Origin of the sequence: Catelliglobosispora koreensis DSM 44566 (genome assembly GCF_000379685.1) — a bacterium.
GTDB lineage: Bacteria > Actinomycetota > Actinomycetes > Mycobacteriales > Micromonosporaceae > Catelliglobosispora > Catelliglobosispora koreensis.
On sequence record NZ_KB903283.1, the window covers coordinates 55,781 to 286,466 of the forward strand.

General features: G+C 64.8%; 204 protein-coding genes, 5 pseudogenes and 1 riboswitch (2 of these 210 cut by a window edge). Of the genes and pseudogenes, 98 read left to right on the forward strand and 111 right to left on the reverse strand.

Going from position 1 to position 230,686, the window contains the following annotated elements:
• Together A3E1_RS42085 and A3E1_RS0125925 are read right to left on the reverse strand one after the other, a co-directional pair.
• Positions 1–114, reverse strand: partial view of an anchored repeat ABC transporter, substrate-binding protein gene (locus A3E1_RS42085; protein ID WP_020523706.1) — the 5' end (the start) only. It extends 2,097 nt beyond the left edge of the window; 114 of the gene's 2,211 nt are visible here — the first part of the coding sequence; it begins with the start codon at positions 112–114; its stop codon lies off the left edge, out of view.
• On the reverse strand, positions 111–1,868 hold the full coding sequence (locus tag A3E1_RS0125925) for a TIGR03773 family transporter-associated surface protein (protein WP_083929645.1): 1,758 nt from the start codon (positions 1,866–1,868) through the stop codon (positions 111–113). Before A3E1_RS0125925 ends, A3E1_RS42085 begins: the two co-directional genes overlap by 4 nt.
• Before the next feature lie 119 nt (positions 1,869–1,987).
• Here A3E1_RS0125925 and A3E1_RS0125930 point away from each other — a divergent pair, with 119 nt between their 5' ends.
• Together A3E1_RS0125930 and A3E1_RS0125935 are read left to right on the forward strand one after the other, a co-directional pair.
• Complete coding sequence (locus A3E1_RS0125930) at positions 1,988–2,896, forward strand: SMP-30/gluconolactonase/LRE family protein (RefSeq protein WP_211215991.1); 909 nt, start codon at positions 1,988–1,990, stop codon at positions 2,894–2,896.
• Between the two features lie 60 nt (positions 2,897–2,956).
• Complete coding sequence (locus A3E1_RS0125935; protein ID WP_020523709.1) at positions 2,957–4,090, forward strand: MFS transporter; 1,134 nt, start codon at positions 2,957–2,959, stop codon at positions 4,088–4,090.
• Positions 4,091–4,125: 35 nt separating this feature from the next.
• On the opposite strand, the gene A3E1_RS45095 is transcribed toward A3E1_RS0125935, so the two are convergent.
• Positions 4,126–5,529, reverse strand: coding sequence for a GGDEF domain-containing protein (locus tag A3E1_RS45095; RefSeq protein WP_020523710.1), 1,404 nt, complete (start codon positions 5,527–5,529; stop codon positions 4,126–4,128).
• 218 nt (positions 5,530–5,747) lie between these two features.
• On the opposite strand from A3E1_RS45095, the gene A3E1_RS0125945 reads away from it, so the two are divergent.
• Both A3E1_RS0125945 and A3E1_RS0125950 read left to right on the forward strand, forming a co-directional pair.
• On the forward strand, positions 5,748–7,403 hold the full coding sequence (locus A3E1_RS0125945) for a DEAD/DEAH box helicase (RefSeq protein WP_020523711.1): 1,656 nt from the start codon (positions 5,748–5,750) through the stop codon (positions 7,401–7,403).
• Positions 7,404–7,425: 22 nt separating this feature from the next.
• Entirely contained in the window at positions 7,426–7,767 is a 342-nt protein-coding gene (locus A3E1_RS0125950) for an iron chaperone (RefSeq protein ID WP_026208851.1), read from the forward strand.
• A gap of 9 nt (positions 7,768–7,776) precedes the next feature.
• Here the strand turns inward: A3E1_RS0125950 and A3E1_RS0125955 are convergent, their stop codons facing one another.
• On the reverse strand, positions 7,777–8,157 hold the full coding sequence (locus tag A3E1_RS0125955; RefSeq protein WP_020523713.1) for a VOC family protein: 381 nt from the start codon (positions 8,155–8,157) through the stop codon (positions 7,777–7,779).
• 68 nt (positions 8,158–8,225) lie between these two features.
• Here A3E1_RS0125955 and A3E1_RS0125960 point away from each other — a divergent pair, with 68 nt between their 5' ends.
• Entirely contained in the window at positions 8,226–9,122 is an 897-nt protein-coding gene (locus A3E1_RS0125960) for a GIY-YIG nuclease family protein (RefSeq protein ID WP_020523714.1), read from the forward strand.
• Here A3E1_RS0125960 and A3E1_RS0125965 read toward each other — a convergent pair.
• The gene (locus A3E1_RS0125965; RefSeq protein WP_020523715.1) at positions 9,109–9,855 is read right to left on the reverse strand and encodes a carbon-nitrogen hydrolase family protein; all 747 of its coding nucleotides are present in this window, start codon (positions 9,853–9,855) and stop codon (positions 9,109–9,111) included. The genes A3E1_RS0125960 and A3E1_RS0125965 overlap by 14 nt on opposite strands.
• Before the next feature lie 55 nt (positions 9,856–9,910).
• The gene (locus A3E1_RS42095; protein ID WP_020523716.1) at positions 9,911–11,062 is read right to left on the reverse strand and encodes a M23 family metallopeptidase; all 1,152 of its coding nucleotides are present in this window, start codon (positions 11,060–11,062) and stop codon (positions 9,911–9,913) included.
• 126 nt (positions 11,063–11,188) lie between these two features.
• On the opposite strand from A3E1_RS42095, the gene A3E1_RS45100 reads away from it, so the two are divergent.
• From A3E1_RS45100 to A3E1_RS48035, 3 genes are read left to right on the forward strand one after another with little or no spacing between them, the layout of a single operon-like run.
• Positions 11,189–11,884: a DUF2690 domain-containing protein gene (locus A3E1_RS45100; protein ID WP_051105157.1), complete on the forward strand. Its 696-nt coding sequence runs from the start codon at positions 11,189–11,191 to the stop codon at positions 11,882–11,884.
• Positions 11,885–11,903: 19 nt separating this feature from the next.
• A complete protein-coding gene (locus A3E1_RS42105; protein ID WP_211215992.1) occupies positions 11,904–12,503 on the forward strand; it encodes an alpha/beta fold hydrolase in 600 nt (199 codons plus the stop codon).
• Positions 12,454–12,720 carry a hypothetical protein gene (locus A3E1_RS48035; protein ID WP_211215993.1) on the forward strand — a complete coding sequence of 89 codons (267 nt, stop codon included), beginning with the start codon at positions 12,454–12,456 and terminating at the stop codon, positions 12,718–12,720. Before A3E1_RS42105 ends, A3E1_RS48035 begins: the two co-directional genes overlap by 50 nt.
• On the opposite strand, the gene A3E1_RS0125990 is transcribed toward A3E1_RS48035, so the two are convergent.
• A complete protein-coding gene (locus tag A3E1_RS0125990) occupies positions 12,710–13,528 on the reverse strand; it encodes a hypothetical protein (protein ID WP_157631740.1) in 819 nt (272 codons plus the stop codon). The two genes, A3E1_RS48035 and A3E1_RS0125990, sit on opposite strands and share 11 nt — an antisense overlap.
• 92 nt (positions 13,529–13,620) lie before the next feature.
• On the opposite strand from A3E1_RS0125990, the gene A3E1_RS0125995 reads away from it, so the two are divergent.
• Positions 13,621–14,721: a DUF4185 domain-containing protein gene (locus A3E1_RS0125995; protein WP_020523718.1), complete on the forward strand. Its 1,101-nt coding sequence runs from the start codon at positions 13,621–13,623 to the stop codon at positions 14,719–14,721.
• Here the strand turns inward: A3E1_RS0125995 and A3E1_RS0126000 are convergent.
• Entirely contained in the window at positions 14,718–15,812 is a 1,095-nt protein-coding gene (locus A3E1_RS0126000; RefSeq protein ID WP_020523719.1) for a DNA glycosylase AlkZ-like family protein, read from the reverse strand. The genes A3E1_RS0125995 and A3E1_RS0126000 overlap by 4 nt on opposite strands.
• Positions 15,813–15,890: 78 nt before the next feature.
• Between A3E1_RS0126000 and A3E1_RS0126005 the strand changes: the two genes are divergently transcribed.
• From A3E1_RS0126005 to A3E1_RS0126025, 4 genes are all read left to right on the forward strand, one after another.
• Positions 15,891–16,148 (forward strand): hypothetical protein, encoded by a 258-nt coding sequence (locus A3E1_RS0126005; protein ID WP_020523720.1) that lies wholly within the window; start codon positions 15,891–15,893, stop codon positions 16,146–16,148.
• Positions 16,149–16,223: 75 nt separating this feature from the next.
• Positions 16,224–17,216, forward strand: coding sequence for a trypsin-like serine peptidase (locus A3E1_RS0126015; RefSeq protein WP_020523721.1), 993 nt, complete (start codon positions 16,224–16,226; stop codon positions 17,214–17,216).
• A gap of 108 nt (positions 17,217–17,324) precedes the next feature.
• Complete coding sequence (locus tag A3E1_RS42110; RefSeq protein WP_157631741.1) at positions 17,325–17,972, forward strand: glycosyltransferase; 648 nt, start codon at positions 17,325–17,327, stop codon at positions 17,970–17,972.
• A 35-nt stretch (positions 17,973–18,007) separates the two neighbouring features.
• Positions 18,008–18,451: a VOC family protein gene (locus A3E1_RS0126025; RefSeq protein ID WP_020523723.1), complete on the forward strand. Its 444-nt coding sequence runs from the start codon at positions 18,008–18,010 to the stop codon at positions 18,449–18,451.
• On the opposite strand, the gene A3E1_RS0126030 is transcribed toward A3E1_RS0126025, so the two are convergent.
• On the reverse strand, positions 18,448–20,184 hold the full coding sequence (locus tag A3E1_RS0126030) for a substrate-binding and VWA domain-containing protein (protein WP_020523724.1): 1,737 nt from the start codon (positions 20,182–20,184) through the stop codon (positions 18,448–18,450). The genes A3E1_RS0126025 and A3E1_RS0126030 overlap by 4 nt on opposite strands.
• Positions 20,185–20,249: 65 nt before the next feature.
• Here A3E1_RS0126030 and A3E1_RS0126035 point away from each other — a divergent pair, with 65 nt between their 5' ends.
• Complete coding sequence (locus tag A3E1_RS0126035) at positions 20,250–21,587, forward strand: DUF6318 family protein (RefSeq protein ID WP_083929646.1); 1,338 nt, start codon at positions 20,250–20,252, stop codon at positions 21,585–21,587.
• Here A3E1_RS0126035 and A3E1_RS0126040 read toward each other — a convergent pair.
• From A3E1_RS0126040 to A3E1_RS42115, 5 genes are read right to left on the reverse strand one after another with little or no spacing between them, the layout of a single operon-like run.
• Positions 21,584–23,347 carry a glycoside hydrolase family 15 protein gene (locus tag A3E1_RS0126040; protein ID WP_020523725.1) on the reverse strand — a complete coding sequence of 588 codons (1,764 nt, stop codon included), beginning with the start codon at positions 23,345–23,347 and terminating at the stop codon, positions 21,584–21,586. The two genes, A3E1_RS0126035 and A3E1_RS0126040, sit on opposite strands and share 4 nt — an antisense overlap.
• A 29-nt stretch (positions 23,348–23,376) precedes the next feature.
• Positions 23,377–24,588, reverse strand: a complete 1,212-nt coding sequence (locus A3E1_RS0126045; RefSeq protein ID WP_040391842.1) for an ABC transporter permease — start codon at positions 24,586–24,588, stop codon at positions 23,377–23,379.
• Positions 24,560–25,222, reverse strand: coding sequence for an ABC transporter ATP-binding protein (locus A3E1_RS0126050; RefSeq protein WP_026208854.1), 663 nt, complete (start codon positions 25,220–25,222; stop codon positions 24,560–24,562). The genes A3E1_RS0126045 and A3E1_RS0126050 overlap by 29 nt, the downstream gene beginning before the upstream one ends.
• Positions 25,222–26,274, reverse strand: coding sequence for a peptidoglycan-binding domain-containing protein (locus A3E1_RS0126055; protein WP_020523728.1), 1,053 nt, complete (start codon positions 26,272–26,274; stop codon positions 25,222–25,224). The genes A3E1_RS0126050 and A3E1_RS0126055 overlap by 1 nt, the downstream gene beginning before the upstream one ends.
• Entirely contained in the window at positions 26,271–26,807 is a 537-nt protein-coding gene (locus tag A3E1_RS42115; RefSeq protein WP_020523729.1) for a hypothetical protein, read from the reverse strand. The genes A3E1_RS0126055 and A3E1_RS42115 overlap by 4 nt, the downstream gene beginning before the upstream one ends.
• A 161-nt stretch (positions 26,808–26,968) precedes the next feature.
• On the opposite strand from A3E1_RS42115, the gene A3E1_RS45105 reads away from it, so the two are divergent.
• A complete protein-coding gene (locus A3E1_RS45105) occupies positions 26,969–27,580 on the forward strand; it encodes a hypothetical protein (protein WP_020523730.1) in 612 nt (203 codons plus the stop codon).
• A 52-nt stretch (positions 27,581–27,632) separates the two neighbouring features.
• On the opposite strand, the gene A3E1_RS42125 is transcribed toward A3E1_RS45105, so the two are convergent.
• Genes A3E1_RS42125 through A3E1_RS0126080 form a run of 3 tightly spaced genes read right to left on the reverse strand, consistent with a single transcriptional unit; the run spans position 27,633 to position 30,251 of the window.
• Entirely contained in the window at positions 27,633–28,346 is a 714-nt protein-coding gene (locus A3E1_RS42125; protein WP_051105159.1) for an AfsR/SARP family transcriptional regulator, read from the reverse strand.
• A gap of 59 nt (positions 28,347–28,405) precedes the next feature.
• Positions 28,406–29,599, reverse strand: a complete 1,194-nt coding sequence (locus tag A3E1_RS42130) for a sensor histidine kinase (RefSeq protein WP_020523732.1) — start codon at positions 29,597–29,599, stop codon at positions 28,406–28,408.
• A complete protein-coding gene (locus A3E1_RS0126080) occupies positions 29,592–30,251 on the reverse strand; it encodes a response regulator transcription factor (RefSeq protein WP_020523733.1) in 660 nt (219 codons plus the stop codon). The genes A3E1_RS42130 and A3E1_RS0126080 overlap by 8 nt, the downstream gene beginning before the upstream one ends.
• Before the next feature lie 116 nt (positions 30,252–30,367).
• Here A3E1_RS0126080 and A3E1_RS0126085 point away from each other — a divergent pair, with 116 nt between their 5' ends.
• Positions 30,368–31,054: a winged helix-turn-helix transcriptional regulator gene (locus tag A3E1_RS0126085; protein WP_020523734.1), complete on the forward strand. Its 687-nt coding sequence runs from the start codon at positions 30,368–30,370 to the stop codon at positions 31,052–31,054.
• A gap of 10 nt (positions 31,055–31,064) precedes the next feature.
• The gene (locus A3E1_RS0126090) at positions 31,065–32,498 is read left to right on the forward strand and encodes an FAD-binding oxidoreductase (RefSeq protein ID WP_020523735.1); all 1,434 of its coding nucleotides are present in this window, start codon (positions 31,065–31,067) and stop codon (positions 32,496–32,498) included.
• Here the strand turns inward: A3E1_RS0126090 and A3E1_RS0126095 are convergent.
• Complete coding sequence (locus A3E1_RS0126095) at positions 32,488–32,910, reverse strand: winged helix-turn-helix transcriptional regulator (protein ID WP_020523736.1); 423 nt, start codon at positions 32,908–32,910, stop codon at positions 32,488–32,490. The genes A3E1_RS0126090 and A3E1_RS0126095 overlap by 11 nt on opposite strands.
• A gap of 66 nt (positions 32,911–32,976) precedes the next feature.
• On the opposite strand from A3E1_RS0126095, the gene A3E1_RS0126100 reads away from it, so the two are divergent.
• Entirely contained in the window at positions 32,977–33,912 is a 936-nt protein-coding gene (locus tag A3E1_RS0126100; protein WP_040391844.1) for an NADP-dependent oxidoreductase, read from the forward strand.
• Here the strand turns inward: A3E1_RS0126100 and A3E1_RS0126105 are convergent.
• Complete coding sequence (locus tag A3E1_RS0126105) at positions 33,909–35,261, reverse strand: FAD-binding oxidoreductase (RefSeq protein ID WP_020523738.1); 1,353 nt, start codon at positions 35,259–35,261, stop codon at positions 33,909–33,911. The genes A3E1_RS0126100 and A3E1_RS0126105 overlap by 4 nt on opposite strands.
• A gap of 46 nt (positions 35,262–35,307) precedes the next feature.
• On the opposite strand from A3E1_RS0126105, the gene pdxR reads away from it, so the two are divergent.
• Complete coding sequence (gene pdxR, locus A3E1_RS0126110; protein ID WP_020523739.1) at positions 35,308–36,732, forward strand: MocR-like pyridoxine biosynthesis transcription factor PdxR; 1,425 nt, start codon at positions 35,308–35,310, stop codon at positions 36,730–36,732.
• Here the strand turns inward: pdxR and A3E1_RS0126115 are convergent.
• Entirely contained in the window at positions 36,729–37,751 is a 1,023-nt protein-coding gene (locus A3E1_RS0126115) for a LacI family DNA-binding transcriptional regulator (RefSeq protein WP_020523740.1), read from the reverse strand. The two genes, pdxR and A3E1_RS0126115, sit on opposite strands and share 4 nt — an antisense overlap.
• Positions 37,752–37,990: 239 nt before the next feature.
• Here A3E1_RS0126115 and A3E1_RS0126120 point away from each other — a divergent pair, with 239 nt between their 5' ends.
• The 4 genes from A3E1_RS0126120 to A3E1_RS0126135 all read left to right on the forward strand — a co-directional run bounded on the left by A3E1_RS0126120 (position 37,991) and on the right by A3E1_RS0126135 (position 42,945).
• Positions 37,991–38,902, forward strand: a complete 912-nt coding sequence (locus A3E1_RS0126120) for a carbohydrate ABC transporter permease (RefSeq protein ID WP_020523741.1) — start codon at positions 37,991–37,993, stop codon at positions 38,900–38,902.
• A 2-nt stretch (positions 38,903–38,904) separates the two neighbouring features.
• Positions 38,905–39,756, forward strand: coding sequence for a carbohydrate ABC transporter permease (locus A3E1_RS0126125; protein ID WP_020523742.1), 852 nt, complete (start codon positions 38,905–38,907; stop codon positions 39,754–39,756).
• Between the two features lie 19 nt (positions 39,757–39,775).
• On the forward strand, positions 39,776–41,116 hold the full coding sequence (locus A3E1_RS0126130) for an ABC transporter substrate-binding protein (protein ID WP_020523743.1): 1,341 nt from the start codon (positions 39,776–39,778) through the stop codon (positions 41,114–41,116).
• A 77-nt stretch (positions 41,117–41,193) separates the two neighbouring features.
• Complete coding sequence (locus A3E1_RS0126135; protein ID WP_020523744.1) at positions 41,194–42,945, forward strand: glycoside hydrolase family 35 protein; 1,752 nt, start codon at positions 41,194–41,196, stop codon at positions 42,943–42,945.
• 7 nt (positions 42,946–42,952) lie between these two features.
• On the opposite strand, the gene A3E1_RS0126140 is transcribed toward A3E1_RS0126135, so the two are convergent.
• The 4 genes from A3E1_RS0126140 to A3E1_RS0126155 all read right to left on the reverse strand — a co-directional run bounded on the left by A3E1_RS0126140 (position 42,953) and on the right by A3E1_RS0126155 (position 50,197).
• On the reverse strand, positions 42,953–43,318 hold the full coding sequence (locus A3E1_RS0126140) for a nuclear transport factor 2 family protein (protein ID WP_020523745.1): 366 nt from the start codon (positions 43,316–43,318) through the stop codon (positions 42,953–42,955).
• Between the two features lie 41 nt (positions 43,319–43,359).
• Positions 43,360–46,074, reverse strand: coding sequence for an ATP-binding protein (locus tag A3E1_RS0126145; RefSeq protein WP_020523746.1), 2,715 nt, complete (start codon positions 46,072–46,074; stop codon positions 43,360–43,362).
• Between the two features lie 489 nt (positions 46,075–46,563).
• Positions 46,564–47,418 carry a hypothetical protein gene (locus A3E1_RS0126150; protein ID WP_020523747.1) on the reverse strand — a complete coding sequence of 285 codons (855 nt, stop codon included), beginning with the start codon at positions 47,416–47,418 and terminating at the stop codon, positions 46,564–46,566.
• A 169-nt stretch (positions 47,419–47,587) separates the two neighbouring features.
• Positions 47,588–50,197, reverse strand: coding sequence for a hypothetical protein (locus tag A3E1_RS0126155; protein ID WP_157631742.1), 2,610 nt, complete (start codon positions 50,195–50,197; stop codon positions 47,588–47,590).
• Between the two features lie 185 nt (positions 50,198–50,382).
• Here A3E1_RS0126155 and A3E1_RS0126160 point away from each other — a divergent pair, with 185 nt between their 5' ends.
• The 6 genes from A3E1_RS0126160 to A3E1_RS0126185 are packed head-to-tail and all read left to right on the forward strand — an operon-like array spanning position 50,383 to position 55,603.
• A complete protein-coding gene (locus A3E1_RS0126160; RefSeq protein WP_020523749.1) occupies positions 50,383–50,706 on the forward strand; it encodes a hypothetical protein in 324 nt (107 codons plus the stop codon).
• Entirely contained in the window at positions 50,703–51,521 is an 819-nt protein-coding gene (locus tag A3E1_RS0126165) for a YncE family protein (RefSeq protein ID WP_020523750.1), read from the forward strand. The genes A3E1_RS0126160 and A3E1_RS0126165 overlap by 4 nt, the downstream gene beginning before the upstream one ends.
• A 53-nt stretch (positions 51,522–51,574) precedes the next feature.
• The gene (locus tag A3E1_RS0126170) at positions 51,575–52,894 is read left to right on the forward strand and encodes an ABC transporter substrate-binding protein (RefSeq protein ID WP_020523751.1); all 1,320 of its coding nucleotides are present in this window, start codon (positions 51,575–51,577) and stop codon (positions 52,892–52,894) included.
• A gap of 2 nt (positions 52,895–52,896) precedes the next feature.
• Entirely contained in the window at positions 52,897–53,736 is an 840-nt protein-coding gene (locus A3E1_RS0126175; protein WP_020523752.1) for a carbohydrate ABC transporter permease, read from the forward strand.
• Complete coding sequence (locus tag A3E1_RS0126180; RefSeq protein ID WP_040391849.1) at positions 53,733–54,530, forward strand: carbohydrate ABC transporter permease; 798 nt, start codon at positions 53,733–53,735, stop codon at positions 54,528–54,530. Before A3E1_RS0126175 ends, A3E1_RS0126180 begins: the two co-directional genes overlap by 4 nt.
• Positions 54,527–55,603 (forward strand): ABC transporter ATP-binding protein, encoded by a 1,077-nt coding sequence (locus tag A3E1_RS0126185; protein ID WP_020523754.1) that lies wholly within the window; start codon positions 54,527–54,529, stop codon positions 55,601–55,603. Before A3E1_RS0126180 ends, A3E1_RS0126185 begins: the two co-directional genes overlap by 4 nt.
• A 2-nt stretch (positions 55,604–55,605) precedes the next feature.
• On the opposite strand, the gene A3E1_RS0126190 is transcribed toward A3E1_RS0126185, so the two are convergent.
• From A3E1_RS0126190 to A3E1_RS0126245, 12 genes are all read right to left on the reverse strand, one after another.
• The gene (locus A3E1_RS0126190) at positions 55,606–56,034 is read right to left on the reverse strand and encodes a hypothetical protein (protein WP_157631743.1); all 429 of its coding nucleotides are present in this window, start codon (positions 56,032–56,034) and stop codon (positions 55,606–55,608) included.
• Positions 56,035–56,119: 85 nt separating this feature from the next.
• Complete coding sequence (locus tag A3E1_RS42135; RefSeq protein WP_083929647.1) at positions 56,120–57,394, reverse strand: M64 family metallopeptidase; 1,275 nt, start codon at positions 57,392–57,394, stop codon at positions 56,120–56,122.
• Between the two features lie 166 nt (positions 57,395–57,560).
• Positions 57,561–58,490, reverse strand: a complete 930-nt coding sequence (locus tag A3E1_RS0126200; RefSeq protein WP_020523756.1) for a proline dehydrogenase family protein — start codon at positions 58,488–58,490, stop codon at positions 57,561–57,563.
• The gene (locus tag A3E1_RS0126205; protein ID WP_020523757.1) at positions 58,490–59,755 is read right to left on the reverse strand and encodes an alpha/beta fold hydrolase; all 1,266 of its coding nucleotides are present in this window, start codon (positions 59,753–59,755) and stop codon (positions 58,490–58,492) included. Before A3E1_RS0126205 ends, A3E1_RS0126200 begins: the two co-directional genes overlap by 1 nt.
• A 60-nt stretch (positions 59,756–59,815) precedes the next feature.
• On the reverse strand, positions 59,816–60,760 hold the full coding sequence (locus A3E1_RS0126210; protein WP_020523758.1) for a LysR family transcriptional regulator: 945 nt from the start codon (positions 60,758–60,760) through the stop codon (positions 59,816–59,818).
• A 10-nt stretch (positions 60,761–60,770) separates the two neighbouring features.
• The gene (locus tag A3E1_RS42140; protein WP_020523759.1) at positions 60,771–61,724 is read right to left on the reverse strand and encodes a LysR family transcriptional regulator; all 954 of its coding nucleotides are present in this window, start codon (positions 61,722–61,724) and stop codon (positions 60,771–60,773) included.
• Positions 61,725–61,821: 97 nt separating this feature from the next.
• The gene (locus A3E1_RS0126220) at positions 61,822–62,781 is read right to left on the reverse strand and encodes an ABC transporter permease (RefSeq protein ID WP_020523760.1); all 960 of its coding nucleotides are present in this window, start codon (positions 62,779–62,781) and stop codon (positions 61,822–61,824) included.
• Positions 62,778–64,262: a sugar ABC transporter ATP-binding protein gene (locus tag A3E1_RS0126225; RefSeq protein WP_020523761.1), complete on the reverse strand. Its 1,485-nt coding sequence runs from the start codon at positions 64,260–64,262 to the stop codon at positions 62,778–62,780. Before A3E1_RS0126225 ends, A3E1_RS0126220 begins: the two co-directional genes overlap by 4 nt.
• A complete protein-coding gene (locus tag A3E1_RS0126230; RefSeq protein WP_020523762.1) occupies positions 64,259–65,302 on the reverse strand; it encodes a sugar ABC transporter substrate-binding protein in 1,044 nt (347 codons plus the stop codon). The genes A3E1_RS0126225 and A3E1_RS0126230 overlap by 4 nt, the downstream gene beginning before the upstream one ends.
• Positions 65,303–65,323: 21 nt before the next feature.
• The gene (locus A3E1_RS0126235) at positions 65,324–68,089 is read right to left on the reverse strand and encodes a glycosyl hydrolase family 95 catalytic domain-containing protein (protein ID WP_020523763.1); all 2,766 of its coding nucleotides are present in this window, start codon (positions 68,087–68,089) and stop codon (positions 65,324–65,326) included.
• 85 nt (positions 68,090–68,174) lie between these two features.
• Entirely contained in the window at positions 68,175–68,834 is a 660-nt protein-coding gene (locus A3E1_RS0126240; RefSeq protein WP_020523764.1) for a GntR family transcriptional regulator, read from the reverse strand.
• 51 nt (positions 68,835–68,885) lie between these two features.
• Entirely contained in the window at positions 68,886–69,569 is a 684-nt protein-coding gene (locus A3E1_RS0126245; protein WP_020523765.1) for a FadR/GntR family transcriptional regulator, read from the reverse strand.
• A gap of 215 nt (positions 69,570–69,784) precedes the next feature.
• Between A3E1_RS0126245 and A3E1_RS0126250 the strand changes: the two genes are divergently transcribed.
• From A3E1_RS0126250 to A3E1_RS0126280, 7 genes are all read left to right on the forward strand, one after another.
• Positions 69,785–70,177, forward strand: a complete 393-nt coding sequence (locus A3E1_RS0126250; protein WP_026208860.1) for a nuclear transport factor 2 family protein — start codon at positions 69,785–69,787, stop codon at positions 70,175–70,177.
• A gap of 168 nt (positions 70,178–70,345) precedes the next feature.
• Complete coding sequence (locus A3E1_RS45110) at positions 70,346–71,164, forward strand: helix-turn-helix transcriptional regulator (RefSeq protein WP_020523767.1); 819 nt, start codon at positions 70,346–70,348, stop codon at positions 71,162–71,164.
• An 87-nt stretch (positions 71,165–71,251) separates the two neighbouring features.
• Complete coding sequence (locus tag A3E1_RS0126260; protein WP_020523768.1) at positions 71,252–71,581, forward strand: PadR family transcriptional regulator; 330 nt, start codon at positions 71,252–71,254, stop codon at positions 71,579–71,581.
• A gap of 15 nt (positions 71,582–71,596) precedes the next feature.
• On the forward strand, positions 71,597–72,454 hold the full coding sequence (locus A3E1_RS0126265) for a pentapeptide repeat-containing protein (protein ID WP_020523769.1): 858 nt from the start codon (positions 71,597–71,599) through the stop codon (positions 72,452–72,454).
• 13 nt (positions 72,455–72,467) lie between these two features.
• Positions 72,468–73,238, forward strand: a complete 771-nt coding sequence (locus A3E1_RS0126270) for an ABC transporter ATP-binding protein (protein ID WP_020523770.1) — start codon at positions 72,468–72,470, stop codon at positions 73,236–73,238.
• On the forward strand, positions 73,235–73,996 hold the full coding sequence (locus tag A3E1_RS0126275; RefSeq protein ID WP_020523771.1) for an ABC transporter permease: 762 nt from the start codon (positions 73,235–73,237) through the stop codon (positions 73,994–73,996). Before A3E1_RS0126270 ends, A3E1_RS0126275 begins: the two co-directional genes overlap by 4 nt.
• 63 nt (positions 73,997–74,059) lie before the next feature.
• Positions 74,060–74,344: a hypothetical protein gene (locus tag A3E1_RS0126280; RefSeq protein WP_020523772.1), complete on the forward strand. Its 285-nt coding sequence runs from the start codon at positions 74,060–74,062 to the stop codon at positions 74,342–74,344.
• On the opposite strand, the gene A3E1_RS0126285 is transcribed toward A3E1_RS0126280, so the two are convergent.
• Both A3E1_RS0126285 and A3E1_RS0126290 read right to left on the reverse strand, forming a co-directional pair.
• On the reverse strand, positions 74,338–75,102 hold the full coding sequence (locus tag A3E1_RS0126285) for an ABC transporter permease subunit (RefSeq protein ID WP_020523773.1): 765 nt from the start codon (positions 75,100–75,102) through the stop codon (positions 74,338–74,340). The genes A3E1_RS0126280 and A3E1_RS0126285 overlap by 7 nt on opposite strands.
• 20 nt (positions 75,103–75,122) lie before the next feature.
• A pseudogene (locus A3E1_RS0126290) lies at positions 75,123–75,803 on the reverse strand (ABC transporter ATP-binding protein); the annotation flags it as partial.
• 100 nt (positions 75,804–75,903) lie between these two features.
• Between A3E1_RS0126290 and A3E1_RS42150 the strand changes: the two are divergent.
• Positions 75,904–77,079 (forward strand): sensor histidine kinase, encoded by a 1,176-nt coding sequence (locus A3E1_RS42150; protein ID WP_157631745.1) that lies wholly within the window; start codon positions 75,904–75,906, stop codon positions 77,077–77,079.
• Positions 77,076–77,726, forward strand: a complete 651-nt coding sequence (locus A3E1_RS0126300; protein ID WP_020523776.1) for a response regulator — start codon at positions 77,076–77,078, stop codon at positions 77,724–77,726. Before A3E1_RS42150 ends, A3E1_RS0126300 begins: the two co-directional genes overlap by 4 nt.
• Before the next feature lie 6 nt (positions 77,727–77,732).
• On the opposite strand, the gene A3E1_RS0126305 is transcribed toward A3E1_RS0126300, so the two are convergent.
• The 4 genes from A3E1_RS0126305 to A3E1_RS0126320 form a co-directional block, all read right to left on the reverse strand.
• Positions 77,733–78,554, reverse strand: a complete 822-nt coding sequence (locus tag A3E1_RS0126305; RefSeq protein ID WP_020523777.1) for a carbohydrate ABC transporter permease — start codon at positions 78,552–78,554, stop codon at positions 77,733–77,735.
• Between the two features lie 10 nt (positions 78,555–78,564).
• Complete coding sequence (locus tag A3E1_RS0126310) at positions 78,565–79,458, reverse strand: carbohydrate ABC transporter permease (RefSeq protein ID WP_020523778.1); 894 nt, start codon at positions 79,456–79,458, stop codon at positions 78,565–78,567.
• A gap of 75 nt (positions 79,459–79,533) precedes the next feature.
• Positions 79,534–80,862, reverse strand: coding sequence for an extracellular solute-binding protein (locus A3E1_RS0126315; RefSeq protein ID WP_020523779.1), 1,329 nt, complete (start codon positions 80,860–80,862; stop codon positions 79,534–79,536).
• 52 nt (positions 80,863–80,914) lie between these two features.
• Positions 80,915–82,045, reverse strand: a complete 1,131-nt coding sequence (locus tag A3E1_RS0126320; protein ID WP_157631746.1) for a DUF4185 domain-containing protein — start codon at positions 82,043–82,045, stop codon at positions 80,915–80,917.
• A gap of 265 nt (positions 82,046–82,310) precedes the next feature.
• Between A3E1_RS0126320 and A3E1_RS0126325 the strand changes: the two genes are divergently transcribed.
• The 9 genes from A3E1_RS0126325 to A3E1_RS0126365 all read left to right on the forward strand — a co-directional run bounded on the left by A3E1_RS0126325 (position 82,311) and on the right by A3E1_RS0126365 (position 93,640).
• Positions 82,311–83,399, forward strand: coding sequence for a glycoside hydrolase family 172 protein (locus A3E1_RS0126325; protein ID WP_020523781.1), 1,089 nt, complete (start codon positions 82,311–82,313; stop codon positions 83,397–83,399).
• Entirely contained in the window at positions 83,399–86,080 is a 2,682-nt protein-coding gene (locus A3E1_RS0126330; protein WP_020523782.1) for a GH116 family glycosyl-hydrolase, read from the forward strand. Before A3E1_RS0126325 ends, A3E1_RS0126330 begins: the two co-directional genes overlap by 1 nt.
• A gap of 167 nt (positions 86,081–86,247) precedes the next feature.
• Positions 86,248–87,765 (forward strand): DUF4185 domain-containing protein, encoded by a 1,518-nt coding sequence (locus A3E1_RS0126335; RefSeq protein WP_020523783.1) that lies wholly within the window; start codon positions 86,248–86,250, stop codon positions 87,763–87,765.
• Positions 87,766–87,829: 64 nt separating this feature from the next.
• Positions 87,830–88,270: an SRPBCC family protein gene (locus tag A3E1_RS0126340; RefSeq protein ID WP_020523784.1), complete on the forward strand. Its 441-nt coding sequence runs from the start codon at positions 87,830–87,832 to the stop codon at positions 88,268–88,270.
• A 70-nt stretch (positions 88,271–88,340) separates the two neighbouring features.
• A complete protein-coding gene (locus tag A3E1_RS0126345) occupies positions 88,341–89,282 on the forward strand; it encodes a hypothetical protein (protein ID WP_026208861.1) in 942 nt (313 codons plus the stop codon).
• Positions 89,283–89,350: 68 nt separating this feature from the next.
• A riboswitch (glycine riboswitch) is annotated at positions 89,351–89,448 on the forward strand.
• Positions 89,449–89,595: 147 nt separating this feature from the next.
• Positions 89,596–90,657 carry a glycine cleavage system aminomethyltransferase GcvT gene (gcvT, locus tag A3E1_RS0126350; protein WP_020523786.1) on the forward strand — a complete coding sequence of 354 codons (1,062 nt, stop codon included), beginning with the start codon at positions 89,596–89,598 and terminating at the stop codon, positions 90,655–90,657.
• An 11-nt stretch (positions 90,658–90,668) separates the two neighbouring features.
• Positions 90,669–91,016 (forward strand): glycine cleavage system protein GcvH, encoded by a 348-nt coding sequence (gcvH, locus tag A3E1_RS0126355; RefSeq protein WP_020523787.1) that lies wholly within the window; start codon positions 90,669–90,671, stop codon positions 91,014–91,016.
• The gene (gene glyA / locus A3E1_RS0126360) at positions 91,013–92,257 is read left to right on the forward strand and encodes a serine hydroxymethyltransferase (RefSeq protein ID WP_020523788.1); all 1,245 of its coding nucleotides are present in this window, start codon (positions 91,013–91,015) and stop codon (positions 92,255–92,257) included. The genes gcvH and glyA overlap by 4 nt, the downstream gene beginning before the upstream one ends.
• Positions 92,258–92,317: 60 nt before the next feature.
• A complete protein-coding gene (locus tag A3E1_RS0126365) occupies positions 92,318–93,640 on the forward strand; it encodes an L-serine ammonia-lyase (RefSeq protein ID WP_020523789.1) in 1,323 nt (440 codons plus the stop codon).
• Here A3E1_RS0126365 and rbsK read toward each other — a convergent pair.
• Both rbsK and A3E1_RS0126375 read right to left on the reverse strand, forming a co-directional pair.
• The gene (gene rbsK, locus A3E1_RS0126370) at positions 93,637–94,560 is read right to left on the reverse strand and encodes a ribokinase (RefSeq protein ID WP_020523790.1); all 924 of its coding nucleotides are present in this window, start codon (positions 94,558–94,560) and stop codon (positions 93,637–93,639) included. The genes A3E1_RS0126365 and rbsK overlap by 4 nt on opposite strands.
• The gene (locus A3E1_RS0126375) at positions 94,557–95,177 is read right to left on the reverse strand and encodes a KpsF/GutQ family sugar-phosphate isomerase (protein WP_020523791.1); all 621 of its coding nucleotides are present in this window, start codon (positions 95,175–95,177) and stop codon (positions 94,557–94,559) included. Before A3E1_RS0126375 ends, rbsK begins: the two co-directional genes overlap by 4 nt.
• A 152-nt stretch (positions 95,178–95,329) precedes the next feature.
• On the opposite strand from A3E1_RS0126375, the gene A3E1_RS0126380 reads away from it, so the two are divergent.
• Positions 95,330–96,325, forward strand: a complete 996-nt coding sequence (locus A3E1_RS0126380) for a LacI family DNA-binding transcriptional regulator (RefSeq protein WP_020523792.1) — start codon at positions 95,330–95,332, stop codon at positions 96,323–96,325.
• Here the strand turns inward: A3E1_RS0126380 and rbsD are convergent.
• The 4 genes from rbsD to A3E1_RS42155 are packed head-to-tail and all read right to left on the reverse strand — an operon-like array spanning position 96,322 to position 102,740.
• Positions 96,322–96,711: a D-ribose pyranase gene (gene rbsD, locus A3E1_RS0126385; RefSeq protein ID WP_020523793.1), complete on the reverse strand. Its 390-nt coding sequence runs from the start codon at positions 96,709–96,711 to the stop codon at positions 96,322–96,324. The two genes, A3E1_RS0126380 and rbsD, sit on opposite strands and share 4 nt — an antisense overlap.
• Positions 96,712–96,725: 14 nt before the next feature.
• The gene (locus A3E1_RS0126390; protein WP_020523794.1) at positions 96,726–99,905 is read right to left on the reverse strand and encodes an alpha-mannosidase; all 3,180 of its coding nucleotides are present in this window, start codon (positions 99,903–99,905) and stop codon (positions 96,726–96,728) included.
• Positions 99,906–99,924: 19 nt separating this feature from the next.
• Positions 99,925–100,362, reverse strand: a complete 438-nt coding sequence (locus A3E1_RS0126395) for a roadblock/LC7 domain-containing protein (RefSeq protein WP_020523795.1) — start codon at positions 100,360–100,362, stop codon at positions 99,925–99,927.
• An 11-nt stretch (positions 100,363–100,373) separates the two neighbouring features.
• On the reverse strand, positions 100,374–102,740 hold the full coding sequence (locus A3E1_RS42155) for a sensor histidine kinase (RefSeq protein WP_083929649.1): 2,367 nt from the start codon (positions 102,738–102,740) through the stop codon (positions 100,374–100,376).
• Between the two features lie 248 nt (positions 102,741–102,988).
• Here A3E1_RS42155 and A3E1_RS0126405 point away from each other — a divergent pair, with 248 nt between their 5' ends.
• Genes A3E1_RS0126405 through A3E1_RS45725 form a run of 7 tightly spaced genes read left to right on the forward strand, consistent with a single transcriptional unit; the run spans position 102,989 to position 111,149 of the window.
• Positions 102,989–104,200 (forward strand): ABC transporter substrate-binding protein, encoded by a 1,212-nt coding sequence (locus A3E1_RS0126405; protein WP_020523796.1) that lies wholly within the window; start codon positions 102,989–102,991, stop codon positions 104,198–104,200.
• The gene (locus A3E1_RS42160) at positions 104,197–105,444 is read left to right on the forward strand and encodes an amidohydrolase family protein (RefSeq protein WP_020523797.1); all 1,248 of its coding nucleotides are present in this window, start codon (positions 104,197–104,199) and stop codon (positions 105,442–105,444) included. Before A3E1_RS0126405 ends, A3E1_RS42160 begins: the two co-directional genes overlap by 4 nt.
• A complete protein-coding gene (locus A3E1_RS42165; RefSeq protein ID WP_020523798.1) occupies positions 105,422–106,219 on the forward strand; it encodes an ABC transporter ATP-binding protein in 798 nt (265 codons plus the stop codon). The genes A3E1_RS42160 and A3E1_RS42165 overlap by 23 nt, the downstream gene beginning before the upstream one ends.
• Complete coding sequence (locus A3E1_RS0126420; protein WP_020523799.1) at positions 106,216–107,028, forward strand: ABC transporter permease; 813 nt, start codon at positions 106,216–106,218, stop codon at positions 107,026–107,028. The genes A3E1_RS42165 and A3E1_RS0126420 overlap by 4 nt, the downstream gene beginning before the upstream one ends.
• 9 nt (positions 107,029–107,037) lie before the next feature.
• Entirely contained in the window at positions 107,038–108,192 is a 1,155-nt protein-coding gene (locus A3E1_RS0126425; protein WP_020523800.1) for a substrate-binding domain-containing protein, read from the forward strand.
• Positions 108,192–109,535, forward strand: a complete 1,344-nt coding sequence (locus A3E1_RS0126430) for an FAD-binding oxidoreductase (RefSeq protein ID WP_020523801.1) — start codon at positions 108,192–108,194, stop codon at positions 109,533–109,535. Before A3E1_RS0126425 ends, A3E1_RS0126430 begins: the two co-directional genes overlap by 1 nt.
• Before the next feature lie 39 nt (positions 109,536–109,574).
• The gene (locus A3E1_RS45725; RefSeq protein WP_020523802.1) at positions 109,575–111,149 is read left to right on the forward strand and encodes a SigE family RNA polymerase sigma factor; all 1,575 of its coding nucleotides are present in this window, start codon (positions 109,575–109,577) and stop codon (positions 111,147–111,149) included.
• A 124-nt stretch (positions 111,150–111,273) separates the two neighbouring features.
• Here A3E1_RS45725 and A3E1_RS0126440 read toward each other — a convergent pair whose 3' ends face one another.
• Entirely contained in the window at positions 111,274–111,468 is a 195-nt protein-coding gene (locus tag A3E1_RS0126440) for a hypothetical protein (protein WP_020523803.1), read from the reverse strand.
• A gap of 320 nt (positions 111,469–111,788) precedes the next feature.
• Between A3E1_RS0126440 and A3E1_RS0126445 the strand changes: the two genes are divergently transcribed.
• Positions 111,789–112,061 (forward strand): GlsB/YeaQ/YmgE family stress response membrane protein, encoded by a 273-nt coding sequence (locus A3E1_RS0126445; protein WP_020523804.1) that lies wholly within the window; start codon positions 111,789–111,791, stop codon positions 112,059–112,061.
• A gap of 63 nt (positions 112,062–112,124) precedes the next feature.
• Here the strand turns inward: A3E1_RS0126445 and A3E1_RS0126450 are convergent, their stop codons facing one another.
• The gene (locus A3E1_RS0126450; protein WP_020523805.1) at positions 112,125–112,688 is read right to left on the reverse strand and encodes a TetR/AcrR family transcriptional regulator; all 564 of its coding nucleotides are present in this window, start codon (positions 112,686–112,688) and stop codon (positions 112,125–112,127) included.
• Positions 112,689–112,819: 131 nt separating this feature from the next.
• On the opposite strand from A3E1_RS0126450, the gene A3E1_RS0126455 reads away from it, so the two are divergent.
• Complete coding sequence (locus tag A3E1_RS0126455; protein WP_020523806.1) at positions 112,820–113,338, forward strand: cupin domain-containing protein; 519 nt, start codon at positions 112,820–112,822, stop codon at positions 113,336–113,338.
• 63 nt (positions 113,339–113,401) lie between these two features.
• On the opposite strand, the gene A3E1_RS0126460 is transcribed toward A3E1_RS0126455, so the two are convergent.
• The gene (locus A3E1_RS0126460) at positions 113,402–115,006 is read right to left on the reverse strand and encodes a pectate lyase family protein (protein ID WP_020523807.1); all 1,605 of its coding nucleotides are present in this window, start codon (positions 115,004–115,006) and stop codon (positions 113,402–113,404) included.
• Positions 115,007–115,337: 331 nt separating this feature from the next.
• Positions 115,338–115,751: a hypothetical protein gene (locus A3E1_RS45115; RefSeq protein ID WP_020523808.1), complete on the reverse strand. Its 414-nt coding sequence runs from the start codon at positions 115,749–115,751 to the stop codon at positions 115,338–115,340.
• A gap of 102 nt (positions 115,752–115,853) precedes the next feature.
• Here A3E1_RS45115 and A3E1_RS0126470 point away from each other — a divergent pair, with 102 nt between their 5' ends.
• Positions 115,854–116,252 carry an STAS domain-containing protein gene (locus A3E1_RS0126470; protein ID WP_020523809.1) on the forward strand — a complete coding sequence of 133 codons (399 nt, stop codon included), beginning with the start codon at positions 115,854–115,856 and terminating at the stop codon, positions 116,250–116,252.
• A 1-nt stretch (position 116,253) separates the two neighbouring features.
• On the opposite strand, the gene A3E1_RS0126475 is transcribed toward A3E1_RS0126470, so the two are convergent.
• Positions 116,254–116,646 (reverse strand): ATP-binding protein, encoded by a 393-nt coding sequence (locus tag A3E1_RS0126475; protein ID WP_020523810.1) that lies wholly within the window; start codon positions 116,644–116,646, stop codon positions 116,254–116,256.
• A gap of 97 nt (positions 116,647–116,743) precedes the next feature.
• Positions 116,744–116,954: pseudogene (locus A3E1_RS48550) on the reverse strand (amino acid transporter); the annotation flags it as partial.
• A gap of 175 nt (positions 116,955–117,129) precedes the next feature.
• On the opposite strand from A3E1_RS48550, the gene A3E1_RS0126480 reads away from it, so the two are divergent.
• Positions 117,130–117,636 (forward strand): STM3941 family protein, encoded by a 507-nt coding sequence (locus tag A3E1_RS0126480; RefSeq protein ID WP_157631749.1) that lies wholly within the window; start codon positions 117,130–117,132, stop codon positions 117,634–117,636.
• Between the two features lie 92 nt (positions 117,637–117,728).
• Here A3E1_RS0126480 and A3E1_RS45120 read toward each other — a convergent pair whose 3' ends face one another.
• Positions 117,729–118,295, reverse strand: a complete 567-nt coding sequence (locus A3E1_RS45120; protein WP_051105164.1) for a hypothetical protein — start codon at positions 118,293–118,295, stop codon at positions 117,729–117,731.
• A 102-nt stretch (positions 118,296–118,397) separates the two neighbouring features.
• Here A3E1_RS45120 and A3E1_RS47770 point away from each other — a divergent pair, with 102 nt between their 5' ends.
• Positions 118,398–119,873 carry a serine/threonine-protein kinase gene (locus A3E1_RS47770; protein WP_020523812.1) on the forward strand — a complete coding sequence of 492 codons (1,476 nt, stop codon included), beginning with the start codon at positions 118,398–118,400 and terminating at the stop codon, positions 119,871–119,873.
• On the opposite strand, the gene A3E1_RS42190 is transcribed toward A3E1_RS47770, so the two are convergent.
• A complete protein-coding gene (locus A3E1_RS42190) occupies positions 119,860–121,278 on the reverse strand; it encodes a glycosyltransferase (RefSeq protein ID WP_020523813.1) in 1,419 nt (472 codons plus the stop codon). The genes A3E1_RS47770 and A3E1_RS42190 overlap by 14 nt on opposite strands.
• A gap of 18 nt (positions 121,279–121,296) precedes the next feature.
• Positions 121,297–123,474: a glycosyltransferase gene (locus A3E1_RS45130; protein WP_020523814.1), complete on the reverse strand. Its 2,178-nt coding sequence runs from the start codon at positions 123,472–123,474 to the stop codon at positions 121,297–121,299.
• 93 nt (positions 123,475–123,567) lie between these two features.
• On the opposite strand from A3E1_RS45130, the gene A3E1_RS0126505 reads away from it, so the two are divergent.
• Complete coding sequence (locus A3E1_RS0126505; RefSeq protein ID WP_040391855.1) at positions 123,568–126,621, forward strand: VWD domain-containing protein; 3,054 nt, start codon at positions 123,568–123,570, stop codon at positions 126,619–126,621.
• A gap of 58 nt (positions 126,622–126,679) precedes the next feature.
• Here A3E1_RS0126505 and A3E1_RS45135 read toward each other — a convergent pair whose 3' ends face one another.
• The 3 genes from A3E1_RS45135 to A3E1_RS0126525 form a co-directional block, all read right to left on the reverse strand.
• Positions 126,680–127,459, reverse strand: coding sequence for a matrixin family metalloprotease (locus tag A3E1_RS45135; RefSeq protein ID WP_157631750.1), 780 nt, complete (start codon positions 127,457–127,459; stop codon positions 126,680–126,682).
• A gap of 437 nt (positions 127,460–127,896) precedes the next feature.
• Positions 127,897–129,123 carry a glycosyltransferase gene (locus tag A3E1_RS0126520; protein ID WP_020523818.1) on the reverse strand — a complete coding sequence of 409 codons (1,227 nt, stop codon included), beginning with the start codon at positions 129,121–129,123 and terminating at the stop codon, positions 127,897–127,899.
• 173 nt (positions 129,124–129,296) lie between these two features.
• A complete protein-coding gene (locus A3E1_RS0126525) occupies positions 129,297–129,890 on the reverse strand; it encodes a DoxX family membrane protein (protein ID WP_020523819.1) in 594 nt (197 codons plus the stop codon).
• Between the two features lie 256 nt (positions 129,891–130,146).
• Here A3E1_RS0126525 and A3E1_RS0126530 point away from each other — a divergent pair, with 256 nt between their 5' ends.
• The 7 genes from A3E1_RS0126530 (at position 130,147) to A3E1_RS0126560 (ending at position 137,497) form a co-directional block, all read left to right on the forward strand.
• On the forward strand, positions 130,147–131,121 hold the full coding sequence (locus A3E1_RS0126530; RefSeq protein WP_020523820.1) for an acyl-CoA desaturase: 975 nt from the start codon (positions 130,147–130,149) through the stop codon (positions 131,119–131,121).
• A 108-nt stretch (positions 131,122–131,229) separates the two neighbouring features.
• Positions 131,230–132,465, forward strand: coding sequence for a DEAD/DEAH box helicase (locus A3E1_RS0126535; protein WP_020523821.1), 1,236 nt, complete (start codon positions 131,230–131,232; stop codon positions 132,463–132,465).
• Between the two features lie 27 nt (positions 132,466–132,492).
• Complete coding sequence (locus A3E1_RS0126540; protein ID WP_020523822.1) at positions 132,493–132,753, forward strand: hypothetical protein; 261 nt, start codon at positions 132,493–132,495, stop codon at positions 132,751–132,753.
• Positions 132,750–133,751: a glycosyltransferase family 4 protein gene (locus A3E1_RS0126545; protein WP_026208866.1), complete on the forward strand. Its 1,002-nt coding sequence runs from the start codon at positions 132,750–132,752 to the stop codon at positions 133,749–133,751. Before A3E1_RS0126540 ends, A3E1_RS0126545 begins: the two co-directional genes overlap by 4 nt.
• A gap of 148 nt (positions 133,752–133,899) precedes the next feature.
• A complete protein-coding gene (locus A3E1_RS0126550; RefSeq protein WP_020523824.1) occupies positions 133,900–135,030 on the forward strand; it encodes a glycosyltransferase in 1,131 nt (376 codons plus the stop codon).
• Positions 135,027–136,037 (forward strand): hypothetical protein, encoded by a 1,011-nt coding sequence (locus tag A3E1_RS0126555; protein ID WP_020523825.1) that lies wholly within the window; start codon positions 135,027–135,029, stop codon positions 136,035–136,037. The genes A3E1_RS0126550 and A3E1_RS0126555 overlap by 4 nt, the downstream gene beginning before the upstream one ends.
• Entirely contained in the window at positions 136,034–137,497 is a 1,464-nt protein-coding gene (locus A3E1_RS0126560) for a glycoside hydrolase family 130 protein (protein WP_020523826.1), read from the forward strand. The genes A3E1_RS0126555 and A3E1_RS0126560 overlap by 4 nt, the downstream gene beginning before the upstream one ends.
• Position 137,498: 1 nt before the next feature.
• Here the strand turns inward: A3E1_RS0126560 and A3E1_RS0126565 are convergent, their stop codons facing one another.
• From A3E1_RS0126565 to A3E1_RS0126580, 4 genes are read right to left on the reverse strand one after another with little or no spacing between them, the layout of a single operon-like run.
• Positions 137,499–138,536, reverse strand: coding sequence for a LacI family DNA-binding transcriptional regulator (locus tag A3E1_RS0126565; RefSeq protein WP_020523827.1), 1,038 nt, complete (start codon positions 138,534–138,536; stop codon positions 137,499–137,501).
• Positions 138,537–138,572: 36 nt separating this feature from the next.
• Positions 138,573–139,394: a carbohydrate ABC transporter permease gene (locus A3E1_RS0126570; RefSeq protein WP_020523828.1), complete on the reverse strand. Its 822-nt coding sequence runs from the start codon at positions 139,392–139,394 to the stop codon at positions 138,573–138,575.
• Positions 139,391–140,338: a carbohydrate ABC transporter permease gene (locus A3E1_RS0126575; RefSeq protein ID WP_020523829.1), complete on the reverse strand. Its 948-nt coding sequence runs from the start codon at positions 140,336–140,338 to the stop codon at positions 139,391–139,393. The genes A3E1_RS0126570 and A3E1_RS0126575 overlap by 4 nt, the downstream gene beginning before the upstream one ends.
• 13 nt (positions 140,339–140,351) lie before the next feature.
• On the reverse strand, positions 140,352–141,638 hold the full coding sequence (locus tag A3E1_RS0126580; RefSeq protein ID WP_020523830.1) for an extracellular solute-binding protein: 1,287 nt from the start codon (positions 141,636–141,638) through the stop codon (positions 140,352–140,354).
• 206 nt (positions 141,639–141,844) lie between these two features.
• Between A3E1_RS0126580 and A3E1_RS0126585 the strand changes: the two genes are divergently transcribed.
• Both A3E1_RS0126585 and A3E1_RS0126590 read left to right on the forward strand, forming a co-directional pair.
• Positions 141,845–143,473: a glycoside hydrolase family 43 protein gene (locus A3E1_RS0126585; protein WP_020523831.1), complete on the forward strand. Its 1,629-nt coding sequence runs from the start codon at positions 141,845–141,847 to the stop codon at positions 143,471–143,473.
• Between the two features lie 30 nt (positions 143,474–143,503).
• Entirely contained in the window at positions 143,504–144,691 is a 1,188-nt protein-coding gene (locus A3E1_RS0126590) for an endo-1,4-beta-xylanase (protein ID WP_020523832.1), read from the forward strand.
• Between the two features lie 58 nt (positions 144,692–144,749).
• Here A3E1_RS0126590 and A3E1_RS0126595 read toward each other — a convergent pair whose 3' ends face one another.
• Positions 144,750–145,328: a helix-turn-helix domain-containing protein gene (locus A3E1_RS0126595; RefSeq protein ID WP_020523833.1), complete on the reverse strand. Its 579-nt coding sequence runs from the start codon at positions 145,326–145,328 to the stop codon at positions 144,750–144,752.
• A gap of 28 nt (positions 145,329–145,356) precedes the next feature.
• Between A3E1_RS0126595 and A3E1_RS0126600 the strand changes: the two genes are divergently transcribed.
• Positions 145,357–145,953 carry a dienelactone hydrolase family protein gene (locus tag A3E1_RS0126600; protein ID WP_020523834.1) on the forward strand — a complete coding sequence of 199 codons (597 nt, stop codon included), beginning with the start codon at positions 145,357–145,359 and terminating at the stop codon, positions 145,951–145,953.
• 1 nt (position 145,954) lies between these two features.
• Here A3E1_RS0126600 and A3E1_RS0126605 read toward each other — a convergent pair whose 3' ends face one another.
• Together A3E1_RS0126605 and A3E1_RS42210 are read right to left on the reverse strand one after the other, a co-directional pair.
• Positions 145,955–146,572 carry a class I SAM-dependent methyltransferase gene (locus A3E1_RS0126605; protein ID WP_020523835.1) on the reverse strand — a complete coding sequence of 206 codons (618 nt, stop codon included), beginning with the start codon at positions 146,570–146,572 and terminating at the stop codon, positions 145,955–145,957.
• A 39-nt stretch (positions 146,573–146,611) separates the two neighbouring features.
• On the reverse strand, positions 146,612–147,064 hold the full coding sequence (locus tag A3E1_RS42210) for an SRPBCC family protein (RefSeq protein ID WP_020523836.1): 453 nt from the start codon (positions 147,062–147,064) through the stop codon (positions 146,612–146,614).
• Between the two features lie 55 nt (positions 147,065–147,119).
• Between A3E1_RS42210 and A3E1_RS0126615 the strand changes: the two genes are divergently transcribed.
• Positions 147,120–147,722, forward strand: a complete 603-nt coding sequence (locus tag A3E1_RS0126615; protein WP_020523837.1) for a dihydrofolate reductase family protein — start codon at positions 147,120–147,122, stop codon at positions 147,720–147,722.
• A 61-nt stretch (positions 147,723–147,783) separates the two neighbouring features.
• Here the strand turns inward: A3E1_RS0126615 and A3E1_RS0126620 are convergent, their stop codons facing one another.
• Entirely contained in the window at positions 147,784–149,448 is a 1,665-nt protein-coding gene (locus tag A3E1_RS0126620) for a transthyretin-like family protein (RefSeq protein ID WP_020523838.1), read from the reverse strand.
• A gap of 98 nt (positions 149,449–149,546) precedes the next feature.
• Here A3E1_RS0126620 and A3E1_RS0126625 point away from each other — a divergent pair, with 98 nt between their 5' ends.
• A complete protein-coding gene (locus tag A3E1_RS0126625; protein WP_020523839.1) occupies positions 149,547–150,494 on the forward strand; it encodes a LysR family transcriptional regulator in 948 nt (315 codons plus the stop codon).
• A 56-nt stretch (positions 150,495–150,550) separates the two neighbouring features.
• Here A3E1_RS0126625 and A3E1_RS45730 read toward each other — a convergent pair whose 3' ends face one another.
• On the reverse strand, positions 150,551–152,656 hold the full coding sequence (locus tag A3E1_RS45730) for a ThuA domain-containing protein (RefSeq protein ID WP_020523840.1): 2,106 nt from the start codon (positions 152,654–152,656) through the stop codon (positions 150,551–150,553).
• Positions 152,657–152,665: 9 nt separating this feature from the next.
• Entirely contained in the window at positions 152,666–155,899 is a 3,234-nt protein-coding gene (locus tag A3E1_RS42220) for a discoidin domain-containing protein (RefSeq protein ID WP_083929654.1), read from the reverse strand.
• 165 nt (positions 155,900–156,064) lie between these two features.
• Between A3E1_RS42220 and A3E1_RS0126640 the strand changes: the two genes are divergently transcribed.
• The gene (locus A3E1_RS0126640; protein WP_020523842.1) at positions 156,065–156,733 is read left to right on the forward strand and encodes a DUF6891 domain-containing protein; all 669 of its coding nucleotides are present in this window, start codon (positions 156,065–156,067) and stop codon (positions 156,731–156,733) included.
• Here A3E1_RS0126640 and A3E1_RS0126645 read toward each other — a convergent pair.
• Complete coding sequence (locus A3E1_RS0126645) at positions 156,730–157,188, reverse strand: nitroreductase/quinone reductase family protein (protein ID WP_026208870.1); 459 nt, start codon at positions 157,186–157,188, stop codon at positions 156,730–156,732. The genes A3E1_RS0126640 and A3E1_RS0126645 overlap by 4 nt on opposite strands.
• A gap of 109 nt (positions 157,189–157,297) precedes the next feature.
• Between A3E1_RS0126645 and A3E1_RS0126650 the strand changes: the two genes are divergently transcribed.
• Positions 157,298–157,639, forward strand: coding sequence for a DUF3817 domain-containing protein (locus tag A3E1_RS0126650; RefSeq protein WP_020523844.1), 342 nt, complete (start codon positions 157,298–157,300; stop codon positions 157,637–157,639).
• Here the strand turns inward: A3E1_RS0126650 and A3E1_RS0126655 are convergent.
• The 3 genes from A3E1_RS0126655 to A3E1_RS0126665 are packed head-to-tail and all read right to left on the reverse strand — an operon-like array spanning position 157,636 to position 163,546.
• A complete protein-coding gene (locus A3E1_RS0126655) occupies positions 157,636–160,434 on the reverse strand; it encodes a hypothetical protein (RefSeq protein WP_020523845.1) in 2,799 nt (932 codons plus the stop codon). The genes A3E1_RS0126650 and A3E1_RS0126655 overlap by 4 nt on opposite strands.
• A gap of 53 nt (positions 160,435–160,487) precedes the next feature.
• Entirely contained in the window at positions 160,488–162,860 is a 2,373-nt protein-coding gene (locus A3E1_RS0126660) for an ABC transporter permease (protein ID WP_026208873.1), read from the reverse strand.
• Positions 162,857–163,546 carry an ABC transporter ATP-binding protein gene (locus A3E1_RS0126665; protein WP_020523847.1) on the reverse strand — a complete coding sequence of 230 codons (690 nt, stop codon included), beginning with the start codon at positions 163,544–163,546 and terminating at the stop codon, positions 162,857–162,859. Before A3E1_RS0126665 ends, A3E1_RS0126660 begins: the two co-directional genes overlap by 4 nt.
• A 196-nt stretch (positions 163,547–163,742) precedes the next feature.
• On the opposite strand from A3E1_RS0126665, the gene A3E1_RS0126670 reads away from it, so the two are divergent.
• Both A3E1_RS0126670 and A3E1_RS0126675 read left to right on the forward strand, forming a co-directional pair.
• Entirely contained in the window at positions 163,743–165,035 is a 1,293-nt protein-coding gene (locus A3E1_RS0126670) for a sensor histidine kinase (RefSeq protein ID WP_020523848.1), read from the forward strand.
• The gene (locus tag A3E1_RS0126675) at positions 165,032–165,700 is read left to right on the forward strand and encodes a response regulator (protein WP_020523849.1); all 669 of its coding nucleotides are present in this window, start codon (positions 165,032–165,034) and stop codon (positions 165,698–165,700) included. Before A3E1_RS0126670 ends, A3E1_RS0126675 begins: the two co-directional genes overlap by 4 nt.
• Before the next feature lie 21 nt (positions 165,701–165,721).
• Here the strand turns inward: A3E1_RS0126675 and A3E1_RS0126680 are convergent, their stop codons facing one another.
• The 8 genes and pseudogenes from A3E1_RS0126680 to A3E1_RS42235 form a co-directional block, all read right to left on the reverse strand.
• Positions 165,722–166,120, reverse strand: coding sequence for a DoxX family protein (locus A3E1_RS0126680; RefSeq protein ID WP_020523850.1), 399 nt, complete (start codon positions 166,118–166,120; stop codon positions 165,722–165,724).
• Positions 166,121–166,308: 188 nt separating this feature from the next.
• The gene (locus tag A3E1_RS0126685) at positions 166,309–168,480 is read right to left on the reverse strand and encodes a S8 family peptidase (protein WP_157631752.1); all 2,172 of its coding nucleotides are present in this window, start codon (positions 168,478–168,480) and stop codon (positions 166,309–166,311) included.
• A 133-nt stretch (positions 168,481–168,613) separates the two neighbouring features.
• The gene (locus A3E1_RS0126690; RefSeq protein ID WP_020523852.1) at positions 168,614–169,231 is read right to left on the reverse strand and encodes a methyltransferase family protein; all 618 of its coding nucleotides are present in this window, start codon (positions 169,229–169,231) and stop codon (positions 168,614–168,616) included.
• Complete coding sequence (locus tag A3E1_RS42230; protein WP_020523853.1) at positions 169,228–169,875, reverse strand: cation transporter; 648 nt, start codon at positions 169,873–169,875, stop codon at positions 169,228–169,230. The genes A3E1_RS0126690 and A3E1_RS42230 overlap by 4 nt, the downstream gene beginning before the upstream one ends.
• Positions 169,872–170,165, reverse strand: coding sequence for an ArsR/SmtB family transcription factor (locus A3E1_RS0126700; RefSeq protein ID WP_020523854.1), 294 nt, complete (start codon positions 170,163–170,165; stop codon positions 169,872–169,874). The genes A3E1_RS42230 and A3E1_RS0126700 overlap by 4 nt, the downstream gene beginning before the upstream one ends.
• Positions 170,166–170,240: 75 nt before the next feature.
• Positions 170,241–170,888, reverse strand: a complete 648-nt coding sequence (locus tag A3E1_RS0126705; protein ID WP_020523855.1) for a response regulator transcription factor — start codon at positions 170,886–170,888, stop codon at positions 170,241–170,243.
• A complete protein-coding gene (locus A3E1_RS0126710; protein ID WP_020523856.1) occupies positions 170,876–171,220 on the reverse strand; it encodes a sensor histidine kinase in 345 nt (114 codons plus the stop codon). The genes A3E1_RS0126705 and A3E1_RS0126710 overlap by 13 nt, the downstream gene beginning before the upstream one ends.
• Positions 171,221–171,284: 64 nt before the next feature.
• Positions 171,285–172,006: pseudogene (locus tag A3E1_RS42235) on the reverse strand (ABC transporter ATP-binding protein).
• A 307-nt stretch (positions 172,007–172,313) separates the two neighbouring features.
• Between A3E1_RS42235 and A3E1_RS0126720 the strand changes: the two are divergent.
• Positions 172,314–174,584, forward strand: coding sequence for a hypothetical protein (locus A3E1_RS0126720; protein ID WP_020523857.1), 2,271 nt, complete (start codon positions 172,314–172,316; stop codon positions 174,582–174,584).
• Between the two features lie 67 nt (positions 174,585–174,651).
• Here the strand turns inward: A3E1_RS0126720 and A3E1_RS0126725 are convergent, their stop codons facing one another.
• On the reverse strand, positions 174,652–175,128 hold the full coding sequence (locus A3E1_RS0126725; protein ID WP_020523858.1) for a hypothetical protein: 477 nt from the start codon (positions 175,126–175,128) through the stop codon (positions 174,652–174,654).
• Between the two features lie 142 nt (positions 175,129–175,270).
• Here A3E1_RS0126725 and A3E1_RS0126730 point away from each other — a divergent pair, with 142 nt between their 5' ends.
• The 3 genes from A3E1_RS0126730 to A3E1_RS0126740 are packed head-to-tail and all read left to right on the forward strand — an operon-like array spanning position 175,271 to position 177,553.
• Positions 175,271–176,440, forward strand: coding sequence for an LLM class flavin-dependent oxidoreductase (locus A3E1_RS0126730; protein WP_020523859.1), 1,170 nt, complete (start codon positions 175,271–175,273; stop codon positions 176,438–176,440).
• Complete coding sequence (locus tag A3E1_RS0126735; RefSeq protein ID WP_020523860.1) at positions 176,440–176,883, forward strand: MarR family winged helix-turn-helix transcriptional regulator; 444 nt, start codon at positions 176,440–176,442, stop codon at positions 176,881–176,883. The genes A3E1_RS0126730 and A3E1_RS0126735 overlap by 1 nt, the downstream gene beginning before the upstream one ends.
• A gap of 1 nt (position 176,884) precedes the next feature.
• Positions 176,885–177,553 (forward strand): CE1759 family FMN reductase, encoded by a 669-nt coding sequence (locus A3E1_RS0126740; RefSeq protein ID WP_020523861.1) that lies wholly within the window; start codon positions 176,885–176,887, stop codon positions 177,551–177,553.
• Here A3E1_RS0126740 and A3E1_RS0126745 read toward each other — a convergent pair.
• Genes A3E1_RS0126745 through A3E1_RS0126755 form a run of 3 tightly spaced genes read right to left on the reverse strand, consistent with a single transcriptional unit; the run spans position 177,550 to position 180,441 of the window.
• Positions 177,550–178,671, reverse strand: a complete 1,122-nt coding sequence (locus A3E1_RS0126745; protein WP_020523862.1) for an acyl-CoA dehydrogenase family protein — start codon at positions 178,669–178,671, stop codon at positions 177,550–177,552. The genes A3E1_RS0126740 and A3E1_RS0126745 overlap by 4 nt on opposite strands.
• Positions 178,672–178,696: 25 nt before the next feature.
• Positions 178,697–179,350 (reverse strand): response regulator, encoded by a 654-nt coding sequence (locus A3E1_RS0126750; RefSeq protein ID WP_020523863.1) that lies wholly within the window; start codon positions 179,348–179,350, stop codon positions 178,697–178,699.
• Positions 179,347–180,441, reverse strand: coding sequence for a sensor histidine kinase (locus tag A3E1_RS0126755; RefSeq protein ID WP_040391868.1), 1,095 nt, complete (start codon positions 180,439–180,441; stop codon positions 179,347–179,349). Before A3E1_RS0126755 ends, A3E1_RS0126750 begins: the two co-directional genes overlap by 4 nt.
• 188 nt (positions 180,442–180,629) lie before the next feature.
• On the opposite strand from A3E1_RS0126755, the gene A3E1_RS0126760 reads away from it, so the two are divergent.
• Positions 180,630–181,094 carry a DoxX family protein gene (locus tag A3E1_RS0126760; RefSeq protein WP_020523865.1) on the forward strand — a complete coding sequence of 155 codons (465 nt, stop codon included), beginning with the start codon at positions 180,630–180,632 and terminating at the stop codon, positions 181,092–181,094.
• A 51-nt stretch (positions 181,095–181,145) separates the two neighbouring features.
• Here the strand turns inward: A3E1_RS0126760 and A3E1_RS0126765 are convergent, their stop codons facing one another.
• The 8 genes from A3E1_RS0126765 to A3E1_RS0126800 form a co-directional block, all read right to left on the reverse strand.
• The gene (locus A3E1_RS0126765) at positions 181,146–182,243 is read right to left on the reverse strand and encodes a flavin-containing monooxygenase (RefSeq protein WP_020523866.1); all 1,098 of its coding nucleotides are present in this window, start codon (positions 182,241–182,243) and stop codon (positions 181,146–181,148) included.
• Positions 182,244–182,633: 390 nt separating this feature from the next.
• On the reverse strand, positions 182,634–183,809 hold the full coding sequence (locus A3E1_RS42240) for a helix-turn-helix transcriptional regulator (protein ID WP_020523868.1): 1,176 nt from the start codon (positions 183,807–183,809) through the stop codon (positions 182,634–182,636).
• Positions 183,810–183,902: 93 nt separating this feature from the next.
• A complete protein-coding gene (locus tag A3E1_RS48040) occupies positions 183,903–184,271 on the reverse strand; it encodes a hypothetical protein (RefSeq protein WP_020523869.1) in 369 nt (122 codons plus the stop codon).
• 39 nt (positions 184,272–184,310) lie between these two features.
• Entirely contained in the window at positions 184,311–184,946 is a 636-nt protein-coding gene (locus A3E1_RS0126780; RefSeq protein ID WP_026208877.1) for a response regulator transcription factor, read from the reverse strand.
• Positions 184,943–186,181: a sensor histidine kinase gene (locus A3E1_RS0126785; protein WP_040391986.1), complete on the reverse strand. Its 1,239-nt coding sequence runs from the start codon at positions 186,179–186,181 to the stop codon at positions 184,943–184,945. The genes A3E1_RS0126780 and A3E1_RS0126785 overlap by 4 nt, the downstream gene beginning before the upstream one ends.
• Positions 186,182–186,195: 14 nt before the next feature.
• Positions 186,196–187,518, reverse strand: coding sequence for an FtsX-like permease family protein (locus tag A3E1_RS0126790; RefSeq protein WP_020523872.1), 1,323 nt, complete (start codon positions 187,516–187,518; stop codon positions 186,196–186,198).
• Positions 187,515–188,270 (reverse strand): ABC transporter ATP-binding protein, encoded by a 756-nt coding sequence (locus A3E1_RS0126795; RefSeq protein WP_020523873.1) that lies wholly within the window; start codon positions 188,268–188,270, stop codon positions 187,515–187,517. The genes A3E1_RS0126790 and A3E1_RS0126795 overlap by 4 nt, the downstream gene beginning before the upstream one ends.
• Positions 188,271–188,355: 85 nt before the next feature.
• A complete protein-coding gene (locus A3E1_RS0126800) occupies positions 188,356–188,895 on the reverse strand; it encodes a pyridoxamine 5'-phosphate oxidase family protein (RefSeq protein WP_245571382.1) in 540 nt (179 codons plus the stop codon).
• Positions 188,896–188,952: 57 nt separating this feature from the next.
• Here A3E1_RS0126800 and A3E1_RS42245 point away from each other — a divergent pair, with 57 nt between their 5' ends.
• Both A3E1_RS42245 and A3E1_RS0126810 read left to right on the forward strand, forming a co-directional pair.
• Complete coding sequence (locus A3E1_RS42245; protein WP_040391870.1) at positions 188,953–190,065, forward strand: lactonase family protein; 1,113 nt, start codon at positions 188,953–188,955, stop codon at positions 190,063–190,065.
• Between the two features lie 223 nt (positions 190,066–190,288).
• On the forward strand, positions 190,289–191,137 hold the full coding sequence (locus tag A3E1_RS0126810) for an alpha/beta fold hydrolase (protein WP_083929656.1): 849 nt from the start codon (positions 190,289–190,291) through the stop codon (positions 191,135–191,137).
• Here A3E1_RS0126810 and fxsT read toward each other — a convergent pair.
• The 5 genes from fxsT to A3E1_RS47400 form a co-directional block, all read right to left on the reverse strand.
• Positions 191,134–195,051, reverse strand: coding sequence for an FxSxx-COOH system tetratricopeptide repeat protein (gene fxsT / locus A3E1_RS0126815; protein WP_020523877.1), 3,918 nt, complete (start codon positions 195,049–195,051; stop codon positions 191,134–191,136). The two genes, A3E1_RS0126810 and fxsT, sit on opposite strands and share 4 nt — an antisense overlap.
• Positions 195,052–195,101: 50 nt before the next feature.
• Complete coding sequence (gene fsxC / locus A3E1_RS0126820) at positions 195,102–196,211, reverse strand: FxsC protein (RefSeq protein ID WP_020523878.1); 1,110 nt, start codon at positions 196,209–196,211, stop codon at positions 195,102–195,104.
• 116 nt (positions 196,212–196,327) lie between these two features.
• Positions 196,328–197,152, reverse strand: coding sequence for an aminoglycoside N(3)-acetyltransferase (locus A3E1_RS0126825; protein ID WP_020523879.1), 825 nt, complete (start codon positions 197,150–197,152; stop codon positions 196,328–196,330).
• Positions 197,149–199,443, reverse strand: a complete 2,295-nt coding sequence (locus A3E1_RS0126830) for an FxsB family cyclophane-forming radical SAM/SPASM peptide maturase (RefSeq protein ID WP_020523880.1) — start codon at positions 199,441–199,443, stop codon at positions 197,149–197,151. The genes A3E1_RS0126825 and A3E1_RS0126830 overlap by 4 nt, the downstream gene beginning before the upstream one ends.
• Positions 199,444–199,447: 4 nt before the next feature.
• Complete coding sequence (locus tag A3E1_RS47400) at positions 199,448–199,621, reverse strand: hypothetical protein (RefSeq protein ID WP_020523881.1); 174 nt, start codon at positions 199,619–199,621, stop codon at positions 199,448–199,450.
• Positions 199,622–199,857: 236 nt separating this feature from the next.
• Between A3E1_RS47400 and A3E1_RS0126835 the strand changes: the two genes are divergently transcribed.
• Complete coding sequence (locus tag A3E1_RS0126835) at positions 199,858–203,898, forward strand: HEAT repeat domain-containing protein (protein WP_020523882.1); 4,041 nt, start codon at positions 199,858–199,860, stop codon at positions 203,896–203,898.
• Here A3E1_RS0126835 and A3E1_RS0126840 read toward each other — a convergent pair.
• Both A3E1_RS0126840 and A3E1_RS0126845 read right to left on the reverse strand, forming a co-directional pair.
• Positions 203,888–205,321 (reverse strand): hypothetical protein, encoded by a 1,434-nt coding sequence (locus A3E1_RS0126840; RefSeq protein ID WP_020523883.1) that lies wholly within the window; start codon positions 205,319–205,321, stop codon positions 203,888–203,890. The genes A3E1_RS0126835 and A3E1_RS0126840 overlap by 11 nt on opposite strands.
• Positions 205,322–205,450: 129 nt before the next feature.
• Entirely contained in the window at positions 205,451–207,022 is a 1,572-nt protein-coding gene (locus tag A3E1_RS0126845; RefSeq protein WP_020523884.1) for a pectate lyase family protein, read from the reverse strand.
• Positions 207,023–207,211: 189 nt separating this feature from the next.
• Between A3E1_RS0126845 and A3E1_RS42250 the strand changes: the two genes are divergently transcribed.
• The 4 genes from A3E1_RS42250 to A3E1_RS0126865 are packed head-to-tail and all read left to right on the forward strand — an operon-like array spanning position 207,212 to position 210,133.
• Positions 207,212–207,874: an RraA family protein gene (locus A3E1_RS42250; RefSeq protein WP_063825161.1), complete on the forward strand. Its 663-nt coding sequence runs from the start codon at positions 207,212–207,214 to the stop codon at positions 207,872–207,874.
• Between the two features lie 54 nt (positions 207,875–207,928).
• On the forward strand, positions 207,929–208,423 hold the full coding sequence (locus tag A3E1_RS0126855) for a SigE family RNA polymerase sigma factor (protein WP_020523886.1): 495 nt from the start codon (positions 207,929–207,931) through the stop codon (positions 208,421–208,423).
• Positions 208,420–209,604 (forward strand): PD40 domain-containing protein, encoded by a 1,185-nt coding sequence (locus A3E1_RS0126860; protein WP_020523887.1) that lies wholly within the window; start codon positions 208,420–208,422, stop codon positions 209,602–209,604. Before A3E1_RS0126855 ends, A3E1_RS0126860 begins: the two co-directional genes overlap by 4 nt.
• A gap of 22 nt (positions 209,605–209,626) precedes the next feature.
• On the forward strand, positions 209,627–210,133 hold the full coding sequence (locus tag A3E1_RS0126865; RefSeq protein WP_026208882.1) for a GNAT family N-acetyltransferase: 507 nt from the start codon (positions 209,627–209,629) through the stop codon (positions 210,131–210,133).
• Here the strand turns inward: A3E1_RS0126865 and A3E1_RS0126870 are convergent.
• The 3 genes from A3E1_RS0126870 to A3E1_RS0126880 are packed head-to-tail and all read right to left on the reverse strand — an operon-like array spanning position 210,092 to position 213,676.
• The gene (locus A3E1_RS0126870; RefSeq protein WP_020523889.1) at positions 210,092–210,973 is read right to left on the reverse strand and encodes a metallophosphoesterase family protein; all 882 of its coding nucleotides are present in this window, start codon (positions 210,971–210,973) and stop codon (positions 210,092–210,094) included. The two genes, A3E1_RS0126865 and A3E1_RS0126870, sit on opposite strands and share 42 nt — an antisense overlap.
• 9 nt (positions 210,974–210,982) lie before the next feature.
• Complete coding sequence (locus A3E1_RS0126875; RefSeq protein WP_245571384.1) at positions 210,983–213,241, reverse strand: ATP-binding protein; 2,259 nt, start codon at positions 213,239–213,241, stop codon at positions 210,983–210,985.
• Positions 213,242–213,289: 48 nt separating this feature from the next.
• Positions 213,290–213,676: a DoxX family protein gene (locus A3E1_RS0126880; protein WP_020523891.1), complete on the reverse strand. Its 387-nt coding sequence runs from the start codon at positions 213,674–213,676 to the stop codon at positions 213,290–213,292.
• A gap of 75 nt (positions 213,677–213,751) precedes the next feature.
• On the opposite strand from A3E1_RS0126880, the gene A3E1_RS0126885 reads away from it, so the two are divergent.
• A complete protein-coding gene (locus tag A3E1_RS0126885) occupies positions 213,752–214,648 on the forward strand; it encodes an RNA polymerase sigma-70 factor (RefSeq protein ID WP_020523892.1) in 897 nt (298 codons plus the stop codon).
• Between the two features lie 39 nt (positions 214,649–214,687).
• Here A3E1_RS0126885 and A3E1_RS42255 read toward each other — a convergent pair whose 3' ends face one another.
• Positions 214,688–216,268: a right-handed parallel beta-helix repeat-containing protein gene (locus tag A3E1_RS42255; protein WP_083929658.1), complete on the reverse strand. Its 1,581-nt coding sequence runs from the start codon at positions 216,266–216,268 to the stop codon at positions 214,688–214,690.
• Between the two features lie 206 nt (positions 216,269–216,474).
• On the reverse strand, positions 216,475–216,852 hold the full coding sequence (locus tag A3E1_RS0126895; protein ID WP_020523894.1) for a hypothetical protein: 378 nt from the start codon (positions 216,850–216,852) through the stop codon (positions 216,475–216,477).
• Between the two features lie 196 nt (positions 216,853–217,048).
• Between A3E1_RS0126895 and A3E1_RS0126900 the strand changes: the two genes are divergently transcribed.
• Both A3E1_RS0126900 and A3E1_RS0126905 read left to right on the forward strand, forming a co-directional pair.
• On the forward strand, positions 217,049–217,423 hold the full coding sequence (locus A3E1_RS0126900) for a YciI family protein (RefSeq protein WP_026208883.1): 375 nt from the start codon (positions 217,049–217,051) through the stop codon (positions 217,421–217,423).
• A complete protein-coding gene (locus tag A3E1_RS0126905; protein ID WP_020523896.1) occupies positions 217,420–218,616 on the forward strand; it encodes an RNA polymerase sigma factor in 1,197 nt (398 codons plus the stop codon). The genes A3E1_RS0126900 and A3E1_RS0126905 overlap by 4 nt, the downstream gene beginning before the upstream one ends.
• 427 nt (positions 218,617–219,043) lie before the next feature.
• Here the strand turns inward: A3E1_RS0126905 and A3E1_RS0126910 are convergent.
• From A3E1_RS0126910 to A3E1_RS42260, 5 genes and pseudogenes are all read right to left on the reverse strand, one after another.
• Positions 219,044–220,753: pseudogene (locus tag A3E1_RS0126910) on the reverse strand (ATP-dependent Clp protease ATP-binding subunit); the annotation flags it as partial.
• A gap of 50 nt (positions 220,754–220,803) precedes the next feature.
• A pseudogene (locus A3E1_RS49220) lies at positions 220,804–221,221 on the reverse strand (Clp protease N-terminal domain-containing protein); the annotation flags it as partial.
• A gap of 168 nt (positions 221,222–221,389) precedes the next feature.
• Positions 221,390–222,592: an outer membrane protein assembly factor BamB family protein gene (locus A3E1_RS0126915; RefSeq protein ID WP_020523898.1), complete on the reverse strand. Its 1,203-nt coding sequence runs from the start codon at positions 222,590–222,592 to the stop codon at positions 221,390–221,392.
• A 31-nt stretch (positions 222,593–222,623) separates the two neighbouring features.
• Positions 222,624–223,550, reverse strand: coding sequence for a hypothetical protein (locus A3E1_RS0126920; protein ID WP_020523899.1), 927 nt, complete (start codon positions 223,548–223,550; stop codon positions 222,624–222,626).
• Between the two features lie 81 nt (positions 223,551–223,631).
• On the reverse strand, positions 223,632–225,617 hold the full coding sequence (locus A3E1_RS42260) for a beta-1,3-glucanase family protein (RefSeq protein WP_020523900.1): 1,986 nt from the start codon (positions 225,615–225,617) through the stop codon (positions 223,632–223,634).
• 487 nt (positions 225,618–226,104) lie between these two features.
• Between A3E1_RS42260 and A3E1_RS46360 the strand changes: the two genes are divergently transcribed.
• The 6 genes from A3E1_RS46360 to A3E1_RS0126955 all read left to right on the forward strand — a co-directional run.
• Positions 226,105–227,448 carry a golvesin C-terminal-like domain-containing protein gene (locus tag A3E1_RS46360; protein WP_020523901.1) on the forward strand — a complete coding sequence of 448 codons (1,344 nt, stop codon included), beginning with the start codon at positions 226,105–226,107 and terminating at the stop codon, positions 227,446–227,448.
• 66 nt (positions 227,449–227,514) lie between these two features.
• Entirely contained in the window at positions 227,515–228,939 is a 1,425-nt protein-coding gene (locus A3E1_RS42270) for a nickel/cobalt transporter (protein ID WP_020523902.1), read from the forward strand.
• A 20-nt stretch (positions 228,940–228,959) separates the two neighbouring features.
• Entirely contained in the window at positions 228,960–229,421 is a 462-nt protein-coding gene (locus A3E1_RS0126940) for a hypothetical protein (RefSeq protein WP_020523903.1), read from the forward strand.
• A 43-nt stretch (positions 229,422–229,464) separates the two neighbouring features.
• A complete protein-coding gene (locus A3E1_RS0126945; protein WP_245571386.1) occupies positions 229,465–230,217 on the forward strand; it encodes an arsenate reductase/protein-tyrosine-phosphatase family protein in 753 nt (250 codons plus the stop codon).
• Positions 230,214–230,606: a VOC family protein gene (locus A3E1_RS0126950; RefSeq protein WP_020523905.1), complete on the forward strand. Its 393-nt coding sequence runs from the start codon at positions 230,214–230,216 to the stop codon at positions 230,604–230,606. The genes A3E1_RS0126945 and A3E1_RS0126950 overlap by 4 nt, the downstream gene beginning before the upstream one ends.
• Positions 230,607–230,611: 5 nt before the next feature.
• Positions 230,612–230,686 carry the 5' end (the start) of an alpha/beta hydrolase-fold protein gene (locus A3E1_RS0126955; protein WP_157631753.1) on the forward strand. The gene runs 1,008 nt beyond the window's last position, so 75 of the gene's 1,083 nt are visible here — the first part of the coding sequence; the start codon lies at positions 230,612–230,614; its stop codon lies beyond the right edge, outside the window.

The following is a 230,686-nucleotide window of genomic DNA, read 5'->3' on the forward strand; positions in this document are numbered from 1 at the left end:
GTCGGCGAGAATCTCCGTGGTCGTGACGACGCGCGTCTGCCCGTCGTCAGGACCGGCCAGCGCGGTGCAGCCCGACAGAACCAGCAGCATCGCGGCAAGTGCTCGTCTGATCATCTCCGGGACCTCCGCCGCGCGAGCACGACGAGCACCGTCCCGGTGGCTAACAGCCCGCCGCCTGCGCCGAGCACACCGGTGAGCCACAACCCCGTACGTGGCAAGCCACAACCGCTCGTACGCAGAGCATGCGGACGCGGGTCGGTATCTCCAACCACGACGGTCAGTGTTTCGGTGTCGCTAAGCGATCCCGCCCTTTGCGTGAATGTCAGCCGGTAGACGCCTTGTTTCGTGAACGCCCACGTCCCGTGAGCATGCGTCCCCGCGTTGAGGGCGAACCGGTCGGGCAGCCCGTCCCCGCTATTGAAATGAACCACCGGCGAACCGAACGGGTCGTAGTCGTATAACGCGAACCGCCCGGGGCCACTCACGCCCGTCAGGGTCCACTCAACCTGCCCGCCTGGTATGGCTTCGGTGTTCCACCCGAGCCACAGCACGCCGCTCTGTTGCGTTTGCGGGATCTGCCAAACGGTTGTCCCCGCGGCACCTAGGAAGCCGAAACCGGACGGCAGCGTCTTGGCCGCCTGCGGCTTGACGTGAAGGACCACCTCGGACGGATCGCGCCACGTTACCTTTCCGGCGACGGTTCCGTCCTTGACCGCCGAGTCCAGGCGCCCGTTGACAATTCGCGTGCCGTAGTCCGCGTGACCGTCGCTAAGGATCGGCACGTGGCTGTTGGAGGGAACGCACGCGGCTGTAGAGGTCACCGCAGACGTGCCGGGAGAGGTGGGCGTAGGCGCCGGACTTTGGCTAGCGCTCGGGCTTGGTGACGTTGTTGGTGACTGCCCGCCTCCGCCACCGGTGATCGTTACCGTGACCGGGTCGGCGTCTGAAGGGCTATAGTCGTTGCTGTATAAGGGAATGAAGCGGGCTTTGAGCGTGTGCTCCCCCGCCGCGAGGGTGACTGTCAGCGTGGCGGGGACCGCTGCACTGCCGAGACTCGTGGACCCGTCGAAGAATTCCACCCAGCCTTTTGCCGTGGAGGGCTCAACCGCCGCCGTTAGTTCCACTTGCGAGCCGTTGACGGAAGCGGATAGGTGTGTGCCACTTGCCATGGGTGTGACGTCGGCTGCCGTGGTGCCGCCAACGAACCACGTGTAGGTGACAGGAGCGGAGTGCACCTGCGCTCCGCCCGCAAGCGTGGCGTGCGCTTGGAATGTCAGCTCATAGCGCCCGAGCGCCGAGAACGCCCAGTTGGCGTGCGCGTGGCTGTGCACCGGCTGGCGCAACATCTTGAAGCCGCTATCGGACGAGCTGAAAATGCGTTGCGGTTCGCCGAACGATCCACTTTGGAAAGCCTCAAGCCGCCCTGGTCCGTGCATCCCGGTCAGTTCCAGGTCGACGACGTCACCGTCGAAGACGCCTGGCGCGATGCTCTCGGTGTTCCAGCCGGCGAACAGCAGCGAGAAGTCCTGCACCTCGGGCGCTAGCCACAGGGGTTGCCCGGGCTGGCCCAGGAACGCGAAGGCTGGATCGTCTGGTACCGCGATCGCCGCCTCGGGGATGTCCTTGAGCTGGAAGATCACCTCGCTCGCCGAGGCGTATGAATAGGGCGCGTTCCCGATTCTGGTCTGTAACCCCAGCTGACCGTCCTGGAATCGCACGTCGATGGTGTCGGTGTGTACGTCGTTGAGGACGGTCCGCGCGCGGCTCGTGGGCGGGTCAGCATCGGCCGGCGGAATGGTTGTCAGCGCCCACGTCATCGCCGCGAGGGCAGCAAAAACTAGGCACCGCCTCAAGGCAGCAGCTCTCATGAGCGCAAACGATAATGGTTTTCATTTACATGAACAAGAACGCATAGATGAATGTGCTCATACCGCGACCACGGCCCGTTCCCGGCAGTTAGCAGGCTATGCAGACTATTAACCGCGTCATGCGGACAGCCTTGCCGCTGCTCCTTTTGGCTAGCATCACCACCGCGGCACAGCCCGCGAGTGCGAAGATCGCCGACGTCGAGATCGTCCTACCCGGAGCGACTTCCGCCGAAGGCATCGCCAAGGGCAACGGCAACACCTTCTATGCGGGTGACCTGTTCGCGGGCGATATCTTCAAAGGCAACGTCAAAGACAAGACCGCCGAACTGTTCATCGACGTCCCGGCAGGACGACAAGCCGTGGGCATGGCGTTCGACAAACGGCATGATCTGCTCTTCGTCGCGGGCGGCTTTACCGGCCAGGCCTACGTCTACGACACGAAGACCAAGGAAACCGTTGCCACGTACCAGTTCGCAGCCGCGGACAACGCACTCATCAACGACGTCGCCATCACCCGCACCGGAGCCTGGTTCACCAACACCGCAGCGCCGAAACTCTACTTCGTCCCGATCGATGGCTACGGCGACCTTGGCGAGTTCACCACGCTGAATTTGACCGGGCCGGCCGCCGACATCGTGGGCCAGTTCAACCTCAACGGCATCCAGGCCACCAGCGATGGCAAGAAACTCATCGTCGGCCACACAGGCAAGGGTGAGCTCTACACCGTCGACCCGGTTTCGGGGGCGAGCGCGCTGATCGCGGGGATCAGCGTGCCCAACAACGACGGCATCGTCCTAGATGGACACCGGATCTGGGTGGTGCAGAACTTCTCCAACCAGGTCACCCGGTTCAAACTCAACGAAGATTTCACCGCGGGCGAACTCAAGAAGACCATCACCAGCGGCCTGTTCCAGATCCCGGCGACGGCGGCCTTGTTCGGCGATATCCTCGCCGTCGTCAACGCCAAGTTCGACACCGGGCTTCCGCCGACGGCAGACGAATACGAGGTCGTGCTCGTCAACGCCTAAGCACTCCTTGCCGCGCCCGGCTTGGCCCGGGCGCGGCGATCAGGACGGTAAGGTGAAGGGGTGGCCCAGCGGCTGCTGACGCCCGCGTTTGTCGCCTTGACGCTCGCGGAGCTGGCTTACTTCATCGCGGTCGGCATCATGATTCCGGTGGTGCCGTTGTTCACCGCCGGAAGCCTCAACGCCGGACCGGTTGGTGTGGGCGTCGCTGTGGGGGCGTTCAGCCTCACGGCTTTGGCGCTGCGGCCGATCGCTGGCCGGATGTCCGACCGCCTGGGCAGCGGGCGCCTGTTCCTCTACGGAGGAATTCTGTTCACGATCGTGGCCGCCGCGCATCTGTTCGTGGCCAACTACCGCGCGCTTCTGGTGCTCCGGGTTCTGCTCGGCATAGCCGAAGCCATGTTCTTCGTCGCCGGAATGGCCGCACTGGCTGACATCGCCCCGCCGGACCGGCTCGGCGAAGCGCTGAGCTACAACTCCCTCGGCCTTTACCTCGGCATCGCCATCGGCCCCGCGCTCGGCGAGTGGCTGCTTGACGTTGGCAGCTTCCGGGCGGCGTGGATAGGTGCCGCCTGCCTCGGCCTTGCCGCGTCGGTGCTCGCGGTCAAAGTCCCTTCACCGCAAAGGATTGCGGACACGGCGTCAGTGCCGCTGCTGCCGGGGCAACTGATCGCGCCCGGGCTCGCCTTCCTCGCTGGACTATCCGGTGCCGCGGGCTTTCTGGGTTTCGCCGCCCTGCACGCGCGCGAAGTTGGCCTTGGCGGGGCAGGGCCAGTGTTGTTCGTCTACGGCATTGTCGTGATTGGATGCCGGCTGTTGTTTGCCAAGCTTTCCGACCGGTACCAGCCTGCGCGGCTTTCCGCCGTGGCGCTCGCCTTGTGCGGGGCCGGGCTTGTCGTGATGAGCGCCTGGCGGATGCCAGCAGGGCTCATCGCTGGCGCGACGGTGCTCGCGGTCGGAATCACGTTCCTGACGCCCGCGTTCTTCCGCATCATGATGAGCAGGTTGCCCACTGGGCACCGCGGAGCCGCGGCCGCCACCTTCAGCATCTTCGTCGACCTCGGCCTCGGTGGTGGCCCCGTTGTCGTCGGCCTGATCGCCCGGTGGTCGAGCATCGCCACCGCGTTCGCCGTCATGGCCGGATTGGCGTTGATAGCGGCGACGCTGACCCTCGCCAACGCGCGACGGTCGCGTTAGGACGGGTGCTCGCCTTCATGCCCCTGTTCCGCCAGTCATATGCTCTTGTGGGCGCCCTTATTCTCGTACATGTGTTTGTCCGCCAGGCGAAGCAGCTCGGCACTAGAGGACACGCCGTCGCTCGCGGCGGTGCCAATGCTCATCGCCACCGTCACGTCAACGCCTGCTACCCGAACGGGTTTGGCAAACGCGGCCAGCAGCCGGCGCTCAATCAGGGGCGCGGCTTCTGGCGCGGCTGACGCCAGCACAACGAATTCGTCACCGCCGATGCGGCCAAGAATATCGCTGGGGCGCAACGACTCCCGCATGCGCTTGGTGATCTGCAACAGCAGCTCGTCGCCGGCGGCATGGCCGTGCTGGTCGTTGAATTCCTTGAACCGGTCGATGTCGCAGTAGGCCAGCACGCACGGGCCGGCGGTCACCGCACTGGCCAGCAGCGTCTCAAAAGCCCGCCGGTTGAGCGCTCCCGTCAGCGGGTCATGGTCGGCCAAATGCTGAAGCTGCGCTTCGGCCTGACGGCGCAACGTCGCCAGCATGCCGATGCGCAACATGACGAGCGCGGCGATCAGGCAGCCGCATACGGCGATGAGAATGGTGCTCGCCTTATGCCCCATGACCGTGGGCAAGATAGCGGCGGCAGGCATCGCAGCGACCGCGAGGCCCAGCCACACCAGCCGTGCGGGCGTGAGATGGTCTTCAGGCGGAGGGCCCGGGCCGGCCACTTGATTGGCGGCCGGGCTAGCGGCGAAAAGCCCCACCGCTGTGTACGCGCCGATAAACAGCAACTGGATGACCGGCACGAAACGCGCGCCGGTGGTGGCTAGCAAGAACTGCCCTGCGAGGCCGAGGGTGACCGCCGCGATCAGCGAGACAAGCTGCCGGCGGTGGGTGTGCGCGGTGTGCCAAAGCCGCATCAGCGCCACCAGCACGCCGCACAGCAACACGATCGTGACCGCGGTGAAGATCGGTCCCGCGCCGCCGCGCGCTCTGGGCACCACCAGCGTCACGCAGAGCAGAGCGCCAGCCGACACCACGAAGATCATCGTTTCAAGCAGGCCACCAAGGTCATTGCGCCCGCGGCGGAACACCACCGTGAGCGCCGCCATCAGGAACAGCAGGTTGCCCACCGCATCCACCAGCGGCAATATTCCGGAGAGCTCCGCATAGGCCTGCGGCAAGCGCCGCACCAGCCCGGCGAGGTTGCCCAAGAGCAACGCTCCCGCCAGGAACGCCAGCGGCGCGCTGTGGCTGCTCGGCGCCCGGTAGAGAGCGGCCGCCGCCCACAGGAACGCCGCCCATGCCGCGCTCATAAAGATCATGTTCTGGGCGAAGGACGGGACGGACAAGTACACGGCGGCCGCCAAAACGGACATGGCGGCATAGACAGCGACCACCCCAGCCGGGGCGGCCGCCGATTCGGCCTGGTTCATGGCAGCCATTGGCTCCACCGTAAGATCCCTACCGTGTCAGCCGGTCTGAATTACCACGAAAAGGCCATTTAGCTGGCAGATCAGTCCGGACGTCACCGCGGGTCGCGTTCGTTAGCCCCTAATCCGGCGTGCCTCGCCGGGCGTGTTTGGAGAAACCAGCGCCTTATGCGGGAAGATGAGAATCTTGTGCAAGAAGACCGGCGACGGCATCGGGAAGGATCTAGGCCATGACGGCAACCGGGTTCGACGGCTTTGGGCTACGTCCTGAACTGTTGCAGGCATTGACGGCCCTAGGCTACGAAGAGGCGACGCCGATCCAGCGCGAAGCCATCCCCGTGCTGCTGGAAGGACACGACGTCCTGGGCCAGGCCGCGACAGGAACCGGCAAGACGGCCGCGTTCGCGTTACCTGTTCTCAACCGCCTAGCCGAAGGGCGCGGCGACGAACCCGCGGCCCTGGTTCTGGTGCCTACGCGGGAGCTGGCGATCCAAGTCGCGCAAGCGTTTCACCGCTACGGCCGCGACATAGGCGCACGCGTTCTGCCGATCTACGGCGGCCAGCCCATCGGCCGGCAGCTTCAGGTGCTGCGGCGGGGAACCGACGTCATCGTCGCGACACCGGGCCGCGCCCTGGACCACATCGAACGCGGCACGCTGAACCTCAGCGGCCTGAGCACGGTGATCCTCGACGAAGCCGACGAGATGCTCGACATGGGCTTCGCCGAAGACATCGAAGCCATTCTGAAAGAGACTCCGGCGCAACGTCAAACCGTTCTGTTTTCCGCCACCATGCCCGCCCGTGTTGACGGCATCGCCAAGCGCCACTTGAAAAAACCCGTCCGTATCGAAATGGGCCGGGTAAAACCCATTCAAGGCGAAGCACCGCTGGTACGCCAAAGCGCTTACGTGGTCGCCCGCCCTTACAAGCCCGCCGCACTTGGCCGCATCCTCGACTTGGAAGCCCCCGCGGCCGCCATCGTCTTCTGCCGCACACGCGAGCAGGTCGACCAGCTGACCGAAACGCTCAACGCCCGCGGCTACCGGGCCGAGCCCCTGCACGGCGGCATGAGCCAAGACCAGCGCGACCGCGTCATGACCAAGCTCCGCAACGCTACCGCCGACCTCCTCATCGCGACCGACGTCGCCGCGCGTGGGCTCGACGTCGAGCACCTGACGCACGTGATCAATTACGACGTGCCGTCGGCCGCCGAGTCCTATGTGCACAGAATCGGCCGCGTTGGCCGCGCGGGCCGCGAAGGCTCGGCCATCACGCTCGCCGAGCCTCGCGAACACCGCATGCTCAAAGCGATTCAGCGCGAAACCGGCCAGCGCATCAATGTCGAGAAGATGCCCACAGTCGCTGACCTGCGCGCCAAGCGCCTGGAACTGACGCGTGCCGCGATCCAGGAACACCTCATCGAAGACGACCTCGACACGTTCCGTTCCGTGGTCGAAACGCTCACCGACGAGTTCGACTTGATGGAGGTCGCCCTGGCCGCCGTGAAGCTGGCGCACCAGTCGATGAGCGGCGGCGACTTTGACGAGGAAGAGATTCCTGAGTCCAAAGAGGACCCGGAGCGCGCCGAACGGGGCCGCGGCAAGCCCAGCCGTGGCCCCGCGCAGGGGATGACGAAACTGTTCGTTGGTTTGGGCCGCCGCAACGGCATCCGCCCGCAGGACATCGTCGGCGCTATCACCGGCGAGTCACACCTGAAGGGACGCGAAATCGGCAGCATCGAGATCGCCGACCGCTTCTCCCTCGTCGAAGTGCCTGAAGAGGCGGCAGCCGAAGTCATCGCGGCGATGCGCCAAACCGCGATCAAAGGCAAGCGCGCCACCATCCGGCGTGAACGCGACGCCGCTGGTAAACGCCCCCGCCGCTAAGTTCATCCGCTACGGTGGCGGAATGGGCGCCGTGGATGACTACCTAGCTGGCCTCGATCCCGCCTACCGCAGCGCGGCGCGACACATCTACGCCGTCGCGGTAAAGCTCGCCCCGGACACCGAGCAGGGCACGAGCTACGGCATGGCGGCCTTGCGGTACAAGGGAAAGCCTTTGCTCGCCTTGAAGGCGGCCAAGGCGCATCTAAGCGTCTTCCCGTTCAGCCCAGCCGCCGTTGATGCGGCACGCGAGCATCTCGACGGCTTCGACATCTCCAAGGGGACGGTCCGGTTCACCCCGGACAGTCCCCCATCCGATGCCGCCATCAAAGCGATGGTCAGGCACCGGATGGCCGAGATCGATTAGCGCAGCAGATCACTGCGGGGCGTAAAGGTCGATGAGGTTCCCATCAGGATCGCTGACCGTGGCGTAACGCTGACCCCACGGAGCGTCGTATGGCTCCTTGACAGACTGCGCACCGGCCGCGGTCAGACTCGCGTAGTGCTTGTCCACCTCGGCCGGGCCGCGACATTCGAAAGCGAACGCCACCCGGGCCGAGCCCGTGGGCGTCTCCCAGCCGGGGATCAGAGCCTTGACCATGTCGTGTTCATCGAGCATGAGCCGCATGCCACCGGACAGTTCGGCGTCGCGGTGTGGCCCCTCACCAGTGAATTTGAGCCCGAGCAGCTCGTAGAAGGAGATGGCCCGTTCCAGATCGGCGACAAAGAGCGCGATCGCGTTTAGTTGCAAACCCATACTCAAACCCTTACCCCACGGGTACGACGAATCACCTCCGCTTGACCCCGCTTTAGCATGGCAAGGTGATGGTTGCCGCACGTGCGCACTTGCCGGCTGGGCCGGGCGTTTACCGGTTCCGCGACGCCAATGGCCGGCCGCTCTACATTGGGCGGGCGGTGAATCTGCGCCGCCGGGTGGCGTCCTACTGGGGCGATCTGCGTGACCGGCCCCGCCTGCGGCGCATGGTGACCCGTATCGACCGGATCGACGTCTTGCTGTGCGCCTCGGAACATGAAGCGGCGTGGTTAGAACGCAACGCCCTGGAGCACTCGCGCCCGACGTGGAACCGGATGCTGGGCGGGGTGGAGTCTTCTGTTGTCATCACGCTTGACACCTCTGCGCGCCGGCCGGGCATCAAGGTCTCGTTCACTCCTGGCCCGGACACCACGTTTGGCCCTTATCTGAGCGGGACGCGCACGAGACTGGCCGTTTCCGCGTTACATCGCCTTTTTCCGCTGTCTTACACGAGTGACCGGCTCAGCGACGCCGAGCGTGAGATGGCGGAAAAACTGTTGGTACGCCAGGAAGACCGCCCCTCGTTTGTCTCCGCGCTGTGCACCATTTTGGACCGCGAACCACAAGCGGTCGCCACCGCCCGGCAACGTCTTGTCGGGCTGCGGGACGCCGCGTCTGCGGAACTCAACTTCGAACGGGCCGGTCAGCTGCACGAGGAGATCATCGCCTTCGACTGGATCACCTCACCGCAGCGAGTCACAGCGCTCGAGCCCTATGACGCGATCTTTCACGGCTGGGCAGCCGGCACACTCGTGCGTTTCGAGGTCGCCGCGGGACGGCTCGTCGGCTGGCGCACGCAGGCGTGCAGTCAAGAGCGAGCCAGCGCGAAGGTGGCTGCCACTCCCCCGCAATGGCAAGAGTTCGCTGAGCTGAATGCCCAGCTAGCCGCCAAACTCAGCTCCCTGTGACAGCCGGGACAGGGATGTCGGCGATCGCCATTCCCCTGCGCAGCAACGGAACCCGCGCCACGACTTCGGCCTCAGGGTTGATGACGCTCGTGGGGCCGTAGCCAATGCGGTGCTCATCGCGTTCACCGGTGACGTCGGCTGAGATCAGCCACATGCCCGTTTCCCGCACGCGTTGCGCCCGGATCTGGTGATGCAGGTCTTTCCAGTGTTCCGCGTTATCACGGCGCATCATGTTCTGCGCCGCCACGAGCAGCACCTGCGCGCCCTGTGCGGCAACCGCCGCCGCGGCTGAGGCGAATTGGGTGTCGTAACAGATGTTGATACCAAAGCGAATGCCGTGCACCTCGAAGACGGGAAAGGAACGCCCACTGTCGAACGCGGACTCTCCGGTGACAAGGTGAGTCTTGCGATAGCTGCCGAGCAGCGAGCCCTGCGACACTACGACAGCGGTGTTGTAGTACCGGCTGTTGTCTTCTTCTATCAAGCCGAAAACCAGCACTGGCTTGATAACGGACAGCCGCGTGAGCACGGCAGCGAACGCGGTGGACCGCAGGTTCAGCGCATGCCGGCTGAGGTGCCCGAGGTCAGTGAGATAGCCCTGCAGGAAACACTCCGCGAACAAAAGCAGGTCAACACTTTCAGCCTCCGCCTGGCGAGCGAAATCTTCGATGCACGCGAGTGCCGCTTCGGCATCGCCGAGGAACTCTGGTGTCTGGCACGCACCGACTCGCACCCGCTGAGCCTAGTGCGGCGGCCACCGCTGGCGAAAGCGGTGGCCGCCATCGCCTTTAGCAGAAACCGTTGAGGGCGCTATTCACGCCGGTCCACATGAACGCGTCACTGACCCACGTGCCATCGCTGAGCCGGTTCCACAAACTCGTGGTGCCCCAGCGGCCGGTGTGCGTCGTGCCGTTAGCCGAGCACGAAACGGTAACCGTCACACCATCGGCGACGCTGCCGACAACGCCGTAACCCGTGCCAGGGCCACTGCGCTTGTTGACCGTGCCGCCGCCGTTGGCGTCAATGATGCCCTGGGTGAAGCCCAAAGCACCGTAGTTGTAAAGACTTCCGCCAACGTTGACGCGGGCGCTGCCATGCAAAGCCGATCCCTGGTACGCCGCACCGCCGTTCTGCAGCACCCACTTGCCCAGGTTGTGGTTGGCGATGCCCACGTAGGCACTGTTCTGCCGCAACGCGAAGTGCACATGCGCCCCACTCGCTGACCCGCCACACGAGACGTCGGTGCCGATGTTGCCCAGGAACGTTCCCTCGCCAACGGACAGCCCATTGGCGGCGATGTTGTTGAACAGGTGGTAGTAGTCCGTGGAGTAACCGCGATCGTGGATGACGCGAATCCAGCCACGGCCGTTGCCGCACATGGTGTAGGCGAGCCCGGCGCGGGCGGCCAGCACCCTGCCGTCCCCGCCGGACAGGTCGATCGAGCTCCACGGCGTGTTCGAGCCAGCCCAGCCGTGCGGTCCGCCTCCCATCCACCACGATTGGCCGACCGCGAACGGCAGCCGCATCCCGGTGCGATAGTCACCGTTGGCCTGCGACGGCGCCGGGCGGCCCGACTCGGCAAGAAGACCCTGCTCCGGCGCGGACAGCACGGGGCTGCCGCTGGCCATCGCCGCGAAGGCTGTGTCTCCCTCGAAGGCTACTTTCCAGGTACCAGCTGATTTTTGGGCTAGGAAAAGCCAGCCGGTGGGGACGGCGCCCTCGCTGGCTGGCGCGGTGATCACCGCGGTGCCGAAGGCCCATCGTCCTGTTTGGCGCCGCACATTGACCTGAGCTTGATCTCGTTGCGCCGCCGCGATGCCGGCCGCACGCTCGTGCAGCATCGCGGCGACCGCATCGTTGACATCAGACGGCGCGGCGCTGGCCGGGGTGCTGGCGAAGGTCAGGGCCAGGGCAGCCAACGCTGGCAAAACGATTCTCATCTGCGTTCCTTCCGTCGTCTTAGGACAGCGGTTCGTAACGAGAATGCGCCCGGCCACGGCCGTCTAGCCAGATCATCAATGTCCGTGGACAATTTATATGTATCACTGCCAGGGGAGGTGGCATGGATGGGGAGGAAGGAAAAGCCGCTAGATCCGGCGGCCGGTCTCGCGGGCCGGTTCGCCGCCGAATTGCGGGCGTTGCGGGCGCGGGCCGGTAACCCGAGTTACCGCGACATGGCCGCACGTGTGCATTTCTCACGGTCAGCACTAGCACAAGCGGCTAGCGGACAGGCGTTGCCGACGCTGGCTGTCCTTTCCGGATACGTCAAGGCGTGCGGTGGTGACGTGCCGCGATGGGAGACCCGGTGGCACGAGATCCAGCAGGGCTTACAGCTGCGTGAGGCGCCAACGCCAGACTCCGCTTTCCCTTACGAGCCGCCAGCCGACGGCATCGATCCTGACGCGGCGGGCTGCGGTCCCGATGCGATCACCGTGCACGCCAGGCGTGTCGCGACGGACAGCAGGCTGATCCTCGGGCAGGTCCAATTGCGATACTCCCCCGCCACGGGAGCGGCCTGGTGCCGCTTCGAAGGCTTCTCGTCGCTGGATCACCTTGCCACCAGGCAGCCCGTAGACATCGACGTGCAGGTATGCCGCGAAACCGATGGCACGCAGCTGTCCTACCGCTCACGCTACGTTTTCGACTACCACTGGAGCGATCTGCTACGGACAGCCACCGGACCACTATTCGCCCGTGCGCACATCTACATCGACGACGCGTTAGCCGCGACCGGCGAAAGCAACCGGCTGCCCCTGCCCTAGGTGCCGCCAAGCTGCACGCGTGACAAAAAGTGGATATGCCCCGGTAAATGGCCTCAACATGTATTACGAGATCCATGGCACAGGTGGAACCCCGCTGCTGTTGCTCCATGGTGGACTGTTCAACATCGACCTGCAATTCGCCGAGTTGCTCCCCGCGCTGGCCGCGACGCGGCAAGTGATCGCGACCGACTCCCAGGCCCACGGCCGCACCAATGACATCGACCGTCCCCTGGGCACGGCCGCTCTCGCCTCCGACGTCGTTGGCCTGCTTCAGCATCTGGGCGTGGCGCAGGCTGACATCTTCGGGTTCAGTGTCGGCGGCGCTGTCGCGCTGTACCTAGCCATCAAGAACCCTGACCTGGTCGGCAAACTGATCGCTTCGTCGGTGTCGTTTCACCCCGATGGCGACCGCAACGAAAACAGTGACGCCGTCGGGGAGATGTCCGTCGACATGATCGCGGGAACCCCGATGGAGCAGGACTACCTCGCCAAGTCGCCACATCCGGAAAAGTTGCAGGAGCTGCTCAACAAACTCGGCTCGTACGACAAAGGCGCGGCCGGATTCTCCGATGCCGACATCGCCGGATACCCAGCGCCGACACTCATCACGGGTCGGTGACTGCGACGCGGTCAAACTCGATCACGCCGTTAAGTTTCTGCGCCTGCGCGGCGGAGACGTCAACGGCGATTTCACCGGCGTCCCCGCCTCGCAGCTGGCGGTCTTCCCCGGAACGACGCACTTCTTCGGCCTGGCCCGCACGGAGCTCGTGCTCGACGTGGTGCTCAAGTTCCTCGACGCCGGCACATCCGGAAGCTGGGCCACGGCTAGCGCTTGATCAAACGGGTGACTCCCATGGCAAACAAGGTGATCGCGGCTAGGGGCACAAGCGCCTCGGCCGCTATCACCCAGCCCCACCACGGTCCCTGTGACTCCCAGTTGCCACGGGTCAAACTGAGCAACGATCCTAAAAGGACAGTGCCGACGATGGCTTGTGTGACAGCGATCGTCGCCCCGGCGTAGAGGCGCCGGCACGGGTCGACGTGGCCCGTGCGCCGCTGCCGGAACAAGGTGACCGCGAGCAGCGACGCGGCGATGACGACCGCGCCGACGACAAGAGCCGGAAACCCTTGCACCACATCGTCTTTGGCCCACACCCAGAGCGCTTCCACGTGCCGTCCCATGACGAGTGAGATCACCATCGCGGTGCACAAGATGAAGGCACCACGCAGCAGGCGGCGCAGCAACCCGAACTGGTAGGCGGCGTTCTCGTGCTCGGCGTCCTCAGCCTTGTCCGTCAAGGCGGCCAGATACGCGTGAATCAGCAACGTCACCCCACCGACAGCGGCGATCACGCCGGTGGCCAGCATGCCGCTCGACACCGCTGCCGCCGTCCAGATCCGGCGGCACGCGCCGGGCGCTTCGCCGGACACGAGAGCGAACACATAGGCGTTGAGCCCCAGGCTGATGAAGCCAGAGAAGAATAAGGTCAGACCCGGAACCAGCATCGGATGAAAGTGCCGCCGGCGTTCCACCAGCAGGACGATCAGGCCGGTGAGCATGAAGCCGGCGATCAGGCCGGCCAATGAGGACAGACTCTCGGCCGCTTGCACGACATTCCACGCGACGGGCGGGCAGGGGTTCATGAGCGTCATTGTTTCAAACGCGGTAAAGAGTCGTGTATGGACGTGAGAAATCGATTGCTCTATGCTGCGTCCAACGAGCCGTAGGAGGCAGCATGGACCGCAGAAAACTGATCGGGACCGTCGCCGGCGCCGGGCTGGCAGCCCTGGTTCTGCCTGATGTCATCGCACCACAGGCCGCTCAGGCGGCGACTTTCCGCAAACGGCTCACCGGGGCCGATTTGGACACCGCGTGGCGGTGGCAGGTAGGCGGCACCGATCTCGGCATCCCCTATGTGCTGGAGAACGGTTCCATCGGCTACCTGTTTGGCGACACGTTCAGCACCCCGTGGCCGGAAACGGGACAGGACTGGCGATCACCAGTGATGCTGCGGTCCAACGTTCACCCGGGCGCGGCCGGTGGCGTCGTGTTCGACAGCGCTGCCCGGGTCGCCGGCAACGGGCGCGCTCCGGAACTGATGCACAACGGCCACAACGGCCCAGACCACGAGGGCCGCTTCGAGGTGTCCGTCATTCCCAATGACGGCATCAGTTTTCCTGAAACTGGGCGGCAGCTCATTTCGTACATGAGCATCGAGCATTGGAACGCTGGACCGCGCAATTCACTGTGGAAGTCACGTTATGCGGGGCTGGCCTATTCCGATAACGGCAACGACTTCATTCGTACCAACTTGGAATGGTGGAACAACAGCGGAAACTCCGATCCCTTCCAAATGTGGACGATGCAGCGGGACGGCGATTTCGTTTACGTGTTCTCCGTTCCGTCGGGCAGGCAAGACGGCGGCATGATGCTGCGCCGCGTGCGCTGGGATCGCATGTTCTGGCCTGGCGAATATGAAGGCTGGGGCTGGAATGGCAGCAACTGGGGCTGGGGCCGTCCGCCCACCCCGATTCTGCACGGGCGTTTCGGTGAACCTTCCGTGCGCCGGCTCAGCGATGGCACCTGGGTGATGGCCTACCTGAACGCCGCCACCGGAAACATCGTGACACGCAAGGCAACCGGGCCTGACCGGGTCTGGACAGCCGAGAAGGTCCAGGTCACCTGGGCGCAAGAGTCCAGTTTGTACGGTGGGTTCATCCACCCCTGGTCCACCACGGAACCCAACGGCCTGCACCTCATGGTGTCGACGTGGAAACGCCATCCCAACGGCGCTTCCTACGCTTATCACATGAGCCAATACGCCGGCACCGTCTAGAAACGGGCTTTAAGGCCAAGGCAAAGAGCAAGAGATTCAATCTCCGTGTGTACGCCGTGAGCCATGGCCTTAGTGAACGCGACATCTTCATGGATGGCGTTGACGCGTAACACCTTGGCGGCGTGACCGGTGGCGGCGTCGACTTTGCCGACGAGCCGGTCGCCATGCAGCACAGGCAAAGCGAAGTAGCCCCAGCGACGTTTCGCGGCTGGTTTGTACATCTCCAGCTGATAGTCGAATTCGAATAGCTCGGTCATGCGTTTGCGGTCGAACACGAGTCTGTCCAAGGGGGACAGAATCGCGGTGCGGCCGCTAAACGTCTGGCCGAGCTGCTCAGGATCGACACGCCAGGTGCCGCGGACACCTTCAACGGCCGCTAGTTCCCCAGTCTCGCCGACGTCCCCGGGCTCGCCCGGCATGCTCGTGGTCTTGGCCCGGGCGATGCCCAAAGCTCGCAGCCGCCGCTCATTTCGCAGCCGCTCGGCTTGATCGGCAGGGATCACCGTGTCGTCTGGGTAGATTCGCTCGGCGAGATCCCAAACACGCTCGCGCCCTTGCCGTCCCGCGACGGCGACCTCGCCCCGCGACTCCATGAACTCCAGCAGCCGCCCAACGTTGCGGTCATTGGTCCACCCGCTCGACTTCCACGCGACCGTTGTCGTGTCAGGGATCTGCCTTGCCGCCAGCGGGGCGTCGCGGCGCAGCCGGTCCAGAATGTCGAGCCGGCAGCCATTGTTGGCCTCAACCCAGGCCCTGACGTCTTCTTGCCAGTCCGTCAGCGGAGCGCGCCCCGGCCAGTCAGCCATGTCAGCACGGTAAAGCGCGATGTCTTCAGCCGGGCGCAGGAAACCCTTTAGCTCCACCAGAGCCTGGTTTCCCACGGCTTCTTCCAGATCGGCAGGCTTGTAATCCGAGCCCAGTCGGCTCCATAAAACGATGTCCGCACTTGGCCCGACCGCCGGCGTGAGGTCCACCTGCAGCAGCGTGAGCCTGCGCACGACCTCCACCAGGTCCGCCGGACGCGGCTCAGCTAGCAACTGCGCGCGGATCGCGATACGCCGGGCTTCTTGTCTCGTGAGCTGGACCGTCACCCGGACAGACTAGCCGCGCGTGATCGGCAGGGCGTGCTTCGAACGGATTTTTCGCCACGGCATGCGAAGCTTCATGACATGACCGAAGAGGACCTCGACCGGTTGCGGCAGCTGGCCGCCAACGGCGACACCGATGCCATCGGGCAGCTTGTCGAGCTAGCAGGTGAACGTGGCGACATGGAGGAGTTGCGCCGGCTTGCCGATACCGGAAGCCAGGACGCCCTCGACCAGCTCGTTGAGCTCGCCTATGAGCGCGAGGATTTTGACGAGCTGCGCCGGCTCGCCGACACAGGCAGCCGCGACGCGGCTGATATCTTGACCGAACTCAGCGAATAGCCTTCGCAGCACCGCTGTCGGGCACGTGACAGCGGAAAGTCATTGGTGTCGCTGGGCCCCAGCCCTCCTATCAATATGAGAAAACACTTCGCCGCCGTAGCCCTGGCGGCCCTCGCGCTGGCTGTGACCGCGTCACCCTCGTTCGCAGCGGCCGCCGTCACCGGCTCCAACACCATCGACTCCGGCCCGGCCCTCATTCACGGCCGGCAGATCACCGACCCCAGCCAGGCCCAAGCACTGCTCGCCGCCTACTGGACCCCCGAGCGGATGCGGGCAGCCACTCCGGCTGACGAACCGTCCGAAGGAGACCCCGCGCTGGAGCGCCTCGACCGGCCCGGCAACGTTGGTGAACCCGTTGACGGAGCACGCCCAGCCACTCCTATCACGACACTCACCGGCTCCTCTATGAGCCCACGCGCCCTCAACCTCACCAAGGCCACCGGCCGGGTCTTCTTCACCAACTCCAGCGGTGTCGACAAATCCTGCTCGGGCAGCACTATCAACAACCCGGCCGGCAACATGGTGGCCACCGCGGGACACTGCGTCCACGGCGGCAAAGGCATGGGCTGGCACGACAACTGGGTCTATATGCCCGGCTACCACAACGGTTCCTACAGCGACGGCATGTGGAGTGCTTACTGGTACACGTCTCCCGACGGCTGGACCAAGAAAAGCTATAGCTGGTGGGACTTCGGGTTCGTCAACGTGCACAAGCTCGGCGGAAAGAAGCTCGTGCACGTGGCCGGTGGCAACGGTATCAGCTTCAACTACTCCAAGTGGAGTTCCACGGTTCTGATGGGCTACCCGGCCGACCCGCCTTACGACGGCACCGATCAGTACCACTGCGTCGGCAGCATGTATCCCCGCGGATTCCAGCAAGTCGGCTTCAACTGCTTCCTCACCGGAGGCGCGAGTGGCGGGCCGTTCTTCCGCAACTACGACAACACTTTGCGGCTCGGCTTCACCAGTTCCGTGATCGCGCATGGGCCAGATGACAAGAACTACGGGCCCTACTTCGACAACGACGTGGCCGCGTTCTACAACGCCGCCAAGAACAAGCAGCCCTAATCCAGCAGGTGAAGTGCCCGGCCGGTTTGGCGTGAGCCTTCGGCCGGGTATCTGCGATGTGACAGCGTGCGCACGGGCGCGCGAAGCGAACGTGACTTGGGGGCAGTCATGAGACGCATGAGGCTGTTGTTAGCGATGCTTGGAGTCGCGGTGATCGCGGGGTTCGCGACGGCACCCGCACAGGCATATGTGCCAACCGCCGCCGCGGTTTCGGCGGACAAGGCGTCGGATCTGAAAGCGGCGATGCGCGAGCAGTGGTCGTATCACGCCTGGTACACCCGCGAATACTATGTCGCGGCGATCTTAGGAACGGCGAACGCCGACGCGGCGGCGCAACGCTTGCTGAAAAATCAGGAAGACATCGGCAACGCCGTCGGGCAGTACTACGGGCCAGAGGCCGGAGCGAAAGTCACCGCGCTGCTGCAGGATCACATAAAGATCGCCACCGAGGTGGTCGCGGCGGCCAAGGCGGGCGACCAGGCCGCACTCACTGAGGCCGATGGCAGGTGGCGACAGAACTCCATGGATCTGGCCCGCTTGTTCGCCGACGCGAATCCGGACTTCTTCCCTTACGGCGAGACGCTGGACCTGCTCAACCAGCACCTGGATCTGCTGAGCACCGCTGTCACCAGCTTCATCGGCGGTGACTACGCCCAGAGCGTGGCCGACAACGATGTCTACTACCAGGAAATCCTGATGATGTCTGACTACTTCAGCGACGGCATCATTGGCCAGTTCCCGGAGAAGTTCCAGTAGGCGCTTTGTCAGACCCTTGGGGCAAGATCCCGGGTATGGAATTTCAGCTCGTCATCGACTGTGCCGACCCTGATCGGCTGGTCCCTTTCTGGGCGGCCGCGCTGGGCTACCGCCCGCAAGATCCGCCCGAGGGGCACGCCACCTGGCGGGATTACTACGTCAGCGTGGGCGTGCCCGAGGAGGAGTTCGGCGACGGTGACGGCGCCGACCGGCTCGTGGACCCGGCTGGTGCCGGGCCAGCTATCTGGTTTCAGGTCGTGCCGGAGAAGAAGACCATCAAAAACCGGCTTCACCTCGACCTGAAAGTCGGCGGTGGCCGCTCGGTCTCCCTAGGCGAGCGCCGCGTGCGGGTTGATAGCAAGGTCGCGCAGCTCGTTCAGCTCGGTGCCAGCGTTTTGTCCAGGCACGACGATGCCACGTCTGATCACTACGCGGCGACACTGGCCGACCCGGAGGGCAACGAGTTCTGCGTGGCCTAACCGATCCGGCCAGCGAACGCGAGCACGACCTGCTGAATGGCGGTGGCGTCGTCACGGGCGACGAACGTGCGGCCACCGGTGATTTTCGTAATGGCGTCAAGGGTGTCGGCGTCAGCGGCCTCGCCGACCGCGATGCCGATCACCGTTAGCGGCCGGTCTGGCCGCACTGCGGCCTTGAGCCGTTCCGTGAGCTGTTCCAACGAGATTCCGGCCTTGTCCTCGTTCTTGCCATCAGTGATGACCACCAGCACGTTCTGCGCCTTGGCTTGCCATGACCCAGACATCGACAGATAGGCGGCAAGGATCGTGTCGTAAAGACCGGTGTCACCGTCAGCTTGCAGGCCCGCGATCGCGCCCGCCATCGCCTGCCGGCGGGTGTACGGACCGAGCATCTCCCCCGCCTTGCCCACCGGAACCAGCTCCCGGTAGTCGGCCGTGGGTGTCAGCTCAGTAGCGAACTGCCAAAGCCCGATAGTGGACTGGTTGTTGAGCAACGAGATCCCCTGAATCGCCGCGCGCTGCAACATTTCCAGCCTGCGCTGCGCCGTCCCCGGAACGATGGCGTTCATAGAACCGGAAGTGTCCAAAGCGACGAGCACGTTGTTGGGCCGTTGCAGAACCGCCCACATGCCAAGCATCTGCCCCATCGACTCCGGCGTCGGCTTGCGCACGATGCTGGACTTTTCGGATTTGAAGCCCCGTTGCGCGGTCACGACCGGATTAGCCGGGAGCACATGGTTGACGTCGCGGAAACCGGCTTCGCCGTAAACACGCACACCGTGCTCACCGCGCAGATAGTCCAAGAACGCCGCCGCCATTTTGGAACGTGTTCCCTCGACCCAGGGAGCACGGAGGACCACGTAGGGATAGTCGGCGTAGGCGACACCATCGCTGGGATACACCGGCACCATTGTCGATTGTGGATGCGCGGCAAGGAACGTGGCCAGTTGCTGCTCGCTCACAGGCACCGCACCGGGCTGGTCCAGCAGATTCTGCGCGAGCAAACTTCCCGCGTCGGGCGCGACCGAGGTGACGAGTTGCGAAAACGTCACGCCACCAAGGATTTCCTCGTCACTCATGCGGTTGTCGTTGTTGAGATCGAGCGCGCTAAGCACCGCGGCCAGGCCATCGGTCGAGAAGGTCGGGTCGGGCAGCCCGACGCGCATCGGCCCCCACTCGGCGTGGCCGAACCTGGCCCACGTCTGGCCGCCGATGAAGCCTTGCAACAGGTCGTTCCAGCCGAGCGGTTTCGCCGGCCAGCCAAAAGCTTCCGCCATCGGCCGCTGCATCGCCATGATGACCGGAGAGGTGGCGATACTCGGCGCCGACGCGGGCAGGACGGCCTTAGCCTCAGCCGTCGCGGCCAGAAGCCACAGCGACGAGTCGGGCGCCCACACGTCCGGGCGCGGGCCATCGCGGCCAGCGTCCCAGCCGGACCCCAGCGCCGTAGCGACAGCGGCCGGTGCCATCGGCCGGACCGCGATCCCGCCGAGACACTGACCATCCATTTCGGTGTTTGCCGCCGACCAGTCAGCCGCCATTCGGCCCATTACCCCTACCTGATCGGGGGAAACGACGATCGTCAAACTGATGGGTGTCTGCGCGCAGCTAGACCCGTAGCGTTGGTACGCGATCACGGCACCAGCAGCGATAAGCAATGCGGCGCAGGTCAAGCTGGCGATCCAGCGGAAGCCACGGTTGTTCTTGGCCCGGTGCCGGATGATCGTATTCACGTCAATGTCTCCCGGTTGGGTCGGCGAGGCACGTATGGTGTACCGCAATTAGAACGTGTTCCACAATGGCTAAGTGGATGGGGACGGGAATGCTGGGCGGCCGGTATCGCCTCACGCACCTGCTAGGAACCGGTGACACCGGTGACGTCTGGCAGGCGCACGATGATGCCACCGGGCATCTCGTGGCCATCAAACTCATCCACTCCCACCTGGTCACCAGCACGCGCCTGGCCGACCGGCTGCAACGGTCGCGCGCCGTCCTAACTGGACTGTGGCATCGCAACATCGCCCGGATGCAAGACGTCATCATCGATGACGGCCAGCTGGCCGTCGTGACTGACTATGTCGAAGGCTCGAGCCTGGATCAGTCGTCAGCGCACCCGCTCGAAATCGCCAAGGCTGTCGCCGCTGGCCTGAGCGCGGCCCACCGCCTGGGCATCGCGCACGGGGACCTGAAACCGGCCAACATCATCGTCGCGCACAGCAACCCGGCCGCTACACGTATCACCGACTTCTGCCTCGACGCGTTAATCCGGGCCGGGCGAAGCCGTACCTCCGAGTCGCCCTATGCCGCGCCCGAAGTCATCGATGGCGCGGTGGCCTCCCCCGCCGGCGACATCTACGCCTTTGGCGTCCTGCTTCACGACCTGCTCGGGTCCACACCAGACGCTCAGCTGCACGCGATCATCACGGCCTGCCTCCACGAGGACCCAGCCAGCCGCCCGTCGGCCGAAGACTTGTGCACCGCACTCGAATCCTGCACCGCCCCGACCGGAAAACCGGCGAACACCGCCCGCCATGCGGTACGCGAGCTGCCCGCCAGCCAGCCGAGAACCGCCCGCTGGCTCGCCGTCGCGACCGCCGGAATCCTCGTCGCCGCCGCGTTCGTCACCTTCGGCCTCCTCAGCAACAACGGCACCGCGATTCCACCCACCGCTGCGCCGAGCGCCACCACGGCCGCCCCGGCCACCGAGCCAGCCATGCCCGCGGCCGCCCAAACCGACACCCCCGAGGCCGGCGAAGCTTTTGTGCGTTATTGGTTCGCCTTGCTCAACTATGCGACCGCCAGCGGTGACACCAAAAAGCTCGCCACCGTGACCCGTGCCGAGTGCACGCAATGCGCCACGGCGACGGCTGCCATCCGCGCCAGCCATAGCGGTGGCGGGACCGTCCAAGGTGGACACTTCACGGTCCGTCAGGTGACGAACTCTTCCCTGTGGACACCGCAACGGCCGATCTTCGACACGACCGTCGACCGCAGCATCAAAACCACCACCGACGCCTCCGGAGCGACCACCGGCACCGTGCCCGGCCTAACCTTCACCAACTGCGTCGTCGTCCTGGAACGCACGGGCGACGGCTGGCGCCTCTACGAGGTCACCACCCCCGGCTGCCTGGCCTAGTCTGACTCCAGGCGCAGGGCGGTGTTGATCAAACCGACGAGACTGTACGCCTGAGGCGTGTTGCCGAGGTGGGCAAACGTCGTGGTGTCGACTTCTTCGGACAGCAGCCCGACGTCGTTGCGGATGCGCAGCAGCTTGTCGAACAGGTCCCGTGCCTCCTGTACACGGCCGATTCCGTGTAGCGCGTCGGCTAGCCAGAAGCTGCACGCCAGGAACGCCCCCTCGGTGCCCGGCAGACCGTCGACATGTTCCTTCTGCGGCTCGTAGCGCAGCACGAAGCCGTCGTGGCACAGCTCCCGCTGGATCGCTTCAACCGTGCCGACGACACGTGGGTCGTTCCATGGCAAGAAGCCCACGCGCGGGATCAGCAGCAGGGCGGCGTCCAATCCGGACGATCCGTAGAACTGTGTGAACGTGTTGCGCTGACTGTCAAAGCCGAACCGGCACACCTCAGCGTGAATCCGGTCGCGGATCGCCGCCCACCTTTCCACGGGGCCGTCAAGCCCGTGTTCGCGGACAGTTCGCACCGCACGGTCGAAACCCGCCCACGCCATCATCTTCGAATGCACGAAGTGCTGACGCTGACCGCGTACCTCCCAAAGGCTGTTATCCGGAAGATGCCACGCCCCCTCAAGGTAATCCAGGAGCGCCTTCTGCACGTCCCACGCGGGCTGTGAGTCATTAATCCCGGCGCTGCGGCCTAGGTGCAGGGTGTCGAGCACCTCGCCCCACACGTCGAGCTGAAGCTGTCCGCTAGCCGCGTTGCCAACCCGCACCGGCTGCGCTCCGCCATAACCATTCAGCCATTCCAATTCGTACTCAGGGAGTCTGCGCGATCCATGCAACCCATACATGATCTGCAACTCGGCCGGATCGCCGGCGACAGCACGCAGCAGCCAATCCCGCCACGCCTTGGCCTCGTCCAGGAAACCCGTGCTGATGAGTGCCTGCAGGGTGAATGTCGAGTCCCGCAGCCAGCAGTACCGGTAGTCCCAGTTGCGGCTGCCGCCCGGCTGTTCGGGCAGCGACGTCGTCGCGGCCGCGACGATGCCTCCGGTCGGTGAGTACGTGAGCGCCTTCAGCAGGATCAGCGAGCGTTTGACTTCCTCGGACCACTTGCCCGTGTACGTCGACTGTTTGATCCAGTCGGTCCAGAACTCCTGCGTGTCGGCGATAGCTTGTTCCGCGTCGACGGGCACGGGCACCGGCAGATGTGACTGTTGGTAGGTGAGCACAAACGGAACGCGCTCCCCGGCACTGACCGTGAAGTCGGCATGCGTGGCGAAGCCGGCCCCGTGCAGGTGCACGCCACTGCGCAGCCACACCGCGTCCGGCCCGGCGACCGCACCAAGGTCGGAGCCGGAGTGCCGCACCCACGGGACGATGTGCCCATAGTCGAACCGGATCTTCAGGTGCATCCGCATCGTCACCGTGCCACTTATGCCCTGCACCACGCGCACTAAGTCAGCCGCTTCCCCTCGCGGCGGCATGCAGTCGATGACCTTGACGCGCCCTTCAGCCGTCTCCCACTCGGTCTCCAGGATGAGCGTGTCCGCACGGTACTTGCGGGTCACGGTGGCATTTGGGTCAGCCGGTGCCAGACGCCAGCGCCCAGCGCTCTCGTCATGCAGCAGCGCCGCGAAACAGGCCGGCGAGTCAAACCGCGGCAGGCACAGCCAGTCGATCGAGCCATCCCTGCTGACGAGCGCCGCGCTCTGCAGGTCGCCGATCAGGGCATAGTCTTCGATGGGTGCGGGCATACCCTCGTTATACCTCTAAAGAGGACCGTTCAACCGTGGAAGAGGGCCTCCGTGGGGGTGAGACGTGCGGCACGGATGGCGGGATAGAGGCCGGCGGCGACACCGACGCCAAGGGCGGCAACGATAGCGCCCGCGATGGCCCAGCCGGGGATGGCGACCGGCCACTGTTTACTTCCCGCGTACCAGACGATGATCGCCGAGCTGACGAGCGCACCGGCGATGCCGCCAGCGGCGGACAGTAAGAGGGACTCGGCGAGGAATTGAAGGCGGATCTGCCCACGGGTCGCGCCCAGCGAGCGTCGCAGCCCGATTTCGGACCGTCGTTCTAGGACGTTCATGACCATCGTGTTGGCCACGCCAATGCCGCCGACGAGCAGCGCCACCGCACCCAGTCCCGTCAGGAGGGCGTCCAGCGCGCGGTTGGTCGCTCGCTGCGCGGTCAGCGCGTCGGACGGGCGCGACACCTTCACCTCGTTGGGCTGCAACGGGTTCACGGTCGCGGCGAGCACGCCACGCACGGCTTCGACCGCGTCAGGCCGGGATCGGGTGTAGATGGTCGTAGGATGCCCGTCAAAGCCAAGATAACGTTGCGCGGCAGGCCAGCCGACGAGCACCGAGAGATCCAGCTCCGGAGCCAGCGGGACAGGCGAGAGCGTTCCAGCAACGCTAAACCACTGTCCACCAAGCCAAACTCTCATTCCGGGGGTACGCACCGCGAGGATCGTGCTCGCCTTGCTCCCCAAGACGACCGCCGGATGTTCCGCTGTGGCCGCATTGAGCCACGTCCCCGTGGCCACACCAGCGCCAGCCGTCTCCAGCAGGTCGAGCCGGGCGGCGTTGACCGCGATGCCACCCGTCTGCCCGGCTGGGATCAAGTCATTGCGATACACCCCGGCGGGCACCCGCCCGATCGCGGTAACGGTTTGCACGGGCCCGATCCGGCGCACCATCGCCACCGACTCGGTCGGCAGGCGGGCGTCAGCGCCATAGATGGTGTTGCCGGGCGCGACCGTGAGCAGGTTCGTGCCGAGCTGGCTCAGCGTCCGGTCAAGACCTGCGCGGCTGGACGCCGAGATGCCCACAACGGAAAGCATGGCGGCGATGCCGATCGCGATCCCCAGCGCGGAAAGCACGACGCGCAGCGGCCGCGAACGCAGACCCGCCAAACCGACGCGGCTAACATCGGCGGGGCTGAGCCGGGCTGCCTTAAGGTCATCGGGTGTCAGCAATGATCTTCCCATCTCGCATGCGTATTTGCCGGGGAGCTTGCCCTGCCAAGATGATGTCGTGCGTCACGACCACGAGCGCTGTCCCGGCCGCATTCAGCGCCTGAAGCAGGGTCATGACAATGGCGCCCGACGCGGAGTCAAGGTTGCCGGTCGGCTCGTCGGCCAGCAGCAACGCGGGTTCACGGGCGGCGGCACGGGCGATCGCCACGCGCTGCTGCTCTCCCCCGGACAGCTCATGGGGCCGGTGCTTGACCCGGTGTCCCAGGCCGACGCGCTCAAGCGCTTCGGCCGCCCGCTTGCGGCGTTGCCTGATCGGCACACCGGTGTAGAGCAGACCATCTGCGACATTGTCCAATGCGGACACTCCCTGAGCCAAGTAAAACCGCTGAAATACAAAGCCAATCTTCTTGCTACGCAACGCCGACGCCTGTTTGTCTGAGAGCCCAGACAGATCGTGACCCTCGATCTCAAGCCGTCCCATGGACGGTCTGTCGAGCAGTCCCATGACGTGCAGCATGGTGGACTTGCCGGAGCCTGAAGGCCCGGCGATGCTGAGCGCCTCTCCGGGGCCGATCGCCAATGAAACACCGTCCAATGCCGACACTCCGCCCGGATACGTTTTGCTGACGCCGGTGAGTTTGACAATCATCCAGCCACTCCGACGATCTGTCCCTCGGCCAGGCCCTCACCGCGTATCTCAATGAAACCGTTGGCGGCCATGCCAGTCTCCACCGCGAGGATCCGCGTCGTGGAGCCCTCGACCAGTTCGAGGCCGTAGCCACCTTCGGCCAAGGCGAGCAATGCGGCCACCGGCACGGCAAGGACACCTTCGCGTTTCTGGGCTACGTAGCGAACCTCAACCGGTGCCTTCTCCAGGCTGCCGAGTGCACTTTGGTCCACAATGGACACCTTGACTGGGATCGTCGCCTCCGAGGATCCGTTGTCGCCATCGCCCGCGGCTTCTGTTCCCACATCGGTGATTTCGCCCGCGATGCTTTTGTCTGCAGGCAACACGACCGTGACCGCCGTTCCCTTCACCGCCCAGGCGGCCTGTGCCGCGGGCACGTCCACGCTCACGAGACGGACCGTCGCGGTGTAGGACAGGATCTCACCCGCGGCCACGGTGCCGATGCGAACCGTATGCTGGGCGATGCGCACTGGCCCGTCGGTGTAGACGACACGGCCGAGGTCGACGACGCCGGTGGGGTCCAGCCGGTTTGCCTTTTGCCAGCGTTTGACGGCGGCTTCCGTGGCGCTGCTGAAGGTCTCATCCGTGTTCACGCCTGCGTAGTTGAGTACCCGCAGATTGTCTTTGAATTGTTTGACATCGGGCCCCTTGACACCAATGGCCAGCGGGCGGTACATCGGCAGTGGGCCGTGCATCAGCACGATGGGTTGTTCATTGGCCCGAAACAACGTCTCGCCGCGTTCAACGATTGTTCCGACCGCTGGCAGCCATGTCAGTACGCCCTGCGCCTGTGTTGTCAGCGGAACCGGCACGCCATAGCCGAGCTTGCCGGCGATCGTGACTGACTGCACCATCGTCTGTCTCGTCACTTTGGCGGTTGTCTTAGGCAGCAAGGGTTGCGGCGGTGTTTCCGTGTTTTGCTCACGCAACACGTAGTAAGCAGGGATGCCCGTGCCGACGGCGATCGCCGCAATCAAGCCGAGCCCGGTGCGGCGGCTGATGCGGGTCATGACCCAATCCCGACCCCGGGGGTCGCCGCGCCTCCTGGCTGCACCGCCAGATTGCGGCACGCGTCGGCGGCGGGGCCGAGCTTGGGGTCGCTCTTTAGCTTGGCGCCCAGGGCTTCGGTGAGTTTCGTTTCACCGGTCGCCGGGTCAGGATCCGGATAGTCGGGCACACCGTTGTCGCGCATGCACTTGGCATATAACCGTGCCCGCTCAATGTCCTCGGGCGACAGACGCGACGGCTCGCCGCCATCGGGCAGATAGATCCGGCATTTCTCCATGGCCGCGCTGGCGTTGCCCGACCCTGACGGCAAAATGATCCGGCCGCCGCGGGAGGCACCGGCTGACTCGTCGAGCACGATGCCGTTGGCCCGCATGCAGGCCACAAATTGCCGGGCGCGCTCATCGGGGTCTGTCGCGGGGGCGGCCATCTCCCGGTTGGACGAACCGCTCGCGGTGGCGACCGACGGCCCGTCGCTTAACGCGGAGCATCCAGCGAGCAGGACCACCGCGACGATGAGGGACGAAAGTTTTCGCATACGCACATGAGAGCAGCTAGGAGATAAGGCCAGCATCAGCGTCAATCAAACGTCAACGTTTCTATCAACCTCGATGCCTGAGATTAGTCCCAACAGCCAAACGGACTCTGTCTTAACCGGAGAGGCCAACTTCCGTTCGGCGCCATTCACAGGAGGATCTCTTGCACACACGTACCACGCTGCGATCGGCAGCCGCCGCGCTAGGCCTGGCACTGGTCACGCTCGGGCTCACCGCCGCGCCAGCGCAAGCCAAGCCTGGGCCGACCGGGCACTGCGTCGTCGCCCTCAGCGATGGCAAGGCCATGTCGTGTTTCGGCACCTTCACTGAAGCGATCGCCTTCGCCACCAACGGCCGTGTCGCGGACGCTCCGGCGACAACGGAGAACTTGGGCGCGTCGTTTGACGCCAAGATTGAGGCGTCAAACCGTGCCGCCGCGGCCGGTCCCACCCCGCAAGCCGTGACCCTGTCCATCGAACACGAGGGCGCGCCGCCGCCCGGGGCCTGGTCGCTGACGTTCACCGGCGCCACGCAGTGCACCGCCAGCTTCGGCGATGTGGACTACTCCTACTCGCTGCCGTCGGCGTACTGGGACCAGATCTCGTCCTACCGCACGTACTTCTGCTACGTCGACCACCACTTCTGGTCGACCTTCGGCACCCCGAACACCGGCTTCTACTTCTGCTCACCGGCCGGCGCGTGGTGCACGATTCCGGCGATGCAGCCAGGAAACATCGCGGGTAACAACAACACCCGTTCCCTGCGCTGGACCTGATCGGTGTTGCTAGAAAAGTGTGGCGGCCCCAGGAGGGCCGCCACACTTTTGCTTACCCTGTCCGCAGGAGCAGCGAGGAGTCGTTGCGCAGCAAGGCTTCATAGAGCTTGCGCAGACCAGGCCCGGGATCGAGCCCGAGTTGAGCGGCGAGTTCTTCTTTTGTCCGGTGAAAGACGCCAATGGCATCTGCGTGCCGGCTGGTGCGGTAGAGGCTAACCATCAGCTGCCCGGCGATCACCTCGTCGAGCGGATGTTCCAGCGTCGCCGCGGAAAGCTCCGGAATGACCTGACCGTGGCGGCCCAACCGGAGTTGCGTGGCGAAGTAGTTCGTTAGCGCGGCGACCTGTTCGTGCTTTAGGCCAGCCCGGACACTGTCCACCCACGACCCCCGCAGCCCTGCCAGTGGTTCCCCACGCCAGAGCCGCAAAGCCTTGACATACAAGCCAACGGCACGGTCGTCCTGTCCGGTTTGGACGGCGAGGTCAGCGGCGCGCAACAGCGACCGTGACCGATGAATGTCAATGGAATCGGGATCGGCTATAAGGCAATAGCTGTCCGTCGTCCGGAGGAGCGCTGCGGCGCCGGCGGTTTCGCTTTTGAGTAAGCGCCGCAGGCGGGCAACGTAGGTGTACAAACTCTTGCGGAACTTCTCGGGCGGGGAATCGCCCCAAAGCCTTTCCACGAGGACATCTGACGGCACCGGCCGCCCTGGCAGCAGCGCCAAGGCGGCCAGCAAACTGCGTTGTTTCGGTGTGCCTAAAGGCACGGCCCGGACCCCAGATCTCATCCCCACCGGTCCAAGCAGAATTATCTCAAAGGTTGTCATCAGCTTTCGTCCTGTCGTGAGGCAGCCGGAAAGCAGATCGTTACCACGAGACCACCTCCCCTGCGCGCAATTGCTGAACCGTCCCCGCCGTGCGCACGCGCGATGGAGCGCACAATCGACAGGCCGAGCCCTGATCCGTCACCGGATCCGGACCGTTCCCCGAGCCGGAGAAACGGTTCAAATACTTGAGCGGCCTCGGCCGGGCTGACCACTGGCCCGGTGTTTTCGACCCGCAGGCGGGCCTCACCGGAGAAGGGTGCGCAGTGGACCCAGACCGAGCCGTTCTCTTCGTTGTATTGCATGGCGTTGTGCAGCAGGTTCTGCACAAGTTGCTCCAGCAGCACCGCGTTGCCCTGCAATGGCGACGGTGCCAGCTGGCTAATGACGTGCACGTTTGCCGCCGGGGTGATGCCCTCGATGACGTGTGCGGTGAGCTGAGCGAGGTCGAGCGGTGCCCGGTCAACCAATCCCTGATCGGAGCGAGCCAGGTGCAGCAGGCCGTTGATTATCCGTTCCTGGCGCAGATTCACCTCTAGAAGCGGCTCCCGGACGGCGGGGTCCGTGACGCTGACTTCAATGAGCGTACGGCTGATCGTCAAAGGTGTCTTCAGCTCATGAGACGCGTTGGCGACAAAGCGCCGCTGCCGGTCGAACGCACTGTCCAATCGCGACAGCATGTCATTGAAACTGTCCGCCAGCTCGTGCATTTCGTCGCGTGGCCCCGGCAATGCGGCCCGTTCATGAAGCGATCCGTCGCCAACCCGGCGGACCGTCGCGGTCATCTGCTTGATCGGGCCGACGGTCCGCCCAGCGACAAGCCAGCCGAGCCAGGCACCCACCACGACTAGCACAGCCAGAGCCAAGCTGCCCTGACCGATAAGGTCCCGCAAAGCCGACCGGCGAAAGTCAGCATGGAGCTCTTCGGCTAGGCGGAAACTCGCATCGTCTTCCGTGGGCGGGGTGGAGGGCCGGATCGCGGTGCCCACCGCCTGACCTTGAGTGCCCGGATCGGTTGCGGGCGAAGGCTGCGTTGACTGGTGCGCCACCACGATCGACGTGTTGACCGGGCGGTTCGTCAGCACCCGCTCGAACAGCAACAGCGTGATCCCGAGCAACGCCGATCCAGCCAGCAGAACCGTCAGGCCGTAGATCGCGGCCAGCCGGGTCCGGATCGTCCACCTGCCATCAGCCACGGATCTGGTATCCGACGCCGGGAACGGTCTCCACGATCTGCGGGTCGCCGAGTTTGCGGCGAAGTGTCATCACCGTGACGCGTACGACATTGGTGAATGGGTCTGTATTTTCGTCCCAGGCCCGCTCGAGTAACTCTTCGACGCTGACCACAGCCCCATCGGTACGCAATAGTTCTTCAAGCACGGCGAATTCCTTGCGCGTCAAGATGATCTCGCGTCCGTCGCGGCGAACCTCGCGCCTGCCAATGTCCATGCTGATGCCACCGCGCTCCAAAATGGGCGGTTGCGCTGGCCGGGCCCGCCGGCCTAAAGCACGCACCCGGGCGACCAGCTCGGCGAAGGCGAAGGGCTTGGCAAGATAGTCGTCGGCGCCTAAGGAGAGCCCACTCACACGATCACTGAGCTCGCCCGCGGCGGTCAGCATCAACACGCGCGTCTCGTGCCGCGAGCTGACCACACTGCGGCACACCTCGTCACCGTGCACTTTGGGCAGATCACGATCGAGGATGAGCACGTCGTAGGCGTTGACGCCGAGCCGCTCCAGCGCGGCTGACCCGTCATAGACCACATCCACGGCTAGCGAGGCGTTGCGTAATCCGGTCGCGATCGTGTCGGCCAAGAGCTTTTCGTCTTCTGCGACAAGCACTCGCATATGGGCCCCTCCCGTGTCGGCTCAGACATATTCATCGTTGCCGTTTAGCCATAAGGCGCTCATAAAGTTCTTGTAGGTTTTCTGTCCAGTTCCGGACTTGGTGGCACGCTGTAGGGGTGAGGACGTACGGGCAATATTGCCCTATCGCACGGGCCTCGGAGATCCTGGCCGAGCGCTGGTCCCTCATTGTTCTGCGCAACATCGTCATCCTGGGCTGCCGCACCTTCAACGAGATCGCCGACGGCGCCCCTGGGCTTTCCCGCGGGCTGCTGTCCAAGCGCCTGCGGGAGCTGGAACGCGGCGGCGTGATCGAGATCCATCCCAAGCCGGGCGGCTCGGGCTCGACGTACGAGCCGACGCAAGCAGGCCGTGAACTTTCCGCCGTCCTGGTGGCGCTGCAGCACTGGGGCTCGAAGTGGGCAGAGCTGACACCAGAGCACGCTCACCCAGGCGTGGTGCTGTGGATGTGGGCGACTTTCTACCTCGACCGCGACCAGTTCCCGAGCGGCCGGGTGCTGATCCGGTTCGACTACCCGACCTTGTCTGGACCGGGCAGCCTTAGCTGGCTGCTCATCGAGCGGGGTGACGCGGAGATCTGCGACAAGCACCCGGGCGGCGAGGAGCATCTCGTGGTCGTAGTGCACGACCCGATCGCGTTCGCCCGCTGGCACCTTGGGGAGATCCAATGGCGCGAGGCGCTGCGCTCCGGGGCGATCGAGGTCAACGGCTCCCGCGCGCTGGCCCGTGCCCTGCCGACCTGGCACCGCCATCACGACCGTGGATCGCAGCCGTTGCACGCTTGAGGTTCAGACTTTGAACTTTCCTGCCGTCAGCTTCGGGCGCACGCTCGGTGGTATGACGAATATCGGCACACCGTTAGCCCCTCACTTCGCCGGGCGGTTGATCCAGCCGGACGATGCCGGCTACGACGCGGCCCGCCAGATCTGGAACGGGCACATCCAGCGTTACCCAGCCCTTATCGCTCGCTGTAGCGGCGTGGCCGACGTGATCGCGGCGGTCCGCTTCTGCCGGGAGCACGACCTGCCGGCCTCGGTGCGGGGCGGGGCGCATGCCGTGGCCGGGCATGCGGTCCGCGATGGCGGTGTCGTCATTGACCTTTCGCCGATGACCGGCACCCGCGTTGATCCGCTCGCGCGCACGATCCAGCTCGAAGGCGGTTGCACCAACGCCCATCTAGACCGCGAAAGCCAGGCATTCGGTCTGGCCGCCACCGGAGGCATCGTCAGTCACACCGGCATCGGCGGGCTGACCCTAGGCGGCGGGCTCGGTCACCTCATGCGCAAGTTCGGCTTGGCCATCGACGCGCTGCGCTCCTGCGACGTCGTCACCGCCGACGGCGAGTTCGCCGTGGCCAGCGCACACGACAATCCCGAGTTGTTTTGGGGCCTGCGCGGTGGCGGCGGCAACTTCGGCATCGTCACCAGCTTCACGTTCGATTTACAACCCCTTGGCCCGACGGTACTAGCCGGAATGCTCGCGTGGCCGATGAACGATGCCGTACGCGTGCTGCGTTGCCTGCGCGAGTTCATCGTCACCGCACCCGACGAGGTCGGGGTGATGGCCAACTTGCGCCTGGCGCCACCGCTGCCGGTCGTGCCCGAAAGTCTTTGGGGCAAACCGATTGTGGCGCTCGTGGCCACGTACGCGGGGTCGGCGCGCGAAGGGCATAAGGCGCTCGCGCCGCTGCGGGAACTGCCCGCCCCCGCCTTGGACACGGTGCAGCCGAAACCTTATGTGGCACACCAGAAAATGTTCGATCCGTTGTACCCGCACGGCCGGCACTACTACTGGAAGTCGCATAAGCTCGGCCCGTTGAGCGACGAGATCATTGACGTCGTCGTTGACCACGCGGCACGAGTGACATCGCCGCTATCAGCTGTGCCCATCTTTTCCCTCGGCGGTGCCATGGCACGGGTCCCGGAGGACGCGACAGCCTTCCCTTACCGCGACGCCTCACACGACATCAACATCGTGGCGTCCTGGCTCCCTTCGGAAGCCGGCGACGCGGACCGTCACATCGAATGGGTGCGCGAATTCTTCCGTGCCCTGGAGCCTTACAGCCGTGGCGTTTATGTCAACTTCACCAGCGATGATGCCAGCGATCGCGTCCAAACCGCATACAGCGAATCGCAGTGGGCACGGCTCACCGCACTCAAGTCCACTTACGACCCGTCAAACTTCTTCCGCATGAACGCGAACATCCCACCTTCGCCTGTTACCCGCTGATGGGCTGCACGTCGCGGGTGGCGCGCTCGTCGAAGGCGATCCGGGCCAGGCGCACTTCCTCGCTGTGCTGCTCGGCCCAGTCGCAGATCGCCTCGATCAGGTCGACTGTGCTCAGGCCCAGTTTGGTGAGGCTGTATTCCACGCGCGGTGGCATCGTGGGGTAAACCAGCCGGTTCACCATGCCGTCACGTTCGAGGTCGCGCAGTGTCTGCGTGAGCATCTTCTGGGTGATGCCGTCGAGCTTGCGGCGTAGCTCGCCGAAGCGCATCCGCTCCTGCGGGCCGAGCGCCTTGATCACGAGAACTGTCCACTTGCCACCGAGCCGGGTCATCGCCTCGCGGGCGAAGCAGCCGTCGAGGAACACGTTGGGTTCGTGCGGGGTGCTCGCGCAATGCTCAAGGGTGGTATCCATGAGGTACCTAGATACCAAATTAGTGCCATCTTCACAACAGGTACCGTCATTGGCCAGGCTTAGGCTATGACAACAACGATGCGTCAGATCAGCCAGCAGGCCTATGGCGGCCCCGACGTTCTGCAGCTCACCGAGGTTCCGCTGCCCGAGCCGGGGCTAACCGAGATCCGCGTGAAGGTGTCTGCCGCAGGGGTGAATCCGGCCGACTGGAAGACACGGCGCGGCGACTGGGATGTCTTTGCTCCGCCGTTCGCTCTGGGCTGGGATGTCAGCGGCATCGTCGACGCTGTCGCCCCTGGCGTCACCCGCTTCCGCCCCGGCGACGAGGTCTATGGCATGCCACGCTTCCCGCAATTGCCTGGTGGCTATGGCGAATACGTCACCGCGCCGGCCCGCCACTTCGCCCGTAAACCGGCCAACCTGAGTCACGAAGAAGCCGCCGCGCTGCCCCTGGTGTCGCTCACCGCGTGGCAAGCGCTCGCCGATACCGCAAACCTTCAACCCCATCAGAGGGTACTCATTCACGCCGCCGCCGGCGGGGTGGGCCATGTGGCCGTGCAGATCGCCAAGGCACGCGGCGCCTACGTCATCGGAACGGCCCGTCAAGCCAAGCACGCGTGGCTGCGCGACCTCGGTGCCGGCGAACTCATCGATTACACCACCACCGATTTCGCCGAAGCGGTGTCCGATGTGGACGTTGTGCTTGACACTATCGGCGGCGACTACGCCCAGCGTTCCTTGCGCACCCTGCGCCCAGGCGGCGTGTTCGTCACAATCGTCGACCACTTTGGCCTGGAAGCACTGCGGGCTCCGGGGATTCGCGTCGAGGGCCTTCTCGTCGAGCCAGATGGCACGGGCCTTGAGGCGGTCACCGATCTGGCCGAGAAAGGTCTGCTGAAGCCTTATCTGGCAAAGGTTTTCCCGCTGGAGCAGGCCGCGGAGGCCCACCGGCTCGGCGAGACTGACCGCACCCAGGGCAAGATCGTCCTGAAGGTCACCTAGGCCGGGGGGATGTTTTGGTTGAGGTGAAACACATTCGCCGGATCGTAGGCGGTCTTGAGGGCGGTCAGCCGGGCGAGCTTCACAGCCGAGTAAGCGCGCTGCACGCCACGGTTCCCATCGGCTAGTTCCTCGGCCGTCAGCGAGTTGACGTAAATGCCGCTCGCGTAAGGCTCAAGCGAAGCACCCGCGGCGCGGGCGGCGCCCATCCAGGCGTCATCATCGGCCGGGTTGGTCCAGCGGCAGCCCGCGCCGAACTCGAACATGGTGTTGCGGTGGCTGAACGCCGCATCGGCCTCGGGCACCTCGGCGATGGCGCCGCCGTGGGCTTGCAGGCTGACGCTTGGCAGGTAAGGGTTTCCTGTCAGGTCAGCGCCACCGCGCAGCAGGAACGCCTCGATCGCCTCGGTCGGGAATCGCTTCAGGTAGTGCGCTTTGGAGTAGCGGCGGTAGGCGTGGCCACCGGTGGAGTCGTCGCGCTGCTGAAGGTCTAGATAGGACGGTGTAGTGACCCGCGACGCGACCGGTCGCCCGAGTGCCCGCATCGGGCGCAGCAGCCGGCGTGCCTCGGCCGGATCGCCGACCCACACGAAACCCAGTGTCGCGATCGGACCGCTGGGGCCGCCGCTGACGCTGGCGGTGAACGTCGCCTGCCGGGGCGCCACGGCGTTCAGGTCACGCCAGCCTTCGACGACCGGCACGGCGTCCTCAGCGCGGAAGTCGAATTCGGCGACCAGTGTGCGGGTTCCGGTGTGGTGCAACGCGAATTCGAACTCGGTGACGATGCCGAAGTTGCCGCCGCCACCACGCAGACCCCAGAACAGGTCAGGATTCTCGGTGCGGCTAGCGGTAACGACGCTGCCTTCAGCGGTCACCATCGTGAAGGAGACGACGTTGTCGCACGCTAGCCCGTGCTGGCGGGCCAGCCAGCCCATGCCGCCGCCGAGGGTGAGCCCGCCAACGCCGGTGTGCGCGACGTTGCCTGCCGTGGTCGCCAGACCATATGGCTGAGACGCCCGGTCCACTGCGCCGAGCAGTGCGCCTCCTTGCACCCAGGCACGACGCTGGACCGGGTCGATCCGCACGCCGCCCATGAGTGACAGATCGATCATGAGCCCACCGTCCGGTACGGCGAAGCCAGCGACATTGTGGCCGCCGCAGCGCACGCCGATCTCGAGGTCTGATTCGCGGGCCAGCCGCACGGCAGCGACCACGTCAGCGACGCTTGCAACGCGCACAATCATGCGCGGGCGCCGGTCGACCATCGCGTTCCAAACCGAGCGGGCGGTGTCATATCCGGCGTCGCCGGGGCTAAGGAGCTGTCCGTCGAAGCGGGTCACTGTCTTCGTCATGACCTCAGCCTGACAGGAATCGGTACATGCGATAAGGTCCGATTCTGTGGGCCAATTCAGGACCAATTCGGGTTCGGCCGAGGACTTGCTCATCGAGCTAGACCGCGACACTCGTGTGCCGCTACACCGTCAAATCCAGGCATCCATCCGCGCGAGCATCCGGGCCGGGCGGTTGCGTACGGGCGCGTCTCTGCCGCCGACACGCACCCTCGCCGCCGGTCTCGGGGTTTCGCGCGGGGTGGTCGTTGAGGCCTATCAGCAGCTGGTGGCCGAGGGCTATTTGGCGAGCCGGTCCGGCGGTTACACCCATGTCGCCGCCTCGATGCCGTCGGCTCCCAGTCCTCCGCCATCGGTGGCACCGCCGGCCGTGCGCAGGGTCGACTTTGGATTCGGGCGCACTGACGTGTCGCAGTTTCCCCGGGCGGCCTGGCTGCGCTCGGTTCGCACCGTGCTCACCACCACGCCCAATGACCGGCTCGCCTATCTCGACGGCCGTGGCGTGCCAGAACTGCATCAGGCTCTATGCGATTACCTCAACCGGGTACGCGGTACGTCCGCCGATCCTGCCAATGTGGTGATCTGCAACGGATACGGACAGGGCATTTCCTTGCTGATCCAGGTTTTGGTCCAGCACGGTGCCAGGCGGATCGCCCTGGAAGACCCATCGTCCAATGACGACGCTCTCCTGGTGGCTGCCGCCGCGGGTCTTGAGGTGACCGGAATCCCAGTGGGCCCAGACGGCATAGACGTCGCCGCCCTCGACCGCGCTGACGCCGACGCGGTCGTGCTCACGCCGTCACACCAATGGCCCACCGGTGCCGTGTTGTCCGCGGCCGCGAGGGCCGAGGTCATCGGCTGGGCCAAACGCCGCGGCGCGATCGTGGTCGAGGACGACTATGACGCGGAGTACCGCTACGACCGCTCGCCCGTGGGCGCCATGCAAGGTCTAGCACCCGATCACGTCGTCTACTGCGGCACGGCAAGCAAGACGCTCGCCCCCGGATTGCGGCTCGGCTGGATGATTGTGCCGCCTCACCTTGTCACTGACGTCGCGGCAGCGAAGGTGCTTGCCGACCGCGGCTCGCCGGTCATCGACCAGCTGACGTTCGCTGATTTCCTTGCCCGCGGCGAATTTGACCGCCATCTGCGCCGGATGCGTCCCGTGTATCGCCGCCGCCGCGACGCCTTGCTGGCCGCGCTGCGCACACATCTGCCCTATCTTGAGCCGTACGGCATCGCCGCCGGACAGCACGTGGTCACGTGGCTCCCCGACGATCTCGACGAAGCGGCCGTCGTCGCAGCGGCCGCTAAACACAGGCTCGGCATTCACGGCGTCAGCCCGTACCGCATTAGCAGCACCGGTCGCGGTGGCCTGATCTTCGGCTACGCCATCCTCAGCGAGGCCGTCATCGCCGAGGGTGTAAAGCTTCTAGCCACAGCCATCCGCGAGGTGCGGAGTCAGCGGGACTAAGCCGCAACCCTTGGGGTCGCTGTGCTTTCGCGCACGACGAGGCGGGTAGGGACGAGCGTGGTGCCGTGCTCTGGCTCGCCACGGTCGATTTGGCGCAGGACGCCTTGCACGCACCGGCGGCCGACTTCGGCGAAGTCCTGGTGGACTGTCGTCAGTGGAGGGATGAAGGAACTCGCGTCAGGGATGTCGTCGAAGCCGACGACGCTGACGTCGCCGGGCACCGAGCGCCCGCGGTCGTGCAGGGCGCGCAGGACACCGAGCGCCATCTGGTCGTTGGCGGCGAAAATGGCTGTGCAGCTGGGATCCTCAGCCATCATCAGGCCGGCCTGATAGCCGGACTCGGCCGACCAGTCCCCGTGCAGTGGCGTCGGAACAGCACGGCCAGCGGCCTCAAGTGCTTGCCGCCACGCCTGTTCGCGTCTGCTGCTGGCGAACGATTCGCGTGGACCCGTGATGTGCCAAACGGTTTCGTGACCCAACTCGAGCAGGTGAGTGACCGCTTGCCCGGCCCCGTCGGCCTGGTCGGTGTCCACAACGGAGTATCGGTCGCCCGCGTCGGAGTCAACGACCACAACCTGAACGTGCGGCGGCAACGTCACGGTGGCCGCGTCGAGCAGGTGCACTTCCATAATCACGATGACACCGTCGACGGCGAGCTCACCGAGGCGGGTGAACGCACCGAGCACACTGTCTTGCGTTGGCACCGCGACCGGGATGAGCGTGATGGCATAGCCTTCGGCCGCCGCGTGATTGGCGATCGCTTCCAGGGTGCGGCTGTTGCCGGTGCTGGAGAGCGTGAAAAGGATGACGCCGATGGTGCGGAACTCGCCGCGTTTGAGCGCACGGGCCGCGCTGTTGGGCCGGTAGCCGAGCTCGCGCATGGCTTTGAGCACTTGCTCACGGGTGGTTCCGATGACGCTGGGGTGGCCGTTGGACACCCGCGAAACGGTCTGGGAGGAAACGCCCGCGAGCCGGGCAACGTCGGCCATCGATATGCGGCGTTGCTTTGACTGGCTCATCCGGCGCCGCTCCTTCACGCTCGGTCAACGGAGGTAACAATTCCGAAACCGGCGCTTGACGGGCCTCCGGCAGCGGTGACACTATCACCCAGCCGATGTTTACGTAAACATTCGCTCATTGTGACGAATCCGTCCCGGCAAACCCCGCATAGCACAGCAAAGAACATCCAGCGGGACGGGCATGTTTACGTAAACACGGGGACCATGAAATGTTACTCAACGTGTCCGAAGGAGGAAGCGTGGCGCTACTCGAGCCGCCGGCGATCAAGCGCACCGGCAAGCGACGGCAGCGGCGCAGCTGGACCGGCTGGGCGTTCGCTGGCCCATTCATGGCCGTCTTCGCTTTCGTCTTCCTCGCTCCGATCGCCTACGCGATCTACCTGAGCTTCTTTCGCACCAGGCTCATCGGCGGCACCAGCTTCGTCGGGCTCGAAAACTACAAGAACGTCTTTACCGACGCTCAGTTTTGGTCCGCAGCCGGGCGAGTGACGCTCTTCCTGCTCGTGCAGGTGCCCATCATGCTTTTCCTGGCCCTGCTCGTGGCGCTAGCCATCGACAGCGGCCGCCTCTACGGCAAGGCCTTCTTCCGGGTCACCGTGTTCATGCCCTACGCCGTGCCCGCTGTCGTCGCCACGCTGATGTGGGGCTTCATGTACGGCAACAGGTTCGGCCTGGTCGCCAACATCAACGAGGCGCTCGGCACCACCCTGCCCGACCCGCTGTCTCCCGGCCTGATCCTGGCGTCGATCGGAAACATCGTGACGTGGGAGTTCGTCGGCTACAACATGCTGATCTTCTACAGTGCGCTACAGGTCGTGCCGAAAACGCTATACGAGGCAGCCGAAATCGATGGCGCCAGTCAGCTGCGCATCATCCGTTCCATCAAGCTGCCCGCCATTCGCGGTGCGCTGCTGGTGGCCACCATCTTCTCCATCATCGGCAGCTTCCAGCTCTTCAACGAGCCAAGCATCCTCAAGAGCCTGGCTCCCAACGCCATCACGACCTACTTCACGCCCAACCTTTACGCCTATTCGCTGTCGTTCTCGGGCCAGCAATACAACTACTCGGCCACGGTCGCGATCGTGATGGCGCTCCTCACGATGATCGTGGCCTATGCCGTGCAGCTGCGCAGCTCCCGGAAGGAGCGTTAGACATGCGATCTGGCACTAAGCGCAGCCCACTGCTCACCCTCCTCACCTCCATCATGCTGCTGTACAGCCTCGTGCCCCTCGCCTGGCTGTTCATCAACGCGACGAAGACTCAAGACGGCCTGTTCGGCTCGTTCGGACTGTGGTTCGCGGGCGACTTCGCCTTATGGGACAACGTGCGGGAGACGCTAACCTATGACGACGGTGTTTTCCTCCGGTGGCTGCTCAACACTTTGCTTTATGTCGTGCTCGGCGCCGGCGGCGCCACGGTGCTGGCCACGTTAGGCGGATATGCGTTAGCGAAGTTCGACTTCCCCGGCAAGCGCGCCGTCTTCGCCACCGTCATCGGTGCCGTGGCCGTTCCTGGCACCGCTTTGGCAGTACCCACCTTTTTGATGTTTTCGAATCTCGGGCTGACGAACACCCCTTGGGCCATCATCATCCCGTCGCTCATCTCGCCGTTCGGGCTCTATCTCATGTGGACCTTCGCGGCGGAGGCGATCCCAGGCGAACTCATCGAAGCCGCCCGTGTCGATGGCGCCGGAGAGTTGCGGACGTTCGTGCGCGTCTGCGTGCCATTGCTCGCACCCGGCATCGTGACCGTCGCTCTGTTCACGATGGTCGCCACGTGGAACAACTACTTCCTGCCCCTGATCATGCTGAAAGACCCGGACTGGTACCCCCTCACGCTGGGCCTCAACTCATGGAATGACCAGGCTGCCACCGCGGGCGGGCAGGCCATCTTCAACCTCGTCATCACCGGTTCACTGCTCACCATCCTTCCCCTACTACTGGCATTCCTTCTCCTGCAGCGCTATTGGCAGTCCGGGCTGGCTGCCGGTGGCGTCAAAGATTAGAAACCCTCGAGAGGACATCATGGCTATCACCCGTCGCACCTTCTTGCGCTCGGCAGCGGCCGTTTCCGTTGCCACAGCGGCCTCTGGCGCCCTCGCGGCCTGCGGCACCGACGATAACCCCAGCGCTCCAACCGTTTCCGCCAACGACGTGCAGGCGGCGCTGGAGAAGGGCGGCACGATCCTGGTCTGGGCTTGGGAAACCACCCTCAAGGACGTCGTCACCTCGTTCCAGGCCAAGTATCCCAAGGTGAAAGTCGAGCTGGTCAACGCCGGCACCGGCGACAAGCAATACACCGCCTTGCAGAACGCCATCAAGGCCGGCAACGGTGTGCCGGACCTGGCCCAGATCGAGTATTACGCCCTGCCGCAATTCGCCCTTGGCAAGTCGCTCACGGATCTGAGCGGCTTTGGCGCCGGATCGCTGGACGGCACGTTCACGCCGGGGCCGTGGGCATCGGTCAAAGCCGGCGGCGGAATCTTCGGCTTGCCAATGGACTCGGGCCCGATGGCGTTGTTCTACAACAAGAAGGTCTTCGACACGCACGGCATCGCCGTTCCGGCAACTTGGGACGAATACGTCGCCGCCGCCAAGAAGCTGCACGCGGCCGACCCGAAGGCTTACATCACCAACGACACTGGCGACGCGGGCTTCACCACCAGCATGATTTGGCAGGCCGCGGGGAAACCGTTCTCGGTTGACGGCACCAACGTCAAAATCAACCTGGCCGACACCGGCTCGGCGAAGTTCGCTGGGCTGTGGCAACAGCTGTTGACCGACAAGCTTCTGGCACCGGTCGGCTCGTGGAGCGACGGCTGGTACAAGGGGCTGGCCGACGGCAGCATCGCGACCCTCGTGATTGGAGCGTGGATGCCGGCCAACCTCGAATCAGGAGTGGCCGCGGCCAAGGGTGACTGGCGTGTCGCCCCGATGCCGCAGTGGACCGCTGGCGGCAACGCCACAGCGGAAAACGGCGGAAGCTCACTGGCGATCCCGAAGGCGGGCAAGAACAACGCCTTGGCCTACGCGTTCCTCAAGTACGCCACCGCCGAAGAAGGCGTGAAGATCCGCGTCGACAAGGGTGCCTTCCCGGCCACGAACGCTGAACTGAAGTCGGATGCGTTCGCCAACAAGGAATTCCCTTACTTCGGCGGCCAGAAAGTCAACCAGGTGCTGGGCCAGTCAGCCGCCGGTGTCGTTTCCGGATGGTCCTACCTGCCGTTCCAGGTTTACGCCAACAGCATCTTCAACGACACCGTTGGCAAGGCTTACGTTTCCAGCACGACGCTGTCCGACGGACTTAAGGCGTGGCAGGACGCGTGCGCCAAATACGGCAAGGAACAAGGCTTCACCGTCAGCTAACCCTCGGTTGCTCCAGCTCGCCCGCGGCGGCACCGCCGCGGGCGGCTTCAGCCTCCGCTAGAAAGGCCACAGAACTCTTGCGCACCTTCGACATCGGTGAGACCGACTTCCTGCTCGACGGCAAGCCCTTTCGTGTGCTAGCCGGGGCGCTTCACTACTTCCGGGTCCACCCTGACCTGTGGCGCGACCGCATTCGCAAGGCGCGCCAGATGGGCCTCAACACCATCGAGACCTACGTGGCCTGGAACGCGCACTCACCAAAGCAGGGTGTCTTCCACACCGAGGCAGGCCTTGATCTGGGCCGCTTTCTGGACATCGCCGCCGAAGAAGGAATGTTCGCGTTCGTGCGGCCGGGGCCTTACATCTGTGCCGAGTGGGACAACGGCGGTCTGCCCGCTTGGCTCTTCGACGGTGGCGCGACGGAAATCCGTCGCAACAACGAGAGGTACCTCGACGCTGTCACCGGCTACTACGAGGCACTGGCACCTATCTTGGTCCCGCGTCAGATCAGCGAAGGCGGCCCCATCATCTTGGTGCAGGTCGAAAACGAGTACGGTGCTTACGGATCCGACAAGGAATACCTCACCGCACTGACCGGCCTGACCCGCAAAATCGGCATCACCGTCCCCCTGACGACGGTCGATCAGCCCACCGGCGACATGCTCGGCGCTGGCAGCCTGCCTACATTGCACAAGACGGCGTCCTTTGGCTCACGCCCGCTGGAGCGGCTCGCCACCTTGCGGGAACACCAGCCCACCGGGCCCCTCATGTGCGCCGAGTTCTGGAATGGATGGTTCGACCACTGGGGCGGCCACCACCACACCACTTCGGCCCAGGACGCGGCGGCCAACCTCGATCTGCTGCTGTCAGCCGGAGCCTCGGTGAACATCTACATGTTCCACGGCGGCACCAACTTCGGCTTCACCAACGGTGCCAACGATAAGGGCACCTACTCCCCCACGATCACCAGCTACGACTACGACGCCCCACTCGACGAATCCGGTCAGCCCACGGCCAAATATTGGGCACTGCGCGAAACCATCGGCCGGTACGCCGAACTCCCGCCCCTGGACCCACCCTCGCCGCCGACCTCCGTAAGCGTTCAAGACGTGCGCTTCGAACGCAGCCTGCCACTGTGGGACGTGCTCGACCTGCTCGGCGAACCAGTTACACACGATCACCTGCCCAGCACCGACGAACTCGGCCACTACAGCGGCTTCGCCGTCTACTCCGCGCAGACGCCAAAGGCTGGTGTGCTCTCGTTCGCCGAAATCCGTGACCGGGCACAGGTTTTCGCCGGCCGGCGCGGCATCGGCGTGCTGAGCCGTGACCACGGCGAGAAAATGATCGCGGTGCCCGGAGCGGTAGACATCCTCGTCGAAGACCTCGGCCGGGTGAACTACGGCCCACGCATCGGCGAACCCAAGGGCCTCATAGGACCGTCCACGTTGGACGGCGACCCACTGGAAAACTGGACGGTGCGCCCCCTCGACCTGGACCGCATCGCTGCCCTGACCGGCAAGTTACGCCACAGCGACCTCATCACCGCAGACACCGTGGCCGGCCCCCTGTTCGCCTACGCCACCTTCGATGCCACGGATACGGACCAGGACCTGTTCCTCGATACCACCGGCTGGACGAAAGGCGTCGCCTGGGTCAACGGCTTCTGCCTCGGGCGTTACTGGGCCCGCGGACCGCAGCGCACCCTCTACGTGCCAGCGCCCGTGCTGCGCCCGGACGGCAACGAGATCGTCGTGTTCGAACTCCATGCCGCCCAGGCGACAGTCCGTCTGCTAGACCGCCCTAACCTCGGGCACACCGAGTCCTGACGAGACCTCAGGTCATCGACATATAGAGCGCGTTGAGGATCTTCCAGCCGTCCGGTGTTTTCGCGAGGTGCAGATACTCGCGATAGACCGTGCTGTGCACGGTGACCGTCGCGATGTGACGGTAGAGATCGTTGACGGTGACTTCGAAGGTGAAGCCGTCTGGTTTCCTTGCTACGCCCTGCCCCTCGCCCGTCCAGCCGATCATGTCGGTCGCGTTCATCGACTCCATGAACGCGGCGCCGAGCTTGTCGAACCCGACTCCTGTCTTCGCCAGCGCCGGATGCAAGGCGCGTTCCATCCGCTCGGCGTCGCCATCGAACCAGCCCTCAAAGTAATCAGTCACCGTCGCGACCACGGCGTCCCGGTCATCCATTGACGCATCATCCGCCGCCAGTGCGGCCGCCGGCAAGGTGACTATGACGGGTCGGCGTGGGCTAGGAGTTCGGTGGCACGCGCTTGGCCGAGCTGCTGGCCGGTTTCGGTATGCAGGGCTAGTGCTTCCCTGCCCGTGCTGGCCGCTTCGGCCGTGTTGCCGTCGGCGAGTTGTGCCCAGGCGAGGGTGGTGAGGCTCCTGGCCTCCAGCAGCCGCAGCTGTGCCGTGCGGGACACCTGCAACGCTTGCGCCGCATGCTGTTTGGCTTGTGCTGTGGCGCCTTTACTGCGGCAGATGTCGGCCAGGGCGATCAGCGCATTGATCTCGCTGCGTTTGTAGCCCTCGTTCCTGGCGATGCGCAATCCTTGCAGCACTTGCTCTTCGGCCCCCTCGGCACCGGTGAGGTGCATGGCCGCGCCCTGGGTGCCGCACACGTCGCTTTCGACGCGCAGGTCACCGAGATCCCGCACGATAGGCATGGCAGTGGCACAGAGCTCCAGCGCTCGCTTGGGCTTGCCGGATTCCACATACATCGCGGCGAGGTCTTCGAGCATGCTGGCCACGCCTGGCCGGTCTCCCACCCGCGCGTAGATGTCGTGTGCCGTTTGCACGCATTCGATGGCTTCATTCAGGTGACCCTGGAACCGCAGCACACTTCCCAGCCGCGCGACCGCGTCAGCGTATTGGTAGTCATTGCCGGTCTGCTGGTGCCAGGCGATCGCTTGCTGGAGATGCTGTTTGGCGTCTTCGAGTTTGCCCAAGTCGCGCTGCAGCGAGCCAAGCCGGGCAAGGCCGGTGGCCTGCCTGGCCTTGTCGCCGAGCTCGCCATAGGCGGTGACTGCTTTGGTAAGCCACTCATCTGCCAGAATCAGATCGCCGATTTCGAAGGCGGTTAAGCCAAGGTTGCTCATCACAGCAGCGGCCCGCCGCCGGTCTCCGGTGCGCAGGCTCTGCTGCAGGGCTAATCGGAAATGGCTGATGGCCCCGGCGAAGTCATTGTCCGCCCATGCCGCATCGCCCAGGCAGGCCCACATCGCGGCCTCCGCGGCCGGGTCTTCGGCTTGCTGCGCCGCTTCCAGTCCCGTTGTCGCGGCCGTGAACCATTCCGCTTTGGGGACGCGAAGGGTGAAGTAGCCGCGCAGGGCATCGGCGAGCAGCCATGTGTAGTGGCGCAACCCTTGCGTGGCGCCAGCGGTGCGGACCGCTTCGACCAGGTTGGCTAGTTCCACGTCGAGCCATTGACGGGCGCTCGCGGTGTCAGCGAAAGTTAGCGCCGGCACGCCGGGGTGGGAGTGTGCTGGCAGCCGGATGAGGTTGGGGCGGATCATTTCTACGGCGTTGACGGCCGTGTCGAGATACCACTGGAGCAGGTTTTCCCGGATCTTGGAGGAATCTGGTTCGTGTTCGGCGGCAAGCGATTGCGCGAACACCATCAGCAGGTCGTGCAGCGCGAACCGATTCGGCCCGGCCACCTCGATGAGATGGCTGGCGGCAAGCACTTGCAACTCGGCGAGTGCTTGCTCGCGGCCGGACCCGAGCAGCGCCGCCGCGGTGTCGACGGAGAAGTTGGTTCCGGGCAACAAGCCTAGGAGCCGGAACAGCCTCTGGCTCGCCGGTGACAGCCGGTCGTAGGAGGTCGCGAAGACAGCCCGGACCGCTGTCTCACTGTCGTCCTCAACGGACAGTGCGCCTAGTCTGTCGCCGTCTTCGAGCTCATCGGCGTACCCATTGATGGTCCTGTGTGGATGATCGACGAGATTGGCGGCCGCGACGCGCAGAGCGAGCGGCAGGTAGCCACACAACCGGGCCAGCCTGCTCGCGCCGCGCTCGTCCTGCATGACCCGTTCGGGCCCGAGACCAAGCGAGAGCAGTTGCATCGCCTCGGCATCGTCGAGCCCGCCGAGCACGAGCCTGCTGGCGCCCTCCCGGGCGACAAGGCCACTTAACATTTGCCGGCTCGTGACCACGGCCAGGCACGACTGTCCGCCCGGCAGCAGTGGCCGCACTTGCGCGGCGTCGGCCGCGTTGTCGAGCACGATCAGCATGCGCTGGTGGGACAGGATCGACCGGTAAAGCGCTCCTTGCGCCTGCACGTCGGTGGGGATGTGCTGGCTGGACACGTTGAGGCCACGCAACAGGGTGGTCAGCGCTTGCTCGACCGTCACCTGTGGCCGGCTGGAGAACCCGTCCAGGTTCAGATAAAGCTGGCCGTCGGGGAACACCCCGGCCTTCTGCTGCGCCCACCGCACCGCCATCGCGGTCTTACCCATCCCGCCGGGGCCACAGATCACGGCCACGCCAGCGCTGCCGGGCGGGTTTTCCAGCCACGCTTCCAGCATGGTGTCGAGCTGTTTGAGCTCGCCTTCGCGGCCAACGAACCACATTCCGGGCGCGGGAAGCTGCCGCGGCACTTGCACTGGTGCTGACGGAGCGGAGGCAGCGGCGGCCGGGCCTGGGTGGTCTTGCAGTCTGCGCCACGCGACCGTCCACTTCGTCACCTCCTCCGGCGGGCAGCCACAGGCCGAAACCAGTCGCCTGAGCATGTCTAGGGGAGGCAAGCCCGTTCGCTTGCCGGTCAGGCAGTCGTGCAGCGTTGTTCGTCCAACACCGGTGCGTTTGGCGAGCACCGCCAAAGACGGATTACCGGCCCACACACGCAAAGTGCGCAGCAGCTGCATGAATTCGGCGGCGGACGCCGCCACTGTCGGGTCGGGCCGCTTGGAATACCGGTCAGTTTGACTGAGGTCCTGCGGCATCAATCGTCCTCCCGCGCACGCTGTGTGACATCAATATAGTCAAGCCGCACGAGGACCATTGCCGCGTAAGCCGCTGAAAGGTCCTTATTGGACACGATTGCCGTTCGGGATCGTCCGGATTCGTTCAGCCGCGTTGCCGGCCAGCTGAGCACAACCGAAGATGAGCACACTGGTCAACATCGTTTCGGGGGGCAGATGTGAGATTCAGCAGTCGAACGTGGGTAGCTGCTGCTTCGGCGACGGCGACGGCGGTGACGCTGGGAGTGGCGCTTCATCTCGCCAACGCCGCCACCGCCGCGGGTCCTGTCCCGGGCCCGGCCCCGTCGCTGACGTTGGTGCCGTCATCCATGCCTAGCTGCATGGATCGCGGCTCGGATCACAACCCCGGCGACCCGGCCGGCGACGACGTCCCCAGGTGCTCGCCCCGGGCCACTCCGTAACGAGGACTTCGTTACGCGTCCGCTATTAACGGGGGCCGGCGCGTAACTGTCAGTCCTTTGGCTTGCGGGCACCGATGAGCAGGCCCAGCACACCGCCGACGGCAAGGACGATCACGGCGTACTTGAGCTTGTCCGCGTTGGTGAGCAACGCGTCCGCGGCCGCGCCGTCGGGCGTGGTCGACGACAGGACTTTGCCGCCCAGGTGGCCGAGTCCTTCGGTGGCCAGCAAGTAGATGCCAGACAGCGCACCGGTGATGCCGAACCAGAACACGGGCGGGTTTTCCGGGCGCAGCCACCGGACGGAGTGCATCGCGGCTAGCAAGCCAGCGACGATGGGCTGCAACAGAAGGAACCGCGACTCGGCCGTCGCCTGCGCCGCCTCTGTCGCGTTAGGACCGCCGCCCAGGAGCAGCAGCAAATTCGTCTTGAGCACAGACAGGATCAGCCCGGCGAAAAGCACCCAGGTCATCGCCCACAAGCTTGAGTCGATCATCGGCCCGGGCAGCATCGCGAACACGCCACCGAGCACGCACGCCGCCGCGACCGTAATGCTGAGCATGGTGACCGAGGCGCCTGGGCCATAGGCGAACCGGACCCCGATCGCGGTCACGACGCCGAACGCGGCACCGGCCGCCAGGCCAATGAACAGGCGCCCCAGCGCACTCGCGGCCCGGGAACTGGCGGCAGCGGCGATCGACGCCGCGGTGACGAGCGAGGTGCTGATCACGTCAGGCATCGCTTCGATCGCTGACTCCAGCGGGCCCGGCGCTCCTTTCACCCCATTGATCGAAGCGTATGCGGTGAAGACCGTAATACCGAGCCAAAGCAGTCCAAGGTAGACCTCAGTCTTGGTGCCTGTGCTTTCTTTCGGCGTTTCCACTTCCGTCAGGGTGTCGTCGGCCACGTCATGTCCAAAAAGGTCGAGGGGATCAGAGGCTGGCGATATTACGCTGCGTTGTTCGTGTACCGGTGCTTGACTCCCACCGGGAAGAATTCGGGGTCGCCAAAGGGACGCACTATTGAGTACGGTCTGCCCCGACATAGTCCCGAACTTGGACAAGCCACGGTTTCCGTTAGCTCGGGTCACTACTTGGCAGCGCTTTGGATTCTGGTTGTTCGGGCCAGGCGTTGCTGACGTAGTGCGCCGCTTCCGCCAGTGCAGTCGCGTAGGACCAGTCGTCCTTAGTCGTTGCGCCCCAGGCATGCCAGCCTTCGGTGGGATGGTGGACTAGTACCTGAACTCCTTCAGGTATCCAGTCTTGTGCCAGGGCCGTGAAAAGGGGGCGGTGCCGGCTCGCCTCGATGCGGAACCTGTGCCACGCAGCCATAAGGCGGGGTTTTGTCGGTTGCCAGGTGCGGCGCCTAAGCAACGAATGCTTGGGAAGGTCTGGCGGGACGACAATCATGACCCGCTGGTGGCCGATCTTTCTCTCGTCCGCGACAATCTCGAGCTCTGTGCGCAGCCCGTCGCCAATCTTCTCTGGTGTGCCGAGAAAGACGACGGCCCTTGCCCGTTGGGCGAGAGCCGTGACGTGCTCCACCCAGTCGCTGTCTGCGTAGCTTGTCACAGACGGTCCAATGGGTGCCAGCGTCCGGCCTGGGGCGACCGCGACCACTGGTCCCAGGACAGATAGCTGGCGAGCGAGCAGTTGGACAAACGGCTGGGGCGGATCGAGGGAAAGCGGGTAAAACACCGACGCGAGTAGGCCAGCGCGGGCAACCCGGGATGGCGGCGTGTAAATGTTGTCGTCATCAAAATCACGTAACAGCAGCACCGGTGGCCGATCGTCGATCTCCAATCGTTCTTCCAGCCGGATGGCGCCGGTGCGCCGGCCCCACCGCACCCCTAGGATCGCAACTGTGGGACCTATTGGCAGTAGGGCGATCGCAGGAATCCCCGCCATCTGTACCCAAGCGAATAGGTCTACGAGCCACATAAGCGGCAGCGAGGCGGCAGCTGGAAGCCGCTCACCCAGCCATTGCTCGATCTGCGTAGCCCGGAACGAGGCGGGGCCTCCGCCGGTGTACACCCACACCGATGACATCCACACAGCGCAAAGCACGAATCCCAGAATTACAGCGACACATGACATGGCAATACCTCGCGCCCGACGCGGCGTCAGCGATACCCTGTCCATCCGCGCCCGGACCTTCCAGGTAACGGGCGGCCTAACACGCCGATGGCTTCCGAACCCGCCCACGAGCAACACGCCACCGACTGCAGCAAGGACCGCCGACCAACCTAAGGAAATCGCGACCAGCTTGGCGAAACCAAGCGTCCCAGCGACTGCCATCCCCAGCCCGGCTACTGCAACAGCTGCACTGGCCTGCCCATAGCGATTCATGAGTTTCGCCCCGTACGTATCGGTACTTATGTCGTGCCAGTGGGGGTGCCCGGACTCCACCAAATACCAGGCACTCAGGCGCCGCCGTATATAGGCGTCCACCACAACATTGGCAGTAAGGGCGACAAGGATGGAAAGACCGCAGATCAACCAGAACCATTCGGCCGGACGCGGTGTGACGACCCGGCCACCCAGCCGCCGGCCGATATCGACCACTGCACTACGGCTCAGTGCCGCGCAGTCCACTGCGGACAGTTCACCGCACTGGGCACCAACGACGATCAGCAATTTCTGCTGTCCCCAGACCCGCACATGCCCATCACCAGCAATGCCCAGCGGCAGGGCAAAGTCGGTACCCGGCATGATCACGCCACCCGTCGGCACTCCATTGGCGGGACCGGCAGGAGCGACCGCGATCCGGCGCATGATTTCATCCACGTCATTGTCGTCCTGGCAGGTCCACCATTGCACGAAGAGCAGGCTGACCTGAGGTGACGACCAGCCTAGCGAGCTGCTCATGCAGCCCGCCCAGTCAGCACGATCCGTGTCTGCCCAAATGAAAGGTACAGGGCGGGCAATCCATTCTTGCTGCGGCACAAGGGAACCAGGACGCCACAGGTGCAGCACCTCGTACGCCGCCCGCTTCGTTTCGTCCCCTTCGGACTTTGCGCAACAGGGCGCGCTGAACCTCACCGGGTCACCGTCGAAACCGACAAGTGGGGCCGGAGCCGGAGTGGGTTCACCGTTCAATGCATTAGCGATATGCCGGACCACTATCGTGGACAAGCCGTAGCAAGCGGTCAGCCCCGTTCGATCGATGGGACATTCGGTCACCACCGCCATCGCCCACCCGTCCTGTATCCAGTAACGGGTGTGGCGCTTCTCGCTGTCCTGCACCACGATGTCTGCAGCGCCGGACAGCGCGGCTGGAATTTGGCGCCAGCGTGCTGGCATCGTCTGGCGGAGCCGGTTCAGTATGTCGGAAAGAGTCGCGAGCTGGGCGGGAGAACACCTGTAGGCCTTCAGCCCGAACACCACACCGTCAGTTCGCCGCCACGACCGCCAGGCGCCAGCACACAGACTCGCAATCGTGTCTTTGCCGTTGCCAGCCGCCGCCCAACTACTCCCGAGCGGTTGCGCCGGTGTCCATGACTGCAGCGCAGCCGGGAACTCCTCGCCGGTAGCAGCAGCCGCGTCATCGTTAAACGGCGCCAGGATCAAAACCCCAGCCAGACACACGGCCACTACGGCCAGCCATCTCGGCCAATCAAGTGTACGAAAGCGCAGGCGCCGCCGAAACGCAGATCGGCCTGCCCGATCATCGACGCCTTGGTTCACTCGGCGATTCTTGCAAGGACTCAAGCATGTCCCGCATAGACGTTCGTACCAATCTATTCCCCTCGATAGGCCCGATTCAGGAACCGCCCTGTCAGTACACGATGCGATCAAGATGCAGCAACTCCCGCAAATTTTGGTAAAGCGGTGGCGCCGTTGATCCTGTTGGCTCTCTTCAGGTCCGTACTGTGACCGCCGGTCTCGCGGCAGGAGCGCCGGCCCTGGGCATGTGCACTCCAGCCCCGCCCAGCACCCGCGAATGCGCGCTGTTCGTGACCACGGCCGCCGGCCTGTCCGTGCTCGCCGAAAGCGACAACGTGATCACCGGGCCGGTCGCGGTCACAGCGTCCACTCCGGACTTCAGCCACTGCGTGACGGCCGAAGCGGCCGGCGCCGGCACCAAGGTAAGCGTCCGCGACCTGGCGACTGGCCAGGTGCACGCGGAAAGTGTCCTAACAGGTCAGCTTGAGCCCCGGATCGTTTCCCCTGACGCAAACTGGTCGCCCTGGTGACCCCTGGCGGCGCGGGTATCCATGGGCTGCACGATCCACGCGGCCGTGAACGGACCGTTATCGTGATCTGCGGCCCCGGCGGCGAGCGCACGCGGATGGATCTGCCGGGCAACATTGAGCCCGAGGCGTTTAGCCCTGACGGCGCCAGCCTGTTCGTGCTGAACTACTTTCCGCCCTCGGCACCGAACCGGTACCACGCCGAGATGATCGATCTGCACACACACGACATGGAACCGGTGCCGGGCACCGAGCAGACAACGGCAAGCCGTGTCGTGCGCCTCGCCGATGAACACCAAGGCATCCTGTTCTCCATCTGCACCGACACCGCCGCGTTTGTTGACTGCCTCAACCTGTGTGAAGGCTGGACCCGGCGCATCGCGTTGCCGCCGCCGTTCGGACAGGGCCGCCCAGGTGCGCACGGTGCCGCATTGTCGCCATCTGGCAACCGGTTGAGTGTCTTTCACTCGCTGTCTGGCACGGTCGCCGACATCGACCCCAGGAGCCTGGCCATCAAAAGCACCTGGCAGCTGGGGCCGGCTGGGCAAGCCGGTGTGCTCATCACGCCGCAGCGCAGCACCATCGCCGGAGTTGACGGAAAATTCTCCTCTCCAGCCCCTATCGCGAGATCGGCACGCCTGGGCAAATCCGTGGCCTCGCCCTGGGCACCGACGGCGACGTGTGGGCTGGCCACCCGAAGGTGTCGTCAACTACGACCTGGCCACGGGGGCAGAACTACGTCGTATCACCATTCCCGGCCTATTCGTGCTCAAGCACTGCGCAGGGTCCCACTAAACGACCATTGGCACGTATGCTGAGCCACAGTCCGAAGTCCTTCCCTTTTGGACATTCACCTGGAGTAGGGAGGAACATGACACAGCGTGTTAATCGGCGGACCCTCTTGGGCGCCGGCCTCACCGTTCTAGCCGCCCCGGCCTTAGCCGCGTGCAGTGGCGTGTCCACCTCAGGAACCGGTGGCGAAGGCTCCGTGGACTTCCTGTCCACCCAGTTCCTGCCGGTCGAGGAGCGCCAGCGCTTCGAAAAGATTCTCGCCGACCACGTGAAGGCCGCCAAAGTCGGCTTCAACCCGGTCGATGCCTCTGTCTTCGCCACCACGGTGCAGTCACAAGTCGACGCGAACCAAGTAAAGATCAGCCTTCTTGGCGGTCTGCACGGCGATCTGGCTCCACACAAGGACCGCCTCATTGATCTCGACGACCTGGCCAAGGGCCTAACTGATCGTCAGTTCCCAGCTGACCTGCTTGAGCTAGGCAAGTTTGGCGGGAGCACGCAGAAATACATCCCGTGGATGCAGGCGACCTATGTGCTGGCCATCAATAAGGCCGCCCTGCAATGGCTTCCCTCGGGCGCGGACCCGCAAAACCTTACCTACGAACAGCTTCTGGCCTGGGCTAAGGCTGGGCGCACCGGCAATGGTGGCAAACCTATCTTCGGCTTCCCCGCCGGGCCTAAGGGTCTGTATCACCGGTTCTTCCAAGGGTTCCTGCTGCCCAGCTTCACCGGCGGGCAGATCACCACCTTCCGCAGCCCGGAAGCCACCACAGCATGGCAATACATGAAGGATCTGTGGGCACAGACCGCTCCCGCGTCGACCAACTACGACTTCATGCAGGAGCCGCTGGAACGCGGCGAGGTGATGATTGGTTTCGATCACGTCGCGCGGCTGGTTAACGCACCCAAGCCCAAACCCGACGACTGGCTGATGGTGCCAGCGCCCAAGGGACCCAAGGGCCTCGGCTATATGATCGTCATCGGTGGCCTCGCCATTCCCAAGGGTGCGCCCGAGCCCGACAAGGCTAAGGAAGTCATCAAATCACTGACACAGGCTAACGTTCAGGTGGAAGTGCTGCGCGCCAACGCCTTCTTCCCGGTCGCGAAAGCCGACCTGCCTGGTGACCTGTCCAAGCCGATCGCGCTGGAAGCGGCCGCGGTCAAGGCGCAGCAAGGCGCTCAGGGCACCATCGTCTCACTTCCGCCCGTTGGCCTCGGCGCCAAAGATGGTGAGGTCGCGCAGATTTTCAAGAACTGCTTCAAGGAAATCTGCCTGGACGGCAAACCGGTGCAGCAAGTGCTTGACGCGCAAGCGGTCAAGCTGAACGCGATCCTCGATGAGGTCAAGGTTTCGTGCTGGAAGCCGGACCCATTGAGTACACCCTGCAGGGTTTTGTAGCAATGAAAACGGCCCGCCGGCCTTTGCTGCTGATTGCGCCGTCACTGGTTTTCCTGACCGCGTTGTTCGCGTGGCCGCTGATCTTCGGGATAGGACAAGCCTTCACGGGCACCGGCGGGCCGACCGCTGCCCACTTCCAGCGCATGCTGGACGATCCGTATTTCTGGCCGGCCGCGCGCAACACCGCTTTGCTCATCGTGGTGCTGATCCCGCTGCAATTCGCCTTCGCGCTCACGATGGCGCTGCTGCTGCGGGAACGGCCACGGTTCTCCGGCTTCTACTTCTACCTGTGGGTGGTGCCGCTAGCGATCAGCGATCTGGCCGCGGGTTTGGTGTGGCTGGCCGTTTTCACCGACCGCGGCTACCTCAATTCCGTGCTTTCCAGCCTGGGATTCGACGGGTACTCCTTCCTCTCGCACGAAAACCCGGCGTCGATGTTCATCGCCGTCGTGATCGCCGAGCTGTGGCGTGCCACCTCACTGGTTTTGGTGATCATCGTCGCGGGATTGCAAGGCATCCCTAAGGATTACGACGAGGCGGCCGAAGTTTTCGGCGCCAGCTACTGGCAACGGCTGCGTCATGTGATCCTGCCTCAGCTGCGGCCCAGCCTGCAAGTCGCGCTGATCCTGCGGACGATCCTGGCGCTGGAGACGTTCGCGGTGGCGCAAGCGCTGACGGGCCGCAATATGCCGCTGCTCGTTGGCGAGACGTATCAGTGGTACGACTTCTTGCAGAACCCCAGCGTCGCCGCCGCGATCGCGCTGATGATCCTCACGGTGTCACTGCTCGCCGCCGCTGGTTACCTGCGCCTGATGCGTGACCAAACCGGGAGCCCGCGATGAGAAGGTTTGCGCTGCAAGTGTTTTGTGTCGCCATCTCACTTTTCATGGCGGCACCGATCTATCTCATTACACTGGCGGCTTTCTCCAGCCGAGAGTCGCTCAACGAGTTTCCGTTGCCTCTGGTGCCCACCGATCCTTCCACGGAAACACTTTCGGGCTTCTTGAGCTCGACCGGTGTCATCGCCGGCGGCGTCAACTCGCTCATGGTGGGGCTCAACACTGTCGTGCTGGCGCTGTTGATCGGGCTGCCAGCCGGCTACGCCGTGGCACGCTACGCGTTTCGCGGAAGGCAGCCCTACCAACTGTTTCTCCTGCTGACCCGGGCGCTGCCGATCGTCGTGCTGTCGGTTCCGCTGGCCCGCATCTTCCTGACCACCGGGCTCTACGACACCACCTATGCGGTGACGCTGCTGCACACCGCGCTCGCGCTGCCCACGACGGTGCTCATCACCGCCGCCGTCTTCGTCGCGGTCTCACCGGAGCAGGAGGAAGCGGCGCAGATCTTTGGCGCCTCTCCCGTGCAGGCGTTCGTCAGAATCGTGATGCCCCAGGCACTTCCGGGCATCGCCGCCGCGGCCGTGTTCACGTTTGTCATGTCGTGGAACGAGGTACTCGGCGCCGCGATCCTGACCCTCAATCAGCGCACGCTTCCAGCCCAGGTGCTCTCGACGCTTTCCTTCTCGCCGCTGGCTTACCGTTTCGCCGGTGGCTTCGCCTTAGTGGTGCCAGCGTTGCTGTTCATCGCCATCATGCGAAAATACCTGCTGAACATGTGGGGGACGACGCTCAAATGAGCCGCATAGTGCTGCGTAACCTCGTGAAGTCCTACCCCGGCGGGGATAGGCGCGCGACCGATGAGATTTCCCTTGAGGTCGCCGACGGCGAATTCGTTGTCCTCGTCGGCCCGAGTGGCTGCGGCAAGACCACGCTGCTGCGGATGGTCGCCGGACTGGAAACTCCCGACAGTGGCAGTGTCCACATCGGAGACACTGATGTGACATCGCTGTCGGCGCGGGATCGCCGTGTTTCCATGGTCTTTCAGTCTTATGCCATCTTCCCGCACATGAAAGTCCGCCAGAACATCGGTTTCGGGCTGATGATGCGCAAGGTGCCCCGGCCCGAGATCGACCGCAGGGTGGCCGACGCGGCGGCGATGCTTGATCTGTCCGACTACCTGGACCGGTTCCCGTCGCAGCTATCCGGCGGGCAGCGCCAGCGGGTCGCGGTCGCCCGCGCGATCGTGGTCGACGCGGGCGTGCTGCTGATGGACGAGCCGCTGTCCAACCTGGATGCCTTGCTGCGGCTGCAATTTAGGGCCGAGCTGAAACGCATCGTGCACCAAATCGGCACCACCACACTTTACGTCACCCATGACCAGGCCGAAGCGATGTCCCTCGGCGACCGGGTCGCGGTGATGCGAGACGGCCGCGTCGCCCAGATCGGCGGCCCGCTGGAGGTTTATGACAGCCCTGCCGACCGGTTCGTCGGCAGCTTCCTCGGCGCTCCCCCGATGAACTTCTTCCCCGCATTGGTTTCCGACGGGCCAGCGCTATCGGTTGGCGCGCTGTCGATTCCGGCGCCGTCGTCGCTCGCGAGGTTCGCCGGGAGGACCGTGCTGGTGGGTGTGCGAGCCGAAAAGCTAGCCGTGTCAACGGACGCCGCTGACGGTTTCCTTCCAGCGACCGTCGAAGTGGTCGAGCCCACCGGCGCGTCCGTGCTGTTGACTGTCCGCTTAGGGGACCATGAGCTCAAAGTGCAGGCGCCACCGACATTTGACACCAGACCCGAGGCGTCAGTGTGGCTGCGCGCTGACCCGAGCACGATGCGTTTCTATGACCCCGAGACGTCCCTAGCCCTGACCGTCTGACCTTACGCGTAGGTGAGGTCGAGCGTGTCGGTGTGCTCGGGCCAGCTCAACGTCAGCCGCCAGCAGCTCGATTGCGGGAGATCGATGATCGAAGGTCCCGGACCGCCAGGGACGCGCCGCTGCACTGACACCTCGGTGCCATCGAGCCTCGCCTCGATCGCGAGATCCCCGGGCGGCGACGGCTCCTTGGACACCCACAGGATCTTGTTGCTTGATCTGTCTGGCCGGGTCACCGCCAGCGGATGGCCGAACACGGCGGCCACGATGTCACCGCGACGGCCCATGACATGGGGCATGCGGGCGTCACCGGAGAACCCGGCGCGGGCCCACTGTGGCAACGGCCCGGTTTCGACCGGGGAGCCGCAGGCAGGGGTGGGTGGTGGGGGCTGGCTGCCAGGCGTGCAGCCAGCGAGCAGCACCAACAGTGTCACGGTCGCTATACGCATCACCTAGGTCAGAGCCGTGAGGCGGGCAGCTGGTTCCATGAGGCCCAGCCACTGGCTGGGCCTCATGTGTTCACGGGACGGTGTAGCCAAACGTGTACGCACCTGAACCGGAAACCGCCTGCAGCTGATAGATGTAGTAGCCGCTGGTCCCGGCGTAGGTCAGGGTCTCATCTGGACCGGTTGACGTCGCGCTGGCGACCGTCGCCCAGCTGGAGCCGTTCCACTTCTGCAAGTGGAGGTTGAAGTTGGCTCCCGTAGGCCCATCGAGGCAAGCACGATGCGTGCCTGACGCGGTGGAGTAGTAATACGTCCCGTCAGGCTGGTAGGCCGTGGCACCGCTCGCGAGACTGTCCGTGCGCGTGGACTGGTAGCCGGTACACGTCGTGGTGCCACCGCTGATTTTCGAGCGGATAGCCCGGTCCATGACATCGAGTCCCACCAAGTTGAACGGCTTGTTGATGTTGCGCATCAGCGAGTCGCTAGAGGGCCGGTAGATGCCGTAGTTGTACTGGTGACCGCCCTGGAAGCAGCCGATGACACCACCGTCGGGAGTGGAGCGTCCCAGATACGAAGCCCACTTCGAGCAACTCGATGACTTGGTGACGTTGGGCTCGCTCGGCTCCCCACCGGTGTAGGTGGTGCCAGCCGTCCAGTATTCGTCTGCCAGACCGCCCACGGAGTGGCCCAGTTCGTGGATGGCCACGCGCCCGGCCTGAGCGTTGCCTCCGGCCACGGTCGCGAGGCTCGGGTAGCCGGCACCGCCGTACTTGGTGGTGTTGCCGACGGCGACGATGGCGTCGACTCCTGGTGCCTGACTGGCGAACTGCTGCGCCTTGGTTTCGTTAAGGCACAGCAGCCGTTCGATGCCGCTGCACCAGAAATACATGTCCAGTGCGGTGTCGCGATAAACCCCTTGGTACGGGTCATTGTCCACACCGGACTGATTGGAGACGACCTCGACGAGCCAAACGTTGACCGAGTTGCGGTACGTGCTCCACGGCGCCGTCGCGGCTATCTCGTTCCACTTGCTTTGGGCATGCTGGCGCAGCGTGCCCATTTCCGAAGACGTGTAACCGTCTCCGACGATGACCAGATCGAACCGTGCGTTCGACGGGCCGGTGTTCTGAATCGTGACCACGGCAGCCGCCGCGAGGGTGCTCTGGCTCAGGCTGGAAGTCGTGGCACGTTCTTTGGGCAGCAGCATCGGCGTGATGGTGCCGTCAGGTGAGAAGACTTCCCTCCACTGCCGGTCCTCCTGCATCGCGGCCTCAGCGGGAACCGAAGCCACCACGAGAGTCACGGCCGCCATAACCGCGGTGGCCAAATACATACGTCGTCGGCGCATCTGCGCCTCCTTCTTGCGACGGGGACGGATGCGATACACGGTGCGGCTTTCGATTGACCGGCGCTAATCCCTTCCGGGCATCACTGGCGAGTGATTGCCATCCGCGCGCGGGCATAGGGATGCTGCCGGTGCCTCGTGGGCACCGGCAGCACTAGAGAAGCGCCCGTCAGCTTTTGGCGGTCAGGGCGCGCAGGAAGAAGGCAAGATTGGCGGGCCGTTCAGCTAGCCGGCGCAAGAAGTAGGCGGTCGAATCGGTCCCGTAAGGCAGATACACCCGCACCGGATGCCCCGCGTGCACCAGCCTGCGCTGCTCGTGCGGCCTGACGCCATAAAGCATCTGGTACTCGTGATCGCCCGCGCCGCGATGGTGCTGCCGCGCCGAGGCTTGGGCATAACTGATCAGCGCCGGGTTGTGCGTCGCGATCATCGGATAGCACGACGGCTGACTCATGAGGATGTCGATGCCGTGACGGAAAGCCTGTTCCACGTCCCGGCGGCGTTGATAGGCGACCTCGGCGGGCTCGGCGTACGCGCCTTTGCAAAGCCTGATGCGGCAACCATCTTTAGCCAAATGCAAGACATCCGTTGCGGTACGCCGTAACCCTGCCTGCAGCGCGACACCCACACTGCGGTGTCCACTGAACCGCAACCGGCCGAGGATGTCCAAAGTGGAATCCGTCGTGGTGTGATCTTCCATGTCCAGCGTCACTGTGGCTCCCGCCGCCGCGGCTGCCTCGCAGATGGCATAGGCGTTAGCGAACGCCAGCTCATCGCCGTTGGCTAGCGTCTGCCCCAGCGCGGAGAGCTTAAGCGACACATCAGCGGCGGTGAGCCTGGTCGTGGCCAGTAAGTCGAGCAGCCGCAGATACTCGTCCCGAATCGCCATCGCCTGGCTCACCTCGGTGGTGTACTCCCCCAAGTGATCTATGGTGACCCGCAGCTCTTGCGCGGCAAGCGTTTCCGCGCTGTTGAGCACAGACAGAGTGTCGTGCCCAGCGACGAACCGGGCGACCACGGCACGGCCAGCCGGCGTCGACTGCAGCCACCCGGACAACCGTGGCCGGTCAGCGGTGGCGAGCAAAGCTTTACGCAGCATCAGATCTCCCCTGCGATCATCGCCTGCAGGCGCCCGAACACGTGCGCCTGGGATTTGAGGGCATCGTGGGCGTACTCGTTGGTGACCCAGGTCCGCAGATTCCTAACCAGGGCAGCCGTTTGCATCGCGTGGCCGTAGTCGACGTAAAGGTCTTCGGCGTAAACCGCTGCCGCCACGGGAACGGTGTTCGCGGCCAGAGCGTCCACGTTGTACAGATCCGGCCATGTGCCGTCGGCGGCCAGGAGGTCAGCGCAGTCGCGCAGTGGTGCCAGGGCCGGGTCTTGCCCAAACATCCACGGGTAGAACATTTCTGTGGTGAAGAAGGCTTCCGGGCTCTGCGGATCAAACTGGCCGAACTCGTCGCGGACGCGGTGTGCCGCCCAGCCGGGCGCGTGCCCTTGGGCATAGATCGTCTCGTGCATCAGCGCGTAAAGTGGCCGTTCCGCCAGGGAGACCATGGCGTTGACCCGGTGCAGGAACACGTCGGAAAGCACACGCCCGGTGAACGCTAGCTCCATCACGTGATGCAGGGCGTCGAAGGTGCTCGTGGCGCCGAAGGTCGTGCCCAGCGTCTGAAACCGTTGCGGGGTAAGCCTTTCTCCTGTGGGCAAGCGGGTGTCGCTGACCGCTAAGTGTTCCAGGATCTGGCTCGCCAGTTTGCGGTCGGCCGGATAGCGGGCGAAGAAGCGTTCGTTGGCCGCGATCGCGCGGGGATAGGCGACGCGGTAAACCTCCTCGGCTGTCGCGGTTAGACTCGGCAGCCCGCCGGCCATCATCACCGCGTTCACGCCGTGTGGTGCCAGCGACAAATAGGTCAGCGCGCAGAACCCGCCATAGCTTTGGCCGAGCAAGGTCCAGGGTGTGCCGCCAAACAGGTTCTCGCGCAACAGTTCCGCATCGCGCACGATCGCGTCAGCGCGGAAGTGGCGCAAGTATGCCGCCTGCTCAGCGGCGGAAAGGCCAGCCAGGCTCTGCCGGGTCGCCGGGGTGCTGCGCCCGGTGCCACGCTGATCGAGCAGGATCACCCGGTAGTCACGCAACGCCGCGTCGAGCCAGGCACCCGAAGACGACGGTGGGTCAGCCGGGCAGCCCGGCCCGCCTTGTAAATACAGCAAAGCCGGCACATTCTTGCCGGCGTTGGCGGGGCTGATCACCTCCCGGGCGAACACTTCGATGCGTTGCCCGCCGGGCCTGGCGTGGTCGAGCGGCACGTCAAACACGTGCTCGGCGCACACTTGGCCGGGACGGCTGTACGTCAGAGGCATGTCAAGACTCTGGCCGCTCCCAAGGAAAGCTGTCGCATCCCACCTAACACAACTGCGGAGTTATGCCGCTCTGAGCAGCTGCCAGTTCTGGTAGTCGGGGCGGCGGTCGGCCGTGGCCCAGTAAGCCTCGCGGGCTAGCCTCACGACACGGTCGAACATGTGCGCGAGCGGGCCCTCACGGCGGCAGACGAGAAGGTGCCGCATGTGCACCGGATCGCCGGCCAGCGGCTTGACCACTACATCGCCGGCACCGTTGAACACGGCCTGGCACGCCGTGATCGCCCGTCCCGTGGCCACCATTTCCCGCATCGGCAACGCGTCCGTCACCGTGTAAGGCACCTTCGGCGTGAACCCGGCCTGTTCACATGCGGTGTAGAAGCAGTCGGGCCAGCCCGCTCCGTCAGGTGGCGTCAAGGCCCACCGCTCGTCGGCCAGCTCGGAAAGCTCAACCTGCTCCTTGTCAGCCAGCGGATGCTCGCGTGACATCGCCACGAAGACTGGCTCGACCACGATCACCTCGGCCAGCACCGACACCGGATGCCGTAACGCGAATCCCGGGTAGTCGGCGATAGCGGCCGCGTCTAGGCGGTCAGCCAACAGCAGGTCCCATAGGACACGGGGCGAATATTCCGTGTGCAGGCGCACTTCGGCTTCTGGCAGGAGATCACTGAGCCGGTCGGCAAGGCCGACGGACACGGCACCGGCGATGCCCCCGAGCCGGATGACCGGGCGTTCCTGCGGCAGGAATTGGCCGGCGTTGCGGCGCAGCTCTTCCATCGCCAGCAGCATCCCGCGTGCGCGGGTTAGCAGGTATTGGCCCAGGGGCGTGGGCGTCACGCCGTTGCGGTCCCGGATGAAGATCTGTCCCCCGAGTTCGCGCTCCACCCGCTGCAGCTGCGCGGTCAACGCGGGCTGGGACACGCCTAGGACGGTAGCCGCCTTGGTCACGCTCCCGGCGTCGGCGATCACGCACAGCGAGTGCAAATGCCGCAACTCCAGTTCCATCACCGCGACGTTATGCCACCCCGGCCTTCTGCGGAAGCTTTGTTTGCAAGGCCAGTCTGTCGGCCTTAGACATAGCACCGAGCACATCGTGGTAGGCCGCGGTCATCGCGTCACAGACGCGCTCGGCGTTCCTGGCCTCTGGCCGCCACACGAGCCGAATCTGGGCCCGGACCGGGTCGCCCGCCAGTGGGCGGAAAGCCACGCGGGGGTCGCCGCGCTGGGCGATGCCCTGGAACAAGCCAACAGTGCCGGCCGCGACCAGATCGCGGGCCAGCGCCGAGCCTTCAGCGAAGTGCGTGAAACGCGGAGCGAACCCCGCCGCCGCGCACGCGCGGAGCAAGACGGTGTTGAGGCCATCGTCATCTGGGTCGGGGCAGAAAATCCAGTCCTCTTCAGCGAGGTCTTTGAGATAAACGATGTCCTGCACCGCTAACTGGTGGCTAGACGGGATGGCGATGCATAGGGGTTCGTCTGCGATCAGCTGACGCTGCAAGGTCTGCGGGATCGGCGCGGCAAACTGTTCGTGCGCCGCGAGAAGCCCAAAATCAAGGCCGTCGAGGACCTTTTGGCAAATGCCGGTAACCGAATTCTCTCCGGTCACCTCTACGCGAGTGTCGAGTTCCTTGCCCAGCCGGGCGCTGAAGGCCGTTAGCAGCGGACCGGAGTAGCCGACGATGCGCACCACATCAGCGTCGCGCTGCTGCCTGATGACGCATTCGTTCAGGTTTTCCATTTCTGTCAGCACCACCTGCGCCTGACAGAGCACAACGCGCCCCAGCTCGGTGGGCTTCACTCCCTGGCTGGAGCGCGTAAACAGGTCACCACCGATTCGCTGCTCGATGCGGTGCAGGAGGGCGGTGAGCGCAGGCTGAGAGAGGCCGAGCTGAGTTGCCGCCCGGCTCAAGCTCCCCACACCTGCGATCGTGCAGATCACGCGCAAATGGCGCAGATCCAGCTCGCGCATACGCGAATGTTATGCCGGGCTCAAGACCCCCTGACCAGCGCGCAGGCCAGAAATGTCCGTTCCGGGGATGGGCCGGCGTCCATACGTAGGCAAATGCCTACTCCTGAGCCCGGCCAGACGTCACCCGGGCGAGCATCAGCGCGATCAGGATGATGGCACCGTTGAGGGCACCAATCCACTGCGCTGGCACTCCGCCGAGCGTAAGCACGTTTTGCACCAGATACAGCAGCAGAATTCCCGTGAACGCGCCAAAGATCGTCCCCTTGCCACCGTTGAGGCTGACGCCACCGATGACGGCGGCGGCGAAGACCGTGAAGATCGCACCCTGGCCTTGCGCGGCGGCAACCGAGGCGAGCCGCCCGGTCAGCAGCAGACCACCAAGCGCGGCAAGCAAACCGGCGAGGATGAGCACTGTCCACAAGACACGGTCGGTCCGGATGCCGGCCGCACGAGCCGCGTCGGCGTTGCCGCCAATCGCATACAGCGAACGGCCAAACCGGGTGTAGCCCGCGATGACGATGAACGCCGTGAACAGGATGAGCGACAGCCAGATCGAAGCGGGCAGCCCGATCCACACGGCATTGCCCAGGTAAAGCATCGACTCAGGCAAGTTGAAGAAGGTCTTGCCATCGCTAATGCCAGTGAGCAGGCCACGCAGCACGATCAGCATGCCCAGCGTGACGATGAAACCGTTGAGCTGAAAGCGCACGATCAGCAGGCCGTTGATCAGTCCAATGACGACACCGGCCGCGAGCGTGACCGGGATGGCCAGCCCAGGCGGCAAGATGCCGAGACCGTGCGTGATGCCCGGGGCGAGCACCAGCCACGCAGCCACACCGGGAGCCAGGCCAAACGTCGACTCCAGCGACAGGTCCATCCGGCCGGCGATGAGCACGAGTGCCTGCGCCAGCACGAGTAACGAGATCTCTGACTGCTGCTGCAGTACATTGATGAGGTTTTCGCTGTTGAGAAACACCGGATTGACCAGATAGCCGACCACGGCGATGGCGATGATCGCCGGGATCAGCGCGAGATCGCGCAGCCGGGCCAGTTTCATGCCGTCACTCCTTCCATCGCGGCGATGAGGGTGTGGTCGTGCCAGCCGCGCGGCATTTCGTCCACGATGGTGCCCTTGTAAAGGACGATGACCCGGTCGGCCGGGCGCAGATCGTCGAGGTCGTCCGACACGATCAGCACCCCCGCTCCTCTTGCGGCGGCTTGGGTTGCCGCGGCCAGCAGAGTTTCTTTCGCGCGCACATCGACGCCGGCCGTCGGCTGAAGCAGCACCAGCACGGACGGATCGTTGGCCATGGCGCGAGCCATGACGACCTTTTGCTGGTTGCCGCCGGACAGATCGGCGACGGGTTGCTCTGGCCCGGATGCCTTGATATCAAAGGCTTCTATCGCTTCAGTACCGAGCTGATCGCGACGCTTGGCGCTGAGGAAGCCCGCCCGGCCCAACTTCTCCGGAACCGTCATTGTCGCGTTCTCAGCGACAGATAGCCCGGCCACGAGACCTTCGCGATGCCGGTCCTGCGGCACGAAACCGATTCCCGCGCTCAGCGCGTCAGGAACGCTACCGGGGCGCAGCTTTCTTTGTCCAACGTAGACAGTTCCGCTGGCTGCCTTGCGCAATCCCACGATGGTTTCGGCCGCGGTCATCTTGCCGGAGCTGCCGGATCCAGCCAGCCCAACGATTTCCCCAGCCGCGATCTCCAGCGACAGGCCATCCAATTCAACAACCTTCAACGCTGGTACTCCGCTGCGCTCCACGCGCGCACGGTTGCCCGGTGGTGCGAGCAGTGACGTCGCCTCGCCGGTCATCGCCGCGACGAGTTGCGCTTGCGACACGTCAGAAACCGGAGCCGTGAGCACATGCCGCGCATCGCGCAAAACCGTGACCGTGTCACAGATCTGGTAAACCTCTGCGAGATGGTGGCTGATGAAAAGAAACGTGACGCCCTGGCTCTTGAGAGCGGCCATCTTGGCGAACAGTCCACTGATCGCGTCGGCGTCCAGCTGAGCGGTCGGCTCATCGAGGATGATGAACCGCGAGCCGTAGGACAGCGCACGGGCGATTTCCACGAGCTGGCGCTGCTCGACGGGAAGCGCGGAGGCGGGCTGGCTGACCTCGACCTGAACACCCCACGCCGCAAGCAGTTCCTGCGCCTGCTCGCGCATGGCCTTCCAGCCGATCAGCCCGCGACGGCGAGGCTGCCGGTTGAGGAAGACGTTCTCCGCGACCGACAGCTCTCCGATAACGGTGCTCTTTTGGTACACGCACGCCACACGCGACCGCCACCCGGCCCGGTCGGCGACCGGTGGCGCGGGCACACCGTCAAAACTCACGGTCCCGGCATCCGGGGCTTGCAGTCCGGTCAGCAGGGAGACCAAAGTGGACTTACCCGCGCCGTTGCGTCCGACCAGGGCGTGGATTTCGCCTGGCACTACTTGCATCGACACCTGATCCAGCGCGACGGTCACCCCGAAGCGCTTGGACACTGACTCGGCGGCCGCGGCAGGCATGCGTGCGCTCACTTGATCTGGTTCCCCCACAGTGCCGGGTCGGCGGCCTTAACCGAACCAGGGAACGCGCCATCGGCGGTCACCAGCGGGGCCGGCAGCTGATCCTCCAGCACCCCTGGGCGGACCTGGATGATGGTGGACTGGTGGTCAGTCGCGCCGGGCTGGAACGTCTTGCCTTCGATCGCGGCCTTCAAGTAGAACAGCGCGTATTTCGCGTAAAGGTCCGCTGGCTGCGAGACGGTCGCGTCGATCTCCCCGGCCGCGATGGCCTTGAGTTCCTGCGGGATGCCGTCGTTGGAAACGATGAACACGTGCTTGGCGTCGGTTGGCGGCACCAGCATGCTCTTCTGCTTGAGCACCTGCAGCGTCGGCGCCAGGAACACCCCGCCCGCCTGCATGTAGATGCCTTTCAGGTCAGGGTGAGCGGCGATCGTGGTCTGCAGCTTGTTCGCCGCGACGTCGCCCTTCCAGTCCGTCGCCAAGCCGAACACTTCGATCTTCGGAAACTTGGCCTTCATGCACTCGTTGAAGGCCTCGGTGCGGTCGCGGCCGTTGATGGACGCCAGATCGCCCTGGAGCATGGCCACTTTCCCAGCGCCACCAAGCTTTTGACCCAGGAACTCACAGGCTTTCGTGCCGTAGGCACGGTTGTCGGCGCGCACCACCATGAACACCTCACCTACGTCCGGACGGGTGTCCACGGTGACCACAGGAATGTTCTTGCTCTTAAGCTGACTCAGCGTCGGGGCGATGGCGGCGGTGTCCTGCGGTGCCATCACGACGCCCTTGACTCCCTGGCTTGTCAGCGCCTGCACGTTAGCGGTCAGTTTCGCCACGTCGTTTTCCGAGTTGGTCGTCTTCAGCTCCAGGCCCAGTCCTGTCGCCTCTTGCGGAACATATTTGATGTAGGAGTTCCAGAAGTCGGAGTCAGAACGCGGGAAGTCAACTCCGGCAAGCGGTTTGCCGCTGTCAGATGGGCTCGCGCTATTGCATCCGGAAAATGCTAAGGCCCCAGCGGTTAGCACCGCGGTAACGATGGACCTGGTCCTCATGAAGGGTCTCCTGATCTGTTTCTAGGGAAGGATCCATTTCTGATTCGCACCCGTGTGGCACGGCCAAAGGATCAGCTTGGTGCCGTTGGCTGTCGCGCCGCCGAAGGCATCGAGGCACTTGCCATGTGCTTGAAGTTGTTGCGTGGCGGGCAGGTAGGACCAGAGCTGACCGGCCGAGCCGGTGCAGGTGCTGATCGTTACCGGGGCGGCATCGTTCGGCGAAGCGGCGGTCAAACACTTGCCCATCGCGCGAATGGTGCGGTCGGCCTGCTGAGACCAGGTCTGGTTGGCTCCGCTGTGACAGTCCCATAGGACAAGCTGAGTGCCATCGGTCGTGTTGGCGCCCGGGATGTCGGCGCACCGTCCACTCGCGACACCGCGAATGTTGCCTGAGCTCGACGTCGCGGTGGCGCGATAGCTTCGGCCCGCCTGTGCGGTAAAGGTGATGGTGTCGCCGTTGCGCGTCACCGGCACCGCGGCTCCGGTGGCGATGTCAACGAAGGTAAAGGCACCGGTGAACATCGTGTTGCGCACCGCGACCGAGCCAGCCTTGCCCGTGGCGAGCGTGATGACCCGTGCCGAACGGTTCTGCCACGACACGTCGACGCCGATGTTGCCGCGTGCCCGCAATCCGCTCACGGAACCGGAAGGCCACGCGGCGGGCAGACCCGGCAGGACGTCCACGGTGCCGGTGTGCGATTGGAGCAGCATCTCGGCCACGCCCGAGGTCGCGCCGAGGTTTCCGTCGATCTGAAACGGCGGGTGCGTGTCAAAGAGGTTGGCCAAGGTGGACGACTTGAGCTGCTCGCTGAGCATCTTGTGGGCATGGTCGCCGTCGCGCAGCCGGGCCCAGAAGTTGATTTTCCAGGCTTTGCTCCAGCCGGTGCCACCGTCGCCGCGGGCGTTCAGCGACACCTTGGCCGCGTTGCCAAACGTCGTGCCCGGCTGGACCTGCCGCCCGGGGTGCAGCGCGAACAGGTGTGAGACGTGCCGGTGGGTGTCGGTCTGCCCATCCCAGTCGGTCTTCCACTCCTGCAGCTGGCCCCACGTTCCGACCCGGGTGCCAGGATCGAGCCGGTTCTTCGCCGTAACGAGCTCATCGCGAAACGCCGTGTCGGGAACCAGGGCGGCGGCTTCGATCGTGCTGGTGAACAGGTCCCACACGATCTGCTGCGACATCGCCGCACCGGCGGAGAAGTCACCGTGCTCGGGCGAATAGCTCGGTGAGACAACGAGTTTGCCATCGCGCGGGTCGGTGTGCAGGTTGTCGAGCCAGAACTGGGCCGCGCTCTTCATCAGCGGGTAGGCCCGGTTCCTCAGGTAGGTCAGGTCGCCGGTGAACCGGTAGTGGTCGTAGAGATGCTGCGTCAGCCACGCCGCGGCTTCGGGGAACCAGAAGGAGGTCGACCAGTCGTGTACGCCGGTGAAGCCGAACGGGTTGGTTTCGTTGTGCACCACCCATCCCCGGCTGCCGAACATCTCCGTGGCGGTGCGTTCGCCCGGCGCGCGCAGCGCCTCAACGAAACGGGTCAGCGGTTCGGCTGTCTCACTGAGGTTCGCGACTTCAGCGGGCCAGTAGTTCATTTGAAGGTTGATGTTGGTGTGATAGTCAGCCGACCACGGCGGGCCGGTGGAGTTGTTCCACACGCCCTGCAGGTTGGCCGGCAACGATCCTGGCCGCGACGACGCAATCAGCAGATAGCGGCCATAGTGGAAGAACAGCTGCTCCAGCGCGCGGTCAGCGGCGCTGGTTCCACCCGTGTAGGCGGCACGCAGATCGTCGGTCGCCTGCATCGGCATCGTCGCGCCGACGTCAAGCTTGACCCGGTTGAACAGCGCTTGATGGTCGCTGACGTGCGCTGCCCGCAAAGCGTTCCAGCCCTGGGCCACGGCACCGTCCACTTTGGACGTCACGGCTGAATGCGGATCGGAGCCACGGTAGCCCGGATAGGTGTCGGCGTAATTCGTGCCCGCGCTGAGCAAGAACACCGCACTGTCCGCATTGGACACCGTGATCCGGTCGGTCCCGTCAGTCCTCGTGCCGCCGGTGGTCAGCACCTGAATCTGCGCCTCAAACGTCATTGCGTTGTTAGCCAAGGCTCCCCGGATGGTTAGCCGCCCGTTGGCGACTGACACCGTCTGATCCGCGCGTGGTGAGGACACCCGAAGCGTGAAGGAGACCTTCCCGGCCGATGTGGCGGAAAGCCGCCCGGCGATGACACCGGCCGGGAAGGAGGCGAGGTACTCCCGGTTGTACGTGACTCCCGAGGCCGCGTAAGTCACGCCGGCGGTCGCATCGGCGAGATTGAGATAGCGCCGGTATCCCGAGGCGCCACTCGTGCCCGCGACATCGAGCCACAGGTCGCCGAACGTCTGGTAGGCGCCATATCCGGTACGGGGCTGGCCAAGCTTGCTGGTCACCGCGTCAGGCGACATCTTGCCCTGGCTGTCGATGGTGGACTGAACGTCGGCTATCGCTGTCGGCCGGGGCGAAGTCCAGTTGCCGAAGTCATATCCCGGCGACCCGGGCCCGCCGGTCCACAAAGTCTTCTCGTTGAACTGCACGTGCTCGGTGGCCAGGCCGCCAAACACCATCGCGCCCAGCGCACCGTTGCCGATGGGCAGGGCACGGGACTCCCAGTCGGTGGCCGCTTCGTCATACCAGAGCGTGTACGGATCGCCGGGCACGAAGGCGGCCGTAGCTGAACCGGGCGTCAAAGCGGTAAGGCTGGCCGCTGCGAGAGCGGCCGTGGACAGCAGAGCAAGGAGGTGATTGCGGGACGGCATTCAAACCACCAGTCTCGTCGAATCCTATAGGATATTTTCGAGATGATGGCACGCGTGCTTCACACGCGTCAATGGATAACCAGTCTTACGAATCGAATACGGTGAGGTGACGTTCCCGCGCGCGGATCAGGTGCTCACGCATCGCTGACTCGGCGAAATCGGGCTGCCCTGCACTGATGGCCTGGGCGATACGCAGGTGCTCCTCGGCTGTGGAGCCGGCTTTGGCGTACGGGAAAAAGAGCCGGTGGATATGCAAATGGGCATGCAGGCGGGTGATGGAGTCCCGCAGCAGTGGATTGCCCGCCGCAGCCGCGATCTGATCGTGATAGCTGGCGTCGCTGTTCGTGAACTTCGCGTGTGAGCGCCAGTTAGCGTCGCCCGCCTCGGGCACGGCCTGCGCCGAACGCACGAGTGCCGTTCGCTCTGTCTTGTTAGCCCGCTCAGCGGCCCACCGGGCAGCCGCGCCCTCAAGCACCAGGCGCATGTCGAACATGTTCATGAACTCTTGCCTGGTGAGCAGCGGGCTAACGGTGTATCCGGCGAGCGGCCGCTTGCGCACCAGCCCATCGGATTCCAGCCGTGCCAATGCCTCCCGTAAGGGAGTTGGTGAGACTTCGAGCTCCCGGGCGAGCGCGTCGATATTGATGCGATCCCCCGGCGCGAGCGCGTGCTCCATTATCAAGGCGGTAACCGCCTCATACACGTCATCGCTCAGCGTCGAGCGACGCAACCGCGGAACGTCCACGCCGAGAACCTTCCGACTTGCGGGGCAACATTTGCTGGATATCCTATATGATCAGTTGTCGCTGGCTAAGGCCAGCCGGAGCCAATCCTCCACTCCAGCGACATGCACCGCCGCCCAGGACCGGGCCGCCTCAACGTCACGCACGGTCAGCGCCTGATGAATGGCAAGGTGCTGTTCACGCGTCCGCTCAGCCGCTTCGGGCTGAGTCTTGCGCCGCCACAACCGCGCTCGCTTGGTCGGCATCGACAGACTGTCCACTAACGACGCGAGCACGCGGTTGCCTGACCCTGCCGCGATCCGCCGGTGAAACTCAAGGTCCGCGGCGATCATCGCGTCGGGATCGGTGGCCGCTTCCATCACCTCAAGCGGGCCAGCCAGGGCCTTGATGTCCTCGTCGCTCATATATTGCGCCGCCATCGCGGTCGCGGCCGGTTCGAGAATCCGCCGCACCTCCAGCAGGTGCAAGACGCTGTCGTTGCGATGAAAGTCCAGGACAAACGCGACGGTGTCCAGCAGCACTTCCGGCTGCAGGCTCGTGACATAGGTTCCGTCGCCCTGCCTTACGTCCAGCACGCGGATCAGCGAAAGTGCCCGGACCGCCTCACGCAGCGAGTTGCGGGACAGGCCCAGCCGCTCGGCGAGGTCGACCTCCTTAGGCAGCCTGTCCCCCGGCTTCAGCTCACCCGACACGATCATTGCCTTGATGCGTTCAATCGCTTCGTCGGTGAGCGCCATGCGGGAACCATAGCCGTCACAAAGCGTTGCCTGACAGTCCACAAACGAGAAAATCGTAGGATCTATCCATGCCACCGCACCGCCTCCTCGGCAGTCAAACTTACTATCAGTTCTCATTACATAGGATGTTCACCGTCACGCAGTGTGCCTCCTCGCCTATGGGGAGATCGCGATTCCTGGCCTTTGGGTGCCTCTGACAAGCTACGTTCGGGAACATGAGCAACGCTGACCTCGCACGGGACTACTTTCGGGCGGTACAAGAAGGAAACATGGCCCGGCTCGGAGAACTCATCGACGAAAACGTGCTCTGGCACCAGCCTGGAGCCAACCGCTTCTCCGGCGAGCTGAAGGGACGCGACGCCGTCTTCGGCATGATCGGCCAAATGATGCAGCTCAGCAACGGCACGTTTGCCATCGATCAGGTCAACTCCGTGCTGAGCAACGGCGACATGGTCGCCGCGACCATCCACTTCACCGGCCAGCGCGACGGCGCCTCGATGAGCCAGGATGGCGTCGACGTCATGCGGTTCAAAGACGGCACCATCGTCGAGATGTGGCTCTTCTCCGGCGACCAGCCCGCCGAAGACGCCTTCTGGGGCCGCGCCTAGCCAGCACAGATGGCAGGCCTGCCTGCCCCCGTTGGCGACAGGCACCGCCATCCGCACCTAGTTCACCTAACGTCGCTGGCATCTGGCTTGAACATTCGTGCTCAATCGCACCGGCTGCGTATTCCTCTTTGCGAAACATGACCGCCGCGAGATGATTCACCGGTGTTTATGCGATGGGAGCACCCAATCGCCAATTCTGGAGCGAAAATCGTCGACATCTCCCACTACGAACGGGACGATGGCCGCTGGTCGGACTACAGCTTGGAGACGCTCACCGGAATATGCCTACTGCGATCGGGCGGCTTCTACCGCGATGCTGAGGGCCGGCAGGAATTCTTGGACGCGACGACCGGGCACTTTGTGCGCCCAGGGGTCGAAGAGAGGTTTCGGCACCCCGGAAAGCTCGCCTACCGCTACACCCTTTTGCAGCTGACTCCCGAGGCCTACGGCGATCAGGTCGAGGGTGCGGAACGCGCGGTGGGCTGGGCCGTGCCCATTAACACCACATTGGACATGCGCCACCGGGCGCTGCTCGCGGCGTGTGCCCGAAGTGAGGATCCCTTCGCAGAGCATGAACTACTGACGCTCCTGCTGGAAGAACTACCTACCCGTGTCGAAAGACCCACCTGCTCCGATCCCCTGCAAACACGGGCCGCTCACCGCAGGCTTGCCGCCAGGACACAGGAAGCCCTTGCCTACGAAGGAAACCTGAGCATTGGCATGGACGAGCTCGCTCAGCTCGTGGGCTCTTCACCGCACCACCTCAGCCGCGTCTTCCGGCGCGAAACGGGCCGCACGCTGTCGTCTTACCGCACCGAGCTACGCGTGCGGGCGGTGCTCGAAGACTTCACGGCGAACACCGGCTCGCTGGCAGAGCTGGCTGCGGCTCACGGCTTCGCCGATCACGCCCACCTGGCCCGAACGATCCGCCGCTACCACGGCGAAGTCCCCTCAGCCCTGCGCGCCGCCCTCAGACACGACCAATAGGTACCACACTCATCGCCATACCGTGTGTCTCAGATTACCTTGACAGTCACAGTACCTCGACCTACATTGGTCCTTGGAGGTGCGCATATGAGCTCAAGCAAGGTCACTTCCGATCTGCTTCGCGGCAATACCGACACGATGATCTTGCGGTTGCTGGCGGAAGCGGATCGGTATGGCTACGAGATCGTCAAGCTGATCGCCGAACGCTCACAGGGCGAATACGAACTCAAGGAAGCCACGATGTATTCCAGCGTCCGGCGCCTGGAGGCCGATGGCGACATCACCTGGTACTGGGGCGACGAAACCCAGGGTGGACGGCGCAAATACTTCCGTATCACGGAAAAAGGCAAAGCGACCTACACGCGCAATAAGACCAACTGGGAGTACGCCAAGCGCGTGCTGGACACATTGCTTTAAGGGGCGAGGAAACCAATGAACGACAAAATCAACGAGTACGTCGATGGCGTGTTCGCTGCCTACGAAGGCACGAAGAGCGTCAGCGAACTCAAGGCTGACCTGCTCGCGGACCTGCAAGAGCGTTACCGCGACCTGCGCGCCGAAGGCAAGGACGAAGCAACGGCCTTCGAGATGACGGTCGACAGCATCGGCGACATCGAGGAAACCGTGCAAGAGGTCTCCAGCCTGTCACGGGTTCTCGAGCGGCAAGTGGTCACGCGATTCGACTCCAGCGCACTAGAGGGAACCGACTTCGCGGGAGTCTCCGCTCGCGGCGGAAAGTTTGGCACGAGCGCACTGCGCGGTTCCAACTTTTCCAACGCCGATCTCACCGGCAGCAAGTTCAAGAGCAGCGACCTAACCGACACGAACTTCGACGGTGCCAACCTGACCGACGCGGTCCTGACGACCGCCGAGCTGAAGAACTCAACGTTCCGGCGGGCACGCCTGGTGCGCACCGACTTCAGCACGTCCGGATTGGACGGTGTCGTCTTCGCTGACTCCGCACTCGTTGACGTCAAGTTCCGCACCACTGAGCTGCGCCGCACCATCTTCGAACGCTGCACTTTCACCGGCGTGGACTTTTCCATCTCCGACCTGCGTGGCCTCAACTTCGACGGCGCGAGCTTCACCGGGGTGAAGTTCGACAGGGCAGGTCTCGAAGGCGTTTCGATGCGGGGCGCGACTTTGCGCGACTGCTCGTTTCGTGGCTGGAGCCGCAAGTACTACAAAGCTTTGCGCACCGTGAACTTCGAGGGCGCGCGCATGGACAAACTCACCTTCGCCGCCCTTAAGGGCTTCGGCGTAGAGCCCGCCAACGTGATCGTCGAATAAGGAGACACGACAGATGCAAGCCCCACCCCTCGCCATCCACATCAAGGGATTGCACAAGTCTTACGGCAAGGTTCAGGTCCTCAAAGGCGTGGATTTCTCCGTGGCCAGCGGAAGCATTTTCGCCCTGCTCGGCTCCAACGGCGCCGGCAAAACGACTGTCGTGCGCATCCTTTCCACTCTGCTCAAGCAGGACAGCGGCACCGCTAACGTGAGCGGATTCGACGTGCTGGCCCAGCCGGAGCAGGTTCGCGAATCAATCAGCCTGACCGGGCAGTTCGCCGCGGTCGACCCGATCCTCACCGGCCGCGAGAACTTGATTATGGTCGCCAAACTGCGGCAGGTTAAGAACTCTGGCCGGGTCGCCCACGACCTGCTCCAGCGCTTCAGCCTGACCGAAGCGGGCGGCCGCCGGGTGGCGACCTACTCCGGTGGCATGCGCCGCCGGCTCGACATCGCCATGAGCCTGATCGGCGACCCGCCGGTCATCTTCCTCGACGAGCCCACCACCGGGCTCGACCCGGAGGCACGCATCGAAGTGTGGGAAGAGATCCAAAGCCTTGCGGGCAAAGGAACAACCATCCTTCTCACCACGCAATATCTGGAAGAGGCAGAGAAGCTGGCCGACCGCATCGCGATCCTGCACCAGGGCACCATCATCGTCAACGGCACGTTAACGGAACTGCGCCAGCTGCTGCCGCCCGCGAAGGCCGAACTCGTGGAACGGCAACCCACCCTAGAAGAGATTTTCCTCGCGATCGTTGGCAACAAGGAGGCGCGGTCATGAGCGCACATGTCTTCAGCAACACCGGTGTGATGCTCAACCGCTCGATCCGCCACGTCACCCGCAGCATGGACACCATCATCACCGTCACGATCATGCCGATCGCGTTCATGCTGCTGTTCCGTTACGTGTTCGGTGGTGCCATCCAGTCCAACACCGACAACTACACCAACTATCTGATGCCTGGCATCCTGCTGATCGCCATCGCCAGTGGCATTTCCTACACGGGTTTCCGGCTGTTCAACGATATGCAAAGCGGCATCTTCGAACGGTTCCACTCCATGCCCATCGCACGATCGTCTGTCCTATGGGGACACGTGCTGACGTCGCTGGTGTCCAACGCCATCTCCGTCGTGGTCATCATCATCGTGGGGCTGCTCATGGGATTCCGGTCCTCGGCCGGGGTGCTGGCTTGGCTCGCCATCGCCGGGATCCTGATCCTGTTCACCCTCGCGCTCACCTGGGTGGCGATGATCGCCGGATTGGCGGCGTCCACAACGGACGGTGCGACCGCTTTCTCGTACCCACTCATTTTCTTGCCCTTCCTTAGCTCGGCTTTTGTCCCCACGGCGACGATGCCGGGCCCGGTGAAGGCGTTCGCGGAAAACCAGCCGGTCACGTCGATCGTCAACACCCTCAGGGCATTGCTGGAACAGCAACCCGTCGGCAACGGCATCTGGACCGCCGTCGCCTGGTGCGCCGGCATCCTCATCGTGGCCTACCTGTTCGCCATGAGGACCTACCGCCGCAAGATCGCCTGATGTACCAACGGAACTGGCCGCCTGGGGAATGCCCGGGCGGCCAGTTCCGGCTATTCTTCGCCGATGGATGTCGCGGCGATGCTCACGGTGCTGGCCGAGATACGCGAGCTGCTAGCGCAGCCGGACAACGACTACAGCTGGTCGTCGTTTCTCGACAATGACGCGGCACTTGAAGAGATAGACGCCATCGTGACCGAGATCCAGTCGACCGGCCACGCACCCTTGATGCTGCGAGTGCTTTTCGCCCCGACCGGCCCGATCCAGGAAGTCGCCATCAGCAGCGGCTGGGGCGAAACGTTTCTCGTTGTCGTAGACCGCTTCGACGCCGCCTGGGCGGCCGGTCAGTGAACGGCATCGCGGCGGCGCAACGTGAACAGGCCGCCGAGCAAGGCCGCGAGAGTCCACAGGGCCATGATGCCCAGACCGGTCCACGGGCCATAGTCGCGGCCAAACTGCGGATGGTCGGGCACCGTCAGGTGCAAGATGACCATCCCGGCCTGATCCGGCAAGTACTGAGCGAAGTCTTTGATTTGCGGAATGTTGCCCAGGCCGGCGCCACCGAGAAATAGTAACGGCAGCAGAATCACCAGCGCGGCAATCGAACTGCGCAGCGTCGCCGTCAATCCGGTGGCTAGCAAGCAGATCATCGTCAAATAGAGCACCGCCCCGATCAAAGCCTCCGGCACACCGTCGGCGCCAAGCGTGACTTTATGGGGCCCAAGGCCTGCTTGAGCCGCGAAGAACGTCGCGACCGCGGTCACCGCCGAGATGCCGAGCATGACTAAGATGATCGCGCAAACCTTTGCCAGGTAAAGCTTTCCTCGCTGCGGCACGGCCATCAGCGCCGACCTGATGGCCCCGGTCGAGTGTTCCGAGCCGATCACCAGCACGCCAAACACGGCGACCCCGAGCTGCCCCAGGGTGAGGCTGTAGAAGGTCGCGAACAGCGGATCGAAATCGCGCGGCCGTCCCGCGAGTGAGTCGCTGAAGCTGCGCCCCGCGAGGAAGGCGATGGCCGGGCTGAACAACAGCGTGGGCAGCAGTGTCCACACCGTAGAGCGCACGGTCCGGATCTTCGTCCACTCCGACAGGAGAATTGATGTCATCGCGGCCCTCCCGCGGTCAGCCGGATAAAGGCTTCCTCAAGCGAACCCGCCTGACCGGCCAGTTCCGCGACGGTGGTGTCGGCCAGTAGCCGGCCCCGCCCAATCACGATGAGATGCTGGGCGGTCAGCGCGGTCTCGGCCATGAAATGGCTGGAAACGAAGACGGTCCGGCCTTCGGCGGCCAAGTCCTTCAGCAGGTGCCGAATCCACACGATGCCTTCGGGGTCCAGCCCATTGACCGGCTCGTCAAGCAGGAGCACAGGTGGGTCGCCCAGTAGTGCGGCCGCGATGCCGAGCCGCTGGGTCATGCCCAGGGAGTAGCCGCTCACGCGACGGTGGGCCGCGTCCTGCAAGCCGACCATCTCTACGACGCGGTTCACTCGCGCTTTGGGGAGGCGATTGCTTTGTGCCATCCAAAGCAAATGGTGGTACCCAGTGCGCCCGCCGTGCATCGACCGCGCTTCCAGCATCGCGCCAACGCGGTGCAACGGATGGCGCAAGCGTTCATAACGCTCGCCGTCGATGAGAGCCTCGCCGTGGGTTGGCCAGTCGAGCCCTAACATGAGCCGCATCGTGGTGGATTTGCCTGCCCCGTTAGGCCCGAGGAAGGCGGTCACGTGGCCAGGCTTAACGGTGAAGCTCAGGTCGTCGACGGCGAGCGTGCGGCCGTACCGTTTCGTGAGGTGCCGAATGTCGATCACAGTGCTTCACGCTAGAAGCCGTGGCGGCGCCACCGCAGTCGCCAAAAGTCGTCTCTGGCCGATACCAAAGTTGCCCCTGGTCCGCAGTAGCCTGCTGAAGGTGGCCCGGTATCTGATTCGCGCCGGTGTGGTCCTCAGCGAGATCGCGCTTGGCTTCGCTTTGCGTCCGGAGTGGACAGAGGCGGCGTTCTATGGACTCGCCGTCGCGCTCATCGTCTTGCTCAGTTTCCGCTCGGCGAGCGTGGCGTTTGTCGCCGCGTTGGTGTTGATGTCGCTGGCCGGGCCCGGCTATGTCCTCCTGCTGTTCGCCGGCTGGCACGCCGGGCGAGCGGTCGTTTCGCGCATCGAAACGGTCGCCGTGATTGGCGCCATCACGGGCGCGGTGGCCGGTCAGCTGGTGATGCTGGCGGGCAAGCCCGACCTGATGCTGCTGGCGTTTGTAGTGCTGCCTGTGGTCGCGGGCCGTTACGTCGCTCAGCACCGGCGGCTCGTGGAATCGCTGGAGGACAACAACCGTCAGCTCCGGCAAGGCCAGGAAATCCTTGCCGAGCAAGAGCGCTTGCGCGAGCGGCTGCGCATCGCCCGCGACATGCACGACTCGCTGGGTCACCGGCTCAGCCTGGTCTCGGTGCAGGCAGCGGCGTTAGAAGTCGCCGGCCTTCCCTCGCGGCAACGTGCCGCCATCCAGAATCTGGCGGGCTCGGCCCGAAGCGCGATGGATGAGCTTTACGAGCTGATCGGTGCCCTGCGCACCGATGGCTTGGCACCCTTGTCGCCGTCACGGGCGATCGCGGCGATTCCATCGCTGGTGGCTCAGATCCGGGCTTCCGGCGTGCCGGTTACCTTGCACCAGCACGGTTCCGTCAGGACGGTGCTGCCCGGTTGTGAGGAGTCCGCCTACCGGGTTGTCGAGGAGGGCCTGACCAACGCGGCCAAACATGCTCCGGGACAACCGGTCACCGTGGAGGTGGCGTGGGAGCCCGATGCGCTCATCGTGACGGTGGCCAACCCCAGCCCGCCCGGTGCGCCGCAACGGGCGACGGCCGGGCATGGTCTGCTTGGCCTGAGCGAGCGGGTCAGCCTAGCGGGCGGCTTCCTCGACCACCGCCTGCATGACGGCCAGTTCCGGCTCGCCGCCATGCTTCCCGTGCCGCCGCAACCTGCCGCCGAAGAGCCCCGCACTGGACGGCGACGGCTCGTGACCGTCGGGATAGCGGTCGCCTTCCTCATTTTCGGTTTGCTCCAAGCGAGCCTGGTGATGGGCGTGAAGTCGTGATCAGGGTGCTTATCGCCGATGACGAGCCGCTGATCCGCGCGGGAGTCCGCACCGTGCTTGAGTCCGCCACCGATATCGAAGTTGTCGCTGAGGCGGACAGTGGCACGGCTGTCGTCGAGCAGTCCCGCTTCCACAAGCCAGACGTTGCCGTGATTGACATCAAGATGCCGGGCCTGGACGGGCTTGGCGCACTAGAAGCGTTGCGGAGCACCGCACCGGCGACCAAGGTGCTGATGCTCACCTCGTTTGGCGCCGAGCCCAATGTCATGCGGGCGCTGGAAAACGGCGCGTCCGGGTTCCTGCTGAAGAACTGCACGCCCGATGAGCTGATTCGCGCCGTGCGAGCGGCTCACGACGGCGACGCCTACCTTTCCCCCGCCGTCACACGGATGTTGCTGGGATGGGTAAACCCGGCCGCCACGCACCGGCGCACGGATGCCGCGGACCGTCTCGCGATCCTCAGCGCCCGTGAACACGACGTGCTGCGGCTCATCGCTCAGGGAATGTCCAATGCCGACATTGGGCGCAGCCTGCACATGAGCGAGCCGACCATCAAGACCTATGTCAGCCGGATCCTCGCCAAGCTCGGCTGCGCCAACCGCGTCCAGGTGGCGCTGCTGGCCCGCGAAGCCGGTCTCACCTCGTGAACACGGCTACTTCATGCCCGCGATGCGCACGCCATTGACGATGTAGCGCTGGAAGATGAGCACGAGCACGATGGTCGGCAAAGCCGCCAAAGTGGACCCTGCCATCAGCATGCCCCAGTCGTTGCCGCGATCTGAACGGAAAGTCCCCAGCAGTTGCATGATCTGCATCAGATCCGGGTCGGTGATGGTCAGAACCGGCCACACATAAGAGTTCCAGTAGGCCAGGAACGACGCGATGCCCACGACCACGAACGGCGCCTTGGACTGCGGCAAGAAGATGGTGGTGTAGATCTTCCACCGGCTCGCCCCGTCGACGAGGGCCGCTTCTTCCACCGCCAAGGGGTAGTTGAGATAGAACTGGCGCAGGAAGAACATCTGAAACGATGACGCGACACCGGGGATGATGAGCACGGCCATGGTGTTGAGCATGCCGAGTTCCACGACGACCACGAAGGACGTCAGCAGGATCGCCATCATCGGGATGAACATCGGCATGATGCAGTAGACCCACCAGAACTGCTTGCCCACGAAATCCAGGCGCGCGAAGGCATAGGCCGCCATCGAGTTGACGAGCAGGCTGCACACTGTGAAGATGGCCGCGCCAGCGAACGTGACGACCATGGCTTTGGAGAACGCTTCGTCTTGGGCGATCTCGACATAGTTCTGCCAGCGCCACACATCCGGGAAGAACTGGAACGGCGATCGCAGGACTTCGTCGCGGCCCTTGAACCCCGCGATGGCCATCCACGCCAGCGGAAACAGCGCGGTGAAAGCGATCACGACCATGAAGACCGCTGAAAGGACCTTTGTGACGGTGGGCTTTTGCATGCCAATCCCCTCAGCTGTCCAGGGCTTTGTCTGACTTGACGAGCTTGAAGATGAGCAGCGAGATCAGTCCTAACGCGACAAACAACAGCAGCGATGCCGCCAGGGAGAAACTCGTCGCGTACTCGGTGTTGTCCCGGAAACTGCGGAAGATGAACAGGTTTGGTGTCGTGGTCGCGTTGACCGGCCCACCATTCGTCATGATGAGCGGAAGCTGGAATTCCTGTATCGCCAGCGTGAATCCGGTGACGAACAGATACAGCAGCACGTTCTTCAGGTTCGGCAGCGTGATGTAACGCATGCGCTGCCAGGCACTTGCCCCGTCAAGGGCCGCGGCCTCGTAGTAGTTCGCCGGGATGTCATGCATGGCGGCTAGCAGGATCAGCGTGGAGATGCCCAAGCCGAGCCAGACTCCCGGCACCGCGATCGCGGGCAGGGCCAGTCCCGGGCTGTTGAGCCAGTTCACCGCCTCCACGCCGAGGAAACCCATGAACCAGTTGGCGAGGCCTTCGTCCTGATAGATGAACAGGAAGATGATGGAGGCCACCACGCTGGATACCACCGTGGGCACGTAGACCGTGGTCTTCATGATGCTTGCCGGGCGCCCGTTGAGGTTCTTCAGGAATGTGGCCACGATCAGGGCGATCACGATTCCCGTTGGCACGACGAACAGCGCGTACTTCAGGCCGGTCAGCATGGTGTCCCAGAAGTTCGGGTCCGTGAGCACGTATTTGTAGAAGTCGAAACCGACGAACGCCGGGTCCTTGTAGAAGCTGATGCGGTGCATGCTCAGGTAGATGGAGTAGATCAGCGGCCAGAACACGAAGATGCCCAGCAGAATCACCATCGGCGCGATCATCAGGTAGGCGGTGAGCCCGGACCGCAAATGTTTGGCGGTGCGCTGCATGTCTGACCTCCTTCACAAGCCGGCGGGTGGTGCGGCGGCTCCGTCACAAGACCGGCGCGCCACCCGCCGACGCCTCTACTTAGGCTGCTTACCAGCCAGTGCCTGCTTTTCGATGACCGTGTTTATCGCTTTGTCAGCGGTCTGCAAAGCGGCGTCAACGGTCGCTGTTCCCTTCATGGCCGACTCGATCGCGGTTCCCATCGCGAGCGACACGTCCCACGGGTAGTTCGGCTCCGACTTGCCCTGCGGCACGATCTTCTCAGCGATGATCTTCATGAAGGGATCGGCCGTCGCGTCCGCGTCGGTGGCCAGATCGGCGTCGACCGACTTGCGGACGGTGAACTTCGAGTAGCCGCTCTGCTTGAAGAAGCTCGACATGAGCTTGGCGTCGCCAGCCAGCAGCCAGTTGATGAACTCACCGGCGGCCTTAGGTTGCTTGGACTTGCTGTCCACCGTGAGCGTCCAGCCACCGAGGGTCGCGGTCGTCTTGCTGGCATCCCCATCACGGCTCGGGAACGGCGCGACAGCGGTCTTGGCGATCAGCTGCGGGAAGCTGTTCTTCAGCTGCCCGATCGCCCAGGAACCGTTGGCCATCATGGCCACTTCGCCGCCACCGTAAGGCGCCGCGTCGGGGTAGCCCACCTTTGGCTGCTGTGGGATCAGCTTCTCCTGGTACAAGGTGCGGTAGAAGTCGAGCAGATCCTTGTAGCACGCCTCATTCGCGGCGGCCTTGGACCAGTCGCTGGCGATCGGCAGCTTGCCACAAGCGTTGTACTGCAAGCCCCAGCTCGACCAGCCGAGGTCGATGCCGTTGGACGCGATCGTCATGCCCTTGACCTTGTCGGTGGTCAGCTTGCGCGACCAGTCGAGCAACTCGGCCCAAGTCTTCGGTGGCGACTTCGGGTCCAGCCCGGCCGCGGTCGCCAGGTCGGTACGGTAATAAAGCACTGTGGACGGTTCAACAAGCATTGGGTAGCCGTAGTGCTTACCGCCGACGGTAACGAACCCCTTGACGTTGTCCTTGATGTCGGCGAAGGCGCTCGCGGGCATCAGATCGTCCAAAACGGCGAACTGTCCCTCGGTGGCACCGGGAACGATGCGGCCATAGTTGGTCGTCGCCACGTCGGGCTGCGTGCCGGCCGCTTGTGCCGCCTTGAGCTTCTGGTCCCACGTGTCCGAAGGCACGACCACGAGCTCAACCTTGACTTTGGACTGGCTGGCGTTGAAGTCGGTGACCGCCTTCTTGAACCAGGCCTGCTGGTAATCCTCAAACTTCTGCTGCCAGAACGTAACCTTGGCGACGCCGTCATCTTCGCCGGAACCTGACGAACATCCGGCCAGCGCGGCGGAAGCGGCGACCACAGCAGCCAACACGGCTGCGGCGCGCATCCTGATGTGACGCATTTGCCCTCCTAGAAGCGAGACCAGGACGTTGGGCTCGCATAATAATTGATCGCTATTCGCCTTTGATCAGGTCGGCCTGGAACCAGTACACGTTGTAGGGATCCCACTTCGACAGCGTGAAGTAAATGGTGCGTCCGTCAGCGCTGGTGAAATCCGCGTGCATGTACGGGGAGTACAGGCCGGGGACGGCCTGAGGGGAGACGAGCTGGAAGGCTTCACCCCACGGGCCCCACGGGGTGGCGCTTTCGCGGATCTCCGCGCCATTTCCGCCGCCGTGCGTATACGTCATGATCCATCGGTCGAGATATTTGTTGTGCACGACCGACAACTCGCCCACCGTCGATTTGACGATCGTCATAGCCTCGGCCGCGTCAGCACTCCAGACCGGCTGGTTATCGCTGCCGGTTCCGGTGAAATACCGGTAAGCCTTGGCGTCTTCGACTTGTGCTTCGGGGACTTTCATGAGCTGGACACCACCGAAGCGGCCGTGCGTCACGCCCCAGAAAAACAGCTCTGAGCCGATCTGCTGAACACTGACCTGGATGAAGTTGCTGTCCCCGGCCCATCGCGGCGAGTCCAGCACGACCCAGTTCTGCCCGTTGTCGGTGGACCGGGCCAGACCGGAGTGGTTGGTTTCCCACTCCCCTGGCTCGCCCCAGTGATACACCGACATGAACGCCAGATACATGGCCCCGTTCGCGGTGAATCCGTAGGTGGGGATACAGGTCATCTCGTCGTAGTCCTGTTTCTTGGACCCGATGAGTTCCTTGGCGGCACCGGTGTCGTCGGTGATGAAACCGTCGAGCACGATCCCGTCGGCGGGCCTGACGTCGGTGCTGTAGCCCAGGACGTTGGAGCGCCATTGGGTGCCACCGCCACCGGTCATGCCTTCGGCTCTCTGGCCGAACGTGTCGCCGAAGACGAACCAGGTCTTGCCGTTCGCCTTGAACATCGACCCGAGGTCCGTTCCGGCGATCTGGAAGCGGTCCGTGCGGTTGGGCGAGGCCGGCCCGGTGACCTGGGCGACCTCACGGACATTCGTCACGCCTTGGAACAGGAAAGGTGCGGTCATCCTCGGCTCTCCCGGCTTTTCGCCACGCGTGCAGCCGGGCATCGCGGCGGCCGTGAGCACCAGCAGACACCCGGTCAGGGCTGCCCGCCTTGTCGGCTTAGACCACGCCACGTCAAGCTCCCAGCTTTTGAGCAATCGATTTCTCGGAAGTTTCCACGGCGTACCCCCAAGGTGTCAATAGGCCCTTGGTAACGAGTTGAGCGAACACCTCCTGGCCACGGCCGGGCTCGGTATTCTGCGGGGAAGAGAACCGGCTCTACCAGGGCTACTAGAGATCATCGAGGGCCTTAGCCCAAGGTTGCGGAATCGATTTCTGAGCTATACGCTCGGGCGCCAGCAGCCGGTAGAAAACCGCTGACCGTCTCTGGAGGCAGGCGTGGCTGATATCCGCAATCTGGCCGTCTTAAGCACCGCACACACCCGTTCCATCAGCCCGGAAAACTTCGGCGGCGCCAAAGGAGGCGGCGGGCGCGCGACCGAAGGCACCGGCAAGAACTGCGCCGTCGACCTCGGCCCCGGCTGGAAGATCTCGCCCAGCGTGCAGATCGATGGCAACGCCACGTTTGAGCTAGCGGCCATCGATGGCCCAGCTGTCATCACGCACCTGTGGATGACCACCCACCGCAACAACTGGCGCAGCCTCATTCTGCGCGCGTACTGGGACGGCGCCGAGCAGCCAGCCATCGAGGTTCCCGTCGGCGATTTCTTCGGTCAGGGCTGGTGCACCTTCGCCCAGCTCAGTTCCGCCGTCATCGCCGCCAATCCCCACGGCGGCTTCAACTCCTACTGGCCCATGCCTTTCGCCGGTGCGGCCCGCCTGACAATCGAGAACCTCTCCCCTGAGCCAGCGATCGTCTACTACCAGCTCACGTATGAGACCAATGTGGACGTCCCGGCCGGCACAGGCTACCTGCATGCCCAGTTCCGGCGCAGCAATCCGTTGCCCGACAAGACAACGCACCTGATCCTCGACACCGTCGAGGGCGCGGGGAAATACGTCGGCACCTACATGGCCTGGGGCGTCAACCGTCCCGGCTGGTGGGGCGAAGGCGAACTCAAGATGTATCTCGATGGCGACACGGACTACCCCACCATTTGCGGCACCGGCACCGAGGACTACTTCGGCGGCGCCTGGAACTTTGACGTGCCGGGCAACGGCTACACGACCTACAGCACGCCTTACCTTGGGCTGCACCAGGTTCTCAAGCCCGACGGGCTTTACTACAGCCAGCAGCGCTTCGGCATGTACCGCTGGCACACCGCCGACCCGGTCCACTTCCACACCGATCTGCGCGTGGACATTCAGGCCCTGGGCTGGAAGTCGCGGGGGCGTTATCAGCCGCTGCAAGACGACATCGCCTCGACCGCGCTGTTCTATTTGGACCGTCCGGCCACTCGCCGTCCCGTCCTGCCCGATGCCGACGACCTCGCCGTGTTTGGCGCTCCGATGGATCCGCTGACCTGATGACAGTCCCCTACCGCACCGCAGCCGTTGCCGGCCCTCACATCGCCATGCCACTTGGGGGAATCGGCACCGGCAATCTCGCCCTCGGCGCCGACGGCGGCTTGCGCCAATGGCAACTACACAACCTTGGAAACCATGGGGGTACGCTGCCAGCCTCCTTCTTCGCGTTACGGGCCACCAGGATCGAACCACCGGTCGACGTCATCCGGATCCTGCAAGCGGTTCCGCCAGCGGCTAGCACAGCCACCCCGCTCGTGACCGACGACGTGATCCCTGACTGGCAGCGCGAAGCCATCGCCCGCTTCGGCGGCGTTACCTCCACGGAATTTTGCGGCACCTATCCTTTCGCGACGGTCCGTTACGTGGACGAGGCTCTGCCGGTGCGGGTCAGCGTGGAGGCGTTCACGCCGCTCGTTCCGCTGGACGCCGACGCCAGTTCGCTGCCCGCCGCGCTGTTCACCTTCCGCATCGTCAACACCGACCCGCACCCGATTCATGGCAGCCTTGGCGCCACCCTGCAAAACGCGGTGGGCTGGAACGGGTTCAGCCCGATCGACGGCGTGCACGGCGCGGGCTACGGCGGCAACACCAACCGGCTGCACCGCAGCGCCGGGTGGACCTCGCTTGTGCTGGAAAACAACACCCTCGCGCCCGACGATTCGGCCGCTGGGCAGATGGTGCTCGCCACCGACGACGACCGCGCACCCGCGCTGTTGCAATGGCGCACCATCGACGAGTTCATGACGTTCCTTGCCACGCGGGCACTCGGTTCGGGCCTTGGCCGCATCACGCCGGGCGCCCGCATCGCCGACCCGCAACGACAGGGCCGCCCGCCCTATGTCGGTGCCAGTCCCCCTGGCGCGACGTGGAACGCGGGTTTCGCGGTGCCGTTTGACCTTCAGCCCGGGCAAGAAAAAGTCATCAGGATCGCGATCTGCTGGACGTTTCCTAACCGGTACGTCAACTTCGAGCAGTTCGGGCCGGACCGGCCCGAGTGGGGGCAGTCGAAGTTCTGGCTCGGCAACCACTACACGACCCGGTATGCCGACGCGGTCGAGGTGCTGCGGGAGGTAACTTCGGGCTTTGCGTCGTTGCGGTCCGAGTCACTGTCGTGGACGTCCACTCTCGCGTCGTCCACATTGGACGACCGGGCCGTGCGGCACCTGGCGGCTCAGCTGTCACTGCCCCGCAGCCCGACCTGTTTCCGGGGCGCTGACGGCCGCTTCTACGGCTTCGAAGGCGTGCTCGGCGCATCCAGCGTCATGTGGTCCGGTGAAGTGGGTGGGTCGTGTCCACTGAACTGCACCCACGTGTGGAACTACGCCCAAGCGGCCGCCCGGGTGTTCCCCTCGCTTGAACGGGACATGCGCGCTACCGAGTTCGACATCATGCAGGCACCCGAAGGCTACATACCGCACCGTCTCATCGCCCCGGTCTACCTGCGCCAGCTGTGGGACGAGTTCATTGGCGGCCCAGCCGAGCCCGCGCTCGACGGCATGCTCGGGTCGGTGCTGAAGACCTACCGTGAATACCGCGGCGGGGCCGGACTCGAGTGGCTGGAACGGTTCTGGCCCAACGTGCGGCGGCTCATGGCTCATGTTCAGGGCAAGTGGGATCCGGACTCGACGGGGGTGCTGACCGGGATTCAGCCCAGCACTCACGACATCGACTTGACCGGGCTCAACACGTATATGGGGACGTTCTGGCTCGCCGCGTTACGGGCCACCGAAGAGATGGCTCTGTTACTTGACGACGCGAAGAGTGCTTCGGAGTACCGGGAGTTGTTCTTGCGCGGCAGCGCCCGCTATGACGAGGAACTCTTCAACGGCGAGTACTACGTGCAGAAGCTGTTGCCTGGTGACTCCTCTGAATTCCAGTGGGTCAGCGGCTGCCTGTCCGATCAGCTCATCGGGCAGTGGTGGGCACATCTGCTCGACCTGGGTTACCTGCTGCCAGCCGGCCACGTTCGCTCTGCTTTGTCGGCCGTCATCAAACACAACTTCCGCAACAGCTTCCGTGACTTCTCTCATCCCTACCGCGTTTTCGCCGACGGCGACGATAGCGGGCTCGTGATGTGCAGCTGGCCCAACGGTGGACGAGTCGAAGTGCCGACCAGGTATGCCGACGAGGTGTGGACGGGGATTGAGTACCAAGTCGCGGCTCATTGTTTCTTTGAGGGCATGGGCGAGGAGGCCTGGCGGCTGCTGTCGGCGGTCTGGGCCAGATACGACGGGCGGCGCCGCAACCCGTTCAACGAAATCGAGTGCGGCGACCACTACGCCCGCGCGATGGCCGGATGGTCGGCCTTGGACGCGATGGCCGGGCTGCGCCACGACGCCAACTCAGCCATGCTCGCCCTGAACCACCCAGCGTTAACTGGGCACAGGTTGCCGGTGCTACTCAACGCCGGCTGGGGACTAGTGTCCGTTGCGGACGGTGCGCTTCGCCTCGAATGCACGGGCGGGACCATCGAGCTGCTCTCCCTGCGCCTCGACGGCGTCACGTTCTCCAGGGCGCAGGCGCACGTTGACGGCCACCTCTGCGCCGCCGAAATCGTCCCCAGTGGCATCACCCACGCCGCGGCGCAGTCCGAAGCAGGCGGTTCGACAGCGACCAGGGTTGTGTTCCCTGCCGGGATCACGCTCGTAAAAGGGCAAGTTCTGCTCGTGCAGACTGGCTGACCGCTCATACATCCGTCACTTATCGCCGGTGTGGCCACGTTGGCCACACCGGCAAAGGTGTTGCGCCGCAACGGTTCCAGGCAATATTGACCCTTGACGTCGTCGCGAAACCGGGCTCACAATGCGTGAAATCGATTTCCGCTCCAAGCCCGGAGGTGGTTAGTCAGATGAACACCCACAGGAAAGCACGTTTCGCGGCCGGTGCCGCGGCCGTGTTCCTGATCGCGCAAGGGCTGACGGCGGCGACACCTGCCGCCGCGACGACGGCACTTTCACCGGCCATTGTGGTCAGCAAGCTGACCGGCCCGGGATCGCTCAGTGCCACCGACGTCAACTGGAAGGTCAAGGCCACTGATCTAGGAATCATGTGGGACAACGGAAGCGGCCAGATCCTTGCCGCCTTCGGCGACACGTTTGGCGACACCTGGGCGCCCCCGGGAGCCAACGGCAACGACTGGCGAAGTCAGGTCCTGTTGCGCAGCACCGACACCAACCTCGCCGACGGCATGAGTTTCAGCAGCGCGGTCACCGACACTCCAGGGCACGCCAAGGAACTCATCCCGAGCCAGAAGATCGACAACGTCGAAATCACCGTTATTCCAACGGCCGGGGTATCGGTGGGCAACCGCCAGTACATGCACTACATGTCCGTGCGGCATTGGGGAGTTCCAGGCTCCTGGGACACCAACTACGGTGCGATCGCCTACTCCGACGACAACGGCCAGAACTGGGTGACCGCGGGCGGGCCCAAGTGGGACAACCCTTCTGGGAACAACCACTTCCAGATGACCGCGATGGTGCGGCGGTCCGGCTACGTCTACATGTTCGGCACTCCCAGCGGCCGCAACGGTGCGGCTTATCTGTCGCGGGTGCCCGAAGCTTCCGTTCTTTCTAAGAGCGCTTACGAGTACTGGACGGGAAGCACCTGGCAAACCGGAGCCGACACGCAAGCCACGGCTATCGTCGCCGCCCCGGTCAGTGAACTTTCCGTGCAGTACAACACCTTCACCGGCAAGTGGCTGATGACCTATCTGCAGGACAGCGACATCGTCCTGCGGTCAGCCACGAGCCCCACCGGACCGTGGAGCGCACCGTCCGTTGTGGCCAGTTTCGCCGACTACCCCGGTCTCTACGGCGGATTCATGCACCCGTGGTCGTCAGGGTCCAGCCTGTACCTGGCCCTGTCGCAGTGGACGCCGTACAACACCTATCTGATCAAAATCACCCTCAACGCCGACGGCACGATCGGCAACCCCAACCTGGTTCGCGACCCCAGTTTCGAACGGCAAACCACGGCTAGCGTGTCCACACCGTGGGTGTGCCGGGGCAACTGTGGCATCGACAACGGGACCTGGTCGTTCACGGCCGACCGCAACGCCTTCGTGCGCTACAACTCCGGCTGGCATGACGTCTATCAGGTCGTCACCGTCAGCCCGCACACGAACTATGTGCTGACCGGCTGGCTGCGCACCTCGTCCAATAACGACAACGGTTTCATAGGCGTGCGTAGCGTCGGCGGCGCACCGTTCGCGGAGGTCAACTACAAGTCTGTCGGCAAGTGGACGCGTTACACAGTGACCTTCAACAGCGGATCACGCTCGTCGGTCGAAGTGTTCGCCGGGATCTGGACCAACAACGGCGACATGTGGGTGCAGCTCGACGACTTCGCCGTCGTCCGCGCTTAGCCCTTGGCGAGGCGTGCCCCGGGGGCCTCCTCCCCCCGGGGCATGTCTTGATAAATTGAAATCTATGGGATCAGTGATCGTTTCCGTCGAGATCAACCAAGAGCGCCGGAAGGTTTTCGCCTACGCGACTGATCCACGGAACTATCCGCACTGGTGGAAGGGCACAAGAGCAATACGGATCTTGTCTGGCCCGCCGTGGGGTGGGGTGGGAACGGTCTACCAGGCGGACACGACTTTGCTCGGTGTATCGGTCCTGGGGCGCATCGAGATCACCGAATACCGCGAAGGCGAGTCCATGACAGCGGTAACTATCCGGTCACTGACACCGTTCACCGCCCGCTACCGGTTTGAGCCTATCGCCGGCGGGGCAGGCACCCGCATGACCCTCGACGCCGAGGTCACCGGCGACGGCACCTTCCGCGCCTTTGGCCCGCTGTTCCTGCCCCTGCTTCGCGCGGCGACAAGCCGCCATCTGGGCACCCTCAAGAGCATCCTCGAACGGTAGGGCTTACCCCACGGCGATTTGGGGTGTGCACATCAATGTGCGCGATCCGGGGAGCCGAGAGCGTACAAACATGAATTCCATCTTGCGATGGCACCGGCCGCTCATGCTGGTGACCGTATTCATGGCCATCCTGATGATCGTGTCGGCTGTAGGGCTTTTCACCGATGAGCGGTCTCTGCTCGGCGTGCCGATCTGGCTCAAGCCGTTCAAGTTCGCGGTGTCGTTTGGCCTCTACTCGCTGACGCTAGCGTGGCTGCTTTCGTTGCCCCACAAGGGTTCCCGGTGGACGTGGTGGCTGGGGACGATCTTCGCTGTGGCAGGCGGCATCATCGACGTGAGCATCGTGTTCCTGCAGGCTGGCCGGGGAACGTTCAGCCATTTCAATGGGTCGGCCGATCCATTTGACGACAAGATTTCCGCCGTCTTCGGCATGGGGGTCAACTTCATCATTCTGACCAACCTCGCGATGGCGGCGATACTGGGGTTTCAGCGCCTTGGCGACCGCACGGCGAGCCGTGCCATCCACGCCGGCCTGTTCCTGGCGCTTGCCGGAATGGGAGTGGGGATGCTGATGGCGTTCGCCACCGAGGGTCAGGTGGCCGCCGACGCGGCTGGCCGCGCGGTGCCGCTGATGGCCGGGCACAGCATCGGGGTGCCCGACGGGAGCCCAGGCCTGCCGCTGACCAACTGGAGCACCACCGGCGGCGATCTGCGGGTGCCGCATTTCCTTGGGCTGCACGGTTTGCAAGTGATCCTTCTGAGCGGCATCGGACTCAGCCTGCTCGCCCAAAGATCAATCATGCTCCGCGACGAGAGAACGCGAGTGAGACTCGTGACTACCGTCGCGTGTGGATACTCGGGGCTCGTGCTGCTGGCGACTTGGCAGGCGTTGCGCGGTCAGCCCGTCACGCATCCAGACGCCCTCACGCTGGGCGCCCTGGCTGCCGTGATCCTTACGACCGCCATTGGATCTTGGGTGGTCATCAAAACGAGAGCGATCCTCCCGGGTTGACAGCGGCTGTGCGGCACGGCTACGTTCGCCGCACACAGCTACACCACAACTTCATATCCTCACCGTTTTGAGACCAGGCGGGAGAGGTCCCGCACCAACAATCGCGGGGCCGCCGAAGGAGCAATACTCCCCGAAAACTCTCAGGCCCCATTACCGCCTGGTTTAGGTGAACTCTGAAAAGCAGGCGCGAAAGCGTCTCACCCAAGGTGAAAGCCGGCCACCGTTCGGCGAAGCTCTCAGGTCAATGACAGAGGGGGAGGCAAACCGTCCACATCGGACCCCGTTTGGGGTTCAGTGACGAAGGAGCCTCCCTGTGCAGCAAACTCCCTTGCACGGCGTTCACGCCTGCTTGGACGCGAAATTCACGCCCTTTGGCGGCTGGAACATGCCGCTGCGCTACACCAGCGAGCTCGCCGAGCATCACGCCGTGCGGCGAAGCGCTGGCCTGTTCGATCTGAGCCACATGGGACAGATCGACGTCGCCGGGCCGGATGCGGCTCAGGCCCTCGATTTCGCGCTCACCAGCCATATCTCGGCCCTCGGCATCGGTGCCGCGAAGTACACCATGATCTGCGCCGAAGGCGGCGGCATTCTCGACGACCTCGTCGTCTACCGGCTCGGTGCTGACTGGTTCCTGGTGGTGGCCAACGCCGCCAATACCGGCTCGGTCGTCCAGGCGCTGCAAGAGCGTGGCGCGCCAGCGGTGCTGGCGACGGACCGCGCGATGATCGCGGTGCAGGGCCCGGACGCTGAGTCCATTCTCGCGCGCTTCACCCCCACCGGATCGCTGCGCTATTACGCCGGGCGGGCCGCCACCATCGCGGGCCGCCAGGTGATGCTTGCCCGCACCGGCTACACCGGCGAAGACGGCTTCGAAATCTATTGCGGCGCAAGCGATGCCGTCGCGCTATGGGAGCTGATGTCCGCAGCGGGGGCAACCCCAGCCGGTCTGGCCTGCCGGGACACCCTGCGGCTTGAAGCCGGAATGCCGTTGTACGGCAACGAACTTCACCTCGGCATCACCCCGTTCGACGCGGGCCTGGGCCGGGTGGTCGCGTTCGGCAAGCCCGGTGGTTTCGTCGGGCAGGCGGCCCTGGCGGAACAGTCGGTACGAGGCCCGCAGCACGTGCTCGCTGGCCTTACCGGGCAGGCCAAACGCAGTGCGCGCCAAGGCTACGTGGTCACTGATCCGCTCAGCGGCGAAACGATCGGCACGGTGACGAGCGGGGCGCCATCACCGACCCTCGGGCGGCCGATCGCCTTAGCCTACCTGCGCACCGGCTACAGCACTGGTTCCGAGACCGCCGTGGACATCCGCGGCACCGCCGAGCCGTTCACCGTCACCAGCCCGCGGTTCTACACCCGATCCCGTTAGGACGCTAGACAATGCTTCTCTACAGCCAAGAACACGAGTGGGTCGACGTGGCGGCCGGAACCGTTGGCATCACCGCGTTTGCGGCGGACGCCCTCGGCGACATCGTCTACGTCGAGCTGCCAGCCGTTGGCGCTGAGGTGACCGCGGGCGAGGTCTGCGGCGAGGTCGAATCCACCAAGTCGGTCAGCGAGCTCTACGCCCCCGTCAGTGGCACGGTCGTCGAGGTCAACAGCGAAGTGGTGGCCGATCCCAGTCTCATCGGCGCTGACCCTGCGGGCAAAGGCTGGCTCTACCGCCTGACCATCAGCCACACCCCGCAGCTGATGTCCGAACAGGAGTATCAGGAGCTGATCTCATGATGACTCCCCTGGCTCAGGCCGACCCGCAGGTCAGCGCCGCCGTCGACGCCGAACTGCACCGCCAGCAGTCCACTCTGGAAATGATCGCCTCGGAGAACTTCGCTCCGCTAGCGGTGATGCAAGCCCAGGGTTCGGTGCTCACCAACAAGTACGCCGAAGGCTACCCAGGCAAGCGGTACTACGGCGGATGCGAACACGTTGACGTCATCGAAGAACTCGCCATCGAACGCGTCAAAAAGCTCTTCGGCGCCGCGTTCGCCAACGTGCAGCCACACTCCGGCGCACAGGCCAACGCCGCGGCGATGGCGGCACTCATCAACCCGGGCGACACCATCCTGGGACTTGACCTCGCCCACGGCGGTCACCTTACCCACGGCATGCGGCTGAACTTCTCCGGCAAGCTCTACCAGGCGGTCGCCTACCACGTTCGCGATGACGACGGACTGGTCGACATGGCCCAAGCCGAGCAACTGGCGCACACGTACAAACCACGGCTGATCGTGGCGGGCTGGTCGGCTTATCCGAGGCATCTGGACTTCGCGCACTTCCGCAAAATCGCTGACGCGGCTGGCGCCTATCTGATGGTGGACATGGCCCACTTCGCCGGGCTGGTCGCCGCCGGGCTGCACCCCGATCCGGTGCCGCACGCCGATGTCGTGACCACGACGACCCATAAGACTCTGGGCGGGCCGCGCGGCGGCGTGATCCTGTGCAACAACCCGGATCTGGCCAAGCGCGTCAACAGCGCGGTTTTCCCGGGCCAGCAGGGCGGTCCGCTGCAGCACGTGATCGCGGCGAAGGCGGTCGCGTTCGGGCTCGCGGCGACACCCGAGTTCCGGGAACGCCAGCTGCGTACCGTCGCGGGAGCCAGAATCCTGGCCCAGCGGCTGTCCGAAGAGGAAGGTGAAGGCATCCGCGTCCTGACCGGCGGCACTGACGTGCACCTCGTGCTCGCGGACCTACGGGAGTCCACATTAGACGGACGTCAAGCCGAAGACCGGCTGCACCGCATAGGAATCACGGTAAACCGCAACGCGGTCCCGTTCGACCCACGCCCACCCATGGTGACCTCCGGCCTGCGCATCGGCACGCCAGCGCTGGCCACGCGAGGTTTCACCATCGAGAGTTTCCGCGAGGTGGCCGACATAATCGCCCTCGCGTTGCGCGCTGACTACGACGAAACAGCCTTGCGCGCACGGGTAACCGCCCTAGCCAACCGGCACCGGCTCTACCCCGGCTGAACCGTTGCGGGCCGTCCAACCCTCAGGCGGCCCGCAACCACCACCATCCCTGGAGCCAGCATGATCAGCGTCTTCGATTTGTTCAAAGTCGGCATCGGCCCGTCCAGCTCTCACACCGTAGGGCCGATGCGCGCGGCTAACCTGTTCATCACCGGGTTGCGAGACGACGGTCACCTGCCGCGGACGGGCACGATCCGCGCGGAACTCTTCGGTTCCCTCGGCGCCACCGGTCACGGGCACGGCAGCGAAAAGGCTGTGTTGCTGGGACTCGCTGGCGAAGACCCCGAAACGGTCGACATCGCCACCGCCGACCAGCGCGCGGCTCAGTTCAAGTCAGAGGGCCAGATCAACGGCGTGGCGGTGGAGGTCGTATTGCACCGGCGCCGTTCTCTGCCCGAGCACCCGAACGCGATGACATTCGTCGCGTCCACGGCAGACGGTGAGATCCTGTGCAAGCGCACCTATTTTTCCGTCGGCGGCGGTTTCGTCACCGGCGAGACCATCAGCCAGCCGCGGCAGCAAACCGCGGCTGTGCCTTACCCGTTCACCACCGGCGCACAGCTTCTGGCCTATGACCTTCCGATCTCAGGCATCATGCTCGCCAACGAACTCACTCGCCGGACCGAAGCTGAGGTGCACCAGGGACTCATGCGGATCTGGCAGGTCATGCAGGAGTGTGTCCACAATGGACTCCGCACTGAAGGAGTCCTGCCCGGCGGTCTCAAGGTAAAGCGCCGCGCCGCGGCTTTCAAACAGCAACTCGAGTCCGAGCTTTACGCCACGGATCCGCTACGGGTCACCGACTGGGTCACACTGTTTGCCCTGGCCGTCAACGAAGAGAACGCCGCCGGGGGCCGGATCGTCACCGCACCTACCAACGGCGCGGCGGGGATCGTGCCAGCGGTCCTGCACTACTACAGCAAATTCGTGCCTTCGGCCACTGATGAAGGAGTGGTCCGCTTTCTGCTCACCGCGGCGGCCATTGGCGTGCTGTTCAAGGAAAACGCGTCCATCTCGGGAGCCGAGGTTGGCTGCCAGGGTGAAGTTGGCTCCGCCTGCGCCATGGCCGCGGCCGGATTGGCCGAAGTCTTAGGCGGCACCCCACACCAGGTGGAGAACGCGGCAGAAATCGCGATGGAGCACAACCTAGGGCTGACCTGTGACCCTGTCGGCGGGCTCGTGCAAATCCCGTGCATCGAACGCAACGCGGTCGCGGCGATCAAAGCGATTACCGCCGCCCGCATGGCTCTTCGTGGCGACGGAACGCACCACGTGTCCCTCGACAAAGTCATCAAGACCATGCGCGAAACCGGCGCTGATATGAAGGACAAGTACAAGGAAACGTCACGCGGCGGGCTCGCTGTCAACGTCATCGAGTGCTAGGCCCGCCGGATCTCGTGTGCGTAAGGCATCGCTGGCACCGCGCCATGTTTGGTGGTCGCTAGCGCACCGGCCGCTGAGGCGAAAGTCGCCGCCTGCCACAGGCTGTCACCGGCGGCAAGGCGGGCTGCCAGCGCACCGCAGAACGCGTCGCCGGCACCCGTGCTGTCAACGGCTTCAACCGCGTATGGGGCGATGAACGACGTCGCTCCGCCGGAAGCGAGCACCGCTCCACGGCTGCCGAGCGTGACGACGGCGGCCTGCCGCGCCAGCGAGTCAGCCAGCAACCGTGCGATTTGCTCAGCCTTGTCGTCGTCACACCGCAGCCCGGTCAGCTGTTCGGCCTCGACTTCATTGGGAATGATGACGTCAACGAACTCCGCGATATCGGCCGGCAACGGCAGATAGGGCGCCGGGTTCAGAATCGTTGTCACTCCATGCGAACGCGCCGTGTGCAAAGCGGCCAGGACCGTCTCAAAGGGAAGCTCAAGCTGAACCAGCAGCACCTTGCTGGAGGAGATAAGTGTCGCCGCGGCGTCGATGTCGGCGGGGCTCACCGCGTCATTGGCGCGCGGCACGATAATGATGGAGTTCCCGCCACCTGGCTCCACGACGGGCAGTCCCACACCGGTGCCCGCCGTCGGATCGCGCTGAACCTGGCTCGTGTCAATCTTTTCGGCGGCGAGCATCTCGGCGAACTCGTCACCGTGACGGTCTGTCCCGAGGCGGCCAATCATGGCTGTGCGGGCACCAGCGCGGGCCGCGGCGACCGCTTGGTTGACCCCCTTGCCGCCGAGGAACTCGCGAAACCCGCTGCCGCGCAACGTTTCCCCGGGCTGGGGCCGCCTGGGCGCCTGCGCGACAAGGTCTTTCATGAAGCTGCCCAGGACGCAGACGTCGAAGGCGTGAGGGGTGTCGTTCACTTCGTTTCCTCTGTGTCGTGCAGCAGCCGTGCGCCGAGGGACCCGGCAGGGTGAAAGCCAGCAAAGTCACGTTCGGTGAAGCCACGCCGGACCATCAGCGCTGAGGCCAGGGCGTCACCAAGCGCCAGCGTCGCGGTGGTCGACGCGGTCGGCGCGAGGTTGAGCGGATCGGCTTCCTGCAAAACCCCAACATCGAGCACGTGTACCGCGAGATTGCCCAGGGTCGAGTTGCGTGCCCCGGTCAGGGCCACGACGCTGACCCCGCGCGCCAGCACGAGCCGGGCGACATGGCACACCTCAGCGGTCTCGCCGGAGGCTGACAAGGCGAGCATCACGTCGCCGGGCACCACCATCCCCGAGTCGCCGTGCAGCGCTTCGGCCGCGTGGACGAACACCGCCGGGGTGCCCGTGCTCGACAGGGTCGCGGCGATCTTGCGGCCGATGAGGCCAGATTTGCCCAGGCCACACAGCACGATGCGGCCTGGGCAGGCCACGATGAGGTCCACCACGGCCGTAAAGGTCGCATCCAGGCGGGAGGCGAGGGCGGCGACTGCTTCCGCCTCACGGCGCAACGTTTCACGTGCCGCGTTGAGGCTCAGCTCCGGTAAATGAACCACAGGCGGCCCTCCGATAGGAAATCGATTTCTCAAGACGGTAGAGTTTCCTTGTTGTGTTGTCAACGCCGCTGACACTCCTGTTCCGCCGATCCGGCGCCGCATCCGCCCGCCGGTTTGAGATGATCGGGGCACCCCAGCGGAGGACGGAGCAAATGGCAACCATCTATGACGTGGCGAAGCGAGCCGGCGTATCGGCGGCGACGGTGTCCCGTGTGGTCAACGGGCTCGCCACGGTGGATGCCGAACTCGCTGCCCGGGTGCACCGCGCCGCCTCAGAACTCGATTACCGGCCCAACGCCGTGGCCCGCAATCTGCGCCGCAGCAAGACAACCCTGTGGGCCGTCATCATCTCCGACATCGGCAACCCGTTCTTCACCTCGATGGTCCGTGGCGTGGAGGATGTCGCTCAGCGGGCGGGCTTCTCGGTGGTGCTGTGCAACAGCGACGAGGACCCGGCAAAGGAAAGCACCTACGTCGCCGCCGCGCTCGCCGAGAAAATGGCGGGCGTCATCATCTCGCCTTCTGGCAACGCGGCCACCGTGAACCGGCTGATCCAGGCACGCATCCCCGTCGTGCTCATCGACCGTGAGCTGCCCGGCGTATCGGCCGACACCGTGCTCGTCGACAACGAGCACGGGGCCGAGACCGCCACGGCACACCTTCTGGACGCTGGCTGCCGCCGCATCGCCTGCATCACCGGCCCGCGCAAGGTTTCCACCGCCATGCGCCGCCTTCGGGGGTACCAGCGAGCGCTCAAGGCACACGGCATCGCCGCCAACACTGACCTCGTGCGGCACGCCGACTTCCGCGAAGAAGGCGGATATGCCGCCATGGCGTCGCTTCTGGACAGTGGTGCCCGGCCCGACGGCGTGTTCGCCACGAACAACCTGATGACGATCGGCGCGGTCGAGTGCTTGGTCGACCGGGGCATCCCGGTGCCCGCCGAGATCGCCGTGGTCGGGTTCGACGACATCCCGTGGGCACATCTCGTGCGGCCATCGCTGAGCACGGTCGCCCAGCCGACCTACGAGCTAGGCCGCACCGCGGCACTCATGCTCAGCGAGCGAATCACGGAACCGTCGCGGGCCACGTCAGCGGTCACGCTGCACACGCAGCTCAAGGTGCGTGACAGTTCCGTGCGCGGTTAGTAGGGCACTCCCGCCTGCAAGATGATGTTGGCGTAGGGCGTGGTCTCCCCGGTCCGCACGATGACCTTGGCGCGAGCGGTGATCTGCTTGAACTCCGTGTGCCCCACGACGTCGGTCTCGAGACCCTGTAGTGCCGTGGCCAGGCCGGAAAGCAGTTCGCTATCTGACGTTTCCTTCTCCGTGACGGCCCGCTCGACGACCAGTTCAGCGAGCACCGCCCGCAGCACGGGCAGGAATCGCGGCTCTCCCTGCGCCCACACGAGATCAATGGTCTCGACCCCGGCCGGGATCGGAAGCCCAGCGTCTGCGATCACGATCAGGTCCGTGTGCCCGGCCGCGGCAATGAGGTGGGCTAGCCGCGGATGCCAGATCCCGTTAGCGCGCATGAAACGCCTCCAGCTCAGTAATCGATTTCCACGACTGAGCTTAACCGGAGTGTCACCATCTGGAAAGGACGCAACCGCAACCGCGTGCCCTCCCCCGCTTCGCGGTGCGGATAGGGACGTTCCAGCAGGTCACACTCCTGGACACCCGCGACAGGGAACGAGACCGTCAGCGTCGCCGCGGCCCGGCCACCGCAAGCCTCGTATAGCCGCACGATCACGTCGCCGGATGCGTCATCGGCCAGCTTCACCGCACTGATGACGACAGCGTCATTGTCCACACTGGCCAATGGCCGCACCTGCGCGCTGCCCGCGACGGTCCGCTCCGGCAAGTTGATCCGGTAACCTTCGCGGACCGCATCGACGATCCCGGCACCGGGCACCAGCGCGTAGCGGAACCGGTGCACCCCTTGGTCGGTTTGCGGGTCAGGAAAACGGGGCGCCCGAAGCAGCGACAGCCGCACGGTCGTCGTCGACGCGGTGCGGGTCACGTCGTGGCCGTAGGTCGAGTCGGTCACCACGGCGGCACCCCAGCCCGGCTCGGTCACGTGCACGAACCGGTGATTGCACGCCTCGAACTTGGCCGCCTCCCAGCTGGTATTGGTGTGCGTCGCCCGGAACACGTGCCCAAACTGTGTCTCTGCGGCGTATTGGTGGGAGTGCACGTCCAGCGGGAAAGCCACCTTGAGGAACTTCTCCCGTTCACGCCAGTCAACCTCAAGCTCAAAGTCCAGCCGCTTGGCACCGGCAGTCAGCGCGACGGTCTGCGCCACCTTCGACGAGCCCACGGAACGCGTCACCCGTACGGACACCTGAGACGGCTCGTCTGACACGACCTCAGCACTGTCCACATTGGCCAGATCGACAACTGTGTTGCGATAGAAGGCGTCCACATCCCAAGCGTCCCAGGCGTTCGGGAAGTCCTGGTGCAGCTGCAACAGGTTCGCGGCGCTGCCCGCCGGGATGGTCTCGCGCTGCGCGGCGACGTCGAAGACGGACGCCACCAAACCTCGGCCGTCAACGGTGATGTCGAGCAGCCCGTTGGACAAACGCCAGCCGCCGTCGGGCAGGACCACAAGCGCACACGCCCCGCAAGCCCGGTCCGCCGCGATACCCCTAGAAGCACGCACGCCGTCGACAACCGCAGCATGCTCATCCATGACGCCACCTCGGCTCCGAGCCGCCACCGGCTGGCCTCCACCGGCCGCGACACCTTGCCGCTCATGGGGTGCGGCGTTGAACACGACCGAACCACCCCGCGCGCCAGCGTGCGCGTGCAGTGCCGGCTCGACACCGCCCGGTGAGCCAGCATGTGCGCCCAACGTCGGCTCGATTCCGTCTGGGCTGCCGGCCAGTGCACGCAACGCCGAGTCGATGATGCCGTTGAGTTCGGCGGCGACGGCAGCGTAGGTCTTTTCCGCTTCACGGTGCACCCAGGCGATCGACGAGCCGGGCAAGATGTCGTGAAACTGGTGCAGCAGCACCGTTTTCCACAACCGGTCGAGCTGCGCATAGGGGTACGGCAGTCCTTTTTGGACCGTTGCCGTCGCCGACCACAACTCAGCTTCGCGCAACAGGTGCTCACAGCGGCGGTTGCCTTGCTTGGTTTTGGCTTGACTGGTCAACGTTCCGCGATGCAGCTCCAGGAACAGCTCACCGACCCACACCGGCGGATTCGTGTACTCGGCCTGCGCCTTGGTGAAGAACGCCGCAGGCGACTCCCACCGCACCATCGGCGAGCCTTCAAGGTCACGCAACCGGGCCGCCCGCGCGATCATCTCGCGCGTCGTTCCGCCGCCACCATCGCCAAATCCCGTGGGCGCGATCGAATGCCGCGCCCTGCCTTTGTCCTTGAAGTTGCGTGCCGCGTGCGCCAGCTCCCGCCCGAGCATCGCGCAGTTGTAGGTGTCGACGGGTGGGAAGTGAGTGAAGATCCTGGTGCCGTCGATGCCTTCCCACAGGAATGTGTGATGCGGGAACTTGTTGACCTGACTCCACGAAATCTTCTGTGTCAGCAGCCACTTCGACCCGGCGGCTTTAATGATCTGCGGCAGGCCCGCGGCGAAGCCAAACGTGTCAGGCAGCCACGCCTCTTCATTGTCGATGCCGAACTCCGAAAGGAAGAACCGTTTGCCGTGCACGAATTGGCGGGCCATCGCCTCGGAGCCGGGCATGTTGGTGTCCGACTCCACCCACATCCCACCCGCGGGCACGAAACGGCCTTCGGCCACGGCGGCTTTCACCTTGGCGTAGACCTCAGGCCGGTGTTCCTTGATCCAGGCGAACTGTTGCGCCTGCGACATCGTGTAGACGAAGTCCGGCTCATCGGCCAGCAACGCGGTCATGTTCGCCGTTGTGCGCGCCACCTTGCGCACGGTTTCGCGCAAGGGCCACAACCACGCCGAGTCGATGTGAGCGTGCCCAACGGCGCTGATGCGGTGAGCCGACGGCTCGGCTGGACTGGCTAGCACGGCAGCGAGTTGCTCGCGTGCTGCCGCCGCCGTGGCGTTGATCGCTTGAAGGTCCAACGTGTCCAGTGCACGTTCGACAGCGCGGGCGATCTCCCAGCGGCGTGCCCCGTCAGCGGGCAGCTCGGCCATCAGTTCACCGAGCACCTCAAGGTCAGCGACCAGATTCCAGACCGTCTCGTCGAAGACGGCGAGGTCCATCTGGGCCAGCCTGTACTGCGGCGCGTCTCCAGCGGTTTCCTTGTCGCCCATAGCGGTCGGCCGGAACAGCGGGAAGTCCAGCACGATCGGGTTGGAGGCCGCCTCGACATGCAGCAGCACCTGTTCTCCGCCGGTTACGGGAGCTCCGATGCGTACCCACTGATTCTTGGGGTGAAGTCCTTTGACCGGCGTGCCGTCTGGCAGGTAAACCAGCCCTTCACACTGGAACCCGGGCATGTGGGTGTTGAAACCCAAGTCCAGCAACGCTTCCACCGTCTTACCGGCCCAATGGGCAGGGACCTCACCCGACACGGTCAGCCAGCTCGTCCCCCACGGCGCACCCCACGCGTCACCGACGCTGACCGGAACACGCTCGGCGGCAAGGCCTTGCGCGACCGTGACCGGTTCGCCCGGTGCGGCCCACATCCCCACCGACAGTGGAACCGTCTGCGGGTAAATCGCCGGGCGGATGCGTTCCTCAAGCACCCGGCGCAGCCGGGCCTCCACCGAAGCACGGTCGTCATGCATGAATGGCGAGATTACACGCTCAGGCGACCGCTGCCTGGGTCGGCGGGAGAACTGACTGCAGTTCAGCCCGGATCGCCGGGGTGAGCACTTCGCCTGCTTGCTTGGTCAGTTTGGCCATTTCGTAGCCGATGACGCCAACGTCGGCATCCTGCCCCGCGAGCGTGGCGAGGATAGAACCGTCGCGGATGGACATCACCAGCAGATAACCGCGGCCCATCTCCACCACGGTCTGGCGGATCTCCTCACCGTCGAAGATGCGTGCCGCGCTCTTCACGACGCTGACGAGCCCCGAGGTCACCGCCGCGAACTGATCGGCGCTATCGCGGGGCAAGTGGTCGGACGCGGCCACGAGCAGCCCGTCGGCGGAAACCACGACAGCGTGCACGACTCCGGCGGTTCGCTCCGTGAATCCGTTGATGAGCCAGTTGAAGTCGTTGGCTGCCTTGCTGATTACCACGGTAATCCCTTTCAGTGGGTCAAAGTGCTGTCTTCTTCTTGCGCACGCCGGACCCCGCTGTAAAGACGGGACAGCATGCCACCGGCCTCGTCCGGCTCGATGTCAGGAAGGGAGCTGGCTGGCGGGGCACTCGCGGGCACCAGCTCGATCGTCACGGACGGCTGCGTGGCACGCACGCGTTTAGGCAACCCCGCGGCGGTCGTGACGACGCTCGCTGGCTGTGCGGTGACCGGGCTGGGTGCCGATGCCTTGCGCTGCGCGGCGGCGTCACGTGACCACCAGATGCTGGGCGCGCCCGGGCGGGCGGGGCCTAGGACATCCTCGGCCCGGATGGCCACGGTTTTACGAGCGGGGGCAACGGTTTCCTCGGCCGTGCCGGATGAGCGCAGCCACTTCGCGGGCTCGGTCTCCTCCACCGGCACGGCCGGTGCGGGCGCGATCAGCCTCGGCGGGATGGCGACGCGGGCCGTGATGCCATCGCTGTGTGACGTGAGCTCAACGTGGATGCCGTGACGCCGGGCCAGGTTACCGACCACGACCAGACCCATGCGTTCGGCGGCGGAGATGTTGATGCTCATCGGCTCGGCCAGCTGCCGGTTCGCCTCGGCGATGATGTCACGCGACATGCCGAAACCGTGGTCGCTGATCAGCAGCTCGGCGCCACCGTCGGCAGTGGACGATCCCTTGACCTCCACCGTGGTTTCCGGCGAGGAGAACGCCGCCGCGTTTTCCAGCAGCTCGGCCGTCAGGTGGACCAGGTCGGTCACCGCGTACCCCACGATGTGGATGGTCTGCATGACATCCTGGCGCACCCGTGGGTACTGCTCGATCTCGGCCGTGGCGGCGAAGACGATGGTGTTGAGCTCAACGGCCTGGTTCCACCGGCGGCTGGAATCGCTGCCCGCGAGCACGAGCAGGTTTTCGTCGTTGCGCCGCATGCGGGTGGCGAGGTGGTCAAGGCGGAACAGGTTCGCCAGCTGATCGGGGTCGGTCTCCCCCGCTTCCATCGTGTCCAGCAGCCGGAGCTGACGCTCGACCAGGGCCTGGCTACGGCGGGCGAGCTTGACGAAGATTTCGTTGAGGGTGTGCCGCATGATGGCTTGCTCAACCGCGAGTCGCACCGCGCTGCGGTGCACGGCGGTGAACGCGTCAGCGACTTCGCCGATCTCGTCTCGCGTGCCGACCGCAATTGGGTCCACCCGGTAGGGCGGTGCTTTGCCCGACGAGTGGCTCAGCTGTTCAATCATTTGCGGCAGCTTCTGCTGGGCCACTTCCAGCGCTTGCTTACGCAGCAGGCGCAGCGTCCGGGCGATCGTCCGGCCCACGACGGCCGACACCGACACGGCCGCGAGCAGCAACGCGAGCGTGGCCACGATCCCGAGGTGCGTGTTGTGCCATTGGCTGACGCTGGCGTCCGCGACCGCTTGTGCCGCAGTGGAAATCAGGTTCTCTTCGACAGCACGGATGAGCTCAAGCTCAGTCGTGCTGGCCAGCCACCACTGCTGCGCGTCGACGCCCAGCTCGGTGACGGCGGAGTTGCCGATAACGGTCTGCCTTAGCCGGCCGGCATTACGCACAGCCTGTCCCGTGACCGTGTCGTCAAAGCGGGCCAGTTGCTCCACGCTCGCCTCGCGGCGGAATCGTTCGGTGGCGGCTTGCTGCTGCGCCCGCACGTCGACGACATCTTCGAATTCGCCCGGCTCGAACCCTGCGGCGCTGCACACGATGAACAGGCGGCCACGGATCTGCGCCGTCAGCTCTTTGACCAGTGCGAGACTGGTCAGCCCGCGCACGGTCTGGCCCAGCGCCGGGTCACCGGCGACATCGGCGGGCACGGGCAGCAGGGCATGCAGGCTGGCGATCGTGCGGGTGTACATGTCAAAGGCGGCCTGACGGCGCAGCCAGCCCTTGGCGGCACCATCACGGATGTGGCCAAGCTCGGCGAGCTGAGCCGTGGCCAGGGCATAAGCCTTGGCCTGCACGCTGTCGTTGGTCAGCTGCGCCTCAACTTGCTGGAGCGCCTCCTGTGCCCGGTCCACAGCGGTCCAATCAGGAGCCAGGCTGGCCGTGTCACGCGAACCACCCGGCATACCGAGTGTGGCGAGCATGCCCGCTGTGCGGTCACGCTCGCGCTGAAGCTCATGTATCAGCGCGGTGATCTGGCGGGCCGTGGCCACACGCTGGGCGAACTTGTCCAGATCGGACGCTGTGCCGACGGCGGTGGTGATCTGCACCCCGGCGACAACCAGGAACGCCAGCAGCGGGATGAGCACGACTGTGGCCAGTTTGCGGCGCATCCGCCAGTCACGCGGTCTCAGCACCGAGGGCCTGCGGTGCGACGCGATGGCGAATCGCTCTGGTTGACGCCTGCTAGTCATGCGATCTTCACCTTGCTCCGCTGCAATGATGGCGGCAAATATTTACCTCAGCGGACATAGTTGCCTGATACATCTAACAGGTAGCAAGAATGTTGCAGCAACCCAGTCCCGGGTAGCAAATCCGTAAACCCTCCTTTAACGACAGTAGGGGGTTGAAACTCCTGACCCGACACGAAAAGATACATCGGTGCCGCAGAGGGGAGCGACGCATATCTCGCTTTTAACACTGGATATGGAGACATTCCGCAGTGGCTCTCAAACGTCTGGCCTGCGGCCTGACATCGATAGGCATCTTAGCGACCGGTTGCACCGCGCTGCCCGCACCACCGCAAACGCTCGTTATTGGCATTCTTACCGCATCGGAGGAAGGCTCAGCTTTAAGCGAACAAGCCGAGCAAGGCGCGCAGTTAGCCATCGAGATAGTTAACGATGCACATCCGGACATACCCGTACCTCTGGCGCCCGAGTTAGGACTGCCCCGCCTCAACGGGTCGAAGCTGAAGCTGGTCAGCCGCAACACGACCGGCAAGGCGGAACTGGCCTCAGCGCAAGCCGCGGAACTCGTCGCCGACAAGCACGCCACCGCACTGGTGGTGGCCGGTCCAGCCGAGGTCGCCGCGTCCGCCGCCAGCGAGGCGCAGCGATTACGGGTTCCATTAATCGATGCATATAACACTGACGATTATCTTACGGAACTCGGGATCGAGTGGTACTTCAGGGCCGCGCCCATGGACCGCCTGCTCGCCGAGGACGCGTTTTCCCTGTTGCGCAGTTACCCGGCGGCGAGTCCGCCGTCGATCGCGATCGTCACCGAAGCTGGCACGCAAACCACGCACCTCAAGGAGGTCGCTGCCCGCAGCGGCAGCAAAGTGTTGCTGCAGCATGAGATTTCGCCGAAGGCCACAGACACGGATGCCCTCAGCTCGCGTCTGACCGCCACCCCCTCGGCCATCTACGCCTGGGCACACACCGCCGGCGGGGCCGAAGCCATCAGCCGTGCGGCGGCCGGTGTTCCCGGATCGCCACCGCTCATCGGGCTAGGACCGGGCTTTCGCACCGCCGCCAAGCCCGCCGCCGCCCAAGTGGTGATGCGTGCCGTGCCCTGGTCGGCCGAGCTCGCCCAGCGCAGCCCGGCGGCCAAAGCCGTGATGGAGCTTTACGAAAAGCGGTTCGGCCAGCCCATGGGCGAAGTCGCCGCGGCCTCGTTCACGGCGGCCATCACCCTGGCGGCCGGCATCAACGCCGCCGGGTCCGGTGATCCGTCAGCGATCCGGTCGGCACTGCGGCAGACGTCACTGCCGCCCACCCAAATGATCATGCCGTGGAACGGGCTCCTCTTTGGACCCGACGGGCAGAACCAGCTCGCCGGCGCGGTCATCGAAGCGTGGGCCGGCAAGAGCTTCCGCGTCGTCTACCCGGCCGAAGTCGCGTCGGGACCTGTGCCGTGGGGCAAGTCATGAGCTTGCTGTTGCGAAACGTGACACTGCCCGAGGGTAATCAGGCCGACGTGCTGCTCGATGGTGCGCTCATTTCACGGATAGGACAGGGCATCCAGGGTGGCCGCGTGCTCGATCTGAGCGGATACCTGCTCCTGCCCTCGCTTGCCGAACCGCACGCCCACTTGGACAAGGCGTTCACCGCTGACCTGGTCCCCAACCCGTCGGGCGATCTGGGCGGGGCTATCAAAGGCTGGATAGAGCACCGGACCGGGCTGACCGTCGAGGACATCTACGGCCGGGCGATGTCAGCGGTCCGCAAGTATGTCGCCCACGGCGTCACCACCCTGCGCACACACGTCGACATTGGACCCGGCCTTGGCCTGCGCGCACTGGAGGCCATTAGCGCCGTGCGGGCCAGTGTCGCGGCCGTCTGCGAGATCCAGATCGTCGCCTTCAGCGCGACACCACTATCGGGTGCGGCTGGTGCGGCCAACCGCGATTTGCTCGCGCAAGCGCTCGCGGAGGGCGCCGATGTCGCGGGAGCGTGCCCAGGCCTGGATCCCGATCCCCGCAAGGCGATTGACCTGTGCCTGGATATCGCGGCGGGCCACGGCAAGCCGGTCGACATGCACATCGACGAGTGGCTCCATGTCGAACCGTCCACAATGGAGCTTCTCGCCGACGCGGTCATCGCCACCGGTTTCGAACACGGCGTGACCGCCAGCCACTGCGTCAGCCTCGGCATGCTGCCGGCGGAGCACGCGCTTCGAGTCAGCCGAAAAGCCGCCGCGGCACGCCTTTCCGTCATCTGCCTGCCGCAGACCAACCTCTATCTGCAAGGCAGGGACCACGCCACCGCGACACCACGTGGCCTGACCGCGGTCAAAGCTCTGCGCGAGGCCGGAGTCAACATCGCGGCCGGCGCGGACAACATGCAAGACCCGTTCAACCTCCTGGGCCGCGGCGATCCGCTGGAGACCGCCGCGCTGCTCATGGCAGCCGCTCACCAGAGTGCGGCCCAAGCGCTCGCTTCGGTCACTGACTGCGCACGCCAGGCACTCGGACTGCCCGTGCCGGGCATCGCGGCCGGTGCGCGCGCGGATTTGCTTGCCATCAAAGCGGGATCAGTGCGCGAGGCGATCGCCTCCGCTGACACCAACCGGGTGGTGATTCGTGCGGGCCGGCTGGTGGCACGCACGGACACGAGGCATGACCTCGCCGACGAACTCACAGATAAAGGAGATGGCCATCTTGGCCGGCACTGAACGAATAGCTTTACGCATCACCGACTTATGCGTCCAGTACGCCACGGGGACACTCGCTTTGAGCAATGTGTCGCTGACATTGCGGCAGGGCGAATTCGTGGCCGTCGTTGGACCTTCCGGCTGTGGCAAGAGCTCCATGCTCCGGGTCGCGGCCGGCCTGCTGGCCGCGAGCCAGGGCTCAGCGACCCGCAGCACCGAACACGTCGGCTTCGTCTTTCAGGACCCGACCCTGCTGCCCTGGCGCACCGTGCGGGGCAACGTCGAATTGTCAGGCGAATTGCGGGGTACTCGCCGGGCCGAACGCAAAGCCAAGGCGGCCGAAGCCATCGGCAAGGTCGGCCTGAGCGACGTCGCCGGGCAACGCCCGGGCACGCTGTCTGGCGGCATGCGCATGCGGGTCTCCTTGGCCCGCACGCTGGCCAGTCAGCCGGAGCTGATGCTGCTTGACGAACCGTTCGCGGCTGTTGACGAGATCACGCGCGGGCGGCTTTGCGATGACCTGCAACGGCTTTTCGTCGCCGACAAGTTCGCCGCGTTGTTCGTGACCCACTCGATCGCTGAAGCGGTCTTCCTGGCCAGCCGGGTGCTTGTGCTGTCGGACCGTCCGGGCCGCCTCATCGGGGAAGTGCCGGTGCCGCTGCCCTATCCCCGGTCGCCTCAGGTGCGCTTCACGTCTGAGTTCACCGAGCTGACCGCCCAGGTGTCCACTTTGCTCACCGACGGCGAGAAACCTTTGCGCGCCAAGAAAAAGAAGGCGAGAGAGACCGCAGCATGAAATCGCGTCTAGCCGCCATCCTGCCGCCCTTAGCCGTGCTGACCGCCGCGATCGGCATCTGGTATCTGGCCAGCAACGTCCTGATCAGTGAAGACCGGCGGTTCCTGCTGCCGTCGCCCGACGCCGTGGTTCAGATCGCCTTCCTCGATCCGGCCAACCTCAGCGAGCTGCTCGCCGGGCTAGCCCTGTCGGCCCAAGTCGCCATGGTGGGACTGGGCCTCGCCATCGTCATCGGCCTCGCCCTGGCGATCCTGATGAGCCAGGCACGCTGGCTGGAACGATCGCTTTTCCCCTATGCCGTTGTCCTGCAAACCATCCCGATTCTCGCCTTGGTCCCTTTGTTCGGGTACTGGTTCGGCTTCGGGTTTGAAAGCCGGGTGCTGACGTGTGTGCTCATCGCCTTGTTCCCCATCGTCGCCAACACCCTTTTCGGCTTGCGGTCGGTCGACCGTTCCCTGCACGACCTTTTCACCCTGCACTCCGCTGGCCGCCTCACCCGCTTGTTCAAACTTCAGCTGCCCGCCGCCCTGCCCGCGATCTTCACGGGACTGCGGATCTCGGCCGGAGCGTCCGTCATCGGCGCCATCGTCGGTGACTTCTTCTTCCAGCAGGGCCCTTCGGGCATAGGCCAGCTCATCTATGTGTATCCCCGGCGTCTTGAGTCGGAGATGCTCTTCGGCGCGGTCATTCTCGCGTCACTGTTCGGGCTCGCCGTCTTCTGGCTGTTCGGTGTCTTGTCGCGCCGTGTCACAGCCTGGCACGAGTCACAGCAACGTCCCGAATCCCCACCTCTACCCGCGAATGTCTAAAGGAGACACATGAGGTACAAACCCCTGTTGTCAGCCGTGCTAGCGAGCACGCTGCTGGCTAGCGGCTGCCAGGCCGCACCCACGACTTCGAATGTGGGCCCAAGCCTGACCCCGGGCAGTGGGCCACTCGACCTCGCCGCCGTGTGCCCCGGCACGATCGTCGTGCAGGCGGCATGGACGCCAGAGGCCGAACACGGAGCCCTCTACCACCTGCTCGGTCAGACCTACACCGTTGACGCCGCTACTAAGAAGGTCAGCGGACCGCTTGTGGCACAAGGTAAAGCGACTGGTGTAAACATTGAGATCCGGGCGGGTGGCCCGGCGATTGGTTTCCAGAACGCCGGCGCGCAAATGTATGCCGACCCGTCCATCATGCTGGGGCAAGTGGCGACCGATGACGCCATTGGCTTGTCGGCCAAGCAACCGGTCATCGCCGTGGCGGCACCGTTTGATATCGCGCCTTACATGGTGATGTGGGATCCGGCGGCCAACCCGTCGTTCAACTCCGTGGTGGACATCGGAAAGACCAACACCAAGGTGCTGTACTTCAACGGCGCCACCTACATGGACTATCTGCTTGGCTCGGGCATCCTCAAGCGCAGCCAGGTCGACGGGTCCTACGACGGCAGCCCGACACGGTTCCTCGCCGAGCAGGGCAAGATCGCTCAGCAGGGCTTCGCGACCAACGAGCCGTTCATCTATGAAAAAGCGTTGCCACAGTGGAAGAAGCCGGTCAAGTTCCAGCTCGTGCACGACACCGGCTACCCGATCTACCCTGAGGCGATCGTTGTCCGTGCGGACAAGAAGGCCGAGCACTCGGCGTGCCTGAAGAAGCTGGTGCCGATCATTCAGCGGTCCCAGGTCGAGTTCGCTAAAGACCCCAGCACTTCCAACGAACTGATCGTCAAGCTCAACGAGGAGTACAAGGGCTTCCCCTACTCCAAGGAGCAGGCGGCCTACAGCGTCGCGCAGCAGCTGAAGCTCAAAATCGTCGGCAACGGCGCCAACGCCACCCTCGGCGATTTCGACATCGACCGGATCAAGCAGGTCATCAGCATCGTGACCCCGATCTACAGCAGCCAGCGCAAGGAAATCAAGACTGGCATCGTGCCGCTGGATCTCGTGACCAATGAGTTCATTGACCCGACGGTCAGCCTGAACTGATGCACGCACCTAACCTGGCGCGGATAGCTGCCAGTGCGAGCCGCCGGGCACCCAGCCCGGCGGCCGCCGCCGCTCTTGCCACCGCACTCACCGCCGCACTCGGCCCCGGCCGGGTGTCCACTTCGGAGTCTGCCCGCCGGGCCGCCTCCACCGACTATTCCCACATGTCGCCACTGCTGCCCGGGGTGCTTCCACAACGGACCGCCGACATCGTCGTGCGCCCACGGGACAACAGCGAATTGACCGAGGCGATGCGGCTGGCGCACGCGCACGAAACGCCGATCGTCGCGCGCGGGCGCGGCACCGGAAACTACGGCCAGGCGGTGCCCTTGGCCGCAGGGCTGGTACTCGACCTGACCGCCCTAGACGCCATCACCGAAACCGGAACCGGCTGGATGCACGCGCAGGCGGGAGCGACTTTCGTCGCCCTGGAAGCCGCCGCGCGGCAGACCGGCCAGGAGATCCTGATGATGCCCACCACCATCGGCAGCACCATTGGCGGTTTCCTCGCCGGCGGCGCGGGTGGCATCGGCTCCATCGAGCACGGCTGGCTGTGGAACGGCTTCGTCATCGCCCTCGACGTCGTGGCCTGCCCACCCGGGACGGCACCGCTAGCCTTGCGGGGACAGCAATGCCTGCCTTACTTGCACGCCTACGGTGTCACCGGCGTTATCGCCGCCGCGACCATCAAACTGGCACCGGCCCGTGAACGGAAGGCCATTCTCGCCTCCTTTCCGGCCGAGGCTGGCGACGCCGCCGTCCAAGCTGGGCTGTCCCTCATGCGGCAAGACCCACCGCCACGGCTGGTCTCCATCGACGAACCCGGGATCGTGGCGACCTATCCGGCCGACGGTGCCATGCCACCGGGCAGGCACAGCCTTCGAGCCATCGTCGATGCTTCCACATTGGACACCGTGCTCGCGGTGATCACCGGGCACGGAGGCTGGGTCGAGTCGACCCCCGAAGACGCCGAGTCCTACCTGAGCACCCTGGCGTTCAATCACGTGACGTTACGGGCGCGTAAAGCCCGGCCCGAGCTGTGCCACCTTCAGGTCGGCGGCCCGGCACTGGTCACCCATGCCGCACAGATCCGCGACGCACTGCCGGGCGCTCTGCTGCATCTTGACGGTGGCCCGGGCGGACAGTTCGCGGGACTGCTCCTGTCAGAATTCCGGGACGCCGACACCCTCTACAAAGGCATCACGAGGCTCGAAGAGCTCGGTGTGCACGTGGTCGACCCGCACACCTGGCTGCTGGGCGGGCCGGCGCTCGACGGCATTCGCGCGACCGCCGCTGTAAACGACGCCCACGGGCTGCTCAACCCCGGCAGGTTCCCGGCATGATGGTGCAACCTAGCCGCCCTCTCGCCAGTGTGGACCTGCATGAGCACGACCGACTTCACCGGGTTCTATCACGCCCACTTCACCGCCACCGTGACCTTGGTGTACTCGCTGACCTCAGATGCCGGCGAGGCACAGGACGTCGCGCAGGAGGCGTTCGCGCGGGCATGGCAGCGGTGGGGTCAACTGTCCACTTACGACAATCCGCTGGCGTGGGTGCGGCGGGTGTCGGTCAACCTGGCCCGGTCCCGGTGGCGGCGTCTGGTGACCGCGCGTTCGTTCCTGGACCGTCAGCGCGAGGAATACGCCGAGGAACTCAGCCCTGATCACGTCGCCGTCGTGGCCGCGCTACGGAAGCTGCCGCAGCGCCAGCGGGAAGCCGTCGTGTTGCACCATCTGGCCGACCTGCCGATCGACGAGGTGGCGCACATCCTCGACGCTCCTATGGGGACGGTGAAGTCCTGGCTGCACCGGGGACGGTCCGCGCTGGTGACGGAGCTGGCCATCGACCTGCCCGGCATCGTGGTTCCACCCGCGGAGAGGATCACCGAACGCGGGCGTAAGCGGCAGCGGAGGCAGAACGTGCAGCTGGCGACCGTGATCACGGCGGTCGCGGCGATCCTGATCACGGCCGGGCTGGTGAGCCGCGGACAGGCTCCCCCACTGCTTCCCCAGCCGAGCCTGTCGCCCTCGGTTAGTGCTTCCCCAGTACCAACTGATCATCGATGGAGTGCCGCGCAGCTGCCAGCTCCAGACGGTCTTCAGGGTTATGCCTCGGTTTCTGGCGTTGACCCCAGTGGCCGCTACATCATCGGCCACATCAATGAGGTCGCCGTGCTCTGGGACAACCTCGTGCCCGTGATGCTGCCACCGGCCACGGCCGGCCTTCGGCAGATCGTGCCGCACGCGGTGAACGTCCACGGAGTGGTTGTCGGCACGGGCGAACGGCAGGGCGGCAAGGAGGGCAACGTCTCGTGGGTCTATCGCGACGGCAAGACAACAGTGCTAGCGAAGCCTCCCGCGGACGAACGCTACGAAGCGCTGGCCATCAACGCACATGGCGACATCTTGGGCAGTGCCCCCAACACCGGGGTGCTGCGATGGAAAGCCACCAGCCCGGGCACGGTCGCGCCGCAACCGGGACTGGGCAACGTATCCGAGATCGCTGACGACGGCACGATCGCGGGCGGAACCGGTGATGGTGACCAGCCGGGTCTGCTTACCCCGCAAGGGTTCCAGCAGCTCGCGCAGCGGCCAGGAAAGCCAGGCGGCAAGGTGTTTAGCCTGTGCGGTGACTGGGCAGGCGGATGGGTGCCAGGCGATAGCGGCGGTGCGACAGCCGCGGCCCGCTGGAACCTGCGCACCGGGGAGTTGCGGTTCTTCTCTGACTACCGGGCGCCGGTTCTCGATATCGCTTGCGACGGCAGCTTTGTCATCAGCTACGCCGGTGCGGTGCTGGTCAACAGCGACGGCCGGCAAGTCGCGCTGCCGTCCTTGCCGGGAACCACTTTCCCGGCGACGCAGGCGGTGGGAATCAGCGCCGACGGCAAAATTATCGTTGGGGCGCTTCGCAATGCCGGGTCGTGGCAGGTTCCCGTCGTGTGGCGGCGCACCTGATCGCGGCGCGCCGCCACACGGTGGCTAACTCGACAGTGTGCTGCACAGCAGTGCCGCTGTGCTCACGGTGTAGAGGTCGCCGAGTTCGGTCCCGTTCGCGCTGCGCACGATGTAGAGCTGGTCCCTACATCATGTGCCATAGGCCGTAGGAGCATTCCATCCACCGGCCGCCGAGTTCACCCGACCAGCCGTGCGGATACCACTGGCCGCCGTATTCACATTGCGTCGCCGGCTTACCCGCCATCGCGGGCGCCGCGGTCGCGGTCATCCCAGCCACGGCCAAACCAGTGATCAGCACGATCCGCACGATGGTGCGCATATCTAGCCTCCTCAACGATGTTCAGCGCAGCGTAGAGGATTTAAGAGATCGACAGATACCGTTTCGCGCGGGCTAGGCATTGAGTCATTTCTGGCTACATCGGTCCCGGCGGGATCGGCTGCGGCGACGGTTCTGGTTGCGGCTGCGGTGGAGGCTGTGGCGCCGGAGGACCGGGCGGGCCCGGTGGCTGCGGCGGCACAGGCTCTGGCGTGGGCAACGGCGGTGTGGGTGGGTTTGGAACGGTCATACCGCCTTGCTTACCCAAACTCACCAGAAAATAGACTGGTTTGTTTAGTTCAGTTCCCGGGCATAACTGTGCCATGACAGTTGCGGGAATTATTTCGGCCATCATAGTCGGCCTTATCGTCGGCGCCCTTGGGCGGCTTGTGCTTCCCGGCCGCCAGAACATCCCGGTGTGGCTCACGATCGTCGTGGGCATCGTCGCCGCCCTCATTGGAACCGCGATCGCTCGCGGAGCTGGCCTGGCCGACACGGAAGGCGTTGACTGGGTCGAGATCCTGATCCAAGTCGCCCTCGCCGCGCTCGGTGTAGCCCTGGTTTCCGGCTTCAGCGGTCGCCGCAGCATCACGTAGAACCTGTAGAAGATTTTGCCCGGGACTCCGCTGAGTCCCGGGCAATTCTTTTGTCCCCCAACGCTAACGGTCAGCCTCGGCGAGGATCAGCCGGACCATCGCCTCGACAGCGTCGCGATGAGACAGACCGTTGTCGGCACATAGGGAACGCCATGTGGAGAAGGCGACCGCGTGCCCGGCCAGCGCTTTGAGCCTCCGGTTCCTCGGCTGGCCAAACGGTGCCAGCAAGACATCGCGTAGCCGCACATCACGTGAGCGCAACCCGTCGCGGTGCGGTGCGGGAAGCGCTTCGATGTCACCGTAGATGCGGCGCAACATAGGCTCACCGTCGCGGTAAAACCGGTAGAGGTCGGCGAGTCCAAACCGCAGCCTCTGCTCCGGCCCAGCTATCTCCTGCCAGGCTTGCGCGTCCGGCGGCCGCTGCTGGCTGAGCCAATGCGCCGAGCAAGCCGCGAACAGAGCCGTCTCGTCGGCGAAGTGGCGATAGACCGTCAGCCGGGTAACGCCGGCCTGCTCAGCGATCCCGGCGATCGTCGTCGCGGCTGGGCCCACCGTGCCGTGCAGGTGCACGGCCGCCTCGATGATGCGCTGCCGCGTGTGCTCGACATGCTCGGCGCGCTTGGCCATCTGATAACTACGAGATTTCGGAGAACGCACGTGTTCACTCAACTCTTGACACCCGCTTCTCGCACCGGTCTACACTTTCAGTGAACAGTCTAGTTCACCTAAATAGCATTCCGGAGGCGAGGTAAGCCGACATGGAAAGCGTTCAAGCTCCAGACCTGACCGTGGTGCGGCCGGGCGATGGCCGGGCCGGCAATCTCGGCTCCATCGGCGTGGTCTTCAAACTCTGGGGCCACCAGACCAACGGTGACGTCTCGGTGGTCGAGCATCCGTTCCCCGTGGGTGCCCTCGTGCCACCGCATCTGCACACGCGGGAAGACGAATACTCCATCGTGACCGAGGGCGAGATCGGGTTCCGGTCCGGCGACCGGGAAGTCGTGTTAGGACCAGGTGGTTACATCACCAAGCCCCGCAACGAACTTCACGCCATGTGGAACGCGGGCAAGTCACCGGCACGCATGATTGAGATCATCAGCCCGGCCGGATTCGAGCTGTTCTTCCGCGATCTGGTCGACCTCGCCGACAACGGGCCACCCGACTTCGCCGACATCGCCAGGATCGCCGAGAGCTACGGCCTCGAGTTCGGGGAGGCGACCTGGCTGCCCGACGTGATCGCCCGCTACGGCCTCAATCCACCGCCCGGCCCACGCTGAAGGCCCGCAAGTGGAGGCCGCCAGCCAGGTTTCGCGGCCCGGCTGACGGCCTCGTGTGCGGAGTTAAAGCTTGCCCGCGCCGGCCCCTGCCGTAACGGATGTCTTTACGGTGCCTACGTTGTCGGCTGTATAGCCGTAGGGAACCGCCGCCACGGAACCATTCGTCTCACACGGCCCGGAGTTGGTCAGCGCGTTGTTGCGGGCCACTAGCCGCCCGGGATCGGATTCCGCGTAACCGCTCGCCGACCAGCACGCCTGCTGCACGTTTTCGAAGACATTAGCTTCGACCAGCAGACCGGCGTTCATGGTGGAGGCTATGGCGTACGAGGAAGTGTTGTTGTTGATGTTTGAGTAGTAGTTGTTGAACACGTGGACGGTTTCGCCGAAGCGCACCCGTGGGCTGCGTTCGAAGGTGTGGTCGAACCAGTTGTGGTGGTAAGTAATGCGCAGGTGCCCCACGTCCTCGCTGGCGTTGCCGTCGGAGTGCCCGACGAGCGAGTTCTTCCAGTGGTTGCGGAAAACGTTCCACGACACCGTGATGTAGTCACCGGCGTGCGTGATGTCGAGCATCCCGTCGTAGAAGTCGGGATCGTTTTCGATCGTGCTCGACATGGTGTTGTGGTCGATCCAGATGTGCGTAGCGTTCTCGATCTGGATCGCGTCACCGCCAACGACACCGCGAATAGACATGTTCTGGATGATGACGTTGGCTGGCCGCATGTCTTCGATGTTGAGCGTGGTGCCCGCAATCCCTGAGCCGGCACCAACGCCGCGGATCGTCTTGTTAGCGGTGATCTCGACCGTGCCTGACCCGGCCAGCATTCCGCTGACCAGAATCGTTCTCGTCCCCGCGGCCTGAGCCTGGGTGCGGAAGTCGGCGAAGGTCGTGACCGTGACCGTAGGCCCACCTGAACCACCCGTCGTGCCACCGCCTTGTGTGGCCCAGCCGACGATCCCGCCCGGTGGCTGCGGACTCGTAGACGGCGTCGGCGACACCGAAGGCGAAGTCGAGACGGAAGGTGACACGGAAGGCGTCGTGGGAGTTGGGCTAGTTCCGGCGGCATCGCTGACGACCACATCGTCAAACGAGCCAGCCGTGTAGCTAGACAGCAAACCTATGCGCCCGTTGGGATAGGAACTGTCCGAAGCGGACACTACTTGTGTTCCGTTGACCAGACCGGCCAGTGAGCTTCCCGTCGCGCTGAGCGTGAGGGTGTGCCACGTGCCGGTCGCGGCCGAAAACGGAACGGAGGCAAGGGTTGTGCTCGCGCCTTTGCGAATCTGCACGGCGGATGGGGTCAGGACGAGCGCATAGAAATTCGAAGTGCTCTGTGCGCGTGCCGCGACACCAATCCCCCGTGACGCGGAGGTGCCGAAGGTGCCCGGCCGCACCTTGGCCGACACCGTGACGGTTGTCCACGACGTGGATCCGGCCAGTGCTTTGGCACTGGCGCTCGCGCTTGACTGCGCGTATACGCCGGAGGACACCGTCCAGCTGCCACCGGAAGTGGTCCAGCCGTTGGCATTGCCGTCGTTGAAATCATCTGAGAACAGCGTCGCCGCGCTCGCGGCGGCACCGATGGTGAACACCAGCGCCATGGCGGCGGCGCTGACGCCGGCGGCCAAAGCCGATCGCCTGCGCGTCGGGACGGATTGCGCTTCCTGCACTGTCAGACCTCCCTGCGTTGGAATGCGCTTTCCCGCCAACGTAAGAAGATAGCCTTAAAACAGTCAATGTGCCCCGTTTGCAGGTTTGTTGCAGCAAAACAACCGCAACACCGACAGCCGGCACGTCGGCCGGCTCCACTTTGGGCAGATATTGCCGGGTTTGGTTCCTCGCCCGGACTCCGCCAATTCGCAGGATTGACACTATTCTATGGCAAGCGCTTTCCAGCGACCAGCTCTCAGACAGCGGTTCCTGATCCTCGGTGGCGCCATCGGCCTGTGGCGCCACCGCAAGCCAAGGGTGGCATAAGTCCTATGTGGACGGTCGCTCTCGCTAGCGGCCGATGTGGTAACCCTGACCCCGCAAACGCCGCGCCCAGCTATACACCGTGTGCGTGGGCACGCCGTAGTGCTCGGCAAGGCCGTTGATCGTTCCGGTGTCCTGGTAGGCCGCCATGATCTCGTCCGGGTCGGGCATGCGGCGGTAGGTGCGGCCGCTGGCCTTGGTCTCGGCGGCGACCTTACGGGAACCGCGAGTCCTGCGGCCGTCGCCTGCCGGGCGGCCTCGCTTGGCCCGCCTGGCCACTGGCGCCTCGGCCGCGACCGGCACGGACCGGTCCTGTGCCAAGGGCTTGCTCTGGCTAAGCGCGTCTGACAGCCACGCCAGAGCCCGCCGCCGGGCGGCCTCATCCAAAGGTTGAAGAACCATGTAAGCCGCTTCGAAAGCGGTTAGTTCTGACACGCTCATGTACGCCTCCTTGCCCTGCAATCACGATCATCATAGCCAGGCGCCATACCGTGCCATCACGCGCAGCTTCACTGCGGGCGGTAGGTGTGGTACTTACTTCTCGTGACCGACCCGAGCCATGGCCCGTTCTCGACGACGGTGGAGCGCCGCCGCAATGATCAGCTCATTGTGTGGGCGGCTGGTGAGTTCGACATGAACGCTGAACTGGGGTTCATGGAAGCGGTCACTTCGGCGGTGGCCAGCAAGCCACAGTCCATGGTCGTGGATCTGTCCAAAGTGGGTTTTCTGGATTCCACCGGCGTGCGGTGCCTCATCGTGGGCAAACGCAGGGCCGAAGCCGCTGGGGTGAGTTTCACGATCCGGGGAGCCCAGGGCATCACCGAAACGGTGCTTTCCATGACCGGGGTCCTGCCCGCCATGGCCAAGCCCGCGGACGATGCGGACGACGCTGAGGCCGAACCCCGTAAAGCCTGGTGGAAGCGGCTACGGCCGCGGTCCTGAGCTAGAGCTGAAAGGTGACGCGGATGCGCACCGGATCAGCCTGAATCTGAATGCTGTCACTTAGCTTGGCCGCTAAGGCGAGCCCGAATCCGCCGACCGCGGTCGGCGACGGCATCACCGGAGCGTCAGCGCCCGGCAGGGCACCGTTGTCAGACACTTCAGCGATCACGTTCGGTCCGGCGGCCCACACCCGTAACTCGCCGGGCGCTGTCGTGTGCCGCAATGTATTGGTCGCCAGCTCGCTAACCACGACTGCCAGCTGCGCGGCCCGTTCCCGGGCCATGCCTTGCTCCAGCGCGAACGACTCCGCGGTTTGCCGCAGACGACGCAAGTCACCTGGATCGCTGTAAGTGACGACCACTTCGCTTTCCCAGTTGTACGACGGTGAACTCATAGCGTTGCTTCTCCTGCACCAACTTTCGTGCCAGCCGGCGCACCCGGTCGGCGTTGTGCATCAAGACTGATGTTCCCCGATGCGCGCTTGTCAATCATTAACCACCGACATGGATTCCGGGTCGTGCCGCTGGGTCTGGGTTCGACACTGCGCAGAATCTCGCGTACCACCGGCGGGGTGTCGCCCCGGCCGAGGATGAGATAGCGCAGCAAATGCAACAGCGGAGAGCCCTCCGACCACTCGAAATAGCAGTGCGGGCGCACACCGGTGCCGTCACGCAAAGCCAGCAGGATCGCCGCGATGGCGTCAGCGCCACGATGAGCAACGTCGCCTGCGGGGAAAGCGCACCCGCGGGCACCGCCAGTTGCTCTTGTTTCTTCGGGCTCATGTTCCTCATCCGCACATCGCTGCTGGCCGCTCGGGCCGCATATGACCTTAGATCAGGGCAGCAAACAGTGGTGCCGGACCTCTATCCTCGCGGCCATGCAACCGATGGTTTACCCCTTCAGCCCGTGGCGCGGCATGTTGTTCCTGCTCGGTTCACTCGTCTTCGTCGCCGGTGGCATCTGGATGTTCACCAGCTCTTCCAGCTTCATGGACCGGGCCGCTGGTGTGGCTAGCGTCGCCTTCTTCGGCATCGGCGTGGTCAAGTTCACCGGCCAGCTCCTGCGCCGTCCGGCCCTGCTGACGCTCAGCGCCGACGGCATCAGCCAGCCAGGCATGCCCTCCGTGGGGTGGTCAGATATCGACCACGTGCGCATAGTCGAGGCGGGCGCGAGCGGGCATTTCTACATCGACATCGTGCTGCGCCACCCGCAGGCCTATTTTGACCGCATCACCGGCCCACGTGCCCAGCTGGCTAAAGCCAATCAGGCTTTCGGCCTGGGTCCCGCCGTCATCTCCAATGTCGTCATGGGTAAAAAGTGGCCGCTGCCAAGGATTATCGACGACATGCGCCAGTTCCACCCCGCCCTTCAGGTGCATCCATAAAGGACAGAATTTTTCCGACGTCGCGCCTGGTTGCTGCCGTCCCTCCCGCGAGGACATTTCGGTCCGCGCGTCCCGGGCTCCTCAAAACCAGGCTAGGGGTGCAGGCGCAGCAGCAGAGCCGGCTCGCGCTGTGCGGTGGCGGTGGTGCCCTTGAGTCGTTTGACCAGTTGCCGAAGCCGGGCTGGGCGCCGCCGCCGGTGCAATCCGATCCACCGGTCACCGTCGGCTTCGGCGACCGCCTGCGCCAGCCGGCCGTCGCCGAAGGCGCGGGTCGCCGAAGTGAGGTCCATCCTGGACGGCCGGGTATCAGCCGGGACGGTCAGCCAGGCCTCCACCGCGTCCGCGAGCCCGCCGACGACCTTGTTTGGCCCGGCGATCCGCCTGCGGGCGGCTAGCCACGCCTTGACGGTCCGCTCGTCGCCGCCGCAGGCGCGCACGAACGTCGCGATGGTCTTCTCCCTCGGGATGGCCCCACGCGACAGCGCGTTAGCGATCGTGCTGCGCGGCAGCCGCTCCCCTGCCGCCAGCGCGCGCCGTTCCAGCTCGGCATAGCTGGTCGCGGCCCAGTTGAACAGGGCGCGCATCGCGGCGAGAAACTGCGCGCAGGTCGCCGCGTCCTCAGGATTCGGCAGGTCAGCGGGTGACGAGTCGATGGACATGCGCCACTGTTACCCACTTCTGGTCATTTCATTACCGTTCGCCGTGGACAGTCAGCGTGGGCTGATGTTTGGCTGCCGCGACGGCTGGGGATATTGGCGCCCGTGCAGGACGATGTCGCCGAGGGATCCGCTGTCACCATCGTTGGTGGCCGGTATCAGCTGTTGGAGCAGACCGGCCAGAGCGGGGTGGCGATCGTCTGGCGTGGGTTCGACGACGTGCTCAGGCGGCCAGTCACGATCAAAGTCCTGGCCCAGCCGGTGGCGGCCGATGCCGAACTCGCCCGCCTGTTGCGCGACGAGGCTCCGGCGGCGGCACAGCTGGCGCATCCCCACATCGTCACCATGTACGACTACGGCGAGGAACCCGCCGGCGATGGGCTGATCATCCCGTTTGTCGTGACCGAACCCGTTTATGGCAGCACCTTGGAAGAGGTGCTAACCAGCGGGCGGCCCGTCCCGTGGCCTGCCGCGGCGAAAGTCGCGGGACAGGCCGCTGCGGGCCTGGCCGCCGCGCACGAAGCAGGCCTCGTGCATTGCGACATGACCGCCGCCAACATCATGCTCACCGCCAGTGGCGCTAAGGTCGCCGACTTCGGTGTCGCGGCGCTCCTGAGTGATTCTCGAACCCCGGCTTTCCTTGCCCCAGAAGGCCTTCACGCCGCTTCGGCACCCGCTACCGCAGCCGCCGACGTATACGGGCTAGGGATCGTCCTATACCGCCTGCTTGCTGGTTCGTCTCCCTGGCAGGCAATGACGCCCACGGGTTTGCTGGAAGCCCAGCTTCGCTTTGAGCCCGCGCCGCTTCCCCGGGCCGCCGGGCTGCCGGTCGAGGTGACGCAGATCTGCATGGACTGCCTGGCCAAAGACCCCGACGAGCGGCCGCCAGCCGCGGCCGTGGCGACCATCCTGCTGGCCATCCATGCCACCGCGACCGGCGAACTCCCCGCGATAGCGGACCGTCCACAGGCGACGGTCGTGCTGGACCGGCGGCGCGCCGCGAGGCGGAACCGACGTCGCGCTATGGCCGTGGCGATTGTCACCGCCGGAGCGGTCGCCGCGCTCGTCCTGCTGTTGCCAAAGCCGGGACTCCTTGCCCCCGCCCCGTTTTCGGCCGGTCCGTTAGGCCAGCCGTCAGCCACCCAACCGGTGCCAACGCCAGCCGTGGCACCGGTTCCTAGCGCTGTCACCACCAGCCCAACTCCGGGCGAGGCAACCAGGCCCGGCAACGGTGCGCCCACGCCGCTACCGCCCACGACGGGAGCGCCGGCCCCGGCACCCACCACCCCGAGCACCAGCCCCACGCCACCGCCGGCCGCGGTGATCGTGCAGGCGACCGGCGGCACGGTGACTGTCAGCTGTGAAGACGCCACGAACGCGGTTGTCACTTCGATGACTCCGGCTGAGGGGTTCACCACTGAAAATGCCGAGACCGGCCCGGCTCGTGAGATCAGGGTCGTTTTCCTGTCGCCTACGCATCAGTCCGAGATCAAGGCGACGTGCCAGGACGGCGCTGTTGACCCTAAGACGAAGGAAAGCCCCATCAACACTGCCGGGCCGTCACCATTTAGCCAACGGTAGCCAGCACCAGCCGCATCGTTTCGGCCAGCTCGCGGCTGGACAGATAATGATGCAGCACCCGTTCATGCGCGTTGCGGCCCAGCACCTGCGCCTGAGGCGGATCGTCCAAAAGCGCCACCGCCGCGTCAGCGAACGCGGATCCATCGGCCGGATCATCAATGAGCACACCGCTTTGGCCGTGCTCGATCTGGTCCTGGATGCCGCCGACTCTGCTGGCGACGACCGGCCGCCGCTTCCACATCGCTTCCGCGATCACTAGCCCGAAGCCTTCGGCTTGGCTCTTCTGGAAGACGACCGCGGCCCGCCGTTGCAGTGCGTTGACGATCGCCTCGGTTTCCTGCAGGTCATCCATAGGCGTGCACACCAGGTGCACCCGGGGCTTGAGGTGCGCGTTCAAGCCCCGATAGGCCGCGACACATTCCTGCATCACCTCGGCGCCTTCGGGATCGTCGGAGACACCGTCGGCGAACGGCCCGGCGATGACCAAGTGAACTTCCGGGTGAGCGTGCGCGATGTGCTTGGCGAAGAGGCTGATGACCCCTTCGTGGTCCTTGAGCCGGTCCCAGCGGGCAGCTTGCAGCAAGAAAGGTGCCTGTTCCGGGACGGGCTCACCGCCGCCGGGCAGCGTGACGCTGTGCGTGACTTCGCCCGCCAGCGCGTCCGCACGCACGTAGGTGGCGGGGGTTTCGGCTTGCCCGGCAACGATTCCAGCGGCTTTGACAATCGCGTCCACTGTGGACGGATCCAGTTCCTGATTCTTGGCCGAGAACGGGTTTATCGACGGCCGGATCACGTGCAGCCGTTGCGGATCAAGGCCGTCCCAGAGGTAGTGCGGCCGCGAGAAGACATACGCGTCGGCGGCACTGACATCGGGCAGCAGAAATCGCCACGCGTGCCGCGTGAAGTCGTTAGGGCTGTCGGTTCCGATATGGCAACGCCAGATCACGTGTGCCCCAGCCTGTTTCAGCAACGGCACCAGCCCGGCCGGCTGCGGGTCATGCACGATAACCACGTCACCAGAGGTAATCATCGGCAGCAGCCTTTCGGCGTTGCTGGCGATGACTTCGTCATAGCATTGCCTCTGCTGGGCGCCCAGCGGCCCACCGTCGCCGCGGAACCCGTGCAGCCAGTTGTGCAAGCGTTTAGTGACATCGAGGTAGTCCGGGGTGGCGTCCATCATCACCCAGCGGCAGGCGATTGCGGCGTCACGCACGTAAGGCAAAGACGCGCTGAGTATCTCGGCTACCCCTCCACCCGACAGCGTTGTGTTGATATTCCATAAGGTGCGCCCGCGCATGGCCTCGCCAGCACGCCGCATGACAGTGTCAGCCTCGGCGAAAACGGGCGGCGGCAGCAGCTGGCCAAAGCGGGCGAACGGCAGCGGAGGTATCTGTGCTTCCTGCATCGGTGATCCCTTCTAGCGTTAGGACGCGGCCGGGCTGGGTGTGCCCGGCGGCGCCGTGGTCGCGGGCGCTGTCGTTGCTGGGGGTGGGGTCGTGGGGCCCGTCGTCGGTGCGGGCGGTGTCGTGGTTGGAGCACCCGGTGTGGCGGTCTGCCCCGGCGACGGTGTCGTGCCGGGAACGGATGGCCCCACCGACGGTGACGGGTCGATCTGGATCAGCGGGGGTTTGGCTGGATCCCGGGGCAGTTCGGGGAGTGCCGGGATGCGGCCGGGCTGAACGCCCCCGATAAGGAAAATGGCGGCGACAAGGGCGACGGCGGCCAAGGCTGCCGCGCCAGTGGCGTAGTAGCCGAACAATGCCGCCATGCGTTCGCGTGCGGCCTCGGTGCGGCGGCGCTCCTGCAATTGCGGGCTGAGCACCGTGCGCGTCGATAGCCACGACATGAACGGAGCCGAGGCGTAAACCGTTCCCTGCCAAAGAAACAGCAACGTCAAGAAGACGGTGCCGGTGACCGCCGACGCAACGGCTGCCGCCCAGAGGACCAGCGCCAGCACGGTTTCGGCCTTAGCCGCGCCCAAGGCGCTCCAAACTGTCTGGTGTTCGGCTTCCTTCGGCGTACGCATGAAGACCGCACGCTTGCGCACCATGCCCTGCGACGTCGCCAGCGACACGGTCCACGACATCGACAGCCAGTTGAGCAGGGCGAGCAGCGAGCGCTTGACCCCAATGCCGGTCAGCTGCCGCAGCGACCACAGCGCGCGGAACAACCCCGAAACCAGAAGCGCCGCGGGCAAAAGCACCAGCGCACCGAACAGTGGCCGGAAGAACGCACCCTGACCAGACAGCGTCAGATACGCGGTGACCAGCAGCACGGCGGTGAACCCGAGATAGAGCACATCGTTGAACCAAACGAGTCCGGTGCCGAACACGTAGTCGAGCCGTTGCCCCAGCGTCAGCTGGTTGGCGCGGGTTCGCTTACCCGGCAGCAAACTGCGCCAGTGCTTGCGCAGAATCTGAATGCCACCAAAGCACCAGCGGAACCGTTGGCTCTTCAAGGCCGCGAAGGTCAGCGGCATGATGCCCCGGCCCATCGACTGTTCCACGTAGACACCCGCATAGCCGGCCTTGAGCATTCGCAGCGACGTCTCGGAGTCTTCGGTGATGCACCACTCCGGCCAGCCACCAAGCTTTTCCAGCACCTGCCGCCTGATCAGCCCCATCGTGCCGGCGAAGATGATGGAGTTGCGCTCGTTGCGTGACGGCATCGAGGCGTGGAAGAAATAGCTGTAGGCGTCATAGCAGGCGGTCAGATAGGCATCGCCTTCGTATTCGCGGTAGTCCTGCGGCGTCTGCACGAACGCGACGTTCTGGTCGGCGAAATAGCCCACGGTCTCCCGCAGGTAGTGCGGGTCAACCTGGTAGTCAGCATCGACGACACCAATGATTTCCACCTCGGGACTGAGATGCTCGGCCATCACGAGATTGAGCGCGCCGGCCTTGAAACCCTCAGCATCGATGTGCACGAACCGCACTCGCGGCCGCCCGGAACAATAGTCAGCCACGGGCTGCCACACCTGCGGATCCTCGGTGTTGTTATCTACTACCAGAATCTCAAGCCGGGGATAGTCGATGCGTTCCAGCGACTTGATCGTCTCGATCAGCATGTCAGCTGGTTCGTTGTAAGCGGGCACCTGCAACGACACCAACGGCAGGTAGCTGGGGTCAGGCGCCATGACGCGCCGCGTCGCGCGAGCACGGCACAGCCGGTCGCAGCCTTCGAAGGCGAAGTACCCAGAGACGATCAGCGCCAGGATCTCGAGAATGAGCAGCAGTAATGAGGCCACACGTCCCCACAGCGACAGGCCGGGCGCGGCCGTCAGGTAGGCGCCTAACGCCACATAGGACCCAGCCGCCGCCAGGTAGCTGCCCATGAACACCTGCCCGGCCGGATTCCAATGCGGCAAGGCCAGCACCACGACCAGGCAGACCGCACCGGTGATCGCCGCCGAGGCCCACATGTTTGAGTCGAGGAATCCCCATAACCGCGCGGCACCCCAGGCACCGGCGACGCACATCACCGCAGCAGCTAAAACACCGGCGGCGCGGGAGGCGAAGCGCAGGCGTTTCCCCGTTAGCAGGAGCAGGAGGGTGGACAAGATCAATGTGGACGTGGCGGTCAGAGCGACAGTCAGCAGCACCTTTAAACCGTTCCCACCCCGCCCCCATCGAAACATGGACGGATGGACGACAGTTCGTTTTGATCGATCGACAGGGGTCATACAGTCCGGCGCATGCGAATCGTTGCCCGATGGATAAGCGCTGCCGCCCTTGGGGCTGTCATGGTGCTGGGGTGGGCGGGCCCAAGTGCCGCCGCCGATGGTGACGGTCTTGAGCTGAAGATCAAAGCCGATGCGGCACAAAGCAATCCGGTCAAGCTGACGTTCGCCGTGACCAACACCTCGGCAGCCGCTTGTGGAGTCTCGACCGCCGCTGAAGGGACCGTGCGGGTTCTTTCGGTGCGAAAGGACGGTCAGGAACTGGTGCCCGCGCTCGGGCGCAGCTTCTATGAGGACGGCATCGGCGACGAGATCGCGGCACGGCTGGTCAAGGCGGAGCCAAAGTCCACTGTGGACGTGCCTATCCTGGCTGTCCGCATCCATGACGGTGACGCACCCGGCAGCATCGTCCTGCGGTCCGTCGCCGCGACACCTGAGGGCGGCGGCCTCGATTCGCTGTGGCCCGTGGGCGCGAAAGGCAAGTATGAGGTGACCGCCGCCTACGCGATGCCGGAGACGACCGGCGCCTGCGCCGGGGCGGCCGCACCACAAACGGTCAGTTTCACCATCGGTGATGCCGCCGCCGACGGCTTCCCGTGGCTGTGGGTCATCGTTGGCGTGGCGGTTCTGCTCGCCGTGGTGGCCGTCGTGGTGATCCTGGCCCGCCGCCGCAAGACTCCCGTTGCCGCGGCGTTGCTGCTCGTTGTCGCGCTCGGGATGTTCCTCTCCCAGGGCAAGCCCGCGCTCGCTGACGTCACCGTGGACCCCACTTCCGGCGTACCCGTTCCAGGTGTGGATTTCCAGAAGGCAGTCGACGGCTGCATGGCTGGCTTCGCCGCCCCCGGCGGTGACCCGTCCGGCATTCTGCCCCGGCTGCAAGACAAGAAGACGCCACAGGTGCGCATCATCCCGACCACGGGTGGCTCGGGCGCCTTTGAGACACCGGAAGGCCCTGCGGGCAAGGGTTCCTCAACGGTCACGTGGAACCCAACGTCCACTGAAGACTATGGCGACGGCGTGCTGCGTGACCCGTGCGCTGCCCTGTATCACGAACTGAACCATGCCGACGACATCTCCAGAGACAAGGTGCCCCAAGGCGATTGCGGCGACACTGGCATCCGCACCGCTGAAGTCAAGGCGACGATGGCCGAGAACAAGTACCGCGTCGCGAAAGGACTTCCGCCGCGCACCGAGTATCAGGGCAAGAAACTGCCCAAGAGCATGGACGACTGCAAGAAGCCCAAGAAGAAAGACCCGCCGAAGAAGGGGCCGGTCAAACTTTGCGAAGGCACGCCCGGCCAATGTGGCGCCACCAATGGCGACCCGCACCTGGTGACCTTTGACGGCGCCTACTACGACTTGCAGGCCGTCGGCGAGTTCATCGCGGTGAAGTCGACGTCTGGTGCGGCACTGGAAGTTCAGGCGCGCCAAGCACCCATGGGCACCTCACGGTCAGTGTCGGTCAACTCGGCGCTCGCGTTCCGGATCGGCACGGGCAAAGTCGAGTTGGCTCTGGTCAACAACAGCACCGAGCTTCGCCTCGATGGTGCGCTGAAGGCCATCGCGCCGGGTGAGATGGCGTTGCCCGGCGGCGGCACGCTCACGAGACGTGACTCCGACATCAGCGCCTCGGACGGCTACGACCTGGAATGGCCAGATGGATCCGGTGCCGCGGTGGACCCGATCGGGCACTACGGCTACCGGTTGCTCATCAAGCTAGCCAGCGGCCGGGCCGGTGCCGTGCAAGGGATTCTCGGCAACTTCGACGGCGACCCAGCCAACGACATCGTGCCCGCAGGCGGCACCCCACTCACGCAGCCTGTGCCGTTCGAAAAGCTCTATCCGTCCTATGCCGACAGTTGGCGGGTCAAGCAGAACGAGTCGCTGTTCACCTACTCCAGCGGGCAGAACACAGACACGTTCACTGACCGGGCCTACCCGGAAAAGCCGATGACCATCGACAACATTGACCCAGCTCGCCGGGCACAGGCCGAAGCCATCTGCCGCTCGGCCGGCATCACGGAGACCTGGCAGTTCCTGGAGTGCGTGTTTGACGTCGCGCTCAGTGGACGGCCGGAATTCGCTCTTGGAACGGCCAGCACGGCCCGGATCGCGCAACACGCCGTCACGCCCATCAGCGCGGCGCCGGTCGCCGCCGGAACGGTCAAGCCCGGCGAGAGCCTGACTTTCACCGGTAAAGCGGGCCAGGCCGTGTTCGTCGACGCCTTCGCGCCCACGGTGCGCAATGACTGCTCGCCTTACAAACTCCTTGACCCGTCAGGCAAGCAGATCAATAGCGGCTGCAACATCAACGGTTCCGGCTACATCGACCGCACCGAACTAACCGTCGACGGCCAGTACAAGGTGACGCTCGACTCAGCCAACGTCACCTCAGGGCAGGCAAGCCTTAGGGTTTACGCCGCTAAGGACATCGCGGCCACCATCGAGCCCAACGGCGCGGAGGTTTTCGCTGACTTGGACCGGCCTGGATCGGTCGCGCGCTATACGTTCACGGGAGTGGCCGGGCAACGGGTGTTCCTCGACGTGCCCGACAGCACGCTTCCGCATCAATGCTCGCCACTGGAACTGCGTGACCCAACGGGCAGGCAGATCGAATCTGGCTGCATCATCAACGGAAACGGTGAGATCGAGGGCACGCTGCTGACCGTCAACGGGACTTATACGATCACGTTTGATCCGCGTGAGCGGGCGATCGGCAACGTCCACATGCGACTGTATGCCGCCAACGATGTCACGGCTCCTATCTCCGCCAACGGGCAGAGCGTCACGGCGACCATCAAACAGCCAGGTTTCGTGTCCCGGCACGAGTTTACTGGTACCCCCGGAATGTCTTTGACCATCGAAGCCACGGACTCGACGTTGCCGGACCAGTGCTCCCCCATCAAGCTGCTCGACCCGTCGGGCAAGTATGTCGACAGCGGATGTGTCATCAACGGCAAGGGCGGCATCGACAGTGTGACTCTCGCCGCGGCGGGCACCTACACTCTCGTGGTTGACCCAGCCGGTGCGGCGACCGGTGTCGTCACCCTCACGATGCGGCAGCGTTAGCCGTCAACTAGGAAAGCAGGGCTCCCCAAACCGGGGAGCCCTGCTTTCCTAGTGCCTGTCAGTAGTAGCGCTCGAGGAGCTTACGGTCATCCGCGTGCGGGTACTTCGACACACTGGCGTGGTCTTCCTTGTACATGCAGCTGCCGAGCGAGTTGTTGTGCCCCAAGCCCAGCACGTGCCCGAGCTCATGGCAGGCGGTCGCCCAGTCGGTGTTCAAACTGCCGCCGTAGTAGTTGTTGAGCTCCACTTTGGCGGTGGCGAAATAGGTCTGCGCCGAGTTGTAGGTCACCCGGGTGATACCCATCCAGCCGTTGTTGCCGTAGTTGCCGCTGTAGACGTGAACGCAGTGCACCGGAGCCCCGTCGCACCCCGCACTCGCTGTCCGGTAGATGGAGTCGATCCCGGAAGTCTTGTTCCACTCGGTGACGGCCCGCCCGACCGGCCACCGTGCGCTGGAGTGGTCCACGAAATTGATGATCGGCCGGACCGCGCCGTTGTACGACCATCGCACGAAACACGTCGTGCCAGACGGCCACGTGCGGGCGATGCCGAGGCTGCATGGTGCCACAGCCATCGTGCTGAAATCGCCCTGCCGCTTGACACTGACGTTGGGCACCCCACTGGAGGTGAGGCTCTGGGCCAGGGCGTCGGGGGTGACACCGGCGGCCGGGGTGTAGATGGTCGCGGTGACTGTTCCGTCAGCGGCCTCCTCATAGGACACCACCGTCGCGGACACGTCCGCCGCGGCAGCGGCATATGCGGGGGCGTTGAACATCATGGTGCTCGCGGCAACGATCGCCGTCAGCGCCATGGGAACGATGTGCTTCCTGCGTAGCACAGACACTCCTGTCAATAGGTGACACTTTCTCGCCTATTGTGGACAGTCGCGCTGGCGCGAACCTGTACGAAACCTGCACGCCACGATGAAACGCCTGGCCCATGCGGGCCAGGCGTTTCATCATCGGGTCAACGGTTGCCGAGCTGTCGCGCTTGCTTGCGGCGCGCCTTGACAGCGATCCGCTTGGCTCCAGCCTTAGGCATCCTCGTCGTCGTCCGCGCCTCTTGCAGCGCGAACATTTCGGTTAAGCCATGGTGCAACAACGTCTTCTGCTCCTTCGACTTCCGCCGGACAGCCGGCGGCACTGGAATGCAGTCGGGCGGTTGAGAAGAGGGCTGAGCACATGAACTAACACCGAAGGCGAGACTAGCCATGCTTTGACCAGCGCGGCAGTCGCATCTTCGGCCGATACCGGGTTAGGTGGATCTTTGCTATGTTCATTTCACACTGATCTGGTCAAGCACCAACTTCGCCGCCACCATCGCCCCATCGGCGCTCATCGTTGCAGCCACAGCCTTGGCCCGTGTGTGAGTCCGCGGCGTTAGAGCCGCCTTCAGCGCGGCCGACAGTGACTCGACTGTCGCGATTGGACCATCGTGCGCGGCGCCGATGCCCAGATCAGTGACACGGCCGGCCCAGTACGGCTGGTCGGCTCCCTGCGGCACCACCACTTGCGGCGCACCTGCCCGCGCGGCCGTGTGGGTCGTTCCCGCGCCACCGTGATGCACGACGGCGGCCACCCGGCCAAACAGGGCCTGCTGGTTAACCTCACCGATCGCCAGGCAATCGGCGCCACTGTCGATAAGGGACAAGCCAGCCCAGCCGCGCGAAACAACAACACGCCGCCCCTGTGCGCGGACCGCCTCGATGATCACCCGTGCTCCGTCTTGCGAGCCTCGCATCGGCATGCTGCCAAAGCCCACGTATACCGGAGGCGCGCCGGCCTCTAGGAACGCCACCAACTCACTCGGCAAGGGTCGTTCGTCGGGCAGGACCCAGGCGCCCGTCCGCACGACGCCGAGATCGGCCGACTCCTGCCACGGATCCAGCACCGGATCGGTCGCCAGCAAAGGCTGACGGGTGATGACGTATTCACGGACGTGGTCCACCGGCGACAGGCCGATCGATTTCCGTTGCGTGTTAAGCACTTCACCGAGCAGGGCGTTGATGTTCCGCCCTTCCAAGTCCCACAGGGCGCGATTGTCCTTGACGTCCGGTGGGAACGGCTCACCCGGAGTCGTTAGCCGCGGCGGATGGTGCGGCGTTGGGAGAGTCAGTTGCTGAAACGTCGCGTAGCTATAGGCAAGGCCCAGCTTCTCGGCCACGGAACGCGCACCGGCCACGGCAGGCATCACACCGGTCGCCACCACGGCATCGCACTCCCGCGCCACCGGGGCGAGCTGCGCGAACTGCGCGGCCACCAACTCGGCCGCACGCTGGGGCAGCCCCGCGGCGGTTGGCTTCTCCGCTCCGGTTACCAACGCGTGCAACGATTTCCCAACCGGCACGACCGGCACGCCGATGCTATGGAACCGCTGCGCGAACTCCTCGTCGGGCGGCACGCACGCTACTGCCTCCGCGCCCAGGGCATGCAATGCCGCAGCGAGTGCGGCCAGCGGCTCAATCCCCCCGCGCGAGTCGTATCCCGACAACAACACCCGCATGTCACGACCCCTCAGTGGTAGGTGCTGCAATGCCAGCACAGGATTTCCGCATTCTGCTAGGCGAGCCGTGACAGATCGGCATGGGGCGCGATTTCGAGATCTTCCTGACAGCGACTTCCGCTTCGGTATACGCGAAAGGCCGGCCACCGGCCGGCCTTTCGCGGGCTCGACTGTTAGATAAGCCACCGGTGCCGCTGAACAAACGGCAGCCGTGCCCACCATCGGCCCAGGCCCCACGTTTGGCCTGCGTAAGCGAGTGCCAGCACGATGGCGCTGAGCGCGTAGATGACGTGGTAGTCGACGACGGGGTTGGTCGAGCCGCTCGGGGTTCCCTCGGCGGTGGTGCGGTCGAGGGGAAACTCCGCGAGCCACATCATGCCCATCATGATCGTGGCGGCCACAGCGGCCAAGCGCATGCCGATGCCCAGGATCAGGGCGACACCGATTCCAGCTAGGCCACCCATGAACAGCCAGTCAGCCCATCCTGTGCCGGCGATGTCGTGGAAGAACGTCTGCAACCATGCTGGCCCGACCTCCACGTTGGACAGGAAGCCCCTGGTCGGAGACCCGCCATTGATCCAGGCGCGAGCGCTGGGCGTGGCGAAGCCAAAGCCGAAGGTCTTGTCCAGGAACGCCCACAGGAACACAGCACCCGTGGCGATCCGAAGGACGGCAAGCGCACGCGCCGCGGTGTGGGTCAGCATTGGCCCGGGTGCCTCGGCACGTTCACGTTCGAAGACTGAGTGTTTTTGCGGTGAGGTGGTCATGGCAATCTCCCGTTGACCTTCCTGATTTCTCTGACGCCTCCACCTTCACCCGGCCAACGGATTTGCGCCTGAGCACAACCGCCCGAGGACAGCGGGACCAAAGACCCGTGTTAGGCCGCCGTGCGGTGCCTGTTCCACCAGGAGACTGCGGGCCCTGCGGCAGGTACAGTCATGAGCGCCCAGCGCGCACCATACAAGTCGCGGAAACCTTCCTTCGCGATGGCGTCAGGCATCGATAGCCTGAAGCTGGAGTTTGATGAGCAACGCGACCGCCACCGCTGTACCCGTGCCTGCTCCGAAACCGCTGCCCAAGCCGTTGCTTGACGAACGCCAGTCCACGGCGGCTGGCATCACGATGTGGATCTTTGTGGTCCTGCCGTTCATCGCGTTGATCGCGGCTGTGCCGCTCGCGTGGGGCTGGGGGCTGACAGTTGTCGATATCGTTTTGGCGGTGACGGTCTATCTCGTGGCCGGGTTCGGTGTGACAGCGGGCTTTCACCGCTACCTGACCCACGGGGCGTTCAAGAGCCGGCGGTGGCTGCGCATCACGCTCGCCGTGGCTGGATCGCTTGCGGTGCAAGGGTCGCCAACGCAGTGGGTGGCTAACCACCGCCGTCATCACGCGTTTTCTGACCGGGAGGGCGATCCCCACTCGCCGTGGCGTTACGGAACCGGCGTCGGAGCGCTGCTCAAAGGTCTCGGCTACGCCCACGTGGGCTGGATGCTGCGCCGGGAGCTGAGCAACCGGTCGCGGTTCGCACCCGATCTTGTCGCCGACCGCGATATGCAGCTCGTTGGCCGCCTGTTCGGGCCGCTTGTCGTGCTGTCTCTCGGTGGGCCCGCTCTCGTCGGCGGACTGGTCACGGGCACGTGGACCGGGGCGCTGACCGCGTTCTTCTGGGCTGGCATTGTGCGCATGGCGCTGCTTCATCACGTCACGTGGTCAGTTAATTCGGTCTGTCACGTCTTCGGTGAGCGTCCGTTCGCCAGCAAAGACAAGGCGACCAACTTCTGGCCACTGGCGATCTTGTCGTTTGGGGAGAGCTGGCATAACTCGCACCACGCGGACCCGACCGGGGCCCGGCACGGTGTCCTTCGGGGCCAGATTGACCCGTCAGCGCGCCTGATTTGGGTCTTCGAGAAGCTCGGCTGGGCCTATGACGTGCGCTGGCCGGTAACCGAGCGTTTGCAGGCCAAACGTGTGCTCCTCGCCACAGATCAAAAGGGTTAGGGCGGGTCAGCTACACTTCGGTGACGGCATGATCGCGTTTGAAGATCCGCCGCGTCTTCGCTGGAACCTCGCATTCGCGAACTGCCAGCTCTTGAGTTCGGAGAATGTATGGCGGTCAGCCGCCCCATAGACACTTTCACCGGCCTGGGAGTTCCCGGGCCACTTAGCAAACTGCTAGCAGCCGGTGGCATCACGACACCGACCCCGATCCAGGCGCGAACCCTGCCAGACGCTATGGCAGGCCGCGACGTGCTGGGGCGCGGCCAGACCGGCTCAGGCAAGACCTATGCCTTTTTGCTGCCCCTCCTGACCCGGCTCGCGTCTAGCCCGTCGAAGAAGCAGCCTAAGCGCCCCCGGGCCCTGATCCTCGCGCCGACGCGCGAACTGGCGACCCAGATCGAGGCGGCTTTGCTTCCGCTGGCGCAGGCGATGCGCCTGAACACGCTGACGATCTTCGGCGGCGTCGGTGCGCGGCCCCAGATCGAGGGATTGCGCCGCGGCGTCGACATCGTCGTGGCCTGCCCGGGACGGCTCTATGAGCACGTCGAGTCAGGTCACGCCTACCTGGACGCGATCGAAATCACGGTCCTCGATGAGGCCGATCACATGGCGGATCTGGGCTTCCTCCCGGTGGTGCGCCGGCTTCTCGAGCGCACGCCGCGCACGGGCCAGCGGATGCTGTTTTCGGCCACTTTGGACGCTGGCGTCGACGTTCTCGTCCGGCAGTTCATGCGCAAGCCGGTCACACACAGTGTCGACTCGGTGCTGTCCCCGGTGACCAAAATGGAGCATCACGTGCTTCATTTGCGCCGCGAAGACCGCCTTTCTGTCCTCATCGACTTGACGTCGGCGCCGGGCCGCACGGTGGTGTTCACCCGGACCAAGCACGGAGCCAAAAAACTGGCCCGCCAGCTCAACTCCTCCGGCGTTCCGGCCGTCGAGCTGCACGGCAACCTGGCGCAGAACGCCCGCAACCGTAACCTGCAGGCCTTCACCGAAGGCACGTCGAAAACGTTGGTGGCAACAGATATCGCCGCCCGCGGCATCCACGTCGACGATGTGGCACTCGTGATCCACGCCGATCCCCCGGTGGAGCACAAGGCTTACCTGCACCGCTCGGGACGCACAGCCCGGGCCGGCGCCTCTGGCACGGTCGTCACGATCACCACTGACGAGCAGGTCAAAGACGTCCGCGACATGACACGCAAAGCGGGGGTCACCCCCACCATGACTCAGGTTCGCCCAGGCGACGCCATCCTGGCGACGCTTGCCCCGGGCGTGCGCAATCTGGTGCCAGTCGCCGCCGTGCAGCGGACACAGGCTCCCAGAACGCGCCGCCGCTAACTCCCCCGCCACCAAAGGAGCCCCGTTATGGCTGACATCAGTGGGATGACTGAACTGACCCACGAAGCGATGGCTGCGCGCTGGCAACTTGGTCTCGTCACCCCGATGTCGCCGACCATCAACACCTTCGCCAAAACCGATGGCAGCTGGTGGACGGCGAACGCGGCGGCCTGGCTCCGTGTTCCCTTGGCCGAGCACAATGAGCGCCTTGACTTTCACCACGAACGCTTCGGGCGCGTGGATCAGGCTAAGGGCCCAACCCCACCGTCGATTTTCAAGCACCGTTGAAGGTCGCCTTACTCGGGCCGGTGGCCTGGCGCACTCCCCCGCTGCATTACGGGCCGTGGGAACAGGTCACCAGCTTGCTCGCCGAGGGTCTCGTCGCCCGCGGTGTTGAGGTCACTTTGTTCGCGACACTCGACTCGGTGACCACTGCTGTCCTTGATGGGGTGGCGCCACACGGGTACGCCGAGGATCCGTCCATGGACGGCCGCGTGTGGGAAGCGCTGCACGTGTCGCACGCGCTGGAGCGCTCGGCGGAATTTGACTTGGTGCACAACCATCTCGACTGGCTGCCGCTGGCGTTCTCAGCGCACAGCAAGGCCCCTATGCTGACAACGATCCACGGCTTTTCCGGCCCGGCGATCGTCCCCGCGTACACCCGGGGAAAATCTCATTATGTGTCCATTTCAGACGCTGACCGGTCACCTGAGCTCGACTATGCCGCGACCATCTATCACGGCATCGACTTCGCTGACTTTCCCTTTAGCGCCACTGGCGGCCCGGGGCTCGTGGCGTTCGGCCGGATCCATCCCGACAAGGGAACGCACACCGCTATCGAGATCGCCCGGCTCGCGGGGCTGCCGCTCACGATTTGCGGCATCGTCCAAGACGACCGGTATTTCAAGGAACAGGTCGCTCCGCATATCGATGGGATGCGGGTGACCTACCTCGGTTCGGTGGGCCCGGAGCAAAGAGGACAGATCCTGTCGCAGAGCCTGGCTCTCCTGCACCCGATCGCCTTCCCTGAGCCGTTTGGACTGTCCGTCGTGGAGGCGATGGCATGTGGCACACCAGTGGTGGCCTATCCGCTTGGCTCGATGTCCGAAGTGGTCGACGAAGGGGTAACGGGGCGTTTAGTTCACTCTGCCGGTGAAGCGGCGCAAGCTGTCGCGCAAATCACCACCATTGATCGTTCCGGATGCCGCGCCCAGGCCAGGACCCGCTTCAGCGCTGAACGCATGGTCAATGATTACCTAAGTGTGTATAGCGCGCTTACCAGCTGATATCCCCTAGATGCTAGGGTCCAAGAGGCGCCTGCCGAGTTCCTGGCGCACCCGTTCCGCTCGCCACACACGCTGACGCAGCGGACCGCCTTCACCGCGTGAGGACTGTTCCGTCCGCGGAGCCGTCCGATGATCGGAAGGCATTTTCGTGACAACCAGTTATGGCTTCGTCAGCACTCATCCGCCGACGGAGTGTGGTTTAGCCACCTTCAATTCCGCATTAGTTAGTCATCTCGCCAAAAACGACAGCCGCAGTGGAATCGTGCGCGTCATCGCCGGCGGGGAAAGCGGCACAAGCGATCCCCGTGTGGTGCACACGTGGTCTGACGGTGACGTGGAAGGCTGGCGTCCCGCGGCCAAGGCTCTCAACGCTTTCGACGCCGTTGTCGTCCAGCACGAATATGGCATCTATCCCGGCGAGGACGGCCACGATGTGGTGCCCTTGCTGCACGAGCTTGAAGTGCCCAGCATGGTTGTGCTGCACACGGTGCTAACGAACCCGACGCACCGGCAAAAGGCTGTGCTGGAAGAGGTCGTACGCGCCGCTAGTGCTGTCATCACCATGACGAGCACCGCTCGCGACCGGTTGCTGGCGGGCTACGCGGTCGACCCGCACAAGGTAAACGTCATCCCGCACGGCGCCGGCGATCACGATCGTGCCAGTGCGAGCAAGGGGCCTCGCCCGCATCTGCTGACGTGGGGACTTCTAGGCCCCGGCAAGGGCATCGAGTGGGCGTTGCGTGCCGTGGGCCGGCTTCGGGACCTGAATCCGCGTCCGATGTATACGATCGCGGGCAAGACTCATCCCAGAGTCCTGGAGCACAGCGGTGAGGAATACCGCACCGGCCTGCAAAACCTAACTGAGCTGTTGTGCATTTCGGATTCGGTGCGTTTCGACGCCACTTACCTCGATGACGCTTCGCTAAGCCGCCTGATTCGTTCAGCGGATGTCGTGGTCCTGCCCTATGACTCACGCGAGCAGGTCACCTCGGGTGTCCTCATCGAAGCTATGGCCGCCGGAATCCCTGTCGTAGCAACACCTTTCCCGCACGCGGTAGAGGTGCTCACCGACGGGCCGGGCCTGCTAGTTCCCCATGGCGACCCGCAGGCGATGGCCACCGCGATTCGCGAAATCATCACCAAGCCCGCTTTCGCCACGAGTCTGCTTAGCGCGCCGACCCCGGCAACGTCGCGGTGGCCGGATGTCGCGGGCCAATACGCGGCCCTGGCCAAGCGGCTTCTCGCGGCCGGACCGCTGCCAGTCGCCGTGCCGGCATGATCGCGCCGAGACCCGATTTCGCGCATCTGCGCAGACTCACCGATGACACGGGCCTGTTTGAACACGCCCGTCACGCCACGGCGCGCCGGGCTCACGGCTATTGCACCGACGATGTGGCCCGCGGGCTTGTCGTCACCTGCCGGCAACCGGATCCAGACCAGAGTGTCCTAGGCCTCGCTGAGGTTTACCTGACGTTCCTGTGTCATGCGCAAGACAAGTCGGGTGCCTTTCACAACCGGCTCGGCTTCGACCGCCAATGGCAGGATCCGGCCGGCCTCGGCGACTGGTGGGGCCGTGCCTTGTGGGGCCTCGGAACCGCGGCGGCACACAGTCCGTTGCCTTGGCTGCGGACCGAGGCGCTGTGCGCCTTCGCCCTTGGCGCGGCCCAGCGTTCGGCAGACCCGCATGCCATGGCGTTCGCGGGACTTGGTGCGGCGCAAGTGTTACACCGCTATCCCGAGGACACCGCCGCGGCCAGTCTGCTCGCCGATGCCGCAGCCACCGTGAGCGTGCTGCCGGCCGATCCCGCGTGGCCCTGGCCGGTCAAGCGGCTCACCTACGCCAATGCCGCCTTGGCCGAAGTCGTCATCCTCGCCGGGCACGTCGCCAAAGACCAGCTCCTGCTAGGACGTGGCTTGGTGATGCTGAAGTGGCTGCACACTGTCCAATCTGGACCAGACGGGCTGTCGGTTATTCCAGCCGGTGGCTGGAATCTGGGGGAGGAACGCGGCGATCGCGACCAGCAGCCCATTGAAGTGGCGGCACTGGCTGACGCCTACGCGACGGCGTTCGCGGTCACGGGCGATCCCGTCTGGCAAACGTATCTCCAGCAAGCGGTGTCCTGGTTCTGCGGAAACAACGACACCGCGACGGTGATGTGGGACCCCAGCACTCACGGCGGCTACGACGGGCTCACGCCCGAAGGGCCAAACCTCAATCAGGGCGCCGAATCCACCCTGGCGTTCCTGTCCACCATGCAACATGCCCAACGGATGGCCCCTATATGACACCCGAACTCGCGGTCCGCCTCACCACGACTATCCCGCCGGACCCGCGACGGGTCATTATCAAGCTTTTCGTGCCCGGCGAAGACGCTGCCGTAGTACGCACCCGGGCTTCTGGTCTGGTGGAACGAATCGCGGCGCTCGGCGAAGCAGAGACCCGGGCCTTGCTCGACGAAACGCTGGCCCGCTTCGGCGATCGGCACGACGACCTCGAATCGACTTTCCTGCACCACTTCGCGCTGATCCGGCACCGGGTCAGCGCCGAGCAAAACCTATCCCCCGCGGCGCAGAGTCTGATTGGCGCTTTCTTCAGCCATGAGTACGCCGTGGAAGCCGCCGCCCTATGCAACCCGTCCATGGTGGAGCATCCAGATCAGTCTGGATTGGACAGTGGGCGGCTGCGAGCGGTGCTCAGCACACGTCAGGTCGGCGAGGGGCATCTGTCGTCCATAGGCTTCGCCACTGTCGTGCTCGGCCCGGGCCAGAGCTTGGACGTGTCAACCCGTTCAGGCCCTTTACAAGTGGGTGTACGAAGCAGCGCTAGTCACCGCCGTGATCTGCTCGCCGCGGGGCTAGCCGGGGAAGACTTCGACAACGAAGTCACCGCGACCGTGCTGGGCCTGCTGCCCGAACGCTTCAACGACGACGAGTTCGTGCGTGTCCTGCGGCAGATCCCCGACGAGTTGCTCAGCCGTGCCAACGCGCAGCAGACGCTGGACCAAATGCGCCGTGCCATCTCCGAAAGCTATGTGGCCTCGTTTGCCCCCGCGACACCGCTGGAGCACCGGGTCTTGTGGCCCGTGTCGGCCTCGGAACGCAACGGCATGGAAGACGCCCGCTTCGTCAAAGTGTCCGATGACCAAGGCAGACAGACCTACCGGGCGACTTACACGGCTTATGACGGCAGGCATATCGGGTCACGGATGATCAAGAGTGACGATCTGAGTGAGTTTGAGATCAGCCCAATGCGCGGCCCCGGCGCGGGCAACAAGGGCATGGCGTTGTTCCCGCGTACGGTGGCTGGACGCCATCTCGCGCTGTGCCGCTCAGACGGGGAAACCCTTGGCCTGACGGCCATAAGTGAGCACAACCGCTGGGAGGCGCCGGTGCCACTGCTGCGCCCTAGCCACGGCTGGAACCTCATCCAGGTCGGCAACTGTGGCTCGCCACTGGAGACTGACGCGGGCTGGCTCGTGCTCACCCATGGCGTCGGGCCTATGCGCCAATACGCCATCGGAGCTCTCCTGCTCGATTTGGAGCACCCTGAACGGGTCATCGGCGAGCTGCCCGGTGTGCTGCTCACTCCACACGAGACAGACCGCGATGGTTACGTGCCCAACGTGGTGTATTCGTGCGGTGGCCTGATCCATGACGGCACGCTTTGGCTGCCCTATGGCGCCAGTGATGCCCGCATCGGCTTCGCCACGGTGCCGCTGCAAACACTCATCAACGCGATGGCATAACTCAGGACCGTGGTGGTGCCGTGCTTTCGCGGATGACAAGTTCCGTCGCGAGCTCCATGCGCGGGCTTTCCAGCTTCTCCCCCTGCACCAGGCGAAGCACCGTGCGAGCGGCCACCATCCCCATTTGCGATAACGGCTGCCGGATCGTCGTCAGCGGCGGCGAACTCCAGCGCACCTCGGGCAGATCGTCGAACCCGATGATGCTGACGTCCTCGGGAACTCGCATCCCCCGGCGGCGGACCGCCTCGTATGCCCCCAGAGCCATCTGGTCGCTGGAGGCGAAGATGGCGGTCGGTGGTTGTGCGAGCGCGAGCAGCTTGGTGCCGCCAGCGAATCCGGAGGCGTGGTAGAAGTCGCCTTGGTAGATAAGGTGTTCGTCCACGGGAAGCCCGGCCGCCTCCAAGGCGGTGCGGTATCCGTCGAGTCGCGCGCGGCTGCACAATAGCTGCGGCTGCCCTGCGATGAAACCAATGCGCCGGTGCCCGAGGCCAAGAAGGTGCTCGGTCGCGGCTAGGCCGCCGGCCCAGTTGGAGGCGCCAATTGTTGGGGCGTCAAGCAATGGCACGCCCGCGGGGTCGACGATCACGGCCGGAATGTTGAGGCGCCGTAGCTCGGCCTGCTGCGGCGCGTTCAGTGCCGAGGTCACGATGATGACGCCGTCGGTCGCGCGCGCCTGCAGGTTTTCCAGCCATTGCCGCGCCGAGGAGGACCGGCGATGTATCGCTGACACGACGGTGCCGATGCCAGCGGCGTGAGCGACTTCCTCTACCCCGCGCATGATCTCGACCGCCCACGGGCTGTCCAAATCGCTGAACACAAGGTCAATCAGCCCAGAGCTGGGGCGCGGCCCGGATGCCCGGCGCTGATAGCCGTGACGGGTCAGCAAGTCCTGGACGCGTTCACGGGTGTCGGCCGAAACGTCGGAACGCCCATTGATGACACGCGAAACGGTCGGCACGGACACGCCAGCCTCAGCCGCGATCTCAGCGATCGTGATCTTACGGCTAGGTTCCTCGGCGGCCGGAAGCTTCTTACTCACGCCGCCAGCCTATCGACCGGTCTATGTGCATCCGATTCATCCCTTGCTTGCCCCGCCGAGAAGGCCACCGACAAGGTGCCGTTCCGCGACAGCGTAGAAGCCAAGCGCCGGCACCATCGACAGCACAACGTAAGCCAGCACTCTGGCCGTGTCCGTGGCGTACTGCCCTTGGAAGGCCGACACCCCGATCGGCAAGGTCCACCAGCTCTGGTCGGTGAACACGACAAGCGGGAGCATGAAGTTGTTCCAGCTCGCCACGAGAGCCAGCACGCTGACGGTCGCCAGCGCGGGCCGCGATAGGGGCAGCAGAATGCGCCAGAAGAACGCGAACGCCCCGCAGCCGTCAAGGGTCGCGGCTTCCTCGATTTCAGCGGGGATCGTGCGGAAGAAGCCGCGCAGGATGATGATCGTGACCGGCAGCGCGAAAGCGGCCTGCGGCAGGATGACCCCGAGCGGATTGTCCAGCAGGCCAATGTTTCGCAGCAAAATGAACAGCGGCAAGATCGCGACCGCGAAGGGGAACATCAGCCCCACGCCGAAGACAGTGAACAGCGCTTCCCTGCCACGGAAACTGAACCGGGCGAAAATATAGGCCGCCATGGACGAGGCGCCGACGACCACGAACACGGTGGCCAGCGCGATGATGGTGCTGTTGGCCAGCTGACGCCAGAAGACGCCGGAGCTAAGAATGCCGGTGTAGTTCTCCGGCACCCACGGGTCGGGCAGCCCGATGGGGTTGGTGGTGAGCTGGCCGTTGTCTTTGAATCCACCGAGCACTCCAAACACGACCGGGATGACGATGAGTGCCCCGATCGCGATCGAGATCCCATGCAACGCAACCTGCTTTGGCCTCGTCATCGCTGGACTCCCCGGGTCGTGATGGCGCCCTCCAGGTCGCGGCGCATGACGAAGCGCTGATAGAAGATGGCGAAAATCAGGCTCAGCAAGAACATGATGATGCTGATCGCGCTGGCGTAGCCGACCTCGAACCGGCGGAAACCATAGGAGAACATTGTCACCGCGAGCGTCTCCGAGGCGTGGATCGGGCCGCCACCGGTGAGAACCCAGACCATGTCAAACAACTGGATCGACCCGATGATGGAAAGGAAGACGCTGATGCGAATCGTCGGGCCCAGAAGCGGCAGCGTCACATGACGGAAAGTCTGCCAGGCACTGGCACCGTCGGTAATGGCCGCCTCGCCTAGTTCGCGCGGGATGCTCTGCCGGCCGGCGAGGTAGAGAACCATGTGGAAGCCGAAATATTTCCATGACACGACGAAGAACAGTGCGTAGATGACGGTCGCTGGATCGGCGAAGACCGCCACGCCTTCGGCTCCAAACACCGCGGCGATCTGCTCACCTAAACCGCGATCGGGCGAGAAGACCAGGGTGAACAGGACCGCCGTCGTGACTTCAGATAGGACATACGGCGCGAAGAAGATGACGCGGTAGACAGCGCGCCCCCGTAGCGGCTGGTTGAGCAGCATCGCCAGCGCTAGCGAAAAGGGCAACTGAATCACCACGGACAGCACGACAAGCAGAAGCAACCGCGTGAGGTCGCCGAGAAAAACCGAGTCACCAAAGGCGCGGGTGAAATTATCAATACCAACGAAGTTTTCTGGTACGCCGAAGCCGTTCCATTTGAACAAACTGGTGTAGCCGGCCACCAGGATCGGCAATAGCACCAGCAGAACGAACAAAACCAGTGCCGGAGCTAGAAAGACGGCGATGGTTCCCGCGCCGCGCAAGGTGGGCCGGTGGCCACGCTTGCGCGTGGCCACCGGAGACGAAACCCGGTTCATCGTTGCGGCTCCACTACTGGCTCTTGGCCACTGACGTGATGTCTTTGACGATCTGCTCTGGTGACTTGGATCCGGCGACCAGTTCGGCGACGCTGTCGTTGACTTGTGCCCCGAGCGCCGGCGGGTAGGCCTGGTCCAAGTAGAGCTGAAAACCGGTCGCGGCGGCCAGAGTCGAAGCGACAGTCTTGGCGTTGACGTCCTTGATAGCGTCGGCTGCCGCCTTGACGGTCGGCAGCACGGCGCCGGTGTCGGTCGCCTTGCGCTGATTTTCCGCGGTCAGCAGGTGTTTGAGGAATTCCGTTGTGGACGCTGGCGCGTTCTTGCCGACCGAGAAGCCGTTGCCGCCGCCAAACACCTCGGACAAGGAGCCTTTGCCACCGGCGACGGCAGGGAAGGGGAAGAATCCCAGTTTGTCGCCGAGGCCCTTCTTACTCGTTGACTGTGCTTCCTGGACGGCGGGGGCCCACTGTCCCATGAGTTCCATCGCCGCGTTGCCGTTACCCATGACACCGGCCTGGCCATCGGGTGAGCCGTATGCGGCGCCGAGGAATCCTTTTTGGAACGGCTGCAGGTCGATGAGCTCCTTGAAACGCTGGCTGGCCGTGATGAAATCTGGCTTGTCGAAGTTGCGCTCAGAGGCTGCTTGCTGCAGGGCCGACAGGCCGCCCACGCGCATCGACAGGTAAGACCAGTAGAAGTGGGCGGGCCATTTTTCCTTACCCGCCAAGGCGATCGGGGTGATCCCGGCGGCCTTGAGCTTGCTCACCACGACAAGCAGGTCGGCCCACGTGGCGGGCGCTGCCGTGATGCCGGCTTTCGCGAAAAGCTCCTTGTTGTACCAAAAGCCGACCATGCCGACGTCAAACGGCACGCCGTAGATGCGGCCGTCGATGGTGAACGGCTGCACCGACGCCGGTAGCAGGGTGTCGGCCCACGGCTTGACGTCGTTGGTGATGTCCTTGACCAGTCCGGCATCGACCTGCTGTTTGAGCCCGCCGCCGCCCCACGACTGAAACAGGTCCGGCGGCGAGCCAGCCTGGGTGGCGGTCGTGAGCTTGGCCTTGAACGCCTCGTTTTCCAGCGGCTGGATGGTGATGTTCACGTTCGCGTGCGTGGCCTGGAAGTCCTTGGCCATCGCCGCCCAGACCCCGAGCATGGGGTCGTTGTTCTGGATGTGCCACCAGTTGATGGTCTGCTTCCCATCGCCCGGCTCATCGTTGCCGCAGGCCCCTAGCAGGATCGCACTGGCGCCCGCGCCAGCTAATCCCAGCAATGACCTTCGCGTGACGTTGTAATCCATAGCCATCCCTTCGAGATGGATTTCCGAAAGTTTCAGCGAGCATCCGGCGAATTTCGGTTCGATGATGGGCAGGTTACGACCATAAAACCAGCGCGGTCAAGACCTGTTGCGCGGTATGCCGAACAGTTATCGTGTGCCATAACTTCCGATAACTAGCACTTGTCTACCGGAAACTTTCGGAGACGAAGGCATCGATAGGAGCGCCCATGTTCACCGAAACCACCGACGTGATGACGGCTGCCCAGGTGATCCGCAATCCCGTCCTGCGTGGCTTCCATCCCGATCCGTCGATTCTTCGCGTGGACGGCGACTACTACCTGGCGACCTCGACCTTCGAGTGGTATCCCGGGGTGCGGCTGCACCACTCACGCGATCTGGTGCACTGGCGGCCTATCGGCGGCATCATCACCGAGCGCAGGCTTCTGGACTTGCGTGGCTGCGGTGACTCCAACGGCATCTGGGCGCCGGATCTCACCTACGCTGATGGGCTTTTCCATCTCGTCTATAGCGATGTCGCGAGCTTCGCCAGCGGCTACTGGGACCCGCAGAACTATCTCATCACCGCGCCGGACATCGCCGGCCCCTGGTCTGACCCGGTGCCCCTGCACGCCCATGGTTTCGACGCCTCGCTCTTTCACGACGAAGATGGCTCCAGCTGGCTGCTGGCGATGAGCGCCGACTGGCGCCCCGGCCGCAATCGCTTTGGTGGCATAGAAATCCAGCGTTACGACCGCAGCGCACGGCGCTTGACCGGCGCGGCGACTGTCATCTTCGAGGGCACCGCGGCTGGCATGACCGAGGGCGCGCATCTGCACCAGCGCGACGGCTGGTACTACCTGATCACGGCAGAAGGCGGAACGAGCTGGGAACACCAGGTCACCGTGGCCCGTTCCCGCAACCTATTTGGACCTTACGAGGCGGCACCCGACGGCCCGCTGCTCACCTCAGCTGGCCGGCCAGACCTGCCCTTGCAAAAGGCCGGGCACGGCAGCCTCGTGGAAACGCAGCACGGCGAGTGGTACCTGGCCCACCTTGTCGCCCGTCCCTACACGCCACTGGGCCGGTGCGTGCTCGGCCGTGAGACCGCTATCCAGCGCGTTGACTGGCCACAGGACGGCTGGCCTGCCATCGCCGGCGGCCTCCCCGCCATCGAAGTGCCGGCGCCCACGCTGCCACTGCATCCGTGGCCGCACGAGTCCGCCATCGATCACTTTGACGATCCCGAGCTCGGCCACGCATGGTCGACCTTGCGCCGCCCGGCCGAACCCGACTGGGTCGACCTGCGCACGCGCCCGTCGCACCTGCGCGTCCGGGGTGGACAGTCGCCCGTCGGCCGCCAGTCACCGAGCCTCATCGCCCGCCGGGCCGGGGCCATCAACTGCTCACTGGAGACGCTTGTCGAGTTCAACCCGGTCAGCCACCGGCATCTGGCCGGGATCACCGGCTACTACAACACCGCGAACTGGCATTTCGCCTACATCACCCGCGCCGACGACGGCCGGAGGGTGCTGGAACTGCTCAGCTGCGTTAGCGGCCGGCTGATAGCGCACCCGGAGTACACCGTCGACATTGGACAGACCGGTGCCGTGGGCATCCGGGTCAGTTTCGAGGGACCGCGGCTGCGCTTCGCCTACCGGACAGCAGCCGTTGGCTGGCAACAGATTCCGGCCGACCTCGACGCCACCATCCTGTCCGACGAGCATGCTGCCCGCATTGTCGACGGAGAGCCGGAGGCCTGGGGTTTCACCGGAGCCTTCCTCGGATTGTGGGTGCAGGATCTCGGCGCTGACGGCGTGCACGCCGACTTCGACTACGCCACCTATCTCGAGGGCTAGTTCATTCCGCACCGAAAGAAGGGAAGCTTCATGAAATGGAAACGATGGCTTGGCCTCGGCACCGTGCTGGTGACAGCTGGGCTGTTCAACGTCGTGCCAGCTTCTGCCGGTCTGAACGGCCGTCCCGCGGATCAGAGCCTTCGGGCACTCGCGGACCGGCATAAGCTCTATATCGGTATGGCCGTGGACATGGACGCTCTGGCCAACACCGCCGAACCGCAGTACCGACAGCTCATCGCGTCACAGTTCAACACGGTCACCCCCGAGAACGTGATGAAATGGGGACTTCTCGAACCGACGCGTGGCACCTACAACTGGGGACCGGCCGACGAGCTGATCGCTTTCGCCCAAGCCAACAATCAGCGGGTACGCGGCCACGCGCTCATGTGGCACAACCAGCTCCCGGAATGGCTCACTGCGGGCGTCAGCAATGGCACCATCAGCAAACCGGAGCTACGCGAACTGCTGCGCAACCACATCACCAACGTCGTCACCCATTTCAAGGGCAAGATCTGGCAGTGGGATGTCGTCAACGAAACCGCTAGCGACCCTTGGGACACGCCCGAGGGCATTCGGTACCGCGGCTGGTGGATCGATCAGCTCGGCCCGGGCATCATCGCTGACGCGTTCCGCTGGGCCCGCGCGGCTGACCCGAAAGCGCTGTTGTTTTACAACGACTACAACCTCGAGTCGTTCGGATCGCGCGACGGGCACGACAAGGTGCAGTTCGTCTACAACATGGCCAAGCAGCTACGGGCCGACGGCGTGCCCATAGACGGCGTCGGCAGCCAGGGTCACCTCGGCACGCAGTACGGCAACTATGACGCGATTCAGGTCGCCGACACCCTCAATGCCTTCGCCAATCTGGGCCTCGCCACCGCGTATACCGAAGTGGACGTTCGCAGCCAGATGACACCCGGCGTCGTGGCAGGCGATTCCAACGAGATCAACCCACGGCTTCAGGCCTCCGCGGCGAACTACAGCATCCTGCTGCAAGGTTGCCTGGCTAGCCGGCACTGCCTGTCGTTTACCGTCTGGGGTCTGACCGACAAGCACTCGTGGGTGCCGGACTGGTTCAGCAACCCGCCGGAAGGACTGGCCACTCTTTACGACGAGAACTATCAGCCCAAGCGCGCCTTCAACGTGGTGAAAGCAGATCTGATGTTCGCCGGCCCGCCTTACGTGCTCCCCCGCATCCCGCACAAGCCAAAGCACTAAATAGCGACAGGGCCCGGGCACATGTCCGGGCCCTGTGTCCTAAAAGGACGCACAGGACTCACGCCTCATCACGCGGATCGGGCAGACTCGGGTGGTCGGTCGGGTAAAGACCTGCCGCGAAGCCGTAAACCGTGTCGCCCGAGCGCGGCAGTTCCGAGAATTCGCGCATCAGAGCCTCCACGCGCCGCCAGAACTGCGACGCGGCTGACGCCGGGATGCGCACGTGGCGAAGCGTCGTATAGAGCGTGTCCGCCTCGTGCGCTGGCACCGACTCGGCTGCCGCGACAGACAAACCGTTGATGCACACCGGAGTTGACGTGTCTCCGGGGCGTCTGACGACCGCGACCCGGATCGTGCGCCCGGTGCGGCCGTAATATCGCTCCTCTATCGCTCTCACGCGCCGGGTGCGCACCACGCGCAGCATCCCGGCGTCGAGAAGGACATTGACGTGATGCGCGACAGTGCTGTTGGGCCGGCCCGCGGCGGCGGCCAGCTCGGCGACAGTCGCGGCGCGCTCAAGCACCAAATCGAGAATGGTGCTGCGCAACGGATCAGCGATCGCCTTGAGTTGCGCGGGCGTCGCTACCTCGACCGTGTCAGGCAGGTCGTAATCTGGGACTCTGCTATTGCTCGACATTGTTGGATTATTCTAAGGTGTTGGAGTAATGACGGCAAGCAAGGAGATTCCCATGGCAGAAGTGTTGCTGTTCCACCATGCTCAAGGCCTGACAGAAGGGGTCCTCGCGTTCGCCGATGAGCTACGCGACGCCGGGCACAAGGTCCACACTCCCGACCTCTACAACGGCCATACCTTCCACAGCCTCGACGACGGGCTGGCCTATGCGCGTGAGGTGGGCTTCGGCAGCCTGCTCGACCAGGGTGTGCAGAGCGCGGACCGGCTGGCTGACAACCTGGTCTACGTTGGCTTCTCGCTGGGCGTGATGCCGGCCCAAAAGCTCGCCCAAACCCGTCCCGGTGCCCGCGGCGCACTCCTGCTCTGCGGTGCCGTGCCACCAGACGAGTTCGGCACATCGTGGCCCAGTGACCTGCCGGTGCAGATCCACGGCATGGACGCCGACCCCTACTTCGCCGGCGAGGACCTCGACGCCGCACGCGCGATCGTCAGCGAAGCCAAGCACGGCGAGCTATTCATTTACCCGGGGGATCAGCACCTGTTCGCTGACAGCAGCCTTTCCTCCTACGACGCTGACGCGACCGCGCTGCTCACCGAACGCGTGATCGCCTTCCTCGGCGAACTCTAAGTCACCGGCGCTTTTCCGCCCGCAGAACCGTGTCATGAAAATCGTGACCGCCCGGATGCGGCGCCGGGCGGGTTCTGGCCTCCGCGACGGTGACGTGCCACAGCTCAGGGTCGAGACCGTCAGCGATGCGCTCCTCAGTGACATGAACGCCTGGCGAATTCGTGTGCGCTGAACTGTGCGCGTCGTGCGGGTGATGGCTGACGATGAGCAGGGTGCCGCCAGGTGCGACCGCCGCCGCAAGCCGTTGCCGCACAGCGTTTCCAGCATCAGCCGGGTGTACGTAGTGCGCGATGACCAGGCTGAAAGCATTCTCCGGTGGAACCCAGGCGGTCAGATCCGCTTGCATCCACTCAACCTTCCCGGACATGGGCCCGGCAGCCGCCTCGTGCTGCCTGGCCCGTTCCAGGGCAGCCTCGGCGATGTCAACCGCCGTTACCTGCCAGCCGCGGGCGGCCAGCCATAGAGCGTCGGCGCCCTCGCCACAGCCCGCGTCAAGCGCACGCCCCGGGGGCAGTTCCCCTGCCTCGGCGATCAAGTGTGGATTGGGGTGAGCGCCGTGTCCATGGCCGTGGTGGGTGTAGCGCTCTTCCCAGTACTCCCTGCTGAATTCTTCTTGCATATAAGTCTTCTAACGCGCACTCGGCGCTCTCAGCAAGCTTCATTGCCGATTCAGCAAACTGACGAAGCTGTCCAATATGGACGGCCAGCCTCGCGGTGACTCCATCACGTTGCGATACGCGTCACCACCCGGCCCGTACTTTTCGAAGTCCCTGTGCTCAAACTCGATCCGGTCGTCGCGGAAGCGCACCTCGATCTCACCGGCACGCGACGGGTCCGGCACTGGCTCACGCTGCGGGCCAATCTGCCACGTGAACACGAGCCGGCGCGGCGGATCCCAGGTGAGCACACGGCCCCAGTCGCACCGAAACCCGTGCGGGCCGATCTCATAGCAGAGCCCGCCCGCGCCACCTTCGATCCCGATATCCGCCAGAGCGCCCGGGCCTGACCACGTGTATTCGGCTGGCCACCAGTCCTTGAAGTCCCCAGTGAAGACCTCAAAGGCCCGGTCGGCACTCGTACCGGTGGCACGCTCCAGGGCGATCTTTGACATGCGCCGTCCCGTACCCCTTGTGCATCGGCTTGAAACTTTTGGCAAAGTGAAGCCTATGACGAAAGTGGTATGCGACATCTCCGTTTCGGCCGATGGCTATGCCGCGGGCCTGAATCAAACTTTGGAAAGACCGTTCGGCGACGTTCCTGAAGAGCGGTTGCACGCCTGGATGTTTGAAACGGCCGAGGAAAACAAGGCCGAAGTCGACCGCATCGTTGACGCTGGCGCCTTCATTATGGGGCGCAACATGTTTGGTCCCATCCGGGGCGACTGGCACGGCGACTGGCGAGGGTGGTGGGGCGACGAACCGCCTTATCACGGTCCAGTTTTCGTGCTCACCCACTATCCACGCGAGACACTCGTGATGGAGGGCGGCACAACGTTCACGTTCGTCACCGACGGCATCGAATCGGCGCTGCGGCAAGCGCGTGCCGCCGCGGGCGACCGCAACGTCGCCATCGCCGGTGGTGCAGGCACCGTCAATCAGTTCCTGCGCGCCGGGCTCCTCGACGAACTGCGTGTGCACATCACCCCGGTCATCTTCGGCGCTGGCGAACGTCTCTTCGATGGCGTGCCTTACGTTGAGCTGGAGCAGATCGAGTCACGCGGCGCTTCCCTTGTCACCCACGTGACCTACCGCGTCGGCCGTCCCAAGTAGACCCTTGCCATTTGCTTGGGCACCAGCGTGCTGGTGCCCAAGCAAATGCTGTGGTGCGTGCCTACGGCCGGAAGCCGCCGTAGACGATCGTGTTCTGGTACAGGCAGCCCAGCTTCGTGCGTGAGGTGTCGAAGCCGTCAGCGGCACGATCCGACCAGTACTGGCTGAAGGTTGTTGATTTGTGGTTGAGGAAGGTTGTCCAAATAGGACCACGAGGATCTTCTGTGCACTGGTCGTGTGGGCCTTCGTTGGTGGTGTCGTAGAGGTCTAGCAACGCGCCGAGCACGCGGCCTTCGACACGGTCGCCGTTGTCCCAGTCAGCCGTGCCCCACGTGGGGTCTTCCACGTTGAGGGTGCGGCCGTCAGCCCAGCGGAAGATCGGCTGGCCGAGCACCATAACTTCGTAGAGCGTCGCGAAGCCTTCGGTCCAGGCGCAGCCGCGTGAGCTGGTGCGCGGGATGTAGTGCGGGCTGCACTTTGGCGAGGAGGGGAACGCGTCTTCGTAGATGTCGTCCATGATGGCGTGCCCGAACTCGTGCAAGACCAGCTCAGCCGAGCGCGGGTCGTCGGGCAGCAGGAAGACCGAGTTCTCGCCCAGGTCATACCAGGTGCCGTCGGTGGAATCCGGCGCCCAGGTCACGATTCCCTTACGGCAGACGGCATCGCGGGCGTCCCAGCAGGAGCCAGGCGTCCAGTTCCAGGCCGCACCGATCTGGTCGAAGGCTTGCACGCCACGCATCAGCATGGTGTTGCCGGGCATCCGCGAACCAAAAGCGGCTGACGCTCCGGCTTGGACATTGCTTTGCGTTTCGGTGCGGAACCGGAAAGGTGCGCGGGTTTCCGGGTCACGGATGAGCCAGTGCGGGTTCTCGGTGTTGAAGCTGACGTAGACATCCTGGCCACCGCCTTCTTCATCAGCCGCGGCGAAGCACAGCTGAAACGCACCATTAGCGCCGGCGACCCCGGACACGAGCAGGTCGTCACCGCCCGCGGCGTCAGCGTCCCACACCTGCACCCCGGTGTTGGCGGCGATGCGGTTAACGCCCGAGGTGTCCACATAGCCGAAAGACCCGGTGGCGCAAGCACTTCCCGCGACGTTCGAGTTACCAGCGGGCTTGACCGGGAACCGGGGATACGCGTGCGTGGGCGCGGCTCCGGTCATGGGCACCGCCGTGTCGTCGGCCGCGATCGCGAAACCGGCCGTTGTCCGGTCCCCACCGATGGTCAGGAACACGCTATCGGCGGCGACTTCCGGCGCCCCACTGGCCGCACTAACCCGGATCTGTGCGTGACCGGCCGAAACGGCCTGAACCCGGCCGCGCAGCACCAGCGGTGCGTTGGCTTTGACGGCCCGGTGTACGCCTATCCGGCTCACCCCGGCCCGGTCCTCTGGCGCGTGTGAACGTGAGTCACGGGGGCTCAGGCCAGCCGGTGGCTGCACCCACCGCAGGTGAGCGGGCAGCTCCACCTGAATGTCGACGTCACCGCGGGCCGCCGAGGCGGCGACGATCACCTCGAGGTCGGCCTCCTCCCCTACGCGCGGCAGTCCGTGCAGTTTCACCTTGGCGCTCAGGCACGAACTCCACTCGTGGCTGCCGTGATGGTTTCCTTGTAATACCGCACATTCAGCAGCTAGGCCTGCTTGTGCGATCGCGGTTTGCCCCTGCGCGGCGACCACGATCGCTGCCGCGGCAACGATCGCGCCTAGTTTGTGATAGATGGACATGGGTCGCAGCCTCGCGATACCGGCTGTCGCGCGGTACTGCCAAAGCCCCATAACGTCAAGGGGTTATGGCCCAGCCTGCCAGGCATTACTCTGCCCGCATGCGGCTGGAGCTACATCATCTGCGCGTGCTGGGCACTATCGCCGAGCACCGCAGCCTCACCAAGGCGGCGGTGGCGCTGGGCATCTCGCAGCCCGCGCTGAGCACGAAACTGCGGCGCATCGAGGACTCGCTGGGCAGCCCGGTGTTCGCTCGCGGACCACACGGGGTGGCCCTGACCGCGTATGGCGAGTTCGTGCTCGCCCGCGTGCGCGGCGCTCTATCCAATGTGGACGACCTAATTTCCGGTGTGGCGGCCGAGCCATGCCGCCCTGCCCGGCTCAGCCTGGGCGTGATCGAGGGCCCGCTGATGGTCGGATTGCTTGGGGTGCTTGAAGACCTTATCGAGGGTTGCGTCGTGTCCCTGCATTCGGAGTATTCCACTCGGCTGCTGCTAGACCTGGTCGCCAGTGGACGGCTGGATATCGCGTTGCTGGCTGACTATCCCGGCTATGAGCTGCGCCCGGGACCAGATGTCGAGGTGTGGCCGGTGGTTTCCGAGCCCGGCTTCGCGGGACTGCCCGCAAGCCACCGGCTGGCGGCCCAAGAAGAGGTCACGCTGGCGGACTTGTCTGGCGAGGCGTGGATCGTGCCGCCCTCGGACGGGACTGGCTGGCCGGAACATATGCTGGACGCCTGCCGGGCGGCGGGCTTCACCCCGGGCATTACCCATAGCGTCGTGGACAACCGGCTGCAGCACAGTCTGATCTCGAGCGGCCGGGCAGTGGCCATCGTTCAGGCGACGACGCCGTGCACGGAAACTGTCGCGGTGCGGCCGTTGCGTGGCGATCCGTGCTGGATGCGCTATCAGCTCGCGTGGCGACGTGATGGGCCATTGCATGGGCTGGGTGACCGCATCATCGCGGGTCTGCGTGAGGCCTATGCGCGGGCCTCGGCCGCGCCTCAGTACGCGGCCTGGCGTCACCGCCGCGGTTACCGCTTCGCGTAAGCGAGCGCAGGGAGCGGGGCCAGCCTGGTGTGGCGCAGGCTGGCCCCGCCGTAGGGCTACGAGCCGTAGATATCTAGCTCCCACATCGAGTAGCCCCACTGGGTGGCGCGTTGCGTGCCATAGACACGCACGTAACGCCCCGTCCCGGTAACGGTGACGTCATCGACACCACCGTCGGAAGTGGCCGTGGTGTAAACCGTGGTCCAGTTCGCGTTATCGGGTGACGTTTGGATCTGGTACGCCCGGCCGAACGCTGTCTCCCAGTTCACCCGCACGCGGCTGATCTGCCGTGTGGAGCCCAGATCGACAGAGATCCACTGCGGATCGGCATAGAGGCTGCCCCAGCGCGTGCCGGTGTTGCCGTCAACGGCATTGGCGCCCACGAGCACGCCACCGGATTCCACACTGGACGTCGCGGTTGGACGGTTGCGCGACAACAAGGTTGGCCCTGTGGCGGGGGTGCCATAGACGTTGAAGTCCCACAGCGAATAGCCCCATTGCGTCGCGCGCTGTGTGCCGTAGACACGCACGTAACGGCCCGTCCCGGTGACCGTGACGTCATCGACACCACCGTCGGAAGTGGCCGTGGTGTAAACCGTGGTCCAGGCCACGTTATCCGGCGAGGTCTGGATTTGGTACGCCCTGCCGAACGCGGCCTCCCAGTTCAGCCGCACGCGGTTGAGGTTGTATGAGCCGCCCAGGTCCACGGTGATCCACTGTGGATCGCTGTAGGCACTGCCCCACCGCGTGGTGGCGTTGCCGTCCACCGCGTTCGCCGCGACATGAGCGCTGCCAGACTCGACGCTGGACGCGGTGGCCGGTTTTCCTTGTGCCACATCGGCTGGCTGTGGCGCACCGTCGGTCTTGACGCGGATGTTGCGGTAGTTGATGTCCATGCCGGCACCGTCGTTTTGAACCCCGATGTAGCCGTTGGAGATATTGCGGGCGCTGGTGTAGTCGTTGACTTTGACGCCGTTGAGCCAGATCTCGACCCGCTGGCCGTGCACGCCAATCTCGTAGGTGTTCCACTGGCCGGGCGGGTTGAGCGCCGCGTTGCGGGCGGCCGTGTTTGGCGCTTGGAAGCTGTAAACACTGCCGGTCGTGCGGCTCGGGTCGGCGTCGGTGGCGTCGATCTGGATTTCGTGCCCAAGGTTGACCGGCTGCCACGGATCGTTGCCGGGATCGGGGAAGCCAATGAACACGCCGCCGTTGTCGTCGCCCGGCATCATCCAGTCCACCTTCAGCGAATAGTTGCTGAAAGTCCTTACCGGGTACCACAGAAGCCCCATCCCGCCAAAGGAGGTGAGCGTGCCGTTGGCCAGTGTGAACCCGCCAGGCCCGGCCATGCGCCACTGGTTCAGGCTGGCCTGCGTGCCGTCGAACAAAGCGGTGTAGCCCGTCTCGGGACGGCAGTCGGCCGGCTTCGCGCCAGCGGCGACCTGAATCCCGCCGAGCAGCATCTGGCGGAAGCTGACATCGCTATACGTTTCGTCGGTGTGCCCGAGACCCGTGTACCACGAGCGTCCGCCACCGTAACTCTGGCACCACGTGATCGGGTGATCGCCGCCCATCGAACCGCCGCTATAGGACGACTCGTCAAGACTGGCAAGCACTTTGGCGTTGGCGCGCACGTTGGTGCGGTAGTTGTACCACTCGTCGGTGCGCGTCCACGTGGGCGGCAGGTGCGCCGTGGACACGTTCGAGCGGTCCTCGACTTTGATGACCGCCTGCTGAATCGCCGGGTGGGACTGGAAATAGGCTCCCACGAGGCCGCCATACCACGGCCAGTCATACTCGGTGTCCGCCGCGGCGTGCACACCAACGTAACCGCCGCCCGAGGCGATATAGGACTCGAAAGCCGTCTGCTGACTGGCGTTAAGCACATCGCCCGTGGTCGACAGCCAGATCACGGCTTGGTATTGCGTGAGATTAGCGGTGGTGAACTGAGCGGCGTCCTCGGTCGCGGTGACGGTGAAGCCGTTGGCGGCGCCGAGGGCCTGGATCGCGGTGATGCCGTGCGGGATCGAGGAGTGGCGGAACCCGGCCGTCTTCGAAAACACGAGCACCTTCGTCAGCGGCGCGGCCTGCACTACCGACGGGACGGTGAATATCCCGGCGGTCAGTGTCGCCGCTGCCGCAAGAGCTAGCAGTCTCTTACGCATCAATGCTCCTCATGAGCCGTAGACGTCGAATTCCCAGAGCGAATAGCCCCACTGCGTGGCGCGCTGTGTGCCATGCACGCGCACGTAACGGCCCGTCGCGCTTACCGCGAGGTCGTCGGTGCCGCCATTGCCGGTGGTTGTGGAGTACACGTTCGCCCAGGTGTTGTTGTCGTTGGAAACCTGGATCTGATAGGCGCTGCCGTAGGCGGTTTCCCAGTTGAGCACGACCCGGCTGACGTTCTTGACCGAGCCGAGGTCGACCGAAATCCACTGCGGATCGGCGTAAAGACTCGACCAGCGGGTGGCGGCGTTGCCGTCAACGACGTTGGCGGCGACGTTGGCACCGGCTTCTGTGGACGACGCCGCGACCGGTCTTCCGCGCGACAGCAGCGCCGGGCCGGAAGCCGGTGTGCCGTAAACGTTGAAGTCCCACAGCGAATAGCCCCACTGCGTGGCGCGCTGTGTGCCGTAGACGCGCACATAACGGCCCGTTCCGGTGACCGTCAGATCATCGACGCCGCCATCGGAACTGGTGGTAGCGAACAGGTTGGTCCAGGTCGCGTTGTCCGGCGAGAGTTGCACCTGGTATGCCCGTCCGAAGGCCACCTCCCAGTTCAGCCGCACACGGCTGATGTTGTACGACCCGCCGAGGTCAACGGTGATCCACTGTGGATCGGCGTAAAGACTCGACCAGCGCGTGGCGGCGTTGCCGTCAACGGCGTTGGCCGCGACGTTAGCGCCTGCCTCGGTCGACGAGGCGGTGACCGGCTTGCCTTGCGCTACATCGGAACCGCCACTGGGCGCAACGCCCACTCCGGCGCCGGTGAACGTGTAACTGTCGATGTCGAACAGGGCACCGGTTCCGCTGCCGTTGAACACGAGATACAGGTCGTGGGTGTTGTCGTCGGGCTTGGTCACCGGCGCGGTGACCGTTTGATAGTTGTCCCAGCCACCGGTTCCCGGCACGGTGATCCGTGCGACTTCGGGCCCGGTTGGCGAGTCGAACCGCAACGAGATAGTCCCGCCCGCGTTGGCCGAGGACACCCGCGCGCTGATTCCGGTAATGCCCTTCAAACTGACCGCGTGATGGCGCACCGACTCTCCATTTTGGATGTCGCCGAGCCTCTTGCCACCTTCAGCGGCCGCCTGGTTCACCACTGCCGGGCCGTTCAGCGTGACATAGTGTTCCGCCTGCCACTGCTTGGGCCACAACGTAATGTCCTTCTCCCCGGTGAGTGGGACGGGACCAATGTCGGTGTAGCTCGCCCGCAACACGAAGAACAGCACCGAATCCGGGCCCGCGTGCACCGGCCCGGTGTTGACCGTGAAGCCACAGCCCGTGCCCTGTCCCTCTTCATGCGCGTGTTCCTGATGCCCCAGCGCCGCCCGAATCACGACGTTGGCACACGGGATATTTCCTTGCTGCGCATCGGTCGCGCTCGCGCTGGAGGTGAGGTTGTCGTTCCAGGAGAACAAGCCGCCATTAGGCAGACCGTTGAGGCCAACCACGGGACGGTTGTTGCCCACGACAATCGGGATCAGGGTCGTGCCGCTGCGCCCGGTGCCATCGTTGACCGTGAGCCGTGCCCGTTTGTCACCGTTGGTGGTGTAGGTATATGACGGGTTCGCGGCGGTGGAATCGGTGGTGCCGTTGTTGTCGAAGTCCCACGCGTAGGTCAGCGGATCACCGTCGGGATCGGAGCTTCCCGCGCTGGAGAACGTGACCGCGAGCGGCGCGAGGCCGTTGTCACGGTTCACTGAGGCGACCGCGATGGGGGAACGTCCGCCCGCCACGTAGTTGATTTTGTACAGCCCGGCGGCCACGTCACCGGAGAAGTAACCGTTGCCGTATTCGAGCATGTAAAGCGAACCGTCCGGCCCGAACTCCATGTCGATCGGGTGCACGAACGTCATGCCCGCCAGCGTTGGCTCGATGATGGTCGGGTTACCGGTGGCCGGGTTGCCGTTGCTGAACTGAACTTCCTTGATCCAGCTGCGACAGTATTCAGTGATCAGAAGCTTGTTGTCGTAGTAGGCGGGCCACTTGACGTCGGAGACCAGGTTCGGGTTGTAGTGGTATACCTCGGCGTGATTCGGTGAGCCACAGCCGCCTGGCTGATCCAAAGCGGGCCAGTCGACACTGCCGCCGTGCTGTTCCCACACCAGCGCGCCTTTGGTGGGCGGCAACTGCTGCAGCCCAGTGTTGCGCGGCGAATTGTTGACCGGCCCGCTGATGCCGCCACAGGGGAACCATCCGCGGGGGGCGTTGGCTGCGAAATCCCAGTCGTTGTAAGCGACATTCGGTCCGCCACAGTAAGGCCAGCCGTAGTTGCCGGGACCGGTCGCCCGGTTGTATTCGTCGTAGGCGGCCGGGCCCCGGTTGGGGATCGTCGCTCCGGCGTCAGGGCCCACCTCACCCCAGTACAACGTGTTGCCAGAAAGCTTGTCGACCCACACGCGGTAAGGATTGCGTACCCCCATGATGTAGATTTCCGGCTTCGTGCCGGAAGTTCCTTGGGGGAAAAGGTTTCCCGCCGGGATGGTGTACGTCCCGTTGCTCTCCGGGTGAATACGGTTGATCTTTCCGCGCAAATCGTTGGTGTTGCCTGAGGTTCGCTGCGCGTCATATTGCGCGTCGCGTGACGTGCGTTCGTCGATCGGTGCCATGCCCGCCGAGTCCCCGCCGGAGTTGGTGTTGTCGCCGACCGCGAAGTACAGATTGTTGTTGCTGTCCCACGTCATCGAACCCGCTGAGTGGCAACACAAGCGCCGTTCCGTGGGCCACTCGATAATCATGTCCTCACTGGCTGGATCCAGCACGTTGGTGGTGGGATTGAACGTGAACCGGGAGATCCGGTTGACCAGCGGCGTGACCGCCGGTGAGTAGAACAGATAGACCCACCGGTTGGAAGAGAACTGCGGATGCAGGGTGATGCCGATCAGCCCGTCTTCGAACCGCGCGTCAAGCGAGAGGGTGAGCGCGACCGTCGTGCTTGCCGTCGCCGGGTTGTAGAGCCGCACCTGGCCACCGCCAGAGCTGGTGCCCCGGTTGATGTAGAGGACCTTGCCATCGGGAAGCACCGATAGCTCGATCGGCTCCCCCATCGACAGCCCGCCGTCGAGCTTGACCTTCTCGAACGAACTCGTGGGCGGCGGGGCCGCCGCGGCAGGAGCGGAAAGCGGTGCCACCAGTAAGGCGGCAGCCGTAATGAGGGCAGCTAAGGCGGCCCGTATTCTTGGCATGGCTCACTCCCGGAAGAGGTATTGCCGGGCCGCCGATACCCGGTGAAGGGTGCTGTCGTGTTTAGAGGGTGGCGGTCATATTAATTCCCACCGATCAAAAGTTTCTAGTGTTGGTTCCGAACTTTTTTCTGATCTAGCAAAAGTGGAATGCGCTAAGGTGCCGGCATGACTTCGTGGCGCTTCAACGAACGGCCCGGCAGCCTGTCGTTGCCCGACTTCGGTTTGACTCCGGAAACGCAGGAAGAGCTGACCGAGCGCATTTGGACTCGGCTCACCATGGGCGATGACGATGCAGACGACTTCGTCGAGACGGAAACCGGCGAGTGGGAAGACCTCAGCGACGATCAGCTCCGCCAGGCCTTCAATGAACTGCATCGCGCACGGTTGCTTCAGCAGGCCGAGTGGGCTGACGAACAGCCACGCACCAATCTCGACAGTGCCTTCGAGGAGCTGACCGAGGCGGGAATCATCGCCCGGATGAACTTCACCTGCTGCGGCACCTGCGGGACAGCCGAGATCGATGAGGAGCGCGACGAGTCCCGTCATTGGCGCGGTTATGTCTTCTTCCACCAGCAGGACACCGAGACGCTGGTGCAGGAGGGTTACGTCTACCTCAACTACGGCATCTTCACCCCTGAAGACTTCGACGAAGATGCCTACGAGAAACTGTCCGATGAGGACAAGCAGGCCATCTACCTAGCGGATCACAAAGCCGTCATCGAAGACGACGTCGTTCCCCGGCTGGCCCGTCATGGCCTGGATGTCGAGTGGGACGGTAACCACCGCACGCGGATTCTGCTGCGCAACGCGCAGTGGTACATGCCGCTGGCTTAAGCGTCGCGGGGCTCGAAGATGACGACGGCCGTTTCGCCAGAGCGGCGTGCGGCGTAACTGTCTAGGTTGGCGTCGATTTCACTCCAGCGTTGCCACAGGCGAACGCGCTCCTGGCCGCGGGCGGCTCGAGCCGTTATGGCCCGCGGTCCGTCAGCCGTTTCAATCGTCGCCTGCGGGTTGGCTCTGAGATTGAGCCACCAGGCTGGTTCGGCTTCGCCCCAGCCATTCATCGCCATCGTGACGAAGTTGGGGCCGTCTTCGTAGTAGCCGACCATGACGCTGCGCTCCTGCCCGGTGCGGCGCCCAATTGTCGTCAGGCGCAGGGTGCCGTAGTTGTTTCCCTTCGGGCGCCCGAGCCCCAGCTTGCCGCCCGTGAAGCGATATATCCCACGGTGCACCGCCCAGGCCAGCCGAATGAACCAGCGAGGCGGCAGCCATGCTTTGCTGTTAGCCATGCGCCCAATGTAAGCTTTCTTTGACACGACGTCAATAATTTCTTACCTCCGCCGCTACGAAAAGGCACTACCGTACGATCTGCTCATCGCCGCTCACGGGAGGAATATCGTGCACAGCACCGCAGGACGCTGGTTCCGCTACGCCGCCATCGCTGAAACCGTCTCCTGGGTCGGGCTGCTCATCGGGATGTTCTTCAAGTACATCGCCGTACACAACGACATCGGCGTGTACATCTTTGGCCGCGTGCACGGAGCGATGTTCGTGTTCTATGGGGTCACGATGTTGTGGGCAGCGCGAGTGCACCGCTGGAGTTTCTTGCGTCTGGCACTGGGCGGTGCGGCGTCCATTCCCCCGTTTCTCGGCCTCATCTTCGAACGGTGGATCGACCGCAAGGTGGCCGCCGAGTCGGTCCCGGCCGCACCCGTCGCCGCGCCAGCCGCCGTCGGCTAGCGGACGGCGCGGGACCAGAGCACCGGCCAGGTGGTGTGGCGCAACCATGAGGCCGGCAGGAGCAAACCGCGCTCAGCGAGCTGTTCCCAGAAGCGGTCCCTGTGGGCACCGAGCTCGCCCGCGTCGGGCCAGGACGCCTGCCAGCCCTCGTCATCCAGTGTCGTGGCCGGATAGCCCGGCACGGAAACCTTGCGCGGGACCGTAATCGCGACAGTCGCGCCGTGGCCGGGCAACCCGCCCCAGGAAGTGACGGCCAGGGCGGCCGCTTTGATGATGGCCGCGTGCGGGCGAGCCGCGATGGCTTGCGCCAAGGCGTGATCGTCGTGGCCGACGAGCAGGCCGAGGGAACGCCGCAACCGAAGGGCCACAAGGTGTGCGGTCCGGGCAGGGGCGATGTGGGGCAGGCGGGACAGGATGCGCAGGTACCCGGGGAGCGGCGCGTCGGTGAACAGGGGCGCCAGCCGGTCCACATCGGACGGATGCTCTGCGGCCACGGCCTGCTGGAACGGGCGGATCGCCGTCGCGGCCCACACGTCAGCGAGGGCGTCTTGCACCGCAAGGGTTTTGCCCAGGATGCCCGCGAGACTAGTCAGCGATTCACGCCTGAGGGCGGTCATCGTGTCGAAAGGGTTCGGGCGAGGCTCAGCGATCGACGCCATGGTCCGCAGTGCGGCTTGCGCCGAAGCTTCCGCCATCGCGCGCTTTGCCGTCTCCTGAAGCGATTCGCCGAGACTGCGTGTCAGCCTGACCGCCGGTGAGCGTCCCGCACCAGCCGCGGGGCGTTCCCAGATCTCCCGAACCGCTGGCTTCACCATCGTGGCCGGCACCGCCAGGCTGCTTGCCCAGCTTCGGGTTTGCCGGGTCAAGATAGCGTCAGCGTCACCGTTGAACCGGCCCTTGATTTCTTCGACGTGCCAGCCGTGTGCTGACGGGCGCAGTTCGGCGTTGGCCACAAGCGATCCGTCTTCGGTTCGCAAGGCGACGAGAGCGGCCCGCCCGTCCCGGGCCGCTTCCTGATAACCAGGCCCGGCAATGCAGTTGCCCATGTAGTCAGCCCACTCAGCGAGCTGCCTGCCGTTGCGCGCGATCTCGATCCGGGCCCCGGTTCCGGGCAACACGGTCGCGTCCGCATCGGCCACTTCAGCGGGGACGGTGAACACACCAGTTAGCGACTCCGTCATCGCGGCGGTTTCCAGCAACCCGGCTACCAGTTCTTCCCAGCCGCGAGGCCGGCGCGGCACCCTCCCGCCAAGTTCGGTCAGTTGTGCCGTCGCGGCGGCCGCCAGAGCGATCGAGTCGTAACGCGGCACGAGCGGTTCGGGCGGGCCGAACAGGTTGGGTTCAGCATCGGGAAACTCAGCGCGGTAAGAGATCTTCGCCGCGGCGAGCCCACTGAGCTGAGCTAGCGCGTCGGCTAGCTCGGCATACCAGAGAAGGTCGCCAACAGTCTCACCGTCGCCGGGCCGTTCGCACAGCGGATCTTTGGCAATGCCAGCCGTGAGGGGACGCTGATTCCAGGCAGGCACGCGGTCAGGCGACAGGTAGCCGACTTTGGCGCGCCAATCGGCAAGCGAACTATCCGCCCACTCGCCCAGGCCCGGCGACACGGGCTCCCACGGATCGCCGAACAGATAGAACAGATCGGTGCACCCTTGCATGGCGGCATAGGCGTAGTCGCTCGCGAACGCCATCCGCGACCGTTCAAACGTCAAGTCGCGTGGACCGCGGCGCTGCGCCCGGCGGTAGATGTCACGCAGGTGCGATCCCGGACGGGCGGGCAGACCGGACAGGCCAGGAATTTGCCGCGCTGACAGCGCTGCCTCGTGCTGCGTCATGCCACCGGCCACAGCTTCGATTTCGTGCCAATGCTTGGCCAAAGCCGTTTCGGCATCGGTGTCAACGGCGCTGACCGCGAGCCGGGCCAAGACAGTGGCGGCCTGTGCGTCGTGCAGCACTCTGTTGGCTTTGGTAAGCCAGAACGCCGGCGACGGCTTCCAGAGGGCGATTTGCGAGAACGTGGCTTTGGAACCAAGCTCGGCACTAACCCGTTGGCGCAGTTCATCTTCCGCGTAGTGAGCGTTGCGGGCGAGGATGTCTTCCAGTCGCGACTGCTTGACCTGTGACGCGGCAAGCCGTTGCCTGCGCTGACTGTTAGCCACCTGGGTGCACACCTGTGCCCACAGGTCTTTGACGAGGCTTAGCCGGCGCGGACCTGGCACGGCTTCCAGCACCACGGCGAAATGGGCGCCCGTGACGGAGGCCAGGCCCGCGGGAAAGGGCTCGACTCCCGAGGGCGCTTGCCAGGCCACCACGTCGGCGAGTTGTTCTGGCCCAAGGACATCGCTGGCCGCGACGGCAAGCCGCAAGGCCGCCCAGCGGTGCTCGGCGACCGCCGCGTGCGCGGCGGCGCCGAGGGGCTTGGTCGCGTCAGGGCCAAAGAGGGACACCAGCACGGCTTCCCTGGGGCCAAGACGGTCAGACAGCCCTGCTTCAAGTGCGGCGAGCATGGCGTCGCGGCGGTCACCGGCGCCACCTTCAGTGCGGGCCGACTCGATCCCGTCACCGAGGCCGAGCCCGGCCCCTGCCACGACCGGTCCGTGCGCGGCGATCAGGCTGGCGAGCTCGGTCAGCGCCCGGGCGAGCGCAGTGTCCACAGTGGACACTAGTCCGACGGCGACTGGCGTGCCGGGCGGGAGGTTGAGGGCTGCCGCGTCGCCAGGAATGCCCGCCGGATCAAAGGCCCACATGCCCGTGCCCGGTCCGGGGACGATCCCGCCCGCTAGCCGCAAAGTCACCCGTTGATTCTGCCGTGCGCGGGCCGTTTTGTAACGGCCCGCGCACGGTCTCGTTATTCGGTGCGCAAAGCGGTCGCGGTACGGGTGCGGGCCGCCCAGCCAGCGGGCAACAGCGATCCGGCGACGGCAATGACCAGTCCCCCGAGCCCGAAGAGCACCAGCTGTCCCGGTTCATAGATGTTCACGACCGCGTCGGGCAGCGTGAACCCGGTGACCCTGCCCATCTCGCCGATGACAAGCCGCTGCAGCAACACTCCTGCCGGCGCACCGATCGCGCCACCGATGAGCCCGGTGACGACGACCGACGCGATCACCATGCTGATGGTTTGCTTCGGTGTCATGCCAAGTGCTTTGTGGACACCGAGATCGTGAACCCGTTCGCGGGTCTCCAACACCACCATGTTCAGCACGCCCAGGGCCGCGACGGTGACGAGCAGGACGGTCAGCAAGGCTGCCAAGGCGTTGACGATGACGATGAATTCCGCGGTGTCATCCTCAGCCGGCATCGCGTGAGCTTCCACTCCGGACAGTGCCGTGTTGAGGTCCGCGACGTAGCTGTTCACGTCGGTGCCTGGCTTGAGCGTGACGTTGTACTCCGTCCCGCGCAGTTCAGCCTCGGTGCCCGCGAGTGTGCCGGCGTGAGTCACGATCTCCATCCCCATGTCTTCAGGGTTGAAGGCCTCGCCCACGATCCGCACCGTGATCTGTGTGTTGTGGACGGTCAGCACGACGGAGTCGCCCACCTTGGTGTGCGTCGCGGTCAGGAACGGCGTGGACACCACGATTTCACCAGCGCCGGTGATGAACCTGCCAGCGACCATCTGGTACGCGCCAGCGGCACTGTTGCCAGTAAAGGCCGAAACACCCAGCGGATCGGCGATTCCGGCCACACTGACTTCGGTCTCGGTCGAGCTGTGGTATCCAGCGGTGCCGGCCTGTGCGGCGATGGCTTTGACGACCGCGGCATGGTCTATCTCCGGTGGCTTCCCGCCCGGGCCGGGTCCGCCGCCCGGTGGTGGTCCTGACTGCGACATCGGGCGTCCCGGCAACACGACCACGTCGCCGTGTGACTCCGTTGCCTGCACCTGATTGAGCGAAGACCCGAGGCCGACCGAGAACGTCGCGGCAGCCGCGCCAAAGGCGATGGCCGCGACAATCGTGGCCGACCGCAGGACTCTGGCGAACGGGTAGGCCAAGCCGAGCGTCATCGGGCGCGGCAGGGGCAGCCGGGCACTGAGCCGTGAGGCCCACTGCCCCCGGCCGGGTCCCGGTGTGCGGCCGACAGCGAGCACCTCTACCGTGCGCAACCTTCCGGCCCGCGCGGCCGCGGCCCACGCGGTCAATGCCACCACGGCTAGCGCTCCGGCCAGCACGGCGACGTTGACCCAAGGCGTGACACCACTATCGGAGGTGCCGTAGACCCGGTTCGTATCCGACAGCACAGCCAACGCGAGAATGTTCCCCGCGACCATGCCCAGGGCCGCGCCCACGATGGCCGGGATGAGCGCCTGAACCGTATAGGCCCGCACCACTTGTGCCGGCGTGAAACCGAGCGCCTTGAGGATGCCGATGCGGTGGGTGCCCGTGCTGACCGCGCCAGCGATGACGTTGCCGATGATGAGCACGGCCATGAGCACGCCGAGCGCACCGAAGGCGAGCAGGAACGGCACCAGCAGCACCGTGTTGCCGGCGCTGTGCAGTTTCGTGGTGAGCCAGGAACGCGTGCCGGTCATCGCCTCAGCCGGGACGCTCGCCTGCACAGCGGCACGGGCCGCGTCGACATCGGCCGTGGTATCCGGCTTAGCCAGGCGATAGAGCATCTGGTACCCCACGGGTGCGCCCGCGGCCGCCAGAGTCTCGATCTGCTCCGGTATAACCCATCCGCCAGCGGTCTCGCTGACGGTGCGGGCTATGCCAACGACCGTCAGCGTGGGGCTGCCCGGCAGATCCGGAAGGGTCAGCCGGCTGGCCAGCTTGGGCACCATCCCTGGCGGCATCCGGCCATCGTTGTTGAGCACGATCTCGCCCGCGGCGGCGACCCAGCGGCCGTCGGTCAGCGTGACGGCGTCCACTGACCCACCCTGAGCCGTCCTGCCCGCGATCGTGATAGGCGGCAGTTTTCGGCTGCGGTCAGTCTCCGGCGTCACCGTCGCTGTGCGGAAGGGACCCGCCGACGCGACGATGCCGCTCGCGTTAGCGGTCGCTGAAAGCTGTGCCGCCGTTGCCTTTCCGGCGTCGAATTGAGCTGTCAGATGTGCCCCGTTCTGTTGGGCGAAAGCCCGCTCGAACGGCGCGCTTGAGGCCACCATGAGCGATCCCCCGAGCACCGCCGACGTCACGGCCATCATGACGACAAGTCCAATCACGACGGTCTGGACCCGGCGTCGCCCGACCCCCGAGCGGACTACCTTTCCGAGTGCACTCACCGCACATCCCCCGAAACGACCATGCCGGTATCGTTGGCGACCCTGCCGTCGACGAGCTGAATCGTCCGCGTGGCACAGGTTTGCGCCAGCGCCAGATCGTGCGTCACCAAGACGATGGTCTGCCCGTCGGCGTGCAGGTCTTTGAGCAGTTGCTGCACGTCTTCGCCCGAAGCCGTGTCCAGGGCACCGGTTGGCTCGTCGGCCAGCAGCAGCGCGGGCCGGTTCATCAGCGCTCTGGCCACGGCGACACGCTGCCTCTCCCCGCCGGAAAGCCTTCCGGGATAAGCCTTCGCGTGCCGCTGAACGCCGAGCGCGTTGAGCAGCTCAGCGGCGCGCCGTTGCGCCTCGGAACGTGACATGCCCGCCAGTTGAGCCGGCAGCATGACATTGTCGGCGACGGTCAGATCGTCGAGCAGATTGAAGAACTGAAATACCATGCCGATCTTGGCGCGGCGGTACTTGGCCGAGCCCGCTTCGCCCAGCTGATCAACGCGCACGCCATCGACACTCACCGTTCCATTGGTCGGCTTGTCTAGGCCGGCGATCAGATTCAGCAGGGTAGATTTTCCGCTGCCGGACGGGCCAAGGATGGCGACCGCCTCCCCAGGGGCGATCTTTAGCGACACGTTGTCCAGTGCGGGCGGGCCCTCGTCGTAGCGGCGGCTCACGTCACCTAGCTCGATCACTTTTCTCTCCTTCGATGTCGGACGCCACTGAACCTAGATCCGCTCAGGCACACAGCGCGTCCACAGCCGGAGCTATATCGGGTACCGCTCGGGGATGAAGAACCCTGGCGTCATCCTTGCGATGTAGTCCAGCGATGTAGGCCACCCCCGCAGTCAGGCTGATGCCGCAGGGCGCGACGTTAGGCACAATGGGCCGATGACGATCGCAGCGATGGCCGCCCGGCTGCGGGCCTGGGCCTGGACAGCGGTGCGCCCGTCAGACGGACTGCCCACGCTCACGAGACGGGGCAAGGTATTCGACGCCCTGCTGGCGCTGTCTTTGCTAGTCATGGCCCTTATCGGCGGCGAAGACGACCGCCCGGCGCCCCGGGAGTTCGACTTCGATCCCGACGAACGCTTGCCACTGCCACCTTTCCGGCCCGAGCCGTTCCTGCCGATCGAGGAAAGCCAGACGGGCACGACATTGTTCATGTTCGTTGTCGTGGTGCTGCCCCTGCTCTGGCGCCGGCGCTTTCCGCTCACGGTGCTCTGGATCGTGCTCGCGACCGCCCCACTGGTGAGCGACAACGAAGCAGCGCTCCGGCTGTCGTTTTACGCCTGTGTCGTGGCCGCCTTCACCGCCGCGGTTTACAGCCCGTACCGGATACCGGCTTTGGCGAGCCTGCCGTTCGCGGCACTGGTCTATACGCGAATGCAGGAGCCCGCGGTTCCCACCGTGCCCGAGGACGCGGTGGCCTTCTTGATCCTCGTGCCCATAGTGCTTGCCGCTGACGGTTTGCGCCGCTGGAAACGCCGCGCCGACGAGCACAAAGAACGTCTATCCACATTGGAACGTGAGCAGGCCGAGGCACTCAGGCGCGCCGCCGAGCACGAGCGCGCGCGCATCGCCCGCGAGCTGCACGATGTGGTGACCCACAATGTGAGCGTCATGGTGATCCAAGCCGGTGCCGCACGGCGGGTCATGGACACCAATCCGGGTGAGGCACGCGACGCCCTGCTAGCCGTGGAGGCGGGCGGGCGAGCCGCGATGTCGGAGCTGCGGCACGTCATGGGCCTGCTCACGATGGATGAGGAAGGCACCGATCCGGCACTCGTCCCGCAACCCGGCCTCGACCGGCTGGAGTCGCTCGTGCAGCGCGTGCGCGACACCGGCGTCACCGTTGAGCTGAGCACCACCGGGCAGCCAAGGCCGGTGCCGCCTGGCGTAGAGCTGGCCGCCTACCGCGTCGTTCAGGAAGCCTTGACCAACACGGTGAAACACGCGGGCGGCGCCCCGGCGACCGTGCTCGTCGACTATGGCCCCGATCAACTGCGCGTCGAAGTCACCGACACGGGCGGCACACCGGGTGTGACCGCCAGCGCGGGCAACGGCCGTGGTCTGATTGGCTTGCGGGAACGCCTGGCCGTTTACGGCGGCAGTTTGCACGCAGGGATTCGGCTGACCGGCGGCTACCGTGTGACGGCACTGATTCCCTTGGAGGCCATGTGAGCACCCCGCTGCGCGTCGTCGTCGCCGACGATCAGGCGCTCGTGCGGACAGGCTTCCGGATGATCCTCACCAGCGATGGCATGGAGGTCGTGGCGGAAGCCACCAATGGGGCTGAGGCTATCGAGGCGGTACGGCGTACCAAACCGGATGTTGTGCTTATGGATATCCGGATGCCGGAGATGGACGGCCTGGAGGCGACCCGCCGCATCCTGACCGGAGCGCCCGGTGAGCCACGCATCATCATCTTGACCACCTTTGATCTCGACCACTACGTGTATGCCGCGCTCGCCGCGGGCGCCAGTGGTTTCCTGCTCAAGGATGTGACGCCGGAACATCTTGTCGCGTCGGTACGCCTCGTGCGCTCTGGAGACGCGTTGCTGGCACCCGCGATCACCCGCCGTCTGGTGGAGCGATTCGCCGGGCGGTCGCAGGCGGCCACCACGGTCCACCACGATCTGTCCACATTGACCCCACGAGAGCTGGAAGTCCTGCAGCTGCTGGCCCAGGCCCTCAGTAACGCCGAGCTGGCGGCAAGCCTTCACCTGTCGGAGGCGACCGTGAAGACGCACGTCGCCCGGATTCTGGCCAAACTTGGCTTGCGCGACCGGGCCCAGGCCGTTGTCGTGGCCTATGAAACCGGGCTCGTGGTGCCCAACAGCGGGTAGAGGCCCGGTCGGCACACAGCCTTAACCAGTCGCCGGCTCCTTACGCGACACGAGCGCGTCCAACGACCACGCGCCCGGCCCGATCGCGGCGATCAGCAGGAACGACCAGCAGAACATCGCCGCCAGTTCACCACCATTGTTCAACGGCAGCAGCGACTGTGGCTGATGCACTATGAAATAGGCGTAGGCCATCGAACCTGAAGCCAGCAACGCCGCTGGCCTGGTTCCCAATCCGAGTAATACGAGCAGGCCGCAGACCAGCTGGATGAGCGCCGCCCACCAGCCCGGCCACTGGGCGAACTCGATCGCCCTTCCAGAGCCCCGGTTGCCGCCGAGCACACCGAACAATGAGGACACTCCGTGCAGTGCGAATAGCAAACCGAGCACCGCACGGAAAAGTGCTGTGATGACGCCTTGCATTGACTTTCCTTCCGCCGACACATCCATCAGATCAATAGATGTAAATAGATTTTATCGGCGAGGCGGACGATCCCACCAGGTATCAAGTTCACCACCGGCCAGCGGGCGTATCGCCGGCCCCAGGCGTTTTGCCGGGTAACCGTCAGCGCCCCGGTGGTGAATTCCACCGGGGCCGGCTGCCGGGCGCGTTAGCCCAAGCGCAACGTGAACGTGCCGGTAGGTGTCGTGTAGTAACACTGTCCGGTCGGGGTGCACACCGTTTCGATGGACACTCCGTCAACGGCTATCCAGTAAGACTTTCCGGACCGCGCCTGGAAGGTGAAGTCGATGGGATAGCCCTGATCGTCAACTCCCCACCCGACCGAGGTCAACGCGGAGAAGTCCGGGTTGGACACCGTACTGGGCGTTTCGTAAACGTGGACGCAATACATCTGGCTGCCACTCGCGCGGACCCGGGCCGGGCCGTCAGCGGTAGGCGACCACGCATACCAAACCGAAGCACCGGAGAACAGATCGTCGCAGTGATGCGGTTCGCCGTATTGCTTTGTCGCGGCGATGTTCGCCCCGAACTGTGACGAGCCATAGCTGAAGAACGGCATGGCGTCTTTGAGGTTGTCGTTGGGCAGGTTCCAGTTCAGGCGCAGATGACCCGTGCGCGGGAACGCGATGCCCGGATGGCGGAAACCGTCAGCGGCGATCTCGATCGTCTCGCCCGCGCGCACCTGCACCGTGACGATGCTCGTTTCCGCGTTGCTGGGTCCCGAGTCATCATCTTCACCAAGCAAAGTGGACGACCCGTTGGACTCGACGCGGTAGACGGCTAGCAACGTGTTGAAATCGCTGCCGATGGTGGAGAACTCGACGGTCGCGTCACGGTCGGGCATCCAGCGGAACCACGCAGAAGCACCACCGGCATTGCCTCCGTGGTCGGCTTCTCCGGGCTCCTTCGTTGCCGCCCAAGTGGTTTGGCTGGTCCGCCCACTCCACGTGGTCAGGGCGAGAGGGTTCGCCCGGCTGTCGTTGGGCACGGGTGCCGCCGCCCGGATCGCGTCGGGGAAGTTCAGCCGTGGGTGCACCTCGATCGTGCGCTGGTCGGCGACAAAGACCGAGCTGGTCTTTAGCTGCGTCTCCAGCTGGTGTGCCGAGGCATAGGGGTTGATGGACGACAGAATCGCTGACAGCGCCGCGACATGCGGTGCGGCGACAGACGTCCCGTTCCGGTTGATACCAAGGGATTGTATGTTCGCGCCGGGCGCCAGCACGTCCAGTCGCGGGCCGCTGGCCGAGGAGCACGGCATCGTGTCGACCATCACGGGCGCGGTGTCGGTGCAGTCGGCCCACTTCTCGTCACCGGTGGTGTTGGTGGCCGGGTAGGTGCCGCCGACAGCGATCGCTCCTGGCACACAGGCCGGCCGCGATACGCCCTGGCGGAACGATCCGCCGCGGAAGGCGTGGTTGCCCGCGGCGACGATCGGCATCGTACGGGCCTGGCGCAGCGCCTGGAACGCACCGTGGAACGGGCTGGGCGTCGTGCAGTTGCCCAGGAAGTAGTCCGCCTTACCCCAGCTCATGTTCACGGCCACGATGTTGTGCGCGTAACGGCTAGCCAGCACCCAGTTGAGCCCGCGCAACGTGTGGCTGTCCATAATGGACGTTCCGTCCATGATGTCGATCGGGATCAGTTTCGCGTCAGGCACCGCGGCGGCCAGCACGGCGGCGATACCGCTTCCGTGACCGTGACTGTCCAGCATGCCATCGTCCGGGGCGGCTTCGAAGCTGACAGTGATGCGGCTGAGTTCAGCCCTGGTCGTGTCAGCGCCCGTGTCCAAAATGGCGATTCCTTGCCCGGCGCCTTTGAGGTTGCCTTGCATCGCCAGCGGGTGCCCGATCAGCGGAAGGCTCCGGGTTAGCCACAGTTCGTTTTCCCCATCGACCCACAGTGAGACCACGAGGCGGTGGTTGATGAGCCGCAGCGCCGCTTCAGGATCGCGCACGGGTGTGAGCAGGACCGGCAGGAGGCTAAACCGGTGCTCCACCGGCAAATTGAGTTCCCGGATGACAGAGGTTTGCAACTCATCGAAGACGCGCTGCGCTTTCTTGATCGCCTCCGGGTTGCCGTCAGCGTAGGCGTCGAGCCCCGCAGGCGCATGGATGACTGCGAGGACCGCGACTTTCTCGCCCTTGTACAAGCGCGTCGCCAGGCTCGGCTCCACAACTCCAGCTTCGACGGCCTGGCCCAAACTTTCGAACGTCTGCCCAGGATCCGGCAATTTCGGCCCGGCCGACGCGCTCACGGCGGGGCTCATCGCTATCGCGCACACGGCCACGACGGCCGCGGCAAGGAACCTCTGTCTAGTCACGCGCCGAGCGTCGCCGGCCCCGCCTTCGCACGCTTCACACTGTCAGCTACCCGCCACCGTCAATATTCGGTTGAGCCGGGCGCCGCGGCCGTGCTGATTGCCTCAACGTGGCCGTAAGCGCGGCGATTCTGCTCTACGCGGCCAGACGATTACCTGCCCGGCCGACACCGGGCCAGAACCGCCCCACCCTTGCCAGGTAACGCTGATAGGCCTCGCCGTGAACCTCACGCAGATAAGGCTCCTCAACCACGCGAACCTGGATCTCGATCGTCAGCACCAGTGCCACGAAACCCAGCAGTGCCAACGGGTTTCCCACCATGAGTGTCAGCCCAGCGCACCCGGCGAGCATTCCCGTGAAGATGGGGTTGCGCACGACGCCGAAGGGGCCGCCAGTCACCAGAGCGGTCCGCTCCGCCGGGTCGACGCCGATACGCCACGAGTCACCCATCGCCAGCTGTGCCGCGGCGGTGGCCGCTATTCCCAGCAGCGCCAGCGCCAACCCGCTCCAACGGACGGCGTCATAGTCCAAAAACGACTGTGGCTCCAGGCCGGCCAGGCCAGCCGCGGGGGCCACCGCGCACAGGGCGATGGCGGCCAGGAAACCGATCTTGGCCCACCAGCGCACGCCACCCACGGGACCAGCGTCTAGCCGCAACCCGGTGTCTCCGGTCCGCCGCCATTGGATGAAGGTACGCAATCCGAACGCCACGATGAGGAAACCGACATAGAGCAGCAACGCGGCCAGGTTCACGAGGCACCATCCAAACGGGACACGGGATCACAACAGTCAGTGCACTGCTCGCCTCGCCAGGCGGCGGCACCTTCTTTGACGGCCACGCCAGCGATGGCGAGCGCGGCCAGTGGATCGGCCCAGGACCAGCCGAACAGGGCGTTAAGGCCCAGACCGGCCAGCAGAATCACCGAAAGATAAGTGCACAGCAGGTTTTGCGTCGCGTCTGCCGACACGGTCGCCGACCCGAGTTCACGGCCGGTGCGGCGTTTGGCCCACACCAGCAGCGGCATGACGGCCACACTGACCGCCGCCAGGACGATGCCCACGGTGGACGGTCGCGCTTCACCGCCCGTCAGCAGCGCATGCCCAGATCCGATCACGATGTAACCGGCTAGCAGAAAGAACGAGACGGCGATCAGCTTGAGCGCCAGGCGTTCCCGGGCTTCGGGCAGGCGCGAGCGGAACTGCCAGATGACGACGAGGGCCGAGGACACCTCGATGAACGAGTCCAGGCCGAAGCCGATGAGCGCGGTCGACGAAGCCGCCGCGCCAGCCGCGATCGCGACGATGCCTTCGAGGGTGTTGTATCCGGCGGTGGCGTAAGCCAGGAGCAGACTGCGGCGGTTGAGCTGAGCGCGCCGTTGCGGTGCCAGGACCGTCACGCTGGCTCCTCGTCGCACTCGGCTGCCGGGTCAACCGCGAGCACGATGCCCAGCAGGTCGGCCAGGGCGTGGGTTAGCCGTGGATCGGCTATCTCGTACCGGACCTTCTTGCCTTCCCACACCGCTACTACGAGGCCACATCCACGCAGACAGGCAAGGTGATTAGAAATCTTGGACCGCGATTCGCCGAGACGGTCCGCTAGTTCGCTGGGGTAGGCCGCGGCGGCGGCCAGCTCGACGAGGATCCGGCAACGGGTCTCGTCGGCCAGGGCACGGCCCACCCGGCCCATCGCCTCAAGATGCGTCGCAGACTTCAGCACAACGAGGATGATACAGAATCTGCTGAACTATACAAGCGCGGCTGATCAGTCCTGGTTGAGGTAGGCCAGCACAGCACGCACCCGGCGATGCGATTCGTCAGCCGGAGCCAGGCCGAGCTTGGCGAAGATGTTCGTGATGTGTTTCTCGACCGACACGGGCGCTAACGTCAGGGCCGAGCACAGCGCCGCGTTGGAAAGCCCTTGTGCCATCAGGGAAAGCACCTCCCGCTCGCGGGGTGTCAGCGTGCTGATGCTCTGGTTGCGGTGGTTGCGGGCGAAGAGCTGCTGCACGACCTCCGGGTCCATGACCGTGCCGCCAGCGGCCACACGGTCGGCCGCGTCCAGGAAATCGTCCACATTGGTGATCCGGTCTTTGAGCAGGTAGCCCACCCCGCCTCGCCCGTCAGCGAGCAGTTCAGCGGCATAGACGCGCTCGACGTATTGCGACACGATCAGCACCCGCGTCTGCGGGTCAGCCGCGCGCAGGGCTATGGCGGCGCGAAGCCCTTCGTCACGAAAGCCCGGTGGCAGCCGGACGTCCACAATGGACAGATCGGGCCGGTGCTCGGCGACGGCTTCCAGCAACGCGGAAGCGTCGCCCACCGCGGCGACGACCTCGTGCCCTGTCTCGCTGAGCATCCGGATCAGGCCCTCGCGCAGCAGCACCAGGTCTTCGGCTATCACGATGCGCATGGGAACTCCGCGATCAGTTGGGTCGGCCCGCCCGGTGGGCTGGCAATGGTCAGGGTGCCGTCGAGGGCTTCCACTCGCCGCCGCAGGCCGTCGAGCCCTGTGCCGAGAGGATCGGCACCGCCGTGGCCGTCATCGGTCAGCGTTACCCGGATCAAATCGGCGGTGCGGGTGAGCGTCACGGTGACGGTCTCGGCGTCGGCGTGCTTGGCGGCGTTGGCGAGTCCTTCGGCGACAACGAAATAGGCGGCTGACTCGACCGCTGGCGGGAACCGGCCGTCGGTTTCGCTGGTGATATCCACGCGCAGCGGGCTGTCGGCGGCGAGGGCGGCCAAGGCTGACGCCAGGCCACGGTCGGTCAGGATCGGTGGGTGGATGCCGCGCCGATGGCGAGGCGGATCATCGCGTCACCGCCGTCATCTGCTCGGCGATCTTCTCAACGCCGGGGTGGGCGAGGTCGCTGACGATGCGGCCGTCGGCGAGGAACACGACCCGGTCGGCCCACGCGGCGGCGGCCGGGTCATGGTCACCATGACGACGGTCGCGTTCAGGGTGTCCACCGATTCGCGAAGCAGCGCAAGGACTTCCCGTCCCGAAGTGAGGTCCAGAGCGCCCGTTGGCTCGTCGGCGAAAATCACCTCGGGCCGCGCGGCCAGTGCCCGCGCCAGGGCGACGCGCTGGCGCTGCCCGCCGGAAAGCTGCCCGGGGCGGTCGTTTTCCCGCCCGGCGAGCCCGACGCGAGTGAGCACCTCCTTGGCCCAAGCCTTGTCAGCCTTCGCCCCGGACAGGCGCTGCGGCAGCAACACGTTGTGCCACACGGACAGCGAGTCCATCAAGTTGTAGGCCTGGAAGACGAATCCGGCTCGCTTGCGGCGCTCCTGGGTCAACTTGGGTTCCTTGAGGGCGCCGATTTCCTTCCCCCCAAGCCACACCTGTCCCGTGTCCGGCCGGTCAAGCCCGGCCGCGCACTGCAGCAAGGTGGACTTGCCCGACCCCGAGGGTCCCATTACCGCCGTGAAGGTGCCCCGCTGGAACGCCACCGTCACCTGATCCAGCGCCTTCGTCATCCCGGCGCCCGGGTAGGTCTTGGCGACCCCGGTCAGCTCTACCGCATTTGTCATGCCTCATAGCCTGCTGAAATTGGCGTCCAGGCAATACATGGCAGCCTTGGAACTTGACGGTAGGGCTGTCCCTACCTCCTGCCCGACCGGCCAATGTGGACAGCGAGCCCCTGGCCGTTCGGCCGACCTCGCCCGGTGGAGCCACGTGAATGTTTCTGGACGCGATGCGGAGCGGCTGATACTCCTAGACGTGAGCAAAATATTGCTCACAGTAATCGCCGTTTTATCGAGCGGGTGCCGTCGGCTGCCCGCCGACCCGGCGTGCCCTTCGAAAGGCGGTCACCCTGTGTCCAACCCGTCAAGACGCATGACCTCATCCCTTCGAACGTTCATTCCCCTCCTAGTGCTCACCGTCGCCGGCGTGCTCACGGCGGTCGCGTCGCCAGCTCAAGCTCTCCCCTGCAGCCCCTGGGAAAGCGAAGCCGAAATGCTCGCCACCCCAGCCTCCTGCCGGGGCACGTGGATCGCTGAACCAGGCCGCTTCAATCTCATGCAGCGCGAGCAGCTGTTGCGAGGGAACCTCTACGGCAATCACGGCTTTAGCCGCCAGTGGCGCTGGTATGCGCCTGAAGAACAGGTCACCATCACCGATCCGGGCCAGCAATGGGCCTACTGCTTCGAAGGAAGCCCGTTTGACGAATTCTGCCCGGACAGCAGGATCCGCACGAGCAACAACGGGATGCTCAATTCCTTTATCCCCGACCAGATCACACTAAGCACGTTCTCGTTCAAGGGCCGTCATGTGGCAAGGGCCTGCGGCAACTTCTTCACCACCGGTGGGCCGCACGAGGATCCGGTTCCCAGGCTGACCGTGGAGAAGTTCGAAGACCGCAACCGCAACGGGGCCAGGGATCCGGGTGAGGAAGGCGTCAGCGGCTGGCAGTTCCGCATCCACCGCGACAGCAGCCGCTACGGCGATCAGGGCCTGGGCCACGTCGACACTGTGGCAACCGGCTCCGATGGAAGAGTGCAGCTTCTTTTCCAGGACAAGGGTCCCGGCCTCTACCGGATCGAAGAAGTCGCGCGTGATGGCTGGGCGCCAACCACAGCGGCGGTTCAGCACGTGGTCGTGGACCCGGGCATCGGTGACCGCGACCTGGGAACGTTGCGGTTCGGAAACGCACAGACTCGCGCCGACCTGGTCAAGGTTGATTTCTCCCTAGTGGATCCACCGCAGCGCCTTGAGGCGGGGCAAAGCACGGAGCTGGTCGTGCGCGCGCACATCCGCAATGACGGCCCAGCCGACGCGACCGCCATCGACAGCATCGATGTCATCGTCCCCGCCGATTGCACCGCCAGCCCACAGCACGCCGAAGTCACCCGGGCGCTGGCCCGCGGGGAGTCGGCCGTCATCGACTTCCGGATGACGGTGACCTGCACCCAGCCGTCCTTCCATCCGATGGTCTTCACCGACCATCTCAGGGTGGTGACACCGGGAGTGGAGGACCCGGATCCCAGTGACAATACGGTCGGTTTCGAGCACGTATTCCCGGTCTTCGATCAAGCCGACATCACCCTCGCCAACACCCAGGTGAGCTGCCCGCAGCGCAGCGACGTCGGAGCCGAATTCACTTGTACCGCAACGGCTGTCATCGGCAACGCTGGCCCCTATGGCCCAGCCGCGGTCCAGGTGACGTTTGGGCTGACCGGCATGCAGGACTGCTCACGCGACAGCGGAGGCACCGACCGGCAAAGGGTCTCGGTGGCCACTGGCACACCGGTCACGGTAACCGCCGTCTGGCGTGTCGTCTGCGAACAGCGCAGCTATCACGATTTCCTGGTGCTCGCCAACGCCGAACTTGACCACCTGCACGTGGAGGACCCGGTTGGCGGAAACAGCGATGGCAGCGCCCCGGTCCGGGTGGAGATCTTCGAGCCGGCGGACATGTCGGTGTCGGGATTGGACATTCGATGCACGGAACGGGAATCGTCCACCCAGGCGTCGCAGTGCACCGCCGTGGTGACGGTCGCTAATGCCGGCCCCGCAACGGATGTCGAGCTGATGGGAACTCTGGTCATCACCCCGGAGCCTGGATGCACCGCGACACCGGCACCAGCCGTCGAGCAGAACATGACTCTGGCCGCTGGACAGCAGCAGACGATGACCGCCACGTGGAACTTGACGTGCACGTCAGCGGACCGCCATGCCGTGAGGGTGACCGCCAGCGTGCGCGCCACTGAGCCGCATGCGGAGGACCCCGACGTGTCCAACAACACCACGACGGCGATATGGGGTCCGGGTGACATCAAGCCGCGCAGTCTGCCTAGCAGTATCAACATCGGCAAGGACGGCGTGGTTCCGTTCGCTCTGCTTTCGACGGCCACCTTGGACATGCTGAGCGCCATCGACCGGTCGAGCCTTACCTTCGGCGTCACCGGAACCGAGCAAAGCGTGATCGGCTGCGCCAGCCAAGGTGAGGACGTCAACGGCGACGGCCGGATGGACCTCATCTGCCGGGCTAACACCCAGCTGCTCGGCCTGACGTGTGACACCACCGTCCTACGGGTGATTGGCCTCACGGCCGACGGCGTGCGCTTCTACAGCGAAGACGCCGTCAAGGTGGTGGGCTGCCACTAGGAGAGTCGAGTCTGGCACCGGGTCGCGTTTGCACGCGGCCCGGTGCCGGTTGGCGGGGCGGATGGGCCTAGGTGGGAATCCACGCCGACTGGCCGACGGTCACCCACGGGCCGCCCGGCTCTTCCTGGAATTGCAGCTTCACCGTCACCTGAGTGATGTAGGCGCTGGCGAACGGGGCGAAGCTCACCCAGCCATACCAGGTGCCGCCGTCGGGGGCGCACCAAGTGCCGGTCGTGTGCGTGGGGTCGGCGGCGTTGGACACCGCGTAGACGAGCTGTAGCCGCACACATGAGTCCGCGGAGTTGTTGATCCAGACCTTGCCGTCCAGGCGCGGGGTGTAGACACCTGCCGTCAGGTCCCACTCCAGCTCACCGTCCTGAGTCGGCCGGCCGGAGATGTTGCCCAGGTTGCCATCGCCGAAATCGGCGTGCTGCGCCGTGATCTTGAAGTAGTCGATGTCGACGATGACCGCGTGCGCGGCCGAGGGCACGAGCACGGCGGCGAGGCTCAGGCCCAACGCCGCGAGCAGGGATTTGATTCGCATGGCGAAAGGTTGCCCACCGCGGTCACGGGCGCGTCACGGCCGCGTCATGGCCACAAAGATCGCCGGGACGGGTGCGGAATAACGGGGCCGGCACCATGGTTAAGCTGTATGCAAACGCATATAACTTAGAAGAAGGTGTGCCGTGCAGTTCGGTGTGTTTTCCGTCAGTGACATCACCCGTGACCCGGTCTCGGGCTATACGCCCAGCGAGGCCGAGCGGATTGACGCCATCGTGCGCATCGCGAAGAAGACCGAAGAGGTCGGGCTCGACGTGTTCGCGATCGGCGAGCACCACAATCCGCCGTTCTTCTCCTCCTCGCCCACGACACTGCTGTCGTACATCGCGGCGAACACGTCCCGCCTGATCGTGTCCACGGCGACCACTCTGATCACCACGAATGACCCGGTGCGCCTCGCCGAGGAATACGCCATGCTGCAGCACCTGTCCAAGGGCCGCGTGGACCTCATGCTCGGGCGCGGAAACACGGCTCCGGTCTATCCCTGGTTCGGCCAGGACATCCGCGAAGGGCTGCCGCTCGCGCTGGAGAACTACAACCTGCTGCACCGGCTCTGGCGCGAAGACGTCGTGGACTGGGAAGGCAAGTACCGCACGGCGTTGCAGGGCTTCACCTCCACCCCGCGGCCGCTTGACGGGGTGCCGCCGTTCGTGTGGCACGGTTCCATCCGCACGCCCGAGATCGCCGAACAGGCGGCCTTCTACGGCAACGGCTTCTTCGCCAACAACATCTTCTGGCCCAAGGAGCACTACATGCGGCTGATTGACTTCTACCGCAAGCGTTTCGCTCACTATGGCCACGGCACGCCGAAGCAGGCGATCGTCGGGCTCGGCGGGCAGGCCTACATCGCACCCAAGTCCCAGGACGCCATCCGCGAGTTCCGGCCCTACTTCAATGAGGCTCCGGTCTATGGGCACGGCCCGTCGATGGAGGACTTCATGAAGATGACCCCGTTGTCGGTGGGCAGCCCGCAGGAGGTCATCGACAAGACGCTCACATTCCGGGAGTCCTTTGGCGACTATCAGCGGCAGCTGTTCCTGATGGACCACGCCGGCTTGCCGTTGAAGACCGTGCTGAACCAGCTGGACCTGCTGGGTGAACTGGTCGTCCCGGTGTTGCGCAAGGAGCTTGCCGCTCTTCGCGATCCCGAGGTGTCAGACGCGCCCACGCACGCGTCGCTGGTCAAGGCGGCCTACGGTGAGGCCGAGCCGCGTCAGGCCCGCCCGAACGCCAACCGCGGCGACAACCTCGCCGGATCCTCGCCCTACCAGGACGCCATCACCGGGGAGGGCTGATGGCCCGCGAAGCCCGGCTGGCTAACCACGCCTGGGAGGCCCTCATGTCCGCCTATGCCGTGACGATGAAGAAGTTCGCGGCCGAGGACATTTGGCAAGACCTTTCCATGCGGGAGTACGACGTCCTGTACACGCTTTCCAAATGCCCCGAGCCGATCAGCATCAGGGAGTTGCACAAGCACGTTCTGCTCAGCCAGCCGGCCCTATCGCGGATGGTGGACCGGCTGGCCGAGCGCGATCTGATCCACCGGTCGGCCGACCCCGCCGATGGCCGCATCGTTTTGCTGTCCTTAACCGTTGCTGGGCTTGAAAAGCAGCGCGGCATCGGCAGGCGGCACGCTCGCAGTGTCGCGCGGGAGGTCGCCGCCCACCTGTCCCCCACCGAGTTGGGCCAGCTGGAAACGCTGTGCCGCAAACTAGTTTCCCCAGAACGGAATTCATAGCATGGACAAGCCATTCAAGCTCGCCGTCGTCTCGGCCGGAACCAGCGATCCGTCCTCGACGCGGCTGCTGGCCGACCGGCTCGCGCAGCGCGTGGGCGCCCTGGCCGGGCAGCGGGACGGCAGTGTCACCGTCGAGGTCATCGATCTGCGGCAGCTCGCGACAGAAATCACGACAGCGCTGATCTCCCAGCTGACCGGGCCTAAGCTGCAGCAAGCCGTGACGGTGCTTGGCGAAGCCGACGGGCTCATCGTCAGCACCCCCGTCTACAAGGCCGGCCCCAGCGGTCTGCTCACCTCGTTCTTCCAAGTGCTCGACAACGATCTGCTCATCGCCAAGCCGGTCATTGTCGCCGCGACTGCCGGGACGGCCCGGCATGCGCTGGTGCTCGACGAGCAGTTGCGGTCGCTTTTCGCCTACATGCGGGCATTGACCGTGCCGACGTCGGTGTTCACCGCCCCCGAGGACTGGAACGACCCGTCATTGGGCCGTCGCCTGGACCGGGCGGCGATCGAACTGTTGCTCCTCATGGAAAGCGGCTTCGCCACCAAGGTGCGCGACGAATCCTGGCAGAGCTATCAGCACGAGTTCGGCAGCGCGGGAGGCACCGAGGTGTCCATCGACCTCAACTCGGACCTGATGCGGCTGGCCGCTGGCGGTTCGGCGGCCTAAGGCGTCAGCAGGGTTTTGCCGATTTCGGCTTGGCACACCTCAGCTGAGTACGCCATAAGGGCTCCGGCTTGGGCATCGCGGAAATGGCGCTGAATCGGTGAGGTCTTCAGATAGCCCGATCCCCCACCGACCTTGACCCCTAGCGCGGCAACATCTTTGGCCACCTCGTTGGCCAGCAGTTTGGCCTCCAGAGAGGTTGGGTTGACCAGCGGTGAGCGCTGGTCGCCCAGCCAGGCGGTCTGCGCGGCCAGCAATGTCGCGGCGCGCAGCTTGACGAACTCGGTGGCGGCTCCAAATTGGACCCACTGCATGTTGGCCAGAGGTTCACCGGTCGTCGGAATGACGCGGCTCATCGCGTGATGTTGCAACGCTTCCAGAGCGGCCTCGGCGACGCCGATGGACAGGAACGGCAGCCCCACCGGGATCGGGTTGGGCTCATCCGTTTGCCTGGTGCACCTGCGATCGGCGGGCAGCAGGGTGCCGGTGAACGAGATCAGCTGGCTGCGCGTGGCGCGCAAGCCGACGCTGTCCCAGATCGGAATCAGCTTGAGCGTGTCGTCGGGCGACAGGCCAAAGAACGCTGGCACACCGTCCACAAGCGCATTGACGAGCAGGTAGTCGGCGATCTCGCAGCCGGAGACGAACCGCTTCGCCCCATCGAGCACGAAGCCGCCTTCGGCCGGCTCAGCCGTTTGCAGTGGCATGAGGAACAAGTTGCCGCCCGTGGGCTCAGAAAGCGCGTTGGCGAAACGCTTTCCGGCGGCCAGCTCACCGGCGAAGAACCGTGCGGCCTCCGGTTCGTTCATGTGCACCAGGCCATAAGCCGCGCCCAGGTGCATCAGCCAGATCGTCGCCGTCGACGGGCAGGCCTTCGCGACCAGCGTGAGCACCTTGCCGAAGGTGAGCCATGAAAGGCCTTGGCCACCATAGCTTTCCGGCAGCCAGGCCAAGTCGAAACCTGCCGCGTGCAGTTCACTCAAATTCTCCACGGGCAGCTGGGCGCTCTCATCAAGCTCGGCGGCCCGCGAGGCGAAGACTTCAGCTAGCGCGGCGGCACGCTCGACCCAGTGCGCCTGATCGGCGGGCGGATCCAGTGGCGAAGGCGAAGAGATCTGCACCCAACGATCTAATCACGACATTGGGTCAGCGGGCGAGGCCTGACTGGTAAGCGAACACCACCAGCTGGGCCCGGTCCCGGGCACCGAGTTTGGTCATGGCCCGGCTGACATGGGTGCGCGCGGTCGCCGGGCTGACGACCAGCTGCGCGGCGATCTCGTCGTTGTTCATGCCCTCGGCGACCAGTGCCACGATCTCGCGCTCGCGTTCCGTGAGCGTGCCCAGGTTGGGGTGTGGCTTGAGCGGCCGGGGCGAACTGGACACGAACTCCTGCACCAGCCGGCGCGTGACCGTCGGGGACAGCAGTGCCGCTCCGTCAGCCACCAGCCGGATGGCCTGAAGCAGGTCAGCGGGTTTGGTGTCCTTGAGCAGGAAACCGCTTGCGCCATAACGGAGTGCGTCGAACACGTATTGGTCGTGCTCAAACGTGGTCAGGACGATTACCTTGGCGCCGCTGAGCTTGGGGTCAGCGGTGATGCGCTGTGTCGCTTGCAGACCGTCGACACCGGGCATCCGGATGTCCATCAGGATCACGTCGGGCGTGACCGCCTGTGCTGTCTCAATCGCTGCGAGACCATCGGAGGCCTCGCCGACACAGGTCATCTCGTCTTCGTTGTCGATCAGAACGCGCAGTCCGAGGCGTACCAAATCTTGGTCGTCAACGATCATGACGTTGATCATGCTGTTCCTCCCAGCGGCAGGATCGCCCGCACCTCGAATCGGTCCGACGATACCTTCCCGGCCGAGAACTCTCCGCCGACCGCCTCGACGCGCTGGCGCATGCCGTTGATGCCCGAGCCGCTGCCGCTGCTGCCTGACACGCGGCCGACGGGGTTGGTTACCGTGATGCTGACCGTCTCCGGGGCGTAGTCGATCGTCACGGCCGCCTCGCTGGCACCAGCGTGCCGCAGCACATTGGTCAGCGATTCCTGCACCACCCTGTACCCATAAAGGTCAGTAACCGGTGGCAGCGCCGGCCTTTGCCCGTTCACCCGCAGATTGACCCGCAGGCCCGCTTCCATCATCCGTTCCACGATCCCCGGCACCTGCTCCAAACCTGGCGTGCTCGCGGCCGGGGCACGCACTGTCGCCAGTGCCATCCGCAGTTCTTCCAGCGCCACACCACTGGTTCTGCTGATCGCCTCCAAGGCGACCGTCGCCTGCTCCGGCTTCTTCGCGAACACGTGCAAAGCCACATCGGCCTGCATCTTTATAGCGGCCAAACCGTGTGCGACCACGTCGTGCACCTCCTGCGCCACGCGCAGCCGCTCATCATCGACATGCTGGCGGATCAGCTCGGCCCGGTCGCGCTGCCTGGCCTCCTTGACCAGCCGCACCGCCACGCCAACGGAGAAGGGCACGGCGATCCAGGCCACCGCCGGAATCACGCCGTAGAAACCAGGCAGCCCAGACGCGCCGGTGAACACGTGCGTCACCAGCAGCAAGACAGAAACACCCGCGGCGGCAAGCGCCCGGTTCAGCTGGCCATAACGGCCAGCCGAGTAGACCGCGATGGTCAGCACGAAGAAGATAGGCCCGTAGGTGTACGGCACGACCAGGTACACCATGCACGTCGTGGCTGAAGCGAGCATTGTCGCGACCGGCCAACGCCGGCGCACCGCCAGCACCAGACAGCAGCCAACGATGAGCGCTATGCCGAAAGCGTCGAGCGGGCGAGACGGCCCGCCGCCTTCCTGCGTCGCGAACGAGCCAAACAAAGCTGGCACGACGAGCAGCAACGCCAGAAGTCCATCGGTCACGTAACGCTTCATGTCGTCAAGGTTCCCCCACGTCGGCGCGGATGGCGTCGGCCGGCAAGCGACCCGTGCCATACGTCGTGCAGCGTACGTGGGCCGCCTCAGCCACGATGCCGGTGTGCCCGCACCGCGCCCGCGGCGGTAGGCAAACAGCCGCCCCCGGCCGGATTCGCCAAAGCCCTTTACGGCGAAAGCTTTGTGGCATGACCGACATGACGATGCAGATGCAGAAGGTAAACAACAACCTGGCCGGCTGGCTGGACCGCTACAGCGTGACGCTGCTGCGCATCAGCCTCGGGCTCGTGTTCTTCATTTTCGGCGCTCTGAAGTTCGTCCCGGGCGCCAGTCCAGCACAGGAGCTGGTCATCCGCACCTTCGACAAGCTTTCGTTCGGCCTCGTTCCGGGAACGACCGCGCTGCTGATCACCGCCGCCGCGGAGTGCTTCATCGGGCTAACCCTTATCACGGGAAAGTTCCTGCGTACCGGCCTGACGGTGCTGGCAGTCTCGATGGTTGGCATCATGTCGCCGCTAGTCCTGTTCACCGGCGACCTGTTCCCTGGCGCGCCAACGCTTGAAGGCCAATACGTCCTCAAGGACATCGTCCTGGTGACCGCGGGTCTCGTGGTCGCGGCCCGTGCCCTGGGCGGACAGCCAGAAAAAGCCTGAACCACAGCCAAAAGAGCCGGTGCTAGCACCGGCTCTTTTGGCGTCTCCGGATCACGAAACCGGGACTGGCGCGGTTTTCGCGTTGGCGACGATGTGATTGGCGACGTGCTCGGCATCCTTGCCCGCGCCACCGATCAGCATCGAAGTGAACCCGCGCTGGAACGACAAACCGGTGAAGTAGAGCCCCGGAGCCGAAGGCACCACGCCCCGTTCCTCCACCGGCCAGCCGTCCTCCCCCATCACCGGCAGGTCAATCCAGCTGAAGTTCTGCCGGAAACCGGTGCACCACACCACATTGGCGACATCCAGCTGACGATCGTCACCGAGCACCGGCTGTCCCTTCTGGACACCCGTGACGCGATCGGTAACCCGCTCAACGCCAGCGGTCGCCAGATCTGCCTTCTTCACGCGCAGCAGTGGACCACCGTGGTGACGCACATCTTCACGCATCTTGCGGCCCATGGGGGTACTCATCGTGAGCACCTTGTCCCAAACGAACCACAGCACGGGAAACATCAGCCGTATCTGTGGACTGTCGAGCTTGAACGGAACCTGCCCGGTGTCGCGGCCACACAGCACGGTGGGGTGACCCGCCTTCGCCGCTTCAAACGCGATGTCCCCGCCCGAGTGCGATGCCCCCACGACCAGGACTGGGCCTTCGGCTAGCTGCGAGACTCCTTTGTATTGACTCGAGTGCAGCTGCACGATAGCTGGGTCGAGCTCTTGGGAAAAGACTGGTGTATAGGGCTTTCCAAACGTACCCGACGCGACGACGACGTTGTCGGCGGTGAACGTGTGCTCGCCTGCTTCGATCAGGAAGTGGCCGTCCTGTTTGGTCACGCGCTGAACCGTCACTCCGCTTTGGACGCCTAACTGGAAGCGGCTGGCGTATTCCTCAAGGAAATCGCCGACTTCGTCTTTAGTGGGATAGGCCCAGTCCGGTGCCGGAAACGGCATGCCGGGCAGGCCATCATAACGCGCCGGACTGTAGAGGCGCATGGTTTCCCAGTGCCGGCGCCAGTTGTCCCCCACGCGCCGCTGCGCGTCCAGAATGACGAACTGACGGCCTTGCCTGGACAGGTGATAGCCCGTGGCCAGTCCTGCCTGGCCGGCGCCGATAATCACGGTTTCGAGGTGCCTGGCGGACATTTCTCCTCCTCGATGCGGCGAAACGCAGATACCACGTCAGCATCAGCGCGGTCGACACCAGGTAGAAGGCGTGCAACGCCCAGACCGGGCCCGCGGGCAGATGGAACACGTACACCGAATGAATGGCGTTGCCCACGTTGGCCAGCACGATGTTGCCGAAGCTGTAGGAACTCAGATCCTTTGTCCGGGCCGCTTTCCACAGCATGGGCATCATGCTTGCCGCGAAAATCGCTGTCGAGACAGACCCCGCGATGATGGGAACACTCGCGTCCATCGCTGGCCTCCCTCGTAGCTCCTTCTCCTGACGCCTTTGACGCTAGGCGTGCGGACACATGTGGAGCTTCGGGAGAAGTACCCAACCGGCCGTGGGGCGGGTATGGGTAGAAATGCTCATAGCAAGCCGTTGTCGAAGGCGTGGGCAGCCGCCGCGGTGCGCGAGGAGACGTTCAGTTTGCCGAAGATGTTGCTCAGGTGCCGGGCGACGGTCTTCTCGCTGAGGAACAGCTCCGCGGCGATAGCCTGATTGCTCTTGCCAGAGGCGACCAGCCGGAGCACTTCTAGTTCCCGGCCGGTCAGGCCCGAGGCGTTGGGACGGGCCGCCTTACGGCTTAGCGCCTCGATACGGGCCAATTCTGGTGCCGCGCCGAGCGTTTGCAGGATGTGACGGGCCGCGTCGAGTTCCATCGCGGCGGTGTCATCGTCGCCCAGCTCGCCGCAGGCTTGGCTGACCAGGATGCGGATCCGCGCGGATTCATAGGGCACATCAAGGTCGCGCCACAACGACCACGCTTTCCTCAGCGCGCCAAGCGCGACGGCTGGATTTCCTTCGGCCAGCTGCACCGCGCCGCGCGCGTGCGCCGCATGGGCTTGCAACGCGGTGGTGTCATAGCGCTCAGCGATTTCAGCCAGTTCCCCGGCGCCTTTCCTGGCCTCGTCGAGCTGCTCGGCTGCCAGCATGATCTCGACGTAGGCGGGAAGCAGCCTAGCGCGGTCCAGCACCTCGGCCGCCTCCGACAGGGCACGCCCAATGGCGGCCGCGGCCGTGTCGGTCTTGCCCTGTGACAGGCGCAGCAAAGCCAGGCCGGGCTGGGCATCGCGCCCGTAACGGCTGGCGGTCTGGTAAAGCTCGGTGGCCTCTTTCGTTTCGCCACGTAACCGGCGTACTTCGGCGAGCTGATAGAAGGCGCTGCCCGCCGCGATCTCGGCGAATCCTTTCGTCAGCGCGTCGCAAGCGAGCTCGGCCTCGCGGATCGCGTGCGGCCAGTCACCGCCGAGCTGCAGCAGCTCCGCCCGGTGAACCCGGCAGATCCCCGAATAGGCACCAGTGAACTGTGGTCTCTCGTCGCACCAAAGGTTTAGCGCGTTGGTCCACTCCCGGGCACGGCGCAGTTCATAGAACTCATAGCAGGTATCGATGACGGTGCAATAAACCAGTCCTCGCACGCGCGGATCGAGTTCTCCGCCGACCACACTGACCATCGCCTCATCGAGGAGCGCCAGCCCTTCTTCGACCCAGCCCTGCTTGATGCGGCTGCGCCCCTGAAGGTGGATCGCGAGCGTGACCAAATTCTGATCCCCGCACCGCAGGCCCAGCTCGAGCGCCTGCCCGGCGAGCTCAAACGCCGTGGCGGTGTCGCCCTGCCGTACGGCGCTATCCGCCTACGGCACGAGCAGGTATCCACGCTCGCCACAGCCTGGTTCGTTCTCTGTCAGCTTGGAAGCCCTGGTAAGCCAGGCGGCCGCTTGGGCGTAATCGCCCGTCATCGCCATCGCGTCTTGCAGCCAGTAGGCACACCGCACCGCCGCGCCCAGCTCTTTCGCGTCAGCTCGTGCTTGATAGGCCCGCCGCAGCACCTGCGCCGTTTGCTCACCCCGGCCCAGCATCTGCGCACATTCCGCCAGCTTTTCCAAGTCGTCCACGCTCAGTGGATCCCCGGCGTCAGCCGCCGCGAAGGCGGTGCACGCATCAGCCCACGCCTGCCGCCGGTAGGCGTCACGCGCGCGGTCTAGCTCAGCGGCTAACCCCACGGTTCAATTGGACCCCCATCGAGCCCTCCTGTCACGCACTCAGGCGGTGTTGAGCCAGGCGAGGACGGCAAGGACGCGGCGGTTGTCGTCGGGTGCGGGCGGGAGGTCGAGTTTGGTGAAGATGTTGTTGATGTGCTTATCGACCGCCTTCTCCGTGACGTAGAGGCGATTGGCGATGGCGGCGTTTGACCGGCCTTCCGCGATGAGGGTCAGCACGTCCCGCTCACGGTCCGTCAAGCGATCCATGGGGCGGGCACTGACCAGTCCGGCCACGACCTCCGGGTCGAGGACCGTGCCGCCGGCGGCGACTTGGCGGACCGCCGCCACGAAGCCATCGACGTCCACGACACGGTCCTTGAGCAGATAGCCCACGGAACCTGTGCCGCCCGCGAGCAGTTCGCGTGCGTACAGCGGCTCGACGTATTGGCTCAGCATGAGCACCGGCAGATGTGGCCGCGTTGAGCGCGCGTGGATGACCGCTTCAAGGCCCTCGGTCGTGAACGTTGGGGGCATGCGGATGTCAACGATCGCGACGTCCAAGTCGTTGCGTGTCAAAGCTTCCGCCAAGGTGTCAGCCGTGCTGACGGCGGCGACGACACTGATGCCGCTGGCTTCGAGGATCCTAACCAGACCCACGCGCAGCAACGTCTGGTCTTCCGCGACGAGCGCCCTCATCGTGCCCGGCACCGCACCTCCATGCGCACTTCGGTTCCTTCGCCCTCAGGGCTTATCACGGTAAGCGTCCCATCGAAGATGCTCAGCCGCCGGGCGACGCCCGACAGACCGCTGCCAGCCGGGTCGGCGCCACCGCGCCCGTCGTCGCCGACCGTTAGCCGAAGCATGTCGCCGTCATAGGCGCCGGTCACCCAGGCCCGCGTCGCGCGCGCGTGTTTGGCGACGTTGGCCAAGCATTCCGCGACGGCGAAGTAGACCGCCGACTCGACCGGTGGGGCAAGCCGGGGCAGGTTCAGGGCGACCGTGACCGGGATGGGGATCGGGATAGCCAAGGATTCGATGCCCCCGGTTAGGCCACGATCGGCTAGTACCGGCGGATGAATTCCTCGCACAAGCGTGCGCAGATCCTCTAGCGCGCTGATCGTCGTGTCTCGCGCTTCTCGCAGGAGCTCCACGGCGGCATCAGGATCGGTGTGTACCAGCTTCTCGGCCAAGCCAACGCTCATGCCCGTGGCGGCGATCCTCGCCTGGGCGCCATCGTGCAAGTCACGCTCGATGCGGCGCAGCTCGGCCTCGTTGTGATCGACTGTCGCCGAGCGGGACTGGACGACCTCATCCACCCGCTCGCGCAGGCGCTCGATGCGTGAATGGTCGAGGATGCCGCTGTCGGCACGCACCCGGCCCCGCACGATCGGCACGGTAACGAACCACCAGACCAAAAGCGACGGTCCTAACAGGACAGACGCGATCGCGAACCAGAGCCAGTTCCCCATCGATAGGCCGACAATCATGTGTGCCGTTGGCCCGATGAGAAAGAAGACCGGAATAAGCGACATCAACAGGCCACCTGTTCCGGAGAACCAGCAGAACGCGAAGTCGCGCCACCGCGCCGGATCGCGGCCCCACACGAACACCGTCGTGAACGGGTTTTTCTCAGTGGTCTCGGCGTAATCAGCGACCACCGTCTCACCCAGCAGCCGCCCCGCGACTTTGCGGTGCACTCCGGCCAGCAGCGCCGCCAACGGCACCACCAGCCACAGCACGAAGAAACCGGTCAGCGACAGCAGAGCGGGAAAGGCACCGACCATGAGCAGTGCCAGCACGAGCGCCGGAATCCCCAATAGCGCATGGCCAGCCGACAGCACGGTGAGCCTAAGCCGCTCGGCGGCTCCAGCCTGGCCCAGGCCGGCTGGCACCGCGGAAAGCGGTGCCAGCCAAGTTCGCGGTGACTCCACAACCGGAAAGTCTCTCACCGAGCTGCCCGGCGCTGCGCGCCCCATGCGGCACCCGCGGTCACGATCACCGCCACGGCCGAGATGAAGGGCGGCAGCCACAGCTGGCCGTTTGGCACGAGCCCCTCGTGGCGGACGACCGAATACGGCACGGCCGTCGCCATCGCGCCCAGCAACCCCAGGCCGATCCCCAAGACGGCCACGACCACCGCCTCCAGAACGACACTGGTGCGCAGCTGCCGGGCCGTCGCCCCCAGCCGCCAGAGCCGGTCCAGCTCGGGGCGACGGTGCACCACCACGGCGACCGTGGCATTGACCACCATAATCAAGGAGAACAGGCTGATCATTCCAATGACGACAGCGTTAATCATCGCGATGGTGTCGCCCACTCCCTCGGGATCGCCTGCCGCCGCGAGCGTACGGTCGTCGATGCCCACCATCAGCAACGTCCCCACAGCGGTGGAAACAAACACGATCACCGGCGCGAGCATCCCCGCGAGCACGCCCGCCCGGCGGGTCAGGTTCTGCACGGCCAAGTGACCGCTCCCGGAACCCGAAAGCAGCGGGCGCAATGGCGTCGCCAGCACGCGCAGAAGCCAGGGAGCCAGTGCCGCCAGCCCAACGCCCGCAACGATCGAGGCCGATCCCGACGTCTGCATCGCGGCGTAAGCGTCGGTGGCCTTGCCCGTAACCGTGATGGTGACGATGGCTGACGCCAGACCACTCGCGATAAGCAAGGCGCCCAACAGGATCCGCCACCAGCGCAGCCGCCGCACCGGCACCTCTGCCTGCCGCAGCGAGAAGGTCGCGGCGCCACGCGTGGCCCGGCGAGACGAAATCCAAGCCGCGACCGTGCCGACCACGACCACGACACCGGCCGCCATCGATGGCGAAGCCAGGCTCGCGTCATATGACGACGCCGACGTGATGAGATTGCCGCGCTGCAACGCATCGAACAGCGCCGGTCCGCCAGCCAGGGCAACCACGACACCGGCCGCCGCCGCGAAAAGCGTTACCACCATGGCCTCGTACACGATCAGCGCACGCACCTGTTTCGGTGTCGCGCCAATGGTCCGCAATAGACCAGCCTCGCGAACGCGTTGCTCGGCAACGATGCCGACCGTCGAGGCGATCGAGAACAGCACGATGACGGTGCTCCAGCCGCCAACGACGCCGCCCATGATGATGAGAAGCTCGCGATCGTCTTCGTGCGCGCTAAAGGCCGATTCCACAAGCGTCGCGAACGACGCCATCATCGCGGTGCCAAGCAATGCGGCTATGAACGTCGCGACGGCCGCCGGGTAACGGTGCCGTAGCGAACGAACGGCTAGCGCCTTCATCGCCCCGCTCCCACGAGCTGATCGAGATGAGCCAGCTGCGCGGCGACCGCGTCCACGCTTGGCGCGGCCATCTTTCCGGCCACGCGGCCGTCGACCAAGAACACAACCTTGTCCGCGTACGAGGCTGCGAGCGGATCGTGAGTAACCATCACCGTCGTTTGCCCGAGTTCGTCAACGGCAGACCTGAGCAACCGCAACACCTCGCGGGCGGTCGCGCTGTCGAGCGCCCCCGTTGGCTCATCAGCGAGCATGACGGCCGGTTGCGCGACCAGTGCCCGCGCGATAGCGACGCGCTGTTGCTGACCGCCAGACAGGGCGCTCGGCAGGTGTTCCGCCCGGCTCGCGAGGCCCACGCGGGCTAAAGCCAGTTGCACTGCTTGCTTTTCCGCGCGCCGGCCCGCCAGCTTCGCGGGCAGTGCCACATTCTCTTGTGCGGTCAGATACGGAATGAGGCTGAAATCCTGGAACACGAAGCCAATCCGGTCGCGGCGCATCCGCGTCCGCCGCGTCTCGTCCCACCCTGTGACGTCGGTTCCCTCCAGCAGCACCCGGCCCGACGTCGGCCGCTCCAGCCCCGCGACACACGCGAGGAAAGTCGACTTGCCCGAGCCTGACGGCCCCATGATGGCCGTAAACGTGCCGCGAGCGAAGGTCAAGTCGACGCCGACGAGAGCATCAACAGCACCGGCCCCGGATCCGTGCCGCTTCGTAAGGCCCTCGACCGCGAGGGCGGGAGTGTCATCAACAACCATGCAAACGACGCTAGGCATCGCCGCGTACGGGATCGATAGTGTTGCTCCGACCCTCCACGGTAGGGCTGACCCCACCACCCGGCGATCACGTGATGGGGGTGCGGTGGTCTTTGGCGATGCCGTGGAGTGCGCAGGGCTGGCGTGGCGGGCGGGGGCACAGGACGGATAGCTCCGAGGCGGTCGCGCGGAAAAGCCGGTACGGCGCGGAGCCGGTGACGTCCTCACGGGACAGTGCGGAACCACCACGGCTCGGCGGTCCTGGGTAGACGGTGAGGCCCTCGTCAAGCGCGTTGGCGGTTAGTGACGTGGCCTCAGCCGTCACATAGACGGCGCGCCCGTGGTACGCGGGGACTGTCGAGTCGAAGATGACGATGCCAACCCGCGGACGCTCGGCGATGTTCAGTGAGTGCACGGCGTCCAATGTGGACACCCAGTAGAACTGACGGTAGCCGGCACTGGCGAAGTACACCGGTGATGCCCACGGGTTACCACCGTGATCCGCGGTGGCCAGGGTCAAGTACCGGTTGGTGTCAATGATGTCGCGGGCCAGGGCGCAGAGTTCGTCGGTCATCGCGGGATCGTCCTTTTCGAACATTGATTCGTACCGGTTTACGAACCTGGACACAGATTATTCCCTCATGCATCATCAGCAAAGTTTGTTTCCTAAACGAGGAGGCCACACGTGGGATTCCAAAGACGTCAGATCTTGGGAATGGCGGGGGCGATCGCAGGAACATCACTCTTATCAGCACCAGCCCAGGCGGGCGGCCACCACAGGCGCGTCTACCTTGGCAGTTACACCTCGGCCGGTGGCGGTGGCGTCGGGCTGGGGCGGCTCAACTCAGCTACCGGACAGCTAGTCATCGAAGACTGGTTCGATGCGGTCGCCGATCCCTCGTGGGCCGATCTGTCACCAGACAGGCGATCGCTATATACCACAAGCGAATTGGTCCCCGATGGGATTGTCAGCGCGTTCCGCCTGGATGAACACGGCCGCCCCCGTCTGGCGAACAGTCAGCCCACTGGCCAGGGTCCCGTGCACGTGGCCGTTCATCCCAGCGGACGGCATCTGTTCACCTCGCTCTACACCACGGGAAGCGTTGTGGCGCATGCGATTCTGCCTGACCGGACTGTCGGTTCGATCACGGACACGGAGGTGCACGCCGCCGAACCAGGCCAGGTGCAGGCTCGCACGCATCAGGTGGTCACCGATCCGTCCGCCCGGTGGATTCTGTCGGCTGATCTCGGCGTTGACGCGGTTTTCGTCTCAAGATTCCACTCACGCACCGGTCAACTCGGGCCAGCACAGCGCGTGCGGTTCAAGGCCGGGTCGGGTCCGCGGCATCTCGTGTTTCACCCGCACGGACGGTTCGTTTATGTCGCGTGCGAGCAGGACTCGACCGTCGCCGTGTGCCGGTGGCGCGACGGCGTGCTCACGCCAGTGCAAACACTGCCCACATTGCTCGAGCCACCGTCCACACGCAACTATCCGGCCGAAATCGCCGTCTCGGGCGATGGGCGGTTCGTTTACGTTTCCAACCGCGGTCACAACAGCGTCGCCGTTTTCGCGGTCTCCCAAGGCGGCGCCTCACTGAGACTCATCGCCACGCCATCGTGTGGCGGCACGTGGCCACGCCACATGACCATTGATCCGTCAGGAAACTGGCTGTATCTCGCCAACCAGCAGTCCAACGAGGTCGTCTGGTTCCGGCTCGACCGCCAGACCGGTCTTCCCGTGAGCGAACCAGCCGGCCGGGTGAGCGCCACGGCGGTGACGCAGGTGCGTATCGTCTGAGTTCGGTGGGCTCCGCCCGTGGTCGCGATAGGACGGAGCCACCGAACGTCACCTGGCGAGCGAAAGAACTGATACTAGCGCCGTGTTTGGGCGTCCCGCAGTACTATGGCCCTTCAACATATTTATTGTCATAGGTATAACCTGTGGTGAAGGTTTGGAGGACGCTGAGTTGCGCCATGAGCTGTTGAACTCGATCGAGACTCCCGATGGAAGACGGCTAACGATGGAGGTAACTGGGCACCCCAACGGTTCACCAGTCTTTCTGCTCCACGGCACACCCGGGTCACGCAACGGGCCGAAGCCGCGCGCCGCGATTCTCTACCGCTCGGAGATCAGGCTCATCACCTATGACCGTCCGGGATATGGCGGATCGACGCGGCAGGAAAGCCGCCGTGTCGCCGACGCCGCCGCCGACGTGGCCACCATCGCCGATGCCCTCGGCCTCGACCGTTTCAGCGTCGTCGGCCGCTCCGGGGGCGGACCGCACGCGCTAGCTTGCGCCGCTTCTATGCCAGATCGCGTCACCCGTGCCGCGGCTCTGGTCTGCCTCGCCCCCGCCAACGCCGAGGGCCTCAACTGGTTCGAGGGCATGAGCGATGACAACGTCAGCGCCTATGAGACCGCGGAAGCCGACGCCTCCCGGTTCGCCGAACGCATCCGGCTGCGTGCCGAGCGCATCTTGCGCGATCCAGAAAGCCTGATCCGGCTCCTGCTCGGCCAAATGCCCGAGGTCGACCGCCGCATCGTGCAAAGCACCGCCATGCGCAAGCACCTCGTCTCGACCTACCGCGAAGCGGTGCGTCCCGGACCCTATGGCTGGATCGACGATGCGCTCGCCTTCCGCCAGGAGTGGGGCTTCGACCTGTCCTCCATCACCGTGCCAGTGCTGCTGTGGCACGGCACCGCCGACACCTTCTCCCCGCTGAGTCACACCCTATGGCTGGCCAAGCGGCTCCCCCAGTCCGAGGTGTGGCTTGAGCAGAACAAGGCGCACTTCGGGGCGATGGAAGTGCTCCCCGACGTGTTCCCCTGGCTGACAGCACAGCAGAAACCGCTGTCGTCGCCGGTTTAGAACGGGTGCGGATCGATGATCCGGTAGAGATAGTGGCGCTTACGCAGACCTTCCACAATGGGGTGTGAGGTGCTGTTGAGGCGGCGCACCAAGCGCTCATGGATTTCGGCGATCTGATCCACGGCACCCGGATGACCCATCTCGTTCATCACCAGAGCAAGATTCGCCAAGCACCGCAACGTGTTCGGATGCTCCGGCCCCAGCACCGGATCCATCGCCGTCGCGGTCTCCTGGAATATCTCAAGCGCCCCTTGCAAATCGCCGCGCTCCGCCACACAGATCGCCAGGTTCATCCGGGTCGACAAGGTGTAAGGGTGAGTCGTGCCAAGCACTTCCGTGAGCCCATCGACCGCCTCGGTCGCATGGGCGAAGGCGATGTCGTTTTCCTCGCGCTTGCGTTCGGCCATGGCGAGGTTGGCTAGGCAGATCAAGGTGTGCGGGTGTTTGTCGCCCAGGTGGGTGCGGTAGATCTCCACCACACCAACGAGTTCCCGCTGCGAGCGATCGGCGTCACCGACCGCCAAGTGACTTAGCGCGAGGCTCAGCCGGCACGACAGCGTCTCCGGATTCGTCGGCCCGAGCAGTTCATTGAGCGCGTCGTATGCCTCGTCGTGATACTGCACGGCGAGGTCGATCTGACCCGAGCTTCGCAACGAGATGGCCAGATTGGACTGTGCCGTCAGCGCCGCTCGCGACTGCGGTCCCCGGCTGTCCACACATGCCCGGAAAAGGTTGCGCAGCAAGTCCGCCGACCGCTCGTAGTCGCCAGCGTCGCGAACGTCGCGAGCCACACATGCCGCGGATGCCAAGGTGAACAGGTTCGTTTCGCCGAGTATCAAGCGCCGGCTCTGATGCACCTGCTCGTCGCGCTCACGGGCGGAGTGGAAGTTGCCCATGAGGCGGTCGCACACCGCGAGGTTATTAAGAGCGGCGAGGGTACGCTGATGGTCCTCACCGTAATTCTCTTTCCACGCTTCAAAGTTCGCCGAGTCACGGGCCAGCGCTTCGGGATAACGCCCCAGGCCCCGAAGGTCGGCGGCGAGACTGCCGATGGTCATCAGCGTGTGCGGGTGGATGTCACCGAGCAGTTCGCGTTGTGCCGCAAGCACTTCTTCGTCAAGCCTGAGCGAGTCCTTGAACAAGCCGAGGTCACGCATGATGTTAGCGAGGTTGAACTGCAGCCGCAACAGCTGGCGCTGCAAGGCGATCCGGTCAGGAGAGTCTTCCATCTCCGCCAGCATTTCTTTCCACGCTTCGGCTGTGCGCTCGGCGCGCTCCTTGCCCGCGAGCAAGTCGCCTTGCAGCCACTGATACCGGACGCGGTCGACGATCAGCGCACGGACAGCTTCCTTCGTGCTGTGCATGGCGTCGGAGACGTCCAGGTGCGGCCACAGCGAGCGGAACACCGGCCAGTTCTCCGGCTCATCGACCTCACCGCGCGGGCGAGCCGCGGCCAGTACCCGCTGAACATCGATTTTCGCTTGTGCCAGTTCGTCTTCGGTCATGCGGGACCGCACCACGTCTTGCACGACGCGGTGAATCAGCACCTGTCCTTTTGGACGGTCCCGCTGCCCGCCACTGTCGCCACGGGGGTCGACGCGCAGCAGCGCTAGCCGGTTGATCCGCTGAACCAGCGAGCCGCGCACCATGCGCTCAGTGACGCTGGGGTCGATGGGCCGCAACAGTTCCGCGAGCTCGTCGCTGTAGACGAGGTCGAGTGAGATCTCGGGACCCAGCACGCAGCAAAGCTGGAACAGCCGGTACGCCGCTGGCGACCGGTCGTACAAACGCCGCAACGACAGGTCCCAGGTCTTCTGCACCGGGTCGTCAGCGCGCTCCAGAACGGCACTCGGGCCTTCCTGGTGAATGAATCTGAGGTATTCGTCGATGTCGGTGCCCGTGTCGGCGAGCCACGCCCCGGCCGCCGCGATCGCGATCGGAAGGTCGGCAAGCAAACCGGCGATCTGGTCGGCCGCTTCGGGGCGGATCGAGGGAATCCGCTGGCGCAAGTGCTCGACGCTTTCGCGCCGCTGGAACACTTCCACCGGCACCGGCTGCGCGCGCTCGCCCCACGAGGGATTGCGCGACGTCAGCAGAACGTGCCCGCCCGTCCCTTGGGGAATGTACTGGCCGATCGCATCGGGATCTTCGGCGTTGTCCATGATGAGCAGCCAGCGCTGCTTGATCCGGGAAAGCGCGGCGACCACGGCCTTCGCGGCCTCGGGCCCGGTGACCTCGATGTGGAAGCCCAGCCGTTGCCCCAGCTCGACGAGCTGTGCCTCGGTGTCGCTGACGGACTCGGCGCTCATCCACCACACCACGTCATAGGCGGTGTGGAACCGGTGGGCGTACTCGATGGCGAGCTGCGTCTTACCAATGCCACCCATGCCCTGCAGGGCAACGGGTTGCGTGCCCGACAGCACGACCGCCGAGCGCGCCCGAAGGTGCCGGCGCAGCCGGTGCAGATCGGCTTCGCGTCCCGTGAAGTTCGTGTTGCGCACCGGAACGTTGAAGATCTGGTTCTCGTCACCGGCGTAACGTGGGCCGCTGGCCAGGGCCGAGTCGATGTCTGCGGCGGAGCGCCCGAGAATCGCCAGGATGCGTTCCACCGCAACGGAAGCCGACTGCCCGACGATGTTGGCCGAGTTGCCTTGCGACACCCCGGGCAGGCGTCCGACGTCGGAGATGTAGACCGCGAGCGGCGGCCGCCCAGCGATGATATCCGTTGTCGTGAAAGAGGACTCGCGCTGAATGTTCGCGTTGGACACGATCGTCATCGTGCGCGCGTTCACCGGCAGGGCCTCTGGCTCGCTTGTCTCGCCGGACGATAGGAACACCGTGATACCAACGGCTTCCAGCACCGCTTCGATCCACTCGGCCCAAACCGAGTCCTGCGAGGCATACCGGAGCACGATCTCGTCTTCGACAAGCGTGGGACGGCGCAGGAACCGCACGTTGATCGGCGCCCGCGCCGACTCATCCATCGGTGGCAGCGAGGTGATCTCGCCTTGAGTGATGTGACTCGTCAGCATCTCGTAGGCGTGCAGCAGCGTCCCCGTCGATCCCGGCGTGTCAGCGAACGTGGCCAGGGTCTCTTCATAACCATAAAAAGCCTGATGTGGTACTTGTAAAGCCGCCCAGTAAGCCTGACGTTCCACATCGGACAGTCCGGTCGGGAAACCTTCGAACCGTTGCATGGCGACGATGCGCCCCGACTCGGCTTTCAGTTTCTCGGCACTGTCGATGCGCATCGGCACCGGAAGCACGCGGATCTCGCGCTTGGCGTGACGGTTGACCTTAAGCGCCACCTGTGCCGCACCCTCGATGCCCTGATTGCTGAGCGTGAAGCAGTCGACCAGGATGTCGGGCAGCTGGATCGTGCAGATGTCGGCGATGTCGCTGTGCCCGGTGCGGGAGTCGATCAGGGTGTAGTCATATTCGCGTTTCATGTCGGCGCGCAAAGCGTCGAGGAACCGTCCGCCTTCTTGGTGCTCGTAGAAGTCGTCCCAGTTCATTCCGGCCAGCGTGGGCGCGTAGTTGAGCATCTGCTGCCCGGCTGACAGGAAGTCGAGCGTGGCGCCTTCCGGGAAGTGATCCCAGTTCAGCGAGAACGAGAAGTTGTTGACCCGGGCGTGAAACTCCGGATCGCGGCCCTCACGGGACGCGGGATTGCGGGCCCACTCGTATTTGCGGATCAGCTCGATCACGCCGCCCGTGCTCGCGAGCGCGTTGGGGCTGATGAACGGGCTGAAGAATCGGAACAGACCCGGCGACTCCAGATCCCAGTCGACGGTGAGCACCCGCTTGCCGTTAGCCGCGAGAATCCACGCCACGTTGGCAAGTGCCATCGTGCGGCCGGTACCGCCCTTGTATGAATAGAACGTGACCACTTGACCGTTGCGATTGGATGACATGGACCTCTCCGTCGACGATAGGGACTGGGCGGCGGCCTGAACCATTGGCGCTACGGCGGATCGCTGTTGAGAAAGGCACGGCGGTTACGCCCGATGATCCGCACGATCTCCAGCTCGAAGTCAGTCGCGCTTTCAATGACCTTGCGTGCCTGTGGGCGGACCCTCCCAGCGACCAGCACCACGACTTCGTCTGCCAGGCCGACCCCCCGCCGGGCAAACTGTGGATCAGTGCGGTCGTTGACAATCACCAGCGTCACCCACTTGCGCAAGCGGCTGGCCGCGGCACCGATGAGATTGCGCCCGTCGGCCGTCTCAAGCACCCACGGATCAACGAGGATGACGCCGGGAGCGGACTCGAACCCTGGATCGCCGTTGGCGAAATCGAGCACGCGCGGCGGCATCATCATCGACTGCACCACGCTCGCCGTGTAGTCAGCGATGGGAATGTCGTGGACGTTGGGAAAGGGCCGCCATTGTGTCGCCTGCGGCCCATAGCAGTCCCTGCTCGATCGCGATTGTGGCAGGTGGCTGACCGCAGGAGCGATTACCGCGACCACAAAAGGGGTCACGGCGCTCGCGGGTGGAGACGAATCGGGGATCTTGCGGGCGGCCGATGGTGCCAGGGTGCCCGCGTGCGCCGTGTCGACGATTCGCCGGGCTAAACGCTCCACAATGGACTTATAGGCGCTGGCGTGTTCGCTCAGCCTCGACATAGGACCCAGTCCGTTTTCAAGATAGGCCGGATAATCCGCCCCGAGTTCCCGCGCCAGCTCGAGATCACTCGTCTGCCTCGATCCCGCGATCGGTGCCCAGAGCACCGGCAGGATGTGCGGAAATCCGGAATCTAGACCGGCGAGATGCAGGCGCTGCTGGAAGGCGTCGCGTTCCCGGAGCGGGCCAGCAAAGTACTCAGGGGTGTATAGCGGAACGAACGTGTGTGCCGTCCCGAGCGCGCGGTTGATCGCCGCATCGCGGTCCCGGCCAGGCCGTAAGTCGGCGAAACCCTTGTCTATGGGGCTGTCGACGGGCACGATGCCCGCGATCTCCTGGCATAGGTCGTCGAAGAATTTCTGGATCCAGTGATCCACCTGTGTGGAGGGCGATCGGGCATGGCTGAGGTAGAAGTAGATGCCGCGTGACGCCGGGACATCGGCGGTCACGAGCCAGCCCCGGCGGACCTATTCCAGAGACTCGCACCTTCTTCGCCTGGCATGGCTGCTCCCGTCGGCTGGCACCGTCACAGTCCCACTGAGGGTAATCTGTCCATGCCAATATGTCATTGGCCGTCGGTGCCCCTGCGCTCCACGAGCCACTCAAGGGTGAAATCAACGAGTTGACGCATGGGCAGAAGCCGGGCTTGGCCTGCGCCAACACGTGCTTTGCGGGCAAAGGACCGCTGGTCGGCCAAACGTCCAATGTGGTCAAACGTGGTGTCGTCGAGGTCTAGACCTTCGAATGTCTGACGCACTCGCTGTCCGTTGTCGTTAACGAAACATTCGTAAGACTTCGGCTCAGGAGTCCACGGCACCCGGTACTCAGCTAGGTGCATAGCCGTGCACTTGTCATAGCCCACGCCCAGCAGCAAGACAGAGGCTCCGGCGTCGTACATCGCTGCCAGTGGCGATCTTTCGCCGAGGTGACTTTCGAGGTCGTGGACCTTCATCAGCTGCTCGGCATAGTGCCCAACGGCGGCAAAGGAAGTTTGTGGGTGTGGGCTGCGGACGGCATCAGGCTGCCGCCGCACATACTCCGCGAAGACACCCATGCGAAACGACGGCGTGTCGTCGATCGAAAAGCCGGGCAGGCTCTCCTGATAGGCGCTGACGTCCGCTGGGCGCAGGCCCCGGATGGCCGCGAAGTAGTCCCTGCTCGTGGTGGAGTTGTTCGCCGTTTGGGTGGGCACGACAACCGTAGCCAGCGGGCCTAGTACACATTGGAGCGCGCGCAGCAGATTCCTGGGACTCCCGGCGGCCCGCCCCAGCCGGCGCATGGACGTGTGGACGAGCACGATCTCGCGGTCAGCCAGGCCGAGCTCGGTCAGCTGACGGCACAGCACGTCAAAGCGGCTGCCCACTTGGGGCCGCGTCATCGCCTGTGTCACGGCGCCACCAGCGCCAGCGAAGCAGCCATATGTCCCACCAGTTCCTGGCCAGCCGGGGTAAGAACGCTGCTATCCCGAAGTGACAGGAGAGCGTCTTCCGTCCAGTGGTAGTACTGCTTGAACCCTATCGTGGCCCGTTCCTGTTGCGGACCGCCTCGCACAGCTCTGGTGTGCCACATCCGGGCCACCGCCAGATGCGCATATGTTCCCTGCAACGCCCCCTCAACTGGGCGGGGATCCGGGCGCCAGCCGACACTAAACAGCTGCTTGGCCGCTGGGTCGAATAAATCAACCAGATCGAGGAGGGCGCCTAGCTTTCCGTGCTGAAATTCATGGACGATCATCACTGCCAGGGCGTCGGGATCAGCGAGCGCGGCCGCCACGGCGCCGAAGGCATGGCGAGCGGTGGAGGCTCGCATCAGCCCATCGGGGTCGGCCTGCAGCGGGACCAGAGTGCGCAATCCGGCCCGCAGCCCAGGAAGCTGTTCTGGAGCGTCAGTGCCGATGCTTTCCCAGGCCTGTGCGAAGGTCTGGCGCCAATTGTCCACTTCGGACGGACTGAGATCGTTGACGGGCGGCCACTTGTGGCAGTCCCGGTAGGGATCAGCGTTGTCGAGGCTGACCTCGATGTCACCCGCTTGCAGTGACGCGACCGGCAGCCATCGGTCACCTGTCACGCCCCTGACGGTCAGCCGTCCATTCTCGACAGACGCCCGCGACGGACCGCTAGCCCCGGGCAGCAGAGCGGTGCCAAGGCCGGGCAAATACAGGCGCTCGCTGGTGATCGCCAGTGCAAGCTCGGCGTCCATGCCCGCCCGCAAGGCCACGGCTAGCGCGATGGCACTGAGATAGCCGAAGTCGCGCTGCCCGGAGTCCTTTTGCTGCAACGCTTTCACGGCCCAGGCCCGCACGTAGGGGTGCGCCAGGACCTCGTCGGTCGCGTGTGGCGCTAGACGGTCTGCTTCCTGGAGCAGCAGCCAGGCCTCATTGGCCATCTCGTGCGACCCGAGGTCATCAGCGACACCACGCACGAGTGCCCGCGTGATGTCTAGCTGAGTGCCGCACAAGAACTTCAGTACATCGGCGTCTCCGAGCCCGGAGCCCACCTGGCTGATGAGATCGCCAGGCACCGGCGTCTCGGCTTCGGTCATGCCGTGCGTGAGGACGGCTACATTCGTGTTCACCACGCGGACGAGTTCCTTCAGGTCGTCGCAATACACAGAGGGATTGTCAAAACCAGAACCCGACCGGTAGCGATGGGCGTAAAGCCCTCCGCCACATTGGCGCACCAACGGGCATTCTTGGCACTGCTTGCTGAGCCCAGCTAGGCCCAATTGCCTTCGTGTCACTTCGGGATGGGCGGCGACCTCATCGACGGAATGCTGGTAGACCGACATTCCTGTTTCCGGTCCACCGTCGAAGGCGGTCTTCAAAGAGTCGGCCTGTTCCCATGATCCATCGGTTTCGATCACGAGGATGTCGGCCGGGCCGATGCCGATCTGTTCACTGCCTGTCGGCCCGCCAGCTGCGGTGGACAACAGCGATTCGAACAGGCGCACGCGCATAGGCTGCCCGTCCTGGCGCCAGCGCAGGTAAATCTTGCCAAGCCAGTCGGCATAGGGGGTTCGCGCGTCATAGCGCGGCGGTGGACTGTCCCATGTGGCATGTGGCAGCAGGAAATCCACCCGCGGCGGCCGCTGCTCAAGCAGAGACTCGTAAACAGCGACCGGGTCGTTCCTGATGTCAATGGTGCAAAGGATTCCCGCATAGAGACTGGCGTAAGCCGGGCGCCGCAATAGCGCCAAAGCGGCCACGACTTTGTCATATGAACTGCCACCATTGGCGAATCGCCGGTGTCTGTCATTGGCGAGCCGGTCACCGTCTAGGGAAACGCCGATTCTGACCTGATAATCCAGCAGCACGTCGGCATAGGACTCATTGAGCCTGACGGCATTGGTTTGCATGTAGAGCCGCAGTTTGGCCGACGGTTCTATAGCGGACCGAAGGCAGCCCAAAATAGCGCGAAGACGTGCTGGCGAGAGCAGAAGCGGTTCGCCACCGTGTAAGACGACGCGCACAGCCTGAAGACCGTGCCGCTTGGCGTGAGCGGCGATGCGCTCCGCGGCCACGGCGACGGTCTCGTCGGATATGGCGATATCTTTAAGCCGCCAGCTCTGATCAGCGTGTTCATAGACATAACAATGATCACAAGCAAGATCACAACGTCCGTGAACTTTGAGCACGAACTGGCTCAGTGGGAAACTCGATGGTGCCGGATTGGCGGCCGGCACAACATCACATCGCTGAGTTGAAGGCCGCGACGTCAAGGGTGGGCGCGCTAGGCTCACCTTCCGCGATCCGCTTGCGAACCAGGTTCACCCGTTCAGGGGATATGGCATTGAGCTGTGACCGCCGGATATCTTCGAGCGAGCCGATAGCTTGCCCCGCCCGAGTGTTTGCGATCTTCACGTTGGACCCCTAATAAGCGCTTATATGGCGATGTTTTGAGCCTGTATATCGGGACGTGCGTACAACGACCGCCGTTAGTTGAAAGGTACGACGAGCGAGCAACGGACACACATTAGAGCATTGGCATCCATAGCGTATCCTCCGTCAGGCCGAGACTTTTTCTAAATCGATCATGCTTGATGGCATGTGGTTCTATAGACCCACTGTCCTCATCGGATCCATCTGGCGGAGGTCTCGTGCGGCGGCTGCTCTTCCAGCGCTTAAGCGTTGCGTTCGGGGTCCTCATCGCCTCCTTCGCCGGTGCCTGGTATCTGTGCCAGGTCGTGCTTGGCTATACAACCGAGATAGCCACCGCGATCGCCGGTGCCGTCATCGCGCTTATCGCCATTCCGATAGGCATCTGGCTAGCGCAGCTCACGCCACCGGTCCTGCCCCCACATCCGCCACCCCCGCCGCCCGTCCCGGCCGAGCCCAGCGCGAAGACCTTGCTGGACGCCTACTACAAGCGGATCCGGTTTAGATTCCAGCGCATCGCCCTAGACGCGCTCACGCCGGCTTTTGACGACGACTTCAAACCTGTCCAGCTGCCAGAAGTGTTCATTGGCCAGCTCGTCCAGGCCGACCCGCCGCCGGTGGAACTCCCCCGTGAACTCATGCGCCTGCTCATCGAGAAAGGCGTGCCGGAGGAACGCAACTATCCCGGCGGGATCACCCGCGCCATGCTCATGCGGGTCAGCCAGATCTACCGGCAGCAGCCGCCGATTGACGTGCTGTCGCTGCTGGCCGACGAAGGCGCCAAGGTGGTGCTGCTGGGCGACCCAGGGTCGGGGAAATCGACTCTGGCGCGCTACGTGGCGTACACCCTGGCGAATGCCGAGGTTTCGGGTCCTCTCCAGCGTTTGCAGGGCTGGCTGCCGATCCTGGTGGAGCTACGCGCCTACGCCCAGCACGGTGGGCCGCTGCTGAACTTCCTGGACGAGCTGCATCAGCGTGACGACCTGGGCCTGCCGAAGGAGTTCCTAGAGTCTTACCTGCGCGACAACGGCAAGGTCATCATGATTTTCGACGGTCTCGATGAGATCTTCGATTTGAGCATGCGGGACCAGGTCGCCAAACAGATCAGTGGACTCATCTCCCGGTTTTCGAACCTGCGCGTCGTGGTCACCTCACGGCCCGTTGACTTCCAGCGCACCACCCTCGAAGGTGCTGGCCTGCGCCGTTACCTTCTGCTGGACCTGGACCGCCGTCAGATAGGCGAATTCGTCAACCGCTGGAACAAGCTAACCAGCGGCAGCGAAGTGACCAAAGAGGACGTGGAAAAGCTCGGCAACCGGCTGCTCGCCTCGATCGACAGCTCGCAGTCAGTGCGGGAACTCGCGGGCAACCCGATGCTGCTGACCATTCTGGCGATCATCAACCGGCGCCGGCCACTGCCCCGTTTCCGGACCGATGTCTACGACCACGCCATCGATGTGCTGGTGGAACAGTGGGAGCCGAGCAAGTTCCTGCCCTCTAGCGAGACGATCCGGGGCCTGCCCACCGACCTCGACGCCGCTGACCGCAAAGAACTGTTGCGGCTTGTCGCGAGAGAAATGCAGAAAAGCCCGGCGGGACTGGCCGGCAACTTCGTCTCGGGCGCTTCGCTAACGACCGCCTTTGTGTCCTTTTTGGAGCAACGCCGCCCGCACAGCCTGACCGACACCGAGGCCCGCCGTTCCGCCGATGCCATCCTGCAGGTCTTCCGGTCGCGAAACTTCATCATCAGCCGCTTCGGCGTCGACGTCTTTGGCTTCGTGCACAGATCCTTTTTGGAGTACTTGGCAGCCGCTGACATCGTGCATCGCTTCAGCCACGAGCGGAAGCTATCGGAATCCGACCTGATCGACGGCTTGTTCGCCCAGCGGTGGCGCGAGCCCGCCTGGCACGAGGTGCTCTGGCTGACCGCTGGAATGCTGGACGGTCCGTTCGTCAACGAGATCGTCCTCAAGCTCGCCGGAGCCGACCGGCACTGGGCCAGCAGCGACAACGTCGAGCCACACCACTTGCTGGTGGCGATCCGCTGCATCGTCGAAGTGCGCAAGCTCGGCCCTCTCGAAGCCGCGTGTCACCGCGCCATCGACAGCGTCATCAGCATCTTGCAGGCGGCACACGTCTGGCAAACGTTCGCGATGAAGAACGCGCTGCACCGCGCGATCGACCGGTCGCTGCTGCCAGCCTTCGCCGCCATCAGTGCCTGGCCCGGCCGCGAGGTATTCCTCAAGTGGTTCATGACCAATGGCCGGATCGAAACCAACAACCCGGCTACGGCTCACATCGCCGCCCGTCTCGCACTCGTCCTCTACCCCGACAGCGATGAGCTCAAAGAGTTCCTCCGCGATCAGGCGGTGCAGGGCTGGACGGTCAGCCAGCGGCAGGCGGCCCTGTCCGCGCTGGCGAAAGGCTGGCCGGGCAGCCCAGAATGCCTTGCCCTCATTCGCGAACGGGTCACGAAGGACCCTCACATCGACGTACGCGTCACCGCCATGCGCGCGATGATCGCCTGTGGTCCACCCGATGACGCCATCATGCGCGTCGTGCAGCAACTGGCGACCGGGGACCGGCACGGGCCGATGCGGCACGCCGCGATTCAGGCCCTGTCGCGGCATTGGCCGGAGCAGCCGAGCACCCCGGAAGTGTTGCGGGCGTGCGCTTCCGACGCCGACCCCGACGTGCGGCAGGCCGCCTTGCGCGCCCTTTTCCTGCGGTGGCGGGCCGATGTGGAAACACTGGCTCTACTCAAGGACAAGGCAGTCAACGATCAGAACGAATCCGTCCGCAGGTTCGCCCTGCAGGCGGTCGCCGACGGGTGGCCCGGCGACCCGCAAGGCCTCGAGCTCCTGCTGGACCGCGCGGAAAACGACCCGCACATCGTCGTGCAGCAACTCGCCATCGCCGAACTCGGTGCCAGGTCACGGGATGAAAGCACCCGGATGAGGCTGCGCGACTGGGCGACCGGCCACTCCGACGCCGGGATCCGGCGCGAAGCCATCGTGGCCCTCGCCGAGAACTGGCGCGACGATGACGTGCTGAACATGTTGCGCGACAGGGTCATCAGCGACACCAGCCCCGACGTGCAACAAGCGGCGGCCCGCTCGATCACCCGGTTCTGGCCGCACGATGCCGAACATCTCGCCCTGTTCCGTGAGTGGGCCGTCAACGGCGCGCATCACGCCGTGCGCAAGACCGGAATCCAGGCCGTCGCCGAATACGGCGGCGATCTGCCCGGAACCCTGACCTGGCTGCGCAACCGGATCGCCGTGGAGGCGCATCCCGATGTGCGCGTGAGCGCCATCCACGCGGTGGCCGACCGGTGGAACGAGGACCCGGGCACCGAGATCTGGCTGCACCGCCTCGGCTGCACCGACAGCTCGCCCGACGTCCGGCGCGCGGCGCTAGGCATCATCGCCTCCGGGTGGAGCGACGACCCGGACACGCCGGGCTGGCTGCAAACACGCGCCGCGGAGGACAGTGACGCGGGCATCCGCAAAGCCGCCGCCGAGGCTCTCTCCCGCAGCTACCACACTAACCCGTTCACGCGCTCCACTCTGGAACGGCTAGCGACCGAGGACACCGACCATTCCGTACGCCTCACCGCGCTCCAAAGCGTCGTAGCCCACTGGCACGGCGATCCGCAGACGCTGGCGCTGCTGCACGACCGGGCGGCCAACGACCCCCACGAGAACGTCAGGCGCTCAGCCCTGCTGAGCGTCGCCGCCGGATGGCGCACCAGTCCGTCCAGCCTCGATCTCCTGCGGACACTCGCCAGGTCAGACTCGCACGGTCACGTGCGTCAGGCCGCCGTGCAAGCGCTCGCGCTCGTGTGGCACACCGACAGCGCTACATTGCCCTTGCTGCGTTCGGTGTGCGCCAACGACAACGAGCCTGTCGTCCGCCTGGTGGCCATGCAGGCCCTGGCCGACGCCGGCTATCAGTCGCCCGAAACGCTGCCGCTCATCCGCACCCAACTCGCTGGCGATGTGAGCCCGGCCGTGCGGTTGACCGGGCTGCAGATCCTCGCCGAGACCTGGCACGGTGACGCCGAGACGATTCCGTTGCTCAGGCGCCGGCTCGCCGAGGACCTCAGCGCCGAAGTCCGCTCGACGGCCGCCCAGATCCTGGCCGAGACGTGGTTTGACGTCCCCGAGGTCGCTGATGCCCTGCGCAAGCAGGCCACCAACGACATCGATCCCGAAGTGCGCGAGGAAATCGCGAAAACGATCAGCGCGTTTACTGTCTAATCACGACCGTGTACTTCCCGTCCGCTCTTCTGGTCGCTGTCGCAAGCGGCATCCCAGCCGGCACCGGTTCGCCGGGTACCAGGAAGCGCAGCTTCCGCAGCCGCAGGTGAGGCGGCAAAGTGGGATCGAACTGCCGATAGCCGGCGGTGGTCGGCTCAAGCGGACTGCCCGCGAGGCTGACCGCCAGCTGATCGGCAGGGGCAATCCCAGCGGCGGAAAGCCCTTGCAGTAGCGCGGTTTCCTCCCGTGTCGCCACCACCCCACCGGCGCTGGCCACATGCGACAGTGTTCCCCACACGGCCAGCGAGGCAAGTGCGCCAACAGCCCACGGCAAAGTTCTCGCGGACGCGAGTTTCGCAAAGCCCAGCGCGGCCGCTGCCGTGATGAGCAGCACCGGTGGCAGCACGTAGCGTGACAGAAGCGCCGGTTCCAGAACCGCGACCGGGCCAAGCGACGCGATGCCCACCGCGACAAGGATTCGCCCGTGCCGGGTCCACAGCGAAACGACCGCAAGTGCCAGCACCACCACTCCGACGAGCCCACCAGCGATAACCAAAACGGCCGGTGCCGCCGCGGCAGGCGGGAACTCCGCTTTCAGTTCCGCCTCGCTGCGGCTGATAAACGCGAACCGCAGCAACTCCACCGTCTTGGCCAGCACCTGCCAGAGTCCCGTTTGCGCCTGGTCCCGGTGCGGGTCGATCGCTGTGCTCTGCCACCACACGAAGGCTGCCATCGGCAGCACCGCACCTGCGGTCACAGCTGTCCTAAATGGACGGCGTTGAGAACCCGACCATTCCCAGGCCAGGATCAGAAGTGGCCCTATCATCGCATCGTTTTTCATCCCCAGGCCCAGCACCGTCAGCACCGGTGCCGCTACGGCCAATAGCCGGTTCACCGATCCGCCCTGCCGCCAGGCGACATGCGCCAGCGCGGCACCCAAACCCAACAGGGCGGCCCACATGTGCGGCGACGCCGCGAACCAGGTCCACGACGTCAGCGAGGCGGGAGCCAGGCCCGCGAGCGTCACGGCCCACAACGAGACAGCCTTGCCGCCGCCCAGGCGCCGCAGGAGAAAGTAAAGCACCGCAAGGGTTCCCACGAGCCCGGCGAGCGTCAGCACGTGATGCGCCAACGGGTTCAGCCCCAGCACCGCCAGGGTCACGCGATACCACTGCACTTCCACGGGCAGCGGATTCGCGTGCCGCGCGATGTCGTAAAACGGCCCTCCCCATGCGGTGTTGCCCTGTGTGTGTTCGTCAATCCAATACCAGTCCCACGCCCAGAATCCTGCCTGCAACATGGGAAACATCGCCACGACCAGGATGAGCGCGGCCGCTGCGAACGCTAGCCAGCTGGATTTGCGCGACGGTTCTGTTGGCTCTTCCACCAGTAACTCTGGTGGATCCGCCAGCAGTCCTTGCATTCGTTCCTCCCCCAGGACCTTCGTATAAAATTTACGAAGCAGGACGCTATCATGCAAATTAGTTTCAGTCACGCCGCACAGGAAAGGCGGGACCATCAAAAACGATGGCCCCGCCTTGAAATCAAACGGCTACGATGCGTAGGTTTCGAACTCGGCGACCCTAGGTGCGCCGGCTGAACTGGTGATCCTAAAGGTAATCTTGCTCAGCGAGGTCGCGGAGAAGGTGATGACACCAGCACCACTGCCCGACTTCAGCACCGCACCGCTGTCGGCATTGATGACCTGCCACGCTCCGATGCTGCCACTCATACCAGACGGCTCACGGATGATGATCCGGGCGGTTGTCTTGGCGGAGCCCCACTTGATGGAGATGTCGCCGGTGGCGCCCGCAGGCGACCAATAGGTGCTCATGTTGGCGTCGCGCACATTGCCATAGCTCGTGCCGCTTGCCTTGCTGGAACCGTCAGAGCCAGCCCCGATGCTCAGGTTGGTGCCGCTGGGCGAAGACGTGACAGACGGCGAAGGGCTGCTGCTGGAAGCCGACGGGCTAACCGAGGCACTCGCCGACGCGGTGGGCGATGCGGTCGGAGTCTGCGGGGTGCAGTTGCCATTGGACACTTGCAGTCCCTTGTTGGCACCAGCGGTCTGGCTCACAATCGCCGGCACACAGCTAGCCGGGTCAAGGGTGTAGGCGTAGGGAATGCTGACAGTCGTGTTGGACTGCGGGTTGGGACCGGCGGGATTGTTATCACTGCCCGGTGCCGACCAGGTCACGTTGTCGAAGATGTTTCCGCTGACCTGCCAATAGCCGGCTTCAGTGGTGTAGAAGGTCCCGAGGACATCCTTGGAGTCCTTGAAGTAGTTGTTGTCCACTTTGGCGCGAGCACCGGCCCGGGAGTTGATTCCGGACTCGTGCAGGCCGGCATAGGAGTTGTTGTAGATGTGGGCGATTCCGCCGCGCAATAGCGGAGTACGCGAATCGATGTTGGTGTAAAGGTTGTGGTGGAACGTGATGAACCCGTTGGTGCGGTCACTTTCGCTGGAGCCAATGAGACCGCCACGGCCGGAGTTACGCAGGACGCTGTAGGAGAGCGTCACGTATTGCGTGTTGTCCTTCATGTCGAACAGTCCGTCGAATCCCTCCGACTCCCCGCCCGAAGCCTCAAGCGTCACGTGATCGACCCACACGTTGCGAACGCTGCTTTCCATGGAGATGGCATCACCACCGTTAGACGTTGGCGAGCCTGACTTCTTCACGTTCCGCACGGTCACGTTCTGGATGATGATGTTGCTGGCTTCGCGGATGTGGATGCCCAGCTGGTCAAACAGGGCTCCGCCACCGACGCCGATGATGGTGACGTTGCTGATCTGCTTGAGTTCGATGACACCGTCGGCGGTGTTGCAACTCGCGCCCGAGACTTTGCTGGTATTGCCGTGGTTGATGGTTCCCTCAACCTGAATGATGATCGGCGTGCTGCTGCTGGCACGCCCGCAAAGCGCGGTGTGGATCGCGGTTCCGGTGGTGGCCCGCACGGTCTGCCCGCCCGCACCCCCTGTGGTGCCACCGTTTTGCGTCGCGTAGCCGGTGACGCCGCCGGTGGCCGCCGATGCCTGGGCAATGTGCAGCACCACGCCGGCCGCCGCGGCGATGGCCGCCGTCGCCAGTGCCGCGCGGAGTCGCAAAGCGACTGTTCTTCTCATCCGTTGTCTCACTTTCCTCTGGTGTGCATGCCCGATGGCGGCGCCGGACCACGCTCGCCGCAACGGTTTCGGGCAAGGGACGGATAAGGAAAGCGCTTTCCCTGCGTTCGGACCCTAACGGCGGACTTCGCTTCTGGTCAATGCTCTGGGCGAAAGCTGCAACAAACCTGCACACGTAAAGTGTCTGTTGTGAACGATCAGTCAAGCCTGCGAGCACTAGCCAGCCAAGTCGACACCAGCGCGATCTGTGATGCGGCAAAGGAAACCAGAGTCATGTCCACCGCCCTGCGGTGCCGCTCGGCAAGCCCGGTCCTGTTCGGCCCGGCCTTTACGGTCCGCTGTCAGGACGACATCTTCGGTCTTGTCCTCGCGATCGAAAAAGCCAGCCCTGGCGACGTGCTCGTCGTCGATGGCGGTGGCCGGGAAACGGCTCTGGCCGGTGAGCTTTTCGCCCGCGCGGCGCTCGCGCGTGGCATCGCTGGCATCATCGTTGACGCGGCTTACCGCGACCTTGCCTACATCGCGACCTGTGAGCTCCCCGTCTACAGCCGGCACACGAGCCCGATGGCAGGCACAGCCCAGCGCTTAGGTGTTCTGAACGAGCCGGTCAGCTGTGGCGGCGTGACGGTCCGCCCGGGGGACATCGTCATCGCCGATCACGACGGCATCATCGTGCTCGACGCGGCCACCGCCGAAGCGACGTTGCGTGCGGCCGTGCAGGTCAAAGTCGCCGAAGCCCGGGTCGTGCAAGGACTCGATGCGGGCCAGCCATTGCGTGCGCTTCTGAACGTGGAAGAACATGCCGCGCGCCTAGCCGCCAGCGAGCCAACGTCCCTGCGCATCACCGCCTAGAAAGGCGACCCACCCGCCGGCGCCCCGCCGAACGTGTATAGAGCGGAGGTGCCGATGCCCACTGCGGAAGAGTCTTTCGCCGAATACGTTCACGCTCGCCTGCCCGCCCTGTCGCGGGCAGCCTTTCTACTGGCAGGCGAGGCACACCTGGCCGAGGATCTGGTCCAGCAAACGCTGATCCAGGTCGCCGCCCGGTGGGAACGTATCGCGGCGGGCGGCGACCCGGATCCCTACGTCCGCCGCGTGCTCTACCACGAACACATCTCCTGGTGGCGACGGCACCGGCGGGATGCCATGCCCGTCGAGGTGCTGCCGGAACGGGCGGGTGACCCCGCCGATACAGCGCTGACGGTGACCGTGCAGCAGGCGTTAGCCCAGCTGGCGCCGCGCCAGCGGGCCGTGGTCGTGCTGCGCTTCTTCGAAGACCTAACCGAGACGCAAACCGCTGCCGTGCTTGAGTGCTCGGTCAGCACGGTCAAGAGCCAGACCCGCGATGCGTTGTCCCGTTTGCGATCCCTACTTCCCGAAACCGCGGAGGCGTTGCAGTGAACGATGTTCTTACCCGTGTCGCGGAACAAATGCCGATGCCCAAACTGAGCCCGGATCAGTTGTGGAAGCAGGGCCGCAAAGTGCGCCGGCGCCGTCTGGCGCAAGATCTGACCGCCGCCTTGCTAGCCGTCGTTGTCCTTGCTCTTCTTTTGTGGGTACCAGGTGAAAGCGCGCCCATCGCGGCATCCCCCAGTGCGCTGGTTCTCGTGCCGAAATCCATTGCGGCGCCACACTTCTGGGAGCGCCTTCACGCTGACTCCCCCAACGGCCCGGCCCTCGCCACGACTACCGTGGCGCGCGGGAGCCTAACCGACAACCTGCTAGGCACCATCACGACTGTCGTGATTGGCCACGACGGCAGCTACCGGGTGCGCCGGGACGCACAGATGCCCGTCCTGTCCCCCGATGGCAAATACCTTGCCCAGCAAGGCGTTCTGACCGACTTGAGCACGGGACAAGACACTAGCGTGCCGGCGGGCTGGGTGCGTGCCTGGACGCGGGACTCCTCCGCGCTGCTCATCTCTAGCAATCGTGAATTGCTCTGGTATGACTGGCGTTCCGGTGAACGGAAGGCGTTCACCACCACAGCCGAAGTCGATGAGGCGGTGTTGTCGCCAGACGGCAAAAAGCTCGCCTACCAAGCGCGCTCCGAGAGCGGCGCGCGCCTCAAGACCGTCGACATGGCAAGCGGGACAACACTTCTCGACCTTGACCTCGGGCTGACGATGAGCTTGGGCGGATGGCTTCCGGACAGCAGCCGGATCGTGGTGAAGCGATTGAATTCCGTTACCCGCAAAGTGACACTGGCTGAAGTCAGCGACGATGGCACGATCTCGCCACGGCCAGGCGAGCATGACGAGCTGATCGCCATCGTTGGCTGGCGTAACGGCCTGCCGGTCGTGACAGCATATGAATCGTTTGAGCGGCGGCTGCTGCGGCAGGTCAACAGCGACGGCAGCACCACAAACCTGTTGACCGCGGAGGCTGGGGTGCTTCAAATCCCGCAGGACATCATTGAGAAAGCATCCTTTGGCGGGCCAAGCCTTGAGCCACCGGGCTTCGATCCAGCCAATTGGGTCTACTACAGTCTCGCCGCGGTCGTGCTGGCTTTACTGGCCGCCGTGTTGATCCTGCGCTGGATCACTCGGCTTGGCCACCTGGGCGGGAAAATGGCCGCCTGATGTTGTCATCTACGATGGCACGGTGAAGATCCGTCCGCCCTCGCTCGCTGAACTGCCCGTTCTCATGGAAATCGAGCGAGAGGCTGGGCATTGCTTCTCCGGCATCGGGATGCCCGAGATCGCCGCGGATGATCCGTTGCCGGTGGCCGTCCTTGACAGCTATCGCCTGGCAGGCATGGCATGGGTCGCAGCCGAATCCTCTGATTCGCCGGTCGCCTATCTGATCGCCGATCTTATTGACGGCAACCTTCATATTGAACAGGTTTCCGTCCGGCCATCCCACGCGGGCCAGCGCATTGGCGGAAGTCTGCTCGAGCACGCCGCTCAGCACGCTGTCTCACAAGGCCTCGCGGCATTGACCCTGACCACCTTCGCCGACGTCCCGTGGAACGCGCCGTATTACGAGCGTTGCGGGTTCTACGTCCTCGACGATGATCTTCTTCCGCCGGGCCTGCGCGTTGTGCGTCAGCGAGAGGCCGAGCACGGCCTAGACAGGTGGCCCCGCGTCTGCATGCGGCGCGATCTGTGACGCCAGTTGGCTAGGAAAGACTGGGCGCAGGAGGCGCGGTGGCTGGGGCCGGGCTTTCCACTCGCGCGGGTAACCGATCGAAACCTCCTCGAACCGTATGCCGTCGTAGTGTGTCTCGCGTGGAATGTGCAGATGCCCATAGATACACGCGGCCGCACGAAAACGTAAATGCCAGTCATGGGTGGCCGTCGTGCCGCACCACTGCGCGAAAACGGGAAAGTAGAGCATGTCAGTTGGTTCGCGCCGCAGCGGGAAATGGTTAACGAGCACTGTCGGCAAGGCTGGATCCGTTGCGGCCAAACGGCTTTCGGTGTAGGCGACGCGAGCACGGCACCAGTCGGCCCGCCCCTGGTAAGGCTCGGGGTACAGGAACTTCTCGTCGACACAAACGATGCCCTGTTCATAGGCCATGGCGAGGGACTGTTCGGCATTCTCCGCACCGGGCGCCAGAAACGAATAGTCATAAAGCACGAAAAGCGGTGCGATGAGCGCTGGCCCGCCCGGTCCGGTCCACAGTGGATAGTCGTCCTCTGGCGTGTCGACACCGATCTCACGGCATGCTGCTACCAGTGCCTCATATCGCTGCACGCCCCGCAGCTGCACCGGGTCACTAGGCACGGTCCATAGCTCATGATTTCCCGGAGCCCAGATGACCCGGGCAAACCGCGATCTCAGCAGCGACAGCGTCTCGATGACCTGGCCGAAGAGATCGGCGACGTCACCGGCGACGATGAGCCAATCGCGCGGACTGCTGGGCCGCAGTTGCTCCAGCAGCCGCTGGTTGTCCTTATAGCCCACGTGCAGGTCGCTGATCGCGTAGAGGTGCTCCACATCAGACACCCGCCCAGCCTATCCGTGACGAGTTTTGCCTCTGGTGACCTCACGAGCCTCGCGGGCGAGCTTTTCGTCATAGGGCCGGTTGAGCTTGCGGGCTAGCTCGATGGTGCGGTCGTGAATCGCCAGCGCCTCCTCGTCACGGCCCGCCGCGGTCAGCGTCTCGGCGTAGGAGTGCAGGACGTCCATCTCCTTTTGCGCCTCGGCTAGCGGCTCGAGCAGGCTGAGCGCTCGCTCGTGGTGTTCGATGGCCTCGTCATATGAGCCCATCATCCGCAGAGCGACACCGAGATAGTTGTGGCACCAAGCCTGGTTGTGGGCCAGGCCGCTCTGTTCGGCTAGCCGCAAGGCCAGGTTTAGGGTCTTCAGCGATTCGGCCGGCTCGGTGGACGCTTGCACCACACCGAGCGTCACGAGTCCCGTGATCTGCGGCGATCCCTGAACCAGTGCCACGGACCGGCGCGCGAGTTCGGCGGCTTCGCTGGGGTGTCCAAGGTGGAGGGTCATCCAGCCTTCCTGGCCCAGTGCCTGGGATTGACCGCCAGGGTGCCCGGTGTTTTCGAATAGCTTGTGTGCCACCCGGAACTGGTCGCGCGCCGCTTCGAGATCGCCGAGGCTGTGGCGCAGAAACCCGATCCGCAACGCAAGAGCGGCGGCGAGGTCGTCATCGTCCAAACCGGACTGTTCAGCCGTCTCATAAGCCGTCAGTGCCTCCGTCAGCCGGCCAGCGTTGGCGTGGGCGTAACCGAGATCCACCAGCAGGGACGCTCGCTGCTGGGGACGGCCGAGACGGTCCGCCGCGGCGACGGCGCCTTCGAGGAGACGCACCTGCTCATCCGTGCCGCGGTGCCGGAAGAACCAGGCGCGCATCGCCTGCGGCAGCTGCATGACTACCTCGTCAGCGCCGAGACGAACGGCCGTGTCGAAACTGGCGATCAGGTTGGCGTACTCGGCGTCGAACCACGCGATAGCGACAGCCGGATCGGCTGGTGCCGTGACTTGGCGGTTGAGCAGCGGCAGCGTCTTGTCATAAGCGACGGCCTGGGCGAGATAGTGGTTGAGGACCCGGTGCACGGCAGCGTCGGCTTCTGGTTCTTCGTCCGCGGCGACGTCAGCGGCGTACCGGCGGATGAGGTCATGAAGTTTGTAACGGCCAGGCGTGGGCTCCTGCACCAAGTGCGCGTCAACCAGATCTTCCAGCATCACGTTGACGCGCTCGGGCGCCAAGTCGGTGAGAGCGGCCACGGCCGCGGCGTCGAAGTCGGTTCCGGGCAGCACACCAAGCAGGCGGAACGTGCGCCGCTGGGCGGGGTCGAGCTGCTGCAGCGACATGCCGAACACGGCGTCATAGCGGCTGGGGCTATCGCGCAGGCGCTCGGCGAGCACGGCCACGGTCCAGCCTGGACGGTGACGCAACCTTGCGCCCGCCATCCGCAGCGCCAGCGGAAGCCCACTGCACTGCTCCAGAACCTGGGCGACCGCCTCGGCGTCAGCCTCGTTGATCCCCGCCGCCTGGCCAAACAGCGACGCGGCGTCCTCATTGGACAGTGGGGTCAGCGATACCGGTGGCACACCGTCCAGGCTCATCAACCTGTTGCGGCTGGTGATCAGCACGGCGGATTTGCCCGCGCCCGGAAGCAGCGGCCGCACGTGTTCGGCATCGACAGCATTGTCCAGCAACACCAGAATCCGCCGCCCGGACAATTCCGAGCGCCACAAGGCCGCTCGTTCCGTGGTGCCTGATGGCGGCTGCGAGACGCCAACGGCGGTCAGCAGCCGGGCCAGGGCGGCCGACGGCTCCAGTGGTTCGTGGCCCGGGGTGAAACCGAGCAGATCGAGGTAGATCCCGCCGTCGGGAAAGGACGGTGCCAGCTGGTGCGCCACATGGACCGCGAGGCTCGTCTTGCCGACGCCACCCATGCCGTCGATCGCGGCCGCGCCGACGGTGCGCAGGAGTTGCGCGGCGAGCGCCGCTTCTGCTTCACGCCCGGTGAAGTCCGTGAGGTCAGCGGGGAGGTCATTGCGGCGTGGGCTGGGCGCTGGCCCAGCCTTGGACGCCTCGGCCCAGACCGCACGCAGTGGACGGGGGTCACGGCTCACGACCCGGCACAACGCGACGACAGCCTCCCACGGCGGCACCAACTGGCCCGACAGATAGCGAGACAGCGAGGAGCTGGAAAGGCCCGACTGACGGGCCAGCGCCCGCAGGCTAAGCCCGCTGAGCTCCCTGATCCGGGTCAGCTGCGCAACTAGTCGCTCACGATCACCTGACACCTGGCACACGCTACTCGTCTTAGCCCGCGTTCGCGGCACACGGGCTGGTCAGCCGCCAAAGGCCTCCGGGCCGAAGCGGCCCCAGGCGACGAAACTCGTGAGGGCGAGATAGGCCAGATCCGCGATCAGATACTTGAACTCCCGCCGTCGGATGCGTGTGGCCGCCGCACCTACCATGATGACCGCCAAGCCCGTGGCGGCCAGCGGGACAAGGACTGGCGCGATCTTCAGCACGGCAGGCAGGATCAGGCCCAGTCCACCAAGGACTTCAAAGGCTCCAATGGCCTTCACGGTGCTGGCGCTGAAATCCTCGACCCATCGCGCGCTGGGCCCGAACGCGGCTATCTTCTCCTTTGGCACGATCAGCTTGCCGGCGCCTCCCAGCACGAAGGCAACGGCGAGCAGCCCGGCAACGATCCATAGAGCGAGGTTCATGGGTGTCTCCTTGACTATCGGCCAACTGTTCGGACACAAGACACCGGCAACCCGCGCTTTGTGACAGGGGGAGCTATGAGATCCAGGCCACAGCCAGACCCCGCCACCGAGGCGTTCCTCGCCCATCGCCCGCTGCTGTTCACGGTCGCCTACGAGCTGCTCGGCTCGGCGGCCGACGCCGAAGACGTCGTGCAGGAAACGTGGCTGCAGTGGTCGCAGGTGGCTGTCGAAACGGTGCGCGACCAGCGGGCTTATCTGGCCCAGATCGCCACCCGGCAGGCACTCAACCGCCTGCGCACGTTAAGCAGGCGCAAGGAGTCATATGTCGGCCCGTGGCTGCCTGAGCCTCTGTTAACGACACCCGACGTCGCCGACGACGTCGCTCTGGCCGACAGCCTGTCGACAGCTGTGCTGCTCGTGCTGGAAACACTCACGCCGACGGAGCGGGCCGTGTTCGTGCTACATGACGTGTTCGGCTTCGAATATGGCGAAGTGGCCGACGCCGTCGGCAAGAGCCCTGCCGCCGTCCGCCAGATCGCCCATCGGGCCCGCGAACATGTCGCTGCCCGCCGGCCCCGCGATGTCGTCTCCCCGGCCGAGACCCGCGTCGCGCTTGGCGCCTTCCAGCGTGCGGCCGAAACGGGCGAACTGCAGCACCTGCTCGACATCCTCGCCCCGGATGTCGTTGTGTGGAGCGATGCCGGTGGGCTCAAGCAGGCTGTGCGGCAGCCTATTGTGGGGGCCGCCAAGTTCGCTCGCCTGATGTCCCTGCGCTGGCAGTTCGTCGGCCCTCAGACATCCCTGGAACCGGTGCAGGTCAACGGGTTCCCGGCTCTGCTCATGCGCCTCGACGGGCAGATCGACGGTGTGGTGTCCGTCAGGCTGGAGGAGGGCCTCATCACCGGCATCTACATCGTGCGCAACCCCGAGAAACTGTCTCGTGTGGAGGGTGAAACCAGGCTCAGCCGCTGAGCGCGTGTGGCGGCACCGGGCGCCGCCACACGGCCGTTGCTAGAAGCGGGCTCCCAGGTCGGCGTTGTTGCTGGGCCGCAAGAACGTTGACGTGGGGATGGTGCCGTCGGCGTTGCGTGGCCCGGTGATCGTGCCCGGGCTGGTGCTCTGCAGCGGCCAGCTGCCGCCGATGTCCCACGAGTTGCCCGACCCACTGGAGTTCGAGCCATAGGAATGAGTCGTGCCGTTGGCGACGGAGAGGTTCTTAGTCAGTGTGCTGTCGGAGCGGTCGAAATCGAGGCCGGTTCCCGGGTTGTCCCACGCGGTGCACCGCTCGATGCGGTGCTGTCCTGGGTTGTTGTTGTCGATGAAACCGCTGACCGCGTTGTCCCACGCCATGCTGTTGCGAACGGTGATGCTGGCTGAAACCGCGTTCCCGCCGAGTTTGAAACCGTTGCCATCGCCTTGGTAATTGGGCAGGTTCCAGCGGTTGAATCCGTTGCCCCAGGCCAAACTGTTCTCCACCAGGATGGGCGAGGAGAACATCCAGAAGTCCAGGCCATCGTCGGAGTTGTTCCACAAGCGTGCGCCGCGCACGACGTTGCCCGTACCGGATCCTTCCTTGATGGCAATGCCGTCAGCACTTTCGCCGTTCTTGCGCGGGTCGCGGTTGCCGTAGCTGTCCAGATTGATGATCTGGTTGTTACTCGAGGACAGCACGATGTGCAGCCCAGACTCGTAATTGTCGCGTGTGATGAGCCGGTCGAAGATGTTGTTGTTGGTGTCGAGCCCGAAGATGCCGTAGGGGCCGTGGATGATTTCCAGGCCGATGATGCGCCACCAGTCGCCCTCGATATGGATGGCTCCGCGCTCGGGACGCGGAATGGTCGAGTCCACCGCCCCAGGCGTATACGGCATGTTCTCGCCGTCGAGAATGACGCGCTCATCGTTGTAGTTGCGCATCGTGATGGGCTGGCTGGACGTTCCGTTCTTGAGAATCTGAACATTCGTGGACGGGGCATAGGTGCCACCGCGAATGAAGATGGTGTAACCGGGCTGGGCCAGGTCGACTGCCCGCTGAATGGTGCGCAGCGGAGCGGCCAGTGTTCCCGCGTTGCTGTCGTTGCCACTGGTGGCGACGTAGAGCACGTTGGCAGGCGGTGGCGTACCACCAACTTCAACGTCTAGATAGTCCACATTGGGCAGACCCGCCGAGGTGGTTGGGCTCAGCCGGATCGTGTTGCTGCCCGCGTTGACGTTGACGGTCAAGGTTTTGGTAACCCAGGCGTTCCAGGCACCCGTGCCCTCAAACGACGGCGTGTGCACGGTGCTGCCGTTGACGATCAGGCTCGCGGGCCGCGATGTCGTGGTGCCGTTGGCGAAACGCACCCCGAGCGTTGCCGTGCCAGCAGCCGAAGCGCTGACGGTGAACTGCGCGTAGGCGCCAGAAGCGTTGTCGGCATTGCAGAAACCGCTGCCGGAATACCCAGCCCAGTTGCTGTCAATCGTGCCCAGGCAAACCGCGGGCGAGACCTCGGCCTCAAAGCGAGTGGGCGCGGCATGCGCCGCGGTGGGGGTCAGGACGGCAAGTGCACCAGCGAGCAAGCCAGCGCACGCGACGAGAGGCGCGGATCTCCTCATCTTTCTTTCTCCCAAGGTGTAAGCGGCGCAGGCACTGCCCTACTGCCTCAACGCCACATGCGGCTTCGTGTCCCGCATCCTCTTAACCCGGATCAAAGATCGAAACATCGACGAATCCTCAGCTTAAGGAAAGCGCTTTCCGCATTTCAAGAGCTGGCGTTTGCAGGTTTGTTGCAGTGCTCCGCGCCGCTCACACCTGGATTGAGCTAGTCGCCCCAGCCGCTATCGCAGTTGGCTTCGTAAGTAACAGAACCGGTCTTGCCGCTGGCCGTCACGATGACGCTGTGAGTGCCGCTGAACCACCCGTAGCCCACCGTCACCGTGCCCGCTCCGGATGCGTTCGTCATAAAGGACGACGGCGTGTTCAGGCCGCTGGGGTAGTCGGTTTTGGCGCTGTAAGACGTGTTCGGAAACCCCCCGCTTATGGCCACCTTCACGTAGGCGCCGGGATCGTCGCAGGCCACCTGAGCAGCGGTCAGCTGCCCGACCGGTGTGCTCGCCGAGCCCGCGTGCGCCGCGCCCGGCAGGGCGAAGGCCAGCAGCCCGAGCGCTGAAACGACAACCCCCGTTGCTTTGCGTACCAATTTCAGTCCTTTCTCTGTGTCAGCTGCGGTGCTGCGGCAATGCTGACAGCAAAATCCACTTTGGCGGGTAGGTCCTGGACGATGCCGGACACTTCCGACCGCGAGAGAGGCGCAGAATCTTGGTTAGGGATGTCCGGACGCGGGAAGCGGCTCCGACGTCACCGGTGAAGGACCCACCACCGGACAGGAGAGCATGATGAAGTACCTGATCTTGACCTACGCCTCGCAGAAGGACTACGACGCCATGGCGACGGGCGCGGCCGAGTTCGAACCCATGTACAAGTTCATGGGCGAGTTCAACGCCGAACTGGCCGCCAGCGGTGAGCTCGTCGAGACCCGAGGGCTGGCCGCACCTGTGCACACCCGGCGCGTGCAGGGCTCGTTCGTGACCGATGGCCCTTACGCCGAGACACAGGAGGTGCTCGCCGGCTACTGGGTCGTCGAGTGCCCGAGCTTCGACCGGGCCACCGAGATCGCCGCCCGGCTAAACGATTGCCCGAACCCGGGCTTCACCAACCCTTACGCCGATGTGCGCCCGATCATCGAGTCGCACGAACAGCTGGAGGGATGATCGGCGCGCCACGTGTTGAGGACCTGCTGCGCGAGTACGCGCCGCAGGTCCTCGGCGCGCTGGTGCGCCGCTACGGTCACTTCGACCTCGCCGAGGACGCCACACAGGAGGCCCTGCTCGCGGCGGCGATGCAATGGCGTTCGGCAGGTGTTCCCGACAATCCGCGCGGCTGGCTCATCGCTGTCGCCGCCCGCAAGCTGACCGACCTGCTCCGGGCCGACCAGGCACGCCGGCGCAGGGAAGACACGGTCATGCGCTGGCCCTCGCCCACCCAAGTGTCCGATCAGGACGACTCACTGATCCTGCTTACCATGTGCTGCCATCCCGCGCTCACCCCGGAATCGCGGATCGCGCTCACTCTGCGCGCTGTCGGAGGCTTGACCACAGCCGAAGTGGCGCGGGCGTTCCTGGTCCCCGAAGCGACGATGACGCGGCGGATCACCCGCGCCAAACAGACCATCAAGAACAGCGGCATACCGTTCACGATGCCTGCCGACGGTGACCTGTCAGCGGTTTGCCATGTGCTCTACCTCATTTTCAACGAGGGCTACTCGGCGACGTCGGGGCCATATCTGGCCCGTGCCGAACTGACCGCTGAGGCCATCCGGCTGACCAGGATGCTTTTTCGTTTGGTACCAGAGGAAACCGAGATCGCGGGACTGCTGGCCTTGATGCTGCTGACTGATGCGCGCAGACCTGCCCGCATGGGCCCTGATGGCGGCCTGATTCCGATGGAGGCGCAGGACCGCACGCTATGGCACCGGCCGTCCATCGCGGAGGGAACGGCACTGATCACGGCGACGCTGCCGCGAGGCGTGCCCGGGCCCTATCAGCTCCAGGCCGCCATCGCCGCCGTTCACGATGAGGCGGCGACGTGGCAAGACACCGACTGGCCGCAGATCGTCGGGCTCTACGAACTGCTGCTGCGGCAGAGTGACAATCCGATGGTGGCACTCAACCATGCGGTGGCCGTGGGGATGGCGCGCGGGCCGCTGCCCGCCCTGGAGCTGATCGAGCCACTGCGCTCCACTTTGGACAGCGATCACCGGCTGCACGCGGTGCGGGGACACTTGCTGGAGATGGCCGGCTCGCCGGATCTGGCCAAAGCCGCCTACCTCCGAGCGGCGGACCTAACTACCAGCCTGCCCCAGCGGCGCTATCTCCATCAGAAGGCCGTCGCTATCGGGGACTAAGTGTGGGACCCGCCCAACAGATGTGGAGCGAACTCGTAGCGGGAGGCACGCGACAGCGCGCTTCTCACCTATGAGGCCCCACCGGACTTCTCCTCCGGCGACGTCGTGATCAACTGCGGAAAGGTTACTCACGGTGGGTCTGGTGCGACGTGGTAGTGGCGTCCGCGTGGGCTGGTCCAGGTGAAGTGGCCGGGTGTTGTTTGGTGGAGTTGCCAGCCGCCGAAGTCTTTGGCGTGGTGGTGGTATTCGCATAGGGTGCCGAGGTTGTCGTGTTGGGTGGGGCCGCCGTCGGTGTGGCGGGTGGTGTGGTCGATTTGGGTTCGCAGGGCGGGGATGCGGCATCCTGGTGCGCGGCAGGTTCGGTCGCGTAGCCGGATCCACCGTGTGAGCGCAGTGTTGGCGAAGCGGTCGGTGGGGTTTTGNGCTTGAGTTCCTGGAACAGGATCTTCTCGCTGAGCGTGTCTTCCAGCTCGCGCTGAATCGTGCGGCGCAGCGGACGGGCACCAAGGACCGGGTCGTAACCCTTCTTCGCCAGGTAACGCTTGGAGTTTTGGGTCAGCTCCAGGCCCATGTCCTTGTTGCGCAACTGCTCCACGATCCGCTTGATCATGATGTCGACGATCGAGAGGATCTCGGATTCCTGCAGCTGGTGGAACACGATGGTGTCATCGATGCGGTTGAGGAACTCCGGCCGGAAGTGCTGCTTGAGCTCGTCGTTGACCTTCTGCTTCATCCGGTCGTAGGTGGACTCAGCATCCTCGGACTTCTGAAAACCCATCGCCTGTTGCGCCATGCTGCTGGTGCCCAGGTTGGTCGTCAGGATGATCACCGTGTTCTTGAAGTCCACGATGCGGCCCTGACCGTCGGTCAGACGCCCGTCTTCCAGGATCTGCAGCAGCGTGTTGAACACATCCGGGTGAGCCTTCTCGATCTCATCGAACAAGACCACCGAGAACGGCCGGCGGCGCACCTTTTCGGTCAGCTGGCCACCCTCGTCGTAACCGACGTATCCGGGAGGCGCACCAACGAGGCGCGAGACTGTGTACCGGTCGTGGAACTCCGACATGTCCAGCTGGATCAAAGCGTCCTCGCTGCCGAACAGGAACTCGGCCAGCGCGCGCGCCAACTCGGTCTTACCGATCCCCGACGTCCCGGCGAAAATGAAACTTCCGCCCGGGCGCTTGGGGTCTTTGAGGCCTGCCCTCGTGCGGCGGATAGCCCGGGATACTGAGGCCACCGCATCGTCTTGCCCCACATAGCGTTTATGGAGTTCGTCCTCCATGTTCAGCAGGCGTGAGGTCTCTTCCTCGGTCAACTTGAAGACCGGGATTCCCGTCCAGTTCGCCAGAACCTCTGCTACTTGCTCGCTATCCAATGTGGACTCGCCGCGGATCCGCAGTCTGGCACCAGCTTCGTCGATGAGATCGATCGCCTTGTCCGGCAGGAACCGGTCGGAGATGTAGCGGTCAGCCAGTTCCGCCGCCGCCACCAGAGCCGCGTCGGTAATCGTCACCCGGTGATGTGTCTCGTAGCGTTTCCGCAGTCCCTTGAGCATTTCGATCGTGTTCACGACCGACGGCTCATCGACCTGCACCGGCTGGAACCGGCGATCCAGCGCACCGTCCTTGCTGATGTACTTGCGGTACTCGTCATGGGTCGTGGCACCGACAGTCTGCAATTCTCCCTTGGACAGCATGGGTTTGAGCATGTTCGCGGCATCGATCGAACCCTCGGCGGCGCCCGCGCCGACGATCGTGTGGATCTCATCAATGAACAGGATGATGTCACCACGGGTACGGATTTCCTTGAGTACCTTGCGCAGCCGCTCCTCAAAGTCGCCGCGGTACCGGGAACCGGCGACCAGCGAACTCAAGTCCAGCGTGTAAAGCTGCTTATCCCGCAGCACATGCGGCACACGATGTTCCGCGATCCGTTGCGCCAGCCCTTCCGCGACCGTCGTCTTACCCACGCCCGGTTCCCCGATGAGCAGTGGATTGTTCTTGCGGCGCCGGGACAGAATCTGGATCACCCGCTCGATTTCGGTGTCGCGGCCGATGACCGGATCGAGCTTGCCTTCGCGTGCCGAGTGGGTCAGATTCTGCCCGTATTGGTCCAGCGCAAGGCTATTCACGGGAGCGTCCGTCGTTTGTATCTCGTCCGCGACGTCGATGGGCATGGCCAGCATCGCGTTGACCCGCTGGCGCACCGAACCAGGCTCCGCACCGAGTCTGGCCAACACTTGGGTGGCGATGCTGTCGCCTTCACGGATCAGGCCGAGCAGGATGTGCTCGGAGCTGATGTGATTGTGCCCCAGCTGCAGTGCTTCCCGCAGTGACAGCTCCAGCACCTTCTTGGCCCGTGGCGTGAACGGCATCGTCCCCTTCGCCGCCTCGTTGCCGTGCCCGATAAGGTCTTCGATCTGGTCTCGCACGACCTGTAGCGAAATTCCGAAGCTCTCCAAAGCTTTCGCCGCCACACCCTCACCTTCGCGGATGAGGCCGAGCAAGATGTGCTCAGTGCTGATGTAGTGGTGGTTGAACAGCCGGGCTTCTTCTTGAGCCAGGACGACCACCCGGCGCGCACGGTCGCTGAATCGCTCGAACATTGCCATTGCCGTCACGCATCCTTCCCGCAAACATGTTGCGGCACAACTGAAAGGAAGCGCTGAGGCGGAGCCTCTTGACCAGCTTGGCTCGGGCAGGCGCGCTGCCCTACGGCTCAGGCTAACCCGGCCCGCCCCGTGCGCACGAGCCGTTATGCGGATGGCGAACGCCTATCTCGCTGTTATCCGCCAGACTCCCGTTTCGTTGTCAGCGGTCGCACAGGCCATCATCTTCGCGGTGTACTGGCAGGTGCTCACCTTGATCGGCAAGGCGCCCACCGGCACCAGGCCAGTCGGCGTCAACTCGGCGAAATCGGCCAACGCGAGACCGGCGCGGTTGCGGACCAGGAAGCGTGGCTGCTCGTGCTCGGTGGCAGAGAAGACCGGCCGCCAGCCAGGGAGTGGCTGTCCTTTCCCGGTGTAGAAGCCGACCAGACTCCAATCGCCTCCGGTCGTGGCCAGCAGGCCGGCCGGGGTCGGGACGAGCGCTAGGCCGGGCGGCACCTGCCACAGCACGGCACCGGTGGCCTTGTCGAGGACGACCTGTCCGTCCGCGCCGTAAGCGCACGTCACCGGACCACAATCCGTGCGTGACGACCACACCTGCGCGGCCGACAGCGTCAGCGTGAACGTCTTCATGTCGATGAGCTCGGCCTGCTCCCGATCGTCATCCAGCCGGGTGATCTGGGCGTAATCCTCGCCGACCGCCACGAAGATCCGGTCGAGGCCGGTGGGGGATAAGGTCAGCGTCCGCAATGGCTTGCCCGTGGCGAGGTCGTGCTCAGTGAAGAGTCCGCCCGGCCCGAGGCTGTAAATCTTGCCCGGCCGGGATCCCTGCACGATCCGGTCGGCCGGCAGCCGCCATACCTCGGCGCGGGTGCGCGCGTCGAGCACCCGCAACCGTGGCTGCGGCCCGCGCCCGTGCACAACGAGGTAACCGTCCATAACAGACACTCCGCCATCGGCACGCCACGTTTCGGCACCGGTCGCCGCGTCGAGGAACAGCGTGCGATCCTCCGAAGAGCGCAAGTCGATCGCATTGACGACGACCGACCCGTCGCGCACCGAGGCACCCGTTAGCTGCAGCCCGCTAAAGTCCTGGCGCCACGCTTGACGGCCATCGAGGGTATAGGCGATCAGTGAACGGCCGCGCTCGTGCAGTACCAGAAGGCCCGGGCTCAAGACCATAATGTTCTGGTCGGCTTTAATCCACATGAGACGGTCGAAGAACGGCTCCGGCCTTGGCTGTGCGGCGGTTGCCCCTGCCAACGTCACCAGTGCGGCCACCGTCGCCGCAAGCCATCGGTGCCGTTTGTGAGGCACCGGCCCCGGCTCGGCCTCCGCGTCCGATAGGTCGATGACGATCTCCCCCACAGACCCATTCAAGCACCCACACCCAGATCCGTCAGCCGTAAAGGCCAGTACCGCCAACTGGTATATAGCGAAGATCGTGGATTGACCAGCGATGGATCGTTGCCGCGCTGGCTAAACGCACGAGGGCGCTTTCGCGGCCCGGCCGGTCCTTCCAGAAGACGTGCGACACGGTGCCGTCGAGCGTTAGCAGGAGCTCATCGTCGTCAAAGAGGCACATCGCTCTGTCCTCCAGCGTCAGTGGCCGTGCCGGGCCGCAGTTTGGGAGGAGCGACATGGTTACGCCGCGCCCGGAGCGCATGCTGCTTTCGACGTAAAGTAACGCGCCTTCGTAGGCGCCCGTGCCGCGCAACGTATATCCGGCGACGGCCTGCGCCGGTGAGGTTGAGGCGTGCTTGACCAACCGCATCCCCGCGAGCTGAAAGCCTGGCACGTCAAGGAACGACACTTCGTTCAGGCGCAGTTCCTTGGCCCAGTAGGCATGGCGCCAGCGTTCCCGTGCGGTCCAGCTGTAGAACACCATCGCGGCCAGCATCGCCACCACGGTGCCGAACACGGTCAGCCTGGTCTTCACGGCGGGGGATAAGTACCACACGGCCATAGCCGGATAGAACCCGATCGCGACGAGCAGCCACCCGGCCCACCCGTCATACCCATGCACCGGATCGATTTGCAGGCTCGACAGAAGCAAGCCGACGGGCAAAATCGCGACCAGAACCAGCAGCAGCGGAAGAACGGCGCCGGTAACGAAGGCGAACCTCAAGTCCATCTGACGGGCGGCCAGCCATCCGAGCAGCATGACACCGAGCAACACGAGCGGGGCAATGAAGATGTAGGTGAACAGCCGCTGCTCGTCTGGCCAGCTCGCTGGCTGGTTCTTGAAGAAGCTGACGAGGCCGGTAAAGGCGAGGATGCTCACGGCACCGAGGAGGGTCACGCGCACGAGGGGATGCTGCAGCATCAGATCACGATAAGGTAACGGCGCGCTTGATCAGAAGAACGCGGTTGGCCGCAGTGGGGAGGCGGCCAACCGGGTGCCGGGTTAGGACAGTGCGAACTTCTGTGCCGCGCTGCCGTTGCAGTCCCAGATTTGCAGCCGGGTTCCGTTGGCGGTGGCCCCGCTGGGGGAGTCGAGGCAGCGTCCTGATTGCGGGTTGCGCAGGGAGCCGTCGGCTTGCTGTTGCCAGGCCTGGGCGCCGGTGCCGTTGCAGTCCCACAGCTGTACTTGGGTTCCGTTGGCGACACCGCCGGAGACGATGTCCAGGCAGCGGCCCAGCGTACGCAGAGAGCCGTTCGTGTTGCGGAACCAGTGCTGATCCACCGCCTGGGACTGGCAGTCCCAGAGCTGGACCGAGGTGCCGTTGACACCGTTGTCGTCTCCGGCGACGTCAACGCACTTGCCGCCCGGGCCGAGGATGGTGCCGCCACCGTTCACGGAGAACTTTTGTGCCCCACTGCCGTTGCAGTCCCAGATTTGCAGCCGGGTTCCGTTGGCGGTGGCCCCGCTGGGGGAGTCGAGACAGCGTCCTGATTGCGGGTTGCGCAGAGAACCGTCAGCCTGCTGAACCCACTTCTGGGCACCGCTGCCGTTGCAGTCCCACAGCTGAACTTTCGAGCCGTTGGCGGTGCCGCCGGAAACGACGTCCAGGCAACGGCCAAGGGTCGTCAGGGAATTGTTCGCGTTATGTGTCCAGCGCTGATCGACGGCATTTGACTGACAGTCCCACAGTTGCACCGCCGTGCCGTTGCCACCGTTGTCGTCGCCAGCGACGTCAACGCACTTGCCGCCCGGACCCGTGATCGTGCCAGCGGCCGGCGGGATTGGCCCGGGGCCGCCACCACCGCCCGTGAACGGGCTCAAGATGAGCCCAGCTGACCGCGGATCGCCGTCGTGAACGAGGGACTCGAACGCGCCCACATCATCAAACGGGAAGGCATACGCCTTGCCGTCCACCATGTTCGCGTGGATGATTTTCGCGTACTGATTAGTGGGGTTGTTCTTGTAGAAGTCACCAGCGTTGAGGCTCGGCTGGGTGTCGATGGTGCCCATCGTGCCGCGGTTGAGCGCCGCGCACAGCGTGCGGGCGATCGGGCCGACGACCAAATCATTGGGGGCGTGCAGGTTTCCGGCGCAACCCCAGACGTCCGCACTGGACGGCCGGTTGAACGAGGCCACCTGGGAGCCCGACGAGTTGGTGAAGGTCATGACCGTGCCGCTGGTGCGCCCGAAGTAGCGAATGCTCGGCTGGTCGCCGAACGGGACGACGGTCAGTGTCTTGGAAGCGTAAGCGCCCCAGGCGGAGGCGATGTAACTGTCCAAATAGGTCGCGCTGAACCGGCCAGCGTCCGCTGCTTTGCCGGGAGCTAGCGCGCGCAGCACGGTGCCATCGGCACGGGAATAGATGGTGTTGGCCCAGCCGGACTGGGCACGGATGGTGTTGATGATGGTGTCGCGTCCATTGGCGACGACGTCGCCCGTGCGCTTCGTCGCACCGGAACTGCCCGTCACGGTCACGGCGTGCGGGATGGCGAACATGTCGACCTGTGAACTGTTGAGCCACAGCCCAGCGTCGTTGTAGGTGAACTCGCTCCAGTCGAACAGGATGTTCTGGTTCGGGTCACCGGCCGCCCAGGGAGCGGGCTGGACAAGTCCGTCTGGAGTGAGGAAGAACTGCAGCTTCTGGCCAAGCGAGAAGTAAACACGGCCGGAGAAGCCACGCGGGAAACGGATCGTCGTGTTGCCGCCGTTGCCCGGCCCGCCGATCGATACGTCGGGCGCGGGTGAGGGTGGCAGCTGGCCGCCGCTCCACGCGGTGAACGTGCCCGCCCCGTTGACGTAGCCGAGGCGGCCGGTGGCCAGGTTGACGCCGATCACGTACAGATAGACAGCCTCGCCACGGCCGGTGCTGTTGGTGACCGTGACGGGCAACAGGTCAGGCCCGATGGCCTGGGCCGGCGAGGCGACGGACAGCGGTAAGACGAGGGCGATCGCCGCGAGGACACTGGCGATCCTGGTGCTGGTGCGCATGAAGCCTCTCATTCCGAGCCGGAAAGGCCCTGCAGGGACGGCAGCTCTCCAATCAGGACAGAGAGCGCTCTCGCTACACAAGTCCTCTTAGGAATACCAGGGAGTCGTGTTGGGAGAGCGCTCTCACGATAGGGCCGTTTTCATCGGTCGTCAATGGACTGTTAACGATGTTTGCCTGGTGGTCGACGCCGGGTCGGGTGCGAAATAGAGGCACGCGCGAAGCGCGTGAACTACTCACGTCCGATACATAACAAATGTAAATCAATCACTGAAGATCTCTTGCGTGGAGATCTCTCGACCTTGAAACTTTCCGACACGGGCGCCAGCGACAAGGTGGCCCGTGCCTCACCCGGAAGACCAGCGGGCGGCACCCATAACGCAACCGCCGCAATGGTTTTGACCTACAGGAGCAAGACCGGTCGCGCGGTTGCTGATCCACATGGGACGTGCCGCGGTTCAGCTCCACTGACTGAGGATGGAGGGAAGGATGAGGATCACCAGGATCACCCGCACGCTCGGTGCCGCTCTAGTCATGCTTGTGGCGACAGCGTCATTTGGCCCGGTGCCACAAGCACAGGCGCAAGCCGCGGAAAACTTCACGATCGTGATGCTGCCGGACACCCAGTACGCCTCCGAGTACTGGCCGGAGGTGTTCAGGGCACAGATGGCCTGGGTGGACGCGCAACAGTCCGCCAGAAACATCAGATACGTGCTGCATGTGGGTGACGTGGTAGATAACGTCGGTCAGCCCGCCCAGTGGGCCAACAGCAAGAGCGCCATGGGACTGCCCACCGATGACGTGCCGTACATCATCGGCCCGGGCAACCATGACCTGGATTCGACCACCACCCGTGCGGCGACAACGTACAACAGCCACTATCCGCGGAGCACCTTCACCGCGTTGCCATCGTTTGGCGGGACTTATCCCTCCAACGCGAACGACAACGCGTACCACACCTTCACCGCGGGTGGCACGGACTGGATCGTGGTGGCGCTCAAATACGCGCCGAGCGACGCGGAAATCGCCTGGGCGAATCAGGTGGTGTCGGCGCACCCTAACCACAGCGCCATTTTGGTCACGCACGCCTACCAGAACGGCACCACCAAGGACACCAACGGCAGCAAGCTGTGGACCAACCTGGTTAGCAAGCACGCCAACTTCCGCTTCACGTTCTCGGGCCACTACGTCAACGCCGGCGTGATCACGCAACAAGGCGTGAACGGCAACACCGTTCACCAGATCCAGGCCGACTACCAGAACAGCACGCAGCGCGACCCCAACAGCTTCCTGCGCATCATGACGTTCAACCCGACGACGAACGCCTTGGATATCAAGACGTATTCGCCGTTCCTCAACACCTACAAGACCGACGCCAAGAACCAGTTCGTCCTCAGCAACATCAACCCTGTCCCTCCGGGTTGGAGCACCATCGTGGACAACACGACCGCGGGACGGTTCACCGCGAGCGCGAACTGGGGGACATCCACCTATTCCAGCCAGAAATACGGTGCTGACTATCGTTTCGCGACGCCTGTCACCACGAGCGATGTGGCTTGGTACAAGGTGAATATCCCGGCGACCGGGAACTACCAAATTTCCGCCTGGTACGGAGCTAACTCCGGCTACAACGACGCGGCTCCCTACATCATCGCCACGACCACAGGTAATCGAACCGTCTATGTGAACCAGCGGGCCAATGGCGGCCGTTGGGTATCACTAGGAACCTTCGCCTTGGCCGCCGGTGACGACAACAAGGTAGGCGTCAGTCGCTGGACCGCCGGCACTGGCTATGTCATCGCCGACGCGGTGCGGGTAACGCGCACCAGCTGAGACGTCCAGTGTGGAGGCACGGCTGAGCGCCGTGCCTCCACCAGACAACCGCCATGGAGGTGTCTCGTGATCACCACGATCCTGCTCAGCGCGGCGATCGCCGCCCATCCGCTGACGCCGTTCTCAGCTGACCAGCTTGTCGAGGTGACGCTGCACCAGGAGCGGGTCGACGTCTCCGTCGTGATCGAGGTCGGATCCGTGGCGGCGAAACAGTTCACGCCCGACTGTGAGGCCCTGGCTTCGCAGCTCGACGGGCGAGCCGGATCGGAAGCTCTGCGGTGGACGGTCCAATCCGGACAGCTCGACAAGCTAGGTGCCGCTGGCTCGGAAACCAGCCGGCTGATGTGCAAGTTATCCGCACCGGCCGCATTGGCCACGCCCACAAGCATTTCCATCACCAATCGGTACTTGACTGACCGTGTCGGAGCCAATCAGATCGTGGTGGTCGGCGCCGGCGTTTCGTTGCCGGAAGACCTGCCGCCCTATGAGCGGTCCGCCGAAGTGACCGTGCAGCCTGGCGGCGAAACAGCAAGTCCCGCAACGGCTGCTAAGCCTGAGCGCAGTTGGCTGCAGCGCGGCGAGGAGTGGCTCGCTAACGCCCTCGGTGATCCAACGCCCCTTGTCCTCTTGCTAGCCGTGCTCATGGCCCTGCTGCTGGGTGCCGCGCACGCGGCACTTCCCGGGCACGGCAAGACGGTCATGGCGCTATACATGGCTGGCCGGCAAGGACGGCGCCGCGACGCGGTCATCGTCGGCGGCACCGTCACCTTGACCCACACGGCCGGCGTGCTGATCCTCGGCATCGCGACGACCGCGTTCGCTGGACTGGCCGCAGAGTCAGTGCTCAAATGGCTCGGCGTCGCCAGCGGCATCCTCATCACGGCAGTCGGTCTCGGCATCCTCATCAACGGCCTTCGCCACCGCCGCGGCCTAGGCCATAGTCACGGCCACAGCCACCACCACGGCCTAGGCCATAGCCACCACGGCAAGACCTTAGGTCACAGCCACGACGACAACCACGACCTTAGTCACGGGGACGGCCACGGCCACGGTCTTGTGGACGGCGACGGGCACGGCGGCGGCAAGCGTTCTCGCCACGGCAAGGCACACAGCCACGGTCATCACGACGACAGCGTTGTTCACGGTGGCAAGGGGCATCATCACGGTCATGACCACCATGGGCATAGTCACGGCCACGGGCGCAAAAACCTTGCGGTTCTTGGTATTGCGGGTGGTCTCGTGCCCAGTCCTACCGCTTTGGTCGTGTTGCTGGGAGCGGCTGCTTTGGGGCGGCTCTGGCTCGGCATTGTCCTGATCATCGCCTACGGTTTGGGGATGGCGGCGATGCTGACGGCGGCGGGACTGTTGCTGCTGCGGATCCGCGACAAGTGGGCGTGGCTGGGCCGTCTTGTCGTGCCGGCGGAAGCTACCGGATCGGTCATCATCGTGCTGGGGTTCGGCTTGGCCGCCCGGGCCGTGCTGGCCTTCTAGCCCACTACGGACGGAGACTCGTGATAGGACGGTTGCTCGCCATCGCTCTCGTGGGTCTGAGCCTCGCGGGAGCGTCCGCTTGCGGGGACGCGGCAGCGCCCGCTTCACCAAGCCCCGCCGCCGCTTCAGAGGACAAGAAGGAAGCGTGCGACGCCGTCTTGAAGGCGCGCAAGACGGCTCGCGACGCGCTCGTGCCGGTGGCGACGGCGCTCGCCCGGGACAAGCCGTCGGCTAGCGAGATCGCCCAGGCGACCGATGACTTGAAGGCCACGTTCACCGCTATGCATCTGGACGTCGCCGCGGCAGGTGAGCGCGCTGGCGCACCGCAGCTCAAAGAACAGATCACCGCGTACCAGATGTCGGTGGAACAAGCGATCGTCGTTGTTGAAGGGGCCGACGGGGACAAGACGAAACTCGCCTCAGCGATTAGCCTGCCTGAGTTGCTGAGCTCAGAGAAAGCGCTGATGGACACCTGTTCCTGAGTATGGAAATTTACATCAAACTGATTTGATGTATTATCGCGATGTGAGCGATGAGCCGCCCGTATTCCTTGGCCTAGCCGGGCACCCGTTGCGCTGGCGGCTGCTGGGCGAACTCGCCCGCAGCGACCGGCAGGTGCACGAGCTGACGGCGTTAGTGGGTCAGCCGCAGAACCTCGTGTCCTATCACCTCGGCCGCTTGCGCAAGGCGAGTCTGGTCACGACCCGGCGCAGCTCGGCTGACGGTCGCGACACCTACTACAGCGTCGACCTCGCCCTGTGCGGTCAGTTGCTGGCTGCCGCCGGCGGCGCTTTGCACCCGGCGCTGCTGCTCGCCCGGCCCGAACCGCCGGCACCTCGACGAGGCAAGGCGCCGGTGCGGGTGCTGTTCCTGTGCACTGGCAACAGTTCCCGCTCGCAGATGGCCGAGGCGATGCTGCGCAAGGCAGCCGGAAAAGCCGTGCACGTGCGCAGTGCGGGCAACGACCCCAAGCCGGTACACGAGCACGCGATCACGGCGATGGCCGAGCACGGCATCGACCTGAGTGCGGCCCGCTCCAAGCACTTGGAGCAGTTCAAGGACGAGCGGTTCGACTATGTGGTCACGTTATGTGACCGCGTCAGGGAGGTCTGCCCGGAGTTTCCCGGTGGGCCGCAGCCCGTGCACTGGAGCATGCCCGACCCGTCGAAAGAGCCCGACGGCTATCCGGCGTTTCAGCGCACCGCCACCGAAGTGGACAGCCGGATTCGCTTTCTGCTGCACCGCATCTTGCCCGTCTCAACTGTGGAGGAATCATGAGCATCGCGTCAGGTGACATGGTCTGCGTCCGGTACATGGTGGACGATGTCCAGGCCGCCGTCGACTTCTACACCACCCACTTCGGCTTCACCGTCAACATGACCGCGTTGCCAGCGTTCGCCGATGTGACCCGGGGCCATCTGCGGCTGTTGCTCGCCGGGCCGAAAAGCTCGGCTGGCCGGGCGATGCCAGACGGGCGCAAGCCGGGGCCAGGTGGCTGGAACCGGCTTCATTTCATCGTCGATGACATCGGCGCCGAAGTAGAACGCCTGCGGGAAGCGGGCGTGACGTTCCGCAACGACATCATTAAAGGACCCGGTGGACGTCAGATCCTCCTCGACGATCCGTCCGGAAATCCGGTCGAGCTATTCCAGCCCGCGGACGCGTGACGGCCGTGTCTACCTTTGAGTTCACTTGGCAGGAAAGCGATCCCAGCCACCCCGCACAAGATGTGCTGGTTCGCCTCATC

Coding starts and splice junctions, on each gene's coding strand:
- A3E1_RS0126230 (WP_020523762.1), bottom strand. CDS start 65,302: ATGAGGACCAGGTCCATCGTTACCGCGGTGCTAACCGCTGGGGCCTTA.
- A3E1_RS0126250 (WP_026208860.1), top strand. CDS start 69,785: ATGAGCAACGCTGACCTCGCACGGGACTACTTTCGGGCGGTACAAGAA.
- A3E1_RS0126270 (WP_020523770.1), top strand. CDS start 72,468: ATGCAAGCCCCACCCCTCGCCATCCACATCAAGGGATTGCACAAGTCT.
- A3E1_RS0126285 (WP_020523773.1), bottom strand. CDS start 75,102: ATGACATCAATTCTCCTGTCGGAGTGGACGAAGATCCGGACCGTGCGC.
- A3E1_RS0126605 (WP_020523835.1), bottom strand. CDS start 146,572: ATGCAAGAAGAATTCAGCAGGGAGTACTGGGAAGAGCGCTACACCCAC.
- A3E1_RS42210 (WP_020523836.1), bottom strand. CDS start 147,064: ATGTCAAAGATCGCCCTGGAGCGTGCCACCGGTACGAGTGCCGACCGG.
- A3E1_RS0126750 (WP_020523863.1), bottom strand. CDS start 179,350: ATGATCAACGTCATGATCGTTGACGACCAAGATTTGGTACGCCTCGGA.
- A3E1_RS42160 (WP_020523797.1), top strand. CDS start 104,197: ATGAGCTTGCTGTTGCGAAACGTGACACTGCCCGAGGGTAATCAGGCC.
- A3E1_RS0126275 (WP_020523771.1), top strand. CDS start 73,235: ATGAGCGCACATGTCTTCAGCAACACCGGTGTGATGCTCAACCGCTCG.
- A3E1_RS0126735 (WP_020523860.1), top strand. CDS start 176,440: ATGGCCCGCGAAGCCCGGCTGGCTAACCACGCCTGGGAGGCCCTCATG.
- A3E1_RS0126680 (WP_020523850.1), bottom strand. CDS start 166,120: ATGCAAGGCGTCATCACAGCACTTTTCCGTGCGGTGCTCGGTTTGCTA.
- A3E1_RS0126520 (WP_020523818.1), bottom strand. CDS start 129,123: ATGCGGGTGTTGTTGTCGGGATACGACTCGCGCGGGGGGATTGAGCCG.
- A3E1_RS0126905 (WP_020523896.1), top strand. CDS start 217,420: ATGATCGGCGCGCCACGTGTTGAGGACCTGCTGCGCGAGTACGCGCCG.
- A3E1_RS0126560 (WP_020523826.1), top strand. CDS start 136,034: ATGACACCCGAACTCGCGGTCCGCCTCACCACGACTATCCCGCCGGAC.
- A3E1_RS0126705 (WP_020523855.1), bottom strand. CDS start 170,888: ATGCGCATCGTGATAGCCGAAGACCTGGTGCTGCTGCGCGAGGGCCTG.
- A3E1_RS0125930 (WP_211215991.1), top strand. CDS start 1,988: ATGCGGACAGCCTTGCCGCTGCTCCTTTTGGCTAGCATCACCACCGCG.
- A3E1_RS0126950 (WP_020523905.1), top strand. CDS start 230,214: ATGAGCATCGCGTCAGGTGACATGGTCTGCGTCCGGTACATGGTGGAC.
- A3E1_RS0126330 (WP_020523782.1), top strand. CDS start 83,399: ATGACAGTCCCCTACCGCACCGCAGCCGTTGCCGGCCCTCACATCGCC.
- A3E1_RS0126200 (WP_020523756.1), bottom strand. CDS start 58,490: ATGCTGCGTAAAGCTTTGCTCGCCACCGCTGACCGGCCACGGTTGTCC.
- A3E1_RS0126100 (WP_040391844.1), top strand. CDS start 32,977: ATGACAACAACGATGCGTCAGATCAGCCAGCAGGCCTATGGCGGCCCC.
- A3E1_RS0126555 (WP_020523825.1), top strand. CDS start 135,027: ATGATCGCGCCGAGACCCGATTTCGCGCATCTGCGCAGACTCACCGAT.
- A3E1_RS0126040 (WP_020523725.1), bottom strand. CDS start 23,347: ATGCCCGCACCCATCGAAGACTATGCCCTGATCGGCGACCTGCAGAGC.
- A3E1_RS45730 (WP_020523840.1), bottom strand. CDS start 152,656: ATGCGTAAGAGACTGCTAGCTCTTGCGGCAGCGGCGACACTGACCGCC.
- glyA (WP_020523788.1), top strand. CDS start 91,013: ATGATGACTCCCCTGGCTCAGGCCGACCCGCAGGTCAGCGCCGCCGTC.
- A3E1_RS0126455 (WP_020523806.1), top strand. CDS start 112,820: ATGGAAAGCGTTCAAGCTCCAGACCTGACCGTGGTGCGGCCGGGCGAT.
- A3E1_RS0126315 (WP_020523779.1), bottom strand. CDS start 80,862: ATGCGTCACATCAGGATGCGCGCCGCAGCCGTGTTGGCTGCTGTGGTC.
- A3E1_RS0126700 (WP_020523854.1), bottom strand. CDS start 170,165: ATGGGCCGGGTGGGCCGTGCCCTGGCCGACGAGACCCGTTGCCGGATC.
- A3E1_RS0126170 (WP_020523751.1), top strand. CDS start 51,575: ATGACACAGCGTGTTAATCGGCGGACCCTCTTGGGCGCCGGCCTCACC.
- A3E1_RS0126540 (WP_020523822.1), top strand. CDS start 132,493: ATGGCTGACATCAGTGGGATGACTGAACTGACCCACGAAGCGATGGCT.
- A3E1_RS0126625 (WP_020523839.1), top strand. CDS start 149,547: ATGCGGCTGGAGCTACATCATCTGCGCGTGCTGGGCACTATCGCCGAG.
- A3E1_RS0125960 (WP_020523714.1), top strand. CDS start 8,226: ATGGTTGCCGCACGTGCGCACTTGCCGGCTGGGCCGGGCGTTTACCGG.
- A3E1_RS0126140 (WP_020523745.1), bottom strand. CDS start 43,318: ATGGATGACCGGGACGCCGTGGTCGCGACGGTGACTGATTACTTTGAG.
- A3E1_RS0126305 (WP_020523777.1), bottom strand. CDS start 78,554: ATGCAAAAGCCCACCGTCACAAAGGTCCTTTCAGCGGTCTTCATGGTC.
- A3E1_RS0126340 (WP_020523784.1), top strand. CDS start 87,830: ATGGGATCAGTGATCGTTTCCGTCGAGATCAACCAAGAGCGCCGGAAG.
- A3E1_RS0126855 (WP_020523886.1), top strand. CDS start 207,929: ATGCCCACTGCGGAAGAGTCTTTCGCCGAATACGTTCACGCTCGCCTG.
- A3E1_RS0126130 (WP_020523743.1), top strand. CDS start 39,776: ATGGCTATCACCCGTCGCACCTTCTTGCGCTCGGCAGCGGCCGTTTCC.
- A3E1_RS0126640 (WP_020523842.1), top strand. CDS start 156,065: ATGACTTCGTGGCGCTTCAACGAACGGCCCGGCAGCCTGTCGTTGCCC.
- A3E1_RS0126055 (WP_020523728.1), bottom strand. CDS start 26,274: ATGACCCGCATCAGCCGCCGCACCGGGCTCGGCTTGATTGCGGCGATC.
- A3E1_RS0126725 (WP_020523858.1), bottom strand. CDS start 175,128: ATGCGAATCAAATCCCTGCTCGCGGCGTTGGGCCTGAGCCTCGCCGCC.
- A3E1_RS45095 (WP_020523710.1), bottom strand. CDS start 5,529: ATGGCTGCCATGAACCAGGCCGAATCGGCGGCCGCCCCGGCTGGGGTG.
- A3E1_RS0125925 (WP_083929645.1), bottom strand. CDS start 1,868: ATGAGAGCTGCTGCCTTGAGGCGGTGCCTAGTTTTTGCTGCCCTCGCG.
- A3E1_RS48035 (WP_211215993.1), top strand. CDS start 12,454: ATGCCGACATCGCCGGATACCCAGCGCCGACACTCATCACGGGTCGGT.
- fxsT (WP_020523877.1), bottom strand. CDS start 195,051: ATGTCATCCAATCGCAACGGTCAAGTGGTCACGTTCTATTCATACAAG.
- A3E1_RS45100 (WP_051105157.1), top strand. CDS start 11,189: ATGGGGAGGAAGGAAAAGCCGCTAGATCCGGCGGCCGGTCTCGCGGGC.
- A3E1_RS0126005 (WP_020523720.1), top strand. CDS start 15,891: ATGACCGAAGAGGACCTCGACCGGTTGCGGCAGCTGGCCGCCAACGGC.
- A3E1_RS0126175 (WP_020523752.1), top strand. CDS start 52,897: ATGAAAACGGCCCGCCGGCCTTTGCTGCTGATTGCGCCGTCACTGGTT.
- A3E1_RS0126015 (WP_020523721.1), top strand. CDS start 16,224: ATGAGAAAACACTTCGCCGCCGTAGCCCTGGCGGCCCTCGCGCTGGCT.
- A3E1_RS0126380 (WP_020523792.1), top strand. CDS start 95,330: ATGGCAACCATCTATGACGTGGCGAAGCGAGCCGGCGTATCGGCGGCG.
- A3E1_RS0125955 (WP_020523713.1), bottom strand. CDS start 8,157: ATGGGTTTGCAACTAAACGCGATCGCGCTCTTTGTCGCCGATCTGGAA.
- gcvH (WP_020523787.1), top strand. CDS start 90,669: ATGCTTCTCTACAGCCAAGAACACGAGTGGGTCGACGTGGCGGCCGGA.
- A3E1_RS0126185 (WP_020523754.1), top strand. CDS start 54,527: ATGAGCCGCATAGTGCTGCGTAACCTCGTGAAGTCCTACCCCGGCGGG.
- A3E1_RS0126810 (WP_083929656.1), top strand. CDS start 190,289: ATGGAGGTAACTGGGCACCCCAACGGTTCACCAGTCTTTCTGCTCCAC.
- A3E1_RS0126920 (WP_020523899.1), bottom strand. CDS start 223,550: ATGCTGCAGCATCCCCTCGTGCGCGTGACCCTCCTCGGTGCCGTGAGC.
- A3E1_RS0125945 (WP_020523711.1), top strand. CDS start 5,748: ATGACGGCAACCGGGTTCGACGGCTTTGGGCTACGTCCTGAACTGTTG.
- A3E1_RS0126765 (WP_020523866.1), bottom strand. CDS start 182,243: ATGTCCGCCAGGCACCTCGAAACCGTGATTATCGGCGCCGGCCAGGCA.
- A3E1_RS0125995 (WP_020523718.1), top strand. CDS start 13,621: ATGGACCGCAGAAAACTGATCGGGACCGTCGCCGGCGCCGGGCTGGCA.
- A3E1_RS46360 (WP_020523901.1), top strand. CDS start 226,105: ATGAGGATCACCAGGATCACCCGCACGCTCGGTGCCGCTCTAGTCATG.
- A3E1_RS0126335 (WP_020523783.1), top strand. CDS start 86,248: ATGAACACCCACAGGAAAGCACGTTTCGCGGCCGGTGCCGCGGCCGTG.
- A3E1_RS0126115 (WP_020523740.1), bottom strand. CDS start 37,751: ATGAGCCAGTCAAAGCAACGCCGCATATCGATGGCCGACGTTGCCCGG.
- A3E1_RS0126585 (WP_020523831.1), top strand. CDS start 141,845: ATGTTCACCGAAACCACCGACGTGATGACGGCTGCCCAGGTGATCCGC.
- A3E1_RS0126900 (WP_026208883.1), top strand. CDS start 217,049: ATGAAGTACCTGATCTTGACCTACGCCTCGCAGAAGGACTACGACGCC.
- A3E1_RS0126790 (WP_020523872.1), bottom strand. CDS start 187,518: ATGAAGGCGCTAGCCGTTCGTTCGCTACGGCACCGTTACCCGGCGGCC.
- A3E1_RS0126440 (WP_020523803.1), bottom strand. CDS start 111,468: ATGCGCACCATCGTGCGGATCGTGCTGATCACTGGTTTGGCCGTGGCT.
- A3E1_RS0126845 (WP_020523884.1), bottom strand. CDS start 207,022: ATGAGAAGAACAGTCGCTTTGCGACTCCGCGCGGCACTGGCGACGGCG.
- A3E1_RS0126670 (WP_020523848.1), top strand. CDS start 163,743: ATGACGATCGCAGCGATGGCCGCCCGGCTGCGGGCCTGGGCCTGGACA.
- A3E1_RS0126645 (WP_026208870.1), bottom strand. CDS start 157,188: ATGGCTAACAGCAAAGCATGGCTGCCGCCTCGCTGGTTCATTCGGCTG.
- A3E1_RS42255 (WP_083929658.1), bottom strand. CDS start 216,268: ATGAGGAGATCCGCGCCTCTCGTCGCGTGCGCTGGCTTGCTCGCTGGT.
- A3E1_RS0126365 (WP_020523789.1), top strand. CDS start 92,318: ATGATCAGCGTCTTCGATTTGTTCAAAGTCGGCATCGGCCCGTCCAGC.
- A3E1_RS0126420 (WP_020523799.1), top strand. CDS start 106,216: ATGAAATCGCGTCTAGCCGCCATCCTGCCGCCCTTAGCCGTGCTGACC.
- A3E1_RS45110 (WP_020523767.1), top strand. CDS start 70,346: ATGCGATGGGAGCACCCAATCGCCAATTCTGGAGCGAAAATCGTCGAC.
- A3E1_RS0126570 (WP_020523828.1), bottom strand. CDS start 139,394: ATGACGAGGCCAAAGCAGGTTGCGTTGCATGGGATCTCGATCGCGATC.
- A3E1_RS0126345 (WP_026208861.1), top strand. CDS start 88,341: ATGAATTCCATCTTGCGATGGCACCGGCCGCTCATGCTGGTGACCGTA.
- A3E1_RS0126505 (WP_040391855.1), top strand. CDS start 123,568: ATGCGAATCGTTGCCCGATGGATAAGCGCTGCCGCCCTTGGGGCTGTC.
- A3E1_RS0126265 (WP_020523769.1), top strand. CDS start 71,597: ATGAACGACAAAATCAACGAGTACGTCGATGGCGTGTTCGCTGCCTAC.
- A3E1_RS42135 (WP_083929647.1), bottom strand. CDS start 57,394: ATGCGCCGACGACGTATGTATTTGGCCACCGCGGTTATGGCGGCCGTG.
- A3E1_RS0126450 (WP_020523805.1), bottom strand. CDS start 112,688: ATGGCCAAGCGCGCCGAGCATGTCGAGCACACGCGGCAGCGCATCATC.
- A3E1_RS0126620 (WP_020523838.1), bottom strand. CDS start 149,448: ATGTCCATCTATCACAAACTAGGCGCGATCGTTGCCGCGGCAGCGATC.
- A3E1_RS45115 (WP_020523808.1), bottom strand. CDS start 115,751: ATGAGCGTGTCAGAACTAACCGCTTTCGAAGCGGCTTACATGGTTCTT.
- A3E1_RS0126615 (WP_020523837.1), top strand. CDS start 147,120: ATGACGAAAGTGGTATGCGACATCTCCGTTTCGGCCGATGGCTATGCC.
- A3E1_RS45725 (WP_020523802.1), top strand. CDS start 109,575: ATGAGCACGACCGACTTCACCGGGTTCTATCACGCCCACTTCACCGCC.
- A3E1_RS0126105 (WP_020523738.1), bottom strand. CDS start 35,261: ATGACGAAGACAGTGACCCGCTTCGACGGACAGCTCCTTAGCCCCGGC.
- A3E1_RS0126260 (WP_020523768.1), top strand. CDS start 71,252: ATGAGCTCAAGCAAGGTCACTTCCGATCTGCTTCGCGGCAATACCGAC.
- A3E1_RS0126425 (WP_020523800.1), top strand. CDS start 107,038: ATGAGGTACAAACCCCTGTTGTCAGCCGTGCTAGCGAGCACGCTGCTG.
- A3E1_RS0126580 (WP_020523830.1), bottom strand. CDS start 141,638: ATGGATTACAACGTCACGCGAAGGTCATTGCTGGGATTAGCTGGCGCG.
- A3E1_RS0126880 (WP_020523891.1), bottom strand. CDS start 213,676: ATGAACCTCGCTCTATGGATCGTTGCCGGGCTGCTCGCCGTTGCCTTC.
- A3E1_RS0126095 (WP_020523736.1), bottom strand. CDS start 32,910: ATGGATACCACCCTTGAGCATTGCGCGAGCACCCCGCACGAACCCAAC.
- rbsD (WP_020523793.1), bottom strand. CDS start 96,711: ATGCGCGCTAACGGGATCTGGCATCCGCGGCTAGCCCACCTCATTGCC.
- A3E1_RS0126595 (WP_020523833.1), bottom strand. CDS start 145,328: ATGTCGAGCAATAGCAGAGTCCCAGATTACGACCTGCCTGACACGGTC.
- A3E1_RS42220 (WP_083929654.1), bottom strand. CDS start 155,899: ATGCCAAGAATACGGGCCGCCTTAGCTGCCCTCATTACGGCTGCCGCC.
- A3E1_RS45120 (WP_051105164.1), bottom strand. CDS start 118,295: ATGTCCATCGACTCGTCACCCGCTGACCTGCCGAATCCTGAGGACGCG.
- A3E1_RS0126755 (WP_040391868.1), bottom strand. CDS start 180,441: ATGAAGCGTTACGTGACCGATGGACTTCTGGCGTTGCTGCTCGTCGTG.
- A3E1_RS42155 (WP_083929649.1), bottom strand. CDS start 102,740: ATGACTAGCAGGCGTCAACCAGAGCGATTCGCCATCGCGTCGCACCGC.
- A3E1_RS0126840 (WP_020523883.1), bottom strand. CDS start 205,321: ATGCAAGGACTGCTGGCGGATCCACCAGAGTTACTGGTGGAAGAGCCA.
- A3E1_RS42110 (WP_157631741.1), top strand. CDS start 17,325: ATGAGACGCATGAGGCTGTTGTTAGCGATGCTTGGAGTCGCGGTGATC.
- A3E1_RS0126180 (WP_040391849.1), top strand. CDS start 53,733: ATGAGAAGGTTTGCGCTGCAAGTGTTTTGTGTCGCCATCTCACTTTTC.
- A3E1_RS0126575 (WP_020523829.1), bottom strand. CDS start 140,338: ATGAACCGGGTTTCGTCTCCGGTGGCCACGCGCAAGCGTGGCCACCGG.
- A3E1_RS0126205 (WP_020523757.1), bottom strand. CDS start 59,755: ATGCCTCTGACGTACAGCCGTCCCGGCCAAGTGTGCGCCGAGCACGTG.
- A3E1_RS0126125 (WP_020523742.1), top strand. CDS start 38,905: ATGCGATCTGGCACTAAGCGCAGCCCACTGCTCACCCTCCTCACCTCC.
- A3E1_RS0126480 (WP_157631749.1), top strand. CDS start 117,130: ATGCAACCGATGGTTTACCCCTTCAGCCCGTGGCGCGGCATGTTGTTC.
- A3E1_RS0126280 (WP_020523772.1), top strand. CDS start 74,060: ATGGATGTCGCGGCGATGCTCACGGTGCTGGCCGAGATACGCGAGCTG.
- A3E1_RS0126210 (WP_020523758.1), bottom strand. CDS start 60,760: ATGGAACTGGAGTTGCGGCATTTGCACTCGCTGTGCGTGATCGCCGAC.
- A3E1_RS0126885 (WP_020523892.1), top strand. CDS start 213,752: ATGAGATCCAGGCCACAGCCAGACCCCGCCACCGAGGCGTTCCTCGCC.
- A3E1_RS0126045 (WP_040391842.1), bottom strand. CDS start 24,588: ATGGGAAGATCATTGCTGACACCCGATGACCTTAAGGCAGCCCGGCTC.
- A3E1_RS0126430 (WP_020523801.1), top strand. CDS start 108,192: ATGCACGCACCTAACCTGGCGCGGATAGCTGCCAGTGCGAGCCGCCGG.
- A3E1_RS42140 (WP_020523759.1), bottom strand. CDS start 61,724: ATGCGCGAGCTGGATCTGCGCCATTTGCGCGTGATCTGCACGATCGCA.
- A3E1_RS0126220 (WP_020523760.1), bottom strand. CDS start 62,781: ATGAAACTGGCCCGGCTGCGCGATCTCGCGCTGATCCCGGCGATCATC.
- A3E1_RS0126035 (WP_083929646.1), top strand. CDS start 20,250: ATGGCTAAGTGGATGGGGACGGGAATGCTGGGCGGCCGGTATCGCCTC.
- A3E1_RS0126760 (WP_020523865.1), top strand. CDS start 180,630: ATGACCGACATGACGATGCAGATGCAGAAGGTAAACAACAACCTGGCC.
- A3E1_RS42190 (WP_020523813.1), bottom strand. CDS start 121,278: ATGCAGGAAGCACAGATACCTCCGCTGCCGTTCGCCCGCTTTGGCCAG.
- A3E1_RS0126445 (WP_020523804.1), top strand. CDS start 111,789: ATGACAGTTGCGGGAATTATTTCGGCCATCATAGTCGGCCTTATCGTC.
- A3E1_RS0126600 (WP_020523834.1), top strand. CDS start 145,357: ATGACGGCAAGCAAGGAGATTCCCATGGCAGAAGTGTTGCTGTTCCAC.
- A3E1_RS0126080 (WP_020523733.1), bottom strand. CDS start 30,251: ATGCGAGTGCTTGTCGCAGAAGACGAAAAGCTCTTGGCCGACACGATC.
- A3E1_RS0126795 (WP_020523873.1), bottom strand. CDS start 188,270: ATGGTTGTTGATGACACTCCCGCCCTCGCGGTCGAGGGCCTTACGAAG.
- A3E1_RS0126780 (WP_026208877.1), bottom strand. CDS start 184,946: ATGAGGGCGCTCGTCGCGGAAGACCAGACGTTGCTGCGCGTGGGTCTG.
- A3E1_RS42115 (WP_020523729.1), bottom strand. CDS start 26,807: ATGCGAAAACTTTCGTCCCTCATCGTCGCGGTGGTCCTGCTCGCTGGA.
- A3E1_RS0126530 (WP_020523820.1), top strand. CDS start 130,147: ATGAGCAACGCGACCGCCACCGCTGTACCCGTGCCTGCTCCGAAACCG.
- A3E1_RS0126475 (WP_020523810.1), bottom strand. CDS start 116,646: ATGAGTTCACCGTCGTACAACTGGGAAAGCGAAGTGGTCGTCACTTAC.
- A3E1_RS0125950 (WP_026208851.1), top strand. CDS start 7,426: ATGGGCGCCGTGGATGACTACCTAGCTGGCCTCGATCCCGCCTACCGC.
- A3E1_RS0126390 (WP_020523794.1), bottom strand. CDS start 99,905: ATGCATGACGACCGTGCTTCGGTGGAGGCCCGGCTGCGCCGGGTGCTT.
- A3E1_RS0126310 (WP_020523778.1), bottom strand. CDS start 79,458: ATGCAGCGCACCGCCAAACATTTGCGGTCCGGGCTCACCGCCTACCTG.
- A3E1_RS0126535 (WP_020523821.1), top strand. CDS start 131,230: ATGGCGGTCAGCCGCCCCATAGACACTTTCACCGGCCTGGGAGTTCCC.
- A3E1_RS42165 (WP_020523798.1), top strand. CDS start 105,422: ATGGCCATCTTGGCCGGCACTGAACGAATAGCTTTACGCATCACCGAC.
- A3E1_RS42260 (WP_020523900.1), bottom strand. CDS start 225,617: ATGCGCACCAGCACCAGGATCGCCAGTGTCCTCGCGGCGATCGCCCTC.
- A3E1_RS0126245 (WP_020523765.1), bottom strand. CDS start 69,569: ATGGCGCTCACCGACGAAGCGATTGAACGCATCAAGGCAATGATCGTG.
- A3E1_RS0126590 (WP_020523832.1), top strand. CDS start 143,504: ATGAAATGGAAACGATGGCTTGGCCTCGGCACCGTGCTGGTGACAGCT.
- A3E1_RS0126235 (WP_020523763.1), bottom strand. CDS start 68,089: ATGCCGTCCCGCAATCACCTCCTTGCTCTGCTGTCCACGGCCGCTCTC.
- A3E1_RS0126145 (WP_020523746.1), bottom strand. CDS start 46,074: ATGCCGCAGGACCTCAGTCAAACTGACCGGTATTCCAAGCGGCCCGAC.
- A3E1_RS0126525 (WP_020523819.1), bottom strand. CDS start 129,890: ATGACCACCTCACCGCAAAAACACTCAGTCTTCGAACGTGAACGTGCC.
- A3E1_RS0125990 (WP_157631740.1), bottom strand. CDS start 13,528: ATGAACCCCTGCCCGCCCGTCGCGTGGAATGTCGTGCAAGCGGCCGAG.
- A3E1_RS0126720 (WP_020523857.1), top strand. CDS start 172,314: ATGACCTCATCCCTTCGAACGTTCATTCCCCTCCTAGTGCTCACCGTC.
- A3E1_RS42095 (WP_020523716.1), bottom strand. CDS start 11,062: ATGAGAATCGTTTTGCCAGCGTTGGCTGCCCTGGCCCTGACCTTCGCC.
- A3E1_RS0126740 (WP_020523861.1), top strand. CDS start 176,885: ATGGACAAGCCATTCAAGCTCGCCGTCGTCTCGGCCGGAACCAGCGAT.
- A3E1_RS0126025 (WP_020523723.1), top strand. CDS start 18,008: ATGGAATTTCAGCTCGTCATCGACTGTGCCGACCCTGATCGGCTGGTC.